187 protein-coding genes, 1 tRNA gene, 1 pseudogene and 2 riboswitches (1 of these 191 cut by a window edge) are annotated in these 230,686 nt (G+C 41.6%); of the genes and pseudogenes, 100 read left to right on the top strand and 89 right to left on the bottom strand.

All coding sequences use genetic code 11. The features are described 5' to 3' along the window. Positions 1-481: 481 nt before the first annotated feature. Positions 482-1,267, top strand: a complete 786-nt coding sequence (locus tag AACU33_RS24785) for an RNA polymerase sigma factor SigF (protein ID WP_096595373.1) — start codon at positions 482-484, stop codon at positions 1,265-1,267. A 48-nt stretch (positions 1,268-1,315) separates the two neighbouring features. Here the strand turns inward: AACU33_RS24785 and bchD are convergent, their stop codons facing one another. Beyond that, positions 1,316-3,346 carry a magnesium chelatase ATPase subunit D gene (gene bchD, locus AACU33_RS24780; protein ID WP_096591533.1) on the bottom strand — a complete coding sequence of 677 codons (2,031 nt, stop codon included), beginning with the start codon at positions 3,344-3,346 and terminating at the stop codon, positions 1,316-1,318. Positions 3,347-3,469: 123 nt separating this feature from the next. Here bchD and AACU33_RS24775 point away from each other — a divergent pair, with 123 nt between their 5' ends. The 4 genes from AACU33_RS24775 to AACU33_RS24760 all read left to right on the top strand — a co-directional run bounded on the left by AACU33_RS24775 (position 3,470) and on the right by AACU33_RS24760 (position 8,155). Beyond that, positions 3,470-4,078 (top strand): hypothetical protein, encoded by a 609-nt coding sequence (locus AACU33_RS24775; protein WP_096591530.1) that lies wholly within the window; start codon positions 3,470-3,472, stop codon positions 4,076-4,078. Positions 4,079-4,177: 99 nt separating this feature from the next. Further along, positions 4,178-4,846 (top strand): ribonuclease III, encoded by a 669-nt coding sequence (rnc, locus tag AACU33_RS24770; protein ID WP_096591527.1) that lies wholly within the window; start codon positions 4,178-4,180, stop codon positions 4,844-4,846. A gap of 458 nt (positions 4,847-5,304) precedes the next feature. Further along, positions 5,305-6,930, top strand: coding sequence for an alpha-keto acid decarboxylase family protein (locus tag AACU33_RS24765; protein ID WP_096591525.1), 1,626 nt, complete (start codon positions 5,305-5,307; stop codon positions 6,928-6,930). Positions 6,931-6,985: 55 nt separating this feature from the next. Next, positions 6,986-8,155, top strand: a complete 1,170-nt coding sequence (locus AACU33_RS24760; RefSeq protein WP_339376267.1) for a Glu/Leu/Phe/Val family dehydrogenase — start codon at positions 6,986-6,988, stop codon at positions 8,153-8,155. Here AACU33_RS24760 and AACU33_RS24755 read toward each other — a convergent pair. After that, positions 8,144-9,334, bottom strand: coding sequence for a sensor histidine kinase (locus AACU33_RS24755; protein WP_096591522.1), 1,191 nt, complete (start codon positions 9,332-9,334; stop codon positions 8,144-8,146). The two genes, AACU33_RS24760 and AACU33_RS24755, sit on opposite strands and share 12 nt — an antisense overlap. Positions 9,335-9,755: 421 nt before the next feature. Beyond that, a riboswitch (cyclic di-AMP (ydaO/yuaA leader) is annotated at positions 9,756-9,983 on the top strand. 89 nt (positions 9,984-10,072) lie between these two features. Here AACU33_RS24755 and ntrB point away from each other — a divergent pair. From ntrB to AACU33_RS24705, 10 genes are all read left to right on the top strand, one after another. Beyond that, complete coding sequence (gene ntrB / locus AACU33_RS24750) at positions 10,073-10,924, top strand: nitrate ABC transporter permease (RefSeq protein WP_096591520.1); 852 nt, start codon at positions 10,073-10,075, stop codon at positions 10,922-10,924. Positions 10,925-10,999: 75 nt separating this feature from the next. Then, the gene (locus AACU33_RS24745) at positions 11,000-12,451 is read left to right on the top strand and encodes an ABC transporter substrate-binding protein (protein WP_096591517.1); all 1,452 of its coding nucleotides are present in this window, start codon (positions 11,000-11,002) and stop codon (positions 12,449-12,451) included. A 51-nt stretch (positions 12,452-12,502) separates the two neighbouring features. Beyond that, positions 12,503-13,339: an ABC transporter ATP-binding protein gene (locus AACU33_RS24740; RefSeq protein ID WP_096591515.1), complete on the top strand. Its 837-nt coding sequence runs from the start codon at positions 12,503-12,505 to the stop codon at positions 13,337-13,339. A gap of 31 nt (positions 13,340-13,370) precedes the next feature. After that, positions 13,371-13,493, top strand: a riboswitch (cyclic di-AMP (ydaO/yuaA leader). A 193-nt stretch (positions 13,494-13,686) separates the two neighbouring features. Next, positions 13,687-14,331 (top strand): universal stress protein, encoded by a 645-nt coding sequence (locus AACU33_RS24735; protein WP_096591513.1) that lies wholly within the window; start codon positions 13,687-13,689, stop codon positions 14,329-14,331. Positions 14,332-14,563: 232 nt separating this feature from the next. Then, positions 14,564-15,901, top strand: coding sequence for an SLC13 family permease (locus AACU33_RS24730; RefSeq protein WP_096595371.1), 1,338 nt, complete (start codon positions 14,564-14,566; stop codon positions 15,899-15,901). Between the two features lie 228 nt (positions 15,902-16,129). Next, on the top strand, positions 16,130-16,738 hold the full coding sequence (locus AACU33_RS24725; RefSeq protein WP_096591510.1) for a hypothetical protein: 609 nt from the start codon (positions 16,130-16,132) through the stop codon (positions 16,736-16,738). Between the two features lie 187 nt (positions 16,739-16,925). Continuing rightward, positions 16,926-18,794: an OmpA family protein gene (locus AACU33_RS24720; RefSeq protein ID WP_096591508.1), complete on the top strand. Its 1,869-nt coding sequence runs from the start codon at positions 16,926-16,928 to the stop codon at positions 18,792-18,794. 15 nt (positions 18,795-18,809) lie between these two features. Next, entirely contained in the window at positions 18,810-19,307 is a 498-nt protein-coding gene (locus AACU33_RS24715) for a Rab family GTPase (RefSeq protein WP_096591506.1), read from the top strand. Continuing rightward, positions 19,308-19,709 carry a hypothetical protein gene (locus AACU33_RS24710; RefSeq protein WP_096591503.1) on the top strand — a complete coding sequence of 134 codons (402 nt, stop codon included), beginning with the start codon at positions 19,308-19,310 and terminating at the stop codon, positions 19,707-19,709. A 36-nt stretch (positions 19,710-19,745) separates the two neighbouring features. Continuing rightward, positions 19,746-20,864, top strand: a complete 1,119-nt coding sequence (locus AACU33_RS24705) for a sensor histidine kinase (RefSeq protein WP_096591501.1) — start codon at positions 19,746-19,748, stop codon at positions 20,862-20,864. Positions 20,865-20,946: 82 nt separating this feature from the next. Here the strand turns inward: AACU33_RS24705 and AACU33_RS24700 are convergent, their stop codons facing one another. From AACU33_RS24700 to AACU33_RS24690, 3 genes are read right to left on the bottom strand one after another with little or no spacing between them, the layout of a single operon-like run. Then, positions 20,947-21,150, bottom strand: coding sequence for a high light inducible protein (locus AACU33_RS24700; protein WP_096591498.1), 204 nt, complete (start codon positions 21,148-21,150; stop codon positions 20,947-20,949). 43 nt (positions 21,151-21,193) lie between these two features. After that, positions 21,194-21,397: a high light inducible protein gene (locus AACU33_RS24695; RefSeq protein ID WP_096591495.1), complete on the bottom strand. Its 204-nt coding sequence runs from the start codon at positions 21,395-21,397 to the stop codon at positions 21,194-21,196. A gap of 43 nt (positions 21,398-21,440) precedes the next feature. Further along, positions 21,441-21,644, bottom strand: coding sequence for a high light inducible protein (locus AACU33_RS24690; protein ID WP_096591495.1), 204 nt, complete (start codon positions 21,642-21,644; stop codon positions 21,441-21,443). Between the two features lie 740 nt (positions 21,645-22,384). Here AACU33_RS24690 and AACU33_RS24680 point away from each other — a divergent pair. Beyond that, positions 22,385-25,507, top strand: a complete 3,123-nt coding sequence (locus AACU33_RS24680) for a hypothetical protein (RefSeq protein WP_096591493.1) — start codon at positions 22,385-22,387, stop codon at positions 25,505-25,507. A gap of 534 nt (positions 25,508-26,041) precedes the next feature. Here AACU33_RS24680 and AACU33_RS24675 read toward each other — a convergent pair. Continuing rightward, entirely contained in the window at positions 26,042-26,422 is a 381-nt protein-coding gene (locus AACU33_RS24675; protein ID WP_339376266.1) for a hypothetical protein, read from the bottom strand. 104 nt (positions 26,423-26,526) lie between these two features. On the opposite strand from AACU33_RS24675, the gene tilS reads away from it, so the two are divergent. Continuing rightward, a complete protein-coding gene (tilS, locus tag AACU33_RS24670) occupies positions 26,527-27,513 on the top strand; it encodes a tRNA lysidine(34) synthetase TilS (protein ID WP_096591488.1) in 987 nt (328 codons plus the stop codon). Between the two features lie 52 nt (positions 27,514-27,565). Here the strand turns inward: tilS and hmpF are convergent, their stop codons facing one another. Then, positions 27,566-29,341: a pilus motility taxis protein HmpF gene (gene hmpF, locus AACU33_RS24665; RefSeq protein WP_096591485.1), complete on the bottom strand. Its 1,776-nt coding sequence runs from the start codon at positions 29,339-29,341 to the stop codon at positions 27,566-27,568. Between the two features lie 560 nt (positions 29,342-29,901). Between hmpF and AACU33_RS24660 the strand changes: the two genes are divergently transcribed. From AACU33_RS24660 to AACU33_RS24635, 6 genes are all read left to right on the top strand, one after another. Beyond that, positions 29,902-31,128: a response regulator gene (locus AACU33_RS24660; RefSeq protein WP_096591482.1), complete on the top strand. Its 1,227-nt coding sequence runs from the start codon at positions 29,902-29,904 to the stop codon at positions 31,126-31,128. 182 nt (positions 31,129-31,310) lie between these two features. Next, positions 31,311-31,676 (top strand): response regulator transcription factor, encoded by a 366-nt coding sequence (locus tag AACU33_RS24655; protein ID WP_086687337.1) that lies wholly within the window; start codon positions 31,311-31,313, stop codon positions 31,674-31,676. 13 nt (positions 31,677-31,689) lie between these two features. Then, a complete protein-coding gene (locus AACU33_RS24650; RefSeq protein ID WP_096591479.1) occupies positions 31,690-32,220 on the top strand; it encodes a chemotaxis protein CheW in 531 nt (176 codons plus the stop codon). A 16-nt stretch (positions 32,221-32,236) separates the two neighbouring features. Further along, positions 32,237-35,176 carry a methyl-accepting chemotaxis protein gene (locus AACU33_RS24645; RefSeq protein ID WP_096591476.1) on the top strand — a complete coding sequence of 980 codons (2,940 nt, stop codon included), beginning with the start codon at positions 32,237-32,239 and terminating at the stop codon, positions 35,174-35,176. A gap of 90 nt (positions 35,177-35,266) precedes the next feature. Beyond that, on the top strand, positions 35,267-41,146 hold the full coding sequence (locus AACU33_RS24640) for a hybrid sensor histidine kinase/response regulator (protein ID WP_096591473.1): 5,880 nt from the start codon (positions 35,267-35,269) through the stop codon (positions 41,144-41,146). A 245-nt stretch (positions 41,147-41,391) separates the two neighbouring features. After that, on the top strand, positions 41,392-43,518 hold the full coding sequence (locus tag AACU33_RS24635) for a prolyl oligopeptidase family serine peptidase (RefSeq protein ID WP_096591471.1): 2,127 nt from the start codon (positions 41,392-41,394) through the stop codon (positions 43,516-43,518). Between the two features lie 131 nt (positions 43,519-43,649). Here AACU33_RS24635 and acs read toward each other — a convergent pair whose 3' ends face one another. The 14 genes from acs to hoxU all read right to left on the bottom strand — a co-directional run bounded on the left by acs (position 43,650) and on the right by hoxU (position 56,123). Continuing rightward, on the bottom strand, positions 43,650-45,620 hold the full coding sequence (gene acs / locus AACU33_RS24630; RefSeq protein WP_096591468.1) for an acetate--CoA ligase: 1,971 nt from the start codon (positions 45,618-45,620) through the stop codon (positions 43,650-43,652). A gap of 121 nt (positions 45,621-45,741) precedes the next feature. Then, the gene (locus AACU33_RS24625) at positions 45,742-48,522 is read right to left on the bottom strand and encodes a bifunctional acetate--CoA ligase family protein/GNAT family N-acetyltransferase (protein WP_096591465.1); all 2,781 of its coding nucleotides are present in this window, start codon (positions 48,520-48,522) and stop codon (positions 45,742-45,744) included. Between the two features lie 202 nt (positions 48,523-48,724). Further along, positions 48,725-49,624 carry a pentapeptide repeat-containing protein gene (locus tag AACU33_RS24620; protein ID WP_096591462.1) on the bottom strand — a complete coding sequence of 300 codons (900 nt, stop codon included), beginning with the start codon at positions 49,622-49,624 and terminating at the stop codon, positions 48,725-48,727. Between the two features lie 108 nt (positions 49,625-49,732). Beyond that, a complete protein-coding gene (locus AACU33_RS24615) occupies positions 49,733-50,650 on the bottom strand; it encodes a histone deacetylase (protein ID WP_096591460.1) in 918 nt (305 codons plus the stop codon). Between the two features lie 99 nt (positions 50,651-50,749). Further along, positions 50,750-51,055 carry a hypothetical protein gene (locus AACU33_RS24610; RefSeq protein ID WP_339376265.1) on the bottom strand — a complete coding sequence of 102 codons (306 nt, stop codon included), beginning with the start codon at positions 51,053-51,055 and terminating at the stop codon, positions 50,750-50,752. Positions 51,056-51,081: 26 nt separating this feature from the next. Next, a complete protein-coding gene (gene hypA, locus AACU33_RS24605; protein WP_096591455.1) occupies positions 51,082-51,423 on the bottom strand; it encodes a hydrogenase maturation nickel metallochaperone HypA in 342 nt (113 codons plus the stop codon). Further along, a complete protein-coding gene (locus AACU33_RS24600; protein ID WP_445291765.1) occupies positions 51,416-51,859 on the bottom strand; it encodes a hydrogenase maturation protease in 444 nt (147 codons plus the stop codon). Before AACU33_RS24600 ends, hypA begins: the two co-directional genes overlap by 8 nt. A gap of 99 nt (positions 51,860-51,958) precedes the next feature. Beyond that, positions 51,959-52,231: a PIN domain-containing protein gene (locus AACU33_RS24595; protein ID WP_339376517.1), complete on the bottom strand. Its 273-nt coding sequence runs from the start codon at positions 52,229-52,231 to the stop codon at positions 51,959-51,961. Positions 52,232-52,401: 170 nt separating this feature from the next. Continuing rightward, positions 52,402-52,734, bottom strand: coding sequence for a DUF2281 domain-containing protein (locus AACU33_RS24590; protein WP_096591450.1), 333 nt, complete (start codon positions 52,732-52,734; stop codon positions 52,402-52,404). 147 nt (positions 52,735-52,881) lie between these two features. Continuing rightward, positions 52,882-54,339, bottom strand: coding sequence for a Ni/Fe hydrogenase subunit alpha (locus AACU33_RS24585; RefSeq protein ID WP_096591447.1), 1,458 nt, complete (start codon positions 54,337-54,339; stop codon positions 52,882-52,884). Positions 54,340-54,407: 68 nt separating this feature from the next. After that, positions 54,408-54,596: a hypothetical protein gene (locus tag AACU33_RS24580; protein ID WP_096591444.1), complete on the bottom strand. Its 189-nt coding sequence runs from the start codon at positions 54,594-54,596 to the stop codon at positions 54,408-54,410. Positions 54,597-54,622: 26 nt separating this feature from the next. Beyond that, positions 54,623-55,168 (bottom strand): oxidoreductase, encoded by a 546-nt coding sequence (locus AACU33_RS24575; RefSeq protein WP_096591441.1) that lies wholly within the window; start codon positions 55,166-55,168, stop codon positions 54,623-54,625. A 91-nt stretch (positions 55,169-55,259) separates the two neighbouring features. Next, complete coding sequence (locus tag AACU33_RS24570; protein ID WP_339376264.1) at positions 55,260-55,385, bottom strand: hypothetical protein; 126 nt, start codon at positions 55,383-55,385, stop codon at positions 55,260-55,262. Positions 55,386-55,406: 21 nt separating this feature from the next. Beyond that, positions 55,407-56,123 (bottom strand): bidirectional hydrogenase complex protein HoxU, encoded by a 717-nt coding sequence (hoxU, locus tag AACU33_RS24565; protein WP_096591435.1) that lies wholly within the window; start codon positions 56,121-56,123, stop codon positions 55,407-55,409. 428 nt (positions 56,124-56,551) lie between these two features. Between hoxU and AACU33_RS24560 the strand changes: the two genes are divergently transcribed. Then, on the top strand, positions 56,552-57,478 hold the full coding sequence (locus tag AACU33_RS24560) for a DUF4351 domain-containing protein (RefSeq protein ID WP_096591433.1): 927 nt from the start codon (positions 56,552-56,554) through the stop codon (positions 57,476-57,478). Between the two features lie 30 nt (positions 57,479-57,508). Here the strand turns inward: AACU33_RS24560 and AACU33_RS24555 are convergent, their stop codons facing one another. From AACU33_RS24555 to hoxE, 7 genes are all read right to left on the bottom strand, one after another. Further along, positions 57,509-58,348 (bottom strand): DUF6920 family protein, encoded by an 840-nt coding sequence (locus AACU33_RS24555; RefSeq protein WP_096591430.1) that lies wholly within the window; start codon positions 58,346-58,348, stop codon positions 57,509-57,511. Positions 58,349-58,500: 152 nt separating this feature from the next. Further along, positions 58,501-58,854, bottom strand: coding sequence for a DUF4342 domain-containing protein (locus AACU33_RS24550; protein WP_096591426.1), 354 nt, complete (start codon positions 58,852-58,854; stop codon positions 58,501-58,503). A gap of 157 nt (positions 58,855-59,011) precedes the next feature. Further along, positions 59,012-59,428 carry a hypothetical protein gene (locus tag AACU33_RS24545; RefSeq protein WP_096591424.1) on the bottom strand — a complete coding sequence of 139 codons (417 nt, stop codon included), beginning with the start codon at positions 59,426-59,428 and terminating at the stop codon, positions 59,012-59,014. A 212-nt stretch (positions 59,429-59,640) separates the two neighbouring features. Further along, a complete protein-coding gene (locus AACU33_RS24540) occupies positions 59,641-61,293 on the bottom strand; it encodes a phytoene desaturase family protein (RefSeq protein WP_096591421.1) in 1,653 nt (550 codons plus the stop codon). A gap of 67 nt (positions 61,294-61,360) precedes the next feature. After that, positions 61,361-61,492, bottom strand: coding sequence for a hypothetical protein (locus AACU33_RS24535; RefSeq protein ID WP_339376263.1), 132 nt, complete (start codon positions 61,490-61,492; stop codon positions 61,361-61,363). Positions 61,493-61,570: 78 nt separating this feature from the next. Next, the gene (locus AACU33_RS24530; protein WP_096591418.1) at positions 61,571-63,211 is read right to left on the bottom strand and encodes a NuoF family protein; all 1,641 of its coding nucleotides are present in this window, start codon (positions 63,209-63,211) and stop codon (positions 61,571-61,573) included. A 14-nt stretch (positions 63,212-63,225) separates the two neighbouring features. Beyond that, positions 63,226-63,762, bottom strand: a complete 537-nt coding sequence (gene hoxE / locus AACU33_RS24525; protein ID WP_096591416.1) for a bidirectional hydrogenase complex protein HoxE — start codon at positions 63,760-63,762, stop codon at positions 63,226-63,228. 386 nt (positions 63,763-64,148) lie between these two features. Here hoxE and AACU33_RS24520 point away from each other — a divergent pair, with 386 nt between their 5' ends. The 4 genes from AACU33_RS24520 to AACU33_RS24505 all read left to right on the top strand — a co-directional run bounded on the left by AACU33_RS24520 (position 64,149) and on the right by AACU33_RS24505 (position 69,031). Continuing rightward, positions 64,149-64,853: a GerMN domain-containing protein gene (locus AACU33_RS24520; protein WP_096591413.1), complete on the top strand. Its 705-nt coding sequence runs from the start codon at positions 64,149-64,151 to the stop codon at positions 64,851-64,853. Positions 64,854-65,147: 294 nt separating this feature from the next. Beyond that, positions 65,148-65,327 carry a hypothetical protein gene (locus AACU33_RS24515; RefSeq protein ID WP_096591408.1) on the top strand — a complete coding sequence of 60 codons (180 nt, stop codon included), beginning with the start codon at positions 65,148-65,150 and terminating at the stop codon, positions 65,325-65,327. A 144-nt stretch (positions 65,328-65,471) separates the two neighbouring features. Next, on the top strand, positions 65,472-65,879 hold the full coding sequence (locus AACU33_RS24510; protein WP_096591405.1) for a beta-lactamase hydrolase domain-containing protein: 408 nt from the start codon (positions 65,472-65,474) through the stop codon (positions 65,877-65,879). A gap of 248 nt (positions 65,880-66,127) precedes the next feature. Next, positions 66,128-69,031, top strand: coding sequence for a cation-translocating P-type ATPase (locus AACU33_RS24505; RefSeq protein ID WP_096591403.1), 2,904 nt, complete (start codon positions 66,128-66,130; stop codon positions 69,029-69,031). An 84-nt stretch (positions 69,032-69,115) separates the two neighbouring features. Here the strand turns inward: AACU33_RS24505 and AACU33_RS24500 are convergent, their stop codons facing one another. Next, positions 69,116-69,631 carry a hypothetical protein gene (locus AACU33_RS24500; protein ID WP_096591400.1) on the bottom strand — a complete coding sequence of 172 codons (516 nt, stop codon included), beginning with the start codon at positions 69,629-69,631 and terminating at the stop codon, positions 69,116-69,118. A gap of 488 nt (positions 69,632-70,119) precedes the next feature. Here AACU33_RS24500 and AACU33_RS24495 point away from each other — a divergent pair, with 488 nt between their 5' ends. Further along, positions 70,120-70,596 (top strand): hypothetical protein, encoded by a 477-nt coding sequence (locus AACU33_RS24495; RefSeq protein WP_096591398.1) that lies wholly within the window; start codon positions 70,120-70,122, stop codon positions 70,594-70,596. A gap of 140 nt (positions 70,597-70,736) precedes the next feature. Here AACU33_RS24495 and AACU33_RS24490 read toward each other — a convergent pair whose 3' ends face one another. Further along, positions 70,737-72,335 (bottom strand): Hsp70 family protein, encoded by a 1,599-nt coding sequence (locus AACU33_RS24490; protein WP_096591396.1) that lies wholly within the window; start codon positions 72,333-72,335, stop codon positions 70,737-70,739. Positions 72,336-72,405: 70 nt separating this feature from the next. Next, positions 72,406-73,359: a UV DNA damage repair endonuclease UvsE gene (uvsE, locus tag AACU33_RS24485; RefSeq protein ID WP_096591394.1), complete on the bottom strand. Its 954-nt coding sequence runs from the start codon at positions 73,357-73,359 to the stop codon at positions 72,406-72,408. A gap of 457 nt (positions 73,360-73,816) precedes the next feature. Between uvsE and AACU33_RS24480 the strand changes: the two genes are divergently transcribed. The 5 genes from AACU33_RS24480 to AACU33_RS24460 all read left to right on the top strand — a co-directional run bounded on the left by AACU33_RS24480 (position 73,817) and on the right by AACU33_RS24460 (position 79,961). Beyond that, complete coding sequence (locus tag AACU33_RS24480) at positions 73,817-74,035, top strand: hypothetical protein (protein ID WP_096591392.1); 219 nt, start codon at positions 73,817-73,819, stop codon at positions 74,033-74,035. A gap of 230 nt (positions 74,036-74,265) precedes the next feature. After that, positions 74,266-75,660, top strand: a complete 1,395-nt coding sequence (locus AACU33_RS24475) for a hypothetical protein (RefSeq protein ID WP_096591390.1) — start codon at positions 74,266-74,268, stop codon at positions 75,658-75,660. 196 nt (positions 75,661-75,856) lie between these two features. Further along, positions 75,857-77,089, top strand: a complete 1,233-nt coding sequence (locus AACU33_RS24470) for a hypothetical protein (RefSeq protein WP_096591388.1) — start codon at positions 75,857-75,859, stop codon at positions 77,087-77,089. Positions 77,090-77,899: 810 nt separating this feature from the next. Next, entirely contained in the window at positions 77,900-79,147 is a 1,248-nt protein-coding gene (gene sigC, locus AACU33_RS24465) for an RNA polymerase sigma factor SigC (protein ID WP_096591386.1), read from the top strand. Between the two features lie 358 nt (positions 79,148-79,505). Further along, positions 79,506-79,961 (top strand): Fur family transcriptional regulator, encoded by a 456-nt coding sequence (locus AACU33_RS24460; protein WP_096591384.1) that lies wholly within the window; start codon positions 79,506-79,508, stop codon positions 79,959-79,961. A gap of 124 nt (positions 79,962-80,085) precedes the next feature. Here AACU33_RS24460 and AACU33_RS24455 read toward each other — a convergent pair whose 3' ends face one another. Then, entirely contained in the window at positions 80,086-81,282 is a 1,197-nt protein-coding gene (locus AACU33_RS24455; protein WP_096591382.1) for a peptidoglycan-binding domain-containing protein, read from the bottom strand. Between the two features lie 9 nt (positions 81,283-81,291). After that, positions 81,292-85,119: a cobaltochelatase subunit CobN gene (cobN, locus tag AACU33_RS24450; protein ID WP_096591380.1), complete on the bottom strand. Its 3,828-nt coding sequence runs from the start codon at positions 85,117-85,119 to the stop codon at positions 81,292-81,294. 88 nt (positions 85,120-85,207) lie between these two features. Here cobN and AACU33_RS24445 point away from each other — a divergent pair, with 88 nt between their 5' ends. Next, complete coding sequence (locus AACU33_RS24445) at positions 85,208-87,331, top strand: GAF domain-containing sensor histidine kinase (RefSeq protein WP_096591378.1); 2,124 nt, start codon at positions 85,208-85,210, stop codon at positions 87,329-87,331. A gap of 657 nt (positions 87,332-87,988) precedes the next feature. After that, positions 87,989-88,348, top strand: a complete 360-nt coding sequence (locus AACU33_RS24440) for a hypothetical protein (RefSeq protein WP_096591376.1) — start codon at positions 87,989-87,991, stop codon at positions 88,346-88,348. A gap of 386 nt (positions 88,349-88,734) precedes the next feature. Here the strand turns inward: AACU33_RS24440 and ppsA are convergent, their stop codons facing one another. Further along, on the bottom strand, positions 88,735-91,353 hold the full coding sequence (gene ppsA, locus AACU33_RS24435; RefSeq protein ID WP_096591374.1) for a phosphoenolpyruvate synthase: 2,619 nt from the start codon (positions 91,351-91,353) through the stop codon (positions 88,735-88,737). A gap of 102 nt (positions 91,354-91,455) precedes the next feature. On the opposite strand from ppsA, the pseudogene AACU33_RS37640 reads away from it, so the two are divergent. The 3 genes and pseudogenes from AACU33_RS37640 to AACU33_RS24425 all read left to right on the top strand — a co-directional run. Further along, positions 91,456-91,855 (top strand): annotated as a pseudogene (locus AACU33_RS37640) (IS701 family transposase); the annotation flags it as partial. Between the two features lie 137 nt (positions 91,856-91,992). Continuing rightward, positions 91,993-92,535 carry a Dps family protein gene (locus AACU33_RS24430; RefSeq protein ID WP_096591370.1) on the top strand — a complete coding sequence of 181 codons (543 nt, stop codon included), beginning with the start codon at positions 91,993-91,995 and terminating at the stop codon, positions 92,533-92,535. A gap of 116 nt (positions 92,536-92,651) precedes the next feature. Beyond that, complete coding sequence (locus AACU33_RS24425; RefSeq protein ID WP_096591368.1) at positions 92,652-93,419, top strand: ChaB family protein; 768 nt, start codon at positions 92,652-92,654, stop codon at positions 93,417-93,419. 51 nt (positions 93,420-93,470) lie between these two features. Here the strand turns inward: AACU33_RS24425 and AACU33_RS24420 are convergent, their stop codons facing one another. From AACU33_RS24420 to AACU33_RS24410, 3 genes are read right to left on the bottom strand one after another with little or no spacing between them, the layout of a single operon-like run. Continuing rightward, the gene (locus AACU33_RS24420) at positions 93,471-94,490 is read right to left on the bottom strand and encodes an aldo/keto reductase (RefSeq protein WP_096591366.1); all 1,020 of its coding nucleotides are present in this window, start codon (positions 94,488-94,490) and stop codon (positions 93,471-93,473) included. A gap of 24 nt (positions 94,491-94,514) precedes the next feature. After that, complete coding sequence (gene petJ, locus AACU33_RS24415) at positions 94,515-94,853, bottom strand: cytochrome c6 PetJ (RefSeq protein ID WP_096591364.1); 339 nt, start codon at positions 94,851-94,853, stop codon at positions 94,515-94,517. Positions 94,854-94,882: 29 nt separating this feature from the next. Beyond that, on the bottom strand, positions 94,883-95,107 hold the full coding sequence (locus tag AACU33_RS24410) for a hypothetical protein (RefSeq protein WP_096591362.1): 225 nt from the start codon (positions 95,105-95,107) through the stop codon (positions 94,883-94,885). A 251-nt stretch (positions 95,108-95,358) separates the two neighbouring features. Between AACU33_RS24410 and AACU33_RS24405 the strand changes: the two genes are divergently transcribed. Beyond that, positions 95,359-96,159 (top strand): histidine kinase, encoded by an 801-nt coding sequence (locus AACU33_RS24405; RefSeq protein ID WP_096595370.1) that lies wholly within the window; start codon positions 95,359-95,361, stop codon positions 96,157-96,159. 432 nt (positions 96,160-96,591) lie between these two features. Here AACU33_RS24405 and AACU33_RS24400 read toward each other — a convergent pair whose 3' ends face one another. The 4 genes from AACU33_RS24400 to AACU33_RS24385 form a co-directional block, all read right to left on the bottom strand. Continuing rightward, complete coding sequence (locus AACU33_RS24400; protein WP_096591360.1) at positions 96,592-96,774, bottom strand: YqaE/Pmp3 family membrane protein; 183 nt, start codon at positions 96,772-96,774, stop codon at positions 96,592-96,594. A 147-nt stretch (positions 96,775-96,921) separates the two neighbouring features. After that, positions 96,922-97,323, bottom strand: a complete 402-nt coding sequence (locus AACU33_RS24395) for a phage holin family protein (protein WP_096591358.1) — start codon at positions 97,321-97,323, stop codon at positions 96,922-96,924. A 224-nt stretch (positions 97,324-97,547) separates the two neighbouring features. Beyond that, complete coding sequence (locus tag AACU33_RS24390; RefSeq protein WP_096591356.1) at positions 97,548-97,871, bottom strand: 2Fe-2S iron-sulfur cluster-binding protein; 324 nt, start codon at positions 97,869-97,871, stop codon at positions 97,548-97,550. Between the two features lie 217 nt (positions 97,872-98,088). Next, entirely contained in the window at positions 98,089-100,248 is a 2,160-nt protein-coding gene (locus AACU33_RS24385; protein WP_096591354.1) for a Tex family protein, read from the bottom strand. A gap of 242 nt (positions 100,249-100,490) precedes the next feature. Here AACU33_RS24385 and AACU33_RS24380 point away from each other — a divergent pair, with 242 nt between their 5' ends. From AACU33_RS24380 to AACU33_RS24355, 6 genes are all read left to right on the top strand, one after another. Continuing rightward, a complete protein-coding gene (locus AACU33_RS24380) occupies positions 100,491-100,739 on the top strand; it encodes a hypothetical protein (protein WP_096591352.1) in 249 nt (82 codons plus the stop codon). 200 nt (positions 100,740-100,939) lie between these two features. Beyond that, positions 100,940-101,296 carry a Spx/MgsR family RNA polymerase-binding regulatory protein gene (locus tag AACU33_RS24375; RefSeq protein ID WP_096591350.1) on the top strand — a complete coding sequence of 119 codons (357 nt, stop codon included), beginning with the start codon at positions 100,940-100,942 and terminating at the stop codon, positions 101,294-101,296. 351 nt (positions 101,297-101,647) lie between these two features. Then, positions 101,648-103,159, top strand: a complete 1,512-nt coding sequence (locus AACU33_RS24370) for a GUN4 domain-containing protein (RefSeq protein ID WP_096591348.1) — start codon at positions 101,648-101,650, stop codon at positions 103,157-103,159. A 260-nt stretch (positions 103,160-103,419) separates the two neighbouring features. Continuing rightward, complete coding sequence (locus AACU33_RS24365; protein WP_096591346.1) at positions 103,420-104,928, top strand: HlyD family secretion protein; 1,509 nt, start codon at positions 103,420-103,422, stop codon at positions 104,926-104,928. A gap of 308 nt (positions 104,929-105,236) precedes the next feature. Then, on the top strand, positions 105,237-106,508 hold the full coding sequence (locus AACU33_RS24360) for an MFS transporter (protein WP_096591344.1): 1,272 nt from the start codon (positions 105,237-105,239) through the stop codon (positions 106,506-106,508). A 107-nt stretch (positions 106,509-106,615) separates the two neighbouring features. Continuing rightward, entirely contained in the window at positions 106,616-108,202 is a 1,587-nt protein-coding gene (locus AACU33_RS24355; RefSeq protein ID WP_096591342.1) for a DHA2 family efflux MFS transporter permease subunit, read from the top strand. Position 108,203: 1 nt separating this feature from the next. Here the strand turns inward: AACU33_RS24355 and AACU33_RS24350 are convergent, their stop codons facing one another. Then, positions 108,204-109,013: a DUF3598 family protein gene (locus AACU33_RS24350; protein ID WP_096591340.1), complete on the bottom strand. Its 810-nt coding sequence runs from the start codon at positions 109,011-109,013 to the stop codon at positions 108,204-108,206. 57 nt (positions 109,014-109,070) lie between these two features. Beyond that, a complete protein-coding gene (locus tag AACU33_RS24345; protein WP_096591338.1) occupies positions 109,071-109,973 on the bottom strand; it encodes a cell division protein FtsX in 903 nt (300 codons plus the stop codon). Positions 109,974-110,413: 440 nt separating this feature from the next. Between AACU33_RS24345 and def the strand changes: the two genes are divergently transcribed. Further along, on the top strand, positions 110,414-110,977 hold the full coding sequence (gene def / locus AACU33_RS24340) for a peptide deformylase (protein ID WP_096591336.1): 564 nt from the start codon (positions 110,414-110,416) through the stop codon (positions 110,975-110,977). Positions 110,978-110,989: 12 nt separating this feature from the next. Beyond that, positions 110,990-111,193, top strand: coding sequence for a hypothetical protein (locus AACU33_RS24335; protein WP_096591334.1), 204 nt, complete (start codon positions 110,990-110,992; stop codon positions 111,191-111,193). A gap of 308 nt (positions 111,194-111,501) precedes the next feature. On the opposite strand, the gene AACU33_RS24330 is transcribed toward AACU33_RS24335, so the two are convergent. Further along, the gene (locus AACU33_RS24330) at positions 111,502-111,666 is read right to left on the bottom strand and encodes a hypothetical protein (protein WP_339376262.1); all 165 of its coding nucleotides are present in this window, start codon (positions 111,664-111,666) and stop codon (positions 111,502-111,504) included. Between the two features lie 255 nt (positions 111,667-111,921). Between AACU33_RS24330 and AACU33_RS24325 the strand changes: the two genes are divergently transcribed. From AACU33_RS24325 to recJ, 3 genes are all read left to right on the top strand, one after another. Then, the gene (locus tag AACU33_RS24325; protein WP_096591332.1) at positions 111,922-112,725 is read left to right on the top strand and encodes a PD-(D/E)XK nuclease family protein; all 804 of its coding nucleotides are present in this window, start codon (positions 111,922-111,924) and stop codon (positions 112,723-112,725) included. A gap of 143 nt (positions 112,726-112,868) precedes the next feature. Then, positions 112,869-113,513: a GNAT family N-acetyltransferase gene (locus AACU33_RS24320; protein WP_096591330.1), complete on the top strand. Its 645-nt coding sequence runs from the start codon at positions 112,869-112,871 to the stop codon at positions 113,511-113,513. A 116-nt stretch (positions 113,514-113,629) separates the two neighbouring features. Next, positions 113,630-115,960 (top strand): single-stranded-DNA-specific exonuclease RecJ, encoded by a 2,331-nt coding sequence (gene recJ, locus AACU33_RS24315; RefSeq protein WP_096591328.1) that lies wholly within the window; start codon positions 113,630-113,632, stop codon positions 115,958-115,960. Between the two features lie 145 nt (positions 115,961-116,105). Here the strand turns inward: recJ and AACU33_RS24310 are convergent, their stop codons facing one another. The 3 genes from AACU33_RS24310 to AACU33_RS24300 all read right to left on the bottom strand — a co-directional run bounded on the left by AACU33_RS24310 (position 116,106) and on the right by AACU33_RS24300 (position 119,069). Further along, positions 116,106-116,573 (bottom strand): DUF4870 domain-containing protein, encoded by a 468-nt coding sequence (locus tag AACU33_RS24310; protein WP_096591326.1) that lies wholly within the window; start codon positions 116,571-116,573, stop codon positions 116,106-116,108. Positions 116,574-116,646: 73 nt separating this feature from the next. Further along, positions 116,647-117,810 carry a DUF1822 family protein gene (locus AACU33_RS24305; protein ID WP_096591324.1) on the bottom strand — a complete coding sequence of 388 codons (1,164 nt, stop codon included), beginning with the start codon at positions 117,808-117,810 and terminating at the stop codon, positions 116,647-116,649. 83 nt (positions 117,811-117,893) lie between these two features. Beyond that, positions 117,894-119,069 (bottom strand): sigma-70 family RNA polymerase sigma factor, encoded by a 1,176-nt coding sequence (locus AACU33_RS24300; protein ID WP_096591322.1) that lies wholly within the window; start codon positions 119,067-119,069, stop codon positions 117,894-117,896. 81 nt (positions 119,070-119,150) lie between these two features. Here AACU33_RS24300 and AACU33_RS24295 point away from each other — a divergent pair, with 81 nt between their 5' ends. The 3 genes from AACU33_RS24295 to AACU33_RS24285 all read left to right on the top strand — a co-directional run bounded on the left by AACU33_RS24295 (position 119,151) and on the right by AACU33_RS24285 (position 121,086). Continuing rightward, a complete protein-coding gene (locus AACU33_RS24295; protein WP_096595369.1) occupies positions 119,151-119,942 on the top strand; it encodes a hypothetical protein in 792 nt (263 codons plus the stop codon). Positions 119,943-120,071: 129 nt separating this feature from the next. Beyond that, positions 120,072-120,548: a hypothetical protein gene (locus AACU33_RS24290; protein WP_096591320.1), complete on the top strand. Its 477-nt coding sequence runs from the start codon at positions 120,072-120,074 to the stop codon at positions 120,546-120,548. Between the two features lie 163 nt (positions 120,549-120,711). Then, complete coding sequence (locus AACU33_RS24285; protein ID WP_096591318.1) at positions 120,712-121,086, top strand: hypothetical protein; 375 nt, start codon at positions 120,712-120,714, stop codon at positions 121,084-121,086. A gap of 760 nt (positions 121,087-121,846) precedes the next feature. Here the strand turns inward: AACU33_RS24285 and AACU33_RS24280 are convergent. Together AACU33_RS24280 and ftsH are read right to left on the bottom strand one after the other, a co-directional pair. Then, positions 121,847-122,104, bottom strand: a complete 258-nt coding sequence (locus AACU33_RS24280; RefSeq protein WP_096591316.1) for a hypothetical protein — start codon at positions 122,102-122,104, stop codon at positions 121,847-121,849. Positions 122,105-122,423: 319 nt separating this feature from the next. Then, the gene (gene ftsH, locus AACU33_RS24275) at positions 122,424-124,304 is read right to left on the bottom strand and encodes an ATP-dependent zinc metalloprotease FtsH (RefSeq protein ID WP_096591314.1); all 1,881 of its coding nucleotides are present in this window, start codon (positions 124,302-124,304) and stop codon (positions 122,424-122,426) included. A 444-nt stretch (positions 124,305-124,748) separates the two neighbouring features. Here ftsH and AACU33_RS24270 point away from each other — a divergent pair, with 444 nt between their 5' ends. Beyond that, the gene (locus tag AACU33_RS24270; RefSeq protein ID WP_096591312.1) at positions 124,749-125,294 is read left to right on the top strand and encodes an NADPH-dependent FMN reductase; all 546 of its coding nucleotides are present in this window, start codon (positions 124,749-124,751) and stop codon (positions 125,292-125,294) included. 596 nt (positions 125,295-125,890) lie between these two features. Here the strand turns inward: AACU33_RS24270 and AACU33_RS24265 are convergent. After that, the gene (locus AACU33_RS24265; protein WP_096591310.1) at positions 125,891-126,385 is read right to left on the bottom strand and encodes a hypothetical protein; all 495 of its coding nucleotides are present in this window, start codon (positions 126,383-126,385) and stop codon (positions 125,891-125,893) included. A 177-nt stretch (positions 126,386-126,562) separates the two neighbouring features. On the opposite strand from AACU33_RS24265, the gene AACU33_RS24260 reads away from it, so the two are divergent. The 3 genes from AACU33_RS24260 to AACU33_RS24250 all read left to right on the top strand — a co-directional run bounded on the left by AACU33_RS24260 (position 126,563) and on the right by AACU33_RS24250 (position 130,046). Further along, positions 126,563-128,254: a potassium channel family protein gene (locus AACU33_RS24260; RefSeq protein WP_096591308.1), complete on the top strand. Its 1,692-nt coding sequence runs from the start codon at positions 126,563-126,565 to the stop codon at positions 128,252-128,254. Positions 128,255-128,413: 159 nt separating this feature from the next. Next, positions 128,414-129,157 (top strand): WecB/TagA/CpsF family glycosyltransferase, encoded by a 744-nt coding sequence (locus tag AACU33_RS24255; protein ID WP_096591306.1) that lies wholly within the window; start codon positions 128,414-128,416, stop codon positions 129,155-129,157. 13 nt (positions 129,158-129,170) lie between these two features. Then, positions 129,171-130,046, top strand: coding sequence for a polysaccharide deacetylase family protein (locus AACU33_RS24250; protein WP_096591304.1), 876 nt, complete (start codon positions 129,171-129,173; stop codon positions 130,044-130,046). Positions 130,047-130,203: 157 nt separating this feature from the next. On the opposite strand, the gene AACU33_RS24245 is transcribed toward AACU33_RS24250, so the two are convergent. After that, entirely contained in the window at positions 130,204-131,076 is an 873-nt protein-coding gene (locus AACU33_RS24245; RefSeq protein WP_096591302.1) for an MBL fold metallo-hydrolase, read from the bottom strand. A 268-nt stretch (positions 131,077-131,344) separates the two neighbouring features. On the opposite strand from AACU33_RS24245, the gene AACU33_RS24240 reads away from it, so the two are divergent. From AACU33_RS24240 to AACU33_RS24230, 3 genes are all read left to right on the top strand, one after another. Continuing rightward, the gene (locus tag AACU33_RS24240) at positions 131,345-134,755 is read left to right on the top strand and encodes a GAF domain-containing protein (RefSeq protein WP_096591300.1); all 3,411 of its coding nucleotides are present in this window, start codon (positions 131,345-131,347) and stop codon (positions 134,753-134,755) included. A 6-nt stretch (positions 134,756-134,761) separates the two neighbouring features. Further along, positions 134,762-135,922 (top strand): hybrid sensor histidine kinase/response regulator, encoded by a 1,161-nt coding sequence (locus AACU33_RS24235; protein WP_339376261.1) that lies wholly within the window; start codon positions 134,762-134,764, stop codon positions 135,920-135,922. A gap of 673 nt (positions 135,923-136,595) precedes the next feature. Further along, complete coding sequence (locus tag AACU33_RS24230; RefSeq protein WP_096591298.1) at positions 136,596-138,248, top strand: iron uptake porin; 1,653 nt, start codon at positions 136,596-136,598, stop codon at positions 138,246-138,248. 71 nt (positions 138,249-138,319) lie between these two features. Here the strand turns inward: AACU33_RS24230 and AACU33_RS24225 are convergent, their stop codons facing one another. The 5 genes from AACU33_RS24225 to AACU33_RS24205 form a co-directional block, all read right to left on the bottom strand. Further along, complete coding sequence (locus tag AACU33_RS24225) at positions 138,320-138,511, bottom strand: hypothetical protein (protein ID WP_339376260.1); 192 nt, start codon at positions 138,509-138,511, stop codon at positions 138,320-138,322. A 348-nt stretch (positions 138,512-138,859) separates the two neighbouring features. Continuing rightward, positions 138,860-139,867 (bottom strand): arsenosugar biosynthesis radical SAM (seleno)protein ArsS, encoded by a 1,008-nt coding sequence (gene arsS / locus AACU33_RS24220; RefSeq protein WP_096591296.1) that lies wholly within the window; start codon positions 139,865-139,867, stop codon positions 138,860-138,862. Positions 139,868-139,986: 119 nt separating this feature from the next. Continuing rightward, positions 139,987-140,955 carry an arsenosugar biosynthesis arsenite methyltransferase ArsM gene (gene arsM / locus AACU33_RS24215; RefSeq protein WP_096591294.1) on the bottom strand — a complete coding sequence of 323 codons (969 nt, stop codon included), beginning with the start codon at positions 140,953-140,955 and terminating at the stop codon, positions 139,987-139,989. A 211-nt stretch (positions 140,956-141,166) separates the two neighbouring features. Beyond that, entirely contained in the window at positions 141,167-141,841 is a 675-nt protein-coding gene (locus tag AACU33_RS24210; RefSeq protein ID WP_096591292.1) for a response regulator transcription factor, read from the bottom strand. Between the two features lie 187 nt (positions 141,842-142,028). Beyond that, the gene (locus tag AACU33_RS24205) at positions 142,029-142,316 is read right to left on the bottom strand and encodes a Mo-dependent nitrogenase C-terminal domain-containing protein (RefSeq protein WP_096591290.1); all 288 of its coding nucleotides are present in this window, start codon (positions 142,314-142,316) and stop codon (positions 142,029-142,031) included. Positions 142,317-142,719: 403 nt separating this feature from the next. Here AACU33_RS24205 and AACU33_RS24200 point away from each other — a divergent pair, with 403 nt between their 5' ends. The 5 genes from AACU33_RS24200 to hetR all read left to right on the top strand — a co-directional run bounded on the left by AACU33_RS24200 (position 142,720) and on the right by hetR (position 151,085). Continuing rightward, positions 142,720-143,334: a class I SAM-dependent methyltransferase gene (locus tag AACU33_RS24200; protein WP_096591288.1), complete on the top strand. Its 615-nt coding sequence runs from the start codon at positions 142,720-142,722 to the stop codon at positions 143,332-143,334. Between the two features lie 219 nt (positions 143,335-143,553). Further along, a complete protein-coding gene (locus AACU33_RS24195; RefSeq protein ID WP_096591286.1) occupies positions 143,554-144,600 on the top strand; it encodes a zinc-dependent dehydrogenase in 1,047 nt (348 codons plus the stop codon). Positions 144,601-144,778: 178 nt separating this feature from the next. Then, complete coding sequence (locus AACU33_RS24190) at positions 144,779-146,044, top strand: inorganic phosphate transporter (RefSeq protein WP_096591284.1); 1,266 nt, start codon at positions 144,779-144,781, stop codon at positions 146,042-146,044. Between the two features lie 625 nt (positions 146,045-146,669). After that, the gene (locus AACU33_RS24185; protein ID WP_096591282.1) at positions 146,670-148,871 is read left to right on the top strand and encodes a DMT family transporter; all 2,202 of its coding nucleotides are present in this window, start codon (positions 146,670-146,672) and stop codon (positions 148,869-148,871) included. A gap of 1,314 nt (positions 148,872-150,185) precedes the next feature. Further along, a complete protein-coding gene (gene hetR, locus AACU33_RS24180) occupies positions 150,186-151,085 on the top strand; it encodes a heterocyst differentiation master regulator HetR (protein WP_096591280.1) in 900 nt (299 codons plus the stop codon). A 136-nt stretch (positions 151,086-151,221) separates the two neighbouring features. Here the strand turns inward: hetR and AACU33_RS24175 are convergent, their stop codons facing one another. Together AACU33_RS24175 and AACU33_RS24170 are read right to left on the bottom strand one after the other, a co-directional pair. Next, complete coding sequence (locus tag AACU33_RS24175; protein WP_096591278.1) at positions 151,222-151,833, bottom strand: hypothetical protein; 612 nt, start codon at positions 151,831-151,833, stop codon at positions 151,222-151,224. Positions 151,834-152,042: 209 nt separating this feature from the next. Beyond that, the gene (locus AACU33_RS24170; protein WP_339376259.1) at positions 152,043-152,204 is read right to left on the bottom strand and encodes a hypothetical protein; all 162 of its coding nucleotides are present in this window, start codon (positions 152,202-152,204) and stop codon (positions 152,043-152,045) included. Between the two features lie 160 nt (positions 152,205-152,364). On the opposite strand from AACU33_RS24170, the gene rpsD reads away from it, so the two are divergent. Continuing rightward, positions 152,365-152,973 (top strand): 30S ribosomal protein S4, encoded by a 609-nt coding sequence (gene rpsD / locus AACU33_RS24165; protein ID WP_096591276.1) that lies wholly within the window; start codon positions 152,365-152,367, stop codon positions 152,971-152,973. A gap of 59 nt (positions 152,974-153,032) precedes the next feature. On the opposite strand, the gene moaA is transcribed toward rpsD, so the two are convergent. Beyond that, entirely contained in the window at positions 153,033-154,019 is a 987-nt protein-coding gene (gene moaA, locus AACU33_RS24160) for a GTP 3',8-cyclase MoaA (protein WP_096591274.1), read from the bottom strand. 261 nt (positions 154,020-154,280) lie between these two features. On the opposite strand from moaA, the gene AACU33_RS24155 reads away from it, so the two are divergent. Then, positions 154,281-155,066, top strand: a complete 786-nt coding sequence (locus tag AACU33_RS24155) for an MlaE family ABC transporter permease (protein WP_096591272.1) — start codon at positions 154,281-154,283, stop codon at positions 155,064-155,066. A 102-nt stretch (positions 155,067-155,168) separates the two neighbouring features. On the opposite strand, the gene AACU33_RS24150 is transcribed toward AACU33_RS24155, so the two are convergent. From AACU33_RS24150 to AACU33_RS24120, 7 genes are all read right to left on the bottom strand, one after another. After that, positions 155,169-155,360 (bottom strand): hypothetical protein, encoded by a 192-nt coding sequence (locus AACU33_RS24150; RefSeq protein ID WP_096591270.1) that lies wholly within the window; start codon positions 155,358-155,360, stop codon positions 155,169-155,171. 192 nt (positions 155,361-155,552) lie between these two features. Continuing rightward, entirely contained in the window at positions 155,553-157,115 is a 1,563-nt protein-coding gene (locus AACU33_RS24145) for a phytoene desaturase family protein (RefSeq protein WP_096591268.1), read from the bottom strand. A gap of 842 nt (positions 157,116-157,957) precedes the next feature. After that, a complete protein-coding gene (locus tag AACU33_RS24140) occupies positions 157,958-159,403 on the bottom strand; it encodes an RtcB family protein (RefSeq protein ID WP_096591266.1) in 1,446 nt (481 codons plus the stop codon). Positions 159,404-159,556: 153 nt separating this feature from the next. Next, on the bottom strand, positions 159,557-159,988 hold the full coding sequence (locus AACU33_RS24135) for an archease (protein WP_096591265.1): 432 nt from the start codon (positions 159,986-159,988) through the stop codon (positions 159,557-159,559). 246 nt (positions 159,989-160,234) lie between these two features. Further along, entirely contained in the window at positions 160,235-161,170 is a 936-nt protein-coding gene (locus AACU33_RS24130) for an alpha/beta fold hydrolase (protein WP_096591263.1), read from the bottom strand. 15 nt (positions 161,171-161,185) lie between these two features. Continuing rightward, positions 161,186-161,692 (bottom strand): DUF4112 domain-containing protein, encoded by a 507-nt coding sequence (locus AACU33_RS24125; RefSeq protein ID WP_096591261.1) that lies wholly within the window; start codon positions 161,690-161,692, stop codon positions 161,186-161,188. 59 nt (positions 161,693-161,751) lie between these two features. After that, positions 161,752-162,651 carry a YihY/virulence factor BrkB family protein gene (locus tag AACU33_RS24120; protein WP_096591259.1) on the bottom strand — a complete coding sequence of 300 codons (900 nt, stop codon included), beginning with the start codon at positions 162,649-162,651 and terminating at the stop codon, positions 161,752-161,754. Positions 162,652-163,023: 372 nt separating this feature from the next. On the opposite strand from AACU33_RS24120, the gene AACU33_RS24115 reads away from it, so the two are divergent. After that, positions 163,024-163,497, top strand: coding sequence for a hypothetical protein (locus AACU33_RS24115; protein WP_096591257.1), 474 nt, complete (start codon positions 163,024-163,026; stop codon positions 163,495-163,497). A 159-nt stretch (positions 163,498-163,656) separates the two neighbouring features. On the opposite strand, the gene thrC is transcribed toward AACU33_RS24115, so the two are convergent. Further along, a complete protein-coding gene (thrC, locus tag AACU33_RS24110; RefSeq protein WP_096591255.1) occupies positions 163,657-164,748 on the bottom strand; it encodes a threonine synthase in 1,092 nt (363 codons plus the stop codon). A 350-nt stretch (positions 164,749-165,098) separates the two neighbouring features. On the opposite strand from thrC, the gene AACU33_RS24105 reads away from it, so the two are divergent. Further along, positions 165,099-165,290, top strand: coding sequence for a hypothetical protein (locus tag AACU33_RS24105; RefSeq protein ID WP_096591253.1), 192 nt, complete (start codon positions 165,099-165,101; stop codon positions 165,288-165,290). 157 nt (positions 165,291-165,447) lie between these two features. Here AACU33_RS24105 and AACU33_RS24100 read toward each other — a convergent pair whose 3' ends face one another. Next, on the bottom strand, positions 165,448-167,811 hold the full coding sequence (locus AACU33_RS24100; protein WP_339376258.1) for a hypothetical protein: 2,364 nt from the start codon (positions 167,809-167,811) through the stop codon (positions 165,448-165,450). A 229-nt stretch (positions 167,812-168,040) separates the two neighbouring features. Here AACU33_RS24100 and AACU33_RS24095 point away from each other — a divergent pair, with 229 nt between their 5' ends. Continuing rightward, positions 168,041-169,657, top strand: coding sequence for an iron uptake porin (locus AACU33_RS24095; RefSeq protein WP_339376257.1), 1,617 nt, complete (start codon positions 168,041-168,043; stop codon positions 169,655-169,657). Between the two features lie 570 nt (positions 169,658-170,227). On the opposite strand, the gene mreD is transcribed toward AACU33_RS24095, so the two are convergent. The 3 genes from mreD to AACU33_RS24080 all read right to left on the bottom strand — a co-directional run bounded on the left by mreD (position 170,228) and on the right by AACU33_RS24080 (position 172,812). After that, a complete protein-coding gene (gene mreD / locus AACU33_RS24090; protein ID WP_096591249.1) occupies positions 170,228-170,845 on the bottom strand; it encodes a rod shape-determining protein MreD in 618 nt (205 codons plus the stop codon). 24 nt (positions 170,846-170,869) lie between these two features. Continuing rightward, on the bottom strand, positions 170,870-171,685 hold the full coding sequence (gene mreC / locus AACU33_RS24085) for a rod shape-determining protein MreC (RefSeq protein WP_096591247.1): 816 nt from the start codon (positions 171,683-171,685) through the stop codon (positions 170,870-170,872). 119 nt (positions 171,686-171,804) lie between these two features. Then, entirely contained in the window at positions 171,805-172,812 is a 1,008-nt protein-coding gene (locus AACU33_RS24080; RefSeq protein ID WP_096591245.1) for a rod shape-determining protein, read from the bottom strand. Between the two features lie 370 nt (positions 172,813-173,182). Here AACU33_RS24080 and AACU33_RS24075 point away from each other — a divergent pair, with 370 nt between their 5' ends. Then, complete coding sequence (locus AACU33_RS24075) at positions 173,183-173,545, top strand: single-stranded DNA-binding protein (protein ID WP_096591243.1); 363 nt, start codon at positions 173,183-173,185, stop codon at positions 173,543-173,545. Positions 173,546-173,609: 64 nt separating this feature from the next. Here the strand turns inward: AACU33_RS24075 and AACU33_RS24070 are convergent, their stop codons facing one another. Next, on the bottom strand, positions 173,610-174,359 hold the full coding sequence (locus AACU33_RS24070; protein WP_096591241.1) for an SIMPL domain-containing protein: 750 nt from the start codon (positions 174,357-174,359) through the stop codon (positions 173,610-173,612). Between the two features lie 497 nt (positions 174,360-174,856). On the opposite strand from AACU33_RS24070, the gene AACU33_RS24065 reads away from it, so the two are divergent. The 4 genes from AACU33_RS24065 to murI all read left to right on the top strand — a co-directional run bounded on the left by AACU33_RS24065 (position 174,857) and on the right by murI (position 182,766). Then, positions 174,857-176,335, top strand: a complete 1,479-nt coding sequence (locus AACU33_RS24065) for a cation:proton antiporter (protein WP_096591239.1) — start codon at positions 174,857-174,859, stop codon at positions 176,333-176,335. Between the two features lie 714 nt (positions 176,336-177,049). After that, positions 177,050-178,888, top strand: coding sequence for an N-acetylmuramoyl-L-alanine amidase (locus tag AACU33_RS24060; RefSeq protein WP_096591237.1), 1,839 nt, complete (start codon positions 177,050-177,052; stop codon positions 178,886-178,888). Between the two features lie 943 nt (positions 178,889-179,831). Further along, the gene (locus AACU33_RS24055; protein ID WP_096591235.1) at positions 179,832-181,754 is read left to right on the top strand and encodes an N-acetylmuramoyl-L-alanine amidase; all 1,923 of its coding nucleotides are present in this window, start codon (positions 179,832-179,834) and stop codon (positions 181,752-181,754) included. A 130-nt stretch (positions 181,755-181,884) separates the two neighbouring features. Further along, complete coding sequence (murI, locus tag AACU33_RS24050) at positions 181,885-182,766, top strand: glutamate racemase (RefSeq protein WP_096591233.1); 882 nt, start codon at positions 181,885-181,887, stop codon at positions 182,764-182,766. 62 nt (positions 182,767-182,828) lie between these two features. Here murI and AACU33_RS24045 read toward each other — a convergent pair whose 3' ends face one another. Continuing rightward, positions 182,829-183,026 (bottom strand): hypothetical protein, encoded by a 198-nt coding sequence (locus AACU33_RS24045; RefSeq protein WP_339376516.1) that lies wholly within the window; start codon positions 183,024-183,026, stop codon positions 182,829-182,831. 1,147 nt (positions 183,027-184,173) lie between these two features. Here AACU33_RS24045 and sds point away from each other — a divergent pair. After that, positions 184,174-185,145: a solanesyl diphosphate synthase gene (gene sds / locus AACU33_RS24040; RefSeq protein ID WP_096591231.1), complete on the top strand. Its 972-nt coding sequence runs from the start codon at positions 184,174-184,176 to the stop codon at positions 185,143-185,145. A gap of 49 nt (positions 185,146-185,194) precedes the next feature. Here sds and AACU33_RS24035 read toward each other — a convergent pair whose 3' ends face one another. Next, positions 185,195-185,668 carry a hypothetical protein gene (locus AACU33_RS24035; protein ID WP_096591229.1) on the bottom strand — a complete coding sequence of 158 codons (474 nt, stop codon included), beginning with the start codon at positions 185,666-185,668 and terminating at the stop codon, positions 185,195-185,197. Positions 185,669-185,694: 26 nt separating this feature from the next. Here AACU33_RS24035 and AACU33_RS24030 point away from each other — a divergent pair, with 26 nt between their 5' ends. The 6 genes from AACU33_RS24030 to gmk all read left to right on the top strand — a co-directional run bounded on the left by AACU33_RS24030 (position 185,695) and on the right by gmk (position 192,196). Then, complete coding sequence (locus AACU33_RS24030; protein WP_339376256.1) at positions 185,695-185,844, top strand: hypothetical protein; 150 nt, start codon at positions 185,695-185,697, stop codon at positions 185,842-185,844. Positions 185,845-185,874: 30 nt separating this feature from the next. Beyond that, positions 185,875-187,065 carry a heterocyst differentiation protein HetZ gene (gene hetZ, locus AACU33_RS24025; RefSeq protein ID WP_096591227.1) on the top strand — a complete coding sequence of 397 codons (1,191 nt, stop codon included), beginning with the start codon at positions 185,875-185,877 and terminating at the stop codon, positions 187,063-187,065. After that, complete coding sequence (locus AACU33_RS24020) at positions 187,058-188,038, top strand: PatU (RefSeq protein ID WP_096591225.1); 981 nt, start codon at positions 187,058-187,060, stop codon at positions 188,036-188,038. Before hetZ ends, AACU33_RS24020 begins: the two co-directional genes overlap by 8 nt. Positions 188,039-188,360: 322 nt before the next feature. Then, positions 188,361-190,721 carry a transglutaminase TgpA family protein gene (locus AACU33_RS24015; RefSeq protein WP_339376255.1) on the top strand — a complete coding sequence of 787 codons (2,361 nt, stop codon included), beginning with the start codon at positions 188,361-188,363 and terminating at the stop codon, positions 190,719-190,721. Positions 190,722-191,160: 439 nt separating this feature from the next. Then, entirely contained in the window at positions 191,161-191,427 is a 267-nt protein-coding gene (remA, locus tag AACU33_RS24010) for an extracellular matrix/biofilm regulator RemA (protein ID WP_086688026.1), read from the top strand. Between the two features lie 169 nt (positions 191,428-191,596). Next, positions 191,597-192,196 (top strand): guanylate kinase, encoded by a 600-nt coding sequence (gene gmk, locus AACU33_RS24005; protein WP_096591223.1) that lies wholly within the window; start codon positions 191,597-191,599, stop codon positions 192,194-192,196. Between the two features lie 120 nt (positions 192,197-192,316). Here the strand turns inward: gmk and AACU33_RS24000 are convergent, their stop codons facing one another. From AACU33_RS24000 to AACU33_RS23990, 3 genes are all read right to left on the bottom strand, one after another. Continuing rightward, positions 192,317-192,832: a photosystem I reaction center protein subunit XI gene (locus AACU33_RS24000; RefSeq protein ID WP_096591221.1), complete on the bottom strand. Its 516-nt coding sequence runs from the start codon at positions 192,830-192,832 to the stop codon at positions 192,317-192,319. 269 nt (positions 192,833-193,101) lie between these two features. Then, entirely contained in the window at positions 193,102-193,251 is a 150-nt protein-coding gene (gene psaJ / locus AACU33_RS23995) for a photosystem I reaction center subunit IX (protein WP_096591219.1), read from the bottom strand. Positions 193,252-193,289: 38 nt separating this feature from the next. After that, positions 193,290-193,784, bottom strand: coding sequence for a Photosystem I reaction center subunit III (locus AACU33_RS23990; protein WP_096591217.1), 495 nt, complete (start codon positions 193,782-193,784; stop codon positions 193,290-193,292). 271 nt (positions 193,785-194,055) lie between these two features. Here AACU33_RS23990 and tsaD point away from each other — a divergent pair, with 271 nt between their 5' ends. Then, positions 194,056-195,102: a tRNA (adenosine(37)-N6)-threonylcarbamoyltransferase complex transferase subunit TsaD gene (gene tsaD, locus AACU33_RS23985; RefSeq protein WP_096591215.1), complete on the top strand. Its 1,047-nt coding sequence runs from the start codon at positions 194,056-194,058 to the stop codon at positions 195,100-195,102. Positions 195,103-195,162: 60 nt separating this feature from the next. Here tsaD and AACU33_RS23980 read toward each other — a convergent pair whose 3' ends face one another. Both AACU33_RS23980 and AACU33_RS23975 read right to left on the bottom strand, forming a co-directional pair. Continuing rightward, positions 195,163-196,098, bottom strand: coding sequence for an alpha/beta fold hydrolase (locus tag AACU33_RS23980; RefSeq protein WP_096591213.1), 936 nt, complete (start codon positions 196,096-196,098; stop codon positions 195,163-195,165). A 111-nt stretch (positions 196,099-196,209) separates the two neighbouring features. Then, positions 196,210-196,929: a hypothetical protein gene (locus AACU33_RS23975; protein ID WP_096591211.1), complete on the bottom strand. Its 720-nt coding sequence runs from the start codon at positions 196,927-196,929 to the stop codon at positions 196,210-196,212. Positions 196,930-197,579: 650 nt separating this feature from the next. Between AACU33_RS23975 and AACU33_RS23970 the strand changes: the two genes are divergently transcribed. The 6 genes from AACU33_RS23970 to AACU33_RS23945 all read left to right on the top strand — a co-directional run bounded on the left by AACU33_RS23970 (position 197,580) and on the right by AACU33_RS23945 (position 202,811). Then, a complete protein-coding gene (locus AACU33_RS23970; protein ID WP_096591209.1) occupies positions 197,580-198,104 on the top strand; it encodes a GNAT family N-acetyltransferase in 525 nt (174 codons plus the stop codon). 329 nt (positions 198,105-198,433) lie between these two features. Beyond that, positions 198,434-198,507 (top strand) — tRNA-Pro (locus AACU33_RS23965). Between the two features lie 670 nt (positions 198,508-199,177). Next, positions 199,178-199,996 carry a Tic22 family protein gene (locus AACU33_RS23960; protein ID WP_096591207.1) on the top strand — a complete coding sequence of 273 codons (819 nt, stop codon included), beginning with the start codon at positions 199,178-199,180 and terminating at the stop codon, positions 199,994-199,996. A 9-nt stretch (positions 199,997-200,005) separates the two neighbouring features. Beyond that, positions 200,006-200,929, top strand: a complete 924-nt coding sequence (gene prmC / locus AACU33_RS23955) for a peptide chain release factor N(5)-glutamine methyltransferase (RefSeq protein WP_096591205.1) — start codon at positions 200,006-200,008, stop codon at positions 200,927-200,929. A 71-nt stretch (positions 200,930-201,000) separates the two neighbouring features. After that, positions 201,001-201,591, top strand: a complete 591-nt coding sequence (locus AACU33_RS23950) for an L-threonylcarbamoyladenylate synthase (protein ID WP_096591203.1) — start codon at positions 201,001-201,003, stop codon at positions 201,589-201,591. 263 nt (positions 201,592-201,854) lie between these two features. Beyond that, a complete protein-coding gene (locus AACU33_RS23945) occupies positions 201,855-202,811 on the top strand; it encodes a histidine kinase dimerization/phospho-acceptor domain-containing protein (protein ID WP_096591201.1) in 957 nt (318 codons plus the stop codon). Here AACU33_RS23945 and AACU33_RS23940 read toward each other — a convergent pair. The 7 genes from AACU33_RS23940 to hemB form a co-directional block, all read right to left on the bottom strand. Next, the gene (locus AACU33_RS23940; protein ID WP_096591199.1) at positions 202,753-203,223 is read right to left on the bottom strand and encodes a GNAT family N-acetyltransferase; all 471 of its coding nucleotides are present in this window, start codon (positions 203,221-203,223) and stop codon (positions 202,753-202,755) included. The genes AACU33_RS23945 and AACU33_RS23940 overlap by 59 nt on opposite strands. Before the next feature lie 195 nt (positions 203,224-203,418). Beyond that, positions 203,419-203,853: a hypothetical protein gene (locus tag AACU33_RS23935; RefSeq protein ID WP_096591197.1), complete on the bottom strand. Its 435-nt coding sequence runs from the start codon at positions 203,851-203,853 to the stop codon at positions 203,419-203,421. 173 nt (positions 203,854-204,026) lie between these two features. Next, positions 204,027-205,004 (bottom strand): protein translocase subunit SecF, encoded by a 978-nt coding sequence (gene secF, locus AACU33_RS23930; RefSeq protein WP_096591195.1) that lies wholly within the window; start codon positions 205,002-205,004, stop codon positions 204,027-204,029. After that, entirely contained in the window at positions 205,001-206,413 is a 1,413-nt protein-coding gene (gene secD / locus AACU33_RS23925; protein ID WP_096591193.1) for a protein translocase subunit SecD, read from the bottom strand. The genes secF and secD overlap by 4 nt, the downstream gene beginning before the upstream one ends. Positions 206,414-206,563: 150 nt before the next feature. Further along, positions 206,564-207,547 (bottom strand): alpha-ketoacid dehydrogenase subunit beta, encoded by a 984-nt coding sequence (locus tag AACU33_RS23920; RefSeq protein ID WP_096591191.1) that lies wholly within the window; start codon positions 207,545-207,547, stop codon positions 206,564-206,566. Between the two features lie 1,042 nt (positions 207,548-208,589). Then, the gene (locus tag AACU33_RS23915) at positions 208,590-208,886 is read right to left on the bottom strand and encodes a helix-turn-helix domain-containing protein (RefSeq protein ID WP_096591189.1); all 297 of its coding nucleotides are present in this window, start codon (positions 208,884-208,886) and stop codon (positions 208,590-208,592) included. A 545-nt stretch (positions 208,887-209,431) separates the two neighbouring features. Beyond that, on the bottom strand, positions 209,432-210,412 hold the full coding sequence (gene hemB / locus AACU33_RS23910; RefSeq protein ID WP_096591187.1) for a porphobilinogen synthase: 981 nt from the start codon (positions 210,410-210,412) through the stop codon (positions 209,432-209,434). A gap of 8 nt (positions 210,413-210,420) precedes the next feature. Between hemB and AACU33_RS23905 the strand changes: the two genes are divergently transcribed. The 8 genes from AACU33_RS23905 (at position 210,421) to AACU33_RS23870 (ending at position 220,229) form a co-directional block, all read left to right on the top strand. Further along, positions 210,421-210,609, top strand: a complete 189-nt coding sequence (locus tag AACU33_RS23905) for a hypothetical protein (protein WP_096591185.1) — start codon at positions 210,421-210,423, stop codon at positions 210,607-210,609. 438 nt (positions 210,610-211,047) lie between these two features. Continuing rightward, positions 211,048-212,676: a peptide chain release factor 3 gene (gene prfC, locus AACU33_RS23900; protein ID WP_096591183.1), complete on the top strand. Its 1,629-nt coding sequence runs from the start codon at positions 211,048-211,050 to the stop codon at positions 212,674-212,676. A gap of 93 nt (positions 212,677-212,769) precedes the next feature. After that, positions 212,770-215,001, top strand: a complete 2,232-nt coding sequence (locus AACU33_RS23895) for a zinc metalloprotease HtpX (protein ID WP_096591181.1) — start codon at positions 212,770-212,772, stop codon at positions 214,999-215,001. Positions 215,002-215,639: 638 nt separating this feature from the next. Beyond that, positions 215,640-216,149: an RNA recognition motif domain-containing protein gene (locus AACU33_RS23890; protein ID WP_096591179.1), complete on the top strand. Its 510-nt coding sequence runs from the start codon at positions 215,640-215,642 to the stop codon at positions 216,147-216,149. A 574-nt stretch (positions 216,150-216,723) separates the two neighbouring features. After that, complete coding sequence (locus AACU33_RS23885; protein WP_096591177.1) at positions 216,724-218,595, top strand: response regulator; 1,872 nt, start codon at positions 216,724-216,726, stop codon at positions 218,593-218,595. A gap of 4 nt (positions 218,596-218,599) precedes the next feature. Further along, positions 218,600-218,980 carry a response regulator gene (locus tag AACU33_RS23880; protein ID WP_096591175.1) on the top strand — a complete coding sequence of 127 codons (381 nt, stop codon included), beginning with the start codon at positions 218,600-218,602 and terminating at the stop codon, positions 218,978-218,980. Between the two features lie 391 nt (positions 218,981-219,371). Next, positions 219,372-219,749, top strand: a complete 378-nt coding sequence (locus AACU33_RS23875) for a response regulator (protein WP_096591173.1) — start codon at positions 219,372-219,374, stop codon at positions 219,747-219,749. A 156-nt stretch (positions 219,750-219,905) separates the two neighbouring features. Then, the gene (locus AACU33_RS23870) at positions 219,906-220,229 is read left to right on the top strand and encodes a DUF7219 family protein (protein ID WP_096591171.1); all 324 of its coding nucleotides are present in this window, start codon (positions 219,906-219,908) and stop codon (positions 220,227-220,229) included. Positions 220,230-220,251: 22 nt separating this feature from the next. On the opposite strand, the gene AACU33_RS23865 is transcribed toward AACU33_RS23870, so the two are convergent. Further along, on the bottom strand, positions 220,252-224,493 hold the full coding sequence (locus AACU33_RS23865) for a PAS domain-containing protein (protein ID WP_096591169.1): 4,242 nt from the start codon (positions 224,491-224,493) through the stop codon (positions 220,252-220,254). An 833-nt stretch (positions 224,494-225,326) separates the two neighbouring features. Here AACU33_RS23865 and AACU33_RS23860 point away from each other — a divergent pair. Then, positions 225,327-226,664: a glycosyltransferase family 4 protein gene (locus AACU33_RS23860; RefSeq protein ID WP_096591167.1), complete on the top strand. Its 1,338-nt coding sequence runs from the start codon at positions 225,327-225,329 to the stop codon at positions 226,662-226,664. Between the two features lie 172 nt (positions 226,665-226,836). Continuing rightward, positions 226,837-228,579 carry an Rqc2 family fibronectin-binding protein gene (locus AACU33_RS23855; protein ID WP_096591165.1) on the top strand — a complete coding sequence of 581 codons (1,743 nt, stop codon included), beginning with the start codon at positions 226,837-226,839 and terminating at the stop codon, positions 228,577-228,579. 223 nt (positions 228,580-228,802) lie between these two features. On the opposite strand, the gene AACU33_RS23850 is transcribed toward AACU33_RS23855, so the two are convergent. Both AACU33_RS23850 and AACU33_RS23845 read right to left on the bottom strand, forming a co-directional pair. Continuing rightward, the gene (locus tag AACU33_RS23850) at positions 228,803-228,946 is read right to left on the bottom strand and encodes a hypothetical protein (RefSeq protein WP_339376254.1); all 144 of its coding nucleotides are present in this window, start codon (positions 228,944-228,946) and stop codon (positions 228,803-228,805) included. A gap of 566 nt (positions 228,947-229,512) precedes the next feature. Next, positions 229,513-230,686, bottom strand: partial view of an iron uptake porin gene (locus AACU33_RS23845; protein ID WP_096591163.1) — the 3' portion only. Its footprint extends 464 nt past the window's final position; the window shows 1,174 of its 1,638 coding nt (coding positions 465-1,638); its start codon lies off the right edge, out of view — the gene reads right to left on this strand; it ends in the stop codon at positions 229,513-229,515.

The following is a 230,686-nucleotide window of genomic DNA, read 5'->3' as shown; positions in this document are numbered from 1 at the left end:
TTTTCTTGCCAAGGGGAATGGTATTGCCAGCGAGACTTGGAGCAAATTCAGAAATTGGTAAAACTGTCTAACCAGTGAGAAGGAAAAACCCTAATTCAGAGATTAAATGGCAACATTTGTTCTGGCTATTAATGCAACACTTCTCTGCATTTTGCTCGGTTATGACACGTGCCTGTTTCACGATCGCTGTATTTTTCGGCAGAAATAGTTGAGTTATGTTGCGGTAAATAAAGAAGATGATTCATCCAAACAGCGATCTAGAAAATAAAATTTAGCCCCCACAGATAATCATAAAAAAATTCAGCGTAGTTAGCGAAAATCATGCGTGTAAATACTGAATCATAGACTGGAGACCCTGATAAGTTCAGTATAACGACGATGGTTTATTCAGCGTCGTCTAAGGAAAATAATTACAGATTTGATGACACTATACGCAACTCCATTTTTTCAGGAAAAGGAGTTACAACAAAGGAATTTTTATATGGCAGCAAGTGAGTCCTCTGTGCGAATAGATGGTATAGAGTTATTGCACTTATACCACCAGAATCCTTCTATTAAACTGCGTAATCAACTTGTACAGCTACATACTGGCTTAGTACGGAAGATGGCTCATAAATTTAGCCATCAATGTAATGAACCTTATGAAGATTTAGAACAAATTGGTTATTTTGGTTTAATTAGGGCAATTGAGCGCTTCGATCCCAGCCAAGGATATGCGTTTAGTTCCTTTGCTGTACCATATATTCGTGGTGAGATGCTGCATTTTCTGCGCGATCGCAGTACTCTATTAAAAATTCCTCGCCGTTGGCAAGAACTATATAATGAGGGGCAAAAGGTTCGCAAAGAATTAGCAATTGCTTTGGGTCGTCCTCCGAAAGATTCGGAAATTGCTAAACAGCTTCAGGTATCTGTACAAGAATGGCAAGAAACTAAATTAGCTGCACAAAACCGGATGCCTTTAAGTTTAGATGCTACCGCAGTTCACTATGTTGATTGCCAAATAACTTTGGGTGAAGCCCTTCCTTGTCCTCGTTCTAGTGCGCTTCAGCAACAAGAAGAAGAACGTCAACAACTCCAAGGTGCAATCAGTTTATTAGAAGAAAAACCCCGGATGGCAGTTGAATTAGTATTTTTAAAAGAACTTTCACGTAAAGATGCTGCTAAAAATATTGGCACTAGTCCCATGACTGTAACGCGATATCTGCAAAAGGGAATTCAAGATCTAATTTGCTATTTGCAACCACAGGCTGTAGCAACAGGGTCATAGTCAATAGTCTCAAGATTATTAACTGTTGACCCTTGACCCTTAACTTATTTATCGAGATTTTAAATCAGCGATCGCACCTTTCGTCATAGCCGCAATAGCTTTATCGGTCGCTTTTGGTAGATGATAATACTTACCTCCGGCGGTTTGGGCTAATTCTTTAGCAAAACCAGTGGAAACAAATTTACTTTCCGTATCAATTACTAACAGTTGCATCCCCAAAGCGCGAATTCTAGCAGCAATTTCTAACAATTCGCTTTTGATATCTGGTTTTTCTCCTGGTTCTAGCTGTTCGCCTAAGGAACGTGCTAAGGGAATATTACCCCGCCCATCGGTGATCGCTACAACTACTACTTGCCCAATATCTCCACTCATTTGAGCATTTAACCCAACGCGTACAGCTTGGGTTAAACCATGCGCTAATGGGGAACCACCACCACAAGGTAGCCTTTCCAAACGGTTGCGTGCTAAAGCAATGGAACGAGTCGGGGGTAATAATACCTCTGCTTGTTCGCCACGGAAAGGAATCAACGCCACTTGGTCGCGGTTTTGATATGCTTCAGTTAAAAGTTGCATCACTGCACCTTTAGCTGACTGCATCCGGTTGAGAGCCATCGAACCAGAAGCATCTACCACAAATACTACCAAGGCTCCGGCTTTGCGTACTAAGCGCTTGGCGCGAATGTCTCCTTGTTCGACGATAACTTTGCGATCGGGGTGTCTTTCTCGACGTGCTTTCTGATACGGAGCAGCGGCTCTCAATGTGGCATCTACGGCAATGCGTCTTACCTTGCCTTTGGGTAACATTGGCTTAATGTAGCGCCCTCGGTCTTCTGAGAAGATGATGCTGCGGCTACCAGACTTACCTTGCCTCTTAGCCATCTGGGCAAAATAAAGCACACTATCATCAAGTATCACACCCTCCGGATCGAAAATAAATTCTTCAGGAATGCTGGGTGGTTCTTGTTGTTCTTGTTCCTCTTGTTCTTGTTCTTCTTCCTGTTCCTCTTGTTCTGATTCGTCTTGATTTTCTGGTGGTGGGGGAGGAGGTGGCGGTGGTGGGGGTGCTTGTTCTGGTGGTGGTGTCTGCACTACTGTCGCCCGCGGGACAATTACTAATTCCACAGCACGGCGCAAGTCTTCTGCATTGACGGTGTTGCGTCCATCTAAAGCCGCAGCAGCTTTGGCGACTCTAACAGCAAATAACTCGGCGCGGTGTCCTTCAACGCCGCCACGAATGGCTTCATTAACTAAATAGGTAATTTGATCGTGGGTAATGGTGACATCTTTCAACCATTCCCGCGCCAAGATAATTTGCGTTTTGAGCGCATCTAAGTCTTCGTTGTATTGTTGAAGAAATTCTTGGGGAGACTGAGAATAAGCGATCGCTTGCTCGACTGCTTGTACTCTTTGATCTAAGCCGAGTACTCCATCTGCGGAGAGTGCGATCGCAATTCTATCTAGTAAATGCTCCCGTAATGCACCTTCTTCTGGGTTGTAGGTAGCAATAAACAGCGGTTTGCACTGATGCTGAAAACTTATCCCTTCCCGTTCAATTTGGTTGCGTCCTTCAGATAATACTGTTAGTAGCTGATTGCTGATTTGGTCGTCTAGTAAGTTAATTTCATCAACATACAACACACCTCGGTTAGCTGTGGCGAGTAACCCTGGCTGAAATATTGTATCGCCTTGCTTTACCGATTGTTCCACATCCACAGAACCGAGAAGTCTGTCTTCTGTCACACCCAGCGGAATTTGCACAAAAGGCGCAGGGATGATTTCTGTGGGGACATCTTGAATGTCTTTATCTGCGTATTCTGCTAAAAGTAGGTCATCCCAATCTTGAGGTTGAGTGGGGTCGCAGTTGCTAATCGAGCCTGGAACAACTTCAATCGGTGGTAGTAGGGCGTGGATAGCACGTGCCATCACAGATTTTGCCGTACCGCGACGACCTGCGATCGCTACTCCACCCAATCCCGGATCGACAGCAGCTAATAGTAAAGCTAGTTTAATCGCTTCTTGCCCAACTACGGCTGTTAGCGGAAACGAAGTGATTTTAGGGGTGATAGTAGGCGCAGGCATGGTTTGGCAATATAGCTAGTCTCGGCTCTTAGCATATCAAGGTTCTGGCACATTTAGAATAAGTGTTATGACAACTTTGCCCACAGAGGGGGATAAAGGACAAACGACCCCATACTGATTTTTATGGCTTATAGTGATTTCAAACTTAGTGAGGTTATTGATTCCTTTGGTTTAATTATCCATGAATCATCTCAATTATTTGCAAGTACTCCAGAGCAAGAATGTAGCGATTTATTATCTACTATACTTGCAGAAAATGTAGATTTAGCTGTAGCTATCAGTTCTGAAAAAGCTCGCAGCGAAATGATAATTAGTCCAATTCTATTAGAAGTTAGACGCAAATTTAATTATCAAATAAGTTTATTTTCTGGAGTTGATTTTACTGTTGATAGCCAACGCGGTCTAAACGGTTTTTGTGATTTTATCTTGAGTCTGTCTTCGGAGCAGTTACTTGTACGCAGTCCGGTGGTTGTCTTAGTGGAAAGCAAGAATGAGAACTTAAGGTCTGGTTTAGCGCAGTGTATTGCCGAAATGGTAGCTGCTCAGTTGTTTAACGAGAAAAATCAAAATCAAATCAAGGCTGTATATGGTGCTGTGACTATCGGTACTATCTGGCAATTTCTCAAGCTGGAAGGAAATATAATTTCTATTGATTTGAGTGAATATTATATCAAGGATATTAAGAAAATTTTAGGCATTTTGTATAGTGCGATCGCCGAAAATAAACTATAAATATATAATCACTATTTGCATTTATTTTGATGATTGTAAGCGCATTATACTTTTACAGTGAGGCAACAATTAATTTCCGTAATAAGATAAACTATCCAAATGCATAAGCTTCTAATATTCCGCGATGCAACACTACTAAAGCAAGCACTGACCCATCGTTCTTATGTTCATGAAAACCCAGGAGAAGGCGAACATAATGAACGTTTAGAATTTCTGGGTGATGCTGTGCTGAATTTCTTAAGCGGTGAGTATCTTTATAATCGTCATCCACATAAAGGGGAAGATGAATTAACCCGTCGGCGTTCTGCATTGGTAGATGAGAAACAGTTAGCAAAATTTGCTATTGAGGTGGGTTTAGATTTCAGGATGCGATTAGGAAAGGGTGCAATTAGAGATGGAGGTTATCAAAATCCTAATTTGCTCAGTAGTACCTTTGAAGCTGTAATCGGTGCTTACTATTTGGATAATAATTCCAATATTGAAGCAGTTCGTGCAATTGTAGAACCGCTTTTTGATTCTGTACCTGAGCAAATAGTTGTGTCTCGCTCTAATGTAGACTCAAAAAATCGCTTTCAGGAATGGGTACAACGCAACATTAATCCAACTCCACCTAAGTATGTCACAGTTCAAGTTGGTGGTTCATCTCACGCACCAGAGTTTATCGCTAAAGTATTTGTGGGCGATCAAGAATATGGAGAAGGTAAGGGACGCAATAAAAAAGAAGCGGAAAAGGCTGCTGCCGAGGATGCGCTAGCTAAGTTGAAGTGAGAATAAATAGTCAGCGTTAAAAATTGAGATAATAAAGGCAGATGGCAGAGGGCAGAAGGGTGATGAAAACTCTGCGATTCTTTGCGCCCCTCTGCGTTTAAAAATAAAATTAAACATTTGCACTGTTCTCCAGAAAAAAGCGATCGCTCTCTCCTTTGCTGCTACCTTGAACAGCCCATACTTATCTCATGAGGTTATTTAAAACTCCAGTATCCGAGAAAAGTTATTTTTTTTGTCAAAAACAATGCATTTGCTTTTAAATTATTCAAAATAGAAGTATAAGAACACAGTTAACAGTTGCTGATTATTAGTGCAAGCTCTTAATTAAAATTTTTGGGATAAATCTAGTTACTTTTAATTTGCTCTTACGATTGTAGTAGTCTGAAATTGAGCCTGTTGAGTTTGGGCAGGTCAAGTTACTGCTCAAACACACATAGTCTTTGGGGAGGTAAATTAAGATGCCCCAACTAGCTCCACATATATTTGAGATTTTATTTCAGCAGGGCGTAAAACACGCATTTGGCATACCTGGTGATTTTGCTTTGACGCTATTTGATGCCCTAGCCGCTAGCAAAATTGAACCCATCATCATGACCCACGAACCCAGTGTTGGCTTTGCTGCTGATGCTTATTCTCGAATTCGTGGCTTGGGTTTAGCCGTAGTTACCTACGGTGTTGGTGGGTTAAATATGGTGAATGCAGTTGCAGAGGCTTATGCCGAAAAGTCTCCATTAGTGATTTTGAGTGGCGCACCAGGTATTCAGGAACGACAGCAGCATCAGTTGTTGCACCACAAGGTCAAAACCTTTGATACTCAGCGACGGGTTTACGAAGAAGTCACTGTCTACGCCACGACGTTAACTGACCCAAAGACAGCCGATAGCAAAATTCATCGCGCCCTTGACTACGCCATGACCTTCAAGCGTCCTGTGTATCTAGAAATTCCTCGTGACTTGGTTTATGCAGAAATTACAGAAGCGGAACATCGTCCACCACCCATCAAGCAAACCGATCCAGATACCTTAAAGGAAGCTGTTGGGGAAACCTTGGAAATGCTGGCACCAGCTAAGTCACCTGTGATTCTTACCTGTGCTGAAGTTCATCGCTTTGGCTTACAGCAGCAAGTAATAGCCCTAGCAGAAAAATTAGGTGTGCCAGTTTGCTCAACCATGTTAGGCAAATCTGTGTTTCCAGAAGGACATCCGCAATACATTGGGATCTACAACGGTGAAGCGGGCGATCCCTACGTCAAGAATACGGTGGAAGAATCAGATTGTCTGCTGATGTTGGGCGTGTTCATGACTGATATTAATTTGGGAATGTTTACTGCCCATTTAAATCCAAGTAGAACAGTCTATGCAACCTCTGAGCGCATTGGCATTAAACATCATGAATATCCCAATGTCAGGTTTGAGGATTTTATTAATGCCTTGTCTAGCAGTACGGCTCTACCCCATTGGCAATTATCCGACATCATGACAATGAAACCCCGTGTTGCTCAATCTCCGGGCAAAATTTCTATGAGTGGAATGCTCTACGAAATCAATCAATTTATTAATAGCAACACCTTACTGGTAACGGATGTTGGGGATAGCCTGTTTGCTGCCGATGACATCCAAATGCGGGAAGGGACATCATTTCTATCTCCCGCATTCTATGCCAGCATGGGGTTTGGGGTTCCCGGTGCGATTGGTTCTCAATTAGCCGATCCGTTGCGGCAGGCGATCGCATTAGTCGGTGATGGGGCATTCCAGATGACGGGTATGGAGTTGCTCACAGCTCAACGTTTGGGACTTAACCCGATTGTCATTGTCATTCACAACGATGTTTTTAACACGCTGCGAGTCATGGCGCATCAACAAGCTCCATTTGTCAATATTCCCAGTATTAACTATGCCCAATTAGCAGCAGTACTGGGGGGTCGTGGCTTCAGCATCGAAACGAGCGAACAATTTCAGCAAGCTCTGCAACTGGCGCGAGCAAGTCTAACCTTCAGCATTCTCGACGTTCATATTTCACCCGATGATGTTTCGCCTGCTTTACAAAGGTTAGGTCTTTTGTTTGCTCAAAAGCTCAAGGGATAAAGGCCTTGCTGAGTTAAAGTTCGGGCATTTCATAGAAGTAGAGGAGTTGAAATCAATGCTATCTGACACTTCTCACCTACGAATAATGACTCTGCAAGCAGATCGTAAAATAATGCAGCTTCCAGAGAGCATCTTTCAGTTTGCTGACGATCTAGGCCCTGCCAAAGTCATTCATATCTACGAACCTACCACTGGTTTAAAAGCCATTGTTGTGGTTGATAACATTGTCTGCGGCCCGGCAATCGGTGGAGTACGCATGGCTGTAGATGTGACGACAGAAGAAGTATTTCGACTAGCACGAGCAATGACTTTGAAAAATGCTATGGCTGAGTTACCCCACGGTGGTGGCAAATCTGCAATTTTGGCAGATCCAAAACTACCTCTGGTTGAAAAAGAAAGATTAGTGCGTACTTTTGCCCGATCGATTAAGGACGTCACCGAATATATCCCCGGCCCTGACATGGGTACTGATGAACGATGTATGGCTTGGGTAAAAGAAGAAATTGGTCGTGCAGTCGGACTACCAAGGGAAAAGGGAGGTATTCCCCTAGATGAAGTTGGAGCGACTGGTTATGGTTTAAGCGTTTGTGCGGAGGTAGCTAGTAGTTTCTGCAACTTGAATTTGGATGGTGCGCGAGTTGTAATTCAGGGTTTTGGTTCAGTGGGAAAACACGCTGCTCGTTTCTTAGCCGAAAAAGGAGCCATCCTAATTGCTGCTGCTGATTCCCAAGGAACGCTATTTCATTCTCAAGGTATTGATGTTAACGAACTAATAGCACTGAAAAATACTGGACAAAGTGTAATCAATTATCGCAATGGTAAAAAACTAGCACGAGATGCAGTTATTGATATTGAATGCGACATCTGGATACCAGCCGCTAGACCAGATGTAATCCATACTGATAATGTCAGCCGCTTGCAAACTCAGCTTGTTCTCCAAGGAGCTAATATCCCGTTTACAGAAGCAGCCGAAAATCTTTGCCATCAACGGAATATTCTGTTCGTACCTGATTTTATTGCCAATGCTGGTGGTGTAATTTGTGCAGCAGTAGAATATCGCGGTGGTTCTTTCACAGATGCTTTCCAGACGATTGCTGAAAAAATCCGCCACAATACGACGGTAGTTTTGGAGAAAGTTTTCCAGACTAGAATGCTACCACGGCAAGTGGCTATAGAACTTGCCAAGCAACGGGTTTGTTCTGTGAAAAACTTCTCATATCTTTAATTGCAAGGGAAAACTCACAGCAAAAGTAGAACCAACCCCAATCTGCGAAACTAAACTAATTTCACCTTGCAGTAATTTTACTAGTCGGGCAACTATTGCCAACCCTAATCCAGTACTTCCAGAAACAAAGGACTTATTACTACAACCGACACGAAAATAGGGTTCAAATATTTGGGTTTGATTTTCTGGAGCAATACCAATTCCGGTATCGGTGACTGCGATCGCCCATTTTTGATCGTCTAATACTTCACACTTTATCTCAATACTTCCAGACTCCGTGTAGCGAATTGCATTACTCACAAGATTTGTGACAATCTGTTGCAATTTTAATGGATCTGTGAATACCTGTTGAGGAGCACGAACGCAATTCAATTCAATCGGTAAGTTTTTTTCCCTAGCCAGAGGTTCCAACATTTCCAATACATTGTTGATTAATTCATAAACATTAGTCAACTCTGGTTCGGGTTGTACCTTGCCTGCTTCATAACGTGAGAGTTCTAAAATATCGTTAATTAGATGAAGTAAATGTCTACCATTGCGTAGCACACGCTCAATATGTTCTAGATTAACTTGGGTATCATTTACTCTATTTTGCTGTCGTTGTTGGCGTAAAAATAAATCTGAGTACCCAATAATTGAAGCTAAAGGACTTTTCAGTTCGTGTGCTAGTTGATGAAGATAGTCTTGATTACTATTAACTAAGCGATTTAGTTCTTCGTTATGGAGTGCTAGGGAATTATATAGCTGTTGTAATTCCCGCAAGCGTTCTTCAAAATAACTATTGAAACACCGAGCGATCGCTTCATCAATCACGGTATCAATTAATCGCATAGCACGCACGATTGCTGTTGGTGTTCCTTGCAATAAAGATATTTCTATAGTCTCAAATATTACTCGTCGTAATAAATGATATTCCCGCGCAATCTCTGCTGGGTCAAAACCTTGCGCAGCTCGTAGAAGCCCATGTTGCCAACTAGCAACCACTATCGACTTAACATCATTCCCCTGAGATTTTGAAAGTACTGTCACCATTGCTTTGAGTACCTCAGGCAGATGATTTTTGATTGCTGTATAAGATAAATCATCAGCGCTTTCAATATGCCGATCTTTACGAACCTCTATTACCCATTTCTGAAGGATAGTGTCAGTTTTTTCAGCCAGTACTTGACTAAAATCCATTATGTTAAATTATGTAAATAGATAGATAAGTAAAATTCTAGATGTAATTAGTTTAGCAAGATTAATATTGAAATAAATAATTAATTAAATTATGCAACTACCTAAAGGTATAGATTTTTAAATTTTTATTTTTTAGATAAATGCTGTGTCTGCTTGATAGCTTGCTATTCCCATTCCAAAACAGTTTGTATTATATTTGACATATTTTTTACTGTTAGCTAAATATTGAAATCGCTGAAGTTTGATGATTGTGCGTTAGCTCTGTCTACAAGCACGAGTCTTGACTAAAGAGTGATAAAATATACAAAAATTAACAATAGCGAATACCTAGAATATATATAGAATTTGGGTATTTAAATCAACAATTTAAATCTCAAGGCAGAGATTTTTACCGATCGCTCGTGCTATATTAACCGAAATTAGAGTAAGTCAGCCTAATCTAGCGCATCACCGTAGGTATCGCTAGAACGGAGGAACCAAATCTTGGGGCGTATCTCGTGAAGGATAAAAGCTAAAGTCTGAAGGCTAAAAAGAAAAAAGTGTTATTACACTTTATCCTTAATACCCTTGACACTTCATCCTTTTAAGAGAGGGGCATCTCTCAGCCCTAGCCCGTCAGCTAACTTCGTAGGCATTGAGAGGAGACTGAAGAGAAGACATTTTTGTAATCTCATCAGTGTCCAAGGCTGGTACTGCTCGGATGATTGTACCCGTGCTTAACATCTGTTGAGGTTCTAAATGATATTGCAACTAAATTTAGCTGCGGTTTTTGCTGTGGCTGGACAAGTAGCTTGGAAAAAAACAAAACCTTTCCTTGTTAAGGATGTTGTCATACTCCCTGCTTTAGGCTTCTTAGGGATAATTTTACTGTGGTGGGTTGTGGCACTCTTCAACCATGAATTAATGCCCACTCCCCCAGAGGCGCTAGTTGCTAATTTAGACTATATTTTAAATCCCTTCTATGAAAGAGGCCCGGGCAACTTGGGAATCGGTTGGTTATTGATAGCCAGTTTACGAAGGGTATTGTTAGGATTTCTCTTAGGCGCAGTTGTAGCAATTCCCCTAGGATTTCTGATTGGGATGTCCAAAACGGCAATGCTAGCCTTAAATCCCATCATTCAAATTTTTAAACCAGTATCGCCTTTAGCTTGGCTGCCAATTTCCTTAGCTATATTTAACTTGGCAGATCCTTCAGCAATTTTCGTCATTTTCATCACTTCTTTATGGCCGACAATTATCAACACTGCCCTAGGAGTTTCTAGCGTTCCCAAAGATTATTTAGACGTGGCAAGAGTACTAGAAATACCACGTTGGCGGCGCATTACCAAAATTATTTGGCCTGCCAGCTTACCCTATATTTTTACTGGATTGCGAATTAGTTTAGGCATTGCTTGGCTAGTAATCGTTGCTGTGGAAATGCTCACCGGCGGTATTGGTATCGGCTTTTTTGTTTGGGATGAATGGAGCCGTTTAAATCTGAGTTCAGTCTTTCTTGCTGTATTAGTAATTGGCTTAACTGGATTAATTCTTGATTACGCTGTGAGCAAAATTCAAGAATTAGTAACCCATCGCCCCACAGTTACTAAATAATTAGATTTTTTCACGCCAAAACCCTCAAAACCTCTTACCTCTGCATAAGGCAAGAATTAATTAATAGCTAAAGCCATGAGTGATATTAATCGCGATCGCTGGAATCGACGTGACTTTCTCTTAGGAATAGGAGCAACAACCGCCTCAATCGCCCTGTCCTCCTGCGCCATTAAAGGGAATACTGGTGCTAGAGGACTCACCGAAGAAGCCTTAGCAATAGAACCAGTAGTTAGATCGCAAGATTTAGAAAAGCCGGATATTACTGTCGGCTATGTACCTGTAAATGATTGTGCCCCATTTGCGATCGCCTGGAAAAAAGGCTTCTTCCGCAAATATGGTTTGAACGTGCAACTCAACCGCGAAGCCAGTTGGGCAACCTCCCGCGACGGCTTAATATTTGGTCGTTTGGATGCTGCACCTGTAGTATCTGGTGCTGTCACCAATGCCAGAATTGGTGCGGAAGGCGCACGCCACGCACCCTTATGCGCCGCCATGACAATTCACCGCCACGGTAACGCCATGACGATGAACAAAGCTATGTGGCATTCTGGGCTGCGTCCGTGGTACGAATACCAACAAAAATATGGCGATGGTGCATTAGAAGCTTTTGGTAGAGATTTTCGCAATTACTTTGACAATCAACCCCCAGAACGCAAAGTTTGGGCAGTCGTGTTAAGTTCTGCCATCTATGAATACTTTGTGCGTTACATCTCTGCGGCAGCTGGTGTCGATCCCCTCAAAGAGTTTCGCGTGATCATCGTACCACCCCCGCAAATGGTGACAAACGTGCGCATTGGCGCAATGCAAGCTTACATGGTCGCCGAACCTTGGAATACTAGAGCAATTACAGGTAACGAAGGCATTGGTTTTACCTTTGCTCAAGGTAAAGAAGTCTGGTTAGGACACCCAGATCGACTATTGGGAGTGATGGAATCTTTCATCGAACAATATCCTAAAACTTATCGTTCTTTAGTCAAGGCGATGATTGAAGCTTGCCAGTATTGTAGCAAACCAGAAAATCGCCAAGAAGTTGCCGAACTAATTACAGATCGTTCCTTTACCGGAGCAAAACCGAAAAAGCCAGGTGCCCCAATTACCAAATTTACAGGGCCAGCAATTCTCGGCAATTACAACTATGGTGGATTTGATGGTAAAGACCGCACCATTAAAGCTGCTGATAATACAATTTTCTTTGATATTCCTGACAACCTTCCCAAACAACCAGGAGAACACTCGACATTTTTATGGAGATCTAGAAGTATCTGGTTAATGACCCAAGCAGCACGTTGGGGACAAATTCATCAATTTCCTAAAAATGCTGAACAGCTAGCCGAAAAAGGTTGGCGAACAGACCTTTATCGCGAGATAGCTTCAGAAATGGGTATTGAATGTCCTAAAGATGATTACAAGGTAGAACCAAAAGAAGTATTTATCGATAAAAAAGGTTTTGACCCTAGCGATCCTGTTGGCTATTTAAATAGTTTTGAAATTAGGGCTAACGCTCCCACTCGCTTTTTTATGTCTTAATTCCCCAGTCGCAATATTGACTAACGACTAAATTATCAGGAGCATTTGATGATGGAATATACTGCATTACCAATCAATACCCAGAACGAAGTTAAGCCCCGCACTGGATTTCTAGAAATCGAAAATTTAGTCAAGTCATATCCGACACCAGATAAAGGTAATTTTGTCGTATTAGACGGCGTTAATCTCAGCATTGGTGAAGACGAATATATTTCTGTAATTGGTCACTCTGGTTGTGGTAAATCAACGCTATTAAAAATTGTAGCGGGGTTAGAAAAAGCAACTTCTGGCTCTGTACGGCTAGATGGTAAAGAAATTCGTCAGCCAGGAGCAGAAAGGATGATGGTATTTCAGAATTATTCGCTTTTACCTTGGTTAACAGTAAGAGAAAATATTCGTTTGGCTGTAGATGAAGTGCTAAAAAATGCCAATCGATCTGAAAAAATTAGCATTGTGAATGAGCACTTGGCAATGGTAAACTTGACCGCGGCTGCTGACAAATATCCCGATGAAATTTCTGGTGGTATGAAACAGCGTGTGGGCATTGCTAGAGCTTTAGCAATTCGTCCCAAAATGTTGCTGATGGATGAACCTTTTGGAGCGCTGGATGCGTTAACTAGAGGTAAATTGCAGCGACAAGTATTGGATATTTGGGAAAAGCATCGGCAAGCAGTAATGATGATTACTCATGATGTAGATGAGGCGATTTATATGTCAGATCGCATCGTCTTAATGACTAATGGCCCCGCGGCCACAATCGGAGAAATCTTAGAAGTGCCTTTTCCTCATCCACGCGATCGCGCTGCTATGCGCAACTCCAAAGAATATTTTGAATTGCGCAACCACGCCCTGAATTTTCTCGATCGCTATTTCACGCAAGACGAATAAATTAGATTATGATGCTTTTAGTGGGTAGCCTAATTCAAATTCGTCAAATTCTGGATTTGAAGCGGAGGAACCAATGTTTGGGGCTAATCTTTATGAGAGACACCTTCCAGTCTTAGCCCGTCAGCTAACTCCGTCGGCAGTGGAAGGAACCGCCAAAAACTTTGGCTTTCATACCAGTTGTTATTGGGGTTTCTTTTACCGATTTTAGTTATTGGTCGTAAGTCATCTGTCATTAGTAAGAAATTACAATGACAAACGACAAAAGACAAAAGGACAAAGTTGGTTACCCTACTTCTCATTTTTCATTTTTTTCATGGGAGAGAAGTTAAGCTGTGAAAATCAAGCCAATGTTAGTGCGCCTGCAAAGCACCATCGGTCGAGATGACTTAATTGAGCAAATGGTATTGCTACCAGAGCCAAAAAAAACCTTTTCTAAACAAGCTTCGACAGCAAAACCAGTTAACTTAATAGTCGCTTATGATGCATCTCCCAAGAGTCATACTGCGCTAGATATCGCCTTCTGGATTGCTCATCAAACGCGCTTGGCCACCAACACACCAGTAACAGTTCAAGCCGTTTATGTAGTCACAGACAAGCATAAGAGTCAGTATTCAGATATCTCTAGTTTTACCAGACATATCACTCCCTTAGAATGTCCGGCAAGCAATGTATCTAAATCTGTCACACCCGTTTTAACTCAACCAAAACTGCAAGCAATAGCACCCCATTTACAAGAGAAATCCTTGGCTGTCTTGCAACAAGCAGACAAAATTCTTTGGCAAGCACGCAGTCTCGCTGAAGAATGGCAAGGTTCTTTTAAATCTCATCTAAGGTTTGGTTCTATTGGTGCAGAACTTAAAAAAGTTGTGGAATTAGAAGCTGCCGATATCCTATTTATAGGTTGTCGATCTGTTAATCATCCTATTATCAAAGCACTAGGTTTTGATTTTCCTTGTGCGGTTTTGGGTATCCCCAACTGTATTGATGAATAAATTTTGGTAAAGAGTTCAGTCACTCTTCATTTAATTAAGTTTCCTCGGCTTCCTGTTTGATTTCTGAAAAAAAACTCAACATATCTCTAGTTCCCTTTATGTTTCCCGTTTTGTGTTCCTTGCCTTGACGAGTAATTTCATAAATCAAATGGGAGTTTTATATCAATAAGTCACCTATACGTAGGTGGCTTTTTTCACTATTATGCAAATAATAGACTTTGGGAAAGATAGCGTGGAAAATTGGCAAGCAATCCTCAGCATTATTACTTTTATCGCTGTCATTATCTTAATCATGACAGAATGGGTACATCTTACCATTGCTGCTTTATTAGGAGCATTATTACTAGTTTTTACTAATGTCATGACTTTAGAAGAAGCCGTTGGTTACATTGGTAATAGTCATGGCACGCTAGGTTTATTCTTTGGAGTTATGGTATTGGTACGCGCATTTGAGCCTACCAAAATATTTGATTACTTAGCCACACAAATGGTGCTATTGGCTAAAGGGGATGGTAAGCGTCTTCTACTTGGAATTGTGGGAATTACTACTCCCATTTGTGCAGTTTTACCCAATGCGACAACAGTAATGTTATTAGCACCTTTAATACCGCCAATGGCACAAGAACTAGGCATCAATTTTGTACCTTTATTAATTTTAATGGTATTTATTGCTAATAGTGCTGGACTACTCACAATAGTTGGCGATCCTGCTACTTTCATTGTTGGTGATGCAATTAATATTAGTTTTGTAGATTATTTATTACGCTTGAGTTTAGGTGGAGTAATAGCCGTTGCTACAGTCACAGCTACATTACCGTTTTTATTTCGTAAAATTTGGCATACAAAACTAGAAAATCTCGAACAATTGCCACACCCACAAATTAATCATCCGCGTATTTTAACAATGGGTGCAGTAATTATAGCTTTTGTACTAATATTTTTTGTCATAGGTGAATCTTTACCAGTTCCCATCTCACCTGCGGCTGTTGCTTTATTAGGTGCAGCATTAGCTTTACTTTTATCAAACCAGAGTAAAATCGATTCAGTTCATAACATATTAAAGGATGTAGACTGGAGCACATTAATATTTTTCATGAGTATCTTTGTGCTGATTGGTGGATTAGAAAAGACAGGTGTAATCAACGGTTTATCAGGAATATTAGCAATCATTTTGGGAAAAAATATTCTGTTGGGTTCCCTAGTTTTATTATTTTTTATAGGGATATTATCTAGTATTATTCCGAATATTCCGTTAGTAGTGGCGATGGTACCTTTACTGAAACAATATGTTGTCAATGTGGGATTAGCACCAGCTGCTGTTCTCGCATCAGACTTTCAAGGACAATTTCCTCCAGAAGTTTTACCGCTGTTTTATGCCATGATGTTTGGTGCAACTTTGGGAGGTAATGGCACATTAGTAGGTGCATCTTCTAATATCGTCGCCGCCGGAATCTCTGAGCAACACGGACGCCGGATCTCTTTTAAAACATTTCTCCACTACGGGATACCAGTAATGCTACTGCAACTCATAGCAGCAGCTTTGTATGTGTTGTTTCGCTTTTTACTCTAAGTAGGGAAGAGGTAGAAATTCCCCAAACCCTCTTCTAAGGAATAAATTTTTTAACTATTACTTAATATTTACAAATATAAACTTGTATCCAGATGCATTTCTTCCTTAGGGGGGATGCATTTGTTTGTTGTATTCAATGATTCTACCATACGGAGAGATTTTTGATCGCCGAATCTGGTAAAACAACTATAAGTACAACTACTTTTACTCTGGATAAGGATTAAACCCATGAACCCGCCTGAAGAATATATTAATAATAATTTGAGAGAGCTAGGGGAAGGGGGGTCAACTCAAGAGAACAACAAATTACAATTGAATGGTACAAATCTGAGCGAACTTAACAGTTTAGATAGAGTCAGGGATATTCTTTTTGGGAACCAAGTCAGGGAGGTAGAAAAAAGGTTCGCCCGCTTAGAAGAACGCCTAGTTAAGGAATTAACTAACGTGCGAGATGAGACAAAAAAACGTTTAGATTACTTAGAAACATATATCAAAAAAGAAGTTGAGTCTTTAACAGAACGTTTAAAAAACGAGCAACTAGAAAGAGATGCAGGTTTGAAAGCACTTGCTGAGGATCATAAAAATCAGGCTATTTCTTTAGAAAAAAAATTTGCTCAATTTGATGAACAAACTACTAATAGCCAGCGGGAACTGCGCGAACATATCCTCAACCAAGCTAATAGCCTGCAAGATGATATTAGACAAAAATATCAGGAAATCCTGACTTTGCTGGAGAGGGAATCTCAAGAACTGCGCAGAGACAAAACTGACCGTTCCAAGCTTGCATCTCTGTTTACAGAACTAGCTATCAGGCTGAACTCTGATATGAAGTCTTAATTTAAAGCAAGGAGATAAGATTTTTTCCTCTCTCCTTGCTAAATTTTTAATTTTAGATAATGGATATATCTTGAGAAATTATAAATTAAAAAACGAAATTGCTTTATGGCAAATATTATAGTCGCTGAATGTATACAATTAAAAAAGCGAAACTTAATGATTAATTGTCAATCGGGGGATTTGAAACATGAGTAATAAATCCACGAATGAAATATCTAAAGAATCCCCTAAATTACAAACTAACGGTAGTCAAACCAGCTTGACTGTAACTTCTGCAAGTAAGCGCGAAACCCAGCGCTTAACGCAGTCGCCTAAAGTGGAAAGCACTCCCCCAGCTACAGAACTTCCGCTAAAAAGCAGCGATGAATTAAGTACACTTCGCAGTTTACTTCTTGGTGTTGAACCAACTCAACTTAACAAACTCTACGAACGATTAAATAACCCCCAAATTCAAGCAGAAGATATCAGCCGTCTGCTTCCTGAAGCGGTAATTTTGCGGTCAAAGGAAGATAAACAATTGGGGGAAGCAATAGTATCTACTGTAGAAACAGCAATTCATTCCTCAGTCAAACAAGACCACAATATACTTTCAGAGGCGTTCTTTCCAATAGTGGGGCCAGCCACGCGCAAGGCGATTTCCACCGCGCTGGAAGAGATGATGCAATCTTTGAATCAAACTCTGGAACATAGCTTGTCACCGCAGAGTTTGCGATGGCGGCTAGAAGCAAAACGCACGGGAAAATCATTTGCCGAAATTATCCTACTACGGACGCTGGTTTATCGCGTAGAACAAGTATTCTTGATTCATAAACAAACTGGATTATTGTTGCAGCATATCGTAGCGCCTAGGGTGACAACTCAAGATCCGGATTTAGTTTCAGCGATGTTGACAGCTATCCAAGATTTTGTCAAAGATTCTTTCAATGTGGAAAAACAAGAAGGACTGCACAGTTTGCAGTTTGGAGAACTCACTATTTGGGTGGAAGAAGGGCCACAAGTTGTATTAGCAGCGATGATTCGAGGAAAACCGCCTCAAGACTTAAAGTTAATTCTACAAGATGCGATCGCCAAAATTCACCTCAGACTGAGTAGCGAAATTAAAGATTTTACTGGAGATACAGAGCCATTTGCAGCTAGCAAACCTTATTTAGAAGCTTGTTTAGTTGAAGGCTCGAAGTCCACACGTAAACAAAATTATACTTATGCGTGGGGTTTATTAGGTACAATAGCGATCGCCTGTGGAATTTGGGGATTTTTCACCCTCAGAGAACAATTCCGTTGGCATTCCTATATTCAAAAACTTGAGTCTCAACCAGGAATTATAGTTGTTAATACCAAGCAGCACCAAGGTAAATATTTAATTTCTGGAATGCGCGATCCTTTAGCTGTAGATCCCAATACACTTATACCGCAAGCAAATCTCAATCCTCAAAAAGTAATTAGTCAGTGGCGAACTTACATATCATTAGATCCGCAATTGCTTACCATAAGATCTGAGAAATTACTCCTACCACCAAAAACAGTATCATTAACAGTTGATAACAATGGCATTCTCAATGCTACTGGTTCTGCACCTCGCCAATGGATTTTAGAAACACGAAAGTTGTGGCGTTTTATTCCAGGGGTCACTCAATTCAATGATACAAATCTTCAAGAAAGCGAACTGATTCAATTAGAGCTATACAAACAGCAGATTGAACAAGAAACGCTATTGTTTGCAGAAGGGACAACAGAGTTTATTCCTGGTGAAGCTGATAAACTCACTAATCTAGCGATGAAAATAAATCAGCTTTTAGATATTGCCAAATATCTTAATAAAGATATACGTCTGCAAATTACAGGACACACTAGTAGTACTGGAACTGAAGCGAGAAACAATTTTCTTAGCCAAGCCCGTGCCAATAAAATCTTATCTTATCTAACTTCTCAAGGAATCAACACTAGTAAATTTAATGCTGTAGGTATAGCTTCTAACTCATCTTTATCACCAGCATCGGCACAGGAAGCTAACCGCAAAGTCTCCTTCAAAATATTTATAAACAACACCGATAACTGAAGTAATTATTAATTTATGCTCCAGAAAAAAGTATGTATGGTAGGTGCATTTGCCACAGGTAAAACAAGTTTAGTGGCAAGATTTGTGAGTAGTATTTTCTCAGAGAATTACCATACAACTGTAGGCGTAAAAATTGATAAAAAAACAGTAACTATTCAAGATCAAACAATCAATTTAATACTTTGGGATCTCTATGGAGAAGATGAATTTCAAAAAGTGCGGATGTCTTATTTAAGAGGCTCATCTGGGTATTTATTAGTAGTAGATGGTACCCGTAAGAATACTCTCGAAAAAGCCTTTGACCTGCAAACGAGAGTTGAAGAAGCGATTGGTAAAGTACCATTTATTTTGATACTGAATAAATGGGATATGACCGAGGAATGGGATATCGATCCTATAGAAATCGATGCTATCAAACAGAAGGGTTGGACTGCGATCAAAACCAGCGCTAAAAGTGGTCTAGGTGTAGCAGAAGTTTTTCAAACTCTTGCTGAGAAAATCATGGATGGATAAATGCTAGATATTCCCACTGCTGTTATTGCTTATTTGTTGACTTTTATTCTAGAAGAACGCTCGCTAGCCTATCTTTTAGTCAACAAAGATGGCTGCTTATCTGCTTGGGGAGGAAAACTAGCTGTATACGGAGTTAATAACTTAAAAAAAGGAGAAAATATCAAAGAACAAGTATTTTTTCTAGAAGGTCTACTGCCATTAGAGGATTTTCCGATATTTTTACCACGAATTAAAACTGAATACGGTATTTGTGCAGATCTTCATCTTTTTCCATCAGAAGAAGGTGATTGGGTATTATTTCTGGATGCAACATGGGATGAGAAACATGATGCAATCGTTCAACAACAGTTTAATGAATTTAGCTTGTTAAAAGAAAAATTAATTAAAATTTTCAAGCAGTAGTTTGGATAAAAAACTAATTTATGGTGACATAAACTCATGACTGACTCTATCACAGACGACCTATTCGCAGCTTTGAATATTCTAGTGTTAGAGCGACTTAATCTCGGTTCCTTTAAAATTACTGGGAAAGTCCCAAATTGGTTAAAACACTTTTGTCATCCGAGAGCGACATCAGGTACAGAAGTTTTAATTCCAGAAGAACAGTTTCCTTTTTTAAAAAATTTTTTAGTTGATGCTGAGGAATTTTGGCAAAATAATAGTGCTAGCAAACTTACTTCTGGCTTCTGGACTGATAACGATGTAGCTGGTCAAGAATATCATTTTGAAGCTTCAGCAATTTGTTTAAATAATAGAAAGTTTTTATTAGTTCAATTACTAGAAGATGTTTATACAGAAAAGCAATACATCATTCAAAAAGCCAGAGAAAATCAATTAAATTATCAACAACTTATAAAAGATAAACAAAAGAAAGAAGTTTTAATTCATTGTATTATTCACGATATAGCAGGACAATTAAGCAGTATTAATTGTTGTCTTGCTCTGTTAGAATTTGAAAATTTAACACCCAAAGGACAAGAACGGTTAGAAATTGGCAGACAGCAGACAATTAAGCAAGAAATGCTGATTCGGGAGATATTAAATGCATTCTCGGCGGAGATGCGATCGCTCGAAGCATTTACACTCGAACCCGAACAAGCACCGAATATTTTAGCTTCTGTACAGGAAGTAATCAAGCTGTTAAGTCCGAGTTTCGCCCTCAACAATATGCAATTACGGCTTGCGAACAACATTGACTTCACAGCAGACTGGAGAGTAGTTGGCGATCGCTCGCGTTTAGATAGGGTAATTTCAAATCTAGTAGAAAATGCACTACGCCACAGCTCACCAGATTCTACTGTGGAAATTGGTTTACAACAGGATGAAAACTCTGTGCTAGTGACAGTTGACGATCGGGGTACAGGAGTAGCGCCAGAAATCGCAGATACCTTATTTCAAAAATTTGCCCAAGGTAAAAATAGATCGGGTAGAGCCGGTCTTGGGCTTTATTTTTGCCGAATTACAGTAGAACGCTGGGGAGGAAAAATTGGTTATTTACCCCGTCCTGAAGGTGGTTCTCGATTTTGGTTTCGTCTACTAAGACCAGAACATAAATAATTTATGAGCGTGTCTCAAAGACCAAAATTCCCGACTTTTTGCAAAAGCCGAGAATCTAAGTTTCTCATTAATTATTTAGGAATTAATAGCCAATGATGTGCAGTACATCGCGCAGAACGCTAAATCCTGCTAAATCCCACAATAGATAAGCAAGGAAGCCAATAGCTGCTAAACGACCATTCCATAATTCAGCTTGAGGATTCCAGCCAAAGATGAAAGCATTACGATCTACGCCATTATAAGCTTTGGCAACTGCTGGTAATTCAGTAGAAGGGCGAGTTTCCATTTTTTTGTCTCCAAAAACAAGCGGTTTTTTGTGAAGTTAATTGTTAGTAACCGATGAGATGCAATACGTCGCGCAGAACGCTAAATCCTGCTAAATCCCACAATAGATAAGCGACGAAACCAATAGCCGCCAAACGACCGTTCCAAATTTCGGCTTGGGGAGTCCAGCCAAAGAGAAAGGCATTGCGATCTACGCCGTTATATTCTGTAGCAACAGATGGCAATTCAGTAGAGGGGCGAGTTTCCATTTTTTTGTCTCCAAAAACAAGCGGTTTTTTACGGATTGAATCTTTAGTAACCGATGAGGTGCAATACGTCGCGCAGAACGCTAAATCCTGCTAAATCCCACAATAGATAAGCAACGAAACCAATAGCCGCCAAACGACCGTTCCAGATTTCGGCTTGGGGAGTCCAACCAAAAAGAAAAGCATTGCGATCTACGCCGTTATATTCTGTAGCAACAGATGGTAATTCAGTAGAGGGGCGAGTTTCCATTTTTTCTACTCCAAATTCAGCTTTTTTGCGGATTGAATCTTTAGTAACCGATCGGATGCCCGACATCGCGCAAGATGCTATATCCAGCTAAATCCCACAGTAAATAAGCAAGAAAAACGATCGTTGCAAAATTACAGTTTTATATTTCTATTTGGGGTGTTCAGCCTCAGATAAAAGCATGGCGATCGCGTCGTTATATTCTGTGGCAATTGTTGATAAAACGCTGGAAGATTTAGTTTCCATTTTTCTCTCAACAATTGCTTGCTTAATTTAAATGTAACGTTTTATAAATTGTTTGCTTTCTGTCTATAGGCACAAACACTAAGCATTTCTTGTGGAAGATCGATAAAAGCTGTGGCAGCTAATATATCCTCCTGAAGATGGTGTAAAAAGAATAGTTGTAAATAAATGTAACGTAGATAACATTAGAGAGCATTAAAATTAGGCAATTACTTTTAATAAAAGTGCCCGTCAATAAATAGCTAGCCGAATCAATTTTTCTCAAAATCCTGATAGCTATTGATGTGATGCCGCAAATCGCTAGTAATGAAGACTTTCCCTTTGGCTAGCAAAATTTCTATCTGGCGCTAGATATGCTGTTCAAACTGTGGAGAGATGCTATGGAGACCTAAATTCCACGATTCTGAGATCTACAAGAGTTGGGTATTGCCATAAATACAGAATTTCTGCTCGCGTAATTCTTAATTTCCTCAAATTTAAGCTTAGAAAAAGGAAATACAATGTTTCAAAATACGGAAATTATGGTGCTGGGACTCTACAAATCACTCTTGTGGGTTGCACAGGCTCCAGTAGATTCTTCAGGCGTCTCACCAGCACAGGCATCGGTTATTACTTCTGGGCCGCGGTTTTTTGTGGCTTTAATTTCTGGTGTGATTCTAGCTTTTGCTTTTCAATTAGTATTAACAAACCTCTCTGTTGCTGCGGGTATTTCATATATAGGGCGTTCGTCTGACTCAGATTCACACCACGAAGAAGCAGGCAGTTTCGGCGGTACAATTCGCAAAATTGGTACAGCAGTAGGGATTTGGACATTAGTCACTGTTACAGTTGCTCTACTAATTGCTTGCTTTCTAGCAGTGAAACTCAGCTTACTAGTGTTAGATCCAGGATTGGGCGCAATTTTGGGGCTAGTAATTTGGGGTGCCTACTTTTTATTGCTCATGTGGGTGAGTTCTACCACAGTTGGTTCCTTAATTGGCTCAGTAGTCAATACGGCAACCTCTGGCTTTCAAGCGATTATGGGAACAGCTACTGCTGCATTCGGTGCAAAAACCGTCAGCAATCAAGTTGTAGCCACAGCTGAAGCCGCCGCCGCCGCCGTGCGCCGGGAACTAGGAAGCGGGATCGACCCAGCTAGCATTCGGGAAAATGTAGAAGATTACTTAGATAGGTTACGTCCTCCAGAGTTAGATCTATCAAAGATCCGCAGTGACTTTGAAAACTTACTGAGAGATCCACAATTTCAGGCGATCGCAGGTAGCCCAGATCTGCGCAACATCGATCGCCAAAAGTTTATTGATTTAGTCAGCAGTCGCACCGACCTGTCTAAACGAGATGTTAAACGTATCGCCGACACTTTATATAAACTTTGGCAACAGGTAGTCAGCCAGCAAGCACCTGCACAAGACCGCCTTGGGGAATTAGTCGAATATCTCAAATCATTACCACCAGGGCAAACCAAAACAGACGAACTTAATGCCAAGCTGGACAGGTTAATTGCAGAAACTCGTAGTTCACAGGAAACAGATCAAAAAGCAACCTCAGGCCCTATTCAGCAAACACTTCAGCAAGGAATATCGGCCTTGACTGGTATTGTTTTGGGAAGAACAGATTTGTCAGATTTAGATATCGAAAAAATTTGGCAATCTCTGTCCACAGCCAAAGATAAAGTCAGCGAACAAGCCGATAAGCTGGGTTTACCCGCAGCTTCCCAACCCTATAGCCCCATTCGGGCTGATGTGGAAAACTACCTCTCTAACACTTATGCTTGGCAACTCAGCCGAGACAGAATTGCTCAAGAATTTCGCGATGTCATCTACGACCCAGCGGCTGACCCTGGAGTAGTAAAGCGGGAATTGGAAAGACTTTCCCGCAATGATTTTGTTAATATCCTGCAACAACGGGGACTGCTTACCCAAGGACAAATTCAGCGAATTGCAGATCAATTAGAAGCCGTGCGCCAAGAAGTTTTGGTGACGGTGACTGCTGTTGAAGAAAGAGAGATTGTAGAAGACTTGCAACGTCGAGTATCAAGCTACCTACTCGTTACTAGTAAGGCTGATTTAACTCCAGAAGGTATCGAACGGGATTTCAGACCTCTGTTGCAAGACCCAGATGCAGATTACGAAACTCTCTCGCGGCGGTTAGCGGCAATTGACCGCCAACATATGCAACAAATATTGTATCAACGCAACGATATTCAGCCATACGAATTAGACGCGATTTTAGAGGATTTAGAAAAACAACGCGATCGCGTGTTAATCGAATCCAAAGGACTAGCCGACCAAGCAAAATATCAAGCAGAAACTCTGTGGCTAAATTTAGAATCATATCTGCGTAACACAGGCAAAGCCGAACTCAACCCTGATGCAATTCGTGCCGATCTCAAACGGCTGTTGGAAGATCCCCAAGCGGGAATTACTGCAATTAGGGCCAGGTTATCTCGTTTCGATCGCGACACCTTGGTAAAACTATTAAGTCAGCGCCAAGATTTAAGCGAAGACCAAGTTAATCAAGTCATCAATACTGTTGAAGATTCTTGGCATGGTATTCGCCACGCACCTCAAGCTATCGCAGATAAAGCTAAAGATCAATACGACTCTGTTAGCACCACCATTGCTGATTACTTACGCAATACTGGTAAAGCCGAACTCAACCCCGAAGGTATTCAACGCGATTTAAATAGACTGTTTGAAGACCCCAAAGAAGGAGCTTTGGCACTACGCCGTCGCTTGTCGCAGGTAGATCGGGATACACTAGTGAAATTGCTGAGTCAACGTCAAGACTTAAGCGAACAGCAAGTCAATGAAGTCATCGATTCCGTACAAAATTCGATTCGCAATATTGTACGTGCGCCCCGTCGTCTGGCTACCAGAACACAGCAAAGAGTAGAAACTTTCCAAGCTTATTTGGAAGAGTATTTGCGGCAGACTGGTAAAGAAGAACTTAACCCAGAAGGTATCAAGCGCGACTTACAACTGTTATTACACGATCCACGCGTGGGGATTGAAAGCTTTAGCGATCGCCTAGCTCATTTTGACCGTTCCACAATTATTGCGCTGCTGAAAATCCGCGAAGATATTACCGATGAGGAAGCAGCCAGAATTGCAGATAACATCGTATCGGTACAAGAGCAATTTGTCGAGCAAGTACGCGGTATCCAAAGACGCATCCAAGATGTAATTGATGGCGTGTTTGCCCGCATCCGCAACTATCTCAACTCCTTGGAGCGCCCAGAGCTAAACTACGATAGTATTAAGCGTGATGTTCGCCAATTATTTGAAGATCCCCAGGCTGGGTTTGATGCATTACGCGATCGCCTATCTTCTTTCAACCGCGATACCTTAGTCGCGATTATCAGTTCTCGTGAGGATATCTCAGAAGAAGATGCCAACCGGATTATCGACCAAATTGAAGGGGCCCGCAACACCGTTCTCCAAAGAGCAGAACGCCTACACCACGAAGCACAACGCCGTTTAGAAGAAGTAAAACATCAAGCACAACGGCAAGCAGAAGAAACTCGTAAAGCCGCTGCTACAGCCGCTTGGTGGTTATTTGCGACAGCAGTTGTCTCCGCTATTTTCTCAGCATTAGGAGGAGCGATCGCTGTTGTTCTGCTGTAGGTAAAGAATTTGTCTCCGCTCACTTATTCCAGCCTCCCTGTATGGGAGGTTTTTTTATGTGATGACGTTAGATCGGTGAAAACAGCTACAGAAATTTACTGAGGAGCTAGATAAGTTATCTACTAATATTTAATTTGCATAATGCTTTGGAGACAGAAGTCTCGTTAGCAAGCCAATCCTGGCAAATTTTGCTTAGTCTGATTGGGCAATTTAAAATCTATACTTTTAATCACAGCTACCGATTATTTTCCCTAATCGCCTACTATTATTGTTCTGGAAGAGAAATGCTAAGTTGCTGCTGTATGGGATAGCTCTCCTACTTAAAATATAAGCTCTTTATAAATGATTAATTAATCACACATTTCTTGTCTAAGAATTTTCAGTAATAAGAAGCTTTTTCCGTTGAAAAGTTCTTAAAACATTGCTTGCATCAATCGAATACTCAAAAATATAAACAGTAATATCCTCATGGTTAATACTGTATTGAATGTATAGAATGTAGCTATGACTAGATCGTAAAGAACTAATAGACATTTATAGGGTTGTGATTGTGTTATCAAATTTCAAAACCAAGAAAAATAAACTGCAATCCAAAACAGGTAAACCTTTTTGGAATTTCAGCAATACTATGCTATGCATGGCAATTTTCTTAGTTCTACCAATTTGTACTTTTACTGCTCTTTCTTCGCTATTCCCTTCATTCAACTCTTCATTATTCTCTTTCATCATTTCTAGTAACGAATCTCCCCACCCTACATCAATCCCTTGGATTGATAATGCTTCTGAATGCCAATATACAAACAGAAGTTGGCACGATAATAAATGTTGGGATGATGAACATAGCCCGACGTTTTGAACTAATATTGAAACTGAAGCCTTATCAATAAAGTTGATAAGGTTTGATGAGTGACTCAAGACTTTTAAGAGTTAACAAAATCTATAATTGCGCTGCTACTTTACTCAGATAAGGCAGATAAAATAGACAATATTATGCCTCTGTCTGTGGTTCAAAATAGCAAATGGTATGGACTTCCCTTCATGCAAAAATTCATCGTACTATCCGAATGCGCCACTTATTGGAGCGAAATCAACGTCTATTAGTGGCAGTTTCGGGCGGTCAAGATTCTTTGTGCCTCATAAAATTACTCTTAGATTTGCAATCAAAATGGGGATGGCCCTTAGGAATTGCTCACTGCGATCATCGCTGGCGTATTGACTCCCAAGCTAATGCCAACCATGTAGAAAATCTAGCTAAAAGCTGGAATATATCATTTTATTTAGAAACTGCTACCCAGCCATTAAATAGTGAAGCTGCTGCACGTAATTGGCGGTATCAAGCTTTAAGTGCGATCGCCGAGGAAAATAATTACCACTGTATTGTGACAGGACACACAGCTAGCGATCGCGCCGAGACACTTCTATATAATTTGATGCGCGGTACAGGCGCTGATGGTTTACAAGCTTTGACTTGGCAACGTTCGCTAACTGTAGACATTACTTTAGTACGCCCGCTTTTAGAAATCACTCGGACACAAACAAAGCAATTTTGTGATGATTTCCAGCTGCCAGTATGGGAAGATTCTACTAATCAAGATTTACAATATGCCCGTAACCGCATCCGCCAAGAGTTAATTCCATATCTGCAAAAAAATTTTAACCCCAAAGTCGAATCGGCTTTAGCCCAAACAGCAGAACTTCTTCAATCAGAAGTGGAATATTTAGAGACAACCGCCCATCAGTTGAAGATAGAAGCAATGATGGGAAGTCAGGAAGATTTTCCTTTCAGACTGAACCGACGTATATTGCAGACAGCACCACTAGCATTGCAACGTCGCGTTATGCGTCAAGTCCTACAAGAAATACTTCCCGATGCACCCAGTTTTGAACATATCGAAAAATTGACTAATTTAATTACAGCACCCAATCGTTCGCAAACCGATCCATTTCCTGGCGGTGCGATCGCTCAAGTACAAAGTGATTGGATCTACATCAAGGGTGAAGTATGAAGGCTGAAGCTTGAAGTGTTTTTCATCCTTAATACTTCATACTTTATCCTTTTCATGATGCTACTAATTCAGGCTGAGATATCAGATCCAGCAGAGTATGGCGTATTTGAGCAATAGCTTGGAGTTGATGATCGCCTGTTTCTTGCACTTGAGCTAAAGAGTCAACCATACCTTGCAACTTCTGCCGTAAACCATCCAGACAATCCTGAATTGGTTGTAGTGACTCTTGATAGAGATGAACCCGACTCCAGCATTCAGTAGTTGCTGTTCTGAGGGACAGCAAGTTATCCTCCATCGTTTTCAACTCTTGGCGCTGTTCTTGCAAGTCGTGACTTTGATTATCAATCATCCCGTGGGCTAGGTCTATACCAGCTTGCATCTGCTCAATTTCGCGTTGCAATTTTTGTAATTCCTGGGACTGTTGTTGTCGTTGGTTTTCACTCTGCAAAAGAATCGGCCCAAAATCAATAGTATTCTCTTCTGGTTCATCAGCAACAGGCTGTCCTTGTCGCTTTAAAAGTACAGATTGATGTTGTTTGATTAACTTTTGTCGCTGTAGCAAATTACGACGTTGACCCACCAAACTTTGGTTTAACATTTGGTAGTGGTCTTTTTCATCTGCTAGTTCCATTTCTAGATTAATTACATCCTGGTCGGATGCTTGATTAATCTTATTTTGTAGTTCATCTATGGCTTGTTGCTTATATATTAATTCTTGTTCTTGATCGTGGACAAAGGTAGAGTCTATATTAAATTTATCCTGCAAATCTTGCACCGCTTTTTGCAGTTCATCTAAAGGCATATTCTCTAAAGCTTTCACATCCACTTTTTGTCCGGGAATGTCATCCCCAGATGTTGCAGCCAAGGACTGAATCTGTTGATATAACTCTTCTTGATTTCGCAACTGTTCTTTTAAGATTTGTGCGTATTCTTGCTTGCTGGCAAGAATGGCAGTATTCACTTTTAACTCTGCGCTACGCTGATGAAAAGTAGTTTGTGCCTCTTCCAAGGTATTTTGGCGATCGCTAAAAGTTTGCGCCAACCGATCGACTTCCTCTTGCTGTTGAGCCGCTACAGCTTTTTGCTGCTCTAGTTTTTCCCAGTGTTGATTGAGAGTAGCTTGCTGCTTTTCAACTAACTCAAAAGCAAAATTGAGATGTTCGCGCACAGTTTCTGTGGGAGCAACGCGACTAGACAAGCGATCGAGTAACTCACTTAGCGCTCGACTTTGCTCTTCATCTAAACCCTTACCCTGTTTAGCATCTGCTTGAAACTCTTCCAAACGACGCTGCTCGCCGCGCAAATGCTCCCAAGCTCCCTCTAATTCCTGGCGATTGCGCTCAATTTCTTGTTGCAACTTTTCAATCTCTGTACGGGAATTTTCAAATTCCTCTTTTTGCGCCTCTAGTTGATGGAAATCATCCTCCATTTGTTGTAACTGTTCCAAGCGGACTTCCATTTCCATTTCGCGGCGATTTAATTCTTGCGCCTGAAATGTTAGTGATTGTTTCCACTGGTCAATCTCATCTTCTTTCAGCTTAAATTTTTCCAATTGACGAGAAAAATTCTGCAATATATTAACTAGCGGTCGCCCAGCTTCTTGAATCCTTTGCACTTGGCGATTAGGAGTCAGTTCTACAAGTACGAGTGCGCCATCATTTAATTTACTCGCTTCCTCAGCTACAATCACGTCTTCCGACACAGTAGTCCAATTCTGGTCGGTTCGCTGACAAGCCAGGAGTTTCAATTCAGTTTTGGAATTACTACTGAGTAAATTGGTAGTGAGTAAGTTGCCTTTTTGCTTTTGTACTTCTGCTAAATACAGCACACCGTTAGTCCTTTTGTGTACTTGATGTCCGTGATTTGAGTTTTATCTTAGATATTTCTGTTAGCTTGTCTGATTTCACTCCAGCTAGGAAAAACAAGACAAACAAAACTATTTATAGACATGAGATTGATTCCATGCCTTGATACTTATAGATGTATGTGTTTGAATCGCGCCTTTTTATTTTGTGCTGATGGCAATAATGATGGCTACCGTGTGATCACTAGCTTTGTCATAGTGTATTACGAAAAATTAAGGAAGATTGCTTAACGGATGCGATCGCTAAAAATGTTGTGCAGGCAATAATTTCCTTCATGCCCAATAGCTTGTTCGCTAAGGGCAACGTCAGTAAAAACTTTAAAAACTGTGAAAACAGCAGTATTTCTGTCACTTCATTAACAATAGCTACTACTTTCTACTTTATAGCCCCTTTTACCCTGCGATTTCTGCATTCCACACTTAAATAATGCAAACTACTTGCTTACACTAGTTAAACATAAAAAATTACTGGGCAAACTTAACAAAGAATCTCATCAGGATCGCAAGGAGTACCTTTTACCTAAATGCAGGGAAATTTAAATGAAATTGATATTCTGAGTATCCTGCAATTGATTGAGTGGGGGCAGCGAACTGGTCAATTGTTGGTGAAAACCCATAACTTTCGCAATGGCGACAAAATTAGTAGAGAGGTGAACAGAGATCGCTATTGTTTAACTTGCCAACAACAACAGTATTGGTTCGTCTTTTTCCTCAATGGCCAGATTATTTATTGCCAACAAGGAGATGGTAGTTTACCTAGGATTGACGATTATTTACGATATTACCGAGTCGAGATGCAGCTTGACGATATACAACCAGCCTCCCTAGACTCAGCGAATGTAGCAGAGTATAGCTATCTGTGGGCACTCTTAGAGCAGAATACGATTGACCCAAAAATAGCTCGTAATATTATGCATGGTCTTGTAGCTGAAACTCTCTTTGATTTACTGAGTTTGCATGAAGGTAGCTTTATTTTCGATCGGGGTTCAGCACTGACCCCACAATTAACTACCTGGGAGATTACGCCTCTAGTCACAAAAATTGCCAAGCAGTTGCAACATTGGCGGCAACTATATCCGTATATCCAGTCTCCCGATCAAGTGCCTATGCTTTCTGACGTAGTTCAATTAAATTCCTCTTTACCAGTAGAAACAGTTAAAAAACTCAAGCATTGGGCAGATGGTAAAACATCCCTGCGTCAACTAGCACGCTATCTCAATCGAGATATTTTCACAGTCGCTAAGGCCATATACCCATACGTGCAGCAGGGCTGGTTGCAATTAGTATATTCAGATACTAGTAACCAAGAGGAAGATAGAGAAAATTCGGTAATAGATAGCAACGGTAGAGTGCAAATAGTAAGTATTCAGCAACCAACGCCTATGGGTGAGACTATAGAGTCGATTTTGCAGTCAAAAGGATATGAGGTGTTAACTTTAACTAATCCTTTAGAGTTCCTCAGTCTCGTTTTTCAACTCAAGCCAGATATGATTTTCTGCGACATCACCATGCCAGAATTGGATGGGTATGAGATTTGTGCCATGATGCGACAGTCAAAGACATTTGCACTCGTGCCAATTATTTTACTAAACGATCGAGATAGATTTATCGATCGAGTCAGAGCTAGGATGGTCGGGACTACAGATTTTTTGACAAAACCGTTGAAAGATACTGAGATACTGATGCTTGTAGAAAAATATATCAATATAGATGATCGGCAAGACATACAAAAAAGATACAAGACTTGTTGATTCCATAAAAGATGAGGTAAAAAATGTTATCACAGAATCAACTAGCCCCAGTACAACCAGTACAAAGTTATTATCTAGTAAATTAGTGAAACAATAGAGTTAATTTATACACTAAATGCTTGCGGGGGAATCAGGGAATGTTCCAAAAGGGAACGTCTACATCAGGAGGTAGATAGGCATTTATGAGTACAGTTCTGATTGTGGAAGACAGTATCGCACAACGGGAGATGATTACAGACCTCCTGAAAGCAAGTGGCTTAACAGTCACCCATGCAAGTGACGGAGTAGAAGCTTTGGAGGCGATTCAAAGCGCACCTCCGGATTTGGTGGTCTTGGATATTGTCATGCCTCGGATGAACGGCTACGAAGTTTGCCGTCGGTTAAAATCCGATCCGAAAACCCAGAATGTCCCCGTTGTGATGTGTTCTTCTAAAGGTGAAGAATTCGATCGCTACTGGGGTATGAAGCAGGGTGCAGACGCTTACATAGCCAAACCATTCCAACCAACTGAGTTGGTGGGAACAGTCAAACAACTGCTGCGAGGATAAGGATGAAAATAACATGGTCAGCAAACCGGACTTTTTAAGTGGTGGTAGTCAAGACCACTTCCGTCCTGAATTACAAGTAGAAAGTCCTGAAGGTGAATTACATTTGCGGTTTTACATTCCTTCGCACCAGGAGTTTGCACTACCGGCAACTGGGATTCGGGAAGTAATGGAACTGAGTCCAGATAGAATCACTCCGATTCCTAATGCTTCTCCTTTACTTTTGGGTACTCTAAATTTACGAGGTCGAGTAATTTGGGTGGCTGATTTGGGTCAATTTCTGGGAGAAGCAACCGCGCTAAACACAGATCGAGCAGAAATTCCGGTAATTGCTATCGAAGAGCAAGACACAATAGTGGGTTTAGCGGTAGAAGAAATCGGCGGCATGGACTGGCTTGATGCACAGCATCTAATGCTACCAACTCATGTACCAGATACTATGGCTCCTTTTTTACGCGGTGAGTGGTTATTAGATGCTAAAAAAAATCAGTGTCTACGACTGCTCGATCAAACAGCAATTTTGCGGAGTGCGAGGTGGGCAGGATGAAATTGAGAGGGTGGAAATGGCAGCAGGTATAGAAGATTACTTAGAAATATATAAGCAGGCTTGTACAGCTTACGCGCAACAAAACTATGAAGTTGCCGCCACTTTAGTTGACCAAGTGGTGCAAAATTTACCCAGTGACCCTAACTCCCATTTGTTACGAGGTCACATCTACTACGTCTTACAGCAGTACGATGTTGCCAAAGCTGAATACGAACAAGTACTGCACCTGACTCAGGATAAAGAAATCATTGGTTTTGCCAAACACGGTCTTGAAAGTATTAATGAATACCAGCAAAATATTCCCGATCGCGATATTCCTACACAGGATAATCAGCAAATATCCTCAGTAGAAATTCCTGATGCAATGCTAGCTGATGAGCCAAAATCGCAAGATTTTAACAGCAGTAGCGATTTTGCTAACAGCAGCTTTGACGACAAAGCTTTTGGCGAGTACCAACCAGAGGTCGATCGAATAGAAGAGCTGTCTTTGGAAAGCCCCTTTGATATCTCTGCAAACAGTAGTATTGCATTTAGTTCTATACCCGATTCCTCAGAATCCTTGAGTGATGACCCGTTTAGTTTGAACGATCGAGTAAGCGAGCAAGATACACCAGCCAACAGTTGGGAAGAGCAAACAGACCTGGAATTACCTGCTTTTTGGCAGGAAGATAGCACCGAGGATAGTATTGACGCGCCAGGAGCCAACAATCCTTTTTTAGACTCTGTTACAAGTTCAACTCAAGAAGGAATTGCTAATTCTCAAGATGATAGCGATTCACCTTTTGCAGAATTTGATTTATCAACAAGCAATAGCTGGGAAATCCCAACTGAATTCTTGATGGAGGAAAAGTATCCCCAATCAAGCGATGCGGATTTGGAAATGAACAGCAATAGCCTGGAAAATGAAACTTTAGCGAAGAGCCAAATAGTTGTTCAGGAAAGTTCAACAAAAACAAACAATTTGAGATCGAACACCCAAGATAATTTATCTCAAAGTACACCCGATAATTGGTTGGGGCCGATAGAAGCTCACGATACATTAAAAGAGGTATCTGCTTCTGCTAACAAAGATTTTAGCCAAGAAGAAAAACAGGTAAAACCGGGTGTAACAGTTCAAACAAATGATTTGGATATTGACGATAATTTTGATTTTGAGGCATTTGAATCTGCTTTTGGTTCAGAGAGTGTGAGCTTCGATGGAGATACAGGCAATATCCGCAATGGCAGCAATTCCAAGAGTAATATAGAGTTTCTCGATGACTTTGATGACTTTGACGATTTAGGTAACATTCCAGGATTCGATCTGGCAGATGCAGATTCCAGCTTTAGCGATATCGCTATGCATTCTAGTGCGCTAGAAACTGGTAGTAGCTCCCGCAGTCAAGTTGTGGAGTCTTCTGCAATTGATGAAGCTAGCGATCGCGAAGATGAATTATTTTCGATTACTGGTTCTCAAGAAGCAGTCCCAGTCTTTACGCAAGTAGATGTCTCGAAGTTAGAACCCGCCGTCAGCGTTGAGCAAGGTTGGTTAGCCCCCTTAGAGAATGCTTCCTTAGAAAAGAAACAATGGCTAATCGCAGGTAGTGTAGGTATTGTTTCGGCACTAGTTGTAGCCACAGTCAGCTTTGGAGCTACTACCTTTTCTCCGCCGCAGCAACGGGAATCAGTGCGCAATACTGGCTGGGCTATGTCACTAGCAGCTGGGATTGCTGGTTTTGCGACTGCTGCATTTATGGGGAATTTTACACTCAAGCAAGTTAGGCGCACAACCCAGAATTTGCAAGCTCAGTTTGATGCTGTGCGGCAAGGTAATCTGAATGTGCAAGCGACAGTGTATTCTGAAGATGAATTAGGAATGCTAGCTACTGGCTTTAATGAAATGGCACGGGTAATTTTTACTACCACCAATGAAGCCCAACGCAAAGCTGACGAACAGGAAGAAGCTAAAGAAAATCTCCAACGCCAAGTGATTCGTTTGTTGGATGATGTGGAAGGAGCCGCTAGAGGAGATTTAACAGTCCAAGCTGAGGTGACAGCAGACGTACTCGGAGCCGTTGCTGATGCTTTTAACCTGACAATTCAAAACCTACGGGATATCGTCCAACAGGTAAAAGTGGCAGCCAAGGAAGTAACCAAAGGTGCAACCAACTCCGAAACCTTTGCTAGAGCCTTATCTAGTGATGCCTTGCGACAAGCAGAAGAATTGGCTGTCACCCTGAATTCTGTACAGGTGATGACCGACTCAATTCAACGGGTAGCAGAAGCAGCGCGAGAAGCAGAGGCTGTAGCCCGTGATGCCAGCACGATCGCCCTCAAAGGTGGGGAAGCTGTGGAAAATACTGTGGCAGGTATTCTAGAAATTCGGGAAACTGTAGCAGAAACAACCCGAAAAGTGAAGCGATTAGCAGAATCTTCTCAGGAAATCTCAAAAATTGTCGCGTTAATCTCTCAAATTGCTTCTAGAACCAATTTATTAGCACTCAATGCTAGTATTGAGGCGGCAAGAGCAGGAGAAGCCGGACGCGGATTTGCGATTGTAGCAGATGAAGTGCGCCAGCTAGCAGATAAATCTGCCAAGTCGTTAAAAGAAATTGAACAAATCGTGATGCAAATCCAGAGCGAAACAGGCTCTGTGATGACTGCAATGGAGGAAGGTACGCAACAGGTAATTAAAGGTACTAAGTTGGCAGAAGAAGCCAAGCGATCGCTCGAAAATATTATTCAAGTAGCAAATCGTATTGATATTCTGGTGCGCTCAATTACCTCCGATACTGTGGAACAAACTGAAACCTCCCGTGCTGTAGCTCACGTGATGCAATCGGTAGAACTGACAGCACAAGAAACTTCCCAGGAAGCACAACGAGTTTCCGGTGCCCTGCAAAACCTAGTAGGTGTATCCCGTGACTTAATTGCTTCTGTTGAACGTTTCCGGGTGGAAACCCTCGAATCTAGATAATTTAGTCAATAGTCCAAAGTTTAAATATTGGCTCTTGACTGTTGATGATTAACTGTTGACTCTTGACTATTGACTCTTGGCGAAAAAACTATGCTGCCGGAACAACAACAGCGCATTTTGGGTTACTTTATTGAAGAAGCAAGAGACCACCTGAATACGATTGAACAGGGGTTGTTGAATCTCCAGAGTACCCTGAACGACCCAGAAATGATCAACGAAGTCTTCCGGGCGGCTCACTCCATCAAGGGAGGAGCTGCGATGCTTGGTTTGAATAGCATCCAGCATACATCTCACCGCCTAGAAGATTGTTTTAAAATTCTGAAAGAGAATCCGATTCAGGTTGACCAAAAGTTAGAATCTCTGTTTCTTGGTGTAGCAGATACCCTCAAAGCACTTTTAGAGAATTTGAGCGGCCCTTATGGGTTGTCAGAAGAGACAGCCAATACTTTGATGTCAGAAACAGAGCCAGTCTTTCAATGGCTCAACGAACATCTCGAACTGCTCTTACAACAAGGAAACACTGGTGTAGACAGCGGTATTTCAGCGACAGAAATACGTCCGGCTTTGGCAAATAATGCCAACACACTGACAGAAATTTTCATGCAGCGGGATTTCTCTACCCCAGAAGAAGAAAACAGCCAGGTATCTCAGGAACCATCTGTGACATCGCCACAGGAAACAGGTTCGCCGATTGTCGCCAAAGAAACTGAGAATTGGAGCGAGTTTCAAGCCCAAGTGTTGCAAACACTGCGGGAAATGTTGCAATTATTTAAACAAGGAACTACTCTCGAAACTCGACAAAATCTCCAGCAATGTTGTCAACAGTTATTTCAGCTGGGAGATAAATTTGATTTGCCCAAGTGGTGCAATTTATGTCAAGCAGCCACAAACGCGATCGCCAATCCCGATAATTCTTATCTAACTCTGGCTAAAATTGTCATTACAGAAATTAAAAAAGCTCAGGAATTAGTTCTTAAAGGTAAGGAAGCTGAGATTGTCATTAGTCAGCAGCTAGAAGTACTCTTGAGTTTCCCAGAAGTTGAATTAGTAGACATAACTAGTAATTTACCTGAAGAATCTGGGATACAGTCAAGTGCGATCGCTAATGAGCTAGCTTCTATAACTAGTGATGTTATCAGTGGTACTAAAAACTTGATAACTGACCTATCTGAGCCAATTAACAAAGCTCAGGATCTGTCTCCAATATTGCAGAATACTACCGCTGAGTCTCCTTTAATATTTACCCCCTTACCTGGTCATGAAGATGAGACACTACTGACAAATCAGAATCTCGATCCCAAAGGGCCAGAAGTAGGAATAGCTGAGTTAAATACCCTTGCTGATTTATTTGAAGGTGAAACGCCAGAACTAGATGAAACTTGGCAACAAGAGGAAATACTAGACATTACTGCTGCTAATAAATTGGGAATCGATATCACCAGTAGCGATCCAGAGGATACTGATAGCGATTTAGCCGATTTACTATCTTTTGATGAAGATATTAGCAATGATGACTCTCAAAAAACCACAATTCAAACAGAAGATTTCAGTTCATTATTTGGCGACAATTTCTTAGAAAAAGAAAATTTAGAATCGCAACAGCCACAAACAGCAGCAACAAACTTTGATGAGCTAGATTTAGATACACCTACAGACGAAAGTATAGAAGAATTTACGCAAATTCTCTTAGAATATCCAGGAGATATTGCGCCGCAAGATGTGGTACAAGATTTATTAGGACTGGCATTAGATGAAAAAGAAAATTTATCTATTGCGGAAGTAACTCAATCAGAAATTGCAGCGATACCTAATAGAGAAATAACTGAAAACGAGGAAAACACTTTCCATGAATTATTCTCAGAAAGCGAGAATGAAAACTTAATTGAGGAAATTACTTCTAGTAGCGAATCACAACTTAAATTACCCCAACCAGAAAGCTTTTCTTTTGAGAATTTATTTACTGAAATAGAAGAGAATACACCATTTTCTCCAGATAAGTCAGAAATTGGAGATTTATTTGAGACGCCATCAACAATAGCACAGGATTTTTCGTCATCAGCAGAAGATTTGAGCAACTTCTGGAACGACGAAGCACAAATTCAACAACAGCCAGAATTTGACTCAAAACTAGAGCAAGATGTAGCTAAGGCGTTAGAAGAGAGTTTATTTACAGCTGCTGATGATTTTTTTGGCGATACTCCTTCATCCACAGCAAATTTTAACCTGGAAGATTTTGATGTAGCTTTCCCACAGCCAGATGAGCAGCTCGATCTAATATTTTCACCAGATGCTGGGGATGATTTATTTGCAGATTTAGCACCAACCAGTAAGACAATCTCTCCTCAGGTTGATGAGCAAGAACTACCTGTAAACGAGATTAACAGCTTCTTAGAAGAGCAAAGCGATATCTACGCTGGGCTACACTTACCCACTTCACTCTCCTCAACAGCATTACCTCCAGAACCTCTAGATTTTACTCCGGAATTTACTAACCAGTCAAAAGCTTTTGCTGACCTGGAAATTGATTTATTTAATGTTGATACTCCAGAAAAGACTGCTGCTGACACTGAAGAATTGAATTTAGTTGATGACTCATCCGCCACAACAACTCCAGATCTTGATTTCACCTTAGATAACTTTGCTGACAGTGAAAAATTGAATTTAGTTGAGGATTCATCTACCACCGGAGCAACTCTAGATCTCGATTTCACTTTAGATAACTTTGATACCTCAGAAGCGAGCGTTGCTGACAGTGGAGAATTGAATTTATTCGATGAAACATCCGCTACAGCAGCAACTTTAGATCTCGATCTCAATAATTTAGATAATTTTGATACGGCAGAAGTCAGTGTTACTGATAGTAAGGAATTGGCGAGCGTTGAAGATTTACCAGCAACAGAAACTGTCTTCCAAGAATTCGCAACTTTAGAAGAGATAGCGGATAACACAGATGCGATCGCCAGTACAGAACTACCAATAGTCAATGATTTACCAGCAAGAGAAACTGTTCTCCCAGAATTTGCAACTTTAGAAGAGATAGCGGATAACACAGATGCGATCGCCAGCGCAGCACTACCAATAGTCGATGAGTTAAGAGATACAGAAACCATATTCCGAGAATTTCCTAACTTAGAAGAGGTAGCAGATAACACAAATACGCTCGCCAGTACAGAACTACCGATAGTTGATGAGTTAGCAGCGACAGAAACTGTCTTCCAAGAATTCGCAGATCTAGAAGAGTTAGTAGATAACACAGATACGCTCGCCAGCACAGAACTACCGATAGTTGATGAGTTAGCAGCGACAGAAACTGTCTTCCAAGAATTCGCAGATCTAGAAGAGTTAGTAGATAACACAGATGCGATCGCCAGCATAGAACTACCGATAGTTGATGAGTTAGCAGTGACAGAAACTGTCTTCCAAGAATTCGCAGATCTAGAAGAGTTAGTAGATAACACAGATGCGATCGCCAGCATAGAACTACCGATAGTTGATGAGTTAGCAGTGACAGAAACTGTCTTCCAAGAATTCGCAGATCTAGAAGAGTTAGTAGATAATACTGCAAACATTGACTTCAACGATGCTGCGATCGCAGAAAATAAAGTCGCATTGAATTCATCAGATGAAGCCAAGGATTTGTCCGCAACTTTGTTGAACATAGCTCATGCTGTAGTTGCCGATCCTAAATTGGAGCAGCCACCAGCAGTTACATCAGAAGACGAATTTGCAGACCTAGAAACATTATTAGAAGAAGAATTCTCTACTCCCATCCCAGAGGAAGATTTTGCAGCACTGGAAGCATTGCTAGATGAAGAAAACGATGAGGAAATAGCCACACCACCACCTGTTTATCCACAGCAGCAACCACAAACAATTGCTAACAATGCCAACAACACTGTAACTGCACCAGAGATTGACGACGAATTTAGCGATCTAGAAAAATTACTGGCAGAAGCAGATCATACAATATCGCATTCACCATCAGCCAAACCCAAGACGGGCAAAACACCACGCCCCTCAACTCGCCGTGCGGCAAGATTTGAAGAAACGATGAAAGTTCCAGTTAAGCAACTGGATGATATGAGTAATTTGGTTGGGGAGTTGGTGGTAAATCGCAATACCTTAGAGCAGGATCAAGAACGTCTGCGCCAGTCATTAGATAACTTGCTAATTCAGGTGCAACATCTCTCTGATGTTGGGGCGAGGATGCAGGAATTATATGAGCGATCGCTATTAGAAGCCTCGCTTTTAGCCAGCCGTAAAAATAAAGAATCGGGTGCTGCATCCCCAGATTCCAATGCTGATAGGGGTTTTAGTGAACTAGAAATGGATCGGTTTACACCTTTCCATACCTTGTCCCAGGAAATGATCGAAATGATTGTCAGAGTACGGGAGTCAGCGAGTGACATTGACTTTGTGACAGAAGAAACCGAGCGAGTAGCACGACAGTTTCGCCAAGTCACTACCCAGCTACAAGAGGGATTGACACGAGCCAGAATGGTGCCATTTTCCCAAGCAATCGATCGCTTGCGGCGGGGCGTTAGAGATAATGCCATCAAATATGGCAAACAAGTTGAATTAATCATTGAAGGTGGGGATACCTTAATCGACAAAATGATTTTGGATCACCTCACCGATCCGCTAACTCATATGCTCAATAATGCGATCGCTCATGGGATTGAAACGCCAGAGGTACGACAAGCCACAGGTAAAAAGCCCGTAGGCGAGATCGCTATTCGTGCCTTCCACCAAGGGAACCAAACTGTAATCTCTGTGGGTGATGATGGTGCGGGTATCGATACAGAACGCATCAAAGCCAAAGCGTTGAAGTTGGGTATGCTCACACCAGCAGAAGCAAAAACCATAACACGCCCAGAAATCTACGATCTGCTGTTCCAGTCAGGCTTTAGTATTAAAGACCAAGCCGATGAAATTTCAGGTCGCGGTGTGGGTATGGATGTAGTTCGCTCGGAAATTAGCGAAATTCGCGGCACAGTAAATACAGATTCTACCCTTGGTAAAGGAACAACCTTTACAATTCGTTTGCCACTCACATTGAGTATTTGTAAAGCGCTGTGCTGTGTTTCCGATAAAGCTCGCATCGCCTTCCCAATGGATGGTGTAGAAGATACCCTGGATATTCCTGTTAAAAATATCCAACAAAATGCTGATGGGCAAACATTTATTCCTTGGCGAGATACAGTCTTGCCATTCCGTCCCTTAAAAGAGCTTTTAGCCTTCAACCGACAAATCAGCCGCGGTAGTGTTTACGGTGGTACTCGCGATGATGACATGGTTTCTGTGGTTGTAGTGCGATCGGCAAATAATCTAATTGCCCTACAGATTGACTTGGTACTAAGCGAACAAGAAATTGTAATTAAGCAATTTGAAGGGCCAGCACCCAAACCTCTAGGTGTAGCTGGTGCGACAGTTCTAGGTGATGGTCGTATTATGCCAATTGCTGATGTCCTAGAAATCATGGATATCTTCCAAGGACGGATATCTAAACAAAGTGGTGGCATTTGGCAGCAGAAAGCGACTCCCATCACACCAGAAGTCCCAGCTGTGAAGATTGATCCAACTGTGCTGATTGTTGATGACTCGATTACAGTCAGAGAATTACTCTCCCTCACCTTTAACAAGGCAGGTTATCGCGTAGAACAGGCTCGTGATGGACAAGAGGCTTGGGATAAACTTCGTTCTGGTTTGCCTTGCGATATTGTATTTTGCGACATTGAAATGCCCCGGTGTGATGGACTGGAGTTGCTCTCTCGGATTCAGAAAGATAACAACCTCAACCACCTACCAATCGCTATGCTCACCTCACGGGGTGCAGATAAGCACAGACAAATGGCAATCCAACTTGGTGCTAGCGGTTACTTTACCAAGCCTTACCTAGAAGAAGCTCTACTGGAAGCAGCAGTACGGATGCTCAAAGGAGAGAAACTTATTCACAGTACTACTGCTTAAACAACTCAATGGTCAAAGTTTCATGGACTCGGCTGTTAGCAATCTTCTTGGTGACAGTGATGATTTGCCGATGGTTGCTACCTGCTACTGTCGCTAATGCTACAATTTCCACTAAGTTTCCTTCACCAGTACTAGTCGAGAAATTAACAGATGGGGAAAGTATGAATAGGAAACCGTCTCTAAAACAGGTTTCCCTTACCCCATCTTCCGAACATTACGCACGGCAAAGAGCTCCATTAAAAACTATGTTGACTTATCCACTTAGCCACAAGAGCGATCGAGTCGATAACTACCACGGCACTGTAGTAGCAGATCCTTACCGTTGGTTAGAAAATCCTGATTCGGCAGAAACAAAAACTTGGATTGAAGCAGAAAATAAAATTACTTTTGCTTACCTTAATGAGATTCCTGCCAAGGAAAAAATTAGACAACGCCTCACTAAACTCTGGAATTACGAACGATATAGTATTCCATTTAAAGAAGGTGAATCTTTAGAAAAGAATGCGACCGAACGCTATTTTTATTTCAAAAATGATGGGCTGCAAAACCAAAGCGTTCTCTATACTCTTAAAACTCTTGATGCCCAACCAAAAGTTTTACTTGACCCGAATAAACTCTCAGAAGATGGTACAGTTGCTCTTGCCGACTTATCTATTAGTGATAATGGTCAACTTTTAGCTTATGGTTTATCTACATCCGGTTCTGATTGGCAAGAATGGAAAGTTCGTGATATCGAGACTGGTGAAGATCTAAAAGATCAACTGAAGTGGATTAAATTCTCTGGTGTATCCTGGACAAATGATAATCAAGGCTTTTTCTATAGTCGCTACGATGAACCGCAAGAAAAAAGCAAATTAGAAGCGGAAAATGCGATCTTGGGATCTCCCCAGGAAGAGCAATTTTCCAAGACAGATGTTAACTACTATCAAAAACTTTATTATCACCGACTGGGTACTCCACAATCAGAAGATTTATTAATCTATGAGCGCCCCGATCAAAAAGAATGGGGATTTAATGGTGACGTTACTGAAGATGGCAAATATTTAATAATTTCAGTTTGGTTGGGTACTGATTCCAAAAATTTAGTTTTTTATAAAGATTTAAATAATACCAATACTGAAGTGGTAGAGCTGATTAATAAGTTTGAGGCTGATTACAGTTTTATTGATAACGATGATAATATCTTCTATTTTCGCACAGATTTAAACGCACCGCGTGGCAGAATTATTGCTGTTGATATTAAAAAACCAAACTCAAAGAATTGGCAGGAAATCATACCCCAGTCAGCAGAAACTTTAGAAGGTGTAAGTATACTTAATAATCAGTTTGTCGCTGATTATCTTAAAGATGCTCGCAGCCAATTCAAAATTTTCGACCTCAAGGGTACATTTGTGCGCGAGGTAGAATTACCTGGACTTGGTTCTGTAAATGGCTTTGATGGCAAGCGTTATGATACAGAAACTTTTTATAGTTTTACTAGTTTCACTACACCAGGTACTATCTATCGCTATGATATGGTAACGGGGAAAAGTGAAGTTTACCGTCAGCCAACAGTAGATTTTAATCCCGCAGATTACGAGACAAAACAAGTTTTTTATCAAAGTAAAGATGGCACAAGAGTGCCTATGTTTATCACTCACAAAAAAGGCATTAAATTAGATGGAAATAACCCTACCTATCTCTATAGTTATGGTGGTTTTAATGCCTCAATGACACCTAGTTTTTCTGTGAGTATTTTGGTGTGGATGGAAATGGGCGGCGTCTATGCGATGCCAAATATTCGTGGTGGTGGAGAGTACGGTGAAGAATGGCATCAGGCGGGAATGAAGTTGAAAAAGCAAAATGTTTTTGATGACTTTATTGCTGCTGCTGAGTGGTTAATCGCGAATAAATATACCAAATCTGAAAAACTAGCAATTGGCGGTGGTAGCAATGGTGGTTTATTAGTGGGTGCTTGCATGAGTCAGCGTCCCGATCTGTTTGGTGCTGCTTTACCCGCAGTTGGCGTAATGGATATGTTGCGGTTCCACAAATTTACTATTGGTTGGGCTTGGACATCAGAATACGGTTCTCCAGACAATCCAGAAGAATTTAAAGCATTATATGCCTATTCACCACTGCACAATTTAAAACCAGGTACAGCTTATCCCGCAACATTAATTACTACTGCCGATCATGACGATCGCGTTGTTCCTGCTCATAGTTTCAAATTTGCAGCTGCTTTGCAAGCGGCTCAGGCAGGTAATGCACCAGTGCTAATTAGAATTGAGACTAAGGCAGGACATGGTGCTGGTAAACCCACAGCTAAGATTATTGACGAAGTTACAGATAAGTGGGCGTTCTTAGTGCGTACCTTAGATATGAAAGTTTAGAAATTAGTAAGTAAACCTGATATTAAATTGTATCTGGTTCGATATATAACTCTCGCAGTTCCTATTTAGTAAAGGGCGGAGTTTCCCCGCCCCTAAAGATGCATCTGTTGCATTCTTTTTTCAAATTGGTATTACGTGCCCGATCGCAATTGCTCAATTACACCACGGTCTTCTAAAGTAGATAAATCTCCTGCAATCTCTTCACCAGCAGCCAAAGCTCTGAGGACACGCCGCACAATCTTACCGGAACGGGTTTTGGGTAAGGCATCCGTAAAGCGAATTTCACTAGGACGGGCAATTACGCCAATTTCTTGGACAACGTGCTTTTTCAATTCCTTAGCTAATTCTTCACTAGGAGAATACCCTTCTTCTAAGGTGACAAAGGCGACAATTTCTTCACCTTTGATTTCCTCTGGTCTACCGACTACTGCTGCTTCTGAAACTGCTTGGTGAGAAACTAAGGCTGATTCTACTTCCATCGTCCCCAAGCGGTGTCCGGCAACATTAATTACATCGTCTACTCGACCCATAATCCAGAAGTAGCCGTCTTCGTCTTTGCGTGCGCCATCACCTGTGAAATAGATATACTTGCCATTTTTGGGGGGGATATGTTCCCAATAGGTGCTGCGATAACGGTCAGGGTTGCGGTAGACATTTCTTAGCATTCCCGGCCAGGGATTATGAATCACTAGATATCCGCCCTGATTTGCACCGACAGGATTGCCTTCTAAATCCACCACATCTGCCACAATTCCGGGGAATGGTAGAGTTGCAGAACCGGGTTTGGTAGGAATTGCTCCGGGTAAAGGGCTAATCATTGCGCCGCCTGTTTCAGTTTGCCACCAGGTATCTGTAACTGGACAACGTTCGCCGCCAATTACGCGGTAGTACCACATCCAAGCTGTGGGGTTAATTGGTTCTCCCACCGATCCCAGCAAGCGCAAGGAAGATAAATCTCGTGCTTTGGGCAGTTCTTCGCCCATTTTCATGAAGGTACGAATAGCTGTAGGTGCGGTGTAAAAAATGGTGACGCGGTATTTTTGAATCACATCCCAAAAACAACCAGGATTGGAACTGCGGGGAGCGCCTTCGTACATCACCGTTGTGGCACCGTTAGACAGCGGCCCGTAAATAATGTAACTGTGTCCAGTAATCCAACCCACGTCAGCAGTACACCAGAGGATATCGTTGTCTTTGACATCAAAAATCCATTTGGTGGTGATGTGGCTGAAGAGGCTGTAACCGCCAACAGTGTGGACAACGCCTTTGGGTTTACCTGTAGTTCCAGAAGTGTAGAGGATAAATAGCGTATCTTCGCTGTCCATTGGCTCGGCTGGACAATCAATTGCTACATCTTGGCGTAGTTCGTGCCACCAAAGGTCGCGCTCGGGAATCATGTTAACTTCGCGATCGGTGCGCTTGACTACCAAGACATTTTGGACGCTAGGCGCACCATTATCTGCCAATGCACGATTGACCTGCTCTTTTACTGGTACGATCGCATCTTTACGCCAGCCGCCATCAGCAGTAATCACAATTTTGGCTTGAGCGTCTACAAGTCTTTCTTTTAAAGCTTCAGCGCTGAAACCAGCAAAAACAACAGTGTGAATCGCACCAATTCGCACACAAGCCAACATCGCGATCGCGGCTTCGGGAATCATCGGCATATAAATACCAACGCGATCGCCTTTCTGTACACCCAGCTTTTTCAACACATTCGCCATTTGGCAAACTTCCTGATGTAACTGGGCATAGGTAAAAGTGCGCGAATCCCCTGGTTCTCCTTCCCAAATTAACGCAGTCTTGTCACGCCGACCGTCTGTAAGATGGCGATCCAGGCAGTTATAGGAAATATTTAACTTACCCCCGACAAACCACTGAGCAAACGGAGGTTGCCAATCTAGCACCTTGTCCCACTTCTGGAACCAGTGCAACTCTTTTTCTGCCAGTTCTCCCCAAAATCCTTCGGGGTCAGCTACGGATTTTGCGTAGATGCGTTGGTATTCTTCCAGACTTTTAATATAAGCAGCTTGCGAAAATTCCCTAGGAGGTTGAAATAAACGTTCTTCTTGCAGAATCGATTCTATAGTGGCTTGTGACATAATCTTGCTCCGCTATTTTTTTAAGTACTTCCCAACTTCCCACTCCTCACTAATTAAGCTGTGACACATTGCACATTCCATTGACTCTTGGCTCTTGGCTCTTGACTTTTGACTCTTGACCCTACAAATCAATTTCCGCCCTGGTTATATCAGCACTACGATGCAATCTGAAGCCAACTTTTTCACAAACTCGTTGCATGGCAACATTTTCTGACAGAATGTCGGCAGTGATGCGCTGGATATTTTCATGACGACCAACTTGTAGTAGTTGGTGTAAGATTTCTGTACCTAAACCCAAGCGTTGGTAGGGATCGCTGACTAGTAGGGCAAATTCCGCCTCTCTCACACCATGTAACTGACTCAAGCGACCTATGGCCAAAATTTCATGATTTCCTGTTGTGGGATTTTTATGATCGGCAACCAATGCCATTTCGCGATCGTAGTCAATAAAACACAGGCGCATCATTCGTTCGTGGGCTATTCGCTGACTCAACTTGATCAAATGGAAGTAACGAAAATAGACGCTTTGCTCTGACAGGGTTTTATGGAACTGCACAATTAGCGGCTCATCTTCCGGGCGGATGGGACGGATAGTAAGCGAAGTACCATCTTTTAGCGTCCAAGGTGTGATGTATTGTGTTGGATAGGGACGAATTGCCGATTTTGGCAGTTGATCTTCCCTAACTTCTGGGGGGTGGAGGACGATTCGTGCATCTAGAGCAATTAGTGAGGAAGCAGCAGAGAATTCTTGTTCTGTACTATCAAACCGCGCCCACAAGGGATTGATATCAATTTCTTTAATCCAAGGTTGTTCTACAACTAGTTGGGAAAATCGCACTAATAAATGTTCTAAGGCGGCTAAATCTACAGGCGCGCGTCCCCTCACACCTTTGAGGGCTTTGTAAATCTGCGTTTGTTCCATCATTCGCCGTGCCAAGGTAGTGTTTAGGGGTGGGAGTGCGATCGCTCTATCTCTAAACACCTCCACTAATTGTCCCCCCGCACCAAACAGCAGTACTGGCCCGAACTGTGGATCGAGGCTGCTACCAATAATCAATTCGTAGCCACCATTGAGGTTAATCATTGGCTGCACTGTCACCCCTAAAAAGTGTTCTATTCCTACTTTTTCGGTGACAGAATTTTTAATTGTGCGATACGCCCAGCGCACAGCGTCTGCATCCATGAGATTTAACTGCACGCCGCCTACATCGGTTTTGTGGGTGATGGTCTTCGATAGCAGTTTGAGGACTACCGGATAACCAAGGGAATTTGCACAGTCAACAGCTTCGTCTTCGGTTGCTGCCGTGCAGGCTTTTAGCGTAGGGATACCGTATGCTGCTAAGATTTGCTTTGATTCTGCCTCCGTGAGAATGGTTCGCCCTGCCTGATGAACTGTGGTAATCAGCTTTTCTGCCAGGTCGCGGTTAGGGATACCGTCTTCTTCCTCTGGCAATACCGGAGTTTCGTAAATACCGCGTAGGTTGTAGCTATACTGCCACATATAAGTAAATACACGTGCTGCTGAATCCGGGTAGGGATAGGTGGGAATGCTAGCGCGATTGAGAATTGCCTCCCCTGCCATGACCTCAGCCCCTCCCATCCAGGTTGCGATAATTGGCTTGCCAGAAGGAACTTGTCCTTTTTCAATGCCAGATTTTAACTGCTCGGCAGTTTGGGTAGGGTCGGTCATTGCCTGGGGTGTGAGAATCAAAAGGATACCGTCACTATTTGGATCTTTCGCGGCAATCTCCAGCGTTTTGCTGTAACGTTCGGGGTCGGCATCTCCGAGAATATCGATCGGGTTGCCATGACTCCAGTAAGATGGCAGGGTTTGGTTGAGGGCGGTAATTGTCTCTGGCGCGAGTTCGGCTAATTCTCCCCCGGTGGTAATGAGAAAATCTGTTGCCAGCACTCCTGGCCCGCCAGCGTTAGTAATCATCGTCAGGCGCGGCCCTTTAGGGCGGGGTTGTTTTGCTAATACCTCCGCCATGTTGAACAGTTCGGAAATTTTCGTCACTCTCAACACACCACTTCTGCGGAAAGCCGCATCGAGAACTTCATCGCTACCAGTGAGCGCTCCGGTATGGGAAGCTGAGGCTTTAGCGGCGGCTTCAGTCCGACCTGCTTTAATCACAATAATCGGCTTTGTTAAAGCTACCTCACGGGCTGCGGAAAGAAATGACCGCGCATCGCCAATCGATTCCATGTAAATGACAATACTTTGGGTGCGAGGGTCATCACCGAGGTAATAAATTAAGTCGCCCCAACCGACATCTAACATAGAGCCGATGGACATAAAGGCGCTAAACCCAACATTTTCTCGCAAACTCCAATCAAGAATAGAAGTGCAAAGCGCACCACTCTGGCTAATAAAACCGACTTTCCCAGGACGTGCCATTGTACTGGCGAATGTGGCATTTAATCCAGTGTGGGGATTCATTACGCCCAGGCAGTTAGGGCCGATGATCCTCAACCTGCCTAGGCGAGCTTCCTGTAAAATTTGTTGCTCTAATTCAATACCAGGTGCGCCAATTTCCTTAAAACCAGCAGACACAATCACTGCACTTTTAACCCCAGCTGCCACACACTCTCTAACAATTCCTGGTACTGTAGGGGCTGGTGTGGCAATTACTGCTAGATCCACTCCATCGGGAACTTCTGCGATATTTGCGTAGCTCTTAATACCCATAACGCTGTGGTGTTTGGGATTCACAGGAAACACCGTACCGCCAAAGGGATTGCTAATTAAGTTCCACAATAAAGTACGTCCTACACTCCCAGGCGAGTCACTAGCACCAATTACAGCTACCGTTTCCGGCGCAAAAATCGAACTGAGGGGCTGGCGCTCGGTGCGGAGAATGTCGTAGGTGGGATCGGTTTTAAATATATTGGGGGTTTGCATTCCGCTAAACCTCGTTAATTGAACAGCGTATCTTGCATACTCTCTGGTTACATTATGAGGTTAGGAGAAATATTTGAGGAACTTGTGAGGATATTGGAGAGATTTCGTGTAGTTGGCGAATAGTTAGTGCAATTAAAGCGATCGCGATCGCACTTGTCATAGGGCTACTAACGTTAATTATTTCATTGTCTAGCAGTTGTCTTCAGTTATCTCGATCGTCAATCGCGAACTCTGGTAACAAACCTAGTGCAGTGCAGAAGTTCTCAGAATATGTCGCAGTTTCCCAATGATTTGCAGATTTGACTTGGCCTGGAGTTAAATTCACTGTCATAAAGAGGTCAGTATTTTCCAAGTTTGCTCCACTGAGGTTTGCTCCACTGAGGTTCGCATATCTCAGGATGGCTTGACTGAGGTTGGCTCCACTAAAGTTGGCATACCTGAAGTTTGCTTTCCTAAGTTTGGCTCCGCTGAGGTTTGCACAGCTTAAATCAAGGTGCTTATCTTCTGGGTCTTTAGTTGAATCACGTCTTGCAATAACAGTGAGGGCTGCTTGAACATCTGTAGAAATTTTCCGAGTCTCTTCTTGCTGAAAATTTTTGTTTTGCTGTATGGGGGATTTTTCCTGCACAAAGGAAGTTAGAACTTCCATAATTGTCCAGTGATCTTTTTCAGAATCTTTTGCAATTCTTTCTAGTGCGTAAATTCCTCCTAGACGGACTTCTAGTTTATCATCTCCTAGATGCTCAACTGCTTTTGAAAAACGCTCTGTAATTAATCGCTCTTGAGTCAGTTTAATATTCCAAATAACGAAAATACCACCACTAATTGTTGCAATTGTTTTAACTGCTTCTATCCAGACTTTAGCTTTTTCTTTCTCTTCAACTAAATTCCAGAATCTAAGAAAATCCTTAATTGCAAGCATTGTAACTGTCAAAACTAGGAATGTGAAAAACACAATTACCTGTTTTTTGCTTTTCTGTAAAATCGATTGACCTGGGTTGTAAAAGAAGTATTCCGCTACTTTGATTAACCCGTACCCTAGGTTTATTAATTTCTGACTAGCCTTTCTCAAGGTTAGATAAATTTCTTCTGCATTCGGCATTTTACTAACACCGCCAAATTTTGTTGATAAGATTTTATTCCAACCTGACTAATCGATTTATATCCTGAATTTAAGAAAGAAGTCGAGGAACTTGTGAGGAATTTTTAACTACACTAAACAACTCTCAACTGTTGCTACTACTGATTGAGCTAATGACTTTAAATCATAACCCCCTTCTAAACCAAACAAAATTCGATGGGTGATTTGCAAACAATAATTTGTAAACACTCCAAAGTCTTGTGGTTGTAAAGAAATATTCGCTAATGGATCGTCTTGAGTTGCGTCATAACCTGCGCTAATTATTAATAAATCTGGCTGAAAGTTAGTTAAAAATGGTATGACTTTTTGTTCAAATAAAGGTTGATAATCAGCCATTGTGCTACCGGGAAGCATAGGTAAATTTAGCACATTATTATATTTACCTTGTTCGTTAGCATTGCCAGTCCCAGGAAATAAGGGCGATTGATGTAAGGAGCAGTAGGCAATGTTAGGATTACTTTGCAAAATGGTTTGTGTACCATTGCCGTGATGCACATCCCAATCGAGAATGGCGATGCGGTTAACTCCTGGGTGTTCTAAGGCATAATTGGCTGCACAGGCTTCATTATTAAATATGCAAAATCCCATCCCCACTTCACGCAGCGCATGGTGTCCGGGGGGACGCGCCAGGACAAACACGGGTTCGTGAGTTGCTAGAACGTCATCTACTCCATCTAAATAAGCATTTACCGCCAGTAATGCGACTTCATAAGTGCGTGGAGAAACAACTGTATCGTTATCTATGTAGCCACCACCTCGATTACACAATGCCCTAACGCCATCGATATAGCGAGTATCGTGGACTTGTTGCAGATAAGGCATGGGGTCGCGTTTTTCAATGGGAGTAGGCGATCGCCATTCTAGTTTATCAGCCCAAGGTGCAGCTTTTAGGGCTTTGGCGATCGCTCTCAACCGATCTGGACTTTCCGGGTGAAAAAAACCAGTATCGTGTAGCAAAAATTCATCGGAGTAAATAATTGGTAGCATAGGGTGTGCGAGAAGGCAGAGGACAGTCCCGATGAAAATTTTTTCATCTCCAAGCATGAAAGAGAAGGGGACAAGAAGGATAACTAAGCAGGAGATTTCTTACCCCTTCCTGCCTATTTTTAAAACAGACGGTAGCATTTCGATTTTCGAGTAATCAATTGCTATTTTGCATACTACATTTGCCCTGTTTGACGCTACATTTGCTATTTCGGATACTACATTTGCTATTTCCGAGTACTCAATTGCCATTTTGGAGCCATCAATTGGTATTTTGGGGTACTCAGTTGCGATTTCAGAGTACTCAATTGCTATTTCGGAGTCATCAATTGCGATTTCAGAGTACTCAATTGCCATTTCGGAGTCATCAATTGCTATTATTCTTTCTCCCGTCTGCCTTATTTTCAAGCTGGGCGTTTCAGTAAGGCTTCGGCTCAGGAAACATCTAATGAAGTAAGTTCCAATTCCGTACCTTTGCGAACTTCACAATATGGTTGATGGCACTCTGGACACTCGTAACGCGAATCGCTAGGCTGGAATTCTATGTTGCAGTTGGCACAATAGCAGACAGCAGAAACATAATCAACTTGAAGTTTTGCCATGTCTGCTATTGTTCCTTTTTTAACAACATCAAAAGCCTGTTCTAAAGACTCTGGTGTTACACCTGCTGCTGTACCAACACGCATTTCAATTGTATAAATGTGGTGCGCGCCGTCTTGTTTGGCTCGCTCTACAGCAGAGTTCACAATGTTTTGCATTAATGCAACTTCATTCATATATTTTACCTTGGTTAACGATCTGGGCGATTTTTTCAACAGCGATCGCTACTCCTTGTTCGGCAATTGGTGATAAGCGATCGCCTACGGTAAAATCTTCTCCAGGGACAATCACCCACCAAGCGGTTGGACAATGACCATAAAGCACTTGAGTCAGCGCTAAAAGCGATCGCGGATCGGCTGTATGTCCTGTAATAATGTTGGAAGAGTTTGGTGAGAGCGATCGTACTTGCACTTCGGAGCTTTCGGAAGTTAAACAAGCATCGATAAAAATTGCTAAATCAGCGTTTGCTAAAATTTCCGCCAGTTCAGGGGTAAGTTGATGGACAGCCAGAGATTTCACATTCGATAACTGCAACGTATTCGCTACCCTTTGTCCAATGCCATCATCGCTTCGTAAATCGTTGCCGTAACCGATAGCTACTATATTGCCCATTATCTTTACCTGCCCAGCCTTATTTTCAAGTTAGGCAAGAAACTTGAGGAACTTGTGAGGAAGCAGAAGAGGATCGATAACTCCTCCTAATCTATATATTTACAACCAAGATTCAATAGACAATATTCTTACTTGTTGAATTCTCTGAAAGTCGCTATCAGCTGATACAACGCTAAGACCGTATTGTAGAGCTACAGCAGCAATCCAGAGGTCATTTTCATCAAACCCCAGGTCTGTCATCTGAGTTTTTCTCCGCTTGCTTTTATCTTTGGGGCCAAATTGTCTCATCAAGGCTGCTTTGAGTTGACCGTAAATGTTAGCCGTGTCTTCTGTCACATTGTAAATGCGTATATCTTCAAAAAATTCTGTCAGAGAAGCAAGATTAGTTTCCCTCTAAGCAGAATTTTCCATCATGTATGTTAGTTCTCCTTGGACAATTACGCAGGTAGCGATGTTTAATTCTCCAACCTCAGTTATTCGATGAATAACATTTGGTGTGCCAAGGATAATAGCACTACAGTGATTAGTATCTAGCAGGTACATTACTCAAAAGGATTTAAGTCATAATCGAATTTAGCTTTGCCACGAGTCGCGTAAACGGACTGAAGACACTCATCAAAGTCATCACCAGCCCAAGTACCTGCGTGTCTGAGGATGGAACGGCCAGAAGCCTGACGGTAAGATACTGTCGGTTTTTCTTCTGGTTGATTTAGGGTATCGGAACTGGCTGTTTCTGGCTGAATATGTTGAGAATGCGTATCTTGTTTTACTGCTGTTTGCTTAGTCTTTAAAAAACGTAGAAAATCAAGAGTTTCTTCTAAGAGTGACTCTGGAGATGATTCAATTTCTTGGAGTAGGATTTCTTTGATATTCATAAAAATATTTTTGACATGGTTGGTAAACAAAAAATGGCTTTCTATTTTATTATCATAAACGCATTAATTTCATACTAATTAAAATAATGTTTGTGATACATAAAGTTATTCATAAGGGCACGAAAATGTTGTGCCCCTACTTCATTCTTAATTTTGATTACGCCAAACTTCATTAACAACAGTCCCATCTGCTGCGACTAATTCCAGATGCAATGGCATTTGCCCGACTGCATGAGTCGAACAACTTAAACAAGGATCAAAAGCTCGAATTCCAGCTTCAACACGGTTTAACATTCCTTCGGGAATTTCGGAACCATGAATAAAATGTCTGGCAATTTGAGCGACTGTGCGATTCATTGCTAAATTATTTTGACCTGTAGCAATCACTAAATTAACTTTCACAATTAAACCATTTTCATCTACTTTGTAATGGTGGAATAATGTACCTCTTGGTGCTTCGCTGACACCTACTGCTTCTAATTGATTAATCCCAGCATCAGCACGCAGTCGATTTGAGAATAAATCGGGGTCATCTAATAAAATTTCTACTCTTTCAATTGATGCCAAAATTTCAATTAATCGGGCGTAATGATAGAAAAATGATGAGGTAGCTGTGCCTTTACCTCTATCTCTGAATTCGCGCAATTCTGCATCAGCTAATGGTGTACCAATATAACTGCAAACATTCAACCGTGCTAACGGCCCGACTCGATAGATACCACTATCTAAAGTACAATGTCCTTCTTGGTCAGGATAACCTAAAGGACGATAATAGGGAGATTTTAAATATGAATCTGGTTGAACAGCTTCGCCAATAAATTCATGATAGTTAGTTGCTTCAAGTTTATCGGCAATAATATTACCTGCACTATCAACAAAGCGAATATATCCGTCGTAATTTTCCCACAAACCATCAGGTGTGACTAATCCCATAAATAATGTTGGGAAATTCCCAAAGGTTTGCACTTCTTTTTGATAATCATTAAGTATGTGCTTAAATATGCCCAGTGCATCGATAATTGTATTTCGCGCTTCGGGAATGCGATTTTTAATGTGGGTGCGTCCTTCTGCTGATAAGGGTTCGCGCACGCCACCAGGAACCGCCCAAGATGGATGTATTTTCCGCCCGCCTAACAGTTCAATAATTTCTTGTCCAAATTGACGCAAGCGAATTCCGCCACGGGCTAGTTCTGGTTCGGCTGCAATTAATCCAAATACGTTGCGTTTTTGCGGATCGCTATCCATTCCTAATAGTAAATCTGGGGCGCTGAGGTGAAAGAAACTCAGTGCATGAGATTGAATAATTTGTCCCAAATTCATTAAGCGACGCAGTTTTTCGGCTGCTTTGGGAATTGTCACAGCTAAAATGCGATCGCCTGCTTTGGCTGAAGCTAATAAATGACTTACCGGACAAATACCACAAACCCGCGCTGTAATTCCTGGCATTTCCCAAAAAGGACGACCTTCGCAAAATTTTTCAAATCCGCGAAATTCGGTGACATGAAATCGCGCATCGCTAACTTCTCCGCTATCATCCAAGTAAATAGAAATTTTGGCGTGTCCTTCAATGCGAGTGACAGGATCGATAATAATTGTTTGCGACATAAGACTTTGTTTTAGATTGTGAGTTGCATAGATCCCCAATTTCTTTGAAAAGTCGGGGATCTTGTAGACTACGAAACCATTTGCAGTTGAGGAACTGTCATGCGATCGCCTGCTAAGTACAAGATTTCGTTATTAGTCGCTGCACTAATTTTTGACCAAGCTGGAAAGATAGCTAGCAGAATTCCTAACAACAGCAAAACTAAAATAAAAAAGATTCTTTTTATAGAGGCAATTTGCTTGATTTTGCTGATATTCATCGGTTTACCTCGCTAATTGAGGATATTTAGCCAAACTTGATGAATTCGCGTCCTTCTAATTCTGGTTTTTCGCCTCGCAATAATGACTCTAGTACGGTGCGAATGCGAGTTGCTGAGGGCGGACAACCTGGTAAATAAATATCAACTGGTACTAATTTATGCACTGGTTGTACTTTATCTAATAACGGCGGGACAATGCCAGGTGCTTGGGGAATTTGTCCGTACATATCGGCGGCTTCAATGTAACAACGCTGAAGCACGGGTTCAGCGCTACCTAAAGGATTGCGTAAAGCAGTAACATTGCCTGTAACAGCACAGTCTCCAAAGGAAATTAAAATTTGCGATCGCTCTCTCACTTTCTGAATCATTTCCAGATGTTCTTCATTAGCGATCGCACCTTCTACTAATACTACATCTACCCCTTGCGGATATTCCTTAATATCAGCGAAGGGAGTGTAAACTATATCCACCTGCTGGGCTAAATCAATCAGCCATTCATCCAAATCGAGAAACGACATATGACAGCCAGAACAACCGCCAAGCCATACTGTTGCTAATTTCAAACGATTCATAATATTCCTAATTTGTCATTTGTCATTCGTCATTTGTTCTTCTTCTCCTCATCTCCCCCTTGTCCTCCCTTCGGGTACTCTGCGAGAACTCCTACCCTGCGGGAAGGGCTTTGCCCAACGGATAACGCCAGTCGCCTGCGGAGGAGCCACTGCGTTGGGCGGGTTTCCCGACTTGAAGCAAGTGGCGTTGGAAACCCTCCCGCAGCGCTGGTCTCATCCCACACTCCCCACCCTCTCCCTACAGGTTCCATTGCTGTTTTTCCCTTGCTGTGACTAGGAAATCGAGTTTAGCGCGATCGTGTTTCATTTCACCGACTGTCGAACCTTGGTTAAAAATTGCACCTGTTGGACAAGCATTAACGCACTTACCGCAAGAAGTACAAGTGTCTGAGGTTCCCCAAGGCTGATTTAAATCGGTAATCACGTGAGATTTTGTCCCTCTTCCCGCCATGTCCCAAGTATACGCGCCTTCAATCTCATCACAAACACGGACGCAACGAGTGCAAAGAACACAACGGTTATGGTCAATACCAAAGCGATCGTGAGAAACATCAACTTTGCGATTGGGGAAATGGTATTCCAAACGCACGTGTTCCATGCCCATTTCCACAGCTAGGTCTTGCAATTCACAATTGCCATTGGCTACGCAGACTGAACAAATGTGATTGCCCTCAGCAAACAGCATTTCGATAATTGTGCGACGATATCTTTGGAGGCGATCGCTATGAGTTTTAACTTCTATTCCTTCTGATACTTTCGTCGCACAAGCAGGTTGAAGTTTATTACTGCCAGCAATTTCCACTAAACATAGACGACAAGCACCAACATCTGATACTCCGTTTAAATGGCAGAGTGTCGGGATGTGAATTCCAGCCTCCTGCGCCGCTTCGAGAATAGTTTCCTCTTCACGAGCGCTAATGAGTTGGTCGTTGATTGTCAAAGTTTTTACTGACATTGCCCTTAGCCTCAATTAAAATTAGCCTTTGGCTATTGAAATACCCTGCGTCTTGATTTATAGGCTAAGAGTTTGAGGAACTTGTGAAGGTTACGAATAATGAAGAACCGTGAAATTTATTTCAAATCAGAAATTTAAGGGTTTTTAACTGGTTTTACAATATGTGAAGTTGATTTACAAATTAGAAATTTGAGATTCTTAAGTTGCGCTCGTGCGATCGCTTTTAGAGTTGAGGATTTGAATCAAACTAATCACATCTTTCACAGAAATTCCAATTAATTTTATATATCTTCAGTCCCAAAAACTTCCCAAATTAAAATTAAACTAGTCAATCTTTCCCCAATGGATAATTACAAACTGATTAGCGATCGCATAGCGACTCCTTTGGAGTATCGCTCTTTTTTGCTAAAACCCTGTAATATCATTTCATGATTGACCATGACCAATTATTTAAAAAGCTCTTAGAAAACTTCTTTCCTGAGTTCATAGAGCTATTTTTCCCCGATATCACTAACTACTGGGAACGCGACAGTATCGAATTTTTAGCCCAAGAGATATTTACAGATATCACTGTGGGAACCAAGAAAATCGTTGATTTAGTTGTCCGCGCATCTTTCCGCGATCGAGATTCATTATTTATCATCCATACCGAACATCAATCATCCAGTGAATCTGATTTTAATGCGCGAATGTTTACCTATTTTGCACGTTTGCACGAAAAATATGGCTTGCCAATTTACCCGATTGTCTTATATTCTCACGACTCACCCCTAACCCGCGAACCAAACATTTACACCGTTGAGTTTCCTGGTTGGAAAGTCCTAGAATTTAACTACAGGGTTATTCAATTAAACCAACTTAATTGGCGCGATTTTGTGAATATACCCAACCCAGTTGCAAGTGCTTTAATCGCAAAAATGCGGATGGACAAACAAGAACGTCCCACCGTGAAATTATTGTCATTACAGTTACTTGTGAGTTTGGGACTCAATCCTGCACAAATTGAATTAATTTCGCAATTTATCGATGTTTACCTGGAATTAAACACCCAAGAAGAAGCCGTTTTCCAATCGCAACTTGCTACCATTGAACCAGCACGGGAGGAAGAAGTTATGGAGATTGTCACAAGTTGGCAACGTAGAGGAAGGGAAGAAGGAAGAGAACAGGGAAAACAATTAGAAGCATGTACGATGGTTCTGCGCTTGCTCAATCGTCGTGTCGGTGCTTTAACTCCCCAGTTACAAGAACGGATTCAACAGCTATCAACCCCACAGTTAGAGGATTTGGGCGAAGCTTTGTTAGATTTTAGCGCGATCGCTGATTTAGAAAACTGGTTGATTGCCAATGAAAATTGAGGATAAAGAAAATATTACTCAGTAAGCTTTTCAATCCTTAGGCAGAAAATCAGCTTGCTCGATTGTGGCACGGAAAAATTCTGAATAACGGTCTGTACCAAACCACCAACCTACACCCATTTGGCAGGGAATTGTAAAACCACCAAATGTTTTTTCTGCTTGAACTACTCCACCAAAGGGAATGTAAGCAAAGCTACCATCTTCTGTGTGTTCTCCCCAACGGGGTACAGATAGCTTCAGTAGTTTGCCATCAGCGTCTATATTCAGCGTCAGAGTTATCGGTTCGCCATCAATCTTGAAGCTAGCTTGAATAGTGTTCTCATCAATTACTTGCCAACTCACGCCACGTTGAGGTAGCAAAGCAGAAGGTAGCCAGATCAATTCTCCAGCGAATCGCCCAATACTAGCACGGGCAAGATCGGGACTGTGAGCATTGACGATGGGAATCAGTCCCCCCAGAAAAAACCGCATTCGACCAGAGCCGTTAGTATAGTAATCAGCTCCCACAAATTGAGACAAACCGCGACCGATAACTGCTTTCCAAACAAATCCTTTCAAAGCAGAGATAATTTCTTGTGCCTGCATCGGCATCCAAGGTTTATCCTGTAGCATTCTAAAACTGCCACTCATTTGTAAGCTGACAGAAGAAGCTAAAGGAGTTCCCGGTGCGATCGCATGAAGAAAGTAGCGCTGTACGGGAGCAGGTAATTCTGCAACCATGTCTTCAGTGAAAGCAAGGGCTGCTGGGACTGCTTTTAGCGATCGCCAAATCCGATCGATTTCTCGGTCGGCTTTTATTTTATTGATAACTAAAGCGATAAATGCGATCGCAAACAATAGACCAATGCCGAGTAAAATTTTGGCAATCATTCTCCGCCCCCCTGCTTATCATGAGTCTATTGGGGAACTCCAAAAAATAAATTATCCAAATTGCTGCGCTGAAAATGGCTGTGATTCCTTTTTGCTCCTTTATTACCTAGCAAATCGAATTTTCATAGCCCAACGCCCATCTTTCATGCGAATTACTCTAGGTTATCTCGTTTCTCAACCACAATGGTGAGATGCGCAACCATCGCGCCAATCACGCCAACAGCAGCCAGGACTGGAAATAGAGCCGCACCAATTGCGCCGCCAACCACTCCCACGGTTAAGGGGATTTCAATCAATGTTCCGCCTTCTTGATTTTTGATAATAATGCGGCGAATATTTCCTTGATGAATGAGTTCCTTAAATTTGGTAACTAGGGCATCACCATTGATGCTAAATTCTTCCACCGCAACCTTTTCCTCAGGCTTTACTTCCGGCTCTGTAGGTATGATCTCAACTCGAACATTTTCGGCGGTGTTTTCTTCAGCATTATTAATAGGTGCGTTCATATTCCACCCTCCATTGTTGGTTATATCTCTAGACTAGACGACAATACTCCAAAGTTGAGGAGATTGTGAGGTTAACTACCGTTTCAGCACTGTGACAGTGTTATAGTGTTTTTTGGGTCTACTTAATTATAGTTAGTATTTTCATAACACTAACTCTCTACGTGCTTTGATTCATCTCTTTCAATACGCCCCGAATTTTGGCAGCGATGAAAGGGGCTAACATCAGAAGAATTAAACCAATGGGCATTAGTCCGCCCTGTAGCAAATTGTAATCAGCGGCGATTCGCTCCCAGGAATAACCTAAAATGAAGCGTCCCAAGCAAATCTCGAAGGTAAGAGTTAGCAACAGCCACAGTAATCCGATGCTGAACAATTGAGAGGTACGGGTCACATCAAGCCATTTCACAAAAATAGTCGCGATCGCCAAAACGATAATCGACCCTGTAAAAAATGAAATTTGATGTGCCCAAAAATCGCCCAAAGATGGTGTGAGCCACAAATTGCGAACAGTCCCATTTAGACTTTCAGTAAGGATAAACACTAGCCAAACAATCATGCTTCTGAGGAAGAGCATTTTGTCAATCTCCTTTAACCTGATTTTTGGTCAACGTTCAATAATTAAGGCTTACTGTTCAATGCTTAAGACTTAATGTTCAATAGTTAAGGCTTGCTGTTCAATGCTTAAGACTTAACATTCAATGGTGAAGGCTTACTGTTCAATGCTTAAGGCTTAATATTCAATGGTGAAGGCTTACTGTTCAATGCTTAAGGCTTAATATTCAATACTTAAGACTTAACTACGCTGGACTCTGGACTTTGAGCGTGTGCGATCGCTTCATCCGTCACATCATCCTTAAGCTTCGCAGCTTGAGCGCTTTCTTGATAGCACTGTCTCATCACCTTGAGAAAACCGAACGGTTCGTTAAGTACGGCGGCTGTGGAAACACCACCAATCAAAGCACCCATAATGCCGAATAATGCTGCATCTGCTCCCGTGAGATAGAGATTTTTAATCGGAGTTTTAGAACCGATCCATTTTTTGTTGAATCTAGCTGGTACAGCAGGGATACCATAAACAGCACCGCTGTAGCTTTGGTCGAAGTATTCCAAAGTCAGAGGTGTAGAAATTTCGCTGTATTCAATTAATTCTCGAAAACCAGGATAGTGAGCCTCAACAAAATCTAGAAGATTATGTGCAATTGTTTCTTTGAGTTTGTAATATTCCTGTTCTCTTCGCTTCCAAGGTTGGTCGTGCCATTTGGCAAAGAAGTCGTAATCAATAAAGGTAATAATTTGACCAGTGTGGGCTGTTTGGGTAGAGTCTTTAAGGGAAGCAAAGGAGAGATAACAGGCTTTAATACCTTGATGAGGTGCAGCGCTTTGTCCTTTAAAAGTGCGATCGTGGTCGTAACCTGAGTATAACCAGTGATTTTCACCTTTAAAACCCAACTTGGCAGGAGATTCTTTAAATCCTAAATACAGCGTAAATACACTGTGAGATTTGGGAAATTCTTGGATTTCTTTGCGGTATTTAGCAACTAATTTGTTTTCGATTGTAGCGGGAATTAACTTAGTGTAAGTATTAAATGCGCCAGCGTCAGAAATAATAATTGGCGCATAAAATTCTTCAATTGGTGCATCAGATTGGTGTGCTTTTTGAACTTTTACACCTTGAGCTACATTGTCTTTGATAATAATTTCTGTTACTTGACGTTTAGTAAGTGCTTGACCGCCATTTCTTTCAATTATAGGCATGATATTTTTGGCGATTTCTGCTGCACCTCCTACAGGATAATACCCACCTGTGAGATAGTGGTAAACCAATATCGCGTGAATTATAAAAGAACTTTCTGAAGGTGGTAAACCATAATCGCCCCATTGAGAAGCTAACAATGCTTTGAGTGTGGGATTTTCAAAATTCTGGTCAAGATATTCTTTAGTTGTCAATCGAGAAATTTTGTTGACTCTGGGTAAAAATAATTTGCGCCAAAAACTTAATAAACCAGATAAAGTGCCTGCCATCGCTGTATTTTTAACATCTGAAAAATACCTGATGATTGCTTTTTGCTCATCTGGAAATATTTTAATTAGGTCAGCTTGAAATTTTTTCGGATCGGAAGATTGGGCAAATGTAAAATCAGGATAGACAAATTTCTCAAACGGATCGGGCATTTTACTCCATTGCAATTTACCATCAGTGATGTAGTCAAATATTGTCCGTCCGAGTTCACCTTTATCCATATTTCCGACATAATGGAGTCCCACATCCCATTTGAATTTGCGATCGCGTTCAAATTCGTGGGTGTATCCACCAATAACGAAATGTTGTTCTAAAATCAGAACTTTTTTGTGATTTAATTTTGAGAGAATTGCAGCAACAGTTAAACCACCCATACCAGAACCAATCACAATTGCATCGTATTGATTTGAGTTAGACATGATTTTACCGTCCCCTAGTTTTCAATACACCTCAGCTACTTAATGGCTGTACTGAATAGTTGTCCACTCAGGTACAAGCAGCTTGTTGTAGCGGTAGGCGATCGCCAATAATCGATTTAATTTGCTTGATAACTAATAGGTCTAATAGTTTGTAATATCTGCAAGAAATTTCACTGTTAATGTTCAATTCCTCTATCATCTCTACTTTTTAACCGCAGAGAGCGCAAAGGCGCAGAGAGAAAAAGAGATTTGATGTTTCACATTGCAAGGGGTACTCCTACGTTTTACTAGTAACTGGCGCAATTAATGCCAAATACTCATCTCGGAAATAACGCAATGTACTAAATACCGGATTAGGTGCAGACTGACCCAGACCGCATAAGCTGGTATGCTTCACCATATCGCACAGTTCTTCTAAGAGTTCCAAGTCAGCCATTGAGGCTTTCCCTTCTCGAATCTTCGTCAATAACTGATGTAACTGCACAGTCCCAACTCTACAAGGGATGCACTTCCCGCAGGATTCATCCATGCAAAATTCCATGAAAAAGCGGGCGACATCCACCATGTTAGTACTGTCATCCATGACAATCATGCCTCCAGAACCCATCATTGAACCAAGTTGCGTGAGGGATTCGTAATCTACCGGACTATCAAAAGCCGATGCGGGGATACATCCTCCAGAAGGGCCACCTGTTTGTACTGCTTTGACTACACGACCATCTGGTACGCCGCCACCCATTTCTTCAACAATCCGCTGCAATGGAGTTCCCATTGGGACTTCGATTAAGCCTGTGTAACGGATTTTACCTGCAAGGGCAAAAACTTTTGTCCCCTTACTCTTTTCTGTACCAATGCTGGCGAACCAATCAGCACCTTTACGAATAATTGGTGAAATATTGGCGTAGGTTTCAACGTTGTTAATTAAGGTAGGATATCCCCACAAACCAGACTCGGCGGGATAGGGTGGACGGGGGTTAGGAGTACCGCGTTTACCTTCAATTGAAGCCATGAGTGCAGTTTCTTCGCCGCAAACATAAGCACCCGCACCGATGCGGATATCAATTTTAAAATCAAATCGCGAGTCGAAGATTTGACTGCCTAAAATACCGAGGCGTTGTGCTTGGCGAATAGCTGTTTGTAAACGGTTGATGGCTACAGGATATTCAGCGCGAATGTAGATATAGCCTTGATTTGCGCCGACAGCATAAGCTGCGATCGCCATTCCTTCTAAAACCCTATGCGGATCGCTTTCAAGAACGCTACGATCCATAAATGCACCAGGATCGCCTTCGTCAGCGTTACAGATAACAAACTTGCGATCGCTGCGCGCGCCGTAGGCATCGCCTTTGGCTTTAGCAACTGTCGCCCATTTCACACCTGTAGGATAACCAGCACCACCTCTTCCTCGCAAACCACTGCGCGTCACCGTCTCTACAACTTCCGCCGGTGTCATCTCCCGCAACACGTGATAAAGCGCTTGATAACCTTTCGCTGCAATATAAGATTGAATGCGTTCGGGATCGACTTTGCCACTGTTTTCTAAAACAATCGGCATTTGGTAGGTAAAAAATGGCTGCGCTAGATCGCCCTTTTGAACTGTCGTTTCTACGCCATTCAGCGTGGCGATAATTGATGGTGCATCTTCAGGGGTGACTTTCTCATAAAGTGTGCCTAGACTATCTGTGTTCTTCTCCTTGACTTCTACTAATGGCCCGTTACAACACAAGCGCATACAGCCAACGCCAGTTACTTGTACTTGTGCTTCTAACCCAGCAGATGTGACAGATTCTTCTAAGCGCTGCTTGACAGTTTGAGAATTGGCTGAGAGACAACCGGCTGCAACGCAACAGCGAATTTGCACGGGTTTTTCAGAGAACCGTTCTTTTTGAGCAATTTCCTGTAATTCAGCGATATCCATCTTTAAGCCATCCTTTAATTGCGTTCTGCGAAGCAGTGGCGTAGCCATTCGCATACTGATTCAGCCGTTTGATTACCTAAGACTTTGCCATCAAAAACTACCGCAGGTGCAATTCCACACGCACCTAAGCACCTTGCTGTGAGTAATGATAGTTGACTATCTGGTGTCGTTTCACCAGCGTGAATGCGAGCAGACTTTTCTAATTCTGTGAGAATAGTTTGAGCGCCTTTGACATAACAAGCCGTACCCGTACACACTACACAGGTATGCGCGCCACTAGGTGCAAGTGAAAATAAGTGGTAGAAAGTGGCAACGCCATAAACTCGGCTAGGCGGTAATTTTAAACTGTGGGCAACGTAATATAATACATCGCTTTCTAAGTAACCAAAGAGTTCCTGCGCTTTATGCAGTACCTCAATCAGTGCATCTTGCTGATACTGGTAGCGTTTGATAGTTGCATCCAGCATCTTAAAGCGTTTATCGCCACTGGCGTGTGTTGCTGAAAGTGCTTGTTTAGGGGTTTTCTTTTGAGCAGCAGATGCTGAATTCATGATTTAAGCCTCCGGCACAGTGTCAGGCTGCTCTCAGCCTTGCACTTCAGTTTATAGGGTAATAATTTGAGGAAGTTGTGAGGATAGAGATTGTACGAACAGGAAGATGGAAACACGCGCTGAAGCACGCAAAAGTTCACTATCGAGAAATTTTATTAATCTTTATCAAATCAAGCTGCCCTCACAAGTTCCTCAAATTTTTTTCCTAACTTGAGAATAAGCCAACATTGGCTCGCTACCTAAGTATAGAAGAGACAATGAATAGCTGCACTGCTACTGAGGTAGGCGTACCTGCACCAGCAGCAAGGATTTCAATTTGGAATGTAGCAACAGGTTGACTATTGCCAAACATTCTTTAAATTATCTCAATTTTGCAGGAGTTAGCCATGAAAACCCAAAATCATCATTCCAGACAAAATGAGGTTCTCGTTGGTTTTGCGCTACTCCTGCTAACTGTAGTAGGAGGAACTGCTTGGTGGACTTGGCAAACCACAAAACCCAACTCTGTTAAAGAACTTACTGTTTCTTCCCCAATAGAGCAACCCCCTGTCTCAACAATTCCTCAAACCACAGTTCCCGTAACAAAACAGCAGACAAATATCCCAACAACAGCACAAACATTAGCACCAAAAGTCAACACAATAGCAATACAATTACAACCTCAGACTTATTGGCTAACAGTTAAAGGTACGCAAGTTCATTTAGCACCTCAACTAGTTACTGTTGCTAAGGGAGCATCCAAAGAATTGGCGCTCAAAGAAGCACTAAATCATCTTCTTAGCAGTCCTAAAAATCATAACTTCAGCACCACAATTCCCGCAGGTACTAAGTTATTAGATTTGCAGATCGCTAAAACAGAAATTCACGTCAATTTGTCGAGTGAATTTGCCTCTGGAGGTGGTAGTACTTCGATGATTTATCGGGTTGCTCAAGTGCTGTATACGGCTAGCAGTCTCGATCCAAAAGATAAAGTCTTTATCTCTATAGAAGGTCAATTGCTAGATGAAAATTATCCACTTGGTGGTGAAGGCATCAGTTTGACAGAACCTTTAACAAGACAACAGTTTGCAGAAGATTTTTCGATTTTGTGAAATATTCATCCTATATATTACCCTATGAGAAATTATCATGCTGACTAAAACCTACTCAATAAAACTTCACTTTCCCATATGGCTATTTCTCAAACAGCCACTTTTTGACAAAACAACTGTTTTCAATCCTTTCGAGTTTTGGCACGATTACAAAATCCAGCTACTAGAGCGTTGTTGGCATAATGACTCAGTTCAAATATTAGAAAATTGCTGGAACCAAAATTTGTCCGATGTCCGCTAGGTTGAGTTAGCCAATTTCCAAATAAAACTTTTGATTAATTAAGGAGAAAATATATGTCTTTTAAAAATAAAATGAGAGAAGCTCTACGGATAATTATCGCACCAATAGCTGGGGTAATTGACTCTATTTATAGTTCTGCCACAAGAGCTTTTAGACCTAATGAAGATAACTATCCAGAGTCAGGAGTACAACCATACGAAGGCGATCCTCCTGCCAAAAATAAACGTTATTAATTTTTAGTGAGTTGGATTAAGGAAGAAGATTATGTCTTGAAAATTTCTCCTAGTTGAATACGATATCTCTGTTGCTTAGAGATAATTTCAAGGACATAATATAACTTCTTTAATAGATTACTCACACTAGGGGAGGCGGGAGGGATGGATACAATCAAAAAAATTAACGATGAATTGGCGATCGCGGGACAAATTGCTCCAGAAGAATTAAAACAACTTGCCCAACAAGGGTATAAATCCGTACTTAATTTGCGATCGCCTGACGAACAAGGTTTTCAAGATAGCGAACAACTTTATACTCAGTTACTAGGATTACATTACGCTAATCTACCAACAAAACTGACAGAAATTAATCCGCAAATGGCACTCCGGGTATTTCAAAAAATTGCCGAAATGCCCAAACCGACTTTGATACATTGTGATAGTGCAGTCCGCGCGATCGCAATGGTATTAATGTATATCGCCACTAAACAAGGTATGTCCTTAGAAGAGGCATTTAAACAAGCAGAAAACTTAGGTTTATTAGAAGATGCAATTAAGGTAAAATTGTAACCGAAAAAGGCAGAGAAAAAGCTCGATTTTTCATGCATAGTCGTGAAAATTTCTTGAGCGTAACTGCCTTTTTCAATAAGTATTCCATCCCACGGCTTTCGTCGTGGGATAATAATGAAGAATTCAGAATTATCGCTAACAAATTATATTGATAGTTGCCGTTCAACTAACATCAAAGTTCTAGCTTCGATCGACGAGAGTTTTTTAGACAACTCCTCATCTTTGATCAACCAACACCGAAGAAGATCATGGCATCGTCTCATCAACCTATTTGGGCATTACCTGTTGAAGAGGTCTATGAGTCACTAGGTACTGCTAGTGATGGCTTATCGGCAGATGAAGCCGAACGAAGATTTGCACAATTCGGCGCAAATGAGTTACCCGAACCTGCGCATCGTCCTCTGTGGCTGCGTTTTACCGACCAATTGACCCATTTCATGGCTTTGCTGCTATGGGTAGCAGGGATTTTAGCTTTTATTTCGCGTACACCTGAACTCGGTTGGGCAATTTGGGCGGTAATCTGGATTAACGCTATCTTTAGCTTTTGGCAAGAGTTTCAAGCAGAACAGGCACTAGCTGCTTTGAAAAAAGTATTGCCGATGCAGGTGAAAGTGTATCGGAATGGCGAACTCAAGCAGATTCCAGCGCGGGAGTTGGTGCGTGGCGATGTTATGCAACTAGAAGAAGGCGATCGCATTTCTGCTGACGCACGTCTAGTATCTGCTGACAACTTGTATCTTGATGTATCGGTGATGACGGGGGAGTCTTTACCCGTGGCGCGGAATGCTTACCCGGTAAGACTGCGGGAAGCAGTACCGATTCGCGGCGGTAAAACCTTGCTGCGGCCAGGAGAGCAGCCGATGCAAGAAAAGGTGAATCCCTCGGAAATCGCCAATCTGGTCTTAGCAGGCTCGACTGTAGCAGCCGGACGCGCCGTGGCTGTAGTTTATGCCACAGGCGCTCAGACGGAGTTCGGTCAGGTAGCCCATTTAACGACAGTGGTAAAGCGGGAACCCAGCACCTTGGAAGTCCAGGTTGCCTATATCGTGCGGATTATTACTGCGATCGCTGTCAGTATGGGAATTATTGTCTTTTTACTGGCTTACTTTTTGGTGGGTATAGAGGTAAAAGAAAGCTTCATTTTTGCGATCGGGATCATTGTGGCACTGGTGCCTGAAGGATTATTACCGACTGTAACTTTGTCCTTGGCGATCGGTGTGCGCCGGATGGCACGGCGAAATGCCTTGGTGCGGAGGCTTTCATCGGTGGAAACCCTAAGCGCGACAACCGTAATTTGCACGGATAAAACAGGCACATTAACTAAAAATGAAATGACAGTGCGCTATCTGTGGCTACCTCAGGAGACTCATCCTTCTAGCTTCAAGGCCTTGATTGAGCTTACTGGGGCAGGCTACGATCCCACGATTGGTAAGGTCAATTTGCCATCAAATACCGCTGTCAAGTGGAAAGCGAATCTTTTACTCATCGGCTCTGCGCTTTGCTCTAACGCCCGCCTGATTCATCTCACAGCACCTAGTCGCTGGCAAGAAATTGGCGATCCCACAGAAGCAGCGTTGCTCGTAGCAGCCGCCAAAGCCGGACTAAATTTAGAAAATTTACAGCAACAGCTACCGCGCTTGCGAGAAATTCCCTTTGATTCTCGCCGCCGGATGATGACGGTGGTGCTGAATTGGCAGGCTTCAGATTTATGGCCAGATACATCTCCCTATATAGCATTTACCAAAGGTGCGCCTTTAGAAGTCTTGAGGCATTGCCATACAATTCTGCACGATGGTGATGTGCAAGAATTAACCCATGAAGCTTGGGATGACGTAGTGCAGGCAAATGATGATTTGGCAAGGCAGGGATTTCGCGTCTTGGGGCTGGCAGCGCGTAGGGGTAACCAGGAATTGCTCGATCTCAAGGCACAGGATTTAGAGCAAAACCTGATTTTCATCGGTTTGGTGGCCATGTTCGATCCCCCCAGAGAGGAAGTCAAAGATGCGATCGCCAAATGTCATCAAGCTGGGATCAAAGTCACAATGGTGACTGGCGATTATGGACTCACAGCCGAAGCGATCGCGCGCAACATTGGTCTGGTGAGCGATAAGGTGCGCGTCGTCACCGGTGAAGGCATGGGACATATCTCCGATGCACAACTACAGCAAATTGTCAAATATCGGGTTGGCTTAGTGTTTGCGCGGATGTCACCAGAACACAAACTGCGCCTAGTGCAAGCTTACAAGGATATCGGGGAAGTAGTCGCAGTCACCGGCGATGGAGTGAACGATGCGCCTGCATTGCGTGCGGCAAATATCGGCATTGCAATGGGGCTAAACGGTACAGATGTTGCCAGAGAAGCCGCAGACATTGTGCTGACAGACGACAACTTTGCCACGATTGTAGCGGCGATCGAGCAAGGGCGCTCGGTCTATCAGAATATTCGCAAATTTATGACTTACATTTTGGCGTCCAATGTTGCCGAACTCGTACCATTTCTGGCAATGGTTGCCTTAAAAATCCCCCCAGCGCTGATCATTATGCAAATTCTGATCGTGGATTTGGGAACGGATATTATTCCAGCCCTCGCCTTAGGAGCCGAACGCGCCGAAGCAGGTACAATGCAGATGCCACCTCGTCCCAAATCCAAACCACTCCTCGATCGCTCTTTGCTCTTGCGGGCTTACTGTTTCTTAGGATTGATTGAAGCAGCATTGGCAATGATCGGCTTCTTTCTGGTTTGGCAAAGCTATGGTTACAACTTAGCATCATTGCAAGCGATCGCTCCCACAATTCTCTCTCGTACCGCAGATCCTGCGATCGCCTTGATTTATGCTCAAGCCACCACTATGACTTTAGCGATTATCGTTGCTTGTCAAGATGGAAACGTTTTTGCTTGTCGTTCTGAACGGACTTCAATTTTTAAATTAGGATTCTTTTCCAATCCTTTCATCTGGCTGGGAATTGCCACGGAATGGACGTTGATTCTCGCCATCATTGAAATTCCCCCCCTACGGCATATCTTCTCCACTTCAGCACTGACACCTTGGCAATGGTTATTCTTGCTCATCTGCCCGCCAATTTTACTTGGTGCAGAAGAACTACGCAAAGCACAACTCCGGAAACCACGGCGGGTTAAGCATCCCTCCTAGTGGACTATCGCATTAATTGTCATAGCCTGCAAGATTCCCGACTTTTCTAAAAAGTAGGGAATCTGAATCCTTCACAAGCATAATTTACGCGCCTGTGGGTTCTGTATAACCTTGAATATTTTCTGGTTCAAACTGACGCAGTACACGAGTTGCTTGACGAATTAATTCTTCCGTACCCTTTACCACAATCAAATACTTACCTGCATTCAGACGATTGCGATAAGGCAAAGCATCTCCACTACCTTCAGTTAAACCTACGACACCACCAACAAAGTAGGCACCTAAAGCCCCAGAAATAGCGCCCAAAATTCCAGCAATAAAGTGATTACCAAAAGCATTAAATGCTGGAAAAATTTCAATTCCTGTTAAAAAATTGAAAGTATAACCTGCGAGAAATCCTAGGGGAACCAGCCAATAAATTAGGCGTTTTGCTCCTTTACGAGCTTGTTTTTCAGGGTTAATGAATCCATATTCATCAGCGCTTTTATAGCCGTTACCTAAAATGTCAATTTGGTTGTCCCGTAAACCTTCTTTCTCTAGAGCAGAGTAAGCCGCTTCAGCTTGCATCCGATCTGGTAAAACTGCAATAACGTAATTCATACATTACCTCAACTTATTGCTGAATGAAAATCAATTGCAGGTTGGAGCATTAGCATCAGCAATCCTACAACTACGAATGATAAGCTGACTCAAAATAGAACGAAATCCAATCACATTTTAATTTCCCATCTGAAATTACATACTTTGCGGTCAACATTGTCTAGCGACGATTAAGCAAACTCAAAAACATCTTATTTATTGCAGATTAAACAATGCAATATATCAAAACCTCTTCCTAAAGGCTCAATAATCTTCACGAACAATAAATTTAAAAGACAAAATAACGATATGTGATAAAAATACTACTAAAGAGAGAAATATATAATTAATGTGTATACCTTTTGTTAAATATAGCTATATATTTTTCGTAACTGCATACAATCAAAATAGAATTTTCTGAATAAATGAAAATCACTGTAGGGTGGGTATTGCCCACCGTTATTAGTTAACAAACAGTATGATGAAAGTGATTCGGAGGTTGATTAACTGTGTGGTTTTGGGAAGAAGACTCAATTGACTACGAAATATTTAAGCAATACGAACGAGCTTTAGTAGCTATTGGTGTAAATTTGTCCCAAGAGGAAGTTCAAATTGCGCTGGAAAGTTGTACATCTGGATTAGAAGATGCATTGAAAAGAACGATTGAGTATGCGTTATGGTTAAATGAAAATAAACGAGAGATTTTTCCCAATGCGATATTAATTAGAGCGCTACAAGAACAATGGCGACCTGTAGCATGGCGTGATGAATATCTGGAACTGCCAATGTTGCAATCTCCAGGTCAAAGGTGGTGGAATGCGGCTGCAAAAATGTGGGGAAATGATTTACGAAATCGCTTAGTAGCTGATGTATTTTATGATCACGGTCAAGAATTTATTAAATTCACCAACGGCAAAGAATTAGTAGTAGAGACTGCATGGCGTTGGGAATGGGAACGAGTCCTGCAATATGCAACTATTCAGTAATTCTTATTCTTAGTAATCACTTTATTGCTTGAAAAGCCAGAACTAAAGCTTTATCGAAAAATTTATTTTTCAATTCAATGAAACCACAAATTCACACCGATAAATATCTGGTTTATCGGTGTTAACTGTAATGCTAATAATCAACTCAACTGTGCCACTAATTGATTTTCTAGCACCGTGTCATTGGTTAATAAGTCCTCAACTGTGATTCGTAAAAAGCGTTGATCGTCCACTTGAAACTGGATTTTAATACGATCGCTTCCAGGAAATCCCGGTGGTGTCAGTTGGGCGATTGTCCTCGCACCTTCTTTATCGTTGAGGGGTTTGACAGTAGTCGCGCCACTATCTAACCGACGGGTAATTAGGCGATCGCCATCAAAGTAAACTTCAGTCCCGCCTGACTCTGCACCCAATTCTCCCATAATTAACTCGATGCTGGGCTGATTTTCTAAGGATGCGCCGAGAACTAATTCTACTGGCTGACTCATGGGGTAAGCTTGTCCAGCTCGAATAATTGGATGCCAACTGTGGCGCTGGTTACGCCGATCCCAATAGCGAACGCCATAACTGTGGTAGAGAAAATCTTTGATTTCTATACCTTGAGTTATTTGCAGGGCACCTTGAGCGATCGCTTCAAAGGGACGTTCGCAACGAATTTTATCAGACTCGAAATACTGTTTTACCCATGTCTGCACTGCTGGCAATTGCACAGTCCCACCAACTAACAAGACTGCGCTGATATCCGCAAGTTCTATTCCTTGGCGTCGTGCTTGCTGTAGCAAACTCGTCATTGAATCATCAAGGCGCTCAAAAAATGCGTGTTCTTTAAGGATATTTTCTAAAGTGTCGCGGTTAAGTTCGAGTTCGTAACTTTCAAAACTTTCATCATCAAAATAAACTTCGCTAGCTTGATTCTGAGTTGAGAGTTGAATTTTCACTCGTTCTGCTAGTCGTGTAGTTAAAGGACTAACCGCCAAATCTTGAGTTTTGGCAAAATAATCAACAATCCAAGTATCAATATCAGTACCACCCAAATTTTGTCCAGCTTTCGCCAATACGCGGGCGGTTTTGACTTTTTGTTTGGAGTCTTCCGCTAAAGATTTATTTCCCCACTTCAGCAAAAATCCTACAGGTTTGGTATTAGCTTGCACGCTGCGATCTAAGCGCACGAGGGATAAATCCAAAGTACCGCCACCAAAGTCAATTACCAAGAGAATTTCTCGATCGGCTAAACCATAACCCAAAGCTGCGGCTGTAGGTTCATCTAGCATCCGCACTTGTTCGACGGGAAGGACTTGGCAAACTTGTCCTAACCAGTGGCGGTAAGTTTCAAAACTGTCTACAGGTACAGTTAAAACCAGAGAATCTAAACCCCCTTGCTGTGGTGATAATTCTGCAATTACCTGGTTAAGGAACCAATTACCTACTTGTTCAAAGGTGACAATTTGCCCATCTAGTTCGGGTAAGAAACCTTGAATATCCGCACCAATACCGCGTTTGAAGCTGCGGAAAAATCGCGTTTCGCCCTTAAGATCGAGACCGCGATCGCGTACTTGTTGCCCTACTAAAACTTTACCTTGGGTTGCGTCTTCAACATACACCAAGCTGGGAATTAGCGGCGGATTCAGACTTTGTTGAATTGATAAACCAGGGATGTTAAGGGTTTCTGGCTGCTGGGTGACAGGGTTCCAACGAGCAATGACTGTGTTGCTAGTACCAAAATCGATTGCGATCGCCATATCTTATAATTATTACTTCGCGCCAAGACCAGGACACTTCCCGGCGAAAATGTCCATCACAACAAACTACTCATTTGTGATTATTCTCTATTAACCACCAAGAGCGCAAACGCGCGATCGCCTCTTCTTTATGTTTGGCTTCGACTTCAATCCACGGTGCTTGATAATAAACACTGGGCATAGCGGTAATTAAATCGCTGTGTTTTCTATCTTTAAAAGCAGTCTCACCATTGGAAATATGGACTAATTGCCAATCTGGATTTTCCCAAGTTTCCCGTGCAGCGTAAAACATCTCCGCCACACTCGGCTCGTCGTAGCTGTCGAGATTTTCGTGGCAAATATGGTGATGGGCATCAAAGACCATTGGTACACCAGCCTGCTGACAGACTGCTAAAATTTCACTGGCGCTATAGGCGTATTCGTCATTCTCAAACGTCAAGCGGCTTTTAATTGCTTCGGGTAGTTCCGAGATTACCTTTACCAGTTGTTCGGTACGTTGGGATTTACCGCCATGAATATTCATCAAAGACCAAGGCGATCGCGGTAAACCTAATAAATCAAATGTCCGGGCGTGGCGTTCTAAAATTTTGATACTCGATTGTAATACTTGAGGAGAATCAGAACTCAGCACCACAAATTGATCGGGATGCAGTACGATTCTGATACCCAAGGCTTGCGATCGCTGTCCGATTTTCGCTAGATCGGCGCTCATTTCTTCTAAAATATTTGCCCCAACTTCGTCTTCCATATCGCTCAGAGGAAACACCGCTGAGGACATCCGATACAGCCGAATCTTGTTTGCCTGACAAAAAGATAATGCTGCATCCAAGCGCTGCAAGTTACTCTCATACAGTTCTCTCAGGGCACTTTGGCGTTGTTCAGGCGTGAGTTGTAAATAGCGCGTCCGCGTCATTGTCCGAAAGCGCACTTGTTTGTCAAAGGTAATGCAAACCAGCCCTAACTCTGGTAGAAAACCTTTTGGCAATTGTAGATTAGGTAGATTTTGGAACTGGATGGCAGTCATTAATTCACTTGCTCAAATCTTGGCACTTCTTTGATTTAACTAAGTTCTGTCTGAGGGCGATCGCTATCTAAAGGCAGAACTCTGAAGGTTGAGGGATGAAAACAACACACATCAGCTATCTAGATCCTGTGGACTTGCTGTGTAGTTGAGGTTTTCACAGACACATCTATCTTTTGAGACATTTTTTATAAAGATAAATAAATTTTTATATAGTTATTGCATGAATATTGTAATAAAATAACACGCTTTTTCAGTTGACAAGCTTTCTAATTCAAGCTTTTACCCTTCTTGCGCGATCGCAGATCCAAAGGAGGAATGTCATTGAATGGATATGTATCTTTTGGCAGTTTAGTCAATACCCTGAAATATTTATTAATATGAATATAGATTCAGCGTTGAGAGTGAAAAAGCTCTGACGGGCATTTTGTATCAATGCTTTACCAACGGAGTAGAAGACATGGAAGACCAGAAACCATCAGATTCTAAAGATGCTCTGGGCAATTTAAAGAATGGGATTTGGCTATTTGGCCTCTCATCTTGGTTATTTGGCATCACCGATCGCAGTATTGCCTCCTTTGCAGATGGTTATCTATCAGCTTTGGATTTGACGCAACTATTTACAGCCGCTACATTTTTCGTGGCATGGCTATTTTTAAAGCCAGTCTCTAGGGCTTAAATGTAAACGCATAGGGACGCAAAGTTTGTTTTCAACCAATAACTAAGAACTTATGCAGGGCTACAACATTTGGGGTAATTCTGAAAGCTATCAGAATTGCCTTAATTTTTTTATAAGAATTTGCTTCTTTGTTAAAGAATTCAGTGAATTTTAATAAAATTGCTACTTTTGCCAGAAACTTTTGTCAGAATACATCGGTCTGGTTTTTCAAAGTATCCAAATATCTATAAATGAATTCTTCTGCTCAAGGCATTCCCGGATTGCCTGATTTGACGCATCCTCATGAGTTACTGCAATTTGGCAGCCAAATACTTAAAGGTTCACTGTTAATTGTATTTTTAGTTATAGCTTTAGGAATAGCGATCGCTCTAGTCAGTTTTTCGCTCAGACGCAATTCGTTAGAACAATCAGTTTTCTTTGGCGAATGGGCGATTCATTATTCTCAAATTTTAAAAGGGCTACAGCATTTAGCTTTAATATTAGTGCTGTTAGTCACGGGATTTTTTCTGTGTTCAACCTTAAGCAATCGCTATCACTATTGGGAACAAGCTAGGGTAGCGCAAGTAGCTGAAAGTGTTGCTGGTGACAAGCTAGAACAAACTGCACCTCAAATACGCTACGTAGCTCAAGAACCATACACTTATACAACTAGAGTTAAAGACAAGATAGTTAAAGTAAATGATACGCAAAAAGTCAATCGCTTCTTGACATTTGCTGGATCGCAGATTCAAGTAAAGCTCGATCAAAGTGTAGATGTGAAAGGACGCAGCTCTGTTTATATCGTAGATTACACTGCTGAATACAAAGTTATTAACCAACTCAAAGATATTAATAGTTTTTTCTTTGAAGCACCGCCGCCTAACGGTTACTCACTGCTATCTAGATATAAAGTAGAGCGAGATAACACTCAGTTACAACAAACTAATCCTGGTGATTACGGCTTTCCTTTTGGCTTAGAACCAGGCGCAGAAACCACCTTTAAAGTTACCTATCAGGCGCAAGGCGGGCCGCGTTGGGTTTATAACGCAGCCGGACAGTTACTTTCTAAATTTCGCTTAACAGCAATTGCTAATTTTAGCCCAGTAGATTTTGCTAGCGGCATTGTACCAAGTAATAAAAAATCTGAGAAAGGACGCACCGAATTTACTTGGATATTTGATGACAATGTTTCTGTAAAAAATCCTTTTGGTGTGTTTACAAATACTGCACCAATTAAGAATACAGGTATTATTCCCCGGTTATTATTGTTAGCACCAGCTATATTTTTGTGGTGGATATTATTGCTATATTTATCGATACCAATGAATTTAAAAAATATAGCGATCGCTGGGGGAATTTTCTTTGCTTGTTTATTAACACTCACCTATTTAGGTCGGTTAATTAGCCCTCAATTAGTTTGGACAATGATTTCACTAGTCTTACTCACCTTAATGTGGGGATTGGGTTCAACTCGTCGTGCTTCCTTAGCCGCGATCGTTTGCACTATTGCCGGTGCAGTACTACCTGTATTTGGATTATTAGTACCATACAGCGGCCTTACCCTCAGCCTAGCCGGTTTGCTTTCAGCAGTTTGGCTAGCAGTGCGCCACTGGTATGGCTGGGAACCTTCTTCAGCAGCGCGATAAATAGTATTTCATAGCAGGTTGCAATCAAAGATATTATTTGTCATTGCGACCGGAACGCAGTGAAGGGAAGCAATCTTATTAATTCTGAGCTACTACCACAGACTGCAACTTAGTATCACTTATAGGGGCGGGGGTTCCCTGTCCTTAACCACAATTCTTATATTTGAGATTAAATTTTTACATTTTAATAAAGAATATGCTTGCCAGACTCCGCCGTCTTTGGAATCAATTTTTTAATAAGACAAGAACAATCAATAACCAACCATTAAATCCTGTTAGTTTGATTGTCATTATTCTGATTGATATTTTTATCTTAATTAATGTTTTTAACGGACTGGATGATATTAGCCGATGGCATCTCAGCCCTTACCAAGCTTACCCATGTTATGCCGAGTGGGAAAATTACCGCACAAAAACCACTCAAGATAAAGACTATGAAATTATTAAGTTGGCATTGCCATACAACATCAATAATCAACCCAGTTTTCAGCAAAACTATCAACTAGCCCAAACAGGTCATCTAGGTAAAGTTTCACCAACCTGTTTAGAGTACGCAGGCTACAAAGATAAAATTAACAGTCCTGAGAATCAGCAAACTATAAAAAGTATCGATCGGGAACAAGCAAAAATTAGCAATCTGGAACAAGCCAATCGTAATATTCGCGCTCAATACGACTCAACACTGTTAGAAAAAATTGCCGGACAGCCTCGCGAGCAATCAATTAATCAAGTTGCGGCGGAAAAAGCCAAACAGAATTTAGAGCAAAATAACCGCCAAATTTCTACTTTCAAAACCGAAATTTCTAATCAGAAAAATGGACTGATATCAAAATCAGAAAGCGTTAGGTTTCTAGCTTTTCTCAAAGACAATAATAAATTCACTGAAATTGAAAAAGGCTACAAACAAGCATCCTTTTGGTATCCAAGTATCCAACTTGGTTTTCAAACCCTGTTTTTATTGCCACTAATTCTCATTGCCTTCTCAGTTCACAATTTTGCTCAACGCCGAGGATATGGATTAATTTCGCTCATTAGCTGGCATTTACTAATAATCTTTTTTATACCGCTAATCCTCAAAATATTCCAATTTCTCCAAATCGGGGCACTATTTCAATTCCTCTTTGATGTAATTAGCGCCATTTTTGGCGGATTGCTGTTCCTTATCAGTTATATTTATATCTTGCTAATTCCCCTTTTGGGTTTTGGCATTATCAAGTTTTTTCAACAGTTTGTTTTCAATACAAAATTACAAGCAGCTAAGAGAGTACAAAACTCCTGCTGTGTTAACTGTGCTAAGAGAATTCGGCAGCACGATAACCACTGCCCGCACTGCGGTTATTATCAATATATAGAATGCCAAAACTGCCACGAACTTACTTACAAACTTTTACCGTATTGTAAACATTGTGGACACTTTCAGGAGCCTTGATGCACTGCTGTGGAAATCAAGATGGTGCATTAAACTACCCTTCTCTTGTCGAAGACTCTGCATACAGCTTACTCAATCGCAGGAGTAAGCGGTTACGTAATAGACTCTATAAATATTGAATAACTCACTTTTTGGTATTCCCCACTCAGTTGTCAGTGAACCTTGACAAGTGTTGTTTGTATTTTGGGGGATGTTTAAATTTTGCTGCTGGGTCAAACTGAGCGCTATTTTCCAGTACCTAATTCCCAGTTGCTAATGCCCAATTCCTTGGGAAATCCAGAATTCAGTACCATTATTGGGAATACTGAGACAGTGAAGGCTTGGTATTAACACTTCAGCGTTACTACTAACGCACTGACCATGACAATCACTTACTCTGCTTACCAAATATTCCCTAGAGAAAAATTAGCAATTTGTCAGGATAGTACTTCTATCCCCGTGTAGATATGACTATGCCGATTATGAACATGATATTTACTGAAATATGTTTATACCACGTTACTTTTGTAACAGTCAAGTCCCATCGAAGTTGAAATGTTGAAAATATATTTCAAAGCGTAAAGGCTAGCTGTAGATGTGAATAGCTATTGGTTCAATCAGACTGCTACAGCCGCCGACTATTTCGGTAGTCATGTTTAAAAAACCATCAGTACAGTTTTTTTTAGATTTTTTTTAAAAAAAACCGTAATGTCACCCTCAACCGTGTTAGTTCATCTTGAATCACGGGAACAATAGCAACAGTTAATTAGCTGACCATAATTTTTAGCTGACCGTAATCTATTGTTACCTGGAGCCATTGAGACGATCTTTATGCCAGCAACATCTTTTTACGCAGATGCCCCCTACAACGCCCCAAAATCCCAGCATATCTTAGACCGAGATCTCACAGTTGACGAAGAGTTACCTGTAGACGATTTGCAGGATTTGGAGTTGGCTTCTGTCGATCCTGCTCATTTCGCTGCTAACACCAACCGTAGGAGTACAGACTTAGTACGCCTATATCTTCAGGAAATTGGTCGGGTTCGGTTGTTAGGCCGGGATGAGGAAGTTTCAGAAGCGCAAAAAGTCCAGCGTTACTTACGTATGCGGATAGTACTTGCTAATGCCGCTAAACAAGGAGATGCAGTAATTGAGCCTTATCTGCGCTTAATTGAAGTTCAGGAGCGTCTAGCATCTGAATTAGGACATCGCCCATCTTTAGAAAGGTGGGCTAACACTGCTGGCGTGAACGTTTCCGACTTGAAACCAATTTTGTCAGAAGGTAAGCGGCGGTGGGCAGAAATTGCCAAAATCACAGTGGAAGAACTGGAGCAAATTCAATCTCAAGGACTCCAGTCTAAAGAACACATGATTAAGGCTAACCTTCGTCTAGTGGTGTCTGTTGCGAAGAAGTACCAAAATCGCGGCTTGGAATTGTTGGATTTAGTCCAAGAAGGCACGCTAGGTTTAGAGCGAGCTGTCGAGAAATTTGACCCAACTAAGGGTTATCGCTTTAGCACCTACGCTTACTGGTGGATTCGTCAGGGTATTACAAGAGCGATCGCAACTTCTAGTCGGACAATTCGCCTACCCGTTCATATTACTGAAAAGCTGAACAAAATCAAAAAAGCACAACGCAAAATTGCTCAAGAAAAAGGTCGTACTCCCACCTTGGAAGACTTGGCTGTTGAGTTAGAAATGACTCCTACCCAAGTAAGGGAAGTGTTGTTACGAGTACCTCGCTCTGTTTCTTTAGAAACCAAGGTAGGCAAGGATAAAGACACAGAATTAGGCGAATTACTCGAAACTGATAGTGTTACGCCAGAAGAATTATTAATGCGAGAATCTTTACAAAGAGACTTGCAACATCTGTTAGCTGATTTAACCAGTCGCGAAAGAGATGTTATTCTCATGCGGTTTGGTTTGGCAGATGGTCATCCTTACTCTTTAGCAGAAATTGGCCGCGCCCTCGATCTATCTCGCGAACGAGTACGGCAAATCGAATCTAAGGCTTTACAAAAGCTACGCCAACCAAAGCGGCGTAACCTGATCCGCGACTATTTGGAATCTCTTAGCTAGTGGTGTATGTCATTAGTTTTATTGGGAAAATAAGTTCGTAGTAGGACTTTAGTCTGGGATTTTTAAGCACCCTTTGTGCTTACTACGAACTCATCAGTAACCGAGTTGCTCGATCCCCGTTGCCAAAATCTCTCTTTAGTTTGTGGCAAATAATTTTCATTTAAGTCAGCTAGAGTTTTACGAACTCTACTTTCAAGATGCTTTGATAGCGGGGATCGTCTATTACTTTTGGTTTATCAATGTTTCATGAATTATTCTTCAGTCTTTAGTAAAGATTCTCAATAAGCTATGGTTGTTGCAAATTGCTCAAAATATTTGCTATATTCTCAACTATTAGGCTTTGTTGAGAAAAATTAGTATGACTGTTTACACATCTAGTTCACTCAAAGCAGAGTTAAACGATCGCGGCTGGCGTTTAACTCCCCAACGAGAAACAATTCTACACATTTTTCAAGAGCTTCCGCAAGGTGAACACCTCAGTGCCGAAGATCTTTATCATCGATTAGAAACTGAAGGTGAAGGAATCAGTCTCTCAACGATTTATCGGACTTTAAAGTTGATGGCCCGGATGGGTATTTTGCGGGAATTAGAGCTGGGAGAAGGACATAAACATTACGAACTTAATCAGCCCTACCCCCATCACCACCATCACCTCATCTGTGTCAGATGTAACAACACCATTGAGTTTAAAAACGACTCAATTTTAAAAATTGGTGCGAAAACTGCTCAAAAAGAAGGCTTCCATCTTCTTGATTGTCAGCTGACTATCCATGCAGTCTGTCCCAAGTGCCAAAGGGCGCTAATGCCGTTGTAGTACCTGGGTAGGATAACAAGGCGGAGCCTCAATCTAACCAAATCTGGAATTTTGAGCAGTTTCTCATTCGCTGTTATCGGAGGTAGCAACCAATTGGAACTTACTGCCAGTATCTAAGCGGATGCTAAAAGCGTCCGCTTCTTATATCGCTGAGACTGATACCGTAAAACTCTTGAGCTTGTTTGATTGCTTTTTTGGTATCGTCTGCCATGACACCATTGAGTTCACCTTTGTAAAAGCCTTTTTCTTGCAATCGCCGTTGAATTTCCAATACGCTAAACTCACTCTTGGGAGTATTGCTCACTAAGCTATATAACTTAGCTCTGGTTGTTGGGCCAGCGACACCGCTGGGGGCTAAATAATTAGCAGCTTGAAATCGGCGGACTGCATCTGCTGTATAGGGGCCAAAATAGCCATTTGGTTCTCCCTGTAAATATCCGGCTTTAATTAATTGTGCTTGGAGAACGCGAACTGCTTCACCGCGATCGCCTAGACGGAGTTTATCGCGCTCGACGACTGCTTTGGGTGCATCTTCGCCACCACCAATATCAGTTGGCGGTAATTTTGATAGTGTTGCAGGGCCGACAACGCCATCAGCATCTAATTTGTAAGCGGTTTGGAATCGCTTGACTGCTTCTTCAGTAATCGGGCCGAATATGCCTGTGGCGTTACCGTAGTAGAATCCAGCAACTCGCAACCGTTCTTGCAAAACTCTGACATTTTCACCTTCATCACCTCTAGAAAGGTAATTAGGATTGCTGCGCTTGGTAGCTGGCGTAGTTGATGCAGTAGCAACAGTAGTTTTTCTCGCCGCTGTATTGGTGTTACTAGTTTTTTTGGTTTGTGTAGTACGTACAACGGTTGGTTTATTAGCTGAACTGTTAGTACTGGTTCTTGTCGCCAGTGTATTTGTACTTACAGCCTTGGGACGCCAGCTTTGTAATTTTTGCAGAGTAGTTGTGTTGACGACACCATCCACTGGTAAACCAGCTGATTTTTGGAAGCGTCGGACAGCATCTTCTGTAGGGAAGTCGTAGATTTGAGTAATGGGAGCTTGATAAAAGCCTACTTTTCTTAACTGTTGTTGTAGATTCCTGACAGAAGGGCCTTGATCGCCTCTTTCTAATGCCATGACGCTACTAACAGCACTCAAAATAGATAAAGTAAGGGCAAGAGGTAACATATACCTCCAAGCTCTACCAGAAAGCCTTGTCCAGTCTGGTGCTGCTGCTTTGTTAAACAAAGCACTCAGAGAAACCAATTCACTGGGTTGGCTGTCTTCGTAAGCAAAAGCTAGGTGGAAATACGCGAGGTTGTCCATATTCGGTTCCTACACCACTGTTTGTTCTTCTATCGCTGCTTCAGCTTGATGTACCAGGCTGCGTAACATTTCTAATGTTTGTGTATTTACATCCTGCCATAAACCGCGTTGGTATGATTCTAATAGCCTCTCAGCAATATCACGCAATGCCCAAGGATTTTTTTTGTAAATAAACTCTGACACAATTGGATTGAGTAAATAAGCTTGTAATATGCCGTGATACATATAGTCTCCCACACATTGAGCTGTTGCATCATAGGCAAACAGAAAATCCATTGTGGCTGCCATTTCAAAGGCTCCTTTATAACCGTGGCGCATCATTCCTGCAATCCACTTAGGATTAATTACGCGAGAACGATACACCCGGGCAATTTCTTCTTTGAGTTGGCGGACTCTTGGTTGAGCAGTAATCGAATTGTCACCAAAATAAGTTTGGGGGTTTTTTCCTTGAAGCGATCGCACTGCGGCTGTTAAACCACCCTGAAATTGATAATAATCATCAGAATCAAGCAAGTCATGTTCGCGGTTATCTTGGTTGTGCAATACAACTTGTGTTTGCATCAAACGTTGCTTCAAAGCTTCAGGTGCGGCGATTGGAGATGAAGCAGAATAAGCATAAGAACTCCAATTAATGTAAGCACGAGCTAAATCTTCATCATCTGTCCAATTTTGCGATTCAATTAAACCTTGTAATCCTGCACCGTAAGCACCAGGTTTAGAACCAAAAATGCGATATTGCGATCGCCCAATTGCTTCCTCTGAAGTTAAACCTTGTTCTGTCCAAAAATCAGTATCTTGGCGAACTTGTGCAGCTAAGGGGTTTTCTTCTGCTGGTTCGTCTAATGCTGCTACTGCTTTTACTGCTGAGTCAAATAAATCAATCAAGTTGGGAAAAGCATCTCGGAAAAACCCAGAAATTCTTAAAGTAACATCAACACGCGGTCTTCCCATAACTGAAAGCGGTAAAATTTCAAAATCTACGACGCGCCTTGCTGCACCATCCCATACAGGTTGCACGCCCAGCAACGCTAACGCCTCAGCAATGTCATCCCCGCCAGTTCGCATAGTGGCTGTTCCCCATACTGACAAAGCTAGCGTTTTAGGATACTCACCATTATCTTGGGTGTAACGTTCAATTAAGGTTTCGGCTGCTTTTCTACCTATATCCCAGGCTGTTTCTGTGGGTAAGGCACGAATATCAACAGAGTAAAAGTTTTTACCTGTAGGTAAGACTTCTGGGCGTCCGCGTGTGGGTGCGCCAGATGCAGCACTTTGGACATATTTACCATCAAGTCCGCGTAGCAAGTTGGTAATTTCTTGGTTGGTTTGTTGTAATGCGGGGAGGAGTTTTGCGGATATCCAGTTGAGAACAGTGGTGAGTGCTGAGTGCTGAGTTGTGAGTTGTGAGTTATTAGCGATTAGTTGTTCGATGAGGAAGGCAGCGTGTTCTTCTAAGATTTCGATAGCATCGCCAATGGTGTGGCAAGATTTGAGTTTCGCCAAAGGCGCAGAGGCGAATTCTGGTAGGGTAAATCGATCGCCGAAGTTGGCTGTTAAGGGATCGAAATCTAAACCCCAATCTTGAGCGAGGGCGCGGGTAATACCGATGGAATGGCGATTGGGAATGCGGGCGATCGCTACTATTAAATCGCGTAATTGTCGTCCTTGAGGACATTGCCCAAAAATGTGCAATCCGTCACGAATTTGCGCTTCTTTTAATTCGCAAAGATAACCATTTATGGAATTTAAAATTAAATTTTCAAAATTTAAAATATCTTGTTCATTTGTAATTCCTAAATCATGTTGTAAATTTTCTTGAAGAATTAGTTCGCGAATGCGATCGCGAATCATTGGTAATCGCACCGGATCTAAACTTTCAGCTTCGTAATATTCATCAATTAAATTCTCCAATTGTTGTAGCGAACCATATAGTTCTGCACGAGTCATTGGTGGTGTTAAGTGGTCAATAATTACGGCTTGAGTGCGGCGTTTAGCTTGTGAACCCTCACCGGGATCGTTGACAATAAACGGGTATAAGTGAGGCATTGCCCCCAAAGCAACTTCGGGATAACAATTACTTGATAAGGCTAAACTTTTACCCGGAAGCCATTCGAGATTTCCATGTTTCCCTACATGAACGACTGCATCCGCAGCAAAACATTCTCTCACCCAGTAATAAAAGGCTAAATAAGCGTGGGTTGGTTCCAAATCTGGTGCATGATAACTCAAACTGGGGTCGAGATCGTAACCCCGTGCTGGCTGAATTCCGACGAAGATGTTACCGAGTTGAATACCGGGAATGGGCATGGGGTATAGGGCATTGTTATTTTCTCCTTGTTCCCATCGCTGAGAAATACCTTGCTGTACTGGCTCTGGTAAATTAGCGAAATAATTTTGATATTCTGCCTCAGATAGACTTTGCTGTACTGTACGCCAATCTTTACCTTCTGGATCGTTGGTTACGCCAGCAGTAAGACGTTGAATTAATTCATCGCTATCAGCAGGCAAATTTTCTACGTGATAGCCAGCTAATTGCAAAGCTTGAAGAATTTCGATACAGCTAGCTGGGGTATCTAGCCCTACACCATTAGCTAAACGTCCATCACGGTTGGGGTAATTTGCGACAATTAAGGCAATTCGCCGTTCTTGGGGTGGCTTGGAACGTAGGCGTACCCAATTAGCTGCGAGTTGAGTGACAAATTCAATGCGATCGCTTACTGGCTCATAAACTACCACATCTGTTTCTAAATCCTGATTGCGAGTTTGCACTGTTTTAAAAGACACAGCACGGCTAATAATTCGCCCATCCACCTCTGGTAGTGCCACATTCATAGCAATATCGCGGGGAGAAAGCCCTGATAACTGTAACTCCCACTGCTCAACAGCACCACCACTGAAGATTACCTGAAACACTGGCACATCCAATTGCTCCCACAATTCGATTTGAGGCGTTTCTGTTTCCAATCGCGCCAGAGAGAAACTAGTGGTATTGAGCAGCAGTGCAATTTGTTCTGAGTCTTTTGGCTGAAAAAACTCGCTCAACTCAACTTGGATATCCGGTTCGCGCAATGAAGAGACAAACACTGGCACGGGTTGTAAATTTTTCTGTACCAAAGATTGACATAAAGCATCAATTACCTTTGTATTTCCTGACAAATAGTGAGCGCGATAAAAAAGAATCCCGACTTTGGGAATGGGGCATTGGGCATTGGGCATGGAGTATTTTCCTCCTCTGCTCCTCTGCTCCTCTGCTCCCTCTGCTTTCTTCTCCTTATCCCCATTCCCCAGTCCCCACTCATACAACCCAATACGCGGAACTAACTGCGGTGGTGAGGGATTGAATGAAGTTGATAGGCAAGTATCAGCAATAAATTGGAGTGCGTTAACAAAATTATCTACACCACCTTGGTTAAAGTATTGCCAGACTTGGTTAACAATATCTAAAGGCACGTTAGACTGAGAAATTAACAGGGGATCAAAAGCATCATCTCCTGGCATTACAATGAAGTTGATACTATTACGTTGAACAATTTCTTGCACTACTTCTAAGCCATAAGCCCAGTAAGAACGTCCTCCTAGTAGGCGTAAAATTATCACCTGGGCAAGTTCTAAAACTTGTTCTCCGTAAGTGTCTATACTAATTTGTTGCTGTAATTGCAATAAGTTTGCGACTCTTAAATCGGGGAATGTCGCTGGTAGTTTGGGAACCGCAGCTGCCAGAGTTTGAATATCAGTATCAGCAGCTGTAATAAATACAAAGGGAGCTGGAGTTTGTTCTAGAAAAATCAGGTCTTCTGACTGATTCCAACCCCCGGATGTGGCACTTACACGATGCATAATTTTGGATTACCGCATTAAACTGTTGATTACAATACAAGAAAAAACCTTTTAGACCAGCAGCCAGCCCCTAACTAGACTCTTGAACATGCTTAGTTCTCCTGATTTGAGCTTCTCCCAAACCTTACCCTTAGATACATTTAATCAGCTTGGGGAATTGTTACAGCAGATGGCTCAAGCAGTGGGAGATGGGGCTTTGTTAGTGACAGAGGCTGTTTTATCAAGGATTCGCGTACCTGTTGAGTGGCAGGAGCAACGATTTACATTACTAGTTTCTGAGCAGTTTAGTGCGCTTTTGCTGGGACATTGCGTTCAGGAGCAACAGCTATTTGGTACAGAAGCAACATCAGTTTCGACAACGGGCGTAAGCCCAACTGATAGCGTGCTGAATGCTGCGAATCAGCAGCAGCAACTTCCTCCTACTTGGCATCGCAAAGGACTCTACAGTCATCAGGACTCAACGGAACTCACTACTAGCTTGACATTTAATTCAGAGGCGATCGCTTCCTTTCTCTGGAAATTACGAAATTTGTTTGGGTCTGATTCTTACACTTATCAAAATCTTGAACGTTTTGGTCAAGTTATTGGTACTAATGATGCTAGACTCCAAAGTCAATTTAGCCTCTTGTTATTACAATATCTCCTACCGCAAATTAATCATGAGGTTGAATTAGCATCAGTGCCAGACTGCGCTATTGCTTATAGCTGTCAACCTGTAGAAGATGCCCTGAAAAAACAGATTAACCAAGAACGGCTGTTAAATCAGGTAACAACCCAAATCCGCAGAAGCCTAGATTTATCAGTAATTATGGCGACTGCGGTTACACGTGTGCGTGAGTTTTTAGAATTAGACAGAATCGTAATTTATAAATTTGAGGACTCTCGAAGTTTACAATATCCTTTTGACACGTCTGCCTTCAATGGCGCGAACCTTAGTAATCAGCTGGGTGCGCAACGAGGAGATCCTCCCCAATCACTGAACAGGCAATACTCACCGCCAACGCCACTCAACCCCCAACCCCCACTACAAGATTATCAACGGCATGGGGGTTGTATTGTTTATGAGGTTCGGGCTACAGATGAGATTCCATCGGTGTTGCATTACCGTGAAGAAATGTGTTTTTTGCGCTCCTCTCAATGTTGGGAAAAGTATCGTCAAGGCTTTACCCTAGCTGTGGATGATGTAGAAAAAACTTATTCTCTAGAAGAGTGTTTGTTAAATTTTTTAAGGGAAGTGAAGGTAAGAGCCAAGTTAGCTGCTCCAATTATGTTTGAAGAGAAACTTTGGGGTTTGCTAATTGCTCATCAGTGCCACAGTCCACGAGAATGGACGGAAAGTGAAAGAAATTTGCTGACTTCGATTGCCGAACAATTAGCGATCGCCATTCATCAAGCAGAGTTAATGCGATCGCTAACTCAAGAAAAGCATACTTTAGAACAGCGTGTTGTTGAGCGCACAGTGGCGCTACGCGATGCTTTACTGGCCGCCGAAGCTGCTAGTCGCCTGAGAAATGAATTTCTCGCCACCATCAGCCATGAATTGCTCACGCCTTTAACTTATGTAATTGGGATGTCTTCTACACTGTTACGCTGGCCTTTGGGTGAGTTGAGTCAACGCCAACGAGATTATCTGCAAACCATCCACGACAGCGGCGAACATTTATTAGAAATGATTAATGACATCCTCGATTTATCTCAAATTGAGGCAGGTAAAACAGTTTTAAATATTACGGAATTTTCCTTAAGAGATGTGGCAGAAAATGCTGTAAAAGCGTTAGAAGAAAAAGCCGCAATCGAACAGCTGCATCTGACACTCGATTTACAAATCGATCCCAGACGCGATCGCTTTACTGCTGATGTCTCCAGAATAGATCAAATCATTTCCAATTTATTAACTAATGCGATTAAATTTACACCTAAAGGTGGCAATGTCACCTTGCGGCTTTGGGTAGAAGATGATACTGCTATCTTTCAAGTAGAAGATACTGGTATTGGTATTCCTGAAGAAAAATTACCATTACTGTTTGAGAAATTTCAACAACTCGACACACCCTATCGTCGTCGCTATGAAGGTACAGGGCTGGGTTTGGCTTTAACTAAACAACTGGTAGAACTTCATCGCGGTCGCATTGAAGTCGAGTCTACTGTAGGCATTGGCTCAATTTTTACCGTCTGGATACCAGCCCAACCGCTAAATGTGGTGAAGACTTAAGCTAGAATAATTCGTAATTAATAATGCTTCAGGCGGACTTTTAGTATAGCGATCGCCCAATCCTCGATTAATAAATTCATGCCATAATTAGGCTATTAATTATTAATATATAAATAATAGTAATTAAGTAGAAAGCGATAAATAAACATAACTATTTACATAAAAGTAAATTTGAATCAAACCCTCTTCCCTTGTGCTTTCTGCCTGCTACCTGCTGCCTTCTCCTCCATAAAAGTATTGACTCTAACCTACTTAACAATTATCTAACTTCACATAACTCTGGAAACAATTAACCTGACTAAATCTTATTATCTAGCTCTGCCTTGAGAATGATTTTATCGCACATTAATTGCCATCAATTTCATTCTTCAGATTGATGCAAGCATTTAATAATCAGGATAAAAATAAATTATCGACCTCAGGTGAAGAGACTAAAACTTCAATCATTAATTATCTGTTGAGTAATAATTATATATTAATTGATTATTCAACTTAGTCAAAAGAAGTTTATTTCTTCACTAGGTTAATTAGCCAAAATTCGAGATAGAGACATACCTGAAAAATTGATTTTTTATAATTAACCAGTCAGGAAAGATGCTTCTCTTCTCTCTTAAAGTACAAGTTCTGCGTTTTTGACGCTATTATTGAGGAATGCAAATGAAAATTATTGCTTTGGTTTCATCTATCTTACGTCCTGTACGTTTTCTAGTTGTCGCTTTTACCTGTGCATTGTTATTGCTATCTAATGCATTTCCCGCTTTCGCGATTGATAGCTATCGGAGCAATCCCGAAGAAGCCACTACACAACTTCTGGACATTCAGCGCAAAACTGACGAAGTAGAGAGATCCGCACCTCCAGGATTGAATAAGGTTCAAGAGGAATCCAATAAGGGGCTAAATGAAGTTCAGGGAGATGCAGATATCGACAAGATGAAGCGTCCTTCTAATTCACAATCTGCAACTTCAGTAGAAGAAAAAATAGAGAATGTACTGGAAAAAGTTACAGGTAAGAAGTAGGTTGCATAATAGTAATCTTGGGAAAGTAACGGTAAATTTACCTCTGTATGTTGAAATAAACCGCGATTTCCCATACCTGATATCTTTGCCCAGATTGTGAAGTAACCCTTTATTAACACAGTAACTCGATCTAGCTTTTAGTGGAGGCATCTTGATTCGTGAGAATATTCAAGATGCCTCTTGCTATTAAATATAGTTTGGGAATTACTTTCAAGTTCTCTGTAGAAGATAACTTAATATTGCAGAAAACTTAAATACTAATTAGGAAATTAGTAAGCGAATAAGCCGCGCCGATAAAGGGCGTCGGCTTGAATGAATTTTTAAGCTACCACGTTGACAGAAAGATTAATCCTCAATATTTAAAATCTAATTTTGTAATTTTCGCTTTAATATAGAATTTCTACATAGCCTTCCGTTCCATTAACCCGAATTCTCTGTCCGTCATCAATCAGTTTGGTAGCACTTTCTACTCCGACAACTGCTGGTAAGCCATATTCACGTGCGATAACTGCTCCATGAGTCATCAGTCCACCAACTTCAGTGACTAGGCCTTTTATGGATACAAACAATGGTGTCCAGCTAGGATCAGTAAAGGAGGTTACTAATATATCTCCATCTTCTAGATCGGCATCTTCCATGTTTAAGATGACACGCGCTCGTCCCTCTATAACTCCAGAGGAAACAGGTAGACCTATAATAGCTTCGGCTGGGAGATTTTCTCGTTTGTACCGACCTGCAATGATTTCACCATCAGACGTAATCACACGTGGGGGAGTTAGTTTTTCATATAATTTGTACTCGTCTTTTCGTTTGCCGATCGTTTGGTAATCAACTTTATTTGTGAGTACGACTTCGCGAAGTTCTTCAAAAGTGAGATAGTATATATCTTCTTTTTCATGAATAATGTTGGCTTGTACCAGTTGTTCGGCTTCTTTGAGTAAAGCTTTCTTATAAACGAAGTAGCGATTAACTATGCCGTATTTTGGATACTCACGATAACCGATGAAATTCCGGATTAAACTAATTATTCGTTTTGTCTCTTCAGCCTTTTGTTCGCTATCCGGTAATTGCTTCAATCGATCTAATAACTCTTGTTCTTTTTTCAAAGCCTCCTGTCGCCCTTGCTCAAATTTGCGATCGCCAGCACCAGGCTCAAAGTTTTTGATATGACTGAGAATCATCGGGATAAGTGTAGTTGGTTTTTCACTCCAACGAGGTCTTGTAATATCAATTTCACCAGCACATCGCATTCCGTATTTGTTGAGATAAGCATAGATAGCGTCCCTGGCTTTCTGTCCACCCTCAAACTTAATCAGTTCATCCAGAAAGTTGTCATCTTTTACCTTTTGTAAATAATCAATTACTTCAGGATAAGGACGAATCACATCTGCGACATCCAATAGTTCCAGACCCATAGACGAAGTAATATTGTTGGGTACAGATTGAGAAAGCGTGTCTGCTACATTTTTTTCACCTAACCACTCCTGCATTTTTTCATTGATCCATGATGAAGCATTCATAGCAGTCATAATCGCACCAAAACTTTGGGGATCGGATAAACTCTTCTTTAATTTCTGGATATCTTCTTGAATAAAATCAAATAAATCTGCTCCTGACTTCGTTTGGATGTTATGTTTTAACTCTTCTATCGATGCTTGATTACGCTGAATCAGATCGGGAACAATCGCCGGATCGTATTCGGTCAGCGTTTGAAAATCCAAAGATGATGTACCCTTATTGCTGTTACCGGCACTTTGTTCTTGCTTGTCCTCTGGTAACAATTTTATGAAATCTCCCCGATCTAGTATGGTCATAAGTGCGTCCCTTATAAGCGGATCGGATTTCCCAAGAACGTTGACTAAAATGTCTCTTCTAACAGGTGAAGCCAGATCGTGTGTAACATCAACAAACAACCTTCCACCCGCTTTATACATGGGTCGAGCAGCTGTCAACTGAAATAAAGACAATCCCAATGGTTTGATCGGGTCAGTCATCATTTGTTGATGACCGACAGATACATAGACGTGATTTTCGCGATCGCTCGCTTCAGGGATCGGGTATAAAGTTGTGATAGGGCGACTCTGGACAATATGAAATGTGTCATCAACCAAACACCATTCGATGTCCTGGGGGTGTCCGAAATGTGCTTCAATCTTTCTACCGATGCGCTCAAGCTGCAAAATCTGCTCGTCTGTCAGCGCTTGCCTATTCTGCCGTTCAGGTTCAATCTCCTGTTCTTTCGTACCGCCATCTTTTAAGGCATAAATAGCTAGTTTCTTGGTGGATATCTTCTTATCGACAACCTTGCCGTTACAAACTTTATAGATATCAGCATTCACAAGGCCAGAAACTAAGGCTTCACCAAGTCCGAAGCTGGCATCAATAGATAACACCTTCCTATTAGAAGTGACGGGATCGGCAGTAAACAAAATTCCTGCCACCTGCCCAAAGACCATCTTTTGAACAACCACAGACAGGTGGACTTTACGATGGTCAAAGCCGTTTTGAAGGCGGTAAATTACTGCTCTCTCGGTAAATAGAGATGCCCAGCACTTGCTGATATGCTGATAGATTGCCTCCTTTCCGATAATGTTCAAATACGTATCCTGCTGGCCTGCAAAGGAGGCCGTCGGTAAATCCTCAGCGGTTGCGCTGGATCGTACTGCATAGGCATTTTTTTCTCCAAGCCTGGAGAGGTGGTGGGCGATCTCTTCATTAATATCTTGAGGAATGCTTATCCCTTCAATGACCCTGCGAATTTCACCGCTAAGTTCACTGATTTTATCCCCATCTTCGACCTTCAGAAGCGATAACCGTTCGAGTAATTCGTTAATCGACGATGTTTCTCCAATGGTTCTTTTAAAAGCTTCAGTAGAAATACAAAAGCCATACGGTACATAAATTCCTTCAATCTTGGTAAGTTCCCCCAGGTTTGCGCCTTTACCCCCAACAAAGGTGAGTTTTGTTTTGTCAATATCTTGAAAACAAAGCACAAATGAACTCATTAGTTTCCCTCCTTTGGCAATTCATACTTTGGTAATGTCCGCCTTCGGGTGAGATCGGTTCCTCGTGGAGTTCTTCGCGGACTTCGACGATTTTGGCAGGGGTATCGCATTTATAACAAACAGGAGGGGAAAACTAAAAATGAATATTTGCGATCGATGATTGCCGAGGTTTTGACTTGGGGTTTAAGTCCAAAAACCATAATTACTGACACTTGGTATTCGAGCAAAAAAAATCTAAAGTTCTTTAAAGACAAAGGATTAGAGTTTTTCGCTGGAATAGCTAAAAATCGCTCATGTTCGGTTGATAGACACAATTTTACTCAAGTCCAAAAGATATAAATTCCCAAATCTGGTTTAATAGTATATCTAAAAAATTTTGGTCAAGTAGAAGGTATTTCGTAGAAGTTTCAAAAAGAAAACTTACAAATATTAAATGATGTACATCTCTGAAAAAGATGCACGACTGCATAATATTAATTTTCTGACAATGCGTAATTGGCACATCTATCTATTAGCATAAAAATAGAATATTAACTGAAAATTTAAAATTATTTAGGATCTTTCTAGAGACTGATGTAAATTTAGGATTTAATTTGTGAACTTAGTAAATAAGTTCGCCAAGAGAAGAGAGGGAAATTAATGCCTAAAATTAACATAGGGTTGACAGAGCAACAACGCCAAGGTGTGATCGATCTATTGAATCAAGATTTAGCTGATGCCTATGTGTTGTTAGTTAAAACTAAGAAATATCACTGGGATGTTGTGGGCCCTCAATTTCGTACCCTGCACCAGCTTTGGGAAGAACACTACGAAAAACTGACTGAAAATATTGATGCTTTAGCAGAACGAATTCGTGCTTTGGGTGGTTATCCAGTAGGAACATTGGAGGGATTTCTCCAGATTGCTACCCTCAAGGAACATGGCGGTCAAGTTCCTATAGCCACAGAGATGGTAGCTAATTTAGTGCAAGATCACGAGCAGGTAATTCGTAACTTTCGGGAACATGTAGATCGTTCTGGTGAAGAGTTTCACGACCAAGGAACTGCTGACTTTTTGACTGGATTAATGGAAGAGCATGAAGAGATGGCTTGGATGCTGCGCTCGTTTATTGAAGGGCAAGCATTAGACCCCAGTAATAAAGAATCAGCAGCAGCTGACACTCAAACTCCTGTCGGTGTGTAGCTCAGTTGCTCAAGCATAATACCTAACTTTAAATGGCAGTCTGTGGAAAAAAGAAATTTATCCGCAGCTGCCTATTTAATCTGTACTTTGCAATAACAACATTCAAGGAGATGTAAATGCCAGAAACACACACAGCAGAACGTACCGTTTCAGCTGTATTTAAAGAACAAAAGCAAGTTGATGATGTAATTCGCCGTTTGTTAGATCGGGGTGTCTCTAGAGATCGTATTTCCGTATTGGGCAGAAACTTTCAATCAGAAACGCGAATTGCTGGTTTCATTACCAAAAGAGATGTGATTTTTGGAGGTTTGAGAACTGGGGCAATTTTTGGTTCCTTATTTGGTTCCTTTCTCAGCTTGCTGACAGGAGTAGGCGTACTGTTTATTCCCTTTGTTGGGCCGATTGTAGCAGCAGGCCCAATCAGTGCGCTATTGCTTGGGGCTGCAAGCGGTGCGATCGCAGGTAGCGCTGGTGCAGGATTGGTGTCAGTTTTAACTGCTTTAGGAATGCCAGAAGATAAAGCAGCAGTTTACCAAACCCGCTTGCAAGCTGGCGAGTTTTTATTAATGGCAGAAGTACCAAGCGATCGCGCTGGAGAATTTCAACTATTACTAGAAAGCGCTGGCGGTGAAGAAATTCATACCGCCGAGAAAACCTTTGCTCGTCCTTGTCCCGGCCCTTGCAACAAGCCAGAAGACTTATCTCCAGAAGTTCGCGCTCATCTTTCGGCAGAAGCACAACGCACATTTATTGAATGCTATAACGCTAAACTCAGCGAAACTAGCGACGAATTCACCGCCGAACAAGCTGCTTGGGAAGCAGTGCATCAGCAATTCGATGAAGATGAAAACGGTGTGTGGTCTAAAGCCAAGGTAAACGTTTAAGGTAGTTTGATATAGCCCCAGGCTTTAGCCTGCGGGCAATAGAGGATATTATTAACGCCGATATTCATCGCCGCAATCGCCAATTAACTGATATAAATCTCGTGAATTTTGAGACACCGCATCTATTTGATTTACATCCTCAGCATCTAAGCTAAAATCAAATACTTTCGCGTTATCTTCTAAATGTTCAGATATGCCCAACCTCGCACCAACAATTACTCCCCCAACAGCAGGCTTATCTAAAATATAACGTAATGCTACGTTAGCAATACTAACTCCATGCTTATCGGCAATAGATTTGAGAGTAGAAAGTAACTCTTGAAATAATTGCCAACCACCCCAAGCATCAACCATATTCTTATATTTTTTCAAGCTAACTGTAGCTAGATCAAATCCTCGCGGTTCTGGTTTACCTAAATACTTTTCTGATAGTAACCCACCGCAAACTGTACCATAAGTAAAAAGTTTGATGTCGTGCTGTTGACAGAACTGAATCATATTAACTTCTGGACGACGGTCAACCAATGAAAATTGCACTTGGTTAGAAACGATTTTGATACCTGCTTCCACAATAATTTGCAGATGTTCAGTATCAAAGTTAGTCAAAGCTAAATGCTTAATTTTCCCCTCAGTTTGCAGTTCTGCCATATATTTAAGGGCATCAAGGTAGTTTTTATCTCGATACTCCCACCAGTGAAACTGCATCAAATCTAATGATTCTACATCCATCCTTCTCAGGGAGATATTAATATTGTCCTCGACAATTTTTTTCGTCATTTTCCCAGGACGAGGCACCCATTTGGTGAAGGCTTGAATTTGAGATACAGCTTCTTGACCGCGAGTTGCAATTAGTTGACGGCGGAACTCACCAATTAAGTCCTCAGCCGGGCCGTAATGGTCTGCTAAATCCCAAGTAGTAAAGCCTGCATCCACATATTTGAACATAGTTTGAATAGCAGCCTTGGGATCGATGCGTCCATGTCCGCCAGAAACTTGCCACATTCCATTTAAGATGCGGCAGATATTTAAATCGGAGGTAAATTGTAGATAACTTGCTGCGGGTAGTGCCATTTTGAAAGATAAATAATAAATTATTTAACGCCAGTCTTTTTCTGCTCGATCTAAAACATAAGCAGAAACATCTTGAATTTGTTCTATAGTCAAGCGGTCTTTGTAAGCTGACATATTATTTTTACCATTGGTGACAATGGATGATATTGCTTCTAAAGAATCCATACCATATTTCTTGAGCGCTTTTTTCTTTAAAGTCTTACCTCGTCTGACAATATTACCACCGTTGATATGACAACCAGCACAATGCATCTCAAATATTTGTGCGCCATTATCTATATCTGCTGCGCTAGCAGGCGGCGTTAGAATATTTGTCAGTATTAAGAAAGTAATTAATATCAATTTTATAATTATTTTCAACATAATTTTTACTAATATCTTAAGTTTTAATTCTATAAAGATTCAAAATATACGGTAAATCCAGAAAATTTTTGGCATTCTTCCACAAAAGCTTCAGCATCGCTAACATCTTCAATTTTGTATACCATAATCCGCTTACCATCGGGCATTTTTTTAGAAGTAATGCAAGTACCTGGATATTTATCTGCTAATGCTTTAAATTCAGCACCATAGAGTTTCCAAGCTTCTCCAGAACAATCAATGTTTACTTGCCACATAATTAAAATCTATTGTGTACCAATAAATTTTAATCATCTCATAATTTGGATATTTGTGTGACAAATTCAGGATTAACGAACCGCCAAGGACGCCAAGGCCGCCAAGCACAGAAATAGAAGATTAATAACTGAGATTTTGGTGATTTTCTATCTAAAGGAAGTGCCTGACTCAAACAGACTGCACCATAATGGCAATAGAGGAGCTTGTCTGGAAATTTATATCCAAATTATCTACATACAAAGAGTTGAAGATGGCTAGTAACAATATCAAAGAGAAAATTCAAGCAGATTTGCAACAAGCCAGAGAAACTGGACAGTTGAGAAGCGAACGAATTAGAGAGATTGTCAAAGCCGCAGTTTCTCAAGTAGGTTCTGAGTTTAGGTCGGGTTCTATAGAACTGCGTAGTATTGTCAGAGATGCTGTTTCTGCTGTAATTGAAACTTTCCAAGAAAAAGGTAGCGAAATCAAAGAAGAAGTGACAGCTTCTATTGAAGGAGTATTAGAAGGGGTTAATAGCAAACGACACGAAAATATTGCTAAAACCCAGACAGAAATTAAAAAGCTACAGTCTCAATTAGATAGCGAAGAAGAACAATTGCAACAAGAAGTTGATGTAATTTTGGCAGAGATTGAAGAGACAGGTAAAGAAACCTCTACTAGTACTAAAACTGTTCTTGACTCTGTAATCAATGGCATTAAAGATAGTGAGGAAGCAGCTTTACTCAAGAAACGCTATGCACAACTGCAAGCACAACTCGCTATTGTAAGAGCTAATTTAGCTGCACGCTACGGTGGACGTTCTGAGGAAGTGAAAGATTATTTAGAGGAAGCTAAACACTGGTATAATCAAGCTCGTCCTCAAGCAGAAAATTTGGCTACACAAGTAGAACAGAAGCGATCGCAACTCGATGATAAACTAGGTGAAGCCGGAAGTGCGATCGCACGTAAGGAACGTCAGTTAAAACAGTACTTAAGAGAGTTACTACTCACAGCAGCTGATTTGTTTAAAGACAAGGATCATTCTGATAAACCAAAGCTTCCCCATAGCTAATACTAATTCACGACAATTCTGATACATATATATTTTTTGTAGGGGTTTAGCATTGCTAAACCCTTATTCATGTATCTGTATCAATAGAAAATTTTGCTCTTCATTAATTATCAAATTAAGGTGTCTCTGCTATCTTATGATTGTTAATGAAATAAATAATATTTGAGATATATACAGTAGTGCCCAGAAGTGAAACAGCCTTTAGGCTTTGGTTTAAGGCGTAGGATGTCTACTTCACCAACTTGAAATATGCTGTCCATTATGAGTAATAGCGCAACATTATTTTGCCCATATGTGGCAATCTTTTCTCAAATTGGGATTAAAGATTCTCAGTTTGTTAGCTTCAATATAAAAATTGGTAATGGGAATACTGCTTACATCTGTGACACCCCATTACCAATCTCATATTGTTAGGAAATATTACCCTGTCTGTTACACTTGCCGATTAAGCTGCTCTTCATGCTTGGCGATAACCCAAACTGCATGAATGCTACCAGGAAGCCAACCTAACAGTGTGAGTAAAATGTTAATCAACAAAGTTGGGCCAATACCAACTTCTAGAAAAACTCCTACGGGAGGTAACAACAGACCAAGAAGTAAGCGTGTTAATTTCATGGATTTGATTCTAATGTTTGATTTGGTTTACTTACATTTGTATGGATGTCATCGAATTATAAAATCTACCACAAGAGTTATATTAATTCGATGACTAATAACTGGTATAGAGACATAATTAATGAGACTTATATCTATACCTAAGAATTAGCTGGAGGGTAATTCTCCCTTATTCTTAACATCTGCACTGCCTAAAGAAGCGAGATTTTTTTCGACAAAGTAGTTGTTAATGAAGGTGTTAGCAAAAGATAAAATCACTGGACCGAGGAGAAAACCAATGATTCCGCGAACGGTAAAGCCGGGAACTAAGGCTGCTGCTAATGCGAAACAAATACCGTTAACAACTAGCGAAAATGCTCCAAAGCTTAAAAAGTTAAGTGGCAAAGATAAGGTAGATAGAATTGGTTTTACTGAACCATTAATCAAACCAATAACTAACGCTGCAATAATCGCGGCGGGAAAATTTGCAATATTAACGCCTGGAACAACTAAATCAACTATTAGTAAGCTCAAAGCTGTAGCTATTGCTGTTAACACGGGTCCCAACATTATTTTTACCTCAGAAACAGATTATTGATAATTTGAACTTCTTTAAGTTATTGTTACCTAACTAATCTGCCCGAACATCAATAGCGAGATAGATTTTGCTTCTATCGTTCGGCTGAGAATTGTGCGAGTTGGAAAATCAGTTTTTAATTTTTTATTTCATCTTTTACTGCTAAAACTTCAAAAAATTATTTTATAAAGAAATTCTTAAATTTGTATACTAAAATTTATTGCTTGTAGTAAAGCGACGATTTATATAAAACTTGTTCTTGATGGGTTTCTAAAGTGCAATCAGATAAGGGATAAGTTACACAAGTAACAACATAGCCAGCCTGAATTTCTTGGGGACGGAGAAATTTCTGTTCGCTTTGGTCAACTTCGCCACCGATGAGTTTGGCAACACAAGCGGAACATTCACCTTGTTTGCACCCAGAGGGAAGTCGGATACCCAAGTCTTCTGCGATATCAAGGATATATTGATCGTCTGGGACTTCAATGGTACGGTCTAACCCAATAGTAGGATTGATGAGTCGAACTTGATAAACTGCCATTTGCAATATACAAGAAATAACTGTTGTTATTTTCTCCTTTTGAGGTAGTTTTATACAAAGTATGGGAAGGTTTTTTACCCTCGTTAGAGTAATAGGACTTACGCCAGATTTACGGAATAACAAACCACAGAGACGTAGGGGTCACGGAGAAATGGAACTTTGAAAAATATTTTGCGTAAGTCCTATCTACTTTTAGGACAAAAGACGAATCAGAAATTTACTGTCTCACAGACTTCATCGACAAACTAATTCGCTTCAGCTTCTCATTCACTTCCAACACTCTAACTTTCACCACTTGTCCGACTTTGACAATCTTTTTGGGATCGTCAACAAATCTATCAGCAAGTTGAGAGATATGCACTAAGCCATCCTGATGGACGCCGATATCAACAAATGCGCCAAAGTTCGCAACGTTGGTGATGATACCTTCTAATTCCATCCCGACTTGCAAATCCTTGATTTCGGTAATTCCTTCTTTGAAGGTGGCATACTTAAACTCAGCACGGGGATCTCTACCAGGTTTTTCGAGTTCGCTGAGGATGTCGCGCAGTGTTGGTTCGCCTACGGTATCGGTGATGTATTTTTTCAGGTTGGTTTTTTGCAGTTTGGCAGCAATTTGTGTCACCTGATTTAATGGTACGTTGAGGTCGGATGCGATCGCTTCTACTAAAGAGTAACTCTCTGGATGCACGGCTGTATTATCCAAAGGGTTTTCGCCGTTACGTATGCGCAAGAACCCAGCTGCTTGTTCAAAGGCTTTTGGCCCTAGTTTTGGTACTTTTAACAGTTGGCGGCGATTTTTAAAGGCTCCATTCTCGTTGCGATAAGTAACAATATTATTGGCAACTGCTGGCGTAATTCCCGAAACAAAGGTCAAAAGTTCTTTAGAAGCTGTATTTAAGTCCACACCTACATAGTTAACGCAGCTTTCTACAGTTTCATCTAACTTTTTCTTCAGCAGCTTTTGGTCAACATCGTGTTGATATTGTCCCACACCAATCGATTTCGGATCGATTTTCACTAATTCTGCTAAAGGGTCTTGCAAACGGCGACCAATGCTAATAGCACCGCGCACGGTGACATCTAAATGGGGAAACTCTTCTAATGCGACTTTACTAGCAGAATATATCGATGCACCCGATTCATTTACCATTACCTTAACTGGTTTGCGTTCTATAGCTTGCAGTACCTGCGAGACAAATTCATCAGTCTCACGAGAAGCTGTACCGTTACCAATTGCAATCAATTCTATTTTGTATTTTTCAATCAAATTTTTGATAGTTTGCGCAGCTTTAGTCCGTTGTTCTGCTGCTTGATGGGGAAACACCGCTTGGTATTCCAAGAATTTACCAGTTTGGTCTAATACTGCTACTTTACACCCAGTTCTAAAACCAGGATCTATTGCTAAGGTTGGTTTCATTCCTGCTGGTGCAGATAGTAATAATTCTCTTAAATTAGTTTCAAAGGTTTTAATCGACTCAATATCAGCGTAGGTTTTCTTTTCTGTTATTACTTCTCCCATTAAAGAAGCTTTCATCAAGCGATTAAATGCATCTTTCAGCATCGCCTGATAAAAATCTCGAATAGCGCGGACTTTGGTTTTGATTTCCTTTGATTCTAAATAGGAAAGTACTACATCCTCATCAAAGGTAATTTCAAAATTTAATATTCCCTCGGCTTCACCCCGACACAACGCCAAAATATTATGCGGTGCAATATTTTTCACTTTAGCTTGATAGTTGCGGTACATTTCAAATTTCGTTGTACCTTCGGGATGCTCATCTTTTATCCGCGAGGTAAATATCCCCGATTCTAAAAGATAATCGCGGATATATGCTCTAGATTCGGCTTTCTCTGCCACTTCCTCCGCTAAAATGTCAGCCGCACCTTTCAACGCTTCTTCAGCAGATTTAATTCCTTGAGTTTCCGAAATATACTTTGCTGCTTCTGTTTCTATTGAAGCAGAGACAGGATTTTTCACATTGAGCGATTTAATAAAATCTGCCAGTGGTTCTAAACCTTTCTCTCTAGCGATAGTTGCACGGGTGCGTCGCTTGGGTCGATAGGGTAAGTATAAATCCTCAAGCTCGGTTTTTTGTAAGCAAGAAATAATCTGCTCTTTCAGTTCATCAGTGAGTTTACCTTGGTTGGCGATCGCATTTAAAATTACCGCTTTTCTTTCTTCTAATTCAGTTAAGTAACTATACCTATCGGATAAGTCCCGTAGTTGAACTTCATCCATTTCGCCGGTGCGCTCTTTACGGTAACGTGCGATAAAAGGAATTGTTGCACCTTCTGCGAATAGTTCCAGCGCATTTTGCACCTGAAAGGGTTTAAGGTTTAGTTCAGTTGCCAGTAGTTGAGGAATGTTCAGCATCGGGTGTCTCAGTGGAAAACGCTACTTCTCAAGGTAATATGCTAATCGTTCTGCTCATGCAAGCGTAATGATGTTAAGCTAATTTACCAGATGATTATGAAATCTTGATTTTTTCCACCGTTATTTTACATAGCTAGTTTTACCTCAATCTAGCTAGGATGTAAAATCAATAACTATAACCAGTAATTGTTTTAATCTGTTTATCTTAGGCGCTATTGGTTTGATTTCAGAGGTTAGTAAAAATGGCTTTGTTTTTCTTGGTTCCACTTTGCACAGCTTTATTAACTGGCTATTTAGTTAAGCAATCTAATGATGAAATAGCTTACATCGCTGGTGTATTTGGATTCATTTGCTTCATTTTGAGTTTGGTCTTAGCACCTTGGCAGATACAGCTACTAATGTTAGTTGCTGTCCTGATAACTACTAACAAGCTCTTGTCAAAAAATGAATATCAACTACCCAATACTACAGAGAAAGAATCAAGACGATGATACTAAGTAACGCTAAATAGTACAGCTTGGCGGAAACAAACATCGATATTAAAAAAGCTTTATTCCCTTCTGCCATTTTCAAACTTCCAGAGGATAATTACAGATAGATATTGATGTTATATGCACCAATCTGATAACTATACCTACATTGTCTATGAAACTTGCTTGATAATTGATTGATAATTTTATTTGTCTGTTGTATGCCAATTCAAGTTTATGGAATTCCTAACTGCGGTACTTGTAAAAAAGCTTTGAAATGGCTCAAAGACAACAACATTAATTACAAATTCATCAATACCAAAGAAAATCCTCCTACTCGTGAAACGATCCAAAACTGGGTGGAGACTTTTGGTTCTGCGCCTATGCGCAATACCTCCGGTCAATCCTACCGTGCTTTAGGTGATGAAAAGAAGACTTGGAATGATGAACGGTGGATTGACGCCTTTGCTAAGGACGCAATGCTGCTGAAGCGACCTGTTTTTGTAAAAGATGCAAAAGCAGTGCTAGTAGGTTTCAAAGAAAAAGAAGAAATAATTCGCGAAAAATTAGAGATTTAATTAGCTAGCAGCCTCAACAGTTCAATTGCTGTAACTGTAATGTATTGTGCGTAGACGCTAGACATCGCATTTTTTTCCATCTTGCTAGCTCTGTATTTCTGTGTCTTCATTAATGCTATTTTTAGTCCGGAAACATCTTACCAACGACCGTAGAAGGAGTTGTTTGTCTCAATATATGTAGCACGAAATACAAAGCGATCCGATTCTCAGCCCTAAGATTTATGGAACCTAGATCCTAAATCTAGGATTTCTCATGACTGGCTAGGGTTGAACTACTTTCAGGAAAATTCCCGGAAGTACTGGGTTAGGAGCAATCAAACTCTACTTGCACTGACAATAATCTAAAGTGAGATGGTGAAAAACTGGGCGTTGGTTATTGGTATCGATCGTTACGAATGCTTGCAACCCCTCAAGTATGCGAAGCGGGACGCAGATTTGATGCAGAATTTGCTCCGCAATCAAGCAGGTTTTGAGCAAGTTTTCTTATTTTCAGATGACTCGCCTAATATTGGTGGGGAACTGACTCATCCTGACCGCGCTAATTTATTACAATTCTTAGAGCAGTTATTTAAGCATCCTTTCTTAGAACCAGAAGATAACTTCTGGTTTTTCTTTAGCGGTCATGGAATGATGTCTGCTCATCAAGATTACCTGATGCCTGCTGATGGTAATCCCTATAACATTGAAGATACAGGAATTTCCCTGAAATATCTGACTGAATGCCTGCGCAGTTGCGGTTCTGAGAATATTGTGATGATATTAGATGCTTGTCGTTCTCAGCACAAACAAACTAGCGCGAGATTTGGGCTGCAAACACAACAGTTAGCATCTCAAACCGGAATCATCAGTATTTTATCCTGTAGCCCCGATGAATCTTCTGCGGAAATTGATGCGCTACAACAAGGTGTGTTTACCCATGCAATCCTTGAAGGTTTGGGAATTCAGGGACAATGCGCCACGGTGAAACGGTTGCATCAATATCTCAGTTTCCGCGTGCCCGAACTTTTGGCACATTACAAGTATCCAGCGCAAACACCTTATATAAATCTAGATGTAGATTCAGTTGCTAAGTCGCATCGAGTCTTTATACCGAAATATGCAAATTTACACGAAATTGCCAATCAACAGATAAATTCATTGGTAACAGAAGCAGATCGCAGTCAGGAATTGGCAGAATTAGAGCAGCTATGGATACGAACAATTAGTTCAGATGAGGATACATTCCAGCAGAGCCATAGAATTGCTCAATATGTAGGAGTTGGTGAAAATTTTGCTCGAAAACCTAGCGTTTACGTTTCAGGTGTAAATACAATTGCACAACCTCAATATCAATCAACCGCGACAATTCCAGAACCCGCTATCGATCGCCTCAGTTCGGAAGGCGGAGTAGACTATCAGCGATTGGGCGAATTACTCGCAGCTGGTGATTGGAAAGCCGCAGATCGGGAAACTTTGAGGCTGATGCTGAAGCTGGCGAGGCGAGAGAAAGTAGGCTGGCTAGATATTGAAGCAATTAACACTTTTTCCTGCACCGACCTTTGCATCATTGACCAACTTTGGGTCAAATATAGCAAAGGTCGTTTTGGTTTTAGCGTGCAAAAGAGCGTTTGGGAAAAGGTTGGCGGTCAACCTGATGCTGATTATCAAACATGGGTTAAATTTGGCGATCGCATCGGCTGGCGCGTAAATAATGCTTGGCTGTTCTACTCTGACCTAAATTTTGCGGATGATGCACCTGTTGGTCATTTTCCAGCAGCCGCCAGTGTTGATTTACTCACCGTTCGCCAAGGTTGGGTTGTCGGGTTATTTGGTTGTCTGGTGGGATTTTCGGCTCTGACTGCAAAATTGGCACAATGTGACTGAGCCTGTGAATCGCGATCGCATCTCCTGCTGATGAGAGTTTGCGATCGCTCAATTTATTGATATAGTCCTCCTTTTAAGCGAACACAAGTCTGTCTGAGGAATAGGTGATAATCACCCAATTGGGTGAGGTACTGTAAAGTTTTATTTTGCGATAATGATACGCATACGAAGGGAAAGGTAGATGAAATTTAATATGTGAATAGTACGTGCGCTAAATAAAATCTATCAATTCAATTCTTGAGTTAGGGAAGTCAACAATCATGGGCGCTAATACATTGAACGGACACAAAAAAGGCAATACCTCTGTTATCGACAAACAACTAATTACTGATGTAGAGAGTTTAGAGGCTGTTACCTCAGAACCTTCCGCCATTGCAGAAGCAACCGTTGTAACTCCCGAAGCTCCAACAGAACCGAAAACTGATGTTCATCCTCAGCCAGAGGTAGAAAAAAAAGCTGATAAGAAGCGGAAAAAACCAATTGGCTTGATTTTAGCTGGACTGGGTGTAGGTGCGATCGCTGCTGGTGGATTTGGTTATCACTATTGGCAATATGCTTCTACCCACGAATCGACAGATAACGCTACTGTAGTGGGAAATATTCACCAAGTTGCTAGCCGCATTCCCGGTACTGTTAGTCAAGTGTTAGTGGATGATAACCAGCTGGTGCAACCCGGACAGTTATTAGTAACTCTCGATCCCAGTGATTATCAAAGTCAGGTACAGCAAGCGCAAGCTGCATTAGAAACTGCTCGCAGTCAGGCGCAAGCCGCACAAGCGAATATTGCTTTAACTTCACAAACCTCCAGCGGTAAAACAGCTCAGGCGCAAGGAGATGTCAGCAATGCTTTGGCTGCAATTTCCACAGCGCAAGCCGCAGTCAAAGAAGCCCAAGCCGGGATACCCGCCGCCCAAGCTGAGGTACAACTAGCCCAAGCCGGGATACCCGCCGCCCAAGCTCAAGTAGCGCAGGCTAATGCTAATTTGGCAAAAACCCAAGCAGATTACAACCGTTACCAAAGTTTGTTTAAAGAAGGCGCAATTCCTCGCCAGCAGTTAGATACAGCCAAAGCAGCTTACGATGTGGCTGTAGCCCAGAAGAATGCTGCGGTTCAGGGCGTTCAACAAGCACAAGCTAGGTTAGCCTCTGCGAGAGTAGGTGTAGCAAAAGCCCAATCGCAACTTGCACAAGCACAAGAAGGTGTCACCAGCGCCCAAGCGAAACTCGCCGCATCTAAGGGTGGATTGCAACAAGCCACCGCTAGCGGACAAGACACCGCAGTTAAACAAAGTCAGTATGAAGCAGCAAAAGCCGCGATCGCTCAAGCCGAAGCATCGCTGAAAAACGCACAGTTGCAGCTTTCTTACACCAACATCACTGCGCCTAGTGCCGGACGAGTAGGTAGGAAAAACGTCGAAGTTGGGAACCGGGTACAAGTAGGAACGCCATTAATGGCGATCGTTGATAACGGCTATTGGGTAGTAGCCAACTTCAAAGAAACCCAATTAAATAAAATGCGACCTGGAGAACCAGTGGAAATCAAGTTGGATGCTTTTCCTAATCACCCGTTTACAGGTCATGTTGACAGTATATCTCCAGCTTCCGGCGCGCAATTTGCTTTATTACCCCCAGATAACGCCACTGGTAACTTCACCAAAATTGTCCAACGCATTCCTGTTAAAGTAACTTTTGATGGAAACAGTATCCAAGGATATGAGTCTCGCATTGCACCTGGGATGTCTGCGGAAGTTGATGTAGAAGTTAAATAAGTGATTTGTCATCAATGAAGTGTAAAGGGGACAGGGAATATTCTTATGAGTATCTCTCTGTTCCTTTTTAATTATCAGTTGTTAATTAGCTATAACCAATGACAGGTGAATTTCGACCGAAAGAACTTCTATTATGTCCGGTAAATTACTCATACTTTTGTCTTATCCCTAACCCATTAAAGTTATACTTTGTCTTTTATCTAGACAAGCGCTAATGGTTAGAAAGTGGGGAAGTTTTGTTATGAGAAATTGCCGGAAATGATTTATTTTTCCGTCGCTATTGAGATATCACAAATGACAGATGACAAATGACTAAACCAAAGCTGCTTCTACCTGCATTAAAATCAAAAAACTATCGCCTGTTTTTTGCCGGACAAGGTATATCACTAATTGGCACTTGGATGACACAACTAGCGACAATTTGGCTAGTTTATAGCTTAACAAACTCAGCATTACTATTAGGGGTTGTCGGCTTTACCAGCCAAATTCCTAGTTTCTTTCTCGCTCCCTTTGGGGGTGTTTTTGTAGACCGCTTTTCGCGCTATCGTACCTTAATTGGTACGCAAATTATGGCGATGATTCAGTCGTTAGCATTGGCAGTACTAGCGCTAACTGGTGTGATTCAAGTATGGCACATCATTGCTTTAAGCTTATTTCAGGGATTTATTAATGCCTTAGATGCACCAGCCAGACAAGCATTTGTCCCAGAATTAGTAGAACGTAGAGAAGATTTAGCCAATGCGATCGCAATTAATTCAACGATGATCAATGGAGCTAGATTAATTGGCCCGGCGATCGGCGGTTTGATCATCGCTAGAATTGGCGCTGCTTATTGTTTTCTCATCGATGGTTTAAGCTATATTGCTGTGATTGCTGCTTTATTAGCAATGACAATTAAACCCTGGCGAGTTCCAGTAAGTAGCGGTAATCCCCTACAAAAAGTTAAAGAAGGTTTTGGTTACGCTTTTAACTTTCCTCCCATTCGAGCCATCTTGTTACTATCAACTTTAGTTAGCTTAATGGGATTGCAAAACACCATTCTTGTACCCATTTTTGCCGAAGAAATTCTCAAAGGTGGTGCAGAAACATTAGGCTTTTTGATGGCAGCTTCAGGAGTAGGAGCCTTATCGGGTGGGATTTATTTAGCTACCAGGCGGACAATATTAGGAATTGGTAAATTAATTGCGATAGCTCCAGCAATTTTAGGTGTTGGGTTAATTGCTTTTGCTTTATCTCGATTTCTACCACTTTCTTTATTCACAATGTTGTTTGTAGGCTTAGGAACAATTCTGCAAATTGCATCAAGTAACACCTTCTTACAAACAATTGTCGAAGAAGACAAACGCGGTAGATTGATGAGTTTGTATACTATGTCCTTTTTAGGAATGATACCTGTAGGCAATTTATTAGGAGGTTTCTTAGCCAGCCGGATTGGCGCTCCTAACACATTAATTATTGATGGTATAGCTTGTATTATCGGCTCGCTCATTTTTAGCAGACAATTACCTGGATTGAGAAAGCTAGTTATCCCTATTTATGAGCAAAAAGGCATTTTAAAAGATGTTGAATATTCCAAATAGATAGCCTGATATGCGCAATCGGACAAGCATTTACTACACAATTTACCTTAAAGTTAAAAATAGACATTCTTCTTTGTGCATCCCAAACCTGAAACCGGAGCAAATAGATGGCTAAGACAGGTGCTATTCAGCAAAATCCTACCCTACCGCCAGAACACGTACCTCTGAGAACTTGGATTGGTGTATTAGCCAGTATGCTTGGCGCATTTATGGCGGTTTTAGATATTCAAATTACTAACGCTTCATTACAAGAAATTCAAGCTAGTTTAGGCGCAACCTTAGAAGAGGGTTCTTGGATTTCTACTGCTTATTTGGTTGCAGAAATTGTAGTCATCCCGTTAACCGGATGGTTATCGCGAGTGTTTTCGCTACGCCGTTATCTATTAGTAAATACCGTATTATTTATCTTTTTTTCTATATGCTGTGCTTGGTCGTGGAACCTCAATTCCATGATTGTCTTTCGTGCTTTACAAGGCTTCACTGGTGGGATTTTAATTCCTTCAGCAATGACAGTTGTACTGACGACTTTGCCACAATCTAAGCAATCAGTAGGACTAGCAGCATTCGCGATTACCGCAGTTTTTGCACCCTCAATTGGCCCGACATTAGGAGGTTGGTTAACAGAAAATTTTAGTTGGCAGTATAACTTCTATATAAATGTATTTCCTGGTGTGTTAATGCTTACCGGAGTCTGGTATGGCATTAAACAAGATCAACTGCAATTACAATTGCTAAAACAAGGCGATTGGTGGGGAATTATTTCAATGGCGATTGGCTTAGGTTCCCTACAAGTTGTATTAGAAGAAGGTAGCCGCAAAGATTGGTTTGGTTCGGCTTTAATTGTCCGCTTAAGTGTAATAGCAGCAATATTTATAGCATTATTTTTATTTATAGAATTAACTCGCAAGCAACCATTTATTAATTTAGGATTGTTGCTGCGGCGAAATTTTGGTTTAGCTAGTATTGTTAATATTTCGTTGGGTGTGGGATTATATGGCTCAATTTATATTTTGCCTTTATATCTCGCCCAAATTCAACAATATAATGCGCTACAAATCGGTGAAGTATTAATTTGGGCAGGTATTCCCCAATTATTTATTATTCCCTTTATACCGAAATTGATGCAACGCATTGATGTGCGCTTTATGGTTGGTTTGGGCGTTTCTCTGTTTGCTATCAGTGCTTTTATGAACGCTGGGATGACGCATCAAACGGGGCTAGATCAATTAAGATGGTCGCAACTAGTACGCGCAATGGGACAACCATTAATTATGGTTCCATTGAGTAGTATTGCTACGGCTGGATTGAATCCTAAAGAAGCAGGTTCGGCAAGTGGTTTATTTAATATGATGCGTAATATGGGCGGTTCTATAGGAATTGCTTCATTAGCCACTTTATTAACGAATAGGGAGCAATTTCACTCTAATAGATTGGGCGATAGCGTATCCTTATATAATCCTGAAACTCAACAGCGAATCGACCAGATGACACAGTATTTTATCAGTCGAGGCGCAGATTTGAGTACAGCCCAAAATCAGGCGATCGCATCTATATCTAATATTGTGCGTCGCGAAGCCTTTGTAATGGCTTTTAATGATTGTTTTTACTTTATTGGCATTGCTTTATTATTAAGCGGACTGGCAATTATTTTTATTAAAAAAGTCAAAGCTACTGGTGGTGCTGTTGGGCATTAAGTCATATTTTGTGTTCTGTGACTAGAGTTAGGCTTACCCATTCGCCTTTGTCGCTGTAGCTGCGTACCATTCTTTGACGTAGATTTGGCTTGATTAACCAACCAACCTCTAAGATAAAACTTTGGCGTAAATTTATCTTCGGTGGAGAAGTAGCAGAAGCACCATGAGGTAGCAGCAATACTTGCATCTGCTTTTGGGGATCGCGATCGAAGTGAATGATAGATCCTTTAACGGTAGCACTGGAAGTAATTGTGCGATCGCCAAAAGATAGAGTTTGCACAAATCGCCCAGCGTCATCAAGTTCTAATTTCAAGTTTGTTGAGACTGTGAGAGGAGGACGAAAATCTGTATATATTGTGATTGCTTCACCTCGCCATTCTCCCAACAAGTTATCTACCTTTACAGCAGGGCTTTCTACGGCTTCAGTACCAACTAAATGTTCGGAAATTAGGGTAAGTTTATCTAATTGACCGTTTTTATCAAACAATTGCACCAGACGCAAACGGCGATTTTCATAAATTAAACCCAGTTCCGCACCAAATTCAGTAAAGGGCGCTAATTGAATAGAACCCTGAGAAAATGCGCCATTTTCAAAAAATAGAGTACTTTTTCCCAAAGAACTGTATTCCAGAACTAAATCTTCTTGTCCTTGACGACGAACAATTTGGCGAATTGTTTGGTTGTTATTCAAACCTTCCAGAGAAACGACACTTTTCACATCTCCCAATAGTTCCCCTTGAGGAGAAAAACGGGTGAATGAACCTTCCCATTCACCAAGATTTAGCAGCAATCGTTCCCATTGAGATGGCATAATGATTTTGTCCTTTGTCATTTGGCATTTGTCATTTGAATAACCATTGACTCTTGACTAACTTCTGGCAAAACGCCGAACAGCAAATAAACTCCCCATTAATCCTACAGCTGCACCAAAGCTCAAGAGAATCAGGGGTAACAATAAGATTTGTATGGGAGTGAGTTGCAAACCTTTAGTAAGAAATTGAATAAACTCAGGCTGGTTAGCTAGCAGATTTCCGAGAAACTGTTGAACTAGAGAAATCAAACTCCAAGCGATCGCACCGCCAACTATGCCAAAACTTATACCTTGCAAAATAAAGGGTAAGTAAATCCAAGCAGTAGTTGCACCTACTAACTGCATAATTTCTATTTCTTGGCGTCGCGCCATCACAATTAGGCGAATGGTAATACTAGTGACAGCGATCGCAGTTAAGGTGAGGAGGATAGTAATTGTCAAAGTAATCCAGTTCAGACCTGCGTGCAACTGAGCGATGCGTTTCACTGCTTCATCGACATACTGCACCGTACTCACTCCCGGTAACTTAGCTAACTGTGTCGATAAATTTGCCACAACTTCAGTGTTCCGTGCTTTTACCTTCACTTCATCAACTAGGGGATTTTCTCCTAGCTGCTGGGTAGCACCTTCAATATCAGAAATTCTCAGTTCCTTAACTAACTTACTCCAAGCTTGTTCCTTGGTGATTGTTTTAGTTGCTACTACATCAGGCATGGTTGTCACCAGTGGTTCAATAGTTGCGGCTGATGTCCCCGAATCCAGATAAACTGAGACTTCCATCTGGCTACCAAACTGATAGAGGAGTTTTTCTAATTGCCAGGAAGTTTGCAAACTCATCCCAAATAAAAATAGCAATACCGTTACAGTACTGACAGCTGCCCAGTTCATCCAACCTCCCCGCAGCAAACCCAGGAAAGTTTCTTTAAGCAGGTAGTCAAGTTTATTTAAAAATTTCCACACACATTATGACTCCGATATGCGAATTTCGCAGCCAAATGCGAGATATCGTAGGGGTTTAGCAATGCTCATACGTGTCAACTTAAGCTAAAAGCTATATACGGCGCGTGTTGTACAAAAACCCTCGCCCTCATCCCCTCACCCCTTCTCCCCCTGGAGAAGGGGAATTAAATCTCTTGCTCCCCTATCCCTGTGGGAGAGGGGCTGGGGATGAGGGCGAAACCTTGCAACTAAGCGGATTTCACGTTAAGTTGACACCAATGAGCAATGCTAAAACCGTACAAACTCTGATAATTGGCGCGAGATGGTATCACATTTATACTCGACAGTGAAGAGTTTGGGTATTTTGTGCCAATTACCGCAGAGACTGCCAGATTTCACACCTAAAGAGATTGATAGAATTAAACTAGAAGGAATTTTCACAATCTAGCCGATAAGGAATCATGCCCTCCGAAATTGCTGTCGAGAAAAAAAAGTTAAAAAATCCTCCGTTGCAACTTCACTATTTAGGCGATCGCGTTTTACGTCAACCAGCAAAACGCATTACCAAAGTAGATGATGAATTGCGCCAACTGGTACGCGAAATGCTGCAAACTATGTACAGCAAAGATGGCATTGGTTTGGCTGCGCCGCAAGTAGGAGTTCATAAACAACTAATAGTTATCGATTTAGAACCAGATAACCCAGCTAATCCACCACTGGTATTGATCAACCCCACAATTAAACAGGTAAGCAAGGAAATCTGCGTTGCGCAAGAAGGATGTTTGAGCATTCCCAATGTTTACATGGATGTAAAGCGCCCAGAAGTGGTGGAAATTGCCTATAAAGATGAATATGGCCGTCCTAAGACATTAAAAGCTAATGACTTACTCGCACGCTGCATTCAGCACGAAATGGATCACCTCAATGGCGTGGTATTTGTAGATCGCGTAGATAATTCCTTGACTTTGGCCCAGGAACTATCTAAAAATGGCTTCTCGTATCAAGCGGTGAAACCTGTAGCATAGGGTGGTCTAGTTGTGTATTTAACTCCAAAAAGCGGTTTATTTCTAGGCGGTTCTTGCGTAGCTGCGATCGCGGCTGTCGGTTCGATTTTTGAACTCAGCTACGGACAACCAGATTTAGGCGTTCAAGCCACGACGATTATCCTGATTTTGAGCATTCCACTGACAGCATTATTTTTCTTTGCCGCAGTGAGGGACGCAAGGGATAACATTAAATAAGCATCAGGTACATAAAAAGGTAAAGGGAAGAAGGAGTGATGACAAAATTCATCCTTTTGCCTTTTACCTTTTACTTTTTTCTTTAAAAATCTCCAATAATGAATATAGAAACCGTAGAGTAAGTTCTCTACATGGGTAAAGTACGCATCATTCAAGGGAAACAAAAAATAAATTACCCCACCCCTACGGTTTGGGATTTCCCTACCCCTACAATTTATGATTGGAATGTTTTTTTATTAGGAAGTCCTAAATTCGGTCGAAGTCATTTGTCTTCCACTGCTTGCGAATGAGCCTCAGAACTTCGTTAATCAGTCTTTGATACTCGTCAACGAGTCTTTGAGCTTCATTAACCAGTCTTTGATACTCGTCAACGAGTCTTTGAGCTTCATTAACCAGTCTTTGATACTCGTCAACGAGTCTTTGAACTCCGTTAACCAGTCTTTGATACTCGTCAACGAGTCTTTGAGCTTCATTAACCAGTCTTTGATACTCGTCAACGAGTCTTTAAGCTTCGTTAATCAGTCTTTAATACTCGCCAACGAGTCTTTAAGCTTCGTTAATCAGTCTTTGATACTCGCTAACGAGTCTTTGAACTCCGTTAATCAGTCTTTAATACTCGCCAACGAGTCTTTGAGCTTCGTTAATGAGGCTTAGAACTCCATTAATGAAAATCAATACTTCGTTTGCTTACTTGTAGGGTAATATGCGATCGCTTCTACAATATAAGAATGCTGTCAACTCCCACTCAATTATTACGAATTTCCCAAGGACAACTTAATTTACTAGAACGTTGTCCTCGTCAATTTCAACATACCTACTTAGAAAATCTTAATTCTCCCTCAGATCCAGAACAGGAAGAACGACAAACTTTAGGTAGTCGGTTTCACCTGCTAATGCAACAGCGAGAAATGGGTTTACCAATTCAGAGTTTTTTGCAAGCAGATAGCCAACTACAAACCTGGATGTCAGCTTTTGCTAATGCTGCACCAGAAATTTTGGCACCTGCGACTGATAACCAAACTTTCCGAGAAAGCGAACACTACCGCACTCTGCAAGTTCAAAATTATCTGTTGACTGTTGTCTACGATTTATTAATTGCCGATCGCCAAAAAGCTCAAATTCTCGACTGGAAAACTTATCCCAAACCACTACATAAAAGTAAATTAGAAAAGAACTGGCAAACACGTCTTTATTTGTATGTTTTGGCAGAAACTAGCGAATACCTGCCAGAAAATATCTCGATGACTTATTGGTTTGTTCAATCTGAAGGCAAACCACAAAATATTAAATTTATTTACAATACGGCTCAACACCAGCGAACTGCTAATGAACTTAATGAACTCTTAAGCGATTTAACTTATTGGCTAGAACGTTATCAACAAAAAGAGCAATTTCCCCAACTACCCTTTGGCAATAAAGCCTGCACCTATTGTCAATTTGCCACACGCTGCGATCGCGCACAAGCAGCTGAACAAGAGAGCGATCCCAATTCTCTACCAAATCTCGCAAGTATAGAAGAAGTATCACTGTGAAGAGGGATGAGGGAGTGTGGGGAGGGTGGGGAGAAAAGGGGGAAATAACGAATGACAAAGCGCAAAGTCGGAGCCGAGGTTTCCTCGGATCAGAACTTTGTAAGAGAGGACAAATGACCAATGACAAATGACAAATAACTACTATGACAAATATTGATGACACGGACACAGTTTATGTCCGTGAATTAGGAATTGATGATATAGCTCCTGTGTACCACTTAGGAGAAGAATTATTTACCAGCGATTTATATCCTTATTTGTATAGAACTTGGGACGAATGGGAGGTGATTGGACTTTACAACACAGACCCAGAATATTGCTTAGTGGCTGAAATAGATGGCGAACTCGCCGGATTTATTTTAGGAACTATTATTACCAAAGCATCTTGGACTTACGGTTATATTTTGTGGCTAGGAGTCGATCCGCAATTTCAACGTCGGGGAGTAGCAGATAAGTTAGTTGATAAAGTCGTCGCCCGGATGATTGAAGACGGGGCGCGGTTCATGCTGGTAGACACAGATCCCACCAATACATCAGCAGTTAAGTTTTTCAACCGCAAAGGTTTTGGCAATACTCGTCAGCATATTTTCTTGTCGATGAATCTCAGCAAGCATCCACATTATGGCAGACTGATTGATTATGAACATCAAAAAGCTGAAAGAGCAGGTTATAGGCGATCGCGTCCTGCTGCTATTCGCACCCGTAAGCCTGAGGGATTTTCTAGTGAAGTAGTCCTTAATCCCCTAGTACATGAACCTCAGGTAGATTTAATCATTAATGATGAATAGTCAAGAGTCAAAAGTCAAAAGTTAATAGTACTTATATCTCCCTTGTCCTCCCTGTCTCCCTTTTCTCCCTTGTCTCCCCACACTCCCCACACTCCCTCATCTCCTTTCTTTAAAAAATGCAGTGGACTCTAGCCGCAACTGAACAGCCACCAGAGTGGTTTATCCAAGCAGTGAAAAAGTATACCCCTGCATCAAGTGGACTTTATGCAGCACAATTATTATGGCAACGGGGTATTCAAGATAAATCCCAATTAGAAGGTTTTGTCAACTACAAAGCCTACCAACCAGCTAGCCCCTTTGAGTTTGGGGAAGAAATGCATTTAGCTGTCGCGCGTTTGCAACAAGCACGCAATGCTGGTGAGAAAGTGGCGATTTGGGGAGACTTTGATGCTGATGGAATTACTTCTACATCTGTGCTTTGGGATGGTTTGGGGCAATTTTTTGTCCAAAACTTGCAGTTAACTTATTACATTCCCAATCGCCTCAAAGAATCCCACGGACTCAACAATTCAGGTATTGATAACTTAGCAAAAGAAGGTTTTACATTAATTGTTACTTGCGATACTGGCAGCACAAATATTGATGAAATTATTTATGCTCAAAAGCTAGGCATTGATGTCATAGTTACAGACCATCACACATTACCCACAGAACGCCCACCAGTTAAGGCAATTATCAACCCCCGCAATTTGCCGAATGAACATCCGCTATATAATCTTTCTGGGGTGGCGGTAGCTTATAAATTAGTAGAAGCACTATATCAAGCTCTGCCTAATGTAGCAAAACATCCTTTAGAAGATTTATTAGATTTAGTGGCAGTAGGGTTAATTGCTGATTTGGTGCAGTTAAGTGGCGATTGTCGCTATTTAGCACAATTGGGAATTCAACGTTTACAGGAAGATTTTAAGCAACCACCCGCAGCACGGCGACGACCGGGGGTAGGCAGATTATTAGAACTATGCCAAAAAAGTGGCGATCGCCCCACAGATATTTCTTTTGGTTTGGGGCCGCGGATCAATGCAGTTAGCCGCATTCAAGGCGATGCTAGCTTTTGTGTAGAATTACTCACCAGCCGAGACCTCAAACGCTGTCACGAACTAGCAGAAGACACAGAACTAGCCAACGCCCGCCGTAAGTCTTTGCAGAAAGATGTCCAAACCCAAGTAGCGCAAAAACTTAGCCAATTAGATTTGTCTACCACCAGTGCGATCGTGCTAGCAGACGCCCAATGGCCTGTAGGCGTGTTGGGCTTAGTGGCTGGACAAGTAGCACAAGAAACAGGTCGCCCAACGATTTTGTTGAGTACAGAAAGCCCTATTTCCGAAGATGGGGAGAATGGTATCCCTGCATCTTCCTCCCTTGCTAGGGGTTCTGCCCGTTCAATAAATTCTGTCGATTTATACCAACTAGTCAAAGACCAAGCACATCTATTACATCGCTTTGGCGGACATCCTTATGCTGCCGGGTTGAGTATGCCAGTAGAAAATATTCCCTTATTTTCAGAAGCAATTAATCAAAGGTTGCGGCAATCATTGGGAGGAAAAACTCTCACGCCCACAGTGCAAGCAGACATTGCAGTTACAGTAGCAGATTTAGGAAAAGATTTATTTTTAGAATTAAAAGTCTTAGAACCTTGTGGAATGGGTAATCCCGTCCCGAAACTTTTAATTCAAAATTGCTGGTTTGAAAATGCTTGGCACCGCAATCAACAAGATTCTCAAGGGAAAAAAATCCAGTACATTAAAACCGATTTTGATATTCGCGATGATTCTACGAGAAATGCTTTTCCGGGTATTTGGTGGGGACATTACAAAGATGAATTACCTATTGGTAGATGTGATTGCATAGCTGAGTTGGACTACAACACCTTTAAAAAACGCTATGAAATTAGATTAATAGCTGTTCGTCCCAGCGCTAACTCAGTATTTACTACTCACAATTCAGAACTGATTTTAGACTGGCGCGATCGAGAACAATCTGAACTCAAAAAGCAGAACTCAGCACTGATTCTGGAAGAATGTCCTGCTAGTTGGGATGATTTACGCGCTTGGTGGAAGCGGAGTCTTTACAATCATCAACAACTGGCGATCGCCTGGACTAAACCCCACCAGCAACCACCTGCTGAAATTTGGCTAACTCTGGTAGGAATTGCTAAATACCTCAGTCGCACCAATCACCTAGTTACCCGCGTCCAACTTTTAGACAAACTGGGCATTGGCGACCAAACCTTACTTTTAGGTATCAGAGCTTTAAAATATTTAGGATTTACTCTGCAACGCCAAGACAATTATTTGCGCATTAGCCAAGAACCCAAAAATGTCTCGCAAACCCAAGCCGATGCTGCTATTGCCAAGTTTTTAGCAGCTGTTCGTGAAGAACAATTTCAGAAAGAGTATTTTGCAGAAGTACCTATATCTACAATTGTGGCGATGGTTAATACTCAGTAGTAAAAGAAGAGGACAAGGAGTAGGGGGAGAAAGAGTTTTCAGTTTTTTGCACAGATGCAGGATTCATAACTAATCAGCCGGACATGATATAACCAGATATTTCTCTGAATTTGTATAAGTTTAAATAGACATGGGAAATTATTAATTATCTTAAAAATCTAATTGTCCAGGGATAACGATAATGCTCGCCTTTGTAAGCTTTCATTGCAGCAAAATTAACTAAAAATAATTGCAATAATATCATTGATGAAGTTAACAATAACCACACGAATAATAAAGTATCTAAAAGAGTCTTGATTTCTTTGCCCGTGCTATTAGTGGTGATAGCAATACCACATATAGTTAACATCAGCAATAAGGATATAATTATCACAATCAAAATATAGACCGTCAGGGATATTTGAAAATTTAAAGATTCTTTACCTTGGAAATCAATCCACGGCGATTTGGCTTTTTTTAATCGCCAAATTATCAGTGGAACTAAAATATTTAATGGTAAATATACAGGAATTCCGAGAAATACTAAGAAAAACAATAAAATCCAAGCTAATAAAGCCGAGAGATGGCAAAACATCGCCCAGATACGCATTTGTGGTTTTGGTTTTTCTCTCATGGCTTTTTATTTATAGGTGGATTGAGGAAATAATTCCCCATATTAGTATCTATAAAAAAAGCCAAACTAAAGCTTAAAATTTGAGTATTTCGCGATCGTAGTTTTCTGGGAGAGGTTCTATTTCCCAAACTATACTTTCACCAGGTTCTAAGGCAACTTCTACGAAAAGTTGTTCTACCGCAGTTGTCGCGATATCTTCGTTATTAGGGAATGGTTGTAAATCTTCGGTGAGTAGTCGCAGTTTAAATCCACCTGGGATGGCTGTGCCTACTGTGGCGTTACGCAATTCAAATCGCCAGATCGGTGCATCTGGTTCGCCTTGCGGTATAACTAATAGTTCGTATGTTTGACCAGCGATCGCCAATTGCCGAGACAGAATAGAATCTGCTTGTGCTTCTTCTACACCTTTACCACCGACAAAACTCAATTGTAAATTCAAGCGTCCCCAACCAATATTTTCTGCTGCTTGCGAAACGCCGCGTTGCAACCATCGCAGCACTGACCATTGTTCTGGTAATCCCAAGCGTTGTTGATATAAGCTTTGTCGCCAACCCCCGTGTTCAATTAACCCACCCCAAAGTTGAAAAGGGATTGCTAACCGAGGTGTTAGCACTTCCGACTTTCCCAGGCGAGCAATCAGGTTTTGGGCTTGTTGTTGTGGTAGGTTGGGCAGAGGTGAAATTGCGGTGCGTGTGTTTGCTTGCGGGCAAAGTTCTTGAGTTACCGCTAACAAGCTTATATCATTAATAATTTCAGTCACGTCTAAAGAATAAGTGCGATCGCCTGCATCATAATTGCCTTGATTCTTCAATTTTTCGTGAGTACTGTAACCCCAAATCCTAACGTAACCTTCATCTGGTTCGACTTGCACTGCTAAATAATAATCACCAGCCCAACTAGGTAAATCCACCCATTCTTGAGGTACGCGTAATTCACTTAAATCAATGGTTTCACTAGGAACCAAAATAAATCGAGTGGCGTCAACTACGACTGCGGTTCCATTTACCAGTTCCCAAAAACTAGGTAAAGCAGTGGTAGTTGGCCAGACCTTTGCCTGTGATGTAAAATCCTCTTGCAACCAAGGCAAGACAGCACTCAGGCAAAGTTCATTAATATAACCTTGATAGCGAGAAGTGGGGTTAGAAAAAGATGAACTCTGGAGATCCGCCTGATTTTGGGCGTTAGCGGGAATTTCTAAAATTAAATCAGTGGGGTTGGCAAAAGTAAATGTAGTCATGGCGGTTCCTCCAGAAATTTGTCATTTGTCATTAGTCATTGGTCATTTGTGATTTGTCATTTCTTTGCGTCCCCGCGTCTCAGTTATTGAGGAGGTACACCGTAGTAACTTTGCAGCCACTCTTCCATTACTGTACTCATACTTTTGAGTAGATCTGGAGTGATGGAAATATGCAGGGTGTCTCGACTCCAATTAGCTAAAGATTTCAGCAAATTTTCCCTGGCTTTTGTCAATCGCCGCGATACAGTATACTGCTTGATTTCTAGCTGTTTGGCGATTTTATCCTGATTGAGTCCACGAGCATAGTACAGTTGTACAATCTGTTGTACCTCTGGTTCTAATTGAGCGATCGCCGCAACTAAAACCTGATTAATTTCAGTTTGTTGAGAAGTTCTAGTTTGTTCTTCTTCTTGGGTAATAATTTCCTGAATTAAGGATGGTTGTTGATTACCTGGGAGATTATCTAATAGTTCCCAGGAATCATCACTGCCTTGGGTAATATTGAGAGATTCCGGAGTGGGATAAAGATATTTGCGAGTGGCTTTGGCTGTAGTTAGCAACCACTTCTCAAGGGTTGGGATGGCTATTTGCTGGTTACTTTGAGAAGTATAAGCTTTGGCGATCGCTTCCCATGTTTGGTCGTCTGGTCGAGTCAGCTTGCGCGAAGTCCCGACTTGAGTGGGAACATAAAAGGTTTTAAAACAATTCCAAGCAAGGATATAAGCATGAATATCTTCTTTAGATAAACCAGCATTTTGCAAAGCCTCCTGCAATCGCTTTTGCGAGACTTTACGTAACAGTCCCCAATCTGTACAGATATCAACTTCGTGACGCTGGCGCAAAGTTTCGCGGATTGCACTTGCAAAGATGGGGCCGGCGTAGTTTTTCAGCGTATGACCTTGACTGGGGTTGAAACCTTTGAGGACGCGATCGATCTGCGCGATCGCTATCTGAAAACAGTCTGATAATTGATACTGAGTACTGGCGAAACCATTCACAGTTTTTTGGGATACCCAATAGCAGGATTCTTGCAAGTAAGCAGTTAGATGTTGCTTCGCCAAAAATTGAGATTCAGGAAGCTGCCAAAACTTATACCAATAAAGCGACCAAAAGAACTCAGAAGTTTCTTGCGGTGTGCGTTTGACACAACCTTGCATACTACTACGCAATCTTGATTCTGTCGCCCAATGACTGAAGCGATCGGCATCGAATTGCACAAAAGTTGAAAAAATTTCAATGATGCTTTGGCGAGGGTGCATAAAAAACTCGAAGCCTACCTAGAGAAGTAGTGAAGGCGTTTAAGAGTGCCTCCACAAACTTTACTACACCAAACGAGAATCATGTTGCGACTTTCAATGAAATCTTTAGCACTTGGTAGTATGGTAGCCCTATCTACTGTAAGCAGTGCTTTTGCTCAAATACCTATATCACAAAATATACATCTCGCTCAACTACCAAGCTTTAGTTGTGGCCCCCATACTCGAACATATATTGTTAAACCTTTAGATAACCGTCAAGGTCAAGGTATCCGTTGCGTCAAATTCAGCGAAGGTAGACCAGGAACGACGATTCCTAAATTAGCGTGGTACGGCGAAGGTAATTGGGGTGGTGCTACCTATCGCCACGTAGGACAAGCGATTTACCGAGGTTCTAACTTAGTTGGTTTTGCCTCAGATATTCACGGAAACGGTGAAGATATTAACAATAATTTTCCTGGAAATCTGAGGATACAAATCCTTAATCCTGCAACAATTCGTGTTACGGGTGCATGGAATGAACAATGGCAATTAGTCAATGCTACTAACTATCAGCCTTTACCTAGACCTAGAACTTGTGGTGGCTATTTTGATGAATACAAAGTTTCCGATCTAAATGGAACTCGCAAAGGTGAAGGTTTGCGTTGTGTTCTCCGTGTAGGGCCAAAAAATACAACTTGGTTTGGTAACGGTAATTGGGGAGGTTCTACTTATTCCCACATCGGTACTCGTTCGTTCAATGGTTATGGTGCAGGCGATATTTGTGGGAATGGTTTCGGCCCAATTTGTAACACATTTGGTTGGGGTTCTTTGAAGTTAACTCCTGCTGGTGGTGGTATTGATGTCACAGGTGCTTGGAGTGAAAAGTGGCGGTAATAAAAGAAATTTTAACCGCCGATGTACGCCGATAAACGCCGATATATTTCTGAGATATTGCTGACAAGTATTAAGGGTTGTCTTATCGATAAACCAAAACACAATTACTAATAATGGAGTACTAGTAAAATGTTCAAACGTTCTTTAGCGATCGCTGTTTCTAGTGTAAGTTTAGCTGCTGCTTTAGTTAGCCCAACCTTGGCTGCACCTGCTGATTTTGTTGGTACTTGGGTCAATAAAGATAGTAACACTCGTGGCGTAACTCGCGTAGTCATTACTTCAGCAGGTAGTAATAAATTAAATATTCAAGTGTTTGGTAAATGTCATCCTACAGATTGTGATTGGGGAACTGCACCAGTAACAACCTATGGACTTAACGTGCAAGATACTAATCACACTTATGCAACAGCCAACTACAACAAAGGTTTTTCTAACACCTTATTAACCTTAGACCATGCTGGCTCTCAAATCATGTTGCAAAGCTTCACTCAATTTTTAGATAACAGTGGTCGGCAAAATTATTATTCTCGCGACTACTTTCAAAAATCTACAAAGGTGAGAGTTCCTGTAGAGTTACCAAAATCTCTCATCACCCCAAATAGATAAATCTTAATTGATTGATGACTGCTAACCACAGATAAACACCGGACACCGATGAATATCTGTGGTTTTTTTTGAACAATTTTATCTTCATGCATAAACTACCTCTGTCATACCTATGTAGTTAATGAAGGTAGAAAACTCAAAGATAGTTAATGATGGAGTATTTATGTTGAAACCTTCTTTAACTTTGGCGGTAATAGGTACATTTTTAAGTATCAATGCAGTTAGTCCTGCTTTCGCTGGATCGCAACCAATTTTACCTCATGCAATTCAATTAAATGGTATTTCTGGTGTTGGTAATTCCGATCCAGACGATTGGTGCGGAACGCGCGTTCCGGGATTTCCACCCCGTCCCCATTCCCAATCAGAAATTTTGGGACGAGACAGAGGTATTTTAGCTATCGGCCCCAAGCAAGACGATCCGGCTCCAACTCCTAAATTAAATTCTCAATTAAATTCAACTGCTGTAGGTAATCCTGGAGTTATTAGTGCTTTAAATCCTCAGCCTTTACCACCAAAAAGTTGTGCAAACTTGAGGTAATTTGATGAGTTTGTAGTTAGCTACGAACTTATTTATTTTACGCGATCGCTTTTCCCTAAATTCTCGAAGCGATCGCACTTTTTAAAAAATTACTGGGATAAGACTAGCGAAAAGCGCAAGGTCAAACCCATTTTTTAGTCCCCTTGCGGGGAAAGTGGTTATGCAAACCCTGGGAAGACAAGGTACAAGCGATCACCTTCAAGAGTTTTAGTCCTCTTGCGGGGAAAGTAATGGTGGAAACCTTGGGCTGGCAGTCAAAAACGCGAACAAACTAAGCGTAAAGTTTCAGTTCCCTTGCGGGGAAAGTGATTGTAGAAACTGTCCGTAACGTCTGATATCTCCCGTCCATCTTCAAGTTTCAGCCCCCTTGCGGGGAAAGTGTAAGATACTCATCGACTTATGTCGAGCTATTTTTCAATTATATGAATGTGTAGCCTCACATAGAATTGGTATCAAAGTCAGCATTAGAGCATCATCGCAAGATTCTCGGTATCAAAAAATAAAAACTCCAGATTAACCATCAGCTAATCTGGAGCTTGGAAACCAAGGAAAATAATGTATGACTCTTCCAGCTATATTTACTTCTTTTGTCGTGGGGTTTATCTACGCCTGGTAAACGATCATCTGATTAATTGATAATTAAATACTTATTCAAATTGACTTAGTAGAATAACTTGAGTAAATATCTTGATATTCTGTAGAGTTGTCTAGTGCTAAACCTAAGTATAAAGCCTGTGATAATTATGAATTATGCTGTATTTTAGGGTTTAAGCAGCCACGACTTTAATGCAGATTTAGCTATTTTTGTCGTAATAAAAGTTATGAGCATAATTGTAATACCTGTTCTATAAGGATGCTCACCGCGATCGTATTCACGGTAACTTTTCTCACCTTGATAAGCAGCATAATTACAATTATTTGGTGAGATGCATGATGTAGCAACAGTATCTTGAGCAATAGCTACACTTAATAAAGTTGCGATTAAACATGGGCGAAATAGTGAAGTCCAACAATTCATAAAATAGGAATTTAGGAACTAGACAGTAATTCCTACACTGGCTGAACAATGAATTTCTGAAATTGAGTAAAAATCTAGAACTTATACTAAGTTGTAGTACATCACAATTAATGAGATTGCTTCCTTAGGTGGTAATGACAGATACTATCTTTGATTGCAACTTGGTATGACTGGAGAAAGGTAGATTGCAGAAGGTAGGCTCAAGAAAAAAAATTTCCTTGCCATTTATGAAAAATGACAAGGGAACAAGAGGATAATTAATTACTCGTTGATTTAATCTAGCCAGTAGTTAATATAATAACAACTCCTGGCTTCAGTACTAATGAGACACAGCTATTTTCTCATCAGCTACTTGAGCGTGTTCGGCAACAATTTTGCGGAATAGTTCACCTTCAATTGTCTCTTGATCTGATAATAAATCTACAAGGCGTTCTAAAGCTACGCGGTTTTGTTCCAATATTGATTTTGCAGTTTGGTAGGAACTGCTGATAATTTCTCGGACTTGAGCATCAATTTTGGCAGCAATTTCTTCAGAATACTCTGATTTATTCATCCAATCGCGACCTAAAAAGACTTCTCCACTCTGATTTTCTAAAGATAACGGGCCTAAAGTGGACATCCCAAACTTAGTTACCATTTGTCGTGCTAAATTTGTGACTTTTTGCAGGTCATCTCCAGCACCAGTAGTTACTTCTGGCTTACCAAAAACAACTTCCTCAGCAGCGCGACCACCCAAAATAGAGGTAATTCTGGCTTTGAGTTGGGAACGAGAAATTAAACCTTGTTCTTCGTTGGGAGTGAACCAAGTTAATCCCAGCGCTTGTCCGCGAGGAATAAGCGTGACTTTCTGTACGGGATCGTGGTCTTTAATTAAGGTTCCAACTAAGGCGTGTCCAACTTCGTGGTAAGCAATTAACCGCTTGCTCTTACTATCTACTAAAGCGGTTCCTTCCATTCCTGCGACTACCCGATCTACCGCATCATCAATTTCGAGGATGGTAATCGCTTCTTTGCGGCGTCTGGCGGTGAGAATTGCTGCTTCGTTAAGTAAGTTTGCTAAATCTGCGCCTGTAAATCCAGGTGTGCGGCGTGCGATCGCATCTAGAGATACGCTAGGATCGATTTTCTTATTCCGAGCGTGAACTTTTAAAATATCCAAGCGCCCTTTTAGATCCGGTGCATCAACAATTACCTGGCGGTCGAAGCGTCCGGGACGAAGTAAGGCTGCATCAAGTACATCAGGACGGTTTGTGGCAGCAATAATAATGATGCCAGTGTTACCTTCAAAACCATCCATTTCCGTGAGCAACTGATTTAGAGTTTGCTCTCTTTCGTCGTTACCGCCACCAATTCCTGCACCTCTTTGTCTACCTACAGCGTCAATTTCATCGATGAATATCAGACAAGGAGCATTTTCTTTGGCTTTTTTGAATAAGTCACGGACGCGGGATGCACCCACACCCACAAACATTTCCACAAATTCTGAGCCGGAAATGCTAAAGAATGGTACGCCAGCTTCCCCTGCGATCGCTTTTGCTAGTAAAGTCTTACCCGTACCAGGAGGGCCAATTAACAGCACTCCCTTAGGAATCCGCGCGCCTACAGCAGTAAATCTTTCTGGCTGTTTCAAGAAAGTGACGACTTCTTGCAGTTCTTCTTTTGCTTCTTCTACGCCTGCAACATCGTCAAATTTTACCCCGGTTTTCGCTTCCATTTGAAAACGAGCGCGAGATTTACCAAAATTCATCGCTTGGCTAGAAGCATTCGTAGAGCGCCGCAGGAACAAGAGCATTAAAGCTACTAGTGGTAAAATCCACATCAAGTTAATCAATAAGCCAACGGCGGCTCTACTATTAGCAGAGGAAACCTCGGCAAAATCGACATTTTTCTCTTTGAGCCGATTAATTAACTCTGGGTTTTGCTCTAGAAGTTTTACTTGTATTGGCTCTTTTTGACCAACTAAAAAGACCTTTGCTATGTGTTCGGCTTCATCAAGCTCGACTTTTGCCACTTCACCTTTTTCTGTTTTTTTAATCAACTCCCCATAGCTTAAGGAGTTGCGCTCTGCTTTTTGTGCCAAGGCTGGATTGCCAGCTAAAATCCCTGGCAGTAAGATTAAGCTGGCTGCTAAAGCGCCAGTCCAAGGAACACGCTTTGCCGATCGCTGTTTATTCAATGCTTTTTTACCTACAACTGTCATAATAATTACCCTTTTCCTGCTGGCAAAAGCTTGAGCGCTGATTTTATGCCTATTCTTCTAACAAAAATTGAAATAACGGGAAATAATTGTTTTCTCATCTAGTTTAGCTTCCACACAAAACCATTTCCCAGTGTGTATTCATCAGGTTTTAGGAATAGGCTCCCATTTGTCAGGGGAATGGCCTAGAAAACTGACTTTGAGTTACTTACTGGATTGGTTGATGCTTATATCGCTCATTAAGTTGCATACATAGTATCTATTCTGACAAAATTCGGACTTAGCTGTGTTTTACTCACTTATCATCAAATTCTCCTGAGTATTGCAATTTGACATATAACGCAATAAATCGCTAAGATAAACATAATCGTAATGAGTCCGTTTTTCAAAAAATTTAGTGATAGTAGCTAATTATTCAATTTTGTTATCCACTGTGTAGGTGAATTTATGGTAAAAATTGTTGGTATCGGTGGTAGCTTAAGATCCAACTCCTATACCCAGATTGCTTTACAACTAGCAGCACAAAGGGTAGAAGCACTAGGAGCAGAAGTAGAAATCCTCGATTTGCGGCAGATGCAGCTACCATTTTGCAATGGTGGCAAAGAATACCCAGAATACCCAGATGTGCAACGCTTACGAGATACAGTAACTCATGCCGATGGTTTAATTTTAGCTACACCTGAGTATCATGGCGGCGTGAGTGGTGTGCTGAAAAATGCGCTAGATTTGTTGAGTTTTGAAGAACTGTCTGGAAAAGTCACAGGAATGATTAGCGTGTTGGGGGGACAGTCGAATAGCAACGCCCTCAATGAACTGCGGCTGATTATTCGTTGGGTACATGGTTGGGTGATTCCCGAACAAATTGCAATTGGACAAGCTTGGGGGGCGTTCAATCCTGAAGGTAAGCTACTAGATGAAAAGCTCTCCCAAAGATTCGATCAATTTGCTCAAAGTTTAGTTGACAATACTCGCAAGCTTCGCGGAGTTAATTAAAGAAGACGAGTAATATATGAGGTAGGGGTGCAAAGATTTGCGCCCCTATGAATTATTGATATTTGACTAATAGTTTGTAACTACTATAAGTTCATCAATAAAATCAGATGGAGACAGGAAAATTGAGTATAAAAAAAGAAGCTACGGCCAAATAGCTTCTAAATGATATTAATGAGAAATGATTGTTGATTCTGCTTATATAGCTGTGAATAGAACACAACTATATGCCACGAGGAGTGAACTAGCTTTAACCGAGGATTGAACAGCTACTACTTTTTAATGTCCTGACCCACTATTAAGTAGTAGCTGCGTTTAGCTCCTATTAATTATTAAAACTATTTTTCTCAAATAATCATTCAGACAAAAGTCATGAATAAACTATGACTTTCGTCATAAAGTACTGATACTAAGTAGCAGTCTGTTGTAATATATCGGAATTAATGAGATTGCTTCCCTTCACTGCGTTCCGGTCGCAATGACAGATATTATCTTTGATTGCAACTTCGTATGAGAAATTGACGATTTCACAAAATACCCGATACACATGATGAATCTCTAATTCTTTCTCCCCACCTCTATCTTAAAGTGAAACGGTATTAGTCTGCGATCGCCCACCTCAAATAAGGACGAGAAGCTGTTACAGTTTTGTAGGTAATTTCCTTAGCAGGCGCATCAATTTTTCGTAAATCTACACGAAAATAGGCTTGCTTATTCTTAAATTGCACGCGATAAAAACCATATTCTTGACTCTGCGTTTGACCCACACAAGAAGCATAATCATCGCGTAAAGGTGATACAAATTCGGCAACTTGCTTATTAGATGAAACTAACTTACTAGAATCTGCAAAAGCTCTAGTATCTGCAACTACTGTATGTTCGGAACCACCTTCATAAGGCAGTGTCAACCACCATAACCCAACTTTTTCGGGACAATTACCGGCACTACGTTGGACATTTAGCGTGACATTAGGTGCAGAAATTGGCCCCGGTGCTGACTGTGGTTGTGCTTGTGCAGTAGCATACATTGTTCCCACTACCGCTAGCGGACATAAAATACCGCCAATAATTTTTAGTTGTAGCAAATTACTCATAAATTGAAGTTTTACCCGTCCAAGCTATCTAAATAATATTGACTTGTAGCAGCCGATAAAAGTGCCATCTTATTTGAGATTACCGTGTTGTCAGCTACAGTTCTAGCCAAGGAAAGTAGGCAACAATATTAATCAATATCTCAGAATGCAGCCCTTCTCAGATAATGCTGCTAATTCATGAAACCTCGAATTATTGTTTGTGGCTTAGGACGTACTGGATATAAAGTCTTTCGGTTGCTAAGACAGCAGGGTGCGTTTGTCGTTGGTATTCATCACAAACCCATTCCTAGCGAAGCTGCTGGAGATGTAATTATTGGCGATTTGCATACAGCTGCTACCCTAACAGCAGCGGGAATTGAGCAAGCTCATACTTTAGTAATTACTAGTTCGGATGATGCGCGCAATTTAGCAATTATGTTACAAGCGCGGGTGCTAAATCCGCAAATTCGGATTATTAATCGCTTTTATAATACAAGTTTGGCGGAGCGTCTCGACCAAACTTTGTCAGATCATTTAAGTATGAGTGTTGTCGGTTTGGCAGCACCAGTATTTACTTTTGCCGCATTAGGTAATAAAGCGATCGGACAAATCAAATTATTTCAACAAACTTGGCCGATTCAAGAAGAATATATTGATGAATATCATCCCTGGTTGGGTCGTAAACTGAGCGATTTATGGGAAGATCGTTCCCGAATGCTAATTTATTATTTGCCCGTAAAAGGCGATATGGATTTGGTAGCGGCGGTGCTATCTGGACAAGAATTAAAATTAGGCGATCGCATTATTGTTGGTATCCAACCCCGCACCCGTCCTATCCGTAAATCTTGGGTAAGAAAATTACTAAAAGTCTGTACTAGCCTGAAGCAATTTCAAAAACACGCCCAATCGGTTGTCGCAATGGCAGCGGTTTTATTAGTAATTATTTTGCTTGCCTCACTTACCTATGTTTCTGCTAGTTTAAATATCTCTTTTGTTGATGCATTATATTTTGCTGTTGGCATGATTACCGGAGCCGGCGGTAATGACAAAGTAGTAGAATCTGCTCCCAATAGTATTAAGTTATTTACTGTGGTAATGATGCTGGTTGGTGCGGCGGTAATTGGTATTTGGTATGCAATGCTTACCGATTTTGTTCTGGGAAACCGCTTCAAGCAATTTTGGGATGCAGCCCGCATTCCCCAGCGCCATCACTACATAGTTTGTGGCTTGAGTGGTATCGGTGTCAGAATTGTCCAAGATCTCCACGCTAGCGGACATGAGGTAGTAGTCATTGAAACCGATAGTAATAATAGATTTGTTAACACTACGCGCGGACTCGGCATTCCGGTAATTCAAGGCGATGCCAGCTTCCGCACCATCCTCAAAGCCAGTAATATACATACGGCTGCCGCAGTGCTGGCTGTGACCAGTAACGATGCCATTAACTTAGAGATTGCCCTGAAAGCCAAAGGATTATCACCTAGCATCCCCGTAATTGTCCATTATGCCGACCCCGATTTTGCGGGTATGGCACAACAAGTATTTGATTTTGAAGCTGTTCTCAGCCCTGCGGAATTAGCCGCCCCAGCTTTTGCTGCCGCCGCCTTAGGGGGACGCATCCTTGGTAATGGTATTACCGCAGATAGCCTTTGGGTAGCCTTTGCCACGATGATTACCCAGGTACACCCATTTTGCGGTCAATTAGTCAAAGATGTAGCCATGTCTGCTGACTTTGTACCTTTGTACGTAGAATCGAGTTGCCAAACCTTTCACGGCTGGGATTTACTCGAAACGCAACTCAGTCCTGGGGATATTTTATATTTGACAATGCCAGCAAATCGCTTATATCAGTTGTGGCGCGACGAGCGACTATGCGAAGCCCACGCCTAAGGCGATCGCATAGGACTCCTATTTGATTTTTGAACAAATTCCGTATACTTCAACTAGTATTTGACCAGCACGGGGATAAAATCTATTTCACGTGTTAGTTGTCGTTTGTTATACATATTTGTTAAAATAACCACGGTTTTTAATTATATATTTTGGGTTATGGCGAGGAATTCAGTGATTTCTGTTCTAAAAGTTCAAATCACAGATACATCACAGCTTGGTGCTGTAGAGATGATGGAATCATTTATTAAACAGGAGCCAGATAAAGTTCATAACATTTTCATTGTCAACGCTCACACTCTGAATTTAGCAACTGATAACCCTGAATATCGAGATGTTTTAAATAGTGCTAGCGTAGTTTTTGCAGATGGTACAGGAGTTCGTTGGGCAGCCAGACTGCGCGGTAAAATTCTCCAGAGCAATCTCGTTGGTACTGATCTTATTCCTAATTTCTTTAACGCAACAAGTAACTGTGGTTATCGATATTACTTACTTGGTGCAGATCCAGATACCATAAAATACGCAGCAGAGTATACTTCTAAGCAATTTCCAGGTTGGACATTAGCTGGATTCCATCATGGTTACATAAAAGACGATGAGACTATAGAGGTAATAGAAGAAATTAATTCCTTACAACCTCATCTACTTTTAGTCGGGATGGGAAATCCTTTACAGGAATATTGGCTATATAAAAATCAACACAGGCTCAAAGCCCCTGTATGTGTTGGTGTTGGAGGACTTTTTGATCATTGGGGAGGAAACCTGAAACGTGCCTCATTATGGGTTAGACAGTTAGGATTTGAGTGGCTGCAAATTTTACTTCAGCAACCAGGTAAGAAGTGGCGACGTTATATTATTGGTAATCCAAAATTTATTGTCCGCATGGTTCTCTCTCGTGACTGAGTAATAATAAGCAATGACATCGAACTCAATTAAACCTATTCGTTGGTATTTAAAAAAAACTGCCCGCTACGGTATGTGTTTAGCAACGCTACCATCAAAACAATTATCGTTGAGTAGTAATCAGTTGACTGATTCCCCAGTGCGTGTTCTCACTTACCATCGCTTTGGGGATTCTGAGCGCGATCCGTTTTGTGTTGGATTAAATGATTTTCAAGCACAAATGGAGTGGATTGCAAACCAAAATTTGGTTGTATCCTTGACGGATATAGAGAATTTTTTAGCCGGGAAAAAAGACCTTCCGAAAAATGCAGTTCTGGTTACTGTAGATGACGGACATCAGAGCCTTTATACGAATGCACTACCGATTTTAAAGCAATACTCGATACCAGCAGTTGCCTTTATCACTACAAGTAAAATTGATAGTGCCAGCCAAAATAATCAGTTTAGAAATAGTGATACTACAGAAGCTTATTTAAGCTGGAAAGAGGTTGAAGCCCTTGCCGAAGCAGGTGTTAGCATTGGTTCTCATGCCCACACCCACCGTTCCCTTGGCAAAATCAGTATGGATGAAGCTCATCAAGAAGCCGTAATGTCACGTGAAGCCATAGAGAAAAATTTGGGGCTTAAGGTAACAAGTTTCGCATATCCATTTGGTACACTAGCTGATTTCAACGATTCTACAACCCTAATTCTTAAACAAAGTGGCTACAAATTGGCTTTTACTTCCCAACACGGTGCTATTAATCCAAAACTTGATCCCTTGGTTTTACCGCGTGTAAAGGTAGAAGGAGGTGAACCAATATGGATGTTTCGTCTGCTTGTATCTGGTGGCTTAGATGAATGGCGATTGATCGATAGTATGCTATGGCGATTCCAGCAAAGTCCATAGATTCCCACTTGGCTTAAGCACCAGCACAGGAATGAAATTGATACCAATTTGCAAAAAGTAGGGGTGGGCTTTTCCGTCCCTATTTTCTTGTGAAAATCTTTCTTCGTGTACTTTGCATCTAAGTTCCCTTACCCATCCAAATTTAGTGTGGTGGATACTACATTGACTCCATCCACTCAATACACTTGTGCATTTGCTGGCGCATAGTATCCACATCAGCATGAAAACGCCGCCCATGTCCTGGTAGCACCCACTCGAACGAATAATTAGCTAATTTCTGCATTGATTTAATCTGTTCTGACCAGGAATACCAGCAGAAATCTCGGAACGCAATCAATTGATGTATGTCTTCTGACCAAGCGAGATGGTCGCCAGTAAACAGAAACTTGTTTTTATAAAGTAGAACAGTGTGTCCTTTAGAGTGTCCGGGAACTGGGATAATTAATATATCTCCAGTTAAAGCGAATGGTTCAAAACCAGTTAATTGGATTTCCACATTGCGAGTACTTCCAGAAATTTCATCAGCATGAAGGATTCGTTGACAATGAAAATGTTCGACAAACTTTTGATGATCGGCTATATCATCTTTGTGGGTCAAGTACATATAACGAATTCCGCCCATCTCCTCTAGACGCTTCACTAAAGGCGGCGTAAGCCTAGGAGAATCAACTAAAATATTGCCTTCTGGATGTTGAATAAAATAGCTAGTAGCAGCATAAGATTTTTCTGAATGATAGCCACAGTGGTAAACATTATCTTCAACTAAAATCGGAAAACTTTCTTGAGCAATTTTGATATCTTTAGGCTTTTCTAAAGTACCAATAGAACTAGTGGGACAAGCTAAAAGCGCTTGTAATGCTGCTAATCTTTCTTGCTCATTCGTAGGTTGGTGATAAACTGCTGATTGTTCGTTAACACTATAAAATACCTCAGGAGTCATCCAGCGACAGGTATCACAATCTATACAGCTACTATCTACATAAAAATCGCCGTTAACATTTTCAAAGCGACGCAATTTTAAATTAGCCATATTATTCAACTCCTTTTCACCTAGCTATTTGCTAGATAGGTAGTGAACCCTATATCACTACGCTAGCAAAAGTAACTTCAGACGCTGATTTTTCAGGCTATAACCTGTCTAAGTGATGAGGAGATAGTAATTGACGAGATCGCTACGGCGACTTCCCTAGTTGTAAATATTTTGCGGCATATAGATTTCTTTGCTACTGCCTTTGATTGGATGTATTACGATATACACAAAATAAATTTCTTTTTAAAAGTATTTAAACCTCACACATATGAGCAGAGAGCAGTTATTACAACGAATTCTGCTAATCGATGCTAATCCAGTCGATCGCGCTCTTACCGTCGCAGCACTAACTGACAACCTACCGGGAATTCATATTGAGGAAATTGTTAATGCTGATGAGTTAGCGCAGGCGATCGCATCTCGTAACTTCGATCTGGCGATCGCCGATTATAATTTGCCGTGGACAAACGGACTGGATGTTTTGCGATCGCTCAAAGCGCAGATTAGCGATTGTCCTGTAATTATGTTCGCTAATTCCGGTAGCGAAGAAATTGCTGTCGCAGCCATGAAAGCAGGCTTGGATGATTATGTGATCGAGTCGCCCGAAAATCTGACGCGATTGGTGCAAGCAGTTCGCGATGTCTGGCAGAGTACCCAAACTCGTTGTCAAGCAACTAAAAGCAGGCATTGCCAACCCACGGAAACTGCTCTGCAAGAGTCGCAACAGCTGTACCAAACCTTAGTAGAAAATTCTCCTGATATTATCGAACGCTTCGATACTCAGCTGCGACATCTTTACACTAGTCCAGCCTTGACACAACTTACAGGCATTCCAGCAGACATGTTTATGGGCAAAACCTGTCGCGAACTAGGATTGCCAGAGGCAATGGTCAACACTTGGGAAGCTGCGGCTCAAGCACTACTGACAACAGGGCAAAAACAGATCATTGAATTTGAAACGCTGACACTGAACGGAGTGCGTTCCTTTGAAATGGCGATCGCTCCTGAGTTGACTCGTGACAACGCGATCGCGTCGATACTGTGTATTTCGCGAGATGTTACCGATCGCAAAGCTGCTCAAATTGCTTTACAGCGTCAGGCACAGCAAGAACAAACTTTAAATCGAGTCTTTCAAGCTATTCGTAGCTCCCTAGATTTATCGACAATTTTCTCCACAGCAATCGCTGAAGTTACTCAATTGTTGGGGGTGAATCGAACTTCTATCGTGCAGTATCTGCCAGAACGCCAATGCTGGCGCACTCTAACTTCTTATTGCAAAGATGGATCGCTAACAGATATAACAGGTTTAGAAATTCCCAATGAGGGCAATCCCTTTGCTGCACAACTAAAGCAACTCCAAGTCGTGCAAATCAATGGGATGGATAGCATTAAAGATCCAATTAACCAAAAAATTGCTGAGATTCGTCCTCCTGCTTGGTTGTTAACACCTATCGTCGTTAAAGATAAAATTTGGGGCAGCTTATCGCTATCAAAACCTGTTGAAAAAGCTCCTTGGAACCAAGAAGAGGTAGAACTCGCTAGTAAAATAGCAGATCAGTTAGCGATCGCCATTCAGCAAGCACAACTCTATCAACAGGTACAGCAAGAACTCAGCGAACGTCAGCGCGCTGAAGCAGCTTTGCAACAACTCAACCAAGAGCTAGAACAGCGAGTTCAAGAACGTACTACCCAACTCAAAATGGCACTTTCTGCTGCCAAAATGGGAACTTGGCAGTTGAATACAGAAACGAATGTCGTTTGCTGGTCGCCTGAAGAATACGAGCTATTTGGCTTTCAAACCGATGCTCAGGGACGCGTTCTCGATCGCAACGGCAAAGAAATTAGTCCCTATCCGAGCTTTGAGTTGTTCTTGAGTTGTGTTCATCCCGAAGATCGAGACTATGTTGTGCAAAAAACCCGGCAAGCAATAAAACAAGGTTCTTCATTTGAAGTAGAGTACCGATTACTCAGGGATGGCAACGTTCATTGGTTGTACTCAAGAGGTGCTTGTGTCCTCAACCAACAGGGACAACCTGTGCGGTTAACGGGAATTGCAATGGATATCACCAATCGCAAACAGGTTGAGGCAGCTTTACGACGCAGCGAAAGATGGTTGCAGAATTTTACTCAGAAGATTTCTGCGGTGGTCTACACTATGGTTCAGGAAGCCAATGGTTACACTTGGTTTGAATACATCAGTCCAGCCTGTAAATCTATCCTTGAGGTGACAGCAGAGCAGGCAATGGAAGATGCCTCTTTTCTAGTCAAGCTGATTCATCCTGAGGATCTACCCACTCGCGCTGTCATAATGGCTCGTTGCATCGAAAACCTAGAACCGTTTTTCATGGAATATCGCATCATTACACCCTCTGGCAAACTCAAATGGGTGCAGATCAATTCTCAAGTTGAAGCACGAGGTAACGGGGTCTTTGCTTGGTATGGAGTGTTGGTAGATGTGAGCGATCGCAAACTCTCAGAAGCCACCCTACGCCACCAAGCGAGACAGGAGCAAGTACTGCGACTTGTTACCCAAGAAATTCGCCAGTCTCTAGACCTAGATGCTATCCTCACAACTGCTGTCACTGAGGCTAGGCAAGCATTGCAAGCCGACCGAGTAGCAGTTTATCGTTTTAATTCCAATTGGAGTGGAAACTTTATCGTCGAATCAGTCGCTCTCGATTGGGTGAAACTGGTTAAACCCAACTTCAAAAAAGTTTGGGAAGATACTTATTTGCAAGCAACCCAAGGAGGACGGTACAAAAATCACGAAACTTTTGCTGTTGCAGATATCTACACTGTCGGGCACCAACCTTGTCATATTGCTCTTCTAGAACAGTTTCAAGCCAGAGCCTATGCGATCGCTCCGATTTTTTCTGGAGACGATCTTTGGGGTTTGTTAGCTGTTTACCAAAATACGGCTCCTCGCCAGTGGCAGTCTTGGGAGATAGAACTATTGCAACAGATCGCCAACCAATTGGCGATCGCAATTCAGCAATCTGAACTCTACAAGCAGCTGCAAATTGAACTGCAAGAACGCCGCCAAATTGAAGAACAAATCCGATCGTCTCTCAAAGAAAAAGAAGTTTTATTGCGCGAGGTCTATCACCGGGTTAAGAACAATATGCAAATGGTTTCTAGCCTGTTAAACCTGCAAGCTAGAAGCATTGACGACGCTGCCATACTCAAGTTACTCAGCGAAAGCCAGCGTCGGGTAAAAACAATGGCACTCGTTCACGAACGGCTCTATCGTTCTGAGAATCTTGCCCGGATTAACTTTGCAACCTATGTGCAACACCTGGTCAACGATTTAGTACGTTCCTATACTTCTAGCCACTCCAATATCAGTGTTTTCTTAGAGGTGGACGAGCTAGAACTAGACCTAGATACAGCGGTTACTTGCGGCTTAATCATCAATGAGCTAGTCTCTAATGCTTTGAAGTATGCCTTTCCCAACCAACAAGGCGAAATTATACTGCAATTCTGGCTGTATGATGCTGAGTATTATTGTCTAATTGTCAAAGATAATGGAATTGGAATACCTACCCATATCGATCCTCAGTGTACTACTTCACTAGGGATGCAACTTATATACGGTTTAACAGAACAACTTGGAGGTACGCTGCAACTGGATAGGCAACAAGGCACTCAGTTTAAAATTCTTTTGAGAAAAAGGTTGTAATATGCCATGCCGCAATATACCTCAAAGCCTACTATCCTAATTGTCGAAGATGAATGGGTGATTGCTTTAGATATCAAACAACATCTGACCAAGTTAGGCTACAGTGTGGCTGGAACTGCTAATTCCGCCGAAAAAGCTTTGGATCTGGTTGCAGCAACCAAACCCGATTTGGTGTTGATGGATATTTACCTGCAAGGCGACAAAAGCGGAATTGAAGCCGCAGATCAAATTCGGCAAGAGTTTGACATACCTGTGGTGTTTCTCACTGCTCATGCTGATGAGGCAACACTAACAGAAGCGATCGCTACCCACCCTTACGGCTACATCGTTAAACCTTTTGAAGAACAGGATCTGATTATTGCTATTCAAGTGGCTCTGGCAAATCATCGAGCCGAGCAAGCTGTTAGACAAGCACTGGAGAAAGAAAGACAGCTTAACGAGTTGCGATCGCAATTCGTCTCTATTGTTTCCCATGAATTTCGCAATCCGTTAAGTTCCCTACTCCTGACATTAGAACTGTTTGAACAGCCAGAGCTACTAACTCCCGCAAAGCGACAAACTCATATCGAACGGGGTAAAGCAGCCATCAAGCACATGGCGCAATTGATTACCGATGTTTTAGTTTTAGGGCAAATAGAGCAAGAGCAGTTTCAATGTCAACCAACACTCATCAATATTTACCAATTTTGCTCTTACCTAGTAGAAGATTTACAGTCCCATTCTCACACTAGAGACAGAGTAGAGTTGACTGTTTCAGGATGCGACGAAACAGCAAATCTTTTCTATAATCTCGATCCCAACTTATTGCAACATATCCTCATTAACTTGCTGGAGAATGCCATGAAATATTCTCCAGAAGAGAGCAAAGTGAGATTCGAGTTACGGTGTGAGCAAGATTACCTTCAATTCTATATTCAAGACCAAGGCATTGGTCTCACAGAGCAAGATTTGGCAAAGCTATTTACGCCCTTCCATCGAGGCATCAATGTCAGCAGCATTCCCGGTACAGGATTGGGTTTATCTATTGTCAAAAAGTGTGTGGATGCTCATGGAGGAAAGATTACCGTTGAAAGTAAAGTCGGCATTGGCACTTTGTTTACTGTAACAATCTATTCCCATCGTCCCCTGGAACTTTCTGCTAATTCTGCTAACTATTCAGGGAGATAAAATAGCGATCGCTCTTTGTGGAATTTGTAGATACAATTAAAACAATCTAGTTATCGAAAAACTTTCTCAATATTTTTCCTATAAAAAATTCATTAGCATCCAAGAGCCAAGTAGGAAAACATTAAAGGGTTATTCTACTCCAATCTACTAATTATTTACTAGATATTTCGGATTAGTTTCATCTAATTTGCTTTGAGACTAGTATTATTAGATACTTGCAATTTAAATTTTTATATATTTATTTGTTTTTAGCTATTTTTTGTGCTTTTTGTTACGGAAATATTATTTTCACTTTTTTTGTATAAAAAACATGATTTTTACACAGAAAATTTGTGTTATTTCTGCATAAAAAAGATGAACTTTGTGCATAATAAGGACATAAAAAAGTTGCTTTTTATGCATTAGGTGGTAAGCACCAAACTTTAATCTTCGTTAATCTCAGCCAAAACAACTCTTGACATACTCGTTCAAGGTTGTATTTGGCTAAATTATCTTGTAATTAGAGAGAAATAAGATGGAGTTCTTCTCTCTATCTTCATCAGTCACCACTTGACTTGATACCGCTAAACAATGTAACCTATCTAACTTTATAAGGTGTGCAGAAACTACCCGACTTATTTGTTGTTTGCAGCTCATAAATCTGGGTATTTCTTGGAGGAGAAAACGGAAAATTATGTCTCGTATATTTTGGACAAATCTGGCGCTATTTCCAGTTGTTTTGGGTGCGAATGTGTTGCTTTCAGCCAACGTTCTGGCGGCTGAACAGTTAGATAATGCTGAAACAGAAGCACCAATCATCGCTAGTACTGCTATTGCTAAAGACCAACCAAAAGTCGATCGGCAGTTAATTGCCCAAACCAGTGAAGCTGATAACCAAAATTCCATGTCTCAGGTGACATCAGTTTCGCAGTTTTCTGATGTCCAGCCAACTGATTGGGCATTTCAAGCATTGCAGTCTCTAGTCGAGCGCTACGGTTGTATTGCTGGATATCCTAATGGTACTTACCGTGGGAACCGTGCTTTAACCCGTTATGAATTTGCCGCAGGTTTGAATGCTTGTTTAGATAGAGTTAATGAACTAATTGCAACAGCAACCGCTGACTTGGTGACAAAACAAGATTTAGCCACTCTCCAGCGTTTGCAAGAAGAATTCTCAGCAGAACTAGCAACATTACGCGGTAGAGTAGATTCACTAGAAGCGCGTACTGCAGAACTCGAAGCACATCAGTTTTCTACTACAACTAAATTAGTTGGTGAAGCAATTTTTGCTGTCACCGATAACTTTGGTGGCAACGATACTAACAATACTGTCTTTCAAGATAGGGTACGTCTAGACCTACAAACCAGCTTCACCGGTAAAGATACATTGCACACTAGGCTGGCTACTGGTAATGCAGTGGGATTAACTTTGCCAAATGGCACATATGAAAGTACTCAAACCTTTAATCTATCGCCCAGTACCAATAACAGTGTTGCCATAGATTGGTTGTCATACTACTTTCCAATTGGCAACTCCCAAGTATACATAGCAGCCACTGGGGGGATTCACAGCGATTACGTTCCTACCGTTAATCCATATTTTGAGGATTATGATGGTGGTAACGGTGCTTTGTCTACCTTTGCATCCGAAAGTCCAATTTACCGGATTGGTGGTGGTGCAGGTGCAGGTGTTAACTTAGTCTTTGGTGGTGCTAACAGTAGTTTCAAACCTTCAGTCACCTTAGGTTACTTGGCCTCTGAAGGTGCTAATCCCGCATTAGGTTCAGGGTTAGTTGAAGGTAATTATGCAGCTCTGGCACAATTAAGCTTGAATGTTGGCGATCGCCTGACCTTAGCTGGAACCTACGTTCATGGATATCATGGTGCAGGGAGTGCTTTATTCGATCTTGGTGGGATAACTAGTGGTGTGGTTGGTACTTCCCAAGCTAACTTCGTCGCGGGTGGTAATCCATATCAAAGTAATTCCTACGGCATTGAAGCAGCTTTCAAACCTAGCAATAAACTATCGATTAGTGGCTTTGTGCTTTATAGCGATATTACAGACTTAGTTGCCAATAATGATGGTGAAGTTTGGAGTTATGGAGTTGGAGTTGCTTTACCAGATTTAGGTAAAAAAGGCAACCTTTTAGGCATTTTTGCAGGTGCCCAACCCTACTTAGGTAGTGTAGGTGGCGATCGCCCTTACCATATTGAAGGCTTCTACAGATATCGTGTCACAGACAACATCTCTATTACTCCAGGCGTGATATGGTTAACCAATCCAGGTCAAGCTGCTAATAGCGATAATGCAGTCATTGGCACGCTCAGAACAACTTTCAACTTCTAAAAAGGAAAAGACCGTGAAACTATATGTTTCACGGCTTCTTAGTGTGGTGTGAGGAGCTTAACTACATATCATCATAAGGTAGTTGAGCAGTCACACCACCCTCGTAACAATTTTGGTAACAGAATATTTAGAGACAGCCGCCGCTTGATTGCTCGCTCGTTCCAGGATACATTTTGTAGCAAGGCTTCCAGGCTGCGGGCGATATCTTGGATAGGCGAAAGACTTTTTTCGCAAACTGGAGGGAAGAGATCTATAATCCGCACAAAATAAAGAATACTCCTAGATCGATCATTTTCTAATTAAATAAATTGAGTTTTACTCTCAAAAATATGGATATTTGTTTCAAGGACTTAAGTTTAAAGTTGAAGTGAAATTATAAGTTTCCAAATACTGCATAAATGTCTAATTTATATTTTTTCAAAAAATAAAAGCCGTGGAGACTAATAGCATTCCACGGCTTTTTGGTGTGGTGTGAGGAGACTTAACTAATGTCATCATAAACCCATCTGACTCTAACTGATGCCTGCTGAATAGGTTTTGTAACAAAATTATCCTTTGATGACATAGAGTTATTGTCTTGCAATCAATCTGAGGTTTAATATTGATTTAATTTATACTAAAGCGCCACCACAACTAGAACCACATCCAGCAGTACAACCGTAGCAATAAGCAGCAGTTTGGATCTCATCGATTAAATCTAAACTGCCAGCTGCTAGTAATTTACTAACTGTTAAAGTTTCGCCATTGCGAGTTTTTGCAGGTAGATTCATCATTTGGTTAAAGTCGCAATCATATACATTACCTAAATAGTCAATTGATAGTTGATCGCGACACATTAAATAGTCAACTGTACTGGGATTAAAATGCGATTCTAAAAAGTGCAAATAGTTGGCGTACAATTTCTGACGTTCTAAATGCATTTTAGTTCTACCAACTGGGAGATTAGTAATAGTGAATAGGTTATTAAACATGATGCCAAAATGTTCTTGTAAGAACATTTTGTAATCTTTTTCTAGGTTGCTCTGTTCGGGAGCCAAGGAAAATTTTTCTGATGTAGGTAACTGGGGATTATATACTAAGTCCAAAATTAAATCTGGTTTGTGTCCATAGCCAAGACGATTCAGCCATTGCAAAGCTTGAACTGAACTATCAAACACCCCACTACCGCGCATTTTATCTACATTATCTGCTAAATAGCACGGCAGAGATGCAACTATTCTCACTTTATTTTTAGCAAAGTATTCGGGTAAATCGCCAAAACCGTCTACAAAATAAATCGTCAAATTTGAACGGACAATTACCTGTTTACCAGTTCTACTGGCTGCTTCTACTAATGGTTTAAATCCATAATTCATTTCTGGTGCGCCACCAGTTAAATCGACAATTTTAATTTGGGGGAATTTTTGAATTACTTCAATCAACTGTTCGCAAATGTCTGGAGTAAGTTCTTCTGTGCGTTTTGGGCCTGCTTCGACATGGCAGTGCGTACAAGCCAGGTTGCAACGTTTACCGAGATTAATTTGCAATATAGATATATTTGTTTTAGTTAAGGTGTGGCTAACTTTTTGTTTGAAAGGAGTTATTTTTATATCTAGTGAATTTAGCGATTGAATCTGCATTGTGTATCCTTATCTTATAAAATAGAAAAAATTCTTCGCTTTAGTTGTAGCAATTAGAAATTCTGTCAGGCTAGTAGCGATCGCCTACTCAGCGATCGCCTGTTTTGAACCTTTAAGAATTAACAGCAACCCCCACCGTTATAGTGCCATGTCGAATCGGTGATCGCGATTTCTGTTGGCTTTAAAGCAGCAAGTTTGGCAGCAGTTTTATCACAGACTGCTGCGGGAATACCGCGCTGCAACAGATGACCTGCTGAGTCATCAAACCAGGGTTCTGCGCCAGAATAAATTGCCGTTTTGCCAGTAAAAATACAAGCTCCGTCTTCTGGTATAGCAACTTTGAAAGAGACAGAATCTAGACTTTCTAGGAGTAAATTTTCTTCTAAGTTATAAGTTAAAGTATCTAACAGACGATAAGGACGGCGGGCACGAATTTCCACTTGACCAAAGCCAGCATTGACTATTAGTTGAGTGTATTCTTCATATGTGAGTGCGCCTGATAAGCACATAGCGCGTAGTCGTTCATCTTGTTGTAAATGTGCTGGAATGGGACGAGTCGCGATCGGATCGCTCATCTGCAAACGTCCGCTTGGTTTTAAGACGCGAAATGCTTCTTTTAAAGCACGGGTTAAATCTTCTGGTTCAAATATATTAAAAAGACAGTTTTGTGCTACCACATCTACAGCAGCATCAGCAACGGGTAAATTAAAAGCGTCACCTTCGCAGATTTCGACAAAACTAGTGTCAAACCAGGGATTTTCTTGAGCAGCAATTTCTAAATTGCGTCTAGCGGCTTCTCGCATGGCTGCAACTGGTTCGACAGCAATTACAGCACCTACACGGCGAGAAAAGTAAGCGAATTGTAAGGCTTCTAAGCCACCACCAACCCCAACATATAAAACAGTAGGTTGGTTAGCTAATTCATTTGGGTGAACGGTAGTACCACAACCATAATTCATTTCCTGCATTGCAAGAGGAACTTTTAGCCCAGGTAGTTGCAGGGGTGTACTTTGGACACAACAAAGTCCCACTTGTGGTGTTTCTGCAACTTCGCGGTAAAATTGCGCCGCGGTTTCTAAATAGGTCATTGCGATTTTAATATTCAGTGCTGAGGTGTAGAGTCAACTGTGTGCATCTTAATACAAGAGACTCGCAATTGTATGCGCTTTAAGTAAGAGTACAAAATTCTCAGAGCTAGATAAAATATAGAGGTTTAACGATCTGAGCTTTACTCAAAAGCAAAACATCCCCCAAACAGCCATGACATACGGCAGTTTAAAGGATTTGTACGAGTCTGAATTAAGCATTTAAAACGTAGCCGACACCATGCACGGTTTGAAGCAGAGGCTTTTCGTTGTTAGCTTCCAGCTTTTGGCGTAAATAGCGAATATAGATTTCAATTATTTTAGAATCGCCTATATGATCGTGACTCCAGGCTTCTTCTAGTATGCGATCGCTGGTAACGACTTGTTTAGGATGAATCAATAAATATTCCAGTAAATCAAATTCTTGGTCAGTTAACTCTATTAAACGTTGACCTCGGCAAACTTTCCTTGTCCGACGATTCAAACTGAGATCTTCAAATTCTAAGACATCTGCAACATCTTTTTTCTGGATTCTGCGCAGATGGGTACGGACTTTAGTGACTAACTCTTCAACATCAAAGGGTTTAACTAGATAATCATCAGCATTAGCCTCTAAGCCTAAAATGCGATCGCTTGCTTTATCTTTAGCAGTTAATATAATTATCGGTACTCGATCGCCAGTACTTCGCAGGCGGCGACAAGTTTCTAACCCCGATAAACCTGGTGACATCCAATCTAAAATAATTAAATCAGGATGCAAGTTCTGCGCTGCGGTAATGGCAGTTAATCCATCGTAAGCAACACTAACTTGATAACCCTCATAATTTAGTTCCAATTCTACAAAACGTGCGAGTTTGACTTCATCTTCAACCAGTAAGATGTGCGTCATAGATAATGTTGATAATTTCAGCAGGATAGAGTTACAGAGACACAGATTAGGCAGGTTTTAGATCGGTACTAACTACTAGATAGTTAGACATCTAATTAGTACTACGCCAGCTTAGTATAGTTCTGAGTACGTAACAACCGTAAATCTGCGGTTCTCAATGACTGCTACATCACAAAATCATCAAGATTTAACAGTAGACTGCTACATCTTCACCACACTTATCCGCAAGATAACAGAGAGCTTTAAAACGTAATGTTACTACTTGTTCGTAAAGAGGATTTAACTTACACATCGGTGGAATGTGAACCAACTTTCTACCAAAGAGTTTGATGTCTCTTTCAAACGGACATTGAGCAGGAATAGCTTTACACAAGAAATGAGCTAGTTTGCGGTTATGAATTTCTATACTTTCTAACCATTCACGCACTGGGTAAAGTAGATCGTGATGTAACAGAATTTGAGTAAAGCAAGTCATAATTTTTCTCCTAATAATTTATAATTGCAAAGTTCGCTTAGTGCTTGGGATTTTCATCCCTATAAATTTATACGCTAGTTAATTGAGTTTTATGCAGACAATATAAGTTTTAGTTAGTTCCTTTGTCGGTGCATTTCTCTTTTTCTGACAAATCTGACTACACCATCAAGTCCCTACATTCCGGATGATTTGTCTATGCATCGCTATCCTATCGCCTCAAGATAAATTTGACACGCCAAGTTGGCGGTCTTTATGTAGGTGTAACCGAACTTGAATGGGCGTTTATGCTCAAATGCAGGAGTGCGAGCTTTAGGCTAGAGTACAGGAAAGAGGCAAGGGGGCAGGGTGCAGGGGAAAAGAAATAACTATTGCCTTTTGACCAATGACCAACGACCAATGACAAATGACCATTAACTTTATTAATGAAAAAAAGCAAGCTTTTGACCTTTGGGCACCTAGTTATGACTGGCTTTTACCATCTGTGTTTTACCAAAGCGTTCACAAACGGTTGCTAGAATACGTTGATTTACCACCACGTCCTCATGTATTAGATTTGGGTTGTGGTACAGGACGCTTGTTAGATCGCCTTGCTGCTAAATTTCCCGATCTGCGCGGTACTGGATTAGATTTATCTCCTCAAATGGTGCGGGTAGCCAGACAGAACAACCGCCATCGCCCCCGGTTGATTTATGTGGAAGGTAAGGCTGAGTTCCTTCCCTTTGCGGATGGTCAGTTTGATGCTGTTTTTAACACTATAAGTTTCTTACACTATCTAGAACCCACACAGATTTTGAACGAAGTAGGGCGAGTGCTTTCACCTGGTGGACGTTTTTATTTAGTTGATACCACTGTTAAAGGTAAGCCAGAACTGCATCTGAAGTTGGGTTCCCTTGGCAAAGTTAGATTTTATAGCTCTAATCAACGCGAACTGATGGGTGCGTCTGCTGGATTAAGCTGTATTGGTCACTACTATTTATTAGGGCCTGTCTTGTTGACGATTTTTGCGAAACCAGTATGACTGACGCAAGTGACACACTAAGTAAAGGTTAGGGTTGTCATTTGTCATTTGTCAAGAGTCAATATTCTCCCTCATCTCCCTCTCCTCCCACACTCCCCACACCTCCCACACTCCCTCATTCCCCTTACTCTCTGCCTTTGTTGATAATTTTCAAACTAGATAGCTTAAAGTTGACGACTAAATGTTACATCTAATAACGTTGAACGGTGAAAAATCAACGTGAAAGCACAGGTATTTAGAGGCGTCAATCAACTTTCCTACGAAGAGATCCCAGTACCGACTCTGGAACCGGATGAAGTGCTGGTACAGGTACGGGTGGTGGGTTTGTGTCAATCAGATATCAAAAAAATTCGTTACCCGCTATACGAACCGCCGCGTATTTTTGGACATGAAACTGCGGGAACGATCGCATCTGTGGGTTCTGGTGTCAAAAATTGGCAAGTGGGACAAAGGGTGGCGGTAATGCACCATATCCCCTGTATGCATTGCGCTTACTGCCTCAATGAAAATTATTCCATGTGTGATGTCTATAAAAACATCTCCACGACAGCGGGATTTAACGCTAGTGGCGGCGGTTTTGCCGAATATGTCAAAGTCCCAGGACATATTGTGCAAAATGGTGGTTTAATTCCCATTCCCGATGATATAAGTTTTGAAGAAGCAAGTTTTGTAGAACCGACTAATTGCTGCTTGAAGGCAGTGAAAAAAGCGCAAATTGCACCCGGACAAACTGTTTTGGTAACTGGTGCGGGGCCAATAGGGTTAATGTTTGTCATGTTGGTGAAGTATTTCGGAGCTAGAGCGATCGCTACCGATCTACTACCCTCTAGAATTGAAAAAGCTTTAAATGTCGGTGCAGAAGCCGCTTTTGACGCTCGCGATCCCGATTTACCCGCAAAAATTCATGCTATCACTGATGGGTTGGGTGTGGATGTCACCTTACTAGCTGTCCCCAGCGACAAAGCTTTCTTTCAGGCTTTAGATTGTACTCGTAAAGGTGGCAAAATTCTCTTTTTCGCGGAGTTTCCCGATGAAGTATCAATTCCCATCAACCCGAATATTCTTTACCGTCGGGAAATCGACTTGATGGGCAGTTATAGTTCATCCTACCGCCTACAAAATCTCTCAGCCGATATTGTATTTAATCGACGCATTAATGTAGAAGCGTTAATTAGCGATCGCTATCCCTTACAAGATTTATCACAAGCTGTAGATCGAGCGATCGCTCCCACACCGGAAACATACAAAATTTTGATTTATCCCTAATAATTGGGCATGGGGCATAGGGCATTTGTCAAAGGGAACAGGGAACAGGGAACAGGTAAGAGTTATTTCTCCTCTGCTTCTTCTGCTTTTTATTCCTTGTCTCCCCACACTCCCCACACTCCCCACACTCCCCACACTCCCCACACTCCCCACACTCCCCACACTCCCTCATCCCAAAATGCTCATCACTCTCGCACTAGTCGCTGTACTCGCTTTCTACGTTGCCTTTAACCTCGGTGCTAACGATGTTGCTAACGCAATGGGAACTTCTGTTGGTTCCAAAGCTGTTACCTTAAAGCAGGCTTTAATCATTGCTGGAGTGTTAGAGTTTGCAGGTGCAGTATTGTTTGGGCATGAGGTAACGGAAACCCTAGCGACGAAAATTGCTAATCCTGCTTTATTCGCTGCTACCCCTCAGATATTAGTTATGGGGATGGTGACAGTATTACTGGCTTCTGGGGTGTGGCTGCAAATTGCCACATCACGGGGTTTGCCTGTATCTTCTTCTCATGCAGTTGTCGGTGCGATCGCCGGATTTAGTTGGGTGGCTTTGGGAGTCGATGCGATTGATTGGTCATCGATTGGCTCAATTACTATTGCCTGGATTTTAACGCCGATCGTTAGTGGTGCGATCGCTGCTCTTTTCTACAGTCAAATCAAGCGCTGGATTTTAGAGCAGCCTAATCAATTGATGCAGTTAAATGAGTGGCTTCCTTGGTTGAGTGCATCGCTTCTGGGGATATTTGGCGTGATTGTTCTTCCCTCACTGACTCAACCTCTGACCAATTTTTTCATCGATCGATTTGGGTTAAACATCCCTAGTTATGATATTCCTATATTCACAGGTGCAATAGCCGCAGTTGGGCTGACTTTTTATAGCTGGCAACAATTAGATAACAGTAAAATCCAAAATTCCAACTCTCATCTGCAAAATCCTACTGAACGCTTATTTGGGCGCTTTCAATTGCTGAGTGCTTGCTTTGTCGCTTTTGCTCATGGTTCTAATGATGTGGGAAATGCGATCGCTCCTTTGGCTGCGATCGTCTACATTAATCAGACTGGTAGCGTACCCATAGATGGCATTACCATCCCAATATGGATTTTAATCCTTGGTGGCGTGGGTATTGTGGGGGGTTTAGCCATCTGGGGTAAAAAAGTGATTGCCACCATTGGCGAAAATATTATTTCCTTACAACCTAGTAGTGGATTCTGTGCCGAACTCGCAACCGCCACAACTATCCTCCTCGCATCCCGTCTCGGCTTACCTGTATCCACCTCCCACGCCCTTGTTGGTGGTGTGGTTGGCATTGGATTGGTGCAAAATATCAAGTCAATTAAATTCCAAACTCTCAAGGGGATCGCAGCAGCATGGCTGATTACGGTTCCTGTCAGTGCCATCCTGAGTGCTGCTATCTTTAGCATTGCCAAGATTTTTTTGCTGTAAAAGCGATCGCTAAATCCTAAATTAATTATTTATATTTTTCTAGCTTTTCCCTGCGTCTGTATCCATAACTGCTAAATGCGAATTTAAGAACGCTAAAGCCAAAATGTTTTTTGCACAATGGCTGGTAATTCACTAGAATATTTTCCAGAGGTTAGCAATATTTTTAATTTGCACAAACCAACAATTTAATTCCGATTACATATATAAACTGTCGCTTAAGTTACATTCAACCTGAATTAGTAAGTCTCGTCTAATAATTGAGACAACCTTGCGCTAGCAAAGTCTTCATTCACAAGTCTTTAACAATTAATATCTGTATAAAAAGAATACGTATTGATTTGGAGTAAGATTTTTTCTCTGCAAAAAATCCTGCTAAAAACATAGATGATTGAAATAAGACTGACAGAATGTTTGCTAGTGATGCTGAACAAAACACACTTGAATAAGTAATAAGCTAAATTATATCCTTTGCCAACCCTGTGTTCAGCATGACAGAATTACGTTGATCTGCGTAAGTCCTGTTAAAATTTTTGGTTTATCTGACGAACTCTAGGAAATTAGTATGAACGCCAAGCAGTTATACGGGAAGCAGCTTTATCGTCAAGGTGTTAGAGGTTAAAAGCGAATGGGGCGATTTGAAAAGCAACCAGACAACCCGCGAGTTAGAGGCGATTTGTCCAGAGCAGCAGAAAATGCTCTTTGGGCGGTTGTTGAGGACTTAGAAAATCTTCAGCAGCACGTTTTGAGGTCGTTACAGGAAGAAGTAAAGCGGCTTCAAGCAGAAAAAAATCGTTTAAGTGAAGACATTCAACGACTGCTTGATGAAAAAGAACAGTTACAACAGGCGCGTCAAATCACCGAGCAGCAGGTATTAATCCGTCAGTTAGCAGAAGCTTTGGCAAAGCACATCTCTTCGCAACTGCAATCTTCGCTGACGAGTTTAGCTAACCAAGCAATCGAGAGCAAATCCGACGAAAGAGAAAAATTAGCCTCAGAACAAAACAATGAGAATGTAGAAAAACTGCTTGGTTCCTTAGATGATACGCTCACCATCACCTTTAGTTCGCTGCAACAAGAGCTAAAGAACTATCAAAGCAATCTTTCCCAACAGTTGTCTCGGATGCAAAATCAACAACAGCAGGGGGAAGCAATCGTTGCGGAGTTAATCAATCGGTTGCAAGATCTAGAAAAAACAATTGTCGAAATTCCTCGAAAAGCCGTACAAGTATCGCCGCCTACTGTGTTGCAATTATCTGAGCAGCCAGAAGCAAAAGTTTCACTACCCACGGTTTTGCAACTACCACAAGAGCAACAAAATAATTCTTGGGATTCTCCGCAGTCAGGACAGACAATTAGCCAAGCTACTCAGCCAGTTACAATTTCACAGAGCCAAACTACTTTACAGTCGGAGAGTGTAGCAACACCACCGGAAACAACACTTCTGCCAGAAAGGGAAAATTTCACCGAACCAAGTTCTGTCATTTCCCCGAATTGGTCAGAGAACGGAACTAAGCCGGAGCCTACTTTACCAACCACTGAAGTCACATACCCACCATTTAGGAGAAACTATCCTGAGCCAAGTTCTGTAATTTCTCAAGACCTGTCAGAGAGTGAAACTACACCGGAGCCTGCTTTTCCGTTACCAGAAGCCACACCCCCGCCAGTCAGGAATAATTCTGATGAGCCAATTTCTGTCTTATCCCCAGATTTATCAGAAAGCGAAACTACACCGGAGCCTGTTCCATCGCGCAACCAGGGAATAGCTCCCCCATCACTAGGTTTACCTAGCTCATCCAGCTTATCGTCTATTCAGATAGGTTTTGTGCTAATTGTGTTGTCAGCGGTGGTGTCATCGCTTTACAACGTAGCTATTAAGGTGATTTTTCACCAAGGTTCTGCGATTCTGGGCGTAGTTGAAGTAGAGCGTCTGCTTTTACCAACTTTAGGCAATACGCTATTAATTTTGATGCTGCGGTTACTGGTAGTTGTACCGCTGATGTTGTTATTAGCGCCGATGATGCATCCACGAGTGTGGGAAGACTTACAAACACTCTTTAGCTCAGTACGCGGAAGTTCTTCTCCTAGCAATAACAAGACACGAAAGATTTTGCAGTTGTCGATCGCTAGCGGATGCTTTTTGTTTTTATCTCAAGTGCTGATTTATATTGCGATCGGGCAAGTCACAACTGGAATGGCGATCGCACTTTTCTTTATTTATCCAGTAATTAGCGGTTTATTATCTTGGTTTTTATTCCGCGATCGTCCTAGCGGATTCCGCACTGCTGCTATTGGTGGTGTTTTCTGCGGCGAGTTACTGATATTGGCTGGTGCTACCAGCATTGCTCTCGGTAATGTTCCCCTCGGAAGTATTACAGCAATTTTTTCAGGAGTAGCTTTTGCTTTTTACGTCGTTCTCACACGAATTTGTGCTAGCAAACTACATCCCGTGTCTTTTACTGTGATTAACTTCGCTACCATGTTGCTGTTAAGCTTCATCGGTTTGCTGATACCTGTACCCAGCGAGTTGGGCTTAATATTTGAACCGTCTAAGTTGTTGGAAATTATTTTAAGTGCTTTTATTTTGGGCGTACTGACTCTATTGGGTTACGTATTCAATAATGTTGGCATTCGCAAATTAGGTGCGCCACGCTCGGCAATTATCGGTGCAAGCGTCCCGTTCTTAACTGTGATTTTTGCTGGTTTACTGATTCAAGAAAACTTAGAGTTTGTGCAAATTTTGGGAGTGCTGCTAGTAACGTTTGGCGCAGCAGCTTTTAGCTTTGATAAAGTGCGAAATCAGCTTAATTCTTCTAATTCAGCAAATTGAATTTGCACTAACAGCCAGCTTAAATCAACATAGTTAAAAGTTAAAATTAGGAATTAGCTATTTCTGTTTTAACTTTTAACTTTTTATTAATTACCTATATAGCAATCTAGTCTTTTTTTTAAATTGCTTACATTTATTGTTAAATTTTAGCTTTTATTATAACTCCTGAGACTAATACCAATTGACAAAAATAATATAGATCGCTAGGGAAGATTGTTCCTAATACCATTTCGATATCAAGATGTAAATTATTAGCCAGTCTACTTCAGTAGATAGTAGCTCTTAGCTTTGGAATTAATTCCAAAGTGGGGTAAACACGAAGCCAGAGATTTTAACGATATGGTTAATTACAAGGCTTCTAGCCTGAAGGTGTGAATGTGCAACTCCATATAAAATTGGTACTACGAAGAATTTGTGCCTAAAACCACTATGCATCATTTAATTTACTAGTAACTACCAACAAACAACCATAGGATAAAAGGCACAAATGAAGTAGGTTCTAGCAACGATTGCAGTAATTTGTATCAGCGTTTTACCTAATTGTTGTTACAAATATATCAATACATATTTATTTTACTCTTTATATAGAAAAATTAAATAATTAACTTAAAATAAATTAAAAATACATTAATATAATCAAATTAACCACAAAAGAATGATACACTTACGGAATATAGAAAAAACTCATAAAACACTTTGTGTCTTAGTTGCCTAAAAACTTTTTGAACTGCATAGACACATATAAAATTCTGAGCAGTGGCTTCCAATGCTTAGATTTTTTCAGATGAAATCATCAAGAGAAAACGAGTTTTAATTGCTGATGACTCAAACTTTTGTTGCTGACTACTGAGGGATTTTCTGCCGTTACGAATTCCGCGGTAGAGTTCACTAGTAACTAATTATGTCTAGTTTATAGTTTCAGCAAATCCTTTGTAATCTCTTTATTATAATCTCTAAGTATAAAATAAATACAAAGTGATATCCAGATATCATTTAAGCCAGCAGGAGCTTTTTAATACAATCTATGAAAGTACAGTTCGATCGAATTCTACTCTTGTAGCCCCAAAATCGAGATCACAGCGTAAACTATAACCGTAATATTACGGTAATGCGTTAGATAAAATACAGTAAAAACACTTTTTCCGAACTATGTGCCAGAAATTACGCGGAAATTCATAATTTTGACTACCAACAACCTCATACTTGAAGCATAATAAATAATCTGGAGTGACAATATTGCCTTCAGTCGGGTGTATACTACTTACTTTCCTACGGCTAATAAATTTGTAAACGTGCTATTTAACTGTCTGTTATATGAGTAACGACATAGATCTGATCAAACGTCTCGGCCCCAGTGCGATGGATCAGATCATGCTTTATCTGGCTTTTAGTGCCATGCGGACGAGTGGGCACAGGCATGGGGCATTCTTAGATGCAGCAGCTACGGCTGCCAAATGTGCAATTTACATGACCTATCTAGAGCAGGGGCAAAACTTGCGAATGACAGGTCATTTGCACCACTTGGAGCCGAAGCGGGTCAAAATCATTGTAGAAGAGGTCAGACAAGCCCTGACTGAAGGTAAATTGCTGAAAATGCTGGGTTCTCAGGAGCCTCGCTATCTGATTCAATTGCCTTATGTTTGGATGGAAAAATATCCTTGGCGTCCAGGGAAATCGCGCATTCCTGGCACAAGTCTGACAAGCGAAGAAAAAAGGCAAATTGAACAGAAACTACCTAGTAATCTGCCGGATGCCCAGTTAATTACCTCTTTTGAGTTTTTAGAGTTAATTGAATTTTTGCACAAGCGATCGCAGGAGGATCTGCCGACTGAACATCAGATGCCCTTGAGTGAAGCTTTAGCGGAGCATATCAAGCGCCGTGTGCTCTACTCTGGTACGGTGACACGCATTGATTCTCCTTGGGGTATGCCTTTCTACGCGCTTACCCGTCCTTTCTATGCGCCAGCAGACGACCAAGAGCGCACCTATATCATGGTCGAAGATACAGCTCGGTATTTCCGACTCATGAAAGATTGGGCAGAACGGCGGCCAAATTCCATGCGAGCCTTAGAAGAACTGGATATTCCTCCAGAACGCTTTGAGCAGGCAATGGAAGAGTTGGATGAAGTACTCCGTGCTTGGGCAGATAGATATCACCAAGAAGGTGGTATCCCCATGATTTTACAGTTGGTATTTGGTAAAAAAGAAGACTGATAGATCGGGTAAAAAGTCGAGAGCCAAGGATGAGAGTTATTTCTTCCTGCCCTCATCCCCCTGCTACGCCACTTGCTCCACTTGGGGAAACCCCAAGACCGCAGTGGCTCCCCTGCTCTCTGCATGAGACTTTCAATTACGGTTGTGTAGGAATTGGAGTTGTTTCAAAAGTAGGGCGAAATTCTGAGGCTCCTGCGGGGACTTGCGGTAGAGCCGAAGGTGTAAACAAGTTACTAACTGTATCGCTGCCGCTAATACAAGTATCTAATGCTTGATTGAGCGCAAACTTAATTTCACTTCGCAAGCCTACCACACACTGACCAAAGCGGACGGGTAATAAACTCCGACCGCAGTAATTTAAAATTGCTGGGTTAGCCGCTTCTTTACTCGGATAAAGGCTAATACCAACTACACATTTAGCTAAATCTTCAGGGCGTCGAGCCTGTCTACAGGTAGTGAGAGCATCTACAGCACTGATTTGTGTTTGCCTGCTGATAGAAACTACACAGGAAGATAAATCCCGTGGACGGAGTGCCCCTGCACAAGCTTGTGATGCAGAGTTCGCATTAATATTTACCCGTAAAAGCTGACCAGCACAGGCACGGTAATCATTGGTGCTGTAGGAGGCGGTGATAGCCATACTGGGAACCATTGTGGCTAACCATCCTGCGATCGCTAAAACTGGCACTGTCACCTTAACAGCTTTAGCAGACAACATTCTATAGTCAGAACCGCCTTTTTTGCTCATTGATTTTAACTCCTTAACTTTGCCGTTCTCCAAACACCCAAGGCTATGCTAACTCAATAAGTGCAATCAATACTTCTCGATCTAGGCAATTGTAGCTGCACATTCGAGGATAACTCAAGCAATTCAAAATTCAACAAGGTCAATAGTCAAGAGTCCAGAGTCATTGGTTATTTGTTCATCTCTCCCCTTCGGGTACTCTTCGAGAACCCCTACGGGGAACGCCAGTCGCCTGCGGAGGAGCCACTGCGTTGGGCGGGTTCCCCGACTTGAAGCAAGTGGCGTTGGAAACCCTCCCGCAGCGCTGGTCTCACCTCATCCTCCCACACTCCCCACACTCCTTCATCTCCCCCTGCTCCTTCTCTCCTGTACACTTTTAAGACATAATGATGAAAGTGTTTTAATTGCCACTGCCTTTTGGCATTAGCACAAAATTCTCATAATGAAATTGATAATATCTGGAAATTATGTTTTCCAGATATTTATAATGGAATGTCTGGGTAAAGTTGAAACAGGAATAGATTAAGGAAACACATGTCCCGATATAGAGGGCCTCGCCTCAGAATTGTACGTCGCTTGGGCGACTTACCAGGATTAACTCGTAAAAGCGCTAGACGCGCTTATCCACCTGGTCAGCATGGTCAGAACCGTAAAAAGCGTTCTGAGTATGCTATCCGTCTGGAAGAAAAGCAAAAGCTGCGCTTAAACTACGGTTTGACCGAAAAGCAACTGCTACGCTATGTCCGTAAAGCCAGACGTGTTACTGGTTCTACCGGACAAGCGCTGTTGCAATTACTGGAAATGCGCCTGGATAATACAGTTTTCCGCTTGGGTTTAGCTCCGACTATTCCCGCAGCGCGTCAACTCGTCAATCACGGTCATATCACTGTGAATGGACGTGTAGTTAATATTGCTAGCTATCAGTGCCGTCCTGGTGAAGTCATCGCTGTCAAGGATAAAGAAGCATCGCGGAAGTTGGTAGAAACCAACCTCCAATATCCTGGACTAGCTAACCTTCCCAGCCATCTGGAATTTGACAAAAACAAGCTGGTTGGTAAAGTCAACGGTATTATTGAGCGAGAATGGGTGGCTCTACAAGTTAACGAACTGCTCGTGGTGGAATACTACTCACGACAAGCGTAATAGTTATTTGTCCTCAGTCATTTGTCCTTGGTTATTTACAAAGGACAAATGGCTATTGACTACCCGCCAATTTGCGACATAGTTCGGGTATAAGTACCCGCAGTGCCAGATTCGCGTTGTTTAAAGTTAATTTCTGGCTTCATCATCAACAAATTTCTCACTTGCTCTTGTAATTGTGCGGTGCTGATACCAGCCCGGAGAGCAGTTTTTAAATCAATTTGACCAGTTTCATTCAATAAGCAAGGACGCAGCCAACCATCGGCGCTTAAACGCATCCGGTTACAGCGATCGCAAAAACACTCGGACATCTGACTGATAAATCCTAATGTTCCCTTCGCACCAGGAATCTGAAATACATCAGCAGGCCCAGCACCACGAACTTGAGCATCTGTCAACCCCCAGCGATCGCGGATTTGTTGACGTAATTGTGCGGAAGAAACCCAACCGCGATCGCCAAATAATTCGCCGTTACCAATCGGCATAAATTCAATAAACCGGATGTGCCAGTTGCGGTCAAGAGTGAGAGCAGCTAAATCTAGCACTTCACCATCGTTAACCCCAGGAATTACCACTACATTCAGCTTCAGGGGGTCGAAGCCGACGCGATAAGCAGCTTGAATCCCATCCCATACTTGTTGCCACTTTCCACGGCCGCGATTGCCGATAATTTGATCGAATACTTCTGGTTCCAGAGAGTCTAGGCTAATATTGATGCGCCGCAACCCAGCATCGTAGAGATTTTGGGCGATGGGAGCTAATAAAAAGCCGTTGGTTGTCATGGACAAGTCTTGGGTTTGGGGAAAAGATGCGATCGCTTTGACTAATTCCACCACATGAGGACGCAGTAAAGGTTCCCCACCAGTCAAACGAAACCGAGTAAAACCTACAGGGATAAATACCTCTTGAATGAGGACGAGCAGTTCCTCATCTGTTAGTAGTTGCTGCTTGAGAATATAGTCTATTTCTGCACCTTCCGGCATACAGTACTGACACCGGAAATTGCAGCGGTCGATTAAGCTAATCCTGAGGTAATCTACCTGGTTCATTTTTAAGTGTTTATTTCTAATTTTATTTCCGTATACGGATAAATCGGATAGCAGGCGATCGCTCTGATTAAAAATTGCTATATCCAAAACTCCCACAACCAACTAGAATGGGTTATTCTTTTAGCGTCCTTAATAATTACTACATGCTTTTTTTATCTGATTTTTTTGAATGCATACGCTCAATTTGTCTCCCTCAATCGTCTACATAAAGCAAGTTTTAAGTTTAACGAATTTTTAACGATCGTCTTGAGGGAGGATTAGATGGTACTAAAACTACAGCCTAGAAAAAATATAAAACAATTTTCAATTTCCCGCTGTTTTTCAGTAGTACTACTCTTGGGTCAAGTATTGCTGCATTTACTCCAAGGAAAAACCTATCACCGTAAAATTCTGGAACATATGGTGACTGCTGGGCCAGCTTCTCTACCTCCGGTGTTGCTGGTGAGTGGTTTTGCGGGGATGATTTTTACTATTCAAACAGCCAGGGAATTAGTCCAATTTGGTGCTGTCAGTGCTGTAGGCGGTGCTTTTGCCTTAGCATTTTGCAGAGAATTGGCTCCCATACTGTCTGCTAGTATTATTGCCGGTCAAGTAGGTTCAGCATTTGCAGCCGAGATAGGTGCAATGCGAGTCACAGACCAAATTGATGCATTGCATATGCTCAGAACCGACCCAATTGATTATCTGGTACTTCCGAGAGTTATTGCTTGCTGCTTGATGACACCATTATTGACAATTTTTGGTTTAGTTACAGGTATCTTTGGTGGGATTTTTGCTGCATCACAGTTTTATCAGATTACTCCAGAGGCATTTTTAGAGTCAGTCAGAAGTTTTTTAGAACCAGCAGATTTATGGATTATTTTGCTGAAAGGATTTATTTTTGGAGCTATAGTTGCTGTCAATGGTTGTAGTTGGGGGTTAACTACCAGAGGAGGAGCAAAAGAAGTAGGAGAGTCGGCAACAACAGCAGTTGTCACTACCTGGGTGTCAATTTTTATAATGGATTTCGTTTTGTCTTTGTTACTGTTTGAAAAACCAACATTTTAAAAGTCTGAATTTGATTGCTCAAGTAAATCTGAAATTGATAGCGTCTGTCCTTTGTTACCATTCCAGAATTTTTAGATAAAGTGTGTTGGCAGCGCTGGCTTTTCACACTGGCTCTCTAATGCTTGTGGAAATTGGCTTTTCTTGTGACTTGGACGGAGCAATGTATGTTAGCACACCAATTCCTAACATTCCTCCGCCTATGGCATACATAATATTTTTATTCAAGTATTGGGAGGCGAGGTAGCCAAAGGCAATCCCCGCGACGATTGTGACAATCATTTGAGGTAGTTTCATAAAATGCCATCCTTGGAGTAACGCTCTGGTTTCGGCAGATAGTGAGCTAAATTCATCTCAGTGGTCACATCGTAAACTTTCACTAGAGCTGGCACTACAATCTACAGAGAGGAAATCGTACATCCTGGGGTAGAAAAACAAGAGCGATCGCTTTTCAAACAGATATCATTGAAACTACCTTTTGCTCAATAACTAGCCAGCAGCTACCAATGTCCTTGGTATTTCTTGTTTTCGCCGCACCGCTTCGCCTGTAAGCAATTCCACTACATCCATGCCGTTACCAATAACACCAGGTACGCTGGGATAGCCAGCACTCGCTCCCACAAAGAAGAGATTAGGTAATTCCGTTTTATATCCTAAGCGTTCTAAACCCACCTGTTTAGGTATTAACTTCGCACCGTAAATATTACCTTGGGGTTGTCCCAAATAAAATTCACTGGTGGTAGGTGTGCCGTAAAGTTTCATCCGTGCATAATTGTCTACATCTGGAATCAAATCTCGCACACTGGTCATAATTTGCTGATAAAATTCCCGCTTTTTCGCTTTATAAGCTTTCGGGTCGTGTTTGTGTAGCTGTTCAAATGGTTCGTAAGGACAGACGGTAGCAATCTCCAGAATGTGATGTCCTTGTGGCCCCATTCCTGGTTCCTGAGACTTCATAGTTGGACAAGAGAGAAAAATCCACGGACGACTAAAGTCTCCTGCCAATTGTTGTTGATATTCTCTGTTGAGGTCGCCTGTGGGATAGTACCAGACATTCCAGTTACCAATACCATAGCGTTCCGGATCGAAGCGACTATCTAAACCCAGGTAAATATTGAAAGCACTAGCTGAGTATTCATAACTAGTTAAACGTTGACGTTCCTTATGGCTTAAAGCTTCCGGATCGTGCATCAACGCTACTGTTAATTTGGGGTCGAGGTCACTGATATAGGCTTTACTGGCGGTATAGGTTTTACCATTGGCAATAACGCTATGAATAGTGTTTTTACTTACCTGTATATGTTCAACAGGCGTTGAATATTTAATTACGCCTCCACCAGAGGTAATTGCCTCAGTAATCGTATCAACAAAGTGCCTGAAGTGATGTTTTGGATAGTATGCTCCTTCTGAGTAGTCCCAAACGAGGGAAGTATGGGTGATCAGCGCAATTTCATTGGGTGGTAGCGCATAATCGCCACTTTGTCCCGCTAGTACTGCTTGTAGCTTGGGCGATAAATTCACATAGTTATACAAATCTTGTAAAGTCCAATCCCGTTTCCAAAATAGATTCCAATATTTTGGTAACTTCAACCAATCAGACCACTTGCGATTATACCAACGTACTTCTCGCACCAAACTACGCATTTCTTGATGGAGTTGCTGAATTTCATTACAGTAGCGGTTGATAGCCTGCTGTTCTTCGGGAAAGTTAGACAGCAAAGCTGTACGCAAGTTTTCCCATCCCAAGGGAATTTGAAAGTCTGCCTCTGGTGTAATTACTCGGTCAATGCAGTCAGGATTGAGGCTGTTAAAGGCTACATTTCGTTCAATGTAATTGAGAAATTGGTCTATGGTCTTACCGGGGGCACATTGGGAAATATAATGCACATCAGCACAAAAGCTATATTCACCATAATCAAAGGTATGACAGCAGCCACCTGGTAAGTAATGTTTCTCCAAAACTACCACTCGGTATCCTTGCTTGGTTAAACAAGCTGCGGCTGAAAGTCCACCTAATCCAGCTCCTAAAATCACATAATCGAAGATTTCCATCTTAAACTCCTCTGGTAATCTTGATATCTCTTGATTTCGGCGGTATTGGTTGTTTATTGCCGATTTCTCAGCAGTTATTCCCCTAGCTTTGACGTTTTCAATCTTTAATTAGAAAGTAGGTAAAACCTGATAGCAAACAAAATCTCTTCAAGCACTCGGATAGCTATGTAATGGGCAACCGATCGCCAATCAATACAAAAGATTTGTCTGAAAATAATCCGAACCTCAATAAACCAAACTCTTTTAGTTTAGACTTAAGCTATAGGGGCGGTAAGATATTTTTTCAAACTCAGGTTTCAAGGCTAATTTTGAAAAAAATGCCCTAATCAATCTGTAACATAATTCTTATGCTAGGCAAGAGCTTAAGGATTTTTGAAGTTTGGTATTTATACTTGATGTCTTCAGCTTATCAAAGACAACAAGATTTGTTTATTTAGCCAGAAAATTGTTTGTTTTTCTTAACAAAAGTCATTTAATAAAGGCAGAGAGCAGAAGGTAGAAGGCAGAAAGAAAAATATTAGAATATTAAAGAAAAGATTTTATTACTGATAGCTGAAAATCCAAAAAAATACCATGCAGTTGTCAAAAGCTATGCTAATATATAGGTGGGATCGCAAAGAATCTCTCAAATAGGAGATAGTGGCGACACCCTTAGCAGAATTCTTGAGTTAAGAGTCATGCCAAACCAGGCTCTAAGGAAGAGGCGACTATGAGAGGTTCGGACTGAGAAAGCGAGACCTGTAAACTCATGTTCGTTATGGAGGAATAGTTGGATCGAATTGGATTGCAAAACTGAGGGGTTTAGTTGATAGCAACTAGACCCCTTAGCTTATGAGTGAGTATCATCCTTTGATTACAGCAACCGGTTTCAAACGAGCCACCTTACGAGCAATCCCAGCGTTGTGGACAACATTCACAACCCGACTAACATCTTTGTAAGCTTGTGGTGCTTCCTCTGCTAAACCAGACATAGAACCTGTGCGGATATTGATTCCTTCTTGTTCAAGTTCGCCACGCAAGCGATCGCCTCTTACTTCTCGCTTCGCCTTGGCTCGACTCATAACTCGCCCCGCACCGTGACAACTAGAACCAAAAGAAAGGCGATCGCTTCTTTCAGTTCCCAACAAAATCCAGCTTTGCGTACCCATCGAACCAGGAACTAACACCGGTTGCCCCAAAGAACGGTAGTCAGCAGGTAGATCGGAAAACCCCGGCCCAAAGGCTCTAGTTGCACCTTTGCGGTGAACGCATACTGTCACTTGTTCGCCCTCAATTTCGTGAGTTTCAATTTTGCCCATATTGTGAGCAATGTCATAGATTTGGCGTAAATTCGAGTTTTTTCTCCCAAATATTTCCTGAAAACTCCGCCTGGTATGGGATGCTAACAACTGACGATTAGCAAAAGCATAGTTAGCAGCTGACTTCATCGCCGCTAGATAAGCTTGTCCTTCTGGAGATTCAATCGGCGCACAAACTAATTCTCGATCTGGTAAATCAATTCCATAGCTAATGACTGAAAATTGAAAATCTTGGACGTAATCCGTGCAAATTTGATGTCCAAAACCGCGCGAACCGCTATGAATCTGCACAGCCAGACAACCTTCTTGTAAGCCCATGACATCAGCCGCTTCTGAGTCGTAAACTTTATCTACTACATCCACTTCGAGAAAATGATTACCTGCACCCAAAGTACCTAACTGTCCTCTAGCTCGTTCTTTGGCTCGTTTGCTTACTTTATCCGGATCTGCACCTTGCAAACAACCAAATTCTTCCGTATATTCTAAATCTTCTGGTTCAGCGTAACCTTGAGCTAACGTCCAACCTGCACCCTCACGACAAACTCGATCTAATTCTGCGGTAGTTAATGGCACACTCCCCTTTTCGCCCACACCGCTAGGACAGTTACGGTATAAAGAAGTTGCTAAATCGCTCAGTTTGGACTTAGCGTTTTTATACTCAATTGATGAAGCTAAAACCCGGACACCACAGTTGATGTCATAGCCAATTGCCCCCGGTGAGATAATCCCACCAGGTACTTTCGCTGCCATCACTCCACCAATAGGCATACCATAGCCTTGATGAACATCGGGCATGACAACTACATGACCGACTAATCCAGGTAACATGGCAACGTTAACCGCCTGTTGAATTGATAAATCTGCCAAAGCATCCTCTAGAATTTGTGCATCGGCAAAAATCCAGACAGGAACTTTCATTTTTGGATTGTAGGAAGTAGGAATTTCCCACAAATAGTCCTCAATTCGACGGAAATCTCGTTTATTAAACATGGTTCCCTCTGGCTCTAGAAATTGCTAATTGTCTAATATATTCAGGGGGAAAAAGCTTTTAAGGTATAGCGCATTTTTATATCAGAGTTGTCATTACTCATTCGTCATTTGTGTCAATCGTGGACTAATGACTAATAACAGTTTAAGGCACATTCAAACATCTAACACTAAAGTGGCTTCTAAACCGTTTTCTGTAGTTTGAATTGCTAGATTGTTATATGTTACTGCTTTGATTAACTTGTTCCAATTTTTAACTTTTGCACCACTAACTTTTGCTTGTAAATTTTGCCGATCCAGATGCAGGATTTCAAATTGGCTAAACCCTAAACCTTCGCTTTCGTGCAGATACAAAAGTTCATTTAACCAAGCAACTAATAGACTTTCATGGTCTACGCCGTGAAGTTGAATGTTACAGTTAATGGGAGAATCATCTGCTAGTTGGACAGATGCGATCGCATAAAGCCCTTTAGCCGCCTGAATAAACAACTCTGTGAGATTTTGTCCCCATACACGATAAGCCCAATCAGCTGTATGTTCAACCTCCTCAAAGCCTGCTGTTGAATTAAGGAAGTCTGGACTTTGCATAAAAACCTCCAAGATTTTTTCATCCTATCAACTGGAGGTGTTTAATTTTTCAATCTTTAGTTAGATTTAGCTGTAATTATCAACTTGTAGGTTTTGGCACGACCAAGCATGAAAATTATTATCTCATGCCCAATCCTCCATCTTCCAGTTAGATGTTTTTGATATCAAACCACAAATAACAATAGATACAGGTGTTTATCTTTGTTTATCTGTGGTTACTTGTATTTTATTTAACTTAGCCGCAATTTATAAGAATTTTGTATCTCTCAAAAACTCCACAATCGCTGTGTTTACCTCTTTAGAAGAACCGGCGGCTGCGTCGTGACGGCAGTTCGGTAGAATTTGCAATTTCGCATTGGGGATACTTTTATGCAACTTTTCCCCATGACTAGCAGGAAACCAACTATCTTGCTCACCCCATAAAATTAGTGTGGGGGATATAATATCACTTAATTTATTTTGAATTTTACTAAGTAAATTTGGTTTCTTACTTTGCCAATTCTCAATTTCTTTAGCCGCTATTTGTAATTCTTCGGCAACTTTAACAATAGTGCCAGGAAGTTCAGTAAAAGGGTAGGTTATCCAATAGATATCTTCTTGGGTTAGCAATGAAGGATCGAATAGCACCTCACGCCTTTCTATTGCCATAATTTCTCTAAACAGAGGCGCAAACCAATATGCTAGACGTAATGAGTCTATTGTTTCGATAATTTCTATAGGGGTTTGAGCCAGTAGCCACATTGCCCAATGAGGTAATTTTTCGGCAAAAATCGGTACATTGACTACTACTAACCGCCCGATTAATTCAGGATACTCTTGAGCAAGAGAAAGGGCTGTTAATCCTCCTAAAGATTCGGCAACAATTACAGGAGGTTCATCGCATAATTCCTGAATTACGCGTGCTAGTTCAATAATTTGATGACCGTTAGCTTCGCGTCTAGTCAAAGGTTTTTCAGAGAAACCATAACCTTTAGCATCAAAAGAAATTACCCGACAATATTCAGATAATGGAGCTATACTATGACGCCAATTGTAGCTCCAAGTACCCATACCATGTAAGAAAATTAACGGTTTACCTTTACCTCTTTCACCGTAGGCAATTTTTACAGGATATCCTTGTGTATCAGTAATAATTACACTTTGCTGCCCTTTAGGAAAAGTCGCCTGCCACCAATCTTTCATTCCATTATCAATTAATTAACTACCAGTGAAGGCTTGCCACAGCCATCTAATTACTATCATAGGCAATATAACTAAGACAATGGCAATCAGCAATAATCCAGCTATTAGTGCTAAAATAAACCACTTATCTACCTTTTTAGTTTGTTGAGGAGACTTTAAGTGGTCTTCTAATAGTTGAATATTTAGAGTATTAGCTTTCCAAGCAAAATCAAATAAATCTCCTAGCATTGGGATAGCGCCTACTAACCCATCAATGATGATATTAAATACCATTCTGCCAAGAGTTGCTCTAGATGCACCTAAGCGCGCTGCTTCTACAATAATGTAACTAGAAAGAATGACTCCTAAAACATCACCGCCTATAGGTAATAATCCTAAAATTGGATCTAAACCTACACCGACTTTGGTTCCGGGAACAGTAATAACATTATCCAACAGCCTACTTAGTTGACGCAGCCGTCTCAAGGTAGGTGCTTTAGCATCTGGTTCAGTAATGGGCAATCGAGAAGGAAAATCAGGCATGAGTGCGATCGCTTTTTGAAGTTGAATAGTTAAGTATTTTACTGCTGTATATTTATTAATTAATTTTGGTTAAGAAAATTTGATTGTTTGCGCGAGTGCATATCGTCACCAACAGTGACATTTAATTGGTCGCCTACAAGGAGAACAAATGCACTCATCCACAGCCATAACATTAATATAATTACAGCCCCTACAGCACCATATACTTTATTGTAGTTACCAAAGTTAGCCACATAAAGTCGAAACAGACCAGACAAAATTGCCCAAAAAACAGCTGCTAAACAGGCTCCAGGCATCATTGGTGTACCTGGATTCCATACGCTTGGGCCGTAGCGATAGACAAAGCCAAAAGCCCAAGCAACAATACTTAAAGCTAAAGGCCAACGTAATTGTTGCAAAATACCTAACAAAAAGGCTAAAGAAGTATTTTCATTCACTACCATTGCCAATAGTAAGTCGCTGATAAACACTAAGAAGGAAGCGAATACTAAAAGCAACATAGTACCGATAGTTAGCCCCAGAGAAACAAGTTTAGCTTTCCAAAAGGGACGCATTTTATCTGGGGGAATTTGATGAATTTGATCTAAAGCCGTCATAGCAGTACTTACCGCCCCAGAAGCAGCCCAAATTGCGATCGCAAAACTCAGAGAAAACAAACTACTATTTTTGGAATTAGCAATTTCTCTAGAAGCAAAATCCCGAATTAAAACTATTGCTTCTTCTGGTGCAATACGGCTTAGTTCCATCGCTAGTTGTCTAAAGGTCTCTTGCAACGATTCTGCAAATAAGCCAATGGCTGTAAATAAAGCAATCATCGCTGGAAAGAGCGATAGCATGGCATTGAAAGCAATTTCCGAAGCCAGTCCCAACAGTCGTCTTTCCATCGTCCTGGCAAAAGTTTTCTTCAAAGTACGCCAGTTAAGATGGCGAAAGAAGCGGACAAAACGAAGCTGATACATGATTGTGGTGTTCTGACTGCTTGTGCGACTAATTTGCCAAATTTACCGTAATCAGCACATCTCTTATTCTTACATTTTTTACCAAAATAATACTGAGGCTAGGCAGAAGAGGAAGACTAGGAAGACAGGGAGAACAAGGTGAGACCAGCGTTGCGGGAGGGTTTCCAACGCCACTTGCTTCAAGTCGGGGAACCCGCCCAACGCAGTGGCTCCTCCGCAGGCGACTGGCGTTAGCGTAGCGTTAGCGACGAAGGAGCGTCACCCGAAGGGGAGAAATCAGAAATGACAAATGACTCTTGCCTCTTGACCCTTAACTCTTGACTAATGACTATTGACCAATGACTATTGACTATTAACTAATTAACAATCGCTATGAGTCAAGACTTAACAACACAATGGTTGACTGAAATCCAGTCTCTCAAACAGCAGATAGTAGCAATTGGGCGCGATCGCGATGCCGCTTGGGAAAGTGCTGAAAAGTGGCGTAAGCTCTACAATACCGAGGCGGAACAACGCCGCACCGATGCACAGCTATCTCAACAGGCGATCGCATCTCTCAAAGCAGAATTGCAGAAAGTCCAAGGCTTAGATACACAAGCACTCCCCGATCCTACAGCAGTAACAGCTATCCAACAGGAAGTAGAACAACTCCAATCGGTGGATGAGTTGAAAATTAAATTAGTTACAGTCATCAAAGAACGCGATCGCCTCCTGCAAGCTTTGAAAACCGAGCAAGATAACCACGCCCAAACTCGTGACAACTTAACTACCGCTTTGGGTGACGCTATAGATGGTTGGACAAGGGAACGAGCCTCCCTAGAACACGATATGCAGGAGATTCATTGAAAGCGGCGGAATACTTCATTTTATTGTGGGTTGATGAGGTTGCTCCCGCCGCTTGGGGCATAGGGCATGGGGCTAAGAGGAGGGGGAAGATGAGGAGATAGAGAAGAAAACTCCCACACTCCCTCATCTTCCCCATCCCCTTGCTCCCCTTTCCTCTTCTTAAAATCCCATCGCTTGGGCTACTGCTCCTATTTCTGCCTCAATACCCTGTTTAAATTGACTGTTGCTGTGTTTAATAGCTGTATCTGGATCTTTCAAACCATTACCAGTGAGGACACAAACTACTGTTGCTCCTGTAGGAATTTGGTCTTTCACTTGCAACAGCCCCGCTACGGAAGCAGCACTGGCTGGTTCGCAAAATATACCTTCAGATGATGCCAATAGTCGGTAAGCATCGAGAATTTGGGCATCCGTAACGGCTTGAAAATCTCCCTGACTAGCTGATTTAACAGCGATCGCTTTTTCCCAACTTGCCGGATTACCAATCCGAATCGCTGTGGCCAAGGTTTCTGGATGCTCTACTGGCTTACCATGCACTAAGGGAGCTGCGCCTGCTGCTTGGAATCCCATCACCTTAGGTAAGCGATCGCATTTCCCCACTTGATGATATTGGCAAAATCCCATCCAGTATGCTGAGATATTCCCCGCATTCCCTACGGGAATACACAGCCAATCTGGGGCATTACCCAACACATCGACAATTTCAAATGCGGCTGTTTTCTGCCCTTCTAAGCGATAGGGATTCACCGAATTCACCAAAGTGATTGGATAGCTTTCTGCCATCTCGCGGACGATTTCTAGGGCGCGGTCAAAATTACCTTTGATCGCCAGTACTTCAGCCCCGTAAAGTAAAGCTTGTGCTAACTTACCCAGCGCCACATAACCATCGGGAATCAGCACGAAAGCACTCATCCCCCCACGCCTAGCGTAAGCTGCTGCTGCGGCTGAAGTGTTGCCTGTACTGGCACAAATCACTGCCTTCGCGCCTGCTTCCTTCGCCTTAGAAATTGCCATTGTCATTCCCCGGTCTTTGAAGCTACCAGTGGGGTTAAGACCGTCGTATTTGACAAAGACACGCACTTGTCTGCCAATAATTTCCGCGATCGCAGGCACTGGTATCAGAGGCGTATTACCCTCCAAAAGAGTGACAACCGGCGTTTTTTCGCTCACAGGCAAGTATTCACGATAGGCTTCTATCAGTCCGGGCCAGGGTTGGCGATGAGATTTAGCAACAGACAAGCTTACAGTCACGGTTATTTATACAAAATTTTTAGTGCAAACAGAAAAATACTAATAGTAGACATCTTGCACCACTAGATGCTCTCATCACAAGAAGAAAGTAATTTCTTATGGTGCAGGCATTTCACCTATAAGTTTTATTTACCATTTTCCCAGGCAGCTTTGTCAGAAGTTTTGTCACAAAAGGATTGCAGGTGTGATGTATTCTCTGGAACACATGTATCACAATTTGAGTCTCTTATCACAAAACTAAAAACCTATTAGAGTAAATGATGTAAAATATACAATTTTTTAACAAAGCTTAAAACTACATTATTATAATATCTCTAATGGTGTGAGTTGAGTTGTGGATCTATTTAACTATGTCTACCTGTTCATCTAGTGTTTCCGATCGCGTGTCCCAAGATGCCTGGGCCAGCAAGTTAAACAAGTCTTATTACCAAGACGATCAGCAAGTTAAATTTATGCACTTGCAAGCAGAGATAGACTCTTTGCTGATGCAGTTGCAAAACCTCAAACAGCAACGCCTGTCTAGTAACAGTCAAGAACAATAAATCCACCGAAGTCTGAAGTCTGAAGCAGTCTCAAGGCTAAATTTAAGAAATTAACCTATTACCCTGCGGCAGTACATTCAATCCAGTAACTTGAGTTATGGGAGCGAACTTAGTACTGATAAATTAATACCTTCACACTTCAGGCTTCCTCAAGCTGCTATTCAAAACGCTGATTCTTGGGCGACCACCGCTTGAGCGCGTATCTATCGGCATTCTCTACCAACAAAGCTAGAGAACGCCCATCTGAAAGTTGAGCGATCGCTGTCAGTGTTTGCTCGGAATTTCTTTGAAAATCAGTATAAAGTACTTTACCCTTATCAGACAAGATCAGGGTACGAGGACGGGATGAATTTTCTGCCTGCTTTTGCTCTCCATATAGTGATTGCTTCAAAGATGCGATCGCTTCTGCTGAGATAGTTAGTACGGTTTCAGGCTGAGAATTATTTGTCAAATTAATCACTTGTACTGGCCAATAGCCTAGTTCTTGCAACATAAGTGCCAGAGGAGGCCTAGCACCATTGGGAATTTGACCAGATTGTTGTAGAGCCTGCCATACAATTGGCAGCATTGCCGTTACTCTTGCGGGATCTTGTTGATATAGTTCTGCCAGAGTTATAGGAGATGGTTGTATCCATTCCAAGGCCGCATCTGTCAAAGCTAATGGTCTGGGTTGGAGAAGATTATTTTGATTGTCAGCAATTTTTTGCCCAGCAACTAGTAGCCGCAAATCACCTCCTTGCAATTTCACTCCTTTGATTGTGGCGCTAGTTATTTGTTGTTCTCCGTTGGCTAACCAAACCACAAGTAACATTCCTGGGTCAGAATAGATACCCAAAGTGTCCCAAAGATATTTGGCAGGAGAAGTTTGAGGTAACTGCAAATTTCCAAAGGGGAAATTCAGCCAGCGTTTACCATCGTTAAATGCACTTACCTCTACCTGATACCAAACTTCGTTATCCATCAGCTGAAGTTGTGTTTTTGAGTTTGGTCTGAGCCACTCACTGCTGACAACTTGAGTTAGAGGTTTTACTGAACCTAAAATGCGGCTGGGATGACCAGAAATGATTTTAGGTCTAACTCCTTCATTACTCAAGCGTACTAATAAACCTTGAATCCGGGTTAGAGTATCTGGGGTAATTTTGGGTTGTGCCTCCAACCAAGAAATTGCTCGTTCTTCTCCCCGTTGAGTTGCTAAAATCAATGCTCCCCAAGCTTGTACTTCTGGTCTATTGGGGTTGACTCGTAATGCTGTTGTGGTTCGATTCCACAATCTTCCGCCATCCATTTGCAGTAGAGTAGCAATTTCTGGGATATTCTGCGAAGAATCTTCAAATAACTCTAAAGCTTTTGCCCAGCGACCATCAATCAAATCTGCAAGTACCTGTTGACTTGGAATTGCCCAAATCTTATCAGCTTGGGTTTTGGTGAGTTGGGAGTGTAAGCCAATCAGATCGATTTGCGCTTGCGCTGCTTCTGGGAGTGTCTGTTTTCGCTGTTTCTGCCAAGATTTCAACCACTCGAAGGCTGGTGTCCACAGTCCACTACGGGCCAGTAATAAAGCATTTTGGTAAGCAGTATCTTTGAGGGCTGGCGTTTTCAGGGAAATTTCTTCTAGTTGAATGGGGTTGAGGAACAACTTAATCGCTTTGACTTGGTAAATGCGTAACTGTGGTTCTAAACCCACGGTTTGATCGATGACTAATTCTTTGTCCGCACTACCAGTTGCCTGCTGCCATTTGGGCACTTGTCCATTGGGACTTTTCCACGACAACATTTGTTGCAGTTTACTGCGTTGTGGATTGTAATAGATAATTTGACCGTAAGCGATCGCACCCGTTCCTTGTTGAAGTTTACCTTGTAAATCAAACCAAAAACCGGATGATGGGGTCTCCCCTTCAAAGCGTTTGACTTCTTCTAGTGGTAAAGGAATGCTATTTTCTAGGTTTTCTATTTTTACCTCATCAGATGTAGCCAACACAAAGGATTCTTCCGGCCCAACGATGGGTAATTGCGCTACAAGACGATAATATTTTTCTGTTTGGGATTGAAATTCTAAGTCTTTGGCTTGTTGATAAACTCTCAGTTCTACAATTAATTGACAATCATACTGACAGTTAGGGCGTTGCTGAAAAATTGGTAATAAAAAAGAGTTGTCTTTATCTTGCTCCAAAGCTAGGCTTTTCCCAGCTATGCGTTGTTGTTTGCTCAGGCTGTTTTGAATTTGTTTGAGGGTTTGAGGACGTTCACCGTAATTACCAACAGAAATCTGCGCCCATTCAGGTAAAAATTTATTTAGCCAAATAATTTGTTCTGGATTAAATATGAATAGAACACTGATCCAGGCAAAAGCTATCAGTAAACCTACACTGCTTAACAATGCAGCGATCGCTAGCGTTGATGTAAGTAAATTTCCCAGTTGAGTATTGTTCTGGGGTTTCTTGAAGATATGTTTGATTCTAACTGCACGAGGCTGATTTTGTCCTAAGGACTTTGGCGTCAGCTTTCGTAACCGATTTACCATGCTACTTTTCACTCTATCCAGAGAGTATATTTGGGCTAGTTAATTTATCTTTTATACTCGCGCTTGTTAAATATTGCCCAGATTTTTTTTCATCTAACTTATTATAAAATACGTAAATATACTCATGCTAACAATAGATAATTTTACATAAACTCATGGCTTATATAGTGATATAGAGTAAAATAAATTGAAAAATATAATGATTAGCCACAGTAAGAGTAAAGTCTGGATGCTCGCATGGTTAATCGTTGCGAGCGTAAACGGAGTTGTAGAAAAAGCGACTGCACAAGACTATAGCTTTCCATCTCCTGCAAATCAGTCTTACTTAGAGGAAGAAGATCCGATGTCACAAGTAACATCGGTATCTCAACTAAAAGATGTGCAGCCGACAGATTGGGCGTTTCAAGCATTGCAGTCTTTAGTAGAACGCTACGGTTGCATAGCAGGTTATCCAAATAATACCTATCGTGGCGATCGCGCATTGACACGGTATGAATTCGCCGCAGGTGTCAATGCTTGCTTAGATAGAGTTAATGAGTTAATCGCTACAGCTACAACTGATTTAGTTACTCGCGAAGATTTAGCCAAATTACAAAAATTACAATCAGAATTTGCTCCAGAATTAGCAACATTGCGGGGTAGAGTTGATAGCTTAGAAGCACGCACTACTGAACTTGAAGCCAAGCAATTCTCTACCACAACTAAACTCAGCGGACTAGTAATAGTTGGAGCGCAAGGAAGGAATAGCAACCGTGGCGATGTTAATCCTAGAGATGGTATCAAAGATACAAGTGATGGTGGCACAAATATAGCTCTAACATCTCTAACTCAGCTATATTTAACTACCCAATTTACCCCTCGTAGTTACTTATTTACAGGTCTTTTAAATGGAACGGGTGGTACTGGTCCAAGATTTAATAATAGCGTTTCTCGTAATGATGTTATTCTTGGCTACGAATTTCCTACAGATAACCAATTTATTATCAGTGACCTCAATTATCACTGGTTAATTACTGATAACTTAGCGCTGATGGTGGGAACCGAAGGCGTGAGTATGGCAAGTGCTTTCCGAGGCCCAAACCGTGTAGAAAGCGCTGCTACCGGGCCATTATCTTACTTTGCACAACGAAATCCTATTTTAAATATAGGATTTGGTCATGGTGGTATAGCTATAGATTGGCAGTTTGCTAAACGTGCTAGTTTGCAGGCAATTTATTCTAGTTATATTCCCAGCAATCCTGGTAAACGCACGGGTTTATTTGATGGCACAACTACTACAGGTGTGCAATTATTGCTAACACCAACTGATGCTATAGATTTAAGTTTGTATTATGTTAATAATTATGCTTCAGATGGTTGTTTAAAGGCTTATGTGGGTGATGAATGCTTAACTGCAAAATCAGAACCTCTACAAACTAATGCTTTTGGTGCTACTATAACTTGGCAAATTTCACCCCACATAAATATTGGCGCATGGGGTGGTTATACTAATTCTTATATTCCGGGACAGCCAGGAAATGTCGAAACCACAAATTACATGGCATTTATTAACTTCCCAGATTTATTTGCTAAGGGAAATTTAGGTGGAATTTATGTAGGACAACCTCCTAGAATTACAAGTAGCAACCTACCAATAGGAAGCAATGTCCCCGATCTAGTCGACACAGGATTAGGACGTGCTGGAGGACAACCAGGAACAACTACACATATCGAAGCATTTTATCTTTTCAAACTAACAAATAATATTAGTATCACACCAGGAATCATCCATATCTTGGAACCCGGTCATACACCAAATAACGAGCCAGTGACTATCGGCATTCTGAGAAGTACTTTTCTTTTTTAAGTTACTTGCGATCGAGAAGCCATTATTGGGGTATATCTGCAAAATTAAAAGCTAATCCTCACAGATTAATCTGTAATCCTTCTTTTGTGACTACGGGGAAAGTATAATCAGGAAGAAACACGGAGTAAGTAACATAGATGGTTACGCCGCACAGACAAGCAGTAAGCACAGTAGCCTTCATAGATAACTATTGTCAATACTATTGTTCAGTGTTTGAGGATGTGCTGTGGGCTGGGATTGCTTCTCTTCGAGACGCTACGCGAACGCTTTGCTCCCAATGACTGTAAAGATTTTTGCCCATTTATTGAATTTGTAATTGAAGGCGATCGCACATCGCAATTTAGACGCAGAAATTAGGCATGGTTCAGCACAATTGGGTAATAGCACAATAATATTATCTACCTATGTATCAAAATAGTTCAGAACGAGAACGTTGCACTTCCAAGCCTGAATGTTGCTGAAAAATCAAAAGGACACAACATTGTTGTGCCCCCAGCTTGGTTTATTGACTTGCAAAATTGTGTTTTCCCTAATCTCGGCTACACCTAAAAACTAATTGGCAGAGCAAATTTAAGATTGCTCGAACAATTTCATTTCTTCCCACCAACGATTCAGGGGATAATAAACCACAGGTGCCCAAAGACTGCTGAGGATCGCAGAAGCTAAGGCAACACGCTGATAATATGTCCAGATGTATTCTGTTTTGCGATCGCCCATCAAGCTTAATTCCACCCCAAAAATTGTCTCTGCAACAAACGCCATCACAAAGACAATTAACGCGATCGAAATAAAATCTTCCTCAATAAAACGCTGCTTCTGAATTAAGCCAGTTAACATCCCTACTATCCCCAGTGATATAGCATGAGTGGGGCTAGGCGATGTCATTCCATCTTGAAGTAGCCCCAGAACTACACCTGCGAATAACCCAGACCAAACTGTGCGCTTAACACTCCAAGCCACCACCCAAATTAACAACCAGTTCGGCCCAATCCCCAACAATTCCATTCCTGGTAAGCGGGTTGGCAACATCAGCAAACATAACAACACAGATCCTACTGTTACTGACCAATCCACAAACTGACGCGTGCGCGGATTCCAACGTGCGATCGGCGGGATTTTAATTCTGGATTTCCGCGCTGGCGATTTTGACTTTTTTTGTCGGCGACCAGTGAATGCAGGGATCTTCATAGTGTTGCAACAGCTTTGGGGAGTTTAGTTAGACTTTTGCGGTTGTGGGTTCGTCGGCTGGGGATTTTCTCCCTCTGGGATTGGGTTTTCTGGTTTTGGATAGACAGCCACCCAATCTAATGACCGAATCGGTGGAAAAAGTTCAACTTTGGCAACTGAAGCCGGAAGCTTCTTTAAATCCAGAGATTTAATTCTTCCAACCGCTAAACCAGAAGGAAACTTCTGACTGTAAGTTGATGTGGAGACAAAATCACCAACTTTGACATTGGGAACTTTTTCATAAAATTCCAGTACAGCTTCAGCCGAAGCATCTCCCCGCAAGACGCCTTTAGCTGATGTGCGACTAACTGTTACACCCACTTGGCTTTTGAGGTCACTGATCAGTAACACGCGGCTAGTATTAGGAGTAACAGTCTCTACTAAACCGACTAATCCACCTTCTGCCTTGACTATAAAGCCTTCTTTAATTCCGGAGTTGGCACCGCGATCTAGAGTAATTTGCTGCCACCAGTGATCGGCGCTGCGTCCTACTACCCGTGCAGGAATTGGGCGCGATGAAATTGGCTCTTTTTCTACATAGCCTAGTAAGTTTTGTAACTTTTGATTTTGGCTTTCTAGATCTGTAATGCGCGCTTGCAATTCTAATGACCGCGCATCTCTCAGCCGTTCTTCGGGTGTTGGCCCTGCTTGCAACATTTGCAATGGCCGAGCAATTCCTTGATACATCTCCAGCAGAGCTGTACCTTGGGTTTGCCGCAGTACCCAAGCACTACCTAACGCCAGTACAATTAATCCAATTTGTAGGCTCTTCCGATCCCACCAACGACGTGATAAAACCATCTATCCATACCTTAATTTTTATATTGTTAATTTTTTGTGAATCCAAGGTTCTATTTATATAAAACCCAATATCAGATAGTGAATTCTACGTGTACAGAATCCAATATCTGATATTTTTGCTACATATTACGCGAACGACCGCTGAATACCCGTTCCAGTTGTTTGAAGTTTTCCAAAACACGACCTGTTCCCAATACCACACAACATAAAGGATCGGCAGCAATGTGTGTGACGATACCTGTTTCATGGCTAATGAGAGTATCTATGCCCTTAAGCAAAGCACCACCACCAGCCAGCATAATTCCCCGATCGATAATGTCTGCTGCTAGTTCGGGTGGTGTGCGTTCTAGTGTTCGCTTCACCGCTTCGATAATTACTGATAGCGGTTCCAGCATACTTTCACGAATTTCCGGGCCTTTAATAGTCACAGTTCGCGGTAAACCAGAAAGCAAATGTAAGCCTCGGACTTCCATCATCGCTTCATGATCGTCATTGGTGGGATAAGCAGAGCCGATGCGAATCTTAATGTCCTCAGCAGTACGTTCCCCAATCACCAAATTATGAACTTTCTTCATGTATTGCAGAATTGCTTCGGTAAGTTCATCACCAGCAATCCGTACTGACTCGCTCAGTACTGTACCTTGAAGGCTGAGTACTGCAACTTCTGTTGTACCACCACCAATATCGATGATCATGTTGCCAGTCGGTTCGGCAACTGGTAGCCCTGCACCAATGGCGGCGGCTACTGGTTCATCAATTAAATAAACTTCTCTGGCTCCAGCTTGGGAAGCTGCATCCATTACAGCCCGTCTTTCTACCCCTGTAACACCGCTAGGAATACCAATGACAATTCGAGGTAAAATCAGAGACTTACCTTCATTCACACGTTGAATAAAGCTTTTTAACATCAGCTCGGCTGTGTCAAAATCAGCAATAACCCCATCGCGCAGAGGTCTGAGAGCTACCACATTTCCTGGTGTGCGACCGAGCATTTTTTTGGCATCTTCTCCTACTGCCAGTGCGATCTTTTCATTTTGATCGATGGCAACAACCGAAGGTTCTTGGAGTACAATACCTTTACCAGATACATAAACGAGGGTATTAGCAGTACCGAGGTCGATACCCATATCCCACGATGAGCGAAAGTTCCTGAAAAGACCCACGCGTCCTACGCCCCCTATTTGCGATACTTGATGACTACGACGGTAAGAGTTAATCGTGCTGGATTCTATTATGTTTTTGAACCTGAGTCCAGTAAAGCTGGCTATTTTTTTGGATAACTTTTGAGAATCTTTATTGTATTTTCAGACCTCTAATTTCCGATCTTCTCTGACTTAGTCAGTATATCCGTATAGTTTTCTACTTTATCCCAGGTAATTTGTATCATTTTTAAACACAACTATATTGCTAAATCTTTAACATATTTTCAATAGTTTCACAATTCGCTATCATGGAATTCAAGATAAATAAGTACGTATGTACTGAAAGGTAACGCACATGAGCATTAATGTTGTCACTCTAATTGGTCGTGTAGGCGGCGACCCAAGTCTTACATATTTTGATTCTGGTAAGGTTGTATGTAAATTAACACTAGCTGTTAATCGACGCACTAGAGATGGGGAACATACAGACTGGTTCAATTTAGAATTATGGGGTAAGACGGCAGAGATAGCAGGTAATTATGTAACTAAGGGGCGTCAAATTGCTGTCAAAGGTTCTTTAAAGTTTGACAGATGGAGCGATCGCAACTCTGGAACCACCCGTTCATCACCAGTTATCCAGGTAGACCAACTCGATTTATTAGGTTCTAAGCGTGATAGTGAGGGCGGAGGTGGAGATTTTTCGCCAGAAAATTTCTAAAGGTTTGGTCAAAAGTCAAGAGTCCAGAGTCGAATGCTATGGACTCTTGACTCTGGACTCTTGACTAATAGCTAATTTGCAACGTCACTGATGCTTCTACTTGCTGTTCGCCGCCAATAATTGGAGTAGATACATCCGCATTACTCACCTTCATCGCTTCAGCACGCATTAATACAGGGGGTGGTGGCGGCGCACTAGCAGCGTTGACTTGAATATTCACCACTTCTTTAGACTTCAAACCCAAAGCGCTGAAAACAGCTTCTGCTTGAGCTTGGGCGTCTTGGGTGGCTTCTCTCAATGCTTGTTTTTGTGCAGATGCGATCGCTTCATCACTAGCCACAAAACTAATACCATTAATTTGCGTTGCACCAGCTTTCACGGCTTCATCCAACAATGTACCAGCTTTTTCTGTGGCAATCCGAAAACTTACAGTATTACTAGCAGCATACCCAGTAATTCGCTGCACATTATTGGTATAGCTATAAACTGGGTTAAGACGGATACCTGTAGTTTGTAACTTCTCTACATTACGGCTCTTCAGTAAAGCAACCACAGCTGATGACCTGCGAGCTGCTTCTTGCTGTACTTCCTCTGCTGTTTTACCCTGAATTTCTACCCCTAAATTAACAAGAGACAGAGTAGTCGGAATTGTTTCCATACCCCGACCGCTAACTGTCAGTGTATGCGACAACTTTTCTTTTTCTTGGGCCAAGCTTGGCATAGAAAAACTTACACACATGAGCAAAGCTAAAGGTAAACTTTGCCAGAATTTGCCAATACGAAACTGAGAACCTGATAAAGCGGCTCTATCCATAAGATTTGCACTCCTCGGAAAATTATCTACGGTTATTTGTCATCAAGCCGATCTAACAATTCAAATTTAACGGTCAACTTTTAACAGTTAACCGCCATCAAGAGATTTGCACAATTCTCATGAATTGAGTAGATACGATTTGTGTATTTCCACTGTGACACTGCTACAGTTAAAAGCTGGAATGGTTACATTTTTTGAAACTTAAAACAGCAGCCGAAAAATTGAGGAAATTGTTTGATGGTATATTGGCTGCTGAAAACAAAACTCAACAATTATTTCTACCAGAACTGAGAACGAGAGTTTAATCCTTTGTAGTCAGGTCGTGAGACCTTGATAATCTCACGAGAACATACATTTAGCTGATTGCCCATACAAGTGTTGGATTGCTTCGTACTTTCCTGGTGACAAAATCGAACTCAGATTAATTTACCGAAAATCTCCAAAAAGCTCTTTTCGATAAAAGAGTAAAAATAAAGAGAAGGATTTTCACAGAACCAATGCAGTTTTTAGATGCAATGAACTTCTCTTTTCCTCTGTTGGCAAGCACAACAGAAACAGCAGATAGCTCAATGGTAGTAGCAGCGGTGCTACTGAGCTTAGTGGTCATCTACCTCGCTAGCAAAGTTGGTGGGGAGTTATCAAATCGGGTCGGTTTACCGCCTGTTTTAGGCGAACTCGTAGGTGGTGTAATTATTGGCATATCTGTTTTGCATCTTGTGGTGTTTCCAGAAGCTGGTACAGATAGTTCTAGTTCCTTAATTATTTCCTTTCTGCGCAGCACTGCTGGGTTGACTCCCCAAGCCGCTGATGGAGTATTTAACGCACAGTCAGAGGTCATTTCTGTTTTGTCAGAACTGGGTGTGATTATCCTGCTATTTGAAATTGGTTTGGAGTCAAACTTAAAAGACTTAATGGCAGTTGGCATCCAAGCTACTATCGTGGCAATAGTGGGAGTAGCAGCACCCTTTGCGGCAGGTACTATTGGGTTGATGACTTTGTTTGGTATTGGTGCTGTACCTGCAATTTTTGCTGGGGCGGCTTTGACTGCTACTAGTATTGGTATCACTTCTAAGGTACTTTCAGAACTGGGGCGTCTCAATTCTAAAGAAGGGCAGATTATTCTCGGTGCTGCTGTAATTGATGATGTACTGGGAATTATTGTCTTGGCTGTAGTTGCTAGTCTTGCTAAAGATGGTGAGGTAGATGTGACTAAAGTCATTTATCTCATTATCAGTGCCACTGCTTTTCTAGTGGGTGCTATCCTACTGGGTAATGTTTTCAATAAGACTTTTGTTGCGATCGTCGATCGCCTAAAAACACGAGGTGAGTTGGTCATACCAGCATTCATCTTTGCGTTTGTGATGGCATATCTTGCGGCTGTGATTCAGTTGGAAGCAATTCTGGGAGCGTTTGCTGCTGGTTTAGTCTTGGAAGAGACAGATAAGCGCAAAGAACTGCAAAAGCAAGTCATTCCTATTGCTGATATGTTAGTGCCCATTTTCTTTGTAGCTGTGGGCGCAAAAACTGATTTAGGCGTATTGAACCCAGCAATCCCTAGCAATCGGGAAGGTTTAGTTATGGCATCTTTCCTGATTGCCGTAGCGATCGTTGGTAAAGTTATCACAGGCTTAACGGTGTTTGGGCAACCACAAATCAACCGTTTGGCAATTGGTGTGGGGATGATTCCCAGAGGCGAAGTTGGATTAGTATTTGCTGGTGTTGGTGCTGCTAGTGGTGCGCTCTCCAAACCCCTGGGTGCAGCAATTATCATGATGGTAATACTGACAACCTTTTTAGCTCCTCCCTTGTTACGATTTGTCTTTCCCGATACAGATAACGTCTCAACAGACTCAGATCAATTGATTTTAGATGGTGCTTCGGCTCCATCCTTGACAATAGAAACACCTCAATTGCTTGTCTCAAAGTCAAGCGATGCTGGTATTTTGGAATCATCTCCTGATTCTCAGGAAAGTTGAGTGCATATCTTAGGTAAAAACACCCTGTTCATTGCCTCTTGAGGTAGATTAAGACTGAGTTCTGAATCGGAATCATTCAGAACTCAGTCGCTAGTTGCGCAGACACGTAGTGACTTTTCTTCAGATATTGCTATAGGTGTGAGTTACATACCATTCTGTGTCAGTATTCTCCGAGTAACTTCAGGATTTTTCTATGCTCATAGGAAACTTCTCGTGCCAAATCTCCGTCCCCTAAGATTGTCAATTTTGATTTTTTGTTATCCAATTCAGCATTCAAAATGTTCTAGGGTTACAGCTTTTCTGTATTTTCTCATCCTAACTTTAGTCATTGTTCAGCAATTAGGAATTAACTCGCCAGCCTAACCACATCATGTTGATAGTAATTGGAAGTTGATACTTGAGGTAGCGATCGCCCATCTCCAATAAACTTCTGAAAATCAGGTCAATTTTACTGATTGAGATTTACTAGTTAAAGTTAAGTCTGGTTATCCTTTGTCGTCTTTACCTAATGCTTTTCGAATTGAATTTCTCAGCGCTAACTGCATAGAAGAAATGAGATTAAAGTATAAAATTACACTCTATTGTATATGTCGCGATCATAGTTTTAAAGGTCAAGCAGACATTAAAGCTAACTTGAGGTGGTAAAAGTGTGCCCATTTACCAATATGTTGAAATATTGACTACTTCTATGAATGCGAATCAAGAGAAAAAATTGTGACATTACACTGGTTACTACCTGGTACTTTGGGAACTATCTTATTGCTAGCGTCACCAACTTTAGCAGCAAGGCTGGACTCTTGGCGTTTTGATACCAATCAAAACCAGCTAGAAATCAATACCGCAGGTGCTGTACAACCAAAGGCACAACTCATCTTCAACCCCACCCGTTTAGTAATTGATTTGCCACAAACTGTATTTGGTCGTCCACAAGTAACACAACCATTAAGTGGGGCAATTCGTTCGATTCGTGTTGGACAGTTTGATAAAGAGACAACCCGCATAGTTGTCGAACTTACTCCTGGTTATACCCTAGACCCGCAACAGGTCAAATTTATCAGCATCACAGACAGCCGCTGGCTTGTAAAATTACCAAGGCCAGATGTTGATAAAGTAGCAAATTCTACTAATAGTGTTTCTAGTGTATTAAATCTAGACTCTGTCACCAAACCTGAGTTGTCTCAAGGTTTGAACACGACAGACGGAGCAACTCAAATAGAGAACTTACGAGTAACAGGAGATGGGTTTTTCGTTCGTACCAGTGGTGCAAATCCCAAAATCCAGGTGAATCGAACAGAAGATCAAAGAACAGTTAATATTGACATTACAGGTGCGTCTTTATCACCAAAATTAGCGCAACGGGATGTGTTAATTAATCGCTATGGTGTCAATCGCATCCTGTTTAGTCAATTACAAGCACAACCACCAGTGGCGCGGATGACGCTGAAGCTAGACAGCAACAGTCCCGATTGGCGGGCAAGCACTAGCAGTGTGGGTGGATTTGTGGTTCTGCCCAATAGTGGTGGTGTAGTCAGATTACCCGGAAATACCACTCAACTGCCGAGAACATCAACTGACTCGCCAGCGACAATTCAATCTGTCGAACTTGCTGGCAATGGCAGCCAATTGTTGATTCGCGCTGACCAAGCTGTATCTGCAACCAGTGGTTGGGATCGCAGCACGGGTCTGTTCCGAATTACAATTGCCAATGCAAAGTTAGCTCCCAGAGTCAATGGCCCCAGTTTAGATGCGACTAGCCCGATTTTGCGCATCCGCTTACAACCGCAAGAACCAAATTCGGTTGTGGTTTTCGTTCAACCCGCCGCCGGAGTCAGAATTGGTGAACTCAACCAGAATAACCAGTTTTTGACTCTGCAATTACAACGATCTTCTCAAGTCGTTAGGCCTCCTATTGGATTACCACCTCTACCACCACCAAATCGTGGCACATTGCCAGACCCCAACAGTTCTCTACCACCTATATCTCAACCTGGTTCGCGTTCCCCGATTCTTAATGGACGAGCGCTAGTCATAATTGACCCAGGTCACGGTGGCAAAGACCCAGGAGCTATTGGTATTGGTGGAGTACGCGAGAAGGATATTATCCTACCCATTGGCGCAAGAGTGGCAGAGGTTTTGCAGCAAAATGGCGTGCAAGTAATCATGACCAGAAAAGCTGACTATTTCGTCAGCCTGCAAGGACGAGTAGAAATGGCAGAGAAAGCAAATGCTAGCGTATTTGTAAGCATTCATGCCAATTCAGCAGGTGCGGGGCGTCCGGATGTGAGTGGCTTAGAAACGTATTATTACGACAATGGTCTAGGTCTAGCTCGCACTGTTCATAACAGCATTCTGCAAAATTTGAATGTCAGAGACCGAGGAGTAAGGCGAGCCAGGTTTTATGTCCTCAGAAAAAGTTCTATGCCTTCGATTCTTGTAGAAACAGGCTATTTAACTGGTCGAGAGGATGTTGCTAAATTACAAACTTTAATGTATCAAAATCAAATGGCGGAAGCGATCGCTCGCGGTATTCTCCAGTACCTTAAACAAAGATAAGAAAACCACTAGAAAATTTGAGTAGTTAGACTGAATGATGCCAATTGTTATACAACTAATTAGACATTAACTTTAATACCAATATGTAGCACAAATTTTCTCTTTCCTTTTAGTTTTTTTAGAAATCCATCAGCGGCAATTCTCATAACCAAACATGAAAATTATTAACCCTATTGCCTTACGCTACCTTGCGGGAACCTTCTTCTCTTGCAAAGAAGCTAATGCGTAGCTTGTTTTCTCCTAGGGAAGGGAACGGATTTTGCTTTGCATTCCCAAAATCCCTATCCGGTAGGAAGGGCTACGCCCAACGTGAAGTTCTGCAAGACAGCGAACTGTTTCGCCAATTGCTGATAGCGAAAAACTCCAAGACCCTTAGGTTAATCTAACTTGGAGGAACCTCTATCTTACGGGAACGCTGGAGAGCGAATACCTAGCTCCCCAATGCCCCATTTTCAAGACAGTTATGCTGAGTAATCTATAAAAGTCGATTCGCTTTTACAGGCAATTAGTCTCATCTGTACTGCTCGACACACCCATCTATAAATATTTTTCTAAATATTAAAGAGTAGCTGTCGCTAGCCCGAATATACCAGTTTAAATTACTTGGATTTCTACACTTGGTGCATTAATTACTAGCAGTCAAACAGATTAAAATCAATTTTTGGTTGATTGCAATTTCATTAACTAAGATTGATTGAGTCAGTTTAATTATAGTTGTCTTTTTTGGTGTACCCTGATGCTTTGCAGGTTAAAATTCGTAGCGCTAACAGCATGGCAAAATTACAGGTACATGCTAAGATTTTACGCCATTAGCTGTGTCTCGATCCAAGTGCGAAATGCTTTTGCTGCATTAAAGCTAAAGTTTGGGCAGTGACGGTGTGAGGATTTATCAATATTTTGAAAGCTTAACGGCTCCCATGAATGCAAATCAGGAGAATGGATTGTGAAATTACACTGGTTACTACCCGGTACTTTTGGAACTATCTTCATACTGTCGTCGCCAGCTTTTGCAGCGAGACTAGAATCTTGGCGTTTTGATCCTAATCAAAATCGGTTGGAAATTAATACTGCGGGTGCTGTACAACCAAAAGCACAACTCATATTTAACCCCACCCGTTTGGTAATCGATTTACCACAAACCGTATTTGGGCGTCCACAGGTAACGCAATCAGTAGGTGGAGCAATTCGTTCGATTCGTGTTGGGCAATTTGATAAAGAGACAACCCGCATAGTTGTCGAACTTACTCCTGGTTATACCCTAGACCCCCAACAGGTAAAATTTACAGGCATCACTGCCAGCCGTTGGACAGTAAATTTACCGGAGCCAAAAGTCGATCGGGTCGCCACCTTAGCTGATGCTAGTAGACCACAAACAGAAACACCAAGGACAGTAGTCCCTTCTACAACATCTCCGACAGTATTTCCTCCCAGAAGTGTTTATAACGTGGTCAAAACTGACTCTGTTACTCCCATCGATAACCGAACTGCGGTCAACACGACAGACGGAGCAACTCAAATAGAGAACTTACGAGTAACAGGAGATGGGTTTTTCGTTCGTACCAGTGGTGCAAATCCCAAAATCCAGGTGAATCGAACAGAAGATCAAAGAACAGTTAATATTGACATTACAGGTGCGTCTTTATCACCAAAATTAGCGCAACGGGATGTATTAATTAATCGCTATGGTGTCAATCGCATCCTGTTTAGTCAATTACAAGCACAACCACCAGTGGCGCGGATGACGCTGAAGCTAGACAGCAACAGTCCCGATTGGCGGGCAAGCACTAGCAGTGTGGGTGGATTTGTGGTTCTGCCCAATAGTGGTGGTGTAGTCAGATTACCCGGAAATACCACTCAACTGCCGAGAACATCAACTGACTCGCCAGCGACAATTCAATCTGTCGAACTTGCTGGCAATGGCAGCCAATTGTTGATTCGCGCTGACCAAGCTGTATCTGCAACCAGTGGTTGGGATCGCAGCACGGGTCTGTTCCGAATTACAATTGCCAATGCAAAGTTAGCTCCCAGAGTCAATGGCCCCAGTTTAGATGCGACTAGCCCGATTTTGCGCATCCGCTTACAACCGCAAGAACCAAATTCGGTTGTGGTTTTCGTTCAACCCGCCGCCGGAGTACAGATTGGCGAACTTAATCAAGTCGGCAGTCAACTGCTAGCTCTACAATTACAACGCTCTCGTCCAATTACATCCCCTAGAATACCCCCTGTGGGTTTACCCCCACTGCCACCAACTCAAGGACAATTGCCAGATCCCACAGATAATCCTCGGACTATACCGCAGCCATTACCACGTCCCACAGTTCCCAGAGGAAAATTACTAGTAGTGATTGACCCCGGACATGGTGGTAAAGACTCTGGCGCGCCAGGCTTAGGCGGACTGCTAGAAAAGGATGTGGTTTTGCCTATTGGGATGCAAATCGCCAGGATTTTAGAGAAAAATGGCGTACAAGCAGTACTAACAAGAGATGCTGACTTTTTCGTAGAACTTCAAGGACGGGTAGATATAGCCGAGCGAGTTAATGCAACTTTGTTTGTCAGCGTTCACGCGAATTCGATTGATAACCGTTCTGATGTCAACGGGCTAGAAGTATATTATTACGACAGTGGTCGCGATTTTGCTGACGTGGTTCGCAATACTATTCTCAACAGTATCAGTACTATCAAAGATAGGGGAACACGCAAAGCCCGATTTTACGTCCTCAGGAAAAGTTCTATGCCTTCCATTCTGGTGGAAACAGGCTATATGACGGGTCGGGAAGACAATCCCAGATTGGCAAGCCGAGAATACCAGAATCGCATGGCAGAAGCGATCGCTAATGGAATTCTCAAATACTTACGAAGAAGGTAAAAATGTAGTAAAAATTACTAGTTAAAGAGGTGATATTTAGACTTCTTTTACATACAGGATTTATGAGTCTTAGCAAGTTGGCTACTAAATCCTGTATCTTAATTCAAAAAACCTCAACCAATATCAGCCCGTGTATTCATCTTCCATCTTTGAAGGCAATCTTTATAATTTTTCCGAGCAAGAACCTCAACGTGCGCCCATTGGCATTTTTGATAGTGGCGTCGGCGGTCTAACGGTACTGCGACAAGTTTATCGGCAACTTCCTAACGAATCAGTTATTTATTTTGGTGATACAGCTCGATTGCCTTATGGCATTCGTTCGCAAGCAGAGATATTGCAATTTGTGCGCGAAATTCTTACCTGGATGCAGCAGCAGCAGGTAAAAATGGTAATTATGGCTTGTAATACAAGTTCTGCTTTAGCCCTAGAAATAGTACGAGAAGAATTCAACCTACCTATTCTCGGTGTTATCCTTCCAGGCGCTAGGGCCGCAGTACAGCTTGGCAAGCGGATTGGTGTAATTGCTACCCCAGCAACTGCTAAAAGTAATGCTTATAAGCAAGCAATACTAGAGATTGACCCTAATGTTCAAGTCTGGCAAGTTGGTTGTCCAGAATTTGTACCGCTAATTGAACAAAACCGCATACACGACCCCTACACTACTGAAGTAGCACGTTCTTATTTAGAGCCGTTAATCAAGCAGGAAATTGATACTTTAGTTTACGGCTGTACCCATTATCCCCACCTCGCACCCGTGTTGCGATCGCTCCTTCCCTCCCATGTCAAGCTAGTCGATCCAGCAGTGAATGTCGTAGCAGCTTGTGCCCAAGATTTAGACTTACTAGGTTTAAAGAATACCCATCCCCCACTACCTACTCGCTTTGCTGTTAGTGGCTGCGCGCAACAATTTGCCCAATCGGGATTGCAGTGGTTAGGCTACACCCCACTAGTTGAGGAGGTTTGCTTTACTGATGCTTCAAAATCTCGCCTCCAACAAGACTTTGTTGGGTAATTGGCGATGAACTCAAAAGTCCAAAATCCAAAGTCAAGAGTCAATAAACTCTTGACTATTGACTATTGACTATTAACAACTTCAGTCACATTCGATGCTACTGATAACTCTTCTTGGTGTTTTCCCTGAGTTGCCAAAGATATATCTCTAGCATCAGTGTTTTTTCCAGTTCGCTTTGCCAATGCTAGTAGTAGGTAAACTGTGAACAAATATCCAGAAGCTAAAATAAAAATCATCATAGGCATATTTCCGTAAATCATTGTTCTACCAGCACCTTTATCTAAACGAATATGCAATTCAATAACCTAAGCAAAACCTCAACCACACAAGTTAGTTCTTGATGGCTATAGTTTGCTATGCTAGAGTACGCCGTAGAGAACAATTCTCCACGGTCAACGGATTTATCATTTAAATTAATTTTTCGCAGACCATACATTGCAGAGCAGCTAAATTGCCAAATGGCAACTTTTAACTGCGCTCCTCAGCAGTCTACCTAGTCCGCGTTATTGCTGCGTACGCTAATTCATTGGAGTAACGCCAACGCTCAATGTAAGATAAAAACGAGCTTTTCCCCTTAAGGGCAGCGTCTAGCTCCAAATAACAGGTTCGCAGGTCGCAGCTATCAAATCAGGGATTACTCCCATAAAATAACTGCAACAAGATTATTTACTCACAACTCTTAAAAGTAAAATTACTTACAGGTAAATTTACTTTTGAGAGTGAATATCTGAAAAATTTAAAATCCCTAGATCTTAGCGTAACACAACGTTCCTGACTTTTAAGCCTACTTCATAGCTAAATTTTAAATTTTCTCAATCAGTTCACCAAGCTAGAAAAAACTCCTCTAACCTGGGAAATACTTAGTGCTAGTTTTTTCTTCTTGCTGATAGAGATATCTTTCTATATTTAGTAATACAAATGACAGATTTATTTTATTACTATAAATAAATTTTTTATTAAAAGACTATCATAATATGGGCAAAAGATAAATTGCTTACTTAGATATAGCAGTCTTAAGGATAACCATTGCCATATCTTAAGTATAATTACTTAAGTAAATACTTTGAAGTGATTTTAAAATTATCGATAACAGATGTCATTAGTCTGGAAAGTTACGGGATTATAAATTCTACCTTAAAAGGAAAATTTTATAGAGTTGAAAGATTTTTCAGTATTCTACAATACATTTTTTTAATTAAGGAAGTTATTTTAGTATGGCATAACCAAACAGAATCTTACTCAAAATACTTTAAAAGCCTAAAACAGCAGGTTTTTGAATTCTGAAGAGGGTACAGCCTTTAGAAATTGAGGGATTCCCGGATTAAAACTTTGCGCAGGCACAGGGTTATCTTAAAATGAGTATAGGATATGTAAACTTTCGTAACCTAAGCCAGAGTCCGCCCATCCATGACCCCAGCCACCTCCCTGTTTACCCCTGTGGAAGCAGACCTGCGAATACTAGCAGATAATCTCAAACAGCTAGTTGGAAATCGCCACCCCATACTTTATGCAGCAGCCGAACATCTATTTGGAGCTGGGGGAAAGCGTATTAGACCAGCTATCGTCCTGCTGATAGCGCGAGCAACAATGCTAAATCAAGACATTACATCCCGTCACCGACGTTTAGCGGAGATCGCAGAAATGATCCACACAGCTAGCTTGGTGCATGACGATGTGGTGGACGAATCCCAAATGCGACGCGGTGTTCCTACTGTTCATAGCTTATTTGGCAACCGCATTGCCGTGTTGGCAGGAGATTTTCTTTTCGCTCAATCTTCCTGGTATTTAGCAAATTTAGACAATTTGGAAGTTGTAAAACTGCTATCAGAAGTGATTATGGATTTGGCGGCTGGAGAAATCCAGCAGGGACTAAATCGATTTGATACTAACATCACGATAGAGACTTACCTCAACAAGAGCTATTACAAAACTGCCTCATTAATTGCCAATAGTTCTAAAGCAGCAGGGTTACTTAGCGAAGTATCCCCAGAAAATGCCGACCATTTATATAACTATGGACGCCATCTAGGTCTAGCGTTCCAGATTGTGGATGATATTTTAGATTTCACCAGTTCAACTGATACATTAGGCAAACCTGTAGGGTCAGATCTGAAAAGTGGCAACCTTACAGCACCAGTTTTATTCGCTTTAAAGGAAAAACCATATCTAGAAGTACTAATTGAGCGAGAGTTTGCTCAATCAGGAGATTTAGAACAAGCACTAGGGTTGATTCAAGAAAGCCAAGGAATACAAAAGGCAAGAGAATTAGCCGCTTACCATGCTAAGGTAGCAACCGAGCATATTGCAGTTCTCTCACCCTCAGAATCGCGTCAAGCTTTAATTAATATGGCTGACTATGTACTGAGTCGGCTGTATTAAGCAATTTTAGATTTTGGATTTTGAATTGAATCCAAAATCTAAAATGGTTTTATGCAATATCGGGTGGTACTCGTTTTCGGGTATTGCTGGGTTGTAGTTTTTGTTGAATCTGGTTTTGTAGGTCAGTTCGTCGCACCTCGACTGTATTATTAGTCATACCAGGAGTCTCAAAAAACACTATACTATCTACGGGTTCTAATGCCAGCAGTTGGAACAAAATGTGAGTTACAGGAATGGCTGTAGCTATTACTTGAGAATCCAGCCCAGCAGATGAAGTAACTGTGGCATCCTTTAAGGTAGGAAAAGCGTAAACTACCCGCTTTTCTAATTGTGGATTTGCTCGGTTGCTCAATGTAGTTAAAACCCACTCTGACTCCAAGCTTTGGAGAATATAATACTGGGGGTAACGTAACTGATGAGCGATCGCCTTGAGCGCAGGGGCAATTGCTGCAACAAGTTGTGGTGTTATACCATCGTGGGGTGCATCATCAATCAACAATTGAATTTGTGCTTCTAAATCCATAATGACTTGTCAACGGCTCCTGGGTAATGGCCATAAAATCAAAGCAAAGTGTAAATAATCCCACTGTGATTGGGAATAATAAATTAAGCCAAATCCTCAATGCAGGATTGGTCTTGTGTTTAGCTTATAAGCAAAATCATCAAGCCAACACCCACGGTCGTACAGGTTGTGTTTAAGTATGTTAGGGTCTTTTAAAAACAGAGACTATGAATTCAGCCGCAACCGCAACTATTCAGGGAGAGAATTCTATCGGCGTGGAGGTGATATTTCAACTCCTATTTAAGGAGCTTCAGCAGTCAACCAAAGCTTCGGAACAGAATTGCCATGATGTGGCAACACGAATCGCCTCCGAAGTCTACCGAATTTGCAACGAAAGTAAACGTATCCAAGCTTCCGGTGCTATAGAAAACTCAGCAATGACCTTAGCCCGCCATAGGCTGCAACAGTGCCTGAGGTATTATCAGCTGGGTTCAAATCGAGGCAGGGTAGAATTACATAGCACTTTGAGTGCGATTATCTATCGTTACATTAATCCTCCTCAGAAGCAATTGAGTTATCAAGGGCGGCTGACTATCATTGAAGATTTCCTCCAGAGCTTTTATCTGGAGGCCTTGAACGCTTTCCGGCGGGAAAACCAAATGGGTAGTGCCTATCGCCCTCAGACACTACTAGAATTGGCTGAATATATGGCATTTACCGAACGTTATGGTAAGCGACGTATACCCTTACCAGGGCGTCAGCAACAGCTAATTATTCTCCGAGCGCAAACTTTCTCTCAACAGCAACCTCCAGAAACCAGTGTAGATATCGAACAAGCGGCAGAAGGTAGTGCCAACGAAGCCGATGGTTCCTGGGAAGAGCCAGCAGTACAACAATTGCGTTCGGCAATGGCAACGCAAGCAGAACCAGAGCCAGAAGAAGACACGTTGCGCTCTGTCGTCATTACAGAGTTATTGGATTATTTGGAACAACGACAACAAAATGACTGTGCCGATTACTTTAGTCTCCGCCTTCAAGATCTATCCGCACAGGAAATAGAGTCAATTTTAGGTTTAACCCCTCGACAGAGAGATTACTTACAGCAGCGTTTTAAATATCATTTAATTCGGTTTGCCTTGTTGCATCGTTGGGAATTAGTTCACGAATGGTTAGAAGCTTCCTTACCAACGAATTTAGGTCTAACTCCCCAACAGTGGCAAACATATACAGCGGAGTTAGACGAGAAACAGCGGTCTTTACTGAATATGAAACAACAAGGGCAACCCGATGAAAAAATCGCGAAAACTCTAGGTTTGTCTATGGCACAATTGCAAAAACGGTGGTTTAAGATTCTTGAACAAGCTTGGGAAATTCGTAACTCTTTAGTGTCCGGATCGGGTGCATCTACTCATGAATAGTGACTCAGAATCCTTACATTACCAGTTACTTAGTTGGGTGTTGGCAGACGATGTCATCACCTCTAAGTCGTCTTCGGTAGATAGTGAGGAAATTGACGGGGTGGAAAACCCTCTCAAGCAAGCTCTCACATCAACAAGTGGCGAGCCAGAGTCGGGAGGGACGCCCCAAACCTTTCAACTGGGAGAAATTCCTACTGTGCAAGAACGTTTCCAAGCCGTCATTAAACGTCGGTTACAAATCCAAATCCAAAACCACCCGCCTTTATTCCCCTGGGAAACTCAGTTAATAGACTATCCCGATTATGCGGACGAAGCATCTATAGAATTAGTTCCAGCCTGGGGATGGGTGGCACAACAGTCAAAGCTTAATTTACCTGTTACTCTGCCGGAAAGCATTTTCCGTCAATTGCTACACAAGTGTCAAGTGTTGCTGACATCTTCCCTACCTTTAGGGGCCAAATTAGTTCAGGCAGTCGAGGAGTTGTTTCCTAACGATAGCCAAACGCTCAACGATATAGCTGGATTAGTACTGAGAAGTACTTATCGGTCTGTAGATGCTCTGGAGACCATGCCCAATATTCAGAGCGATTACTCAGATTTAAAACAACGTCAACAAATAGCGTTATCGTTGTTAGCTGCTAAACAACTGTTAGAAAACTTGACGCTACCACTTTCCGCAACCAATCCCATAGTCGAAAGAGAATGGTTAACTAGTGCAGGTGTTCTCAGCCTAAAAGTAGAATACCAGTCTCAGGGACAGATAGGAAAGCTACGGGTCGAGGGTAAGTTACCTACCCAAGGAGTTTTCACGCTCAAAGGAAAGGATACCCAGGCAGTAGGACGGTCAGCAAGTTCGGGAAGCTTAAGTGTAGAATTACACTGTCAGCAACTCAACCAGATTTATACTTTAGAAGTTGATTTTCCAGAAATAGACCAACAGCCGCTGTTGTTTGTCATTAATCCCATAACATAGGCAAAATCGCACGGCTAGCACCCTACTTTGATAAATGCCAATAGATAATTAATGATTTCCTGGTTTTGAAACTTATCTTTTTTTCACAAGCGGTATTGAGGGAGCCTACACAAGCATACTATTGATTGGTAGAACCTAGCACAAGACAAGTAGATTCCCGTAGGCGCATTTTCAGTTTGTTACCACGTTACTTAGGGAATTCCCCTTCGCTAAAGGCGTTTCCATAGAGTAGGGTAGGGTAGCAGCTGGAGGCTGGGTAGTTGGTTTTCACCCCCAGTATTGTGTCTTTAGCGTCTACATCATCGCTTTGCTCGTACTTTAAATGTTTAACTTATCCAGGATTAATCAGTTTTGGCGTCTACCTGTAGGACATGACTACTGGCGGCAAAACAAGCAGGGGCCGCCTTTAATGGAAGTGGAAGATTCAATTTCCTTACGGGTGCTAGTGCTAGCGTTGGTAATGACAGGAATTGTGGCGACCGATATTGCTGCTGAGACTCAATTTAGTCTCTGGGCTATTCCGGCAAGTGTGATGGGTGCAATTTGGAGTAACCGCAGTCGCCGCAATCCTAATATTACAGTCAAGTTTTGCATCGCCATAGGAATGTTAGTAGCACTAGGTGCTTTCTTTGGGCGGTTGTTAGGGGAATTAAATGATACCCGACTGAGTTTGGCAGAGTTATTGATTCAACTTCAAATACTCCACAGCTTTGATATGCCCCGCCGTAAGGACTTGGGCTATTCAATTGTCATTGGGTTAATCTTACTAGGTGTGGCGGCAACGCTGAGTCAAACATTAGCATTTGCGCCTGTGCTGCTGTTATTTCTAGCGATCGCTTTGCCAACTCTAGTCCTAGATTATCGCTCAAGACTCGGCTTAGAGAAGTTAAACTTGAAAAAGCAAAAGGTAAAAGAGAAAAAATGGTCTTCTCTTTTACCTTTTTATTTTTTACTGTTCGCGTTAATTCTCGGATTGGGACTGGGGATTTTTGCCGTTTTACCAAGGTTCCCTGGTTATCAATTACGTACTTTTCCTGTCAGTTCTAACATTGCAGTCAAAAATAATTTTACGGGACGGAGCATCATCAATCCTGGTTATGTCCGCCAAGGTAATGGCAAAAATCAAGGTCGTGGTGGCAACGGCGATGGTCAAGCTAAAGATGGCAAACCAGGAAATCTAGATAATAATTTTTATTACGGTTTTAATAGCCAAATTAACCAAAACCTACGGGGAGCAATGAAACCCAAGGTGGTGATGCGAGTGCGATCGCAAGCCGAGGGTTTTTGGCGAGTCCTAGGATTCGATCGCTATACAGGTAAGGGATGGGAAGTATCTCGCAATGATGATGTTCTGACTTTAAAGCGATCGCCTTGGTCATCCCAAATTTTCCTCGCCTCACCTGCGATTAGCGGCAAAACCCAGCAGGTAGTACAAACTTACACTGTAGTGGCAGATTTACCAAATCTGATTCCAGCACTGACTTATCCCAAGGAAATTTACTTTCCCACATCAGTAATCGCTGTCGATCGGGAAAATGGCTTGCGATCGCCTGTGGAATTATCAGAAGGTCTCACCTATACAGTAATTTCTGAAGTCCCATACCGCGATCGCACTGTATTAGGACAAGCTTCTACTAAATATCCCAAGCCGATTCAGAAACATTATCTGCAAATTCCGCCAGAGATTGAACAAAAGGTTAGGCAACGCACCGAAGAAATTCTCGCCAACTACAATCGCGAACGGGTAGGAAAATCAACTAAAACACTCGATTCACCCTACGAAAAGGCCTTGTACCTAGCCCAATACCTGAAGCAAAACTACTCTATTCCCGAAAATCCTTTTGATTTGCCTTATTTAGGTGAAAAAGAAGACTTAGTAGAAGCTTTCTTATTTAAGTACAAAGGCGGCTATCCAGATCATTTCTCTACAGTACTGACAGTGATGCTGCGTTCCATCGGTATTCCAGCACGGTTAGTAGCAGGATTCAGTCCGGGAGAGTTTAATCCCTTCACAGGTATGTATGTTGTGCGTAACACCGACGCCTACGCCATGACGGAAGTTTACATTCCTAAATATGGCTGGTTTGCCTTCGACCCAATTCCCAATCATCCTCTCATACCCCCATCAATAGAAGATGTTCAGACTTTTAGCGTTCTGCGCCAATTTTGGCAATGGGTAGCAGGATGGATACCTTCTCCAATCCGGGGTTGGCTTGATTATGTGTTTAGCATCATATTTAGCTGGCTGACTAGAGCGAGCGCTTGGTTTTTTGCGTTATTTTCACAAGGTTGGCTAGGTGTATTGACTGGCTTAATCTTGACCACTACAACAGCTTTCTTCTGTTGGTTAGGTTGGGAACAATGGCGCGAGTGGCTGAACCGTCGATGGTTGAAAAAATTGTCGCCAATGGAAAGCCTTTATCAACAAATGCTGCAATGGGCAGACCAAAAAGGCTTAGGCAAGCATCCAGCACAAACACCTCTAGAGTATGCCAAAGTTGCATACCAGCATCATTCAACAGCAAATGCTCAAGTGATAGATGAAATTTGTCAAGCCTATGTGGGCTGGCGTTATGGTGGTCACACTCCTAACTTGCAGCAACTGAGACAACGATGGCAAGAATTGAAAACGACAACTGCGGCGCAAAATTCAAAATTCAAATTTCGTTTTGGAAGGTTCTGATGGGAGGAAATATGCAATTACACTTGCCGCAAAATTTAAAAATCTGAGGAATTAAACTTCTAGGTATATAAAATTTAAGTGTAAGGGACTTGGAATTCATCTCTTACACTTTTTTTATTTTTGCTGTTTTACACATACTTATTTAAAAATGATTGCGATAGTGGATTCACCACCCTAGTAAACAGAAAGTGATTTTCAATCTAAAATCTAAAGTTTATGTATTATCAATAGTGTCTACGTATATCTTGTATTAGATGAATCTGCATATGTCTTAAGGAATATTTTCAGTAAAATCCGTTAAGAAATCGCTAAAAAAAGCAATTATTGTTTAAACACTAAAGCTGGCGTTTATTTAAGCGTTGTAACTCCAATTTTTTAGGGATAACATGGAAATAATTATGTACTGGCTACTCATACCAAGTTTGGCATCAGTTTATTTATGGAAATTCAGTTAATCAATATAGGTTTTGGCAACATCGTATCTGCCAACCGAGTAGTTGCCATTGTTAGTCCAGAGTCTGCACCAATTAAGCGGATCATTACTGATGCGCGGGACAGAGGTCAACTGATTGACGCAACCTACGGTCGTCGTACTAGGGCTGTAATTATCACCGATTCCAGCCACGTCATTCTGTCTGCGATTCAGCCAGAAACTGTTGCAAATCGTTTCGTAATTTCTCGCGAGCATCAAGTTGTAGATAATTAAGTAGCGATGGGTTAATAGCCCTACCCTATTTGCACCTTATCAGCAGTACCATGTGAATTAGACAACTATTATGTCACCCGTGTTGCAAATTCCTTAGTCAAGAGTTACACAGCTAACAAATAGTAGACTAAAGAATCTATGTCTCTCGATTAATTCACAGGTTTAGCGGATGATGCAAGTTCTACCCATCCAGAGTGGTGCTACTACTACAGAATGCCCGCCTTCCGGTCGGCTAATTGTTTTAACGGGTCCCAGTGGGGTTGGCAAAGGCACTTTATTGCGTGCATTGTTACAACGTCATCCGGAACTGTATTACTCCGTGTCTATGACCACACGTTCTCCTCGCCCAGGAGAAATTAACGGCAAAAATTATTACTTTGTAAGCCGTAGCAAGTTTGAACAATTGGTTGCTCAAGGCGAATTTTTAGAGTGGGCAGAATTTGCTGGTAATTATTACGGCACACCGCGTGAAACTGTGCTGAACCAAGTTGGGTCTGGAAAATTGGTTGTACTAGAAATTGAGTTGGAGGGGGCAAGACAAATTCGCACTTCTTTCCCTAGTGCGCATAGCATTTTTATCTTGCCACCTTCCTTCGATGAATTAGAAAAACGCATACGCGGTCGCGCACAGGATGCTGAAGAAGCGATCGCCCGTCGTCTGCTCTGCGCCCAAGAAGAGGTGAAAGCAGCAGATGAATTTGACGTTCAAATCGTTAATGACGATTTTGAAACCGCTTTAAAAGCTCTAGAAGCAGATTTATTTGGGTAATTTGTAACCTTCAATACCAAGCTTAATTGTTTCTCAGGCAAACAAAAAATGGACGCATATAAAGACCTAAGCTTTATTATGTGTCCATTTTTTAGCAATTAATTGCCGTTGACGATCTACTTAACCAACTAAGCCTTGAATGATTGCCAAATTGATAGTTAAAAAGTAAGCAACTACTGCGCCACCAATACCACCAATTAAGAAAGCACTGGCAAAGTTGTTCCAGCCTTCATTGGTAGTAAAAGCATCGGGAGGATTTGCAGTCACGCTGCTTAGTGCTTTAGGAGGATTGCTGTGAGCATACAAGGATAGAGCAGCGGTAAGAAGTACAACCAAGCCGATAGCTCCTAGTAATCCAGCCAAGTTAGCATTAGCTGTATCGCGCAGGGGGCCTAATTTAGCAAATGGGCCAAATAGCCAGTAACCATGAGCCATACCAATTTCTAGCCCACGTCTAAAAGGAGTTAGACCGGGACGATAAGCGGGCAAATTATTAATGAACCACTTCACCAAGGGAGAAGAATTAATTGGTGTTTCTAGGTTGCCTATCTGAGGATCGCGCTTGGCGGGAAAAACAACCTCACGATTTCTAGGATCGCTGGGAAGATTTTTGGATGCATCTACTGCTTGCGCCATATTTTATGTTCGCCTCTAAATTAGAATTGTGGCATTTTCTATTAATAATAATTGTAGCTAAAGGTGCTTTTTGTCAGCGAAGTTTAGAAAAATTAATTTTGCTAATTTAAAAAAAGAAACTCGTACTCCGTAAAGAGAATACGAGTTTCTAATAATTATTTGTACTGCCTATTTGAGCTATATTTTCACCTAGCTATGGTGAAAAATATAACTACATAAAAAATTAGACAGAAGACAAAAATTCAGCTTGTGAGAATATAGTCTTCTACTTATGGCAGTGGGTGGAAAAGTAGGTCAGGGAAAAAGCGGTTAAATTCAATCAAAATCCCTGCTGTGATTGTCAACCAGAGGGTGGCTGCTACAGGTGCAGTGGAAATAAACTTAATCAAATAGGATGATGAGTCGCCTTTATCTGCCATAAAATTAGCCTCCAAAACCAGTGAATGAGTTCAGATGATTAGCGTGGGGAAATGGGAATTTCTGTATCCTTAGCCGTTAATTGACCTGAAAGTAATTCTTGGATAGCAGCAGCAGGCCAAGCAAAGCCTGTGGCCATAATTGGTAATGCCAAACCGAGATCGATTTGGATTTCCTTTTGTTCGGCGTCAGATCCCTTTTTGATGGCTTGTAGATAGGAACGACCTACCCAACCAATCCAACCAGTAATGTAAAGGAAAAGAATGCTGGGAATTAAGAAGTCACCTGCACGATCTAGGCGACCATCAACAATTAAATGGGGATAGCCTTCAGGGCCGCAAAGCGCTTGAGAATAACGCTCAAACCGCTTTTTCCCAGATTGGGGATCGGCAGTGGTATTACGGGCATTTTTTGCTAGCTCTTGAAAAGCGGGAGTGTCTGCGCATGGTGCAAGATTAGCCCCCAGCGCTTTTGCGGGTGGGGCAAAATTGAACCAAAGACAAATCGCTAAAATCAAAGCAAACAATCGTCGCATGGAGTTGTTTCCTTTTATTACAAAACAAAAAGTTTTTTGTACAAAACGAAGCGGCTTGTACAGTCTTTATTTACATAACTAGCAAGTCATCATACTCTTGCCTGGGAACCGAGTAAAGTTTAAGTAAATAAAAGTTAAAGCTTCTCAACCAAGTTCCTATCGAGTTTTGAGTTCTGAGTGCCCAGTGCTGCATAAAATTTCGTAATATTTGAGAAAATTCCCGACCTAGAATCAGAACTCAAGACCGATTACTCATTACTCTCCTATAGCAATGGCAACCGTTTTAGCAATCGAAACTAGCTGTGATGAGACTGCTGTGGCAATTGTTAACAATCGTCAAGTTTGTAGCAGTATCATAGCTTCGCAAATCTCGATCCATCAGCAGTATGGTGGGGTAGTACCAGAAGTAGCATCCCGTCAACACTTAGAAACAATCAATTGGGCGATCGCCCAAGCCTTTGAGCAAAGCCAAATGAATTGGGAGCAAATTGACGGCATTGCAGCAACTTGTGCCCCTGGATTGGTAGGAGCGCTGTTGGTAGGGTTAACTGCTGCCAAAACCTTAGCAATGATTCAAAGAAAGCCATTTTTGGGAGTGCATCATCTCGAAGGGCACATTTATGCAACTTACTTGAGCGAGCCAAGTTTAGATCCCCCTTTTCTTAGCTTACTCGTTTCGGGCGGACATACAAGCTTGATTTACGTCAAAGATTGTGGTATGTACGAAACCTTAGGTGAAACCCGTGATGATGCGGCAGGAGAAGCTTTTGATAAAATAGCGCGACTGTTAAAGTTGGGTTATCCGGGCGGGCCAGTCATCGATCGCTTGGCACAAACAGGCGATCCTCAAGCCTTTGCTTTGCCAGAAGGGAAAGTCTCTTTACCAGGTGGAGGATATCATCGCTATGACGGCAGTTTTAGCGGCTTAAAGACAGCCGTACTGCGGTTAGTACAACAGCTAGAAAAAAATCACACTGAAATTCCCATAGCAGATGTAGCAGCTAGCTTTCAAGAAACAGTAGCGCGATCCCTGACAAAAAGAGCGATCGCCTGTGCCCTTGATTATGGCCTCAATACAATTGCTGTGGGTGGAGGTGTCGCAGCTAACAGTGGACTCAGAAAGCACTTACAAGCAGCAGCCGCCGAACATAACTTACGTGTCCTCTTTCCCCCTCTAAAATTTTGTACCGATAATGCCGCCATGATTGCCTGTGCCGCAGCCGATCATCTTTCGCGAGGGCACACATCTCCTTTAACCCTAGGCGTCGAATCTAGGTTATCGCTTGCTCAGGTAATGAAGTTGTATCAATCGAGTTAATAGACAATTGTCATTTGTCATTTGTGCTTTATCGATAAATATTGCTTATTTGACCCTTGACTATTGACTATTGATTATTGACTCTTCTTCAATATTAACTATTGACCGGATATGGCTAGCAACTGCATCCGGCTGCTCTAACATTGCTAAGTGTCCACAATCAGGAATTTCAATGACATTGTCGCCAGAGTATTGAAAAAGTCGATGAAAGCTGGCTAAGTGGCGCACATACTTGGGTTCCATCACCTTATCGTGGCTACCTGTTAAAAAATAAACTGGCTGTTTCAGTTGCGATACTAGTTGAGGTAAGCGGTTGATTTCTTCTTCAGTTGTAGAGTCTAAGAGAGTTCCCAAAGCCGCTTCTGGATCGGCCACGACAAAATCGATCACTCGTTGACGCGCCCAATAACGTTCCAAGGGACGTGCCACACTATTTCTGGTAAAGAGTAAATCAATTAAAGGTATTTGTGATAACCAGCGAGGGCGGACTTGTAAAAATCGCTGACCCGCCGAACGGAACTGCTCAAAGGCTTCTTTGAGATAGATGCCACCACCAGCATTAATACAAATCACTCCTTGAACGAGATCGGGCATTTGGGCTGCTGCCCAAAGAGCGATCGTGCCACCTAGAGAATGACCAATCAACCAAACACTGGTAACATGCAGCTGTTGCAGAAGGACTGCTAAATCCTGAGCATAGGCAGATGGGGTATACGTAGAATCGAAAGGTGAGTCAACTCCACTATTGAAATTGCGAGCATGAGTGACAGAAACTTCTGCCTGACTCAACTCAGTATCTGGCTGGGACTGGGACTCACCAAAACCTCGTAAATCATAAGAAAGGCATTGTAAATCTTCTGACAGTCGGGAAATTACAGGCTGCCAGTAACCACGGCTATTTAGCCAACCGTGAATAAAAACTAAAGTATGGGGGCAAGATGTGGGAGCAGTTAGCTCGTATGCGTGGGGAACGCCCAAGATTTCTATGGTTGCCATACTTAATATCGTACCTTTAAGGGCGGGTGCGATTAAATATGGAATGCACAAGGATTAAGGCTAAAGGCGGAAAAATTTTCTCCTTCATAAATTCACGATCGATAGTTCACGTCATTTACCTAGTAACCTCTGTCGCACACCTTCAGCAATTTTGTGACCCAAATATTCAGGAATCAGACTTTCATTCGGCCCGAGTAAATACAGAATCAGCCGTGTACGTCCTCGCCAAACTAGTAAGTTGGCATTAACTACTAGTAGGTCTTCCTGCCAGATAGCGTACATTACTTTGTAGAATAATCCGGGTTGATTATCAGCTTCAATAACTAAAGCCGGAAGATGAAAGACTGGATCGACATAAAACTCTGTCTGTACTTGCTCTAAGCCAGTATCGAGGTTAAATTCTACAGCCAGCATTTCTTCTACCTCAAACCGCCCGCCTAGAGCCTCACGAATTGCCCTACAGACATTATCTGCGGTTTTCTCGGTCAAGGCTTTACTACCACGAGATACTAGCAGTTTGATAAAAACTAACATCGGTGGTCGGATTTGACCGTACAGACTTAAACCGTGAATAGTCAGCCCGTAAGCAGCCAGCACACCAAAAATATCGCTGAGGAGAAAAGACTGGTTACGGTAAGCAAAATGCAGGGCGCTTTTGCTACCTTCCGGTTTCAGCTCGATAACAGCACGTCTAGTTTTATAAAGACGGTAGGCTAGTCGTAAATTTTGCAGTTGAATTTCACTGCTAACAAACTGTTCATAAAACTGGGGAAACGCTCGGTTAAAGCGCTTTAGGAGTTCCAGAGTCGAAGATTTTAAACCAGAAGCCATCTTGGGGGTAAGACTCGCGAGATTTGCCACCAGGGGACTGGGGACTAGGGACTAGGGACTGGGAACAGAGAAGATTGGGAAACTCTACAAAGAAAGTTGCTTGCTGGGAAGCATCAGTCTTTGTGTGTCGCGCACTAAAATATTTCCACACACTTTTTTGTTTTTCCTATCTAAAGATAGAGGCTGGCGACAAATTATTTCCCAATAATCTCCAGCATACTGTTGGTCAATTAGCAGAGGGTATTACCCCTCTTAGATATTCGGATTCGTAGTCAGCACTTTTAAAGGTGCCTCGGCTTTTAACTGCCCAAATGCTTGACTTTGTGCTGATTTACCTTATGGGAGAGTCTAATTCTAGATTAATTTGCCAAAAAATCCTTTAGTCACTCTTTCCTTATGCTTGTCTTTATCTAAAAATTCACTCTTTTATCTTTCCCTTGTGTTGAATTTCTCCTAGCTTTACAACAAAATGCTAAAGTTGAAAATGATTGGTGTAAAACACGCCTAGCAACCGATCGCCATTGAAAACCCTAGAAACACCAAAAATCTCTTGAGTGTAAGGGGCATTAGATGGAAATAGCGTTGTTAGAAGTGATCGCCACTTTTGATGGTGGAAGCCAATTCAGTTATACTACCCGAACCACGTTGGCATGGGTTTTTGGAAAACTTGGTTTAGTACTTCTGAATCTACAGCGACAACTAGAACAGCTCCCTTAGAAGAGATGAGCGCAGAATTTACGGGCAACAGCCCAAATAGCGATCGCATCGTCTTCAGCACAGAGCGAGATATAGACTTGTACGAACTCGAAGAACTCTGTGATGCTGTTGGTTGGTCGCGTCGTCCTCTAAGAAAAGTAAAAAAAGCTATTGAGCACAGTTTTCTCGTAGCCTCAATGTGGCAAGTGCGAGGAAACCAAAGGCGGCTTATCGGTTTTGCTCGTGCTACTTCCGATCACGCTTTTAATGCCACGATCTGGGATGTAGTCGTTCACCCGGACTTTCAAGGTAAAGGGCTGGGCAAAGCACTCATGAAATACGTGCTGAAAAAACTTAGGAGTGAAGAGATTAGCAATGTCACTCTCTTTGCTGACCCTCATGTTGTTGATTTCTACCGGACTATGGGTTTTATGGCCGATCCTGAAGGCATAAAAGGTATGTTCTGGTATCCTCACTAAATCCTCTATAGAAATAAAATAAATTGCCACCCAAAATATAGTTATAATAACGAAAGTCTACTCAAGATTAGTTTCCGAGGTTAAATCGAGATGCCAGCAACTAGCTTGATTGTAAAGCTCAGTTGGCACTTGAAGGCTTGATAAAAGTCGAAACTTGATTACTCTTGTGTTAGCAGGTAAAAAAATTGAGTAAATATCTGCTGACTCTGATATAATCGAGCAAGCGCTTTGTTAAGTTAACCCAAGTACCACTAATTTTTGTGGGAGCTATCAATTCTAAAGCCTTTGTGTAAGAGTCAGATTCTACTACTGGCAATAGATAAATTAACCGGGATGTAGCGCAGCTTGGTAGCGCGCCTGCTTTGGGAGCAGGATGCCGCAGGTTCAAATCCTGTCATCCCGATTTAGCATTTCAAAGCAAAAACCGTAGATCTATCAATAGATTTACGGTTTTTTAAATAACCAATAAAAAAAATAAATAATTGATAAGAATTTTTCTTTGGTAAATAGCTGTGCTTCTAAATTAGATATTTTTTCGGAGTAATCTAAGTAATTTAATTTGGCTATGCTGCTCTTAATGTATTGTGCAAGCTATCATAGACAAATTTGCTCTTTAGCAGAGAGTAATTTACAAATTGAATTTTATATACATTTATCTCAATTTGAGCAGAGTTTAAATTCAAGGCAACTGGAACGATTCACTATATAATGGCGTCATTTATAGCTAGGTAAAGACAATCAAATGACATTTAGCGCTGAAATAATTTGAGTAATTTGTCGCTACCAGATAGCGCCATATAACAAGCATCTACGGCATTTTGCAGTGCAAGGCAAAAATAGCTAGATCGACATTGAGAAACAGACCATTTAAACACTTTTAATGGTTGAGGACGATAATATAGCAATCCTAATTGGCAGGAAATAACACTTCTTGAGGGCTGTCTATTAACTTTCAATAGGCACAACGAATTTTTCACATTTCTAAGGGATTGCTATATAACTAAAACAAGTTGGTGCTGTGTAAAACCAACTATTTGTCTGAGTTAATAGAATTGTTGACACGAGGAGTAGTCATGAAATCATTGGTTCGCTGGGGCGCAACATTGGGTTTAGTTGGAAGTACAATTCTGGGAACAGTTTTTGCCGGAAATCTTTCAGTGCTGGCATTGTCAGAACAGCAAATCAAAGAGAAATTAGACTCTGTACCCGTATATTTGGTAACTAACGAAAAAGGTTTACCACTGAGCCGTCCCCTGCCTGAGAATCAAAACGGTCAAAAAGCTGGTGGTTCAGTCACAGGAGTTTATCTGAGCCGCCAAGAAGCCCAGAAATTTATTAACGATCTGCGGAGTACGCAAGGAAAAGACCCAAAAGTACAAGAAATTGTCAAAAGTCTCCAGGTGACAGCAGTACCTTTGGGGGTAATTTATCAGCAATTGCAACAAAGCAAAAATCAGCCCAACCGTCTTTTATTTGCATTTAAACCTGTAGACCAAGAAATCCAAGGCGCAATGGATATACTACGCCAAAGTGGTCAAAAGGTAGAGCAGTTTAAGAGTGTACCTGTGTTTGCAGTCCGGTTTGCGCCAGATCAAGGATATGTACCAATTAAACTGACTGCTGGCAATCAGCAGCTAATTCCTTTGTTTTTAAGCAAGCAAGATGCACAAGGTTTGTTAAACCAAGTGAAGCCTAAATATCCCAAGGCTGATATTCAAGTAATAGATGTAGACGGCGTGATTAAAACGTTGCAAGATAAAAATGATGCATGGCTAAATCAAGTTGTCTTAGTGCCATCCCCAGAATCTAGAGAATATATTAAGACACTGCCTAGGAATAATAATGCGCCTAAGGCTCCTGCTCAGAATTCACAACCCAAAAAGCCTAGGTAATGTTAAGGTATGACGAATACACAGCCAAAAGTAGTCTCTGGTTTACAACTTTGGCAGTGGCGTCATCAGGCAATTCAAGCTGCGATCGCCACAGATGTTCCAGTAGCGGAAGTTGATTGGCTGCTACAAGAAATAGCAGGTTTAGATCGCTTGGCACTGCGTTTAGAATCTTACAAAAATTGGCCGCAAATTCAATTGAAGTTGGCTTTAGAAGATTTAGAGCAGTTGTGGCAAAGGCGGTTACACGATCGCTTACCAGTGCAGTACATCGCTGGAGCTTCACCTTGGCGAAATTTTAAAATTGCTGTTTCGAGCGCCGTTCTGATTCCTCGACCCGAAACAGAATGTTTGATTGATTTAGCTGTAACAGCCGCCAATCATAGTGAAGCTATCCCACCTTTACAGCAAGGAAATTGGGCGGACTTGGGTACTGGTAGTGGCGCGATCGCTCTGGGACTAGCAAATGCCTTTCCAGAGTCCACCATTCACGCCGTAGATTACAGTTCAGAAGCTTTGGCGATCGCAGCGGCAAATGCCCAAAATTTGGGCTTTGCTGACCGGATTCGATTTTATCAAGGTTCCTGGTGGGAACCACTCTCATTCCTCAAAGGTCAGTTCAGTGGTATAGTTTCCAATCCGCCTTATATTCCCACCAGCACCTTACCAACATTACAACCAGAAGTAATTCTCCACGAACCACATTTAGCTTTAGATGGTGGTGCTGATGGTTTGGATTGCATCCGTCATTTAATTGAAATTTCTCCCAGCTATTTACGACCTGGTGGTGTATGGTTGATTGAGATGATGGCAGGGCAGGCAGATAGAGTCAGAGAAATTCTACAAAATCATGATAGCTATAGTAATATCGAAATTCACTCCGATCTAGCTGGAATTGAACGCTTTGCCCTAGCTTATGTTAATGCTGAGTGTTGAGCGATCGCAGTTTTTATTGAAGTGCTGCAAACCGCTAGATGTATTAATTGTTAACTCTGCACTCGTTGAACATGACAAAAGTTTCCTTGGAGGCTCTAGTAGCTGGCGCACGTGCTGGGAAATTAGTAAGCTTTCCTACAGATACGGTTCCTGCACTCGCAGCTTTACCAGAAAAAGCAGACTTAATATTTGAGGCTAAACAACGCAGTGAAGATAAACCTTTGATTTTGATGGCTGCTAGCGGATCGGATTTGTGGCCTTATGTTCAAGGTAGCGATCGCGAGTACAAAATTTGGCAGGAAATTACAGATAAATACTGGCCTGGAGGGCTAACATTGGTTTTGCCAGCATCAGGCTTAGTACCAAAAGTAATGAACCCTAACGATCCAACAACAATTGGTATCAGAGTTCCTGCAAGTGCGATCGCCCAAAATATTTTGTCCCAAACAGGCCCTTTGGCAACAACTAGCGCTAATATTTCTGGTCAACCAGCTTTGCAGACAATGGCAGAAATTGAGAATCAATTCCCTGGGATTTTGACTTTGAGCGTAGCAGAATCTCAGCTAGAAGTAAGTGCAGGAGGCGTACCTTCTACAGTAGCTAAATGGACGGGAATGAATTGGCAAATTTTGCGGCAAGGGGCTATTAAGTTAAATTTTTAGCTAGAAATTTACAAGTATTGATAAAAATACAGTTTGCTTAAAAATAGTCTTAACTCTATATGGGTTAAGGCTATTTTTATTTAGATAAGAAGCTACTTGAGGAAATGTATAGTATCTTAGATGACGCTCAGTTCCCCGATGTAAAAACAGAAAAATTTGCTAATCCACCTAGAAACTAGAGATGAATTAGGTAATCTGAACATCAGGAACTTAATTTTGAATTTTTGTGGTCAAAGAATAGAGCTGATCGATTGGCAAATATGATGAATTGGAATAATTGGGTGTATTTAGGAATAGGGCTAGCACTGGGGATGAGTTTCCGTTGGTTATTTGCACGCTCTACCAAGGCTGTACCTAGCTCATCTCTAGTAAAAACAACAGAACCAAAACCTTCATCACAAGCGCTGCAAAGGTTGCAGGAAACCCAACTAGCATATCAAATGGCTAAAGAAATTAGCCAGTTTAAAGCGGGTTTTTTGGCGCGCACTACTCATGAATTGCGATCGCCCCTCAATGGTTTAATTGGTTTACATCAATTAATTTTGTCGGATTTATGCGAAAATCCAGAAGAAGAGCGAGAATTTATTGCCCAAGCTCACGAAAGAGCGTTAAAACTGCTGAAATTAATTGATGAAATTCTCAATGTTGCCAGAGTAGAGCATGGCACCAATAAATTAGATATTCAACCCCTATCTCTAACTGAAGTTTTGCAGGAAGTTTATAAGTTAACTTATATGCTGGCGGCGAATCGCAATTTTTCTCTACACCTGTCGCTTCCAGAGTCAGAAATTTATGTTTTGGCAGATCCTCGCTGGCTACGTCAAGTATTACTAAATTTAGTAGACACTGCAATTGTGCAGATGGAAGAAGGGACAATTTCAATTTCTACAAACGCTTCACCTACAAAAAATTCTGCATATATTTGGCTAGATATACCAGTTCATGCTCTACCTTGGAGTGAGTCTATCGATTTCATCAAATCCATAGATTTTATGCAGGCGGAAGACAAACCTGTGGTCGCTGAGAAAGAGAATCCCAATCTTTCACCAGGAATGAAGCTTTTACTCAGTCAAACTCTCTTGGAAGTGATGGGAGGAAAGCTGGAAATTGTACCTTCCGCTACTCAGGGAGAAAATGAACAATTTACCAGGGTACAAGTCTCTATCCCCCTAGTGATTCCTGAAGCTGAATTTCTCCAGACGGTAGGGAATCAAGGTTAGGTTGGTTGTGTAGCACCATAGTGGTACTCGTATTGGATTGAAAACCAATTTTTTTATAAAACTCCTGCTGATGAGTAGTCATGAGATAAACACGCTCAACCCACCTCATGCGAGGATGACTTAATACTGTTTCAACTAATTTGCTTCCCAATCCCCTACCACGATACTCTGGATGAATCACAACATCCCAAATTGTGGCGCGATATATACCGTCGGAAGTTGCTCTAGCAAAGCCAACTAGTTTGTCTCCATCCCAAAGGGAAATTACCGGATCGCTGTTAGTAATAGCTATACTCAAATCCTCAATACTACGTCCTTGTGCCCAAAAAGCAGAAAGATTAAACAGCTGTTGCAGTTGATCGAGATCGATTTCAGACTTGCGATCGCTAAATTGAATTTGAGGATAGTTCATTTACAACGCTCGATTTTAGTAGTATCTTTACCACTTTTAACCCTTATTTTTACAGATTTTGCTAATGAATCTTCAATTTTTTGCGACATCATTTGTAGCGATCGCAGAAATTTCAGTGCTTGCTGACGACTTTTCTCTTCTTTTAAGATCGCGATCGCTTTTTTTGGTCGGATTAATCTTTGTTTAAGGGATTTTTTAATTTTTAATTTTCCGCAGAGGCTGACAAACCCATTTCCACAAAGGATGAGAAGGGCCTTGCTGGCGTATGCGAAAAACTTGCTTTTCTAAGCGTTGCTTTTCCTGCGGTGGTAGCCCTAGAAGGATATTTCGACTTTGCCAAATTAAAACAGCAGTTGTCATCCCAATACAAAAAGCTAAACCAAAGGTAGACAGTGGATGGTATACAAGTCCATATCGCACCGCCACCCAGGTAAAGTATTGTTGCCATAAAGCAATTTCTGCTTGGAGGTTCCACAAGCAAAGAGGCGCAATGGTCAGCCATAAACAGCCGACAAATAACCACCGACCGTAGACTGTTAGTTGATGTAACCTTTGCACCTGTTGAGCAAAAGCTGGGTCAGAGTTGTGAATATTATCGCCACTGAGTGATGGTTGTTCCGATCGATCCATAGGACGTAAAACGGCAAAATATGGGTGATACCAATTTGGAATTGAGGATTTGAGATTTTTGATTGGGAATATTTATGTTTCAGGTGATTCACCAATTTGGAATCATGGAACCTATTGCAATTTGGTATGAGCAATACAAAATGCTTTCACCCAGTTAGAAAATATACACCAGCTTAACTTTCTGGGGAACTAGCAGAGGTATCAGTTGTTTGGGCTGTTGCTACGGCTAGAGATTGACCTGTACGCTCTCGCCACCAAGCTAAGAGAGTACTGGCAATGAAAATACTAGAATAAGCCCCCATTGTGAAGCCAATAATCAAAGCTAGGGCAAAATTTCTCAGCGTTTCTCCACCAAACAGAAAGATCGCAAATAATGTTAGTAATACAGTTAAGGTTGTGTTGATTGACCGAGTTAAAGTTTGGTTAACTGCATCATCGACAATTTCGGCAATTGGTGCGCCAGGATGAGTTTTAAGAGTTTCGCGAATGCGATCGTAAATTACGACAGTATCATTCACTGAGAAACCTGTAATGGTCAGCAAGGCAACGATAAATAAGCTATCTGCTTCAATACCTGCTACCAAACCCAAAATTGAAAAAGACCCTACAGTGATTAAAATATCGTGGAATAAGGCAACGATCGCAAAAATGGCATAGTCCCACTGAAAGCGGAATGCCATGTAGATAGTGATTCCTAAGAAGGACACAATCAAAGCGAGTATACCAGAGCGAAATAGCTCCTGACCCAATGTAGGGCCAACGGAGTCGATTTGATTCTTTTGCGGATCGAATTCACCAATTTTTTCACTTAAAGTATTTCGCAACTTGGTACGCTGATCGGCATCAAGATTTTTCGTGCGAACTAAGATACCGTTGTCACCAACAATTTGAATACTGCTATCACCTAGACCTTGTTCTTTAGCTACATCCCTGACAACAGTGATATCAATTGGTTTGTCGCAGTTACCTGATTTGGTACAGTCGCGTTCAAACTGTAACCGCGTACCACCAACGAAATCCAAGCTAGGACGTAGAGGAGCCTTGATATTAGGATTTTGCCAAGAAATCACCATTGAGATGATACCGCTGAGGATGAAGGCAGCCGAAACAGTCCACCAGAGCGATCGCGATTTGTTAATACTCAGTTTCATTGAGCCACCTCTGCCTTATTCGCAACTGGTACGTTAGGACAGTAAAGTTCTGTTTTGCGCAAAGAGGAGATAGAAATCGCCAAAAATAGCAATGTCCGACTACAGGTAATTGCTGTAAACATACTTACTGCTACCCCTAAAGCTAGAGTCAAGGCAAAGCCTTTTACTAACCCAGAACCCAACCAAAACAGGGCAGCACAAGCAATCCAGGTAGTGACGTTGCTGTCTAAAATACTAGAAAATGCTCGGTAAAAACCAGATTCTACAGAGCGATATAGAGATTTACCTGCTCTTAATTCTTCTCGCGTGCGCTCAAAAATTAATACGTTGGCATCAACTGCCATCCCAATACTGAGGATAAAACCAGCAATACCTGGCAAAGTCAGAGTCACACCAAGCAAAGCAAAGCAAGCCCAAGTCAACAAAGAGTAAATGACTAATGACACATCCGCTATTAGTCCTGGTAGTCGATAGTACACCACCATAAATATTAATACTAAAGACAAGCCACCAAGACCAGCGTAGATACTGCTTTGAATGCTGTCTTTACCTAAGGTAGCTCCAACTGTTCGTCTTTCAGCGATTTCTACTGGTACAGGTAATGCGCCACCACGTAGCTGAACGCCTAAGTCATTGGCTTCTTGTGCAGTAAACCTACCTGTAATTATAGCCGCACCACCAGTAATCCCTGTGGCAGCAAATTCTGGCGGTACATTAGGAGCACTAATTAGTTCGTTGTCCAGAAAAATACCTATGCTGCGTCCAGTACCTGCAAGGTTTTTCGTCAGTTCGGCAAATAATTCACCACCCTGTTGATTGAAGCGAATGGCAACATTCCAATTATTACCTTGAGTGGGTTCACCATAGGCATTTTGGAGATATTTACCTGTTAGTGGTGGGTTAGTACTTTCAAACAATTCTGCGATCGCTTGATTATTTTTCTGCAACTCTTCTTGATTTTTCGCGATCGCAGCACTGTCATTACTGGTTCTCAATTCTTTTTGCTTGGCTTTTAGTTCAGCACGAGATGCTTGAAAAGCAAAAAGTTGAGGTTCTGTACTAGGTTTTTGTTGGCGAAATTCTAACTGTGCTGTACCACCTAATACCCGTTCTGCTTGTTCTGGATCGTTAACGCCAGGAAGCTGGACTAGGATTTTGTCTGTACCTACAGTTTGAATCACAGGCTCGGAAACACCAAGTCCATTAATCCGCCCCTCAACTACTTTTTTGACGGCGTCTAATTCTGTTACAGTGATTTGCTTAATTTCTGCTGTGGGTTTCACCTGAATTGTTAGCTGTGAACCTCCCCGCAAATCTAGTCCCAAAGGTATGGGAATTGTGAGCATCACCGCAATAGCGGCGATAATCAAAACTACAATTAAAGCTAATAGCGATCGCTGTCTCTGCATACCATAACTCGCAACTGACAAAGGCTATAATAGCGCTCTTTTAAATAGTTATGAGTTATTAGTTATTAGTAAGAATTATTACTATTCATGGGGCATAGGGCATAGGACACGAGGAATCTGTCCCAGTCCCTAATTCCCTATTCCTCAAACTTAGACTCGCATAGCCACCATTTTTTCCACGGCTTCTACAATTTGTTCTGGCTGGACAATTGTCAGTCGCTCCAGATTACCGTTGTAAGGTGTGGGAATATCTTGAGATGACAGACGCAACACAGGCGCATCCAATTCATCAAACAAGCGGTCATTAATAGAAGCAATGACTTCTGCACCAATCCCGGCTGTACGCATAGCTTCTTCCACTACTATTACGCGGTGAGTTTTGCGGATTGAGGCTCCAATGGTATCAAAGTCTAATGGCTTCAGTGATATTAAATCAATGACTTCGGGGTCGTAACCTTGTTTTTCTAAAGTTTTGACGGCTTGCAGCACATGATGGCGCATCCGCGAGTAAGTAAGAATTGTGACATCTTTACCGCGACGCACAACTTCTGCTTTATCTAAAGGTAGTAAGTATTCTTCTTCTGGCAGATCTTCTTTTAAGTTGTAAAGCAGAACGTGTTCAAAGAACAATACAGGGTTATCATCACGAATTGCCGATTTTAGCAATCCTTTGGCGTTGTAAGGCGTAGAACAGGCAACAATTTTTAATCCAGGAACGGCTTGGAAGTAAGTTTCGAGGCGTTGGGAATGTTCTGCGCCTAGTTGTCTACCTACGCCACCAGGGCCGCGAATTACCATTGGAATTTTAAAATTACCGCCGGAGGTATAGCGCAACATCCCAGCGTTGTTGGAGATTTGGTTAAAGGCAAGTAGCAAAAAACCCATGTTCATACCCTCGATGATGGGTCTTAAACCAGTCATCGCTGCTCCTACTGCCAAGCCTGTAAAGCTATTTTCGGCGATGGGGGTGTCGAGAACTCTTAGTTCACCATACTTTTTGTAAAGGTCTCTGGTGACTTTGTAGGAACCACCATAGTGTCCTACATCTTCACCAAGAACGAATACACTGGAATCACGTGCCATTTCTTCATCAATGGCTTCACGGAGGGCGTTAAAGAAAAGAGTTTCTGCCATTTAAACCTTATAGTACGACTGTTGTTTTAGAATCTTATCGCGCCGCCGTGGCAAATACCGTGAGCGATCGCACTAGTTAGAAATGAGTTTTTTCACAAGCTACGACTTGAGGTGAAGCTTTAGAAAGGATTGAAGGTATAAATTTAGCACTCCTCTTGGATTCGGGAACCTAGTTCTTACAGGTAGACAATCGGGAATAAGTAATAAATTTTTGCACCAATGATTTCGGAGCGCTGTATTCTTCCTGTTATTTGTGGTTTCCCATTTCAATATTAGACCTAATTGCTATTCTCTGTTCAAGTAGGTTGTAATTGCCAAGAAATTATTTTCCAGTTTTTCCGCGTTACAGAAATAATAGTAAATCTGCTCTAATCAATCGCAGTAACTGTCAAATTAGGATAGAGACCAATGCACAGATTGCTAGCCATCCAGCAATTATTCATTCCATAATCCAATGAGTAAAAACCAATTATTTAAGTTGATCGAATCTACTAAATCTCTAATTTTACTATTGTTTTGTCTGAGTACTTAGTTGTATTATGCTACACAAAATACCTGATACATGAGGAATTATTCCGTCAACATACTGATGTTCTCAGCTAAATGAGTTTGGAGAGATTTCAATAACTAAACAGTACACCTTTCTTGATGACAGCCATTGGTTCCCAATAAAACTCTCAACAGTCTGATGATCAAGAAGCATTGAGCATAGGTAATTTTCTATTTTTTAATTTTCAAGATAAGTCATTAAGAAAACTGATTCTAAAAATAAATTTCTGTTTTTGCGTCCTGAAAACTTAGCTCAACAAATGCCTCAATTAGATGTAGTCAAAAACCTACGAGCAATCATCGTTTGCCAAGTAGACTTAGTATTGGCAACTTATTAACGGCATGAGACAACCTTGTTGATTTTCTACACAGCGGATAGGAAAAATTTTGTTACTGAAATTAATATTAATTCACGCAAAGCTCTAGTAACCCCAGAATTGCCACTACTAGAGTAAACCACTATTATCAGCCTGAATTTTCACTTAGCAAACAATCAGCTGCAAACTGGCGTATCAGTTACCTGAGTTACGGGTATGGGATTTTCTGGAAAGCGTTTAGGTCTTCCAGGTTTGCGTTTATGCCGCTGATTAATTGACTTCTCGCTAGCTGCTGCCAATTCTTCAGGTGTGCATTTAAATAGACGCAAAGCATCTAAATATTTTTTTGGTGTCATTGTTGGTTCTGTACGCCCAGCTTCCCAGTTGCGAACACTGGTTTCGCTGATTGCAAGCCTGAAGGCAACCTCTGCACGGCTAAGCCCAGCACGTTCTCTCAGGACTTGCATATCCATATTTCATGCTCCCTTGAAAAAACTTAGATTGTATTTATTAAATCAGTTGACATTTAATGCCAATTACGGAAATTTTATTAACTATATTATTTTATAAGCGATCGCCTCACCCTCTGGCAAACGAAACAACCCCATATTTCTGTACTATCGCGTACAAGATTGTTTACTAAACGCTAAAGCTCCGTACTTATTTGTACCCAACAGAAATTTCCAGTAACGCTCAAACCCTGTAAATACTCTAGTTATACCTAGAATTTTGACAGAAATTTCATCAATGCATCTTTACTCAAATTAATTGTTGAGATATATTTCTTAGCGCTCAAACAGGCTGTTTCCAACAAAAGTTGCAGCGATATTATGGAGATGCAATCGCTAACTCTTGGGTTAGGCTTTTACCAACTTTATTGTGACCAAATTTCAGAATCATAATTCATCTCAACAATAATCTCACGCTCAGATACCAAGACACTAAATTCAGTTTGCGCCTTTGTACCTATGCGTGAGATTTTTTACGTAGATGAGCAATAGTTATTGTCTTAGTTAGCTTATTTCAACCAGCGTGCCGCATCCTTAGCATGGTAAGTCAGAATTAAGTCTGCGCCAGCGCGTTTAAATCCAGTTAAAGTTTCCATGACTACGCGCTGTTCGTCAATCCAACCATTGAGAGCAGCAGCTTTAATCATGGAATACTCACCCGAAACATTATAGGCAGCAACGGGGAGGTTGCTGGCTTCTTTAACGCGCCAGATGATGTCCATGTATGCCAAAGCTGGCTTCACCATCAACATATCAGCGCCTTCAGCGATATCCAGTTCAATTTCTTTAATCGCTTCGCGGGCGTTACCTGGGTCCATTTGGTAAGTTCTGCGATCGCCAAATTGTGGTGTAGAATCTGCTGCATCCCGGAATGGCCCGTAGTAAGCCGAAGCATACTTAGCAGCATAGGACAAAATCGGCGTATCTTGAAATCCTGCCTCATCCAAACCCGCACGAATTGCCTGCACAAAACCATCCATCATTCCTGAAGGCGCAATAATATCAGCACCAGCTTTGGCTTGAGAAACTGCTGTTTTTTTGAGTAATTCTAGGGTGGGGTCATTTAATACCCTACCTGTTAAATCACCTACTTGTAAGTAACCACAGTGACCGTGACTTGTATATTCACATAGACAAGTATCAGCTACAACAATTAAATCTGGTACAGCTTCCTTCACCGCAGTAGCTGCTTTTTGTACAATCCCACAATCATGCCAAGCACCAGTAGCATCGACATCTTTATCTGCGGGTATACCAAACAGAATGATGGCAGGAATTCCTAAGTCGTAAACTTCCTTTGCCTCTTCAACAATTTTGTCTACCGATAGTTGATAAACACCAGGCATAGATTTTACTTCATTAGCAATTCCCTCGCCTGGGATTGCAAACAATGGGTAAATTAAATCACTAGTAGATAAAATTGTTTCACGTACCATCCGGCGCAGTTGGGGATGGGTACGCAGACGGCGGGGGCGGTGAGTTGGAAACATAAAGTTTTATGAAGAATTACAAAGCAAATGGACACAACATAAAGCGTCACAAAAGTAAGGAAAAACCTTACTCAGTTAGGACAGACTACGAGCAGTGCTTAACTGTCCTTTGCCCTACTGTTGATGAAGCTGTGGGGCAATTTCGTATTGTACAGCGTGGCAGACATCTCTTCGACGCACTGCAAAAAACAAGTTAAAAAATCCCCTGAAATTAATTGCAGAAATTGGGTAATGAGTAAGCTAATGCGTTTGTAAATTAGATACTCATCTGTCATTAGTCATTTGTCATTGGTCGTTGATCCTTTGTGAATACTAATAACTAATGAGAATGAATTCAATAATTTAGCGTTTGGTCTAGTAGATACCTGATAACTCTTAGGGGAGTAAGCAATCCAAAGTGAGCTAAAGTACTGCTGCAATCTATTTTTTCATAAAGCCCTACATTTAAATGTAAATTAATAGATTCTTTGGCATTTTCTTTCAAGCATCATAAGTTATTTATGGGTCTGTTCCCTATTCGCTATTCCCTACGAGATCTTACGACTCAATGGCGCGCATCCTTGTTTTAAGATGAAAAGACTCACCAAACTCAGAAAAAATTAAGCTAAGTTAATAGCAAGCAAACAAATACACTTATGTCAACTGAACTTGAGTCAGATCTGCAAAAAGCAGTTGAACTTCGGCGCAACTTTGCGATTATTTCTCACCCAGACGCGGGGAAAACGACACTCACAGAAAAACTTCTATTGTACGGAGGAGCAATTCACGAAGCTGGTGCAGTCAAAGCACGACGGGCGCAGCGGAAGGCGACCTCTGATTGGATGGCAATGGAACAACAACGGGGTATTTCTATTACATCCACAGTACTACAATTTGCCTATAAAGGTTGTCAAGTCAATTTATTAGATACCCCAGGACACCAAGATTTCAGTGAAGATACTTATCGTACTCTCGCCGCCGCAGATAACGCAGTGATGCTGATTGATGCGGCAAAAGGCTTGGAACCGCAAACTCGCAAGTTATTTGAAGTTTGTAAGTTACGCGGCATCCCCATCTTTACCTTTGTTAATAAACTCGACCGTCCGGGGAGAGAGCCTTTGGAATTATTAGACGAAATCGAGCAAGAATTAGGATTGCAGACCTATGCCGTTAACTGGCCGATTGGTATGGGCGATCGCTTTAAAGGTGTGTTTGACCGCGACCAACAACAAATTCACCTATTTGAACGTAGTGCCCACGGTAGCAAAGAAGCCAGAGATACAATAGTCGATTTGGGTGATGCCAGAATTGAGGAACTGTTAGAACAGGATCTCTACTACCAACTCAAAAACGATTTAGAACTATTGGAAGGAGTAGGGCCGGAACTGAATTTAGATTTGGTGCATCAAGGAAAAATGACGCCAGTGTTCTTTGGCAGTGCCATGACCAACTTTGGGGTCGAGCTATTCTTGAATTCCTTCTTAGAATATGCCCTGAAACCAGGTAATCACAATAGCAGTGTGGGAGAAGTTCCCCCGACTTATCCGGAGTTTTCTGGGTTTGTTTTCAAACTCCAGGCTAACATGGACCCGAAGCATCGCGATCGCGTGGCGTTTATTCGCGTCTGCACGGGTAAGTTTGAAAAAGATATGACGGTGACTCATGCCCGTACAGGCAAGGTCGTCCGTCTGTCTCGCCCACAAAAACTTTTTGCCCAAGAGCGAGAATCGATTGATGAAGCTTATCCTGGCGATGTGATTGGTTTAAACAATCCTGGTGTTTTTGCTATTGGCGATACGATTTACACGGGGCAAAAGCTGGAATATGAGGGAATTCCTTATTTCTCACCAGAATTGTTTGCGACACTGAGGAACCCCAACCCTTCAAAATTTAAGCAATTTCAAAAAGGCATATCGGAATTGCGCGAAGAAGGTGCAGTACAAATTATGTACTCAATTGATGAAGCCAAACGCGATCCAATTTTAGCGGCGGTGGGTCAGTTGCAGTTTGAGGTAGTGCAGTTTCGCTTACAAAATGAGTATGGTGTAGAAACCATCTTAGACTTGCTGCCCTACAGCGTCGCCCGTTGGGTAGATGGCGGTTGGGAAGCTTTGAATAAGGTGGGACGGGTATTTAACACCACCACAGTCAAAGACAGCATGGGACGCCCCGTATTGCTATTCCGCAACGAATGGAACTGTCAACAGTTACAGGGAGATCATCCAGAGTTGAAATTAAGCGCGATCGCCCCAGTATATTCCGGTCAGCAACCAGTGGAGGGATAATTCCGGACGCGATTGCTTGGCTGGGGTATCTAAATTCATGCGCTTTAGCGCAAACTTGGATTAGTTAGAAAAGATGGGAGTGCCAAAATTTCTATGCCTTCACATGCCGAATTGTCTTTGGAGGCTGGTTTAGTTGCTCTCAAGCAGGGAAATTATCAAACAGCGATCGCTCAGTTAGAGCCTGTGGCTAGCACTCAGAAGACGGGGAATGCTGGTTTGCAAGCCAAGGTGGGCTTAGTGATGGCTTATGCACGCAGCGGCCAAGTCTCAAAAGCGATCGCTCTTTGTCAAAACCTGCTTGAGAGTCCTAATCCCCAAGTTCAAGAGTGGGCACAACGCGCTCTTGAACATTTGCAAAAACGCCAAAAACGTCAAAACACATCATCACAAAATTCTGCAACTGGATTTGTCGCGCTTGATAACTCCAATCAGAATGCTGCAAAATCGTCACAGCAGGCAAAACCAACAGTAGTAAAAGCCACCACTGCCACTAATACTTCATCCACCATCCCCACAGGGGGCTTTAAAAATCCCAATGTAGAAACTCCTATTGGCCCGAGTAGTTTCATCGGTGTCAACCGTTCGCAAGCCAAATCATTCAACCTTTATTGGCGTCATGCAGGCAGAGCTAAAGTTTGGCAACCCTTGCATAAACTAAATTTAATACCTTTAAAATTACTGGCAGCAGGAACATTTATCGCTCTGTTTTGGGTGATGCGAGAAATGCTCCGGTTAGCAATGGGTTTAACTAATCAGATTTTAGTCAAACTACCTTACGTCAATCCATTACCAATTTTATATCGCGATCCAACTGTGGGTTTGCTCATGGTGTTGGCGATCGTAATGGCATTATCACCGTGGTTACTAGATTGGCTATTGAAAAAATTTTACGGACAGACAGAGTTGTCCAAAGAGATTTTAAATGGTTACAGTCGGGAAACGATTCGGGTATTACAGCGTTCTTGCCAACAGCGAGGTTGGCAATTCCCCAAACTGCGGATCTTACCAATCGCTGCTCCAATAGCACTAACATATGGTAATCTCGCCCGCAATGCCCGAATTGTAGTCAGTCAAGGACTATTAGAACAGCTGGCAGATGATGAAATTGCCGTTATCTACGCCTCACAGTTCGGGCAGATTGTGCATCGAGATTTTGTGGTGATGTCTGTGGTACTGCTGGTGACAATGATTGTTTACAGGCTGTATCACCAGATATCAGAATGGGGAAGTAAGTATCAAGGAGTTTGGCGTTGGCCAGCCATAATTGTAGCTAGTTTCGCCTATGGCATTTGGTGTTTGCTGACAGGTACGACTTTGTGGTTGTCTAAGTTGCGGCTTTATTATAGCGATCGCTTGGCCTCTGAAATTACTGGTAATCCTAATGCCTTAATTCGTGCCTTACTCAAACTTAGCATTGGTGTTGCAGCTGATATTGCTAAACAACAACAAACTAGTTGGCAGTTAGAAAGTTTGAATATCTTAGCACCAGTTAGCTATCAACAAAGTATCTCTTTGGGTAGCGTGGCGGGTCATATTCCCTTTACATCTTTATTGATGTGGGAAAATTTCAATCCCTATCGCCGTTGGTTTACACTCAACAACACTCATCCTTTGATAGGCGATCGCATCCAACGCCTCTGCAAAATCGCTCGTCACTGGCATTTAGAACCAGAACTTCACCTGACAACCGAACAAGCTTTACGAGGTAAGCCTCAACCCTTCCTCTTACAAATAGCTCCTTGGTTGGGAATTCCTCTAGGCTTTTTGTTTGCCGGTCTCATCTGGCTGCTGTGGCAACTGGCATTTGCAATGAAGATTTTGAACCTGAAATGGATATATGAGGATTGGTCATTCGTTACAGGTTGCTTATTGATTGGCTTTAGCATCGGTATGGTAATTCGGATGAATGCTTTCTTTCCCGATATCCAACCTGCTAACGTGCAAACTGACGATCGCCTACCTAACCTGTTAGCAAATCCATCTGCTATGCCCATCGATAGCATTAACGTCTGCCTTGCGGGTAGGCTATTAGGTCGTCAAGGCGTTGGCAACTGCCTAGCACAAGATTTAATCTTACAAACTAACATCGGGTTAGTGAAATTACACCACATTCCCTGGTTGGGACAATCAATCAATCCTCAAGACTGGATTGGGCGGCAGATTACTGTTGTGGGCTGGTTCCGGCGAGGTGCAACCCCCTGGATTGATATCCAATCCCTCCAAGCTCAAAATGGGAAAACCATTAACAGCGCTCATCCTATTTGGTCTACTGTCTTAGCAGTCGCAGCTCAAGCATGGGGAGCTTACATTTTCTTGAGAGGTTAGAGGAGGATGGGGGAGATGAGGGAGAAATAACTATTGCCCAATGCCCCATGCCCAAAAAATGTAAAGAAACGTTGCAGTTTGTTTCGATTAGTGTTACATTTATTTACACTATCTTTCCCTATCGATATAACTCAGCACGCTAGCTCAGTTATTGATTGTCAACACTTACGCCAATCTATTTTTGTATTCTCCCAACACAGCAGTAAATCAACCAGCCAGTGGCTGGTTTTTGTTTCAAAATATCCCTGTTGAGAAAAAAAATGTATTTTATGTTACACTTCGATTGAAGTATATGCCAGAAATGTATGCGCTGAACTAGCTACGTAGAAAATACCGTGATAATGTAAGGAATGGTGTTTTATTCTGCGAACAGGGGCATAAAATAAAAGTTTACTTGAGCAGGCAGTAAACTATTAATTTACAATTCTTAGAATTAAGGTGGTATGTAATTGAGCGTCTTGTACGCTTTTGTATTAAACAAGCTTGATCCCGACGAAAAATTGTATTGTATAGGTTGACAGTTTTGAGTCAAAAAATTGGTTTATGGCAATCTTGGTCAATAGCATCTATGTAATAGCCAAAGCCAAGCGATAGTTTTCTCACTTTGCCATGTTTATTCAACTCTGGAGGTATAGTTCATGTCTGTTCGCCTATATATAGGCAATTTGCCAAAAGAAGAAATAGATCGTCAAGAACTGCAAGCAGTTTTTGCTGCCGAAGGTGATGCGGTCACGACAAAACTAATTAAAGACCGGAAAACAGGTAAATGCCGTGGCTTCGGTTTTCTCACTGTCAATAATGATGAACAAGCCGATCAAATTATTGAAAAGTATAATGGTCAGATGTTCAAAGACACTCCGATCAAGCTAGAGAAGGCATTACCTCGCAATAAGGGAGAAGAAGGTGAGGAGCAAGCTCCCAAAGCAGCCCAAAATGCTGGTGGTGCTACTGCTGCTCCTGTCACCAATAAAGACAGCAATCGTCGCGAGAAAAGTTCTAAGAAATCTCGGCGTGGTGGTGGTAGCAGTGGTGGTGGGCGCGAACATAGTACCACAACATCTGACTCAGATGCTATTCGTCCAGATCCCCGTTGGGCTTCGGAATTAGAAAAGCTGAAACAGATGCTAGCTGCACAAACTACAAACTAATCAGTGCAGGAAGTGTGATTAAAAATTAAAAATCAGAATTTTTTTTGATTTTTAATTTTTAATTCTTAATTTTGCCAGAATACCAAAGGCTAGAGAGCAAGCCGCCTTTGGATATTAATATCAACAAACTTTTATTGTAAGGTCTTTGTGGCAGAAATGTACTCTGCCTGAAAAAGTCCGATTTTTTGTTTGGATAAGAATATTCCTTTTTGCCATAACAAAGTAAATCCCCAACCATACCAAGATAGATCGGGGGTTTTTGAAGCTTTCTACAAGATTTTGCTACATAGCATTGCTACTTAACTTTTAAAATACTTGTAGAGTGGGCATTCCTAGCCCTAAACCAAGCCAGATATTTCATGCCTAGTTATAAAATTTTCGATCGGTGATTTACTGAGCGATCGCGAGTAGGCGTGCCCGATCGATTTCAAAGTTATATTGTTATAAATAATCATCAAAAGTGCGATCGTGCGGGGAATACTATTCTTGGCAGACAAGATCGATTTGCCTAGTTATACACAATTTTTTTTAACAGTTAATTGTAAAAATTAATACCTGCTTTCGAGAAAATTCTGTGAAAATTCTTTTAATAGAAGATGACAAACAAATAACTTCCTTACTTGTAGAAGCACTTACAGCGCTTAATTATCAAATTGAGACTGCTCATGATGGTGAAAAAGGGCTAGAGTTGGTCAAAGCATTTGATTATGACCTGCTGATATTAGATGTAATTCTGCCAAGACTAGATGGAATTAGTCTTTGTCGCCAAATCCGGTTGGCAGGATATCAGATGCCCATTCTGATACTGACTGCAAAGGAAGACATTAGCGTACGCGTCCTTGGATTAGAGGCAGGTGCGGATGATTATATTATCAAACCTTTTGAGTTGTCAGAGCTAATCGCCAGAATTCGGGCGTTAATGCGACGAGGAAAGGTAATTCTAGGAAAATTGCTAGTTTGGGAGAACTTAGAGGTTGATACTAATATCAAAGAAGTCATGTATGCAGGGAAGCGCCTGCACCTGACACCTAAAGAGTATGGTTTATTAGAACTGTTTCTCGAAAATCCCCGGAGGATATTTAGTAGAAGTGTCCTATTAGATAGAATTTGGACTGCTGATGAGTTTCCTGGAGAAGAAGCTGTAACAACCCACATTAAGGGTTTGCGACAGAAGCTAAAAGCTGTAGGAATGACCGCAGATTTGATTGAAACAGTTTATGGGTTAGGTTATCGCCTGAAAGAAGAACCCAAAAAGTCAAATGGTAAAACAGTTTATAGCGGCGAACTATCAGAAAAAGGTCAAGCCGAAGCCAAGATTATGGCTGTAGTGGCCAAGATGCGGGAAGAGTTTGAGAAAAGTTTTCCAGAAAAGTTAGAATTATTTGAACAAGCGATCGCGCAATTATCAACTCTCAATCCAGATAAAAGTATACTCCAACAAGCAAAAGCAGAAGCTCACCGCCTAGCTGGTTCTTCAGGGTGTTACGGATTTTTGGAAGCTTCCAAAATAGCAAGAGAAATAGAACAGTTGCTAGATAAATTTACCAGCCCCTACCAGAGTGTAGCTTTGCAGTTGGCAGAGTTAGTTAAATTGCTAAAACAAACATTTCATCAACAGCCATCTTCAACTCCTAACCCTAGCATCTCGCAAATCAAATCAGTACGACTGTTAGTTGTGGACGACGATCGCACGCTAACTGAAAGGATTAAATTAGAAGCAGTATTTTGGGGTTTTCATGTAGAGGTAGCAGCGAATCCCAAAACAGCAAGAACTATACTCTCCCAGAATCCCCCCGAAGTCATCTTACTAGAGCTATCATTTCCTGACCAAGAAGAAAATGGTTTCACTCTGCTGGCAGAACTAACACAAAATTATCCTGAAATTCCCGTTCTAGTATTTACTAATAGCAATCAACTGGATTGCAGAGTAGAAGCAGCTCGTCTAGGTGCCCATAGCTTTTTAAACAAACCTATGCCTGTTGTGCAATTGCTAACCGCAGTCAACATAGCAGTCAACCAACAAATTAATACTGAAGCCAAAGTTCTTGTAGTAGATGACGATCCTTTAGTATTACATCAGGTTAGCAGTTTATTATCGCCTTGGGGACTACAAGTAATACTATTACAAGAGTCTCAAAAATTGTGGGAAGTTTTAGAATCTACTAAACCCGATCTGCTAATTTTGGATATTGAGATGCCATATTTTAATGGTATAGATTTATGCCAAGCAATACGTAGCGATCTCTCTTGGAATCGCTTACCTGTACTATTTCTCTCGGCTCACTTTGAACCAGAAATACTATATAAAGTTTATGCTGTGGGAGCTGATGACTATGTTAGAAAACCAATTGTCGAACCAGAATTAGTTGCCCGGATTTTAAATAGGTTAGAACGGACAGATCTGAGAAAGAAATTATTATATAAATATTATCAACAGCCAGTTTGATACCATGCTCGCAAAACGCATCTTAGTAATTGATGACGAAAAAAATCTGTGTACAGTAATTCAGGCCTGTTTAGAAAACTTTGGGCGTTGGCAAGTCTTGGTAGCACAGTCTGGTAGTGAAGGCTTGGCTTTAGCCACAACTGAACATCCTGATGCAATTCTTTTAGATGTAATGATGCCAGATATAGACGGAATGGCACTTTTTCAAAAATTGCAAGACAATTCAACTACCTGCGAAATTCCAGTTATTTTACTAACGGCTAAAGTACAAACAGTAGACTTAAATCAATTTGCCCAGTTGGGCGTCGCCGGAGTGATTGCCAAACCCTTTGACCCATTGCGTCTATCGGAAATAGTTGCAAGCACTCTGGGGTGGCAGTTTTAAGGGACTTTCAGATAACAATATTGCATCGCGGCGATGAACGCTGAAGAAGTAGGCTTTGCTTAAAAGCTTACCTTGGTGGTCTGAGCTATAAATAACTTGAAAAATGCTCAGAATTTCCTCATAATTATCCTTTAATTTTAAAGATAGTTAGTTGGGGCATGTTTATTAATAGGGGATCGGAAAATTGTTTGGCTGACAATTTACCTTCCTTTCTCCGCAACCAAATAACATCGCGGTTCTCAATTGTATTAAATACAACATTTATTTTGAGGGATGTGCATCTTGCCTGTCCTCAGAGTTTAAGACGATCGTCCCAATAGAAAAAAGTGCCTTGTACTCAATTAAGAGCCGTTATCCCTCTGCTGTTTCTATCTTTAATTGACATTTTTATATGTCCAAAAAGCGTATTCTCTTGATTGATGATGAAAAATCCTTAGCCACGGTAATTCAGGCTTGTTTAGAAAATTTAGCTGACTGGACAGTACTCAAGGCTGAATCTGGCACAGAGGGATTACTCAAAGCCCAAACTGAAAAGCTGAATGCTATTTTGCTTGATGTTATGATGCCAGATATCGATGGATTTACGGTATTACAACAGTTAAAAAATAATCCTGCTACTGAAAGTATTCCGGTAATGTTAATTACTGCCAAAGTAGAACCTACCAAGCATCATCAATATGCCGAGTTGGGAATTGTCGGTGTCATTAATAAACCTTTTGACCCTTTAAAGCTAGCAGAACAGGTAGCAGGGATGTTGGGCTGGAACTGATCGTCTAGCTATCGTTTTGGATGTGTCACCTTAGTCGTAGAGGCAGGTAAAAGAAGTAAATGTCTAGGCAATTTCCTCAAAGATAAAACTAAATAAAATACTATATTTAATGTAGAAAAATTGCTGCACAATTACAGACAGTAGGAGCAAAAATTAATGATTATGGAACCAGAAAATTTTATTGATTATTACAACTATGAAGCTGAAGATTTAAAGGCAGAAAATGTAATTTTTCAAGCTTATTTATCTGCTTTTTTTCGACATCAGGCTTACATTTATAATTTATACAATACTGGGAAGATATATGAGTCTCAAGCAACTGAAAGAATTAATGCAGCTTGGGAGAAAGTAAAAGTAATTAAAAAAGATCTGCAATACCAATTAAATTCTCATAACTATGATGCAAACACCCAGTTTTATTTAGTTAAAACTAGGGACTTTTGCTTAAACTTAGAAGATCGATTGGGTTTATGGAATTAGTCAGTTTAAATTATAAAATTTATTAAATAACTTTCGTATTACTTTTATTTATTTTAGGAATTGTAAAATAAAAAATACTACCTTTTCCTAAGGTACTTTCTGCCCAAATTATGCCACCATGCTGTTGAATAATACCACGACAGATAGCTAGCCCTAAACCTGTTCCTCCTTTTTGCCGGGAATCGCTAGCATCAACCTGTTGAAACCGGGCAAAAATACTTTCTAGCATCTCATCAGGAATTCCTCTACCCTGGTCTTGGACTTTAAATAAAACGCGATCGCTTAATTCTTCCAAACTCACCGCTACTGTGCTATTTGTCGGTGAAAATTTGATGGCATTACCGATTAAGTTGACTAGAGTTTGGATAATGCGATCGGGGTCTACCCATATCTGCATAGAACTTAATAACATAACTAAAGAAACATTATTTTCAGAGGCTAGAGCATTGACTGTTTCTACAGATTTGCGGATAAGCGTAGCAGCATCACACCATTGCTTAACTATAGTAAATTTGTTTGATTCTAAATGTTCTAAATCTAAAATGTCATTTACTAAGCGTACTAACCGTTCCGTATCGTTGTAAGCAATGTCTAACATTTGTTGAGCTGTTTCTGGTTGCGCTTGTAATACTCCAGCTGCTAACAATCCCAAAGCACCACGAATAGCAGCTAAGGGTGTTCGTAATTCATGACTAACAATTGAGATAAATTCTTTCTTCATTTTCTCAATTGCCCGACTTTCAGTAATATCTTCGATTGTACCTACATAGCCCATTAGCTCATTTTTCTCAGAGAGAATGGGAACGATGGTGATGCGAAAAAATCGTAGGGTTGAATTAGAGAGAATGTAGCGTACTTCCGAACAAAATTCTTGGTTGATTGTTGCTAATGCACGCCATTGTGGTAAAAATAATGCTAAATCGTCTGGGTGAATAAATCGCATCCAGCGATCGCCGAATGATTCTTCAATACTCAATCCGCTAATTACTTGAAAACGGGGATTGGTATAAATATTCATTCCGTGGATATCACTTCTAAATATACCAATTGGTGCAGACTCGCTGAGAGTCCGAAATAAAGTTTCACTTTCTCGCAATGCTTCTTCAACTCGTTTGCGATCGCTGATATCAATGCTCACGCCGATGATTATCCAACAATCGGTTTCCTCTTGGCGATGAGAAGAATAAGTAGTAGAAATCCAGCGTAGAGAACCATCTTTATGACGGAATCGATATTCAATAGAGCTAGTACCTTCATTCACACTCAGCTGAAAGCGAGAATAAATTACTTTTTCTCGGTCTTCAGGAAATACCCTTGAGAGCCACAGATCTTTATCAGCAAGGATTTCGCATGGAGTATAACCGAAAATTACTTCGCTAGCAGTAGACTGATATTCATATTCCCATTCTTGATTGCTAGATACGCGAAAACTAAAAATTGAAGCGCTAGCTGTGGAAAGAATATTTTTTAATCGTTTTTCGGAAGCTTGTAGAGCCAGTTCTAGGCGTTTGCGATCGCTAACATCAATGCTTACTCCCGTTACAATCCAGCAATCAGCTGCTTCATCCCGATGGGAAGTGTAAGTGGCAGAAATCCAACGCAGAGAACCATCTTTGTGGTAAAAACGATACTCAACAGTAGCAGTACGTTCAGCAAAAATTTCTTCAAATAGTGGATAAATAACTCGATCTCGATCTTCTGGAAATACCTTTGACATCCAAAGCTGTTTATTAGAGGTAATTTCCTGTGCTGTATAGCCAAAAAGAATTTCGCCACCAATAGATTGATACTCATATTCCCAGTCGTAATTGGCAAAAACCCGAAGACTGACAATTGAGGCGCTAGCTGTAGTGAGTATGCTGTTTAATCGGGTTTCTGAAGCTTGTACAGCCAATTCTAATTGTTTGCGATCGCTAATATCAAAAGCTAGTCCTTGAAGAATCGGAGTTTTGCCATCTGGCGCTAGCACACGCATAGCTCGATCCTGCACCCAAATAATTTTACCTTCATGGGTGAACATCCGATATTCTGCAATCAAAGGTTCTCCCGTTTCAATCGTATATTCAAAAATTTTTTGGATGCGTTCGCGATCTTCGGGATGCACATAGTTCGCCCAAGTATTTAAGTGACCCGCAACCCATTCTTCGGGGGGGATGTTGAGTAATTGGTAAATTTGGGGGCTAATATAAGCGAATTCAGCAGTAGCGATAGTGGGTGCAGTGTAAAAAATTCCAGGTATTTGTTCAACTAAAGTTCTGTATTGCAATTCCGCTTGTCTGAGCTTTTCTTCTGCTCGTTTGCGATCGCTAATTTCGATACTGCTACCAACAATGCGATAAACCCGCGAATGTTCGTTCAATAAAGGTGTCAAGCTAGTAATCCACCAGGTATCTTGTCCTTTAAAGGGTAAACATTCTTCATAGGTAATAGTTTCTCTAGCAGTTACACAAGCTTGATAATGCTGTCGAATTGATGAGGCCATTTCCGGAGGAAATAGATCTTCTGGAGTTTTGCCTTGCATATCCACAGAACGCATACCTGATAAACGTTCAGCAATCGGATTTAACCCCACAAAGCGAAAGTCATTATCTTCAAGAATATCTACTACAAAAATGCATTGTTCAACACCGTTATAAATACTGCTTAAAAACTTTTCTTTCTCTTGCAAAGCTTTCTCTGCTAAGAACCTTTCTGTAACATCCTGTGCAGTTCCATACAGACGAATCACCTGACCATCCGCATTCAATTCTGCATGGCCAATACCTTCTGTATAGCGAGGCGGATCGTCTGGTTGGGTATTTAATCGCAGTATTAGTTTGTAAGATTCACCTGTAGTAATTGCCTGCTCAACCGCTTGATGTAATTTCTCTGCATCTTCTGGGTGATACAGTTGCAGGTTTTCTTCATAAGTAGGTTCTCGTAACGCTGGATCTCGATTTAATATGTGGAAAAGCTCCTCCGTCCAAGTAATTTTTTGCGTAGCCAAATCAAACTCCCAGTTACCAATCTTGGCAATTTTCTGGGCTTCTATCAGCAAAGCCTGATTCTTACGTAGGGTTTCTTCAGTATGTTTAATGTCAGTAATATCGAGTCGGATACCTTCCCAACAAATGCGTCCATTATCCAGGCGGCGAGGAGTTGAACACAGGCGCACCCAACGGATGTCTCCTTGCGGGGAATACTCCCGTAGTTGAATATCGAATACTGACATCGTTTGCACAGACTCCTCCTGTTTATGGAGGATGTGAGGTATATCTTCTGCTAAAACGTTGTTAAACAGCAGACTTGAATCGGTCAAGATCGCTTCGGCTTGCAATCCATTTGTCTGTTCCACGCCAGCACTGATGTAATAAAAGCGATTGCTACCATCTAATTCCCGAACCATCTGGTAGATAAAGCCATTGGGAATATGGTCTCCAATCGCCCGCAAAAAAGCTTTTCGTTCTCGTAAAGCTTGTTCTGCTTGTTTGCGCTCTGTAATATTGGATTTTACACTGATAATTAGCCAAGATTGGGTTGTTTCCTCCCACTCTGTATTGAAGGTATCGGAAATCCAGCAGATTGACTCATTTTTGTGAGAAAAGCGATATTCAAAGCTAACTGTTTGCTGAATAGCGATCGCATTCTGAAGCTGTTGAAAGTATAAATCTCTGTCTTCTGGTGACAGCTGAGAACTCCAAAGATTTTGATCGGCTAAGAATTCATCTGGAGAATAGCCTAAAATATGCTCGCAACTAGCAGAAATATACTCATACTCGAATTCTTGATGCGATCGCTGTCTAATTCTGCTGACAATCGTGTTTGTATTGCTGAGAATTCGATCGAGCTGCGCTTGTGACTGTGCTTGTGTTTGTGTAAGGTGGTCGCAGCGATCGAATTCCTGTGTTAGTGCCGGCTGAATACTTCGATCTGTGATGATACCTAATAGTTGCTCCTGCTCGTCCAAAACTGGCAGATAGGAGATTTGATGCTGCTGCAACAGGCGGACGATAGGAAATACATCGCCTAACTCTGATGCTCTAACGGTAATGACGTTGTGTACCATTACATCTTTTAGGGTAGCAACGTTCAAGTTTATCCCTGATGCGATCGCCTTGACCAAATCTCTTTCAGTAAAAATTCCTAATATCCGGTCTTGCTCTAAAACCAAGACATAGCCTGTCTCTAGCCGACTCATCACTTGCACTGCAAACTCAACTGATACCTCTGGCGATAGTGTTGTCACACACTTTTGCATAAATTGAGCTTGTGGAAAGAGCAGCATAATATCTGAGATATTTGGGTACAGCTAAGTGTCAGTACAAACCAGATCGAGGCTTGATTGCATCACGACAGTGAGAAAATTACAGAATAGCCCAAGCAGAGAATAACTAGGTCTTAAGGTAGTCAATAATTCTCAGCGCGTTCTCTAAGCTAGTACAGTAAGGCAAAAATCAAGAGATTATTCAAAATCCATCAAAAGTTTACCTCATCAGTTTTTTACATTTTGACTAGTGCGCAGCTGTAAGAGTCTTAATTCATTAGTAAATCCTATACAATGCATTAGGCTTTTGTATGACTTAACATTTAGCAAAGTAAACTACGCTACTGAAACTGTCAAATATCGATTTCGAGAAAATCTGTATCTTATGCAACAGAAAATTAAATTGGGATTTTAAGTATAAGTAACTACAATATATAAAATAGTTTTTGTAAAAAATTTAACCGTTTTTTGATTGATAACCGGATTTTTAGCTACTTACCGACGACTCAACCAAAGAAAGTAAGTAATTTTATGTTAGAAAATATCCAAGTAACCTAGATGAATATTTCTGAATGCATATATTGATGAGACAGCTAGTTCCTAAAACATATATGGAGTCGAAGTTTGTCTATCAAAAGCATTAGATATAAATATAGCAGCATATATATAAAGAAATTAAATAGAAATACGGAGTCAAACAGCTTATTTCTCCGAGTAGATGCATAAATAAATTTGACCTATTAAATTAAAATAAAGTTTAATTAAAGTTCTTAAATGATTCGGTTAAAAGTGCTAGGCGCAAATTTGGAAATGCCTATGCCAGCGACTTTTTTTACAATCATCAACAACAAACTATGAACGCTACCACTGAAAAACGCATCGCTTTAATTTCAGTTCACGGAGATCCGGCAATTGAAATTGGTAAGGAAGAAGCCGGAGGACAAAATGTTTACGTCCGACAAGTGGGTGAAGCACTAGCGCGGTTGGGATGGCAAGTTGATATGTTTACCCGCAAAGTGAGTGCGGAGCAAGAAACGATAGTTCAGCATAGTGATAATTGTCGAACCATCCGTTTCCAAGCAGGTGCTTTAGAGTTTGTACCGCGAGACAATCTTTTTGACTATTTACCAGAATTTATAGATAAGTTTTTGGAATTTCAACGAAAAAATGGCATTACCTATGAGTTGGTTCACACTAACTACTGGCTCTCAAGCTGGGTAGGAATGCAATTGAAGAAGCTCCAAGGATGTAAACAGGTTCACACATACCACTCTTTAGGAGCAGTTAAGTACAACACAATCGCAACAATTCCTGTAATTGCTAGTAAGCGATTAGCAGTAGAAAAAGAAGTTTTGGAAACAGCAGAAAGAATTGTCGCGACGAGTCCGCAAGAAAAACAACATATGCGATCGCTCGTTTCTACTAAAGGTAATATTGATATCATTCCCTGCGGTACAGATATTCAGCAATTTGGCTCTATCAATCGCCAAGCAGCACGGGCTAAGTTAGGTATTGACCCAGATACAAAAGTTGTATTGTATGTAGGTCGTTTCGATCCGCGCAAAGGTATAGAAACAGTAGTCCGTGCTGTGGGAGCCTCTAAGTTGCGTGCGTCGCAAAAACTTCATCTAATTATTGGTGGTGGTAGCACTCCCGGTAATAGCGACGGTATCGAACGCGATCGCATCGAAGGTATTATTAATGAATTGGGTATGAACGATATGACCACCTTACCCGGTCGTCTCTGCCAAAAAGTTCTACCCACTTACTACGCCGCTGCTGATGTATGCGTTGTTCCCAGCCACTACGAACCCTTTGGACTTGTAGCGATCGAAGCAATGGCTAGCGGTACGCCAGTGGTAGCCAGTGATGTTGGTGGACTTCAGTTTACTGTCGTCCCTGAGGAAACTGGCTTATTAGCACCAGCACAAGATGTACCCGCTTTTAGAGAAGCCATTGACCGAATTCTGATGAATCCAGAATGGCGTGATGAATTGGGTAAAGCTGCTAGAGAGCGCGTTATTAATAAATTTAGTTGGGATGGTGTGGCGTCTCAACTCAGCGAACTTTACACCCAACTATTAGAACAGCCTGTAGCAGCATCTGTAGTACAAACTTTAGAGCAAAGCTTGGAAAAACCTGCCGTAAAACCTGCGGTAGAATCTACCAAACAACCGGCTCTACTCAGCTAATTGAGCTACTGCAATTTTTGAGCGTAACTAATCGTTAAAATCATAAAGGGGAAGGTATTTTACCTTCTCCTTTTAATGTTTCATCCTTGGCAAACGCAGAGCATAAGAATAGTTGTCTATGCATTTTGGCACTATACTGAGCATCTACGTTTGAAGCCAATGGCTAATTGATGTGCAACCAGTTGACTTTACCACCCTTACAGCTGCTTGTAGCGAACTACGCGCTCACTGGCTACCATCTCGGACAGAACAGGTTTTCCAGCGCGATCGCTATACTATCTCTGTAGCATTACGTACCTTAAAACAGCGGGGTTGGCTAGAGATTTCCTGGCATCCCCAAGCTGCACGCATTTGTATTGGCGAGCCGCCACCGCGCACACCAGATACTTTTACTTTTAGCCAACAACTTATACATCAGTTGGGTGGTTTGGCACTGATAGCTATTGAGGCGATCGCTCCTTGGGAGCGTGTTGTTGATTTACAATTTGCTCGTCGTCCTGGGGAAAGTCCGCTTTACCACATCTATGTGGAAATCATGGGCAAATACAGCAATGTCATTCTCACCGATGCCAGCAATTTAATTATCACTGCTGCCCATCAAGTTAGCCAGCAACAATCCAGCGTCCGTCCTATCCAAACCGGACAACTCTATGAAACGCCACCGAAACTCACAGGCCCAGTTCCCAGTTTGAGCGAATCTCAACAACGTTGGCAAGAAAGAGTTAGTTTAGTACCGGGAGGCATTAAACGTCAGTTACTCAAAAGTTATAGCGGCTTGAGTGCGGCACTGGTAGATTCAATGGTGCGATCGGCAAACATCGCACCAGACACAACTACCGATAGTCTCACTCCTGAAAATTGGCAACAATTATTTGCGCAATGGCAAGTATGGTTACAAGCTTTAAATGATGAAAAGTTTCACCCAGCTTGGACTGCTGAAGGCTATACGGTAATGGGTTGGGGTGCGGTGACACCAGCAACAGATATCCAACAGTTACTCAATCGCTACTACACCGATCGCCTAAACGAACAATTATTTTCCCAGCTGCGCCATCAGCTAAGTCAAAAACTGAATAACATTTTGGCAAAATTACGGCTGAAAGCTAACACCTTTTCTGAACGCTTGCAGCAATCAGATCGCGCTGATGAATATCGTCAAAAAGCAGATTTGTTGATGGCGCATCTGCAAAACTGGGAAGCAGGAATGAAGGAGATTACTCTCCCAGATTTTGAGACTGGCTTACCAGTAGCGATCGCGCTTCAGCCAGATAAAAATGCCGTACAAAATGCCCAAAGCCTTTATAAACAGCACCAAAAGCTCAAACGAGCGCGGGCGGCGGTAGAACCCCTACTTGCAGAAGTGAATGGGGAAATTGCATATTTAGAACAAGTAGAAGATGCGATCGCCCAAATAGAAAAATACCAAACATCTGAGGATTTACAAGCTCTCGAAGAAATCCGCGATGAGCTAATTGGACAAGGCTATCTAGAAGATCCAGAATACCGCAACCGCAGTAACAATGAAGCTACTAGCAGCTTTCATCGTTACCGCACACCCAGCGGTTTTGAAGTCTTAATCGGGCGCAATAATCGCCAGAACGACCAATTAACCTTTCGCGTCGCTGGAGATTATGACCTATGGTTCCACGCGCAAGAAATTCCTGGTAGTCATGTATTACTCCGTTTAGAGCCAGGGGCTGTCCCTGAAGAAACAGATTTACAATTTGCTGCTAACTTGGCTTCTTACTACAGCCGCGCTCGTCAAAGTGACCAAGTACCAGTGGTGTATACTCAGCCAAAACACGTCTATAAACCCAAGGGAGCCAAACCAGGAATTGCTATTTACAAGCAAGAGCGTATCCTTTGGGGAAAACCACAATCAACAGTCCAAAGCCAATTGGCTAATGACAATTGACGTGTTATTGCCAGAGAAAGATGTTGAATTATTCTCCAAGATAGAGGTTATTAACCTGTTAAGCTATCTTTTTTTGGTAAATTTTTACTAAAAAACTGTGTTGACTGCTACAATATTGTTAAGAAAAGTTGCCTGTTGCATTTTGGGAACGCGCAACTAGGTTTTAACTCTATTGAGAAGACAACGCGGAAAAATATTTTTGAGACCAGCTGTGGGAGGCTGGTCATTTTTTTTGGGTTATCCCAACTAACTCGATAATTGCAATTTTATCGATGCGATCGAACACAACTTGAGTAACATCCAATAACCTGATGGTTCCTACGGTCTCTATGAAAACTCGTTCTCTAACGACTACATCACAAGGCATTACTAAAATTAATTCTGACTAAGTAATACTAATCTGATTCCAAAATTTAAGTAATTTCCGCATGGTTGATTGCGAATCTACGTTAAATCAACTAATATTCTTATACCTTACTCTGTCATAGATTCTAGTAATACGAGATTTTACATAAATACCTGCGATCGGAATTTGTTTTTCATACAATAACGTGCCTTTTTTTGCATAAAAATACTGAAAAATATTCTCAAAAAATTGTTTTATACCTATTTATATATGTGTGCTTGTTTCTATCTTTAGACTGAGGTGAGAAAAATGATTTTTTTGTAAAAAATGTTGCTTTGCTCTACACAGTTATATCTTTTATATGCCAGGGTATAGATATGCTAAATGCGAAATTAATCCAATTAAGTCTACACTCTTTAAGTGCAGCAAAGTTGAAGCATTAGGTAAGATAATTGCCTGAGATCCAAAGAGAAACAACGGTTATTTGGTGTAAAAGATAAAACCCAGCAGAAATGCTGGGTTTTTACTTCAATTTCTGCAAAAAAGATCCGAATCTTTTTTAGGCGACTTTTAAACTACAAGTAACGTTAGAAACTAAATGTAGTTCTTAAAGCACCAATCACAACATCGTCATTTTGCTCATTGTGATCTGGTGCTGTCAGCCAAATCACTCCTGGAGTAATACTGATATTGTCGCTCACCTTGTATTGGTAGAAAGCTTCAATGTGATAAGAAGTATCTGGGTCTCTGTCTAGTCCAGTAATGTTGGAACTTGTAACTTTTGGTTCCATACCGAAGATAAAACCAGCTAAGTTCCCTTCCTTACCAAGATCGGGTAGTCCTAAAGTCACAGCCCAGTTCCAGACATCAACACTGCCTCGGTTAATTGTATCTCCGGCTGTGGATAGGTTGCGAGTATTGGTATATCCTACCCAGCCTCCCAACACAAATTTTTTACTCAGGGCGAAAGATGCTTCTATACCATAGGAATTACTAGAAGTAGGTACGGGAACAGCTTCTTCACTTCCGGTTAAATTTTGAACTACTCCACCAAGAAACGAGCCGACGTTTGCCCGATTGCTACCAGTCGCCAATTCCTGATTGTAGGCATTAATGTAGGTGAAGGCAACTTTCAGGCGATCGCTTGGTTTAAAGATTAGCTGTGCTAAAGCACCGTATCCACCATTAAATAAACCATTTCCGGGAGTAGGATTGTTAGCTGAACTCGCCAAATACCCCAAACTCAGTGCTAATTGGTTGCTAAAATCATAATTTACTCCTAACCCAGCACCATTCATCTGATAATAAATCGGGTTGCGTGTCCCAAAGGTAGACAAGGCCCCAAAGCTACCATCTCCATCAAAGAGATTTATGGTATCCGTAATGTCATCTGCTGCACCAGCATTGGCAAGAGCAATTACTTGCAGTTTTTCACCAATCGGAAATTGGTAATATAGTGCATCGATAAAAGCGTCATTTGTACCATCTTCCCCAGCAAAGAACAAGTTACCCTCTGGTGTCCCAATGTTGGGGCTGAGAATATTATTGGTTTGAATTCTGGTAAACAGCGTATCTTTACCCGTGAAGCTAGTGGCCAATTCAACTCTTGCCCGTGCCCCAAGAGTTGTATTCTTGTCTATAATTTCTTCACCATTGACTTGATTACCTGATAAAACATCGCTGACTACGGTCACTACTTCTCCTTGCAGTTTGGTAGTGATAGAAAATTGATTTGCTTCTAACTCCGCAGTCTTGGCTTCC

It is taken from the genome of Calothrix sp. NIES-2098 (genome assembly GCF_963875125.1).
Taxonomy (GTDB): domain Bacteria; phylum Cyanobacteriota; class Cyanobacteriia; order Cyanobacteriales; family Nostocaceae; genus Aulosira.
The sequence above is the reverse complement of the archived record's forward strand: the minus strand, read 5'-3'. Positions and strand labels throughout refer to the sequence as shown.

What these genes read in the sequence shown, in the direction of transcription:
- AACU33_RS24785 (WP_096595373.1), top strand. Translation starts at nt 482, where the DNA reads ATGGCAGCAAGTGAGTCCTCTGTGCGAATAGATGGTATAGAGTTATTG.
- bchD (WP_096591533.1), bottom strand. Translation starts at nt 3,346, where the DNA reads ATGCCTGCGCCTACTATCACCCCTAAAATCACTTCGTTTCCGCTAACA.
- AACU33_RS24775 (WP_096591530.1), top strand. Translation starts at nt 3,470, where the DNA reads ATGGCTTATAGTGATTTCAAACTTAGTGAGGTTATTGATTCCTTTGGT.
- rnc (WP_096591527.1), top strand. Translation starts at nt 4,178, where the DNA reads ATGCATAAGCTTCTAATATTCCGCGATGCAACACTACTAAAGCAAGCA.
- AACU33_RS24765 (WP_096591525.1), top strand. Translation starts at nt 5,305, where the DNA reads ATGCCCCAACTAGCTCCACATATATTTGAGATTTTATTTCAGCAGGGC.
- AACU33_RS24760 (WP_339376267.1), top strand. Translation starts at nt 6,986, where the DNA reads ATGCTATCTGACACTTCTCACCTACGAATAATGACTCTGCAAGCAGAT.
- AACU33_RS24755 (WP_096591522.1), bottom strand. Translation starts at nt 9,334, where the DNA reads ATGGATTTTAGTCAAGTACTGGCTGAAAAAACTGACACTATCCTTCAG.
- ntrB (WP_096591520.1), top strand. Translation starts at nt 10,073, where the DNA reads ATGATATTGCAACTAAATTTAGCTGCGGTTTTTGCTGTGGCTGGACAA.
- AACU33_RS24745 (WP_096591517.1), top strand. Translation starts at nt 11,000, where the DNA reads ATGAGTGATATTAATCGCGATCGCTGGAATCGACGTGACTTTCTCTTA.
- AACU33_RS24740 (WP_096591515.1), top strand. Translation starts at nt 12,503, where the DNA reads ATGGAATATACTGCATTACCAATCAATACCCAGAACGAAGTTAAGCCC.
- AACU33_RS24735 (WP_096591513.1), top strand. Translation starts at nt 13,687, where the DNA reads ATGTTAGTGCGCCTGCAAAGCACCATCGGTCGAGATGACTTAATTGAG.
- AACU33_RS24725 (WP_096591510.1), top strand. Translation starts at nt 16,130, where the DNA reads ATGAACCCGCCTGAAGAATATATTAATAATAATTTGAGAGAGCTAGGG.
- AACU33_RS24720 (WP_096591508.1), top strand. Translation starts at nt 16,926, where the DNA reads ATGAGTAATAAATCCACGAATGAAATATCTAAAGAATCCCCTAAATTA.
- AACU33_RS24715 (WP_096591506.1), top strand. Translation starts at nt 18,810, where the DNA reads ATGCTCCAGAAAAAAGTATGTATGGTAGGTGCATTTGCCACAGGTAAA.
- AACU33_RS24710 (WP_096591503.1), top strand. Translation starts at nt 19,308, where the DNA reads ATGCTAGATATTCCCACTGCTGTTATTGCTTATTTGTTGACTTTTATT.
- AACU33_RS24705 (WP_096591501.1), top strand. Translation starts at nt 19,746, where the DNA reads ATGACTGACTCTATCACAGACGACCTATTCGCAGCTTTGAATATTCTA.
- AACU33_RS24700 (WP_096591498.1), bottom strand. Translation starts at nt 21,150, where the DNA reads ATGGAAACTCGCCCTTCTACTGAATTACCAGCAGTTGCCAAAGCTTAT.
- AACU33_RS24695 (WP_096591495.1), bottom strand. Translation starts at nt 21,397, where the DNA reads ATGGAAACTCGCCCCTCTACTGAATTGCCATCTGTTGCTACAGAATAT.
- AACU33_RS24690 (WP_096591495.1), bottom strand. Translation starts at nt 21,644, where the DNA reads ATGGAAACTCGCCCCTCTACTGAATTACCATCTGTTGCTACAGAATAT.
- AACU33_RS24680 (WP_096591493.1), top strand. Translation starts at nt 22,385, where the DNA reads ATGTTTCAAAATACGGAAATTATGGTGCTGGGACTCTACAAATCACTC.
- tilS (WP_096591488.1), top strand. Translation starts at nt 26,527, where the DNA reads ATGGTATGGACTTCCCTTCATGCAAAAATTCATCGTACTATCCGAATG.
- AACU33_RS24660 (WP_096591482.1), top strand. Translation starts at nt 29,902, where the DNA reads ATGCAGGGAAATTTAAATGAAATTGATATTCTGAGTATCCTGCAATTG.
- AACU33_RS24655 (WP_086687337.1), top strand. Translation starts at nt 31,311, where the DNA reads ATGAGTACAGTTCTGATTGTGGAAGACAGTATCGCACAACGGGAGATG.
- AACU33_RS24650 (WP_096591479.1), top strand. Translation starts at nt 31,690, where the DNA reads ATGGTCAGCAAACCGGACTTTTTAAGTGGTGGTAGTCAAGACCACTTC.
- AACU33_RS24645 (WP_096591476.1), top strand. Translation starts at nt 32,237, where the DNA reads ATGGCAGCAGGTATAGAAGATTACTTAGAAATATATAAGCAGGCTTGT.
- AACU33_RS24640 (WP_096591473.1), top strand. Translation starts at nt 35,267, where the DNA reads ATGCTGCCGGAACAACAACAGCGCATTTTGGGTTACTTTATTGAAGAA.
- AACU33_RS24635 (WP_096591471.1), top strand. Translation starts at nt 41,392, where the DNA reads ATGTTGACTTATCCACTTAGCCACAAGAGCGATCGAGTCGATAACTAC.
- acs (WP_096591468.1), bottom strand. Translation starts at nt 45,620, where the DNA reads ATGTCACAAGCCACTATAGAATCGATTCTGCAAGAAGAACGTTTATTT.
- AACU33_RS24625 (WP_096591465.1), bottom strand. Translation starts at nt 48,522, where the DNA reads ATGCAAACCCCCAATATATTTAAAACCGATCCCACCTACGACATTCTC.
- AACU33_RS24620 (WP_096591462.1), bottom strand. Translation starts at nt 49,624, where the DNA reads ATGCCGAATGCAGAAGAAATTTATCTAACCTTGAGAAAGGCTAGTCAG.
- AACU33_RS24615 (WP_096591460.1), bottom strand. Translation starts at nt 50,650, where the DNA reads ATGCTACCAATTATTTACTCCGATGAATTTTTGCTACACGATACTGGT.
- hypA (WP_096591455.1), bottom strand. Translation starts at nt 51,423, where the DNA reads ATGAATGAAGTTGCATTAATGCAAAACATTGTGAACTCTGCTGTAGAG.
- AACU33_RS24600 (WP_445291765.1), bottom strand. Translation starts at nt 51,859, where the DNA reads ATGGGCAATATAGTAGCTATCGGTTACGGCAACGATTTACGAAGCGAT.
- AACU33_RS24590 (WP_096591450.1), bottom strand. Translation starts at nt 52,734, where the DNA reads ATGAATATCAAAGAAATCCTACTCCAAGAAATTGAATCATCTCCAGAG.
- AACU33_RS24585 (WP_096591447.1), bottom strand. Translation starts at nt 54,339, where the DNA reads ATGTCGCAAACAATTATTATCGATCCTGTCACTCGCATTGAAGGACAC.
- AACU33_RS24580 (WP_096591444.1), bottom strand. Translation starts at nt 54,596, where the DNA reads ATGAATATCAGCAAAATCAAGCAAATTGCCTCTATAAAAAGAATCTTT.
- AACU33_RS24575 (WP_096591441.1), bottom strand. Translation starts at nt 55,168, where the DNA reads ATGAATCGTTTGAAATTAGCAACAGTATGGCTTGGCGGTTGTTCTGGC.
- AACU33_RS24570 (WP_339376264.1), bottom strand. Translation starts at nt 55,385, where the DNA reads ATGAGACCAGCGCTGCGGGAGGGTTTCCAACGCCACTTGCTTCAAGTC.
- hoxU (WP_096591435.1), bottom strand. Translation starts at nt 56,123, where the DNA reads ATGTCAGTAAAAACTTTGACAATCAACGACCAACTCATTAGCGCTCGT.
- AACU33_RS24560 (WP_096591433.1), top strand. Translation starts at nt 56,552, where the DNA reads ATGATTGACCATGACCAATTATTTAAAAAGCTCTTAGAAAACTTCTTT.
- AACU33_RS24555 (WP_096591430.1), bottom strand. Translation starts at nt 58,348, where the DNA reads ATGATTGCCAAAATTTTACTCGGCATTGGTCTATTGTTTGCGATCGCA.
- AACU33_RS24550 (WP_096591426.1), bottom strand. Translation starts at nt 58,854, where the DNA reads ATGAACGCACCTATTAATAATGCTGAAGAAAACACCGCCGAAAATGTT.
- AACU33_RS24545 (WP_096591424.1), bottom strand. Translation starts at nt 59,428, where the DNA reads ATGCTCTTCCTCAGAAGCATGATTGTTTGGCTAGTGTTTATCCTTACT.
- AACU33_RS24540 (WP_096591421.1), bottom strand. Translation starts at nt 61,293, where the DNA reads ATGTCTAACTCAAATCAATACGATGCAATTGTGATTGGTTCTGGTATG.
- AACU33_RS24535 (WP_339376263.1), bottom strand. Translation starts at nt 61,492, where the DNA reads ATGATAGAGGAATTGAACATTAACAGTGAAATTTCTTGCAGATATTAC.
- AACU33_RS24530 (WP_096591418.1), bottom strand. Translation starts at nt 63,211, where the DNA reads ATGGATATCGCTGAATTACAGGAAATTGCTCAAAAAGAACGGTTCTCT.
- hoxE (WP_096591416.1), bottom strand. Translation starts at nt 63,762, where the DNA reads ATGAATTCAGCATCTGCTGCTCAAAAGAAAACCCCTAAACAAGCACTT.
- AACU33_RS24520 (WP_096591413.1), top strand. Translation starts at nt 64,149, where the DNA reads ATGAAAACCCAAAATCATCATTCCAGACAAAATGAGGTTCTCGTTGGT.
- AACU33_RS24515 (WP_096591408.1), top strand. Translation starts at nt 65,148, where the DNA reads ATGTCTTTTAAAAATAAAATGAGAGAAGCTCTACGGATAATTATCGCA.
- AACU33_RS24510 (WP_096591405.1), top strand. Translation starts at nt 65,472, where the DNA reads ATGGATACAATCAAAAAAATTAACGATGAATTGGCGATCGCGGGACAA.
- AACU33_RS24505 (WP_096591403.1), top strand. Translation starts at nt 66,128, where the DNA reads ATGGCATCGTCTCATCAACCTATTTGGGCATTACCTGTTGAAGAGGTC.
- AACU33_RS24500 (WP_096591400.1), bottom strand. Translation starts at nt 69,631, where the DNA reads ATGAATTACGTTATTGCAGTTTTACCAGATCGGATGCAAGCTGAAGCG.
- AACU33_RS24490 (WP_096591396.1), bottom strand. Translation starts at nt 72,335, where the DNA reads ATGGCGATCGCAATCGATTTTGGTACTAGCAACACAGTCATTGCTCGT.
- uvsE (WP_096591394.1), bottom strand. Translation starts at nt 73,359, where the DNA reads ATGACTGCCATCCAGTTCCAAAATCTACCTAATCTACAATTGCCAAAA.
- AACU33_RS24480 (WP_096591392.1), top strand. Translation starts at nt 73,817, where the DNA reads ATGGAAGACCAGAAACCATCAGATTCTAAAGATGCTCTGGGCAATTTA.
- AACU33_RS24475 (WP_096591390.1), top strand. Translation starts at nt 74,266, where the DNA reads ATGAATTCTTCTGCTCAAGGCATTCCCGGATTGCCTGATTTGACGCAT.
- AACU33_RS24470 (WP_096591388.1), top strand. Translation starts at nt 75,857, where the DNA reads ATGCTTGCCAGACTCCGCCGTCTTTGGAATCAATTTTTTAATAAGACA.
- sigC (WP_096591386.1), top strand. Translation starts at nt 77,900, where the DNA reads ATGCCAGCAACATCTTTTTACGCAGATGCCCCCTACAACGCCCCAAAA.
- AACU33_RS24460 (WP_096591384.1), top strand. Translation starts at nt 79,506, where the DNA reads ATGACTGTTTACACATCTAGTTCACTCAAAGCAGAGTTAAACGATCGC.
- AACU33_RS24455 (WP_096591382.1), bottom strand. Translation starts at nt 81,282, where the DNA reads ATGGACAACCTCGCGTATTTCCACCTAGCTTTTGCTTACGAAGACAGC.
- cobN (WP_096591380.1), bottom strand. Translation starts at nt 85,119, where the DNA reads ATGCATCGTGTAAGTGCCACATCCGGGGGTTGGAATCAGTCAGAAGAC.
- AACU33_RS24445 (WP_096591378.1), top strand. Translation starts at nt 85,208, where the DNA reads ATGCTTAGTTCTCCTGATTTGAGCTTCTCCCAAACCTTACCCTTAGAT.
- AACU33_RS24440 (WP_096591376.1), top strand. Translation starts at nt 87,989, where the DNA reads ATGAAAATTATTGCTTTGGTTTCATCTATCTTACGTCCTGTACGTTTT.
- ppsA (WP_096591374.1), bottom strand. Translation starts at nt 91,353, where the DNA reads ATGAGTTCATTTGTGCTTTGTTTTCAAGATATTGACAAAACAAAACTC.
- AACU33_RS24430 (WP_096591370.1), top strand. Translation starts at nt 91,993, where the DNA reads ATGCCTAAAATTAACATAGGGTTGACAGAGCAACAACGCCAAGGTGTG.
- AACU33_RS24425 (WP_096591368.1), top strand. Translation starts at nt 92,652, where the DNA reads ATGCCAGAAACACACACAGCAGAACGTACCGTTTCAGCTGTATTTAAA.
- AACU33_RS24420 (WP_096591366.1), bottom strand. Translation starts at nt 94,490, where the DNA reads ATGGCACTACCCGCAGCAAGTTATCTACAATTTACCTCCGATTTAAAT.
- petJ (WP_096591364.1), bottom strand. Translation starts at nt 94,853, where the DNA reads ATGTTGAAAATAATTATAAAATTGATATTAATTACTTTCTTAATACTG.
- AACU33_RS24410 (WP_096591362.1), bottom strand. Translation starts at nt 95,107, where the DNA reads ATGTGGCAAGTAAACATTGATTGTTCTGGAGAAGCTTGGAAACTCTAT.
- AACU33_RS24405 (WP_096595370.1), top strand. Translation starts at nt 95,359, where the DNA reads ATGGCTAGTAACAATATCAAAGAGAAAATTCAAGCAGATTTGCAACAA.
- AACU33_RS24400 (WP_096591360.1), bottom strand. Translation starts at nt 96,774, where the DNA reads ATGAAATTAACACGCTTACTTCTTGGTCTGTTGTTACCTCCCGTAGGA.
- AACU33_RS24395 (WP_096591358.1), bottom strand. Translation starts at nt 97,323, where the DNA reads ATGTTGGGACCCGTGTTAACAGCAATAGCTACAGCTTTGAGCTTACTA.
- AACU33_RS24390 (WP_096591356.1), bottom strand. Translation starts at nt 97,871, where the DNA reads ATGGCAGTTTATCAAGTTCGACTCATCAATCCTACTATTGGGTTAGAC.
- AACU33_RS24385 (WP_096591354.1), bottom strand. Translation starts at nt 100,248, where the DNA reads ATGCTGAACATTCCTCAACTACTGGCAACTGAACTAAACCTTAAACCC.
- AACU33_RS24380 (WP_096591352.1), top strand. Translation starts at nt 100,491, where the DNA reads ATGGCTTTGTTTTTCTTGGTTCCACTTTGCACAGCTTTATTAACTGGC.
- AACU33_RS24375 (WP_096591350.1), top strand. Translation starts at nt 100,940, where the DNA reads ATGCCAATTCAAGTTTATGGAATTCCTAACTGCGGTACTTGTAAAAAA.
- AACU33_RS24370 (WP_096591348.1), top strand. Translation starts at nt 101,648, where the DNA reads ATGGTGAAAAACTGGGCGTTGGTTATTGGTATCGATCGTTACGAATGC.
- AACU33_RS24365 (WP_096591346.1), top strand. Translation starts at nt 103,420, where the DNA reads ATGGGCGCTAATACATTGAACGGACACAAAAAAGGCAATACCTCTGTT.
- AACU33_RS24360 (WP_096591344.1), top strand. Translation starts at nt 105,237, where the DNA reads ATGACTAAACCAAAGCTGCTTCTACCTGCATTAAAATCAAAAAACTAT.
- AACU33_RS24355 (WP_096591342.1), top strand. Translation starts at nt 106,616, where the DNA reads ATGGCTAAGACAGGTGCTATTCAGCAAAATCCTACCCTACCGCCAGAA.
- AACU33_RS24350 (WP_096591340.1), bottom strand. Translation starts at nt 109,013, where the DNA reads ATGCCATCTCAATGGGAACGATTGCTGCTAAATCTTGGTGAATGGGAA.
- def (WP_096591336.1), top strand. Translation starts at nt 110,414, where the DNA reads ATGCCCTCCGAAATTGCTGTCGAGAAAAAAAAGTTAAAAAATCCTCCG.
- AACU33_RS24330 (WP_339376262.1), bottom strand. Translation starts at nt 111,666, where the DNA reads ATGAAGCTCAAAGACTCGTTGACGAGTATCAAAGACTGGTTAACGGAG.
- AACU33_RS24325 (WP_096591332.1), top strand. Translation starts at nt 111,922, where the DNA reads ATGCTGTCAACTCCCACTCAATTATTACGAATTTCCCAAGGACAACTT.
- AACU33_RS24320 (WP_096591330.1), top strand. Translation starts at nt 112,869, where the DNA reads ATGACAAATATTGATGACACGGACACAGTTTATGTCCGTGAATTAGGA.
- recJ (WP_096591328.1), top strand. Translation starts at nt 113,630, where the DNA reads ATGCAGTGGACTCTAGCCGCAACTGAACAGCCACCAGAGTGGTTTATC.
- AACU33_RS24310 (WP_096591326.1), bottom strand. Translation starts at nt 116,573, where the DNA reads ATGAGAGAAAAACCAAAACCACAAATGCGTATCTGGGCGATGTTTTGC.
- AACU33_RS24305 (WP_096591324.1), bottom strand. Translation starts at nt 117,810, where the DNA reads ATGACTACATTTACTTTTGCCAACCCCACTGATTTAATTTTAGAAATT.
- AACU33_RS24300 (WP_096591322.1), bottom strand. Translation starts at nt 119,069, where the DNA reads ATGCACCCTCGCCAAAGCATCATTGAAATTTTTTCAACTTTTGTGCAA.
- AACU33_RS24295 (WP_096595369.1), top strand. Translation starts at nt 119,151, where the DNA reads ATGTTGCGACTTTCAATGAAATCTTTAGCACTTGGTAGTATGGTAGCC.
- AACU33_RS24290 (WP_096591320.1), top strand. Translation starts at nt 120,072, where the DNA reads ATGTTCAAACGTTCTTTAGCGATCGCTGTTTCTAGTGTAAGTTTAGCT.
- AACU33_RS24285 (WP_096591318.1), top strand. Translation starts at nt 120,712, where the DNA reads ATGTTGAAACCTTCTTTAACTTTGGCGGTAATAGGTACATTTTTAAGT.
- AACU33_RS24280 (WP_096591316.1), bottom strand. Translation starts at nt 122,104, where the DNA reads ATGAATTGTTGGACTTCACTATTTCGCCCATGTTTAATCGCAACTTTA.
- ftsH (WP_096591314.1), bottom strand. Translation starts at nt 124,304, where the DNA reads ATGACAGTTGTAGGTAAAAAAGCATTGAATAAACAGCGATCGGCAAAG.
- AACU33_RS24270 (WP_096591312.1), top strand. Translation starts at nt 124,749, where the DNA reads ATGGTAAAAATTGTTGGTATCGGTGGTAGCTTAAGATCCAACTCCTAT.
- AACU33_RS24265 (WP_096591310.1), bottom strand. Translation starts at nt 126,385, where the DNA reads ATGAGTAATTTGCTACAACTAAAAATTATTGGCGGTATTTTATGTCCG.
- AACU33_RS24260 (WP_096591308.1), top strand. Translation starts at nt 126,563, where the DNA reads ATGAAACCTCGAATTATTGTTTGTGGCTTAGGACGTACTGGATATAAA.
- AACU33_RS24255 (WP_096591306.1), top strand. Translation starts at nt 128,414, where the DNA reads ATGGCGAGGAATTCAGTGATTTCTGTTCTAAAAGTTCAAATCACAGAT.
- AACU33_RS24250 (WP_096591304.1), top strand. Translation starts at nt 129,171, where the DNA reads ATGACATCGAACTCAATTAAACCTATTCGTTGGTATTTAAAAAAAACT.
- AACU33_RS24245 (WP_096591302.1), bottom strand. Translation starts at nt 131,076, where the DNA reads ATGGCTAATTTAAAATTGCGTCGCTTTGAAAATGTTAACGGCGATTTT.
- AACU33_RS24240 (WP_096591300.1), top strand. Translation starts at nt 131,345, where the DNA reads ATGAGCAGAGAGCAGTTATTACAACGAATTCTGCTAATCGATGCTAAT.
- AACU33_RS24235 (WP_339376261.1), top strand. Translation starts at nt 134,762, where the DNA reads ATGCCGCAATATACCTCAAAGCCTACTATCCTAATTGTCGAAGATGAA.
- AACU33_RS24230 (WP_096591298.1), top strand. Translation starts at nt 136,596, where the DNA reads ATGTCTCGTATATTTTGGACAAATCTGGCGCTATTTCCAGTTGTTTTG.
- arsS (WP_096591296.1), bottom strand. Translation starts at nt 139,867, where the DNA reads ATGCAGATTCAATCGCTAAATTCACTAGATATAAAAATAACTCCTTTC.
- arsM (WP_096591294.1), bottom strand. Translation starts at nt 140,955, where the DNA reads ATGACCTATTTAGAAACCGCGGCGCAATTTTACCGCGAAGTTGCAGAA.
- AACU33_RS24210 (WP_096591292.1), bottom strand. Translation starts at nt 141,841, where the DNA reads ATGACGCACATCTTACTGGTTGAAGATGAAGTCAAACTCGCACGTTTT.
- AACU33_RS24205 (WP_096591290.1), bottom strand. Translation starts at nt 142,316, where the DNA reads ATGACTTGCTTTACTCAAATTCTGTTACATCACGATCTACTTTACCCA.
- AACU33_RS24200 (WP_096591288.1), top strand. Translation starts at nt 142,720, where the DNA reads ATGACCATTAACTTTATTAATGAAAAAAAGCAAGCTTTTGACCTTTGG.
- AACU33_RS24190 (WP_096591284.1), top strand. Translation starts at nt 144,779, where the DNA reads ATGCTCATCACTCTCGCACTAGTCGCTGTACTCGCTTTCTACGTTGCC.
- AACU33_RS24185 (WP_096591282.1), top strand. Translation starts at nt 146,670, where the DNA reads ATGGGGCGATTTGAAAAGCAACCAGACAACCCGCGAGTTAGAGGCGAT.
- hetR (WP_096591280.1), top strand. Translation starts at nt 150,186, where the DNA reads ATGAGTAACGACATAGATCTGATCAAACGTCTCGGCCCCAGTGCGATG.
- AACU33_RS24175 (WP_096591278.1), bottom strand. Translation starts at nt 151,833, where the DNA reads ATGAGCAAAAAAGGCGGTTCTGACTATAGAATGTTGTCTGCTAAAGCT.
- rpsD (WP_096591276.1), top strand. Translation starts at nt 152,365, where the DNA reads ATGTCCCGATATAGAGGGCCTCGCCTCAGAATTGTACGTCGCTTGGGC.
- moaA (WP_096591274.1), bottom strand. Translation starts at nt 154,019, where the DNA reads ATGAACCAGGTAGATTACCTCAGGATTAGCTTAATCGACCGCTGCAAT.
- AACU33_RS24155 (WP_096591272.1), top strand. Translation starts at nt 154,281, where the DNA reads ATGGTACTAAAACTACAGCCTAGAAAAAATATAAAACAATTTTCAATT.
- AACU33_RS24150 (WP_096591270.1), bottom strand. Translation starts at nt 155,360, where the DNA reads ATGAAACTACCTCAAATGATTGTCACAATCGTCGCGGGGATTGCCTTT.
- AACU33_RS24145 (WP_096591268.1), bottom strand. Translation starts at nt 157,115, where the DNA reads ATGGAAATCTTCGATTATGTGATTTTAGGAGCTGGATTAGGTGGACTT.
- AACU33_RS24140 (WP_096591266.1), bottom strand. Translation starts at nt 159,403, where the DNA reads ATGTTTAATAAACGAGATTTCCGTCGAATTGAGGACTATTTGTGGGAA.
- AACU33_RS24135 (WP_096591265.1), bottom strand. Translation starts at nt 159,988, where the DNA reads ATGCAAAGTCCAGACTTCCTTAATTCAACAGCAGGCTTTGAGGAGGTT.
- AACU33_RS24130 (WP_096591263.1), bottom strand. Translation starts at nt 161,170, where the DNA reads ATGAAAGATTGGTGGCAGGCGACTTTTCCTAAAGGGCAGCAAAGTGTA.
- AACU33_RS24125 (WP_096591261.1), bottom strand. Translation starts at nt 161,692, where the DNA reads ATGCCTGATTTTCCTTCTCGATTGCCCATTACTGAACCAGATGCTAAA.
- AACU33_RS24120 (WP_096591259.1), bottom strand. Translation starts at nt 162,651, where the DNA reads ATGTATCAGCTTCGTTTTGTCCGCTTCTTTCGCCATCTTAACTGGCGT.
- AACU33_RS24115 (WP_096591257.1), top strand. Translation starts at nt 163,024, where the DNA reads ATGAGTCAAGACTTAACAACACAATGGTTGACTGAAATCCAGTCTCTC.
- AACU33_RS24105 (WP_096591253.1), top strand. Translation starts at nt 165,099, where the DNA reads ATGTCTACCTGTTCATCTAGTGTTTCCGATCGCGTGTCCCAAGATGCC.
- AACU33_RS24100 (WP_339376258.1), bottom strand. Translation starts at nt 167,811, where the DNA reads ATGGTAAATCGGTTACGAAAGCTGACGCCAAAGTCCTTAGGACAAAAT.
- AACU33_RS24095 (WP_339376257.1), top strand. Translation starts at nt 168,041, where the DNA reads ATGCTCGCATGGTTAATCGTTGCGAGCGTAAACGGAGTTGTAGAAAAA.
- mreD (WP_096591249.1), bottom strand. Translation starts at nt 170,845, where the DNA reads ATGAAGATCCCTGCATTCACTGGTCGCCGACAAAAAAAGTCAAAATCG.
- mreC (WP_096591247.1), bottom strand. Translation starts at nt 171,685, where the DNA reads ATGGTTTTATCACGTCGTTGGTGGGATCGGAAGAGCCTACAAATTGGA.
- AACU33_RS24080 (WP_096591245.1), bottom strand. Translation starts at nt 172,812, where the DNA reads ATGGGTATCGACCTCGGTACTGCTAATACCCTCGTTTATGTATCTGGT.
- AACU33_RS24075 (WP_096591243.1), top strand. Translation starts at nt 173,183, where the DNA reads ATGAGCATTAATGTTGTCACTCTAATTGGTCGTGTAGGCGGCGACCCA.
- AACU33_RS24070 (WP_096591241.1), bottom strand. Translation starts at nt 174,359, where the DNA reads ATGGATAGAGCCGCTTTATCAGGTTCTCAGTTTCGTATTGGCAAATTC.
- AACU33_RS24065 (WP_096591239.1), top strand. Translation starts at nt 174,857, where the DNA reads ATGCAGTTTTTAGATGCAATGAACTTCTCTTTTCCTCTGTTGGCAAGC.
- AACU33_RS24045 (WP_339376516.1), bottom strand. Translation starts at nt 183,026, where the DNA reads ATGATTTACGGAAATATGCCTATGATGATTTTTATTTTAGCTTCTGGA.
- sds (WP_096591231.1), top strand. Translation starts at nt 184,174, where the DNA reads ATGACCCCAGCCACCTCCCTGTTTACCCCTGTGGAAGCAGACCTGCGA.
- AACU33_RS24035 (WP_096591229.1), bottom strand. Translation starts at nt 185,668, where the DNA reads ATGGATTTAGAAGCACAAATTCAATTGTTGATTGATGATGCACCCCAC.
- AACU33_RS24030 (WP_339376256.1), top strand. Translation starts at nt 185,695, where the DNA reads ATGGCCATAAAATCAAAGCAAAGTGTAAATAATCCCACTGTGATTGGG.
- hetZ (WP_096591227.1), top strand. Translation starts at nt 185,875, where the DNA reads ATGAATTCAGCCGCAACCGCAACTATTCAGGGAGAGAATTCTATCGGC.
- AACU33_RS24020 (WP_096591225.1), top strand. Translation starts at nt 187,058, where the DNA reads ATGAATAGTGACTCAGAATCCTTACATTACCAGTTACTTAGTTGGGTG.
- AACU33_RS24015 (WP_339376255.1), top strand. Translation starts at nt 188,361, where the DNA reads ATGTTTAACTTATCCAGGATTAATCAGTTTTGGCGTCTACCTGTAGGA.
- remA (WP_086688026.1), top strand. Translation starts at nt 191,161, where the DNA reads ATGGAAATTCAGTTAATCAATATAGGTTTTGGCAACATCGTATCTGCC.
- gmk (WP_096591223.1), top strand. Translation starts at nt 191,597, where the DNA reads ATGATGCAAGTTCTACCCATCCAGAGTGGTGCTACTACTACAGAATGC.
- AACU33_RS24000 (WP_096591221.1), bottom strand. Translation starts at nt 192,832, where the DNA reads ATGGCGCAAGCAGTAGATGCATCCAAAAATCTTCCCAGCGATCCTAGA.
- psaJ (WP_096591219.1), bottom strand. Translation starts at nt 193,251, where the DNA reads ATGGCAGATAAAGGCGACTCATCATCCTATTTGATTAAGTTTATTTCC.
- AACU33_RS23990 (WP_096591217.1), bottom strand. Translation starts at nt 193,784, where the DNA reads ATGCGACGATTGTTTGCTTTGATTTTAGCGATTTGTCTTTGGTTCAAT.
- tsaD (WP_096591215.1), top strand. Translation starts at nt 194,056, where the DNA reads ATGGCAACCGTTTTAGCAATCGAAACTAGCTGTGATGAGACTGCTGTG.
- AACU33_RS23980 (WP_096591213.1), bottom strand. Translation starts at nt 196,098, where the DNA reads ATGGCAACCATAGAAATCTTGGGCGTTCCCCACGCATACGAGCTAACT.
- AACU33_RS23975 (WP_096591211.1), bottom strand. Translation starts at nt 196,929, where the DNA reads ATGGCTTCTGGTTTAAAATCTTCGACTCTGGAACTCCTAAAGCGCTTT.
- AACU33_RS23970 (WP_096591209.1), top strand. Translation starts at nt 197,580, where the DNA reads ATGGGTTTTTGGAAAACTTGGTTTAGTACTTCTGAATCTACAGCGACA.
- AACU33_RS23960 (WP_096591207.1), top strand. Translation starts at nt 199,178, where the DNA reads ATGAAATCATTGGTTCGCTGGGGCGCAACATTGGGTTTAGTTGGAAGT.
- prmC (WP_096591205.1), top strand. Translation starts at nt 200,006, where the DNA reads ATGACGAATACACAGCCAAAAGTAGTCTCTGGTTTACAACTTTGGCAG.
- AACU33_RS23950 (WP_096591203.1), top strand. Translation starts at nt 201,001, where the DNA reads ATGACAAAAGTTTCCTTGGAGGCTCTAGTAGCTGGCGCACGTGCTGGG.
- AACU33_RS23945 (WP_096591201.1), top strand. Translation starts at nt 201,855, where the DNA reads ATGAATTGGAATAATTGGGTGTATTTAGGAATAGGGCTAGCACTGGGG.
- AACU33_RS23940 (WP_096591199.1), bottom strand. Translation starts at nt 203,223, where the DNA reads ATGAACTATCCTCAAATTCAATTTAGCGATCGCAAGTCTGAAATCGAT.
- AACU33_RS23935 (WP_096591197.1), bottom strand. Translation starts at nt 203,853, where the DNA reads ATGGATCGATCGGAACAACCATCACTCAGTGGCGATAATATTCACAAC.
- secF (WP_096591195.1), bottom strand. Translation starts at nt 205,004, where the DNA reads ATGAAACTGAGTATTAACAAATCGCGATCGCTCTGGTGGACTGTTTCG.
- secD (WP_096591193.1), bottom strand. Translation starts at nt 206,413, where the DNA reads ATGCAGAGACAGCGATCGCTATTAGCTTTAATTGTAGTTTTGATTATC.
- AACU33_RS23920 (WP_096591191.1), bottom strand. Translation starts at nt 207,547, where the DNA reads ATGGCAGAAACTCTTTTCTTTAACGCCCTCCGTGAAGCCATTGATGAA.
- AACU33_RS23915 (WP_096591189.1), bottom strand. Translation starts at nt 208,886, where the DNA reads ATGGATATGCAAGTCCTGAGAGAACGTGCTGGGCTTAGCCGTGCAGAG.
- hemB (WP_096591187.1), bottom strand. Translation starts at nt 210,412, where the DNA reads ATGTTTCCAACTCACCGCCCCCGCCGTCTGCGTACCCATCCCCAACTG.
- AACU33_RS23905 (WP_096591185.1), top strand. Translation starts at nt 210,421, where the DNA reads ATGAAGAATTACAAAGCAAATGGACACAACATAAAGCGTCACAAAAGT.
- prfC (WP_096591183.1), top strand. Translation starts at nt 211,048, where the DNA reads ATGTCAACTGAACTTGAGTCAGATCTGCAAAAAGCAGTTGAACTTCGG.
- AACU33_RS23895 (WP_096591181.1), top strand. Translation starts at nt 212,770, where the DNA reads ATGCCTTCACATGCCGAATTGTCTTTGGAGGCTGGTTTAGTTGCTCTC.
- AACU33_RS23890 (WP_096591179.1), top strand. Translation starts at nt 215,640, where the DNA reads ATGTCTGTTCGCCTATATATAGGCAATTTGCCAAAAGAAGAAATAGAT.
- AACU33_RS23880 (WP_096591175.1), top strand. Translation starts at nt 218,600, where the DNA reads ATGCTCGCAAAACGCATCTTAGTAATTGATGACGAAAAAAATCTGTGT.
- AACU33_RS23875 (WP_096591173.1), top strand. Translation starts at nt 219,372, where the DNA reads ATGTCCAAAAAGCGTATTCTCTTGATTGATGATGAAAAATCCTTAGCC.
- AACU33_RS23870 (WP_096591171.1), top strand. Translation starts at nt 219,906, where the DNA reads ATGATTATGGAACCAGAAAATTTTATTGATTATTACAACTATGAAGCT.
- AACU33_RS23865 (WP_096591169.1), bottom strand. Translation starts at nt 224,493, where the DNA reads ATGCTGCTCTTTCCACAAGCTCAATTTATGCAAAAGTGTGTGACAACA.
- AACU33_RS23860 (WP_096591167.1), top strand. Translation starts at nt 225,327, where the DNA reads ATGAACGCTACCACTGAAAAACGCATCGCTTTAATTTCAGTTCACGGA.
- AACU33_RS23850 (WP_339376254.1), bottom strand. Translation starts at nt 228,946, where the DNA reads ATGCCTTGTGATGTAGTCGTTAGAGAACGAGTTTTCATAGAGACCGTA.